The organism is Oceanobacillus sojae, from assembly GCF_007991515.1.
GTDB lineage: Bacteria > Bacillota > Bacilli > Bacillales > Amphibacillaceae > Oceanobacillus > Oceanobacillus sojae.
This window is the reverse complement of the sequence record NZ_BJYM01000006.1, coordinates 1-220,692: the sequence shown is the minus strand read 5'-3', so window position 1 is coordinate 220,692 and position 220,692 is coordinate 1. Positions and strand designations below refer to the sequence as shown.

Annotated in this window: 206 protein-coding genes, 2 pseudogenes and 1 riboswitch; of the genes and pseudogenes, 60 read left to right on the top strand and 148 right to left on the bottom strand. The window is 36.2% G+C overall.

The features are described from left to right. Positions 1–254: 254 nt before the first annotated feature. The 11 genes from OSO01_RS09190 to OSO01_RS09140 form a co-directional block, all read right to left on the bottom strand. Complete coding sequence (locus tag OSO01_RS09190; protein WP_147210138.1) at positions 255–1,097, bottom strand: YitT family protein; 843 nt, start codon at positions 1,095–1,097, stop codon at positions 255–257. A gap of 1 nt (position 1,098) precedes the next feature. Beyond that, positions 1,099–3,045 carry a BglG family transcription antiterminator gene (locus OSO01_RS09185; RefSeq protein WP_147210137.1) on the bottom strand — a complete coding sequence of 649 codons (1,947 nt, stop codon included), beginning with the start codon at positions 3,043–3,045 and terminating at the stop codon, positions 1,099–1,101. 177 nt (positions 3,046–3,222) lie between these two features. Then, on the bottom strand, positions 3,223–4,041 hold the full coding sequence (locus tag OSO01_RS09180; RefSeq protein ID WP_147210136.1) for a PTS system mannose/fructose/sorbose family transporter subunit IID: 819 nt from the start codon (positions 4,039–4,041) through the stop codon (positions 3,223–3,225). Continuing rightward, complete coding sequence (locus tag OSO01_RS09175) at positions 4,034–4,816, bottom strand: PTS mannose/fructose/sorbose/N-acetylgalactosamine transporter subunit IIC (protein ID WP_147210135.1); 783 nt, start codon at positions 4,814–4,816, stop codon at positions 4,034–4,036. The genes OSO01_RS09180 and OSO01_RS09175 overlap by 8 nt, the downstream gene beginning before the upstream one ends. A 20-nt stretch (positions 4,817–4,836) precedes the next feature. Then, entirely contained in the window at positions 4,837–5,322 is a 486-nt protein-coding gene (locus OSO01_RS09170; RefSeq protein ID WP_147210134.1) for a PTS sugar transporter subunit IIB, read from the bottom strand. 22 nt (positions 5,323–5,344) lie between these two features. Then, the gene (locus OSO01_RS09165) at positions 5,345–5,773 is read right to left on the bottom strand and encodes a PTS sugar transporter subunit IIA (RefSeq protein ID WP_147210133.1); all 429 of its coding nucleotides are present in this window, start codon (positions 5,771–5,773) and stop codon (positions 5,345–5,347) included. Positions 5,774–5,792: 19 nt separating this feature from the next. After that, on the bottom strand, positions 5,793–6,851 hold the full coding sequence (locus OSO01_RS09160; RefSeq protein ID WP_186813605.1) for an SIS domain-containing protein: 1,059 nt from the start codon (positions 6,849–6,851) through the stop codon (positions 5,793–5,795). A gap of 281 nt (positions 6,852–7,132) precedes the next feature. Then, positions 7,133–7,789: a DUF4352 domain-containing protein gene (locus tag OSO01_RS09155; protein ID WP_147210131.1), complete on the bottom strand. Its 657-nt coding sequence runs from the start codon at positions 7,787–7,789 to the stop codon at positions 7,133–7,135. 86 nt (positions 7,790–7,875) lie between these two features. Next, the gene (locus tag OSO01_RS09150; protein ID WP_147210130.1) at positions 7,876–9,306 is read right to left on the bottom strand and encodes an alkaline phosphatase; all 1,431 of its coding nucleotides are present in this window, start codon (positions 9,304–9,306) and stop codon (positions 7,876–7,878) included. 302 nt (positions 9,307–9,608) lie between these two features. Next, positions 9,609–10,463, bottom strand: coding sequence for a PP2C family serine/threonine-protein phosphatase (locus OSO01_RS09145; RefSeq protein WP_147210129.1), 855 nt, complete (start codon positions 10,461–10,463; stop codon positions 9,609–9,611). 166 nt (positions 10,464–10,629) lie between these two features. After that, positions 10,630–12,132 (bottom strand): DHA2 family efflux MFS transporter permease subunit, encoded by a 1,503-nt coding sequence (locus OSO01_RS09140; protein ID WP_147210128.1) that lies wholly within the window; start codon positions 12,130–12,132, stop codon positions 10,630–10,632. Between the two features lie 359 nt (positions 12,133–12,491). On the opposite strand from OSO01_RS09140, the gene OSO01_RS09135 reads away from it, so the two are divergent. Beyond that, positions 12,492–13,370: a TetR/AcrR family transcriptional regulator gene (locus tag OSO01_RS09135; protein ID WP_147210127.1), complete on the top strand. Its 879-nt coding sequence runs from the start codon at positions 12,492–12,494 to the stop codon at positions 13,368–13,370. Between the two features lie 178 nt (positions 13,371–13,548). Beyond that, positions 13,549–14,259 carry a DUF6612 family protein gene (locus OSO01_RS09130; protein ID WP_147210126.1) on the top strand — a complete coding sequence of 237 codons (711 nt, stop codon included), beginning with the start codon at positions 13,549–13,551 and terminating at the stop codon, positions 14,257–14,259. Positions 14,260–14,383: 124 nt separating this feature from the next. Here the strand turns inward: OSO01_RS09130 and OSO01_RS09125 are convergent, their stop codons facing one another. From OSO01_RS09125 to OSO01_RS09095, 7 genes are all read right to left on the bottom strand, one after another. Further along, entirely contained in the window at positions 14,384–15,511 is a 1,128-nt protein-coding gene (locus OSO01_RS09125; RefSeq protein WP_147210125.1) for an NAD(P)/FAD-dependent oxidoreductase, read from the bottom strand. Between the two features lie 190 nt (positions 15,512–15,701). Then, positions 15,702–16,460 carry an SDR family NAD(P)-dependent oxidoreductase gene (locus OSO01_RS09120; RefSeq protein WP_147210124.1) on the bottom strand — a complete coding sequence of 253 codons (759 nt, stop codon included), beginning with the start codon at positions 16,458–16,460 and terminating at the stop codon, positions 15,702–15,704. A 71-nt stretch (positions 16,461–16,531) separates the two neighbouring features. Next, positions 16,532–17,800, bottom strand: a complete 1,269-nt coding sequence (locus OSO01_RS09115; RefSeq protein ID WP_147210123.1) for a TRAP transporter large permease — start codon at positions 17,798–17,800, stop codon at positions 16,532–16,534. Next, positions 17,797–18,336 (bottom strand): TRAP transporter small permease, encoded by a 540-nt coding sequence (locus OSO01_RS09110; protein ID WP_147210122.1) that lies wholly within the window; start codon positions 18,334–18,336, stop codon positions 17,797–17,799. Before OSO01_RS09110 ends, OSO01_RS09115 begins: the two co-directional genes overlap by 4 nt. 15 nt (positions 18,337–18,351) lie before the next feature. Next, positions 18,352–19,350: a TRAP transporter substrate-binding protein gene (locus tag OSO01_RS09105; RefSeq protein WP_147210121.1), complete on the bottom strand. Its 999-nt coding sequence runs from the start codon at positions 19,348–19,350 to the stop codon at positions 18,352–18,354. Positions 19,351–19,568: 218 nt separating this feature from the next. Further along, the gene (locus tag OSO01_RS09100; protein ID WP_147210120.1) at positions 19,569–20,516 is read right to left on the bottom strand and encodes a transketolase family protein; all 948 of its coding nucleotides are present in this window, start codon (positions 20,514–20,516) and stop codon (positions 19,569–19,571) included. Further along, the gene (locus OSO01_RS09095; RefSeq protein ID WP_147210119.1) at positions 20,513–21,355 is read right to left on the bottom strand and encodes a transketolase; all 843 of its coding nucleotides are present in this window, start codon (positions 21,353–21,355) and stop codon (positions 20,513–20,515) included. Before OSO01_RS09095 ends, OSO01_RS09100 begins: the two co-directional genes overlap by 4 nt. 216 nt (positions 21,356–21,571) lie before the next feature. Here OSO01_RS09095 and OSO01_RS09090 point away from each other — a divergent pair, with 216 nt between their 5' ends. Both OSO01_RS09090 and OSO01_RS09085 read left to right on the top strand, forming a co-directional pair. After that, the gene (locus OSO01_RS09090) at positions 21,572–22,579 is read left to right on the top strand and encodes a LacI family DNA-binding transcriptional regulator (protein WP_147210118.1); all 1,008 of its coding nucleotides are present in this window, start codon (positions 21,572–21,574) and stop codon (positions 22,577–22,579) included. Between the two features lie 318 nt (positions 22,580–22,897). Continuing rightward, complete coding sequence (locus OSO01_RS09085; RefSeq protein ID WP_147210117.1) at positions 22,898–23,449, top strand: competence protein ComK; 552 nt, start codon at positions 22,898–22,900, stop codon at positions 23,447–23,449. Between the two features lie 85 nt (positions 23,450–23,534). Here the strand turns inward: OSO01_RS09085 and OSO01_RS09080 are convergent, their stop codons facing one another. Then, positions 23,535–23,795, bottom strand: coding sequence for a WYL domain-containing protein (locus OSO01_RS09080; protein ID WP_147210116.1), 261 nt, complete (start codon positions 23,793–23,795; stop codon positions 23,535–23,537). Positions 23,796–24,073: 278 nt separating this feature from the next. On the opposite strand from OSO01_RS09080, the gene OSO01_RS09070 reads away from it, so the two are divergent. Then, positions 24,074–24,730, top strand: a complete 657-nt coding sequence (locus tag OSO01_RS09070) for a transaldolase family protein (RefSeq protein WP_147210114.1) — start codon at positions 24,074–24,076, stop codon at positions 24,728–24,730. 239 nt (positions 24,731–24,969) lie between these two features. On the opposite strand, the gene OSO01_RS09065 is transcribed toward OSO01_RS09070, so the two are convergent. Genes OSO01_RS09065 through OSO01_RS09040 form a run of 6 tightly spaced genes read right to left on the bottom strand, consistent with a single transcriptional unit; the run spans position 24,970 to position 30,479 of the window. Further along, positions 24,970–26,910: a BglG family transcription antiterminator gene (locus OSO01_RS09065; protein ID WP_186813603.1), complete on the bottom strand. Its 1,941-nt coding sequence runs from the start codon at positions 26,908–26,910 to the stop codon at positions 24,970–24,972. A 31-nt stretch (positions 26,911–26,941) separates the two neighbouring features. Continuing rightward, entirely contained in the window at positions 26,942–27,985 is a 1,044-nt protein-coding gene (locus tag OSO01_RS09060; protein ID WP_147210112.1) for a tyrosine-protein phosphatase, read from the bottom strand. A 4-nt stretch (positions 27,986–27,989) separates the two neighbouring features. Then, on the bottom strand, positions 27,990–28,811 hold the full coding sequence (locus OSO01_RS09055) for a PTS system mannose/fructose/sorbose family transporter subunit IID (RefSeq protein WP_147210111.1): 822 nt from the start codon (positions 28,809–28,811) through the stop codon (positions 27,990–27,992). After that, entirely contained in the window at positions 28,808–29,596 is a 789-nt protein-coding gene (locus tag OSO01_RS09050; protein WP_147210110.1) for a PTS mannose/fructose/sorbose/N-acetylgalactosamine transporter subunit IIC, read from the bottom strand. Before OSO01_RS09050 ends, OSO01_RS09055 begins: the two co-directional genes overlap by 4 nt. Continuing rightward, a complete protein-coding gene (locus OSO01_RS09045; protein ID WP_077601711.1) occupies positions 29,597–30,064 on the bottom strand; it encodes a PTS sugar transporter subunit IIB in 468 nt (155 codons plus the stop codon). After that, complete coding sequence (locus OSO01_RS09040; protein WP_147210109.1) at positions 30,051–30,479, bottom strand: PTS sugar transporter subunit IIA; 429 nt, start codon at positions 30,477–30,479, stop codon at positions 30,051–30,053. The genes OSO01_RS09045 and OSO01_RS09040 overlap by 14 nt, the downstream gene beginning before the upstream one ends. Before the next feature lie 521 nt (positions 30,480–31,000). Here OSO01_RS09040 and OSO01_RS09035 point away from each other — a divergent pair. Both OSO01_RS09035 and OSO01_RS09030 read left to right on the top strand, forming a co-directional pair. Beyond that, the gene (locus OSO01_RS09035; RefSeq protein ID WP_147210108.1) at positions 31,001–31,372 is read left to right on the top strand and encodes a nuclear transport factor 2 family protein; all 372 of its coding nucleotides are present in this window, start codon (positions 31,001–31,003) and stop codon (positions 31,370–31,372) included. A gap of 189 nt (positions 31,373–31,561) precedes the next feature. Beyond that, positions 31,562–32,308 carry an SDR family NAD(P)-dependent oxidoreductase gene (locus OSO01_RS09030; RefSeq protein WP_147210107.1) on the top strand — a complete coding sequence of 249 codons (747 nt, stop codon included), beginning with the start codon at positions 31,562–31,564 and terminating at the stop codon, positions 32,306–32,308. A gap of 209 nt (positions 32,309–32,517) precedes the next feature. Here OSO01_RS09030 and OSO01_RS09025 read toward each other — a convergent pair whose 3' ends face one another. The 25 genes and pseudogenes from OSO01_RS09025 to OSO01_RS08905 form a co-directional block, all read right to left on the bottom strand. Continuing rightward, the gene (locus tag OSO01_RS09025; protein ID WP_246145104.1) at positions 32,518–32,817 is read right to left on the bottom strand and encodes a helix-turn-helix domain-containing protein; all 300 of its coding nucleotides are present in this window, start codon (positions 32,815–32,817) and stop codon (positions 32,518–32,520) included. Positions 32,818–32,972: 155 nt separating this feature from the next. After that, the gene (locus OSO01_RS09020; protein ID WP_147210106.1) at positions 32,973–33,881 is read right to left on the bottom strand and encodes an NAD-dependent epimerase/dehydratase family protein; all 909 of its coding nucleotides are present in this window, start codon (positions 33,879–33,881) and stop codon (positions 32,973–32,975) included. Between the two features lie 3 nt (positions 33,882–33,884). Next, positions 33,885–35,270 (bottom strand): dihydropyrimidinase, encoded by a 1,386-nt coding sequence (gene hydA / locus OSO01_RS09015; protein WP_147210105.1) that lies wholly within the window; start codon positions 35,268–35,270, stop codon positions 33,885–33,887. 15 nt (positions 35,271–35,285) lie between these two features. Further along, positions 35,286–36,515, bottom strand: coding sequence for a M20 family metallo-hydrolase (locus OSO01_RS09010; RefSeq protein WP_186813602.1), 1,230 nt, complete (start codon positions 36,513–36,515; stop codon positions 35,286–35,288). 44 nt (positions 36,516–36,559) lie between these two features. Beyond that, positions 36,560–38,023 (bottom strand): NCS1 family nucleobase:cation symporter-1, encoded by a 1,464-nt coding sequence (locus tag OSO01_RS09005; RefSeq protein ID WP_186813601.1) that lies wholly within the window; start codon positions 38,021–38,023, stop codon positions 36,560–36,562. Positions 38,024–38,073: 50 nt separating this feature from the next. Next, positions 38,074–38,832 carry an SDR family NAD(P)-dependent oxidoreductase gene (locus OSO01_RS09000; protein WP_147210102.1) on the bottom strand — a complete coding sequence of 253 codons (759 nt, stop codon included), beginning with the start codon at positions 38,830–38,832 and terminating at the stop codon, positions 38,074–38,076. Positions 38,833–38,853: 21 nt separating this feature from the next. Next, complete coding sequence (locus tag OSO01_RS08995) at positions 38,854–39,222, bottom strand: RidA family protein (protein WP_147210101.1); 369 nt, start codon at positions 39,220–39,222, stop codon at positions 38,854–38,856. Positions 39,223–39,270: 48 nt separating this feature from the next. After that, entirely contained in the window at positions 39,271–39,930 is a 660-nt protein-coding gene (locus OSO01_RS08990) for a helix-turn-helix transcriptional regulator (protein ID WP_147210100.1), read from the bottom strand. 223 nt (positions 39,931–40,153) lie between these two features. After that, positions 40,154–40,942, bottom strand: a pseudogene (locus OSO01_RS08985) (SDR family oxidoreductase). Positions 40,943–41,132: 190 nt separating this feature from the next. Next, entirely contained in the window at positions 41,133–42,218 is a 1,086-nt protein-coding gene (locus OSO01_RS08980) for a DUF871 domain-containing protein (protein WP_186813600.1), read from the bottom strand. 6 nt (positions 42,219–42,224) lie between these two features. After that, complete coding sequence (locus OSO01_RS08975; protein WP_147210098.1) at positions 42,225–42,503, bottom strand: hypothetical protein; 279 nt, start codon at positions 42,501–42,503, stop codon at positions 42,225–42,227. A 16-nt stretch (positions 42,504–42,519) separates the two neighbouring features. Continuing rightward, complete coding sequence (locus tag OSO01_RS08970; RefSeq protein ID WP_147210097.1) at positions 42,520–43,815, bottom strand: PTS sugar transporter subunit IIC; 1,296 nt, start codon at positions 43,813–43,815, stop codon at positions 42,520–42,522. 58 nt (positions 43,816–43,873) lie between these two features. Then, positions 43,874–44,197, bottom strand: coding sequence for a PTS sugar transporter subunit IIA (locus tag OSO01_RS08965; RefSeq protein ID WP_147210096.1), 324 nt, complete (start codon positions 44,195–44,197; stop codon positions 43,874–43,876). After that, positions 44,194–44,511 (bottom strand): PTS sugar transporter subunit IIB, encoded by a 318-nt coding sequence (locus OSO01_RS08960; protein ID WP_147210095.1) that lies wholly within the window; start codon positions 44,509–44,511, stop codon positions 44,194–44,196. Before OSO01_RS08960 ends, OSO01_RS08965 begins: the two co-directional genes overlap by 4 nt. A 642-nt stretch (positions 44,512–45,153) precedes the next feature. Next, positions 45,154–45,297 carry a lmo0937 family membrane protein gene (locus OSO01_RS08955; RefSeq protein ID WP_147210094.1) on the bottom strand — a complete coding sequence of 48 codons (144 nt, stop codon included), beginning with the start codon at positions 45,295–45,297 and terminating at the stop codon, positions 45,154–45,156. 175 nt (positions 45,298–45,472) lie between these two features. After that, the gene (locus tag OSO01_RS08950; RefSeq protein WP_147210093.1) at positions 45,473–46,867 is read right to left on the bottom strand and encodes a serine hydrolase domain-containing protein; all 1,395 of its coding nucleotides are present in this window, start codon (positions 46,865–46,867) and stop codon (positions 45,473–45,475) included. A 112-nt stretch (positions 46,868–46,979) separates the two neighbouring features. Continuing rightward, positions 46,980–48,152 carry an IS200/IS605 family element RNA-guided endonuclease TnpB gene (gene tnpB, locus OSO01_RS08945; protein WP_147210092.1) on the bottom strand — a complete coding sequence of 391 codons (1,173 nt, stop codon included), beginning with the start codon at positions 48,150–48,152 and terminating at the stop codon, positions 46,980–46,982. Positions 48,153–48,487: 335 nt separating this feature from the next. Next, positions 48,488–49,216, bottom strand: coding sequence for an SIS domain-containing protein (locus OSO01_RS08940; RefSeq protein ID WP_147210091.1), 729 nt, complete (start codon positions 49,214–49,216; stop codon positions 48,488–48,490). Beyond that, on the bottom strand, positions 49,216–49,959 hold the full coding sequence (locus OSO01_RS08935) for a creatininase family protein (RefSeq protein WP_147210090.1): 744 nt from the start codon (positions 49,957–49,959) through the stop codon (positions 49,216–49,218). The genes OSO01_RS08940 and OSO01_RS08935 overlap by 1 nt, the downstream gene beginning before the upstream one ends. A gap of 55 nt (positions 49,960–50,014) precedes the next feature. Continuing rightward, positions 50,015–51,007, bottom strand: coding sequence for a phosphotriesterase family protein (locus OSO01_RS08930; protein ID WP_147210089.1), 993 nt, complete (start codon positions 51,005–51,007; stop codon positions 50,015–50,017). 210 nt (positions 51,008–51,217) lie between these two features. Then, positions 51,218–52,513, bottom strand: a complete 1,296-nt coding sequence (gene ulaA, locus OSO01_RS08925) for a PTS ascorbate transporter subunit IIC (RefSeq protein WP_147210088.1) — start codon at positions 52,511–52,513, stop codon at positions 51,218–51,220. A 21-nt stretch (positions 52,514–52,534) separates the two neighbouring features. Continuing rightward, a complete protein-coding gene (locus OSO01_RS08920) occupies positions 52,535–52,807 on the bottom strand; it encodes a PTS sugar transporter subunit IIB (RefSeq protein ID WP_147210149.1) in 273 nt (90 codons plus the stop codon). 3 nt (positions 52,808–52,810) lie between these two features. Further along, the gene (locus OSO01_RS08915) at positions 52,811–53,251 is read right to left on the bottom strand and encodes a PTS sugar transporter subunit IIA (RefSeq protein ID WP_147210087.1); all 441 of its coding nucleotides are present in this window, start codon (positions 53,249–53,251) and stop codon (positions 52,811–52,813) included. A gap of 20 nt (positions 53,252–53,271) precedes the next feature. Next, positions 53,272–55,398: a BglG family transcription antiterminator gene (locus OSO01_RS08910; RefSeq protein WP_147210086.1), complete on the bottom strand. Its 2,127-nt coding sequence runs from the start codon at positions 55,396–55,398 to the stop codon at positions 53,272–53,274. A 305-nt stretch (positions 55,399–55,703) separates the two neighbouring features. Beyond that, entirely contained in the window at positions 55,704–55,907 is a 204-nt protein-coding gene (locus tag OSO01_RS08905) for a CsbD family protein (RefSeq protein ID WP_371863290.1), read from the bottom strand. Between the two features lie 514 nt (positions 55,908–56,421). On the opposite strand from OSO01_RS08905, the gene OSO01_RS08900 reads away from it, so the two are divergent. From OSO01_RS08900 to OSO01_RS08870, 7 genes are read left to right on the top strand one after another with little or no spacing between them, the layout of a single operon-like run. Beyond that, positions 56,422–57,153, top strand: coding sequence for a GntR family transcriptional regulator (locus tag OSO01_RS08900; protein WP_147210084.1), 732 nt, complete (start codon positions 56,422–56,424; stop codon positions 57,151–57,153). An 11-nt stretch (positions 57,154–57,164) separates the two neighbouring features. After that, positions 57,165–57,599, top strand: coding sequence for a PTS sugar transporter subunit IIA (locus OSO01_RS08895; RefSeq protein ID WP_147210083.1), 435 nt, complete (start codon positions 57,165–57,167; stop codon positions 57,597–57,599). An 11-nt stretch (positions 57,600–57,610) separates the two neighbouring features. Next, positions 57,611–57,895, top strand: a complete 285-nt coding sequence (locus OSO01_RS08890) for a PTS sugar transporter subunit IIB (RefSeq protein WP_147210082.1) — start codon at positions 57,611–57,613, stop codon at positions 57,893–57,895. A gap of 3 nt (positions 57,896–57,898) precedes the next feature. Further along, positions 57,899–59,167 (top strand): PTS ascorbate transporter subunit IIC, encoded by a 1,269-nt coding sequence (ulaA, locus tag OSO01_RS08885; RefSeq protein WP_147210081.1) that lies wholly within the window; start codon positions 57,899–57,901, stop codon positions 59,165–59,167. Between the two features lie 19 nt (positions 59,168–59,186). Continuing rightward, positions 59,187–60,104, top strand: coding sequence for a phosphotriesterase family protein (locus OSO01_RS08880; protein WP_147210080.1), 918 nt, complete (start codon positions 59,187–59,189; stop codon positions 60,102–60,104). A 12-nt stretch (positions 60,105–60,116) separates the two neighbouring features. Then, positions 60,117–60,722, top strand: a complete 606-nt coding sequence (locus OSO01_RS08875; RefSeq protein WP_147210079.1) for a bifunctional 4-hydroxy-2-oxoglutarate aldolase/2-dehydro-3-deoxy-phosphogluconate aldolase — start codon at positions 60,117–60,119, stop codon at positions 60,720–60,722. A gap of 2 nt (positions 60,723–60,724) precedes the next feature. Next, entirely contained in the window at positions 60,725–61,456 is a 732-nt protein-coding gene (locus tag OSO01_RS08870) for a creatininase family protein (RefSeq protein WP_147210078.1), read from the top strand. Between the two features lie 87 nt (positions 61,457–61,543). On the opposite strand, the gene OSO01_RS08865 is transcribed toward OSO01_RS08870, so the two are convergent. From OSO01_RS08865 to OSO01_RS08790, 17 genes are all read right to left on the bottom strand, one after another. Beyond that, a complete protein-coding gene (locus OSO01_RS08865; RefSeq protein WP_246145106.1) occupies positions 61,544–64,333 on the bottom strand; it encodes a sigma 54-interacting transcriptional regulator in 2,790 nt (929 codons plus the stop codon). Between the two features lie 413 nt (positions 64,334–64,746). Beyond that, on the bottom strand, positions 64,747–65,811 hold the full coding sequence (locus tag OSO01_RS08860; RefSeq protein WP_147210076.1) for an SIS domain-containing protein: 1,065 nt from the start codon (positions 65,809–65,811) through the stop codon (positions 64,747–64,749). A gap of 66 nt (positions 65,812–65,877) precedes the next feature. Further along, a complete protein-coding gene (locus OSO01_RS08855) occupies positions 65,878–66,582 on the bottom strand; it encodes an N-acetylmannosamine-6-phosphate 2-epimerase (RefSeq protein WP_147210075.1) in 705 nt (234 codons plus the stop codon). Between the two features lie 34 nt (positions 66,583–66,616). Beyond that, positions 66,617–67,432: a PTS system mannose/fructose/sorbose family transporter subunit IID gene (locus tag OSO01_RS08850; protein ID WP_147210074.1), complete on the bottom strand. Its 816-nt coding sequence runs from the start codon at positions 67,430–67,432 to the stop codon at positions 66,617–66,619. Further along, a complete protein-coding gene (locus OSO01_RS08845) occupies positions 67,416–68,162 on the bottom strand; it encodes a PTS mannose/fructose/sorbose/N-acetylgalactosamine transporter subunit IIC (RefSeq protein WP_147210073.1) in 747 nt (248 codons plus the stop codon). The genes OSO01_RS08850 and OSO01_RS08845 overlap by 17 nt, the downstream gene beginning before the upstream one ends. Positions 68,163–68,174: 12 nt before the next feature. Further along, positions 68,175–68,651, bottom strand: a complete 477-nt coding sequence (locus OSO01_RS08840) for a PTS sugar transporter subunit IIB (protein WP_147210072.1) — start codon at positions 68,649–68,651, stop codon at positions 68,175–68,177. A 13-nt stretch (positions 68,652–68,664) separates the two neighbouring features. Further along, complete coding sequence (locus tag OSO01_RS08835) at positions 68,665–69,066, bottom strand: PTS sugar transporter subunit IIA (RefSeq protein ID WP_147210071.1); 402 nt, start codon at positions 69,064–69,066, stop codon at positions 68,665–68,667. A gap of 233 nt (positions 69,067–69,299) precedes the next feature. After that, positions 69,300–69,440 carry a hypothetical protein gene (locus tag OSO01_RS23290; RefSeq protein WP_156985011.1) on the bottom strand — a complete coding sequence of 47 codons (141 nt, stop codon included), beginning with the start codon at positions 69,438–69,440 and terminating at the stop codon, positions 69,300–69,302. A 41-nt stretch (positions 69,441–69,481) separates the two neighbouring features. Further along, on the bottom strand, positions 69,482–70,621 hold the full coding sequence (locus OSO01_RS08830; protein ID WP_186813599.1) for an aminotransferase class V-fold PLP-dependent enzyme: 1,140 nt from the start codon (positions 70,619–70,621) through the stop codon (positions 69,482–69,484). A 68-nt stretch (positions 70,622–70,689) separates the two neighbouring features. After that, complete coding sequence (locus tag OSO01_RS08825; RefSeq protein WP_147210069.1) at positions 70,690–71,865, bottom strand: YhfX family PLP-dependent enzyme; 1,176 nt, start codon at positions 71,863–71,865, stop codon at positions 70,690–70,692. 26 nt (positions 71,866–71,891) lie between these two features. After that, the gene (locus tag OSO01_RS08820) at positions 71,892–73,088 is read right to left on the bottom strand and encodes a phosphopentomutase (RefSeq protein ID WP_147210068.1); all 1,197 of its coding nucleotides are present in this window, start codon (positions 73,086–73,088) and stop codon (positions 71,892–71,894) included. A 144-nt stretch (positions 73,089–73,232) separates the two neighbouring features. Then, complete coding sequence (locus OSO01_RS08815) at positions 73,233–74,084, bottom strand: phosphotriesterase family protein (protein WP_246145103.1); 852 nt, start codon at positions 74,082–74,084, stop codon at positions 73,233–73,235. 115 nt (positions 74,085–74,199) lie between these two features. Next, positions 74,200–75,492: a YhfT family protein gene (locus tag OSO01_RS08810; RefSeq protein WP_147210067.1), complete on the bottom strand. Its 1,293-nt coding sequence runs from the start codon at positions 75,490–75,492 to the stop codon at positions 74,200–74,202. A gap of 24 nt (positions 75,493–75,516) precedes the next feature. Then, the gene (locus tag OSO01_RS08805) at positions 75,517–75,879 is read right to left on the bottom strand and encodes a DUF2620 domain-containing protein (protein ID WP_147210066.1); all 363 of its coding nucleotides are present in this window, start codon (positions 75,877–75,879) and stop codon (positions 75,517–75,519) included. Positions 75,880–75,890: 11 nt separating this feature from the next. After that, positions 75,891–76,256 carry a PRD domain-containing protein gene (locus OSO01_RS08800; RefSeq protein WP_147210065.1) on the bottom strand — a complete coding sequence of 122 codons (366 nt, stop codon included), beginning with the start codon at positions 76,254–76,256 and terminating at the stop codon, positions 75,891–75,893. Positions 76,257–76,307: 51 nt separating this feature from the next. Further along, entirely contained in the window at positions 76,308–77,234 is a 927-nt protein-coding gene (gene yhfZ / locus OSO01_RS08795) for a GntR family transcriptional regulator YhfZ (RefSeq protein WP_147210064.1), read from the bottom strand. A 143-nt stretch (positions 77,235–77,377) separates the two neighbouring features. Beyond that, positions 77,378–78,334: a helix-turn-helix transcriptional regulator gene (locus OSO01_RS08790; protein ID WP_147210063.1), complete on the bottom strand. Its 957-nt coding sequence runs from the start codon at positions 78,332–78,334 to the stop codon at positions 77,378–77,380. A 111-nt stretch (positions 78,335–78,445) separates the two neighbouring features. On the opposite strand from OSO01_RS08790, the gene OSO01_RS08785 reads away from it, so the two are divergent. After that, entirely contained in the window at positions 78,446–78,925 is a 480-nt protein-coding gene (locus OSO01_RS08785; RefSeq protein WP_147210062.1) for a GyrI-like domain-containing protein, read from the top strand. A 109-nt stretch (positions 78,926–79,034) separates the two neighbouring features. Here OSO01_RS08785 and OSO01_RS08780 read toward each other — a convergent pair whose 3' ends face one another. The 6 genes from OSO01_RS08780 to OSO01_RS08755 all read right to left on the bottom strand — a co-directional run bounded on the left by OSO01_RS08780 (position 79,035) and on the right by OSO01_RS08755 (position 86,545). Continuing rightward, positions 79,035–79,868, bottom strand: coding sequence for a hypothetical protein (locus tag OSO01_RS08780; protein WP_147210061.1), 834 nt, complete (start codon positions 79,866–79,868; stop codon positions 79,035–79,037). 63 nt (positions 79,869–79,931) lie between these two features. Then, positions 79,932–81,092 (bottom strand): ABC transporter substrate-binding protein, encoded by a 1,161-nt coding sequence (locus OSO01_RS08775; RefSeq protein ID WP_147210060.1) that lies wholly within the window; start codon positions 81,090–81,092, stop codon positions 79,932–79,934. Between the two features lie 26 nt (positions 81,093–81,118). After that, positions 81,119–82,549 (bottom strand): phosphohexomutase domain-containing protein, encoded by a 1,431-nt coding sequence (locus OSO01_RS08770; RefSeq protein WP_147210059.1) that lies wholly within the window; start codon positions 82,547–82,549, stop codon positions 81,119–81,121. Positions 82,550–82,716: 167 nt separating this feature from the next. After that, positions 82,717–84,387 (bottom strand): ABC transporter permease, encoded by a 1,671-nt coding sequence (locus OSO01_RS08765; protein ID WP_147210058.1) that lies wholly within the window; start codon positions 84,385–84,387, stop codon positions 82,717–82,719. Further along, the gene (locus tag OSO01_RS08760; RefSeq protein WP_147210057.1) at positions 84,350–85,474 is read right to left on the bottom strand and encodes an ABC transporter ATP-binding protein; all 1,125 of its coding nucleotides are present in this window, start codon (positions 85,472–85,474) and stop codon (positions 84,350–84,352) included. Before OSO01_RS08760 ends, OSO01_RS08765 begins: the two co-directional genes overlap by 38 nt. Positions 85,475–85,522: 48 nt before the next feature. Beyond that, complete coding sequence (locus OSO01_RS08755; protein ID WP_147210056.1) at positions 85,523–86,545, bottom strand: ABC transporter substrate-binding protein; 1,023 nt, start codon at positions 86,543–86,545, stop codon at positions 85,523–85,525. 123 nt (positions 86,546–86,668) lie between these two features. Here OSO01_RS08755 and OSO01_RS08750 point away from each other — a divergent pair, with 123 nt between their 5' ends. The 9 genes from OSO01_RS08750 (at position 86,669) to OSO01_RS08705 (ending at position 97,959) form a co-directional block, all read left to right on the top strand. Next, on the top strand, positions 86,669–88,441 hold the full coding sequence (locus OSO01_RS08750; protein WP_147210055.1) for a cache domain-containing sensor histidine kinase: 1,773 nt from the start codon (positions 86,669–86,671) through the stop codon (positions 88,439–88,441). A gap of 3 nt (positions 88,442–88,444) precedes the next feature. Continuing rightward, a complete protein-coding gene (locus OSO01_RS08745) occupies positions 88,445–89,587 on the top strand; it encodes a response regulator transcription factor (RefSeq protein ID WP_147210054.1) in 1,143 nt (380 codons plus the stop codon). A 617-nt stretch (positions 89,588–90,204) separates the two neighbouring features. Further along, complete coding sequence (locus OSO01_RS08735) at positions 90,205–90,495, top strand: helix-turn-helix domain-containing protein (protein WP_147210053.1); 291 nt, start codon at positions 90,205–90,207, stop codon at positions 90,493–90,495. Positions 90,496–90,743: 248 nt separating this feature from the next. After that, positions 90,744–91,757 carry an extracellular solute-binding protein gene (locus tag OSO01_RS08730; protein WP_147210052.1) on the top strand — a complete coding sequence of 338 codons (1,014 nt, stop codon included), beginning with the start codon at positions 90,744–90,746 and terminating at the stop codon, positions 91,755–91,757. A 40-nt stretch (positions 91,758–91,797) separates the two neighbouring features. Continuing rightward, positions 91,798–92,895 (top strand): ABC transporter ATP-binding protein, encoded by a 1,098-nt coding sequence (locus tag OSO01_RS08725; RefSeq protein ID WP_147210051.1) that lies wholly within the window; start codon positions 91,798–91,800, stop codon positions 92,893–92,895. Next, complete coding sequence (locus tag OSO01_RS08720) at positions 92,885–94,537, top strand: ABC transporter permease (protein ID WP_147210050.1); 1,653 nt, start codon at positions 92,885–92,887, stop codon at positions 94,535–94,537. The genes OSO01_RS08725 and OSO01_RS08720 overlap by 11 nt, the downstream gene beginning before the upstream one ends. 54 nt (positions 94,538–94,591) lie before the next feature. Further along, positions 94,592–96,289 (top strand): sensor histidine kinase, encoded by a 1,698-nt coding sequence (locus tag OSO01_RS08715; protein ID WP_147210049.1) that lies wholly within the window; start codon positions 94,592–94,594, stop codon positions 96,287–96,289. Further along, the gene (locus tag OSO01_RS08710; RefSeq protein WP_147210048.1) at positions 96,282–97,073 is read left to right on the top strand and encodes a response regulator transcription factor; all 792 of its coding nucleotides are present in this window, start codon (positions 96,282–96,284) and stop codon (positions 97,071–97,073) included. Before OSO01_RS08715 ends, OSO01_RS08710 begins: the two co-directional genes overlap by 8 nt. A gap of 148 nt (positions 97,074–97,221) precedes the next feature. Then, on the top strand, positions 97,222–97,959 hold the full coding sequence (locus tag OSO01_RS08705) for a MurR/RpiR family transcriptional regulator (RefSeq protein WP_147210147.1): 738 nt from the start codon (positions 97,222–97,224) through the stop codon (positions 97,957–97,959). 86 nt (positions 97,960–98,045) lie between these two features. Here the strand turns inward: OSO01_RS08705 and OSO01_RS08700 are convergent, their stop codons facing one another. Continuing rightward, complete coding sequence (locus OSO01_RS08700; RefSeq protein WP_147210047.1) at positions 98,046–99,419, bottom strand: class-II fumarase/aspartase family protein; 1,374 nt, start codon at positions 99,417–99,419, stop codon at positions 98,046–98,048. 22 nt (positions 99,420–99,441) lie between these two features. Next, positions 99,442–100,992, bottom strand: coding sequence for a PTS transporter subunit EIIC (locus tag OSO01_RS08695; protein WP_147210046.1), 1,551 nt, complete (start codon positions 100,990–100,992; stop codon positions 99,442–99,444). 299 nt (positions 100,993–101,291) lie between these two features. Between OSO01_RS08695 and OSO01_RS08690 the strand changes: the two genes are divergently transcribed. The 4 genes from OSO01_RS08690 (at position 101,292) to OSO01_RS08675 (ending at position 107,713) form a co-directional block, all read left to right on the top strand. After that, positions 101,292–102,038 (top strand): Cof-type HAD-IIB family hydrolase, encoded by a 747-nt coding sequence (locus tag OSO01_RS08690; RefSeq protein WP_147210045.1) that lies wholly within the window; start codon positions 101,292–101,294, stop codon positions 102,036–102,038. 524 nt (positions 102,039–102,562) lie between these two features. Further along, positions 102,563–103,921 (top strand): SGNH/GDSL hydrolase family protein, encoded by a 1,359-nt coding sequence (locus OSO01_RS08685; protein ID WP_186813598.1) that lies wholly within the window; start codon positions 102,563–102,565, stop codon positions 103,919–103,921. A gap of 260 nt (positions 103,922–104,181) precedes the next feature. After that, positions 104,182–104,382, top strand: coding sequence for a hypothetical protein (locus tag OSO01_RS08680; protein ID WP_147210043.1), 201 nt, complete (start codon positions 104,182–104,184; stop codon positions 104,380–104,382). Positions 104,383–104,830: 448 nt separating this feature from the next. Beyond that, complete coding sequence (locus OSO01_RS08675) at positions 104,831–107,713, top strand: glycoside hydrolase family 3 N-terminal domain-containing protein (RefSeq protein ID WP_147210042.1); 2,883 nt, start codon at positions 104,831–104,833, stop codon at positions 107,711–107,713. 146 nt (positions 107,714–107,859) lie between these two features. On the opposite strand, the gene glf is transcribed toward OSO01_RS08675, so the two are convergent. The 6 genes from glf to OSO01_RS08645 form a co-directional block, all read right to left on the bottom strand. After that, positions 107,860–108,963, bottom strand: a complete 1,104-nt coding sequence (gene glf, locus OSO01_RS08670; RefSeq protein ID WP_147210041.1) for a UDP-galactopyranose mutase — start codon at positions 108,961–108,963, stop codon at positions 107,860–107,862. Between the two features lie 155 nt (positions 108,964–109,118). Beyond that, positions 109,119–110,135, bottom strand: a complete 1,017-nt coding sequence (locus OSO01_RS08665; RefSeq protein WP_147210040.1) for a glycosyltransferase family 2 protein — start codon at positions 110,133–110,135, stop codon at positions 109,119–109,121. Between the two features lie 14 nt (positions 110,136–110,149). After that, positions 110,150–110,794 (bottom strand): hypothetical protein, encoded by a 645-nt coding sequence (locus OSO01_RS08660; RefSeq protein WP_246145102.1) that lies wholly within the window; start codon positions 110,792–110,794, stop codon positions 110,150–110,152. A gap of 30 nt (positions 110,795–110,824) precedes the next feature. Beyond that, the gene (locus OSO01_RS08655) at positions 110,825–113,248 is read right to left on the bottom strand and encodes a beta-glucosidase family protein (protein ID WP_147210039.1); all 2,424 of its coding nucleotides are present in this window, start codon (positions 113,246–113,248) and stop codon (positions 110,825–110,827) included. 374 nt (positions 113,249–113,622) lie between these two features. Further along, a complete protein-coding gene (locus OSO01_RS08650) occupies positions 113,623–114,942 on the bottom strand; it encodes a sensor histidine kinase (RefSeq protein WP_147210038.1) in 1,320 nt (439 codons plus the stop codon). Further along, positions 114,939–115,649: a LytR/AlgR family response regulator transcription factor gene (locus OSO01_RS08645; protein ID WP_147210037.1), complete on the bottom strand. Its 711-nt coding sequence runs from the start codon at positions 115,647–115,649 to the stop codon at positions 114,939–114,941. The genes OSO01_RS08650 and OSO01_RS08645 overlap by 4 nt, the downstream gene beginning before the upstream one ends. Before the next feature lie 1,141 nt (positions 115,650–116,790). Between OSO01_RS08645 and OSO01_RS08640 the strand changes: the two genes are divergently transcribed. Beyond that, positions 116,791–118,248, top strand: coding sequence for an APC family permease (locus tag OSO01_RS08640; protein WP_147210145.1), 1,458 nt, complete (start codon positions 116,791–116,793; stop codon positions 118,246–118,248). A gap of 157 nt (positions 118,249–118,405) precedes the next feature. Here the strand turns inward: OSO01_RS08640 and OSO01_RS08635 are convergent, their stop codons facing one another. From OSO01_RS08635 to OSO01_RS08600, 8 genes are all read right to left on the bottom strand, one after another. Next, a complete protein-coding gene (locus OSO01_RS08635; protein WP_281289837.1) occupies positions 118,406–119,038 on the bottom strand; it encodes an HAD family hydrolase in 633 nt (210 codons plus the stop codon). Between the two features lie 177 nt (positions 119,039–119,215). Further along, positions 119,216–119,332 carry an anti-repressor SinI family protein gene (locus OSO01_RS08630; RefSeq protein WP_147210035.1) on the bottom strand — a complete coding sequence of 39 codons (117 nt, stop codon included), beginning with the start codon at positions 119,330–119,332 and terminating at the stop codon, positions 119,216–119,218. Positions 119,333–119,360: 28 nt separating this feature from the next. Beyond that, positions 119,361–119,442, bottom strand: a riboswitch (cyclic di-GMP riboswitch). A gap of 225 nt (positions 119,443–119,667) precedes the next feature. Further along, a complete protein-coding gene (locus OSO01_RS08625; protein WP_281289836.1) occupies positions 119,668–120,792 on the bottom strand; it encodes a GntR family transcriptional regulator in 1,125 nt (374 codons plus the stop codon). Positions 120,793–121,446: 654 nt separating this feature from the next. After that, positions 121,447–123,219: an oligopeptide ABC transporter substrate-binding protein gene (opp4A, locus tag OSO01_RS08620; protein WP_147210033.1), complete on the bottom strand. Its 1,773-nt coding sequence runs from the start codon at positions 123,217–123,219 to the stop codon at positions 121,447–121,449. Positions 123,220–123,230: 11 nt separating this feature from the next. Further along, entirely contained in the window at positions 123,231–124,100 is an 870-nt protein-coding gene (locus OSO01_RS08615) for an ABC transporter permease (protein WP_371863291.1), read from the bottom strand. 44 nt (positions 124,101–124,144) lie between these two features. Then, positions 124,145–125,110, bottom strand: a complete 966-nt coding sequence (gene opp4B, locus OSO01_RS08610) for an oligopeptide ABC transporter permease (protein ID WP_147210032.1) — start codon at positions 125,108–125,110, stop codon at positions 124,145–124,147. Between the two features lie 13 nt (positions 125,111–125,123). Beyond that, a complete protein-coding gene (locus tag OSO01_RS08605; RefSeq protein ID WP_147210031.1) occupies positions 125,124–126,050 on the bottom strand; it encodes an ABC transporter ATP-binding protein in 927 nt (308 codons plus the stop codon). Beyond that, a complete protein-coding gene (locus OSO01_RS08600) occupies positions 126,028–127,068 on the bottom strand; it encodes an ABC transporter ATP-binding protein (protein WP_147210030.1) in 1,041 nt (346 codons plus the stop codon). Before OSO01_RS08600 ends, OSO01_RS08605 begins: the two co-directional genes overlap by 23 nt. 216 nt (positions 127,069–127,284) lie before the next feature. Here OSO01_RS08600 and OSO01_RS08595 point away from each other — a divergent pair, with 216 nt between their 5' ends. Genes OSO01_RS08595 through OSO01_RS08585 form a run of 3 tightly spaced genes read left to right on the top strand, consistent with a single transcriptional unit; the run spans position 127,285 to position 130,594 of the window. After that, positions 127,285–128,388 (top strand): Gfo/Idh/MocA family protein, encoded by a 1,104-nt coding sequence (locus tag OSO01_RS08595; RefSeq protein ID WP_147210029.1) that lies wholly within the window; start codon positions 127,285–127,287, stop codon positions 128,386–128,388. 49 nt (positions 128,389–128,437) lie between these two features. Beyond that, complete coding sequence (locus tag OSO01_RS08590) at positions 128,438–129,574, top strand: Gfo/Idh/MocA family protein (RefSeq protein WP_246145100.1); 1,137 nt, start codon at positions 128,438–128,440, stop codon at positions 129,572–129,574. Between the two features lie 24 nt (positions 129,575–129,598). Then, positions 129,599–130,594, top strand: a complete 996-nt coding sequence (locus OSO01_RS08585) for a Gfo/Idh/MocA family protein (protein ID WP_147210028.1) — start codon at positions 129,599–129,601, stop codon at positions 130,592–130,594. A 327-nt stretch (positions 130,595–130,921) separates the two neighbouring features. Here OSO01_RS08585 and OSO01_RS08580 read toward each other — a convergent pair whose 3' ends face one another. From OSO01_RS08580 to OSO01_RS08520, 13 genes and pseudogenes are all read right to left on the bottom strand, one after another. Further along, positions 130,922–131,917, bottom strand: a complete 996-nt coding sequence (locus tag OSO01_RS08580) for an SIS domain-containing protein (RefSeq protein ID WP_147210027.1) — start codon at positions 131,915–131,917, stop codon at positions 130,922–130,924. 16 nt (positions 131,918–131,933) lie between these two features. Further along, positions 131,934–132,983 (bottom strand): SIS domain-containing protein, encoded by a 1,050-nt coding sequence (locus OSO01_RS08575; protein ID WP_147210026.1) that lies wholly within the window; start codon positions 132,981–132,983, stop codon positions 131,934–131,936. Positions 132,984–132,995: 12 nt separating this feature from the next. Next, positions 132,996–133,826 carry a PTS system mannose/fructose/sorbose family transporter subunit IID gene (locus OSO01_RS08570; protein ID WP_222595720.1) on the bottom strand — a complete coding sequence of 277 codons (831 nt, stop codon included), beginning with the start codon at positions 133,824–133,826 and terminating at the stop codon, positions 132,996–132,998. After that, entirely contained in the window at positions 133,807–134,595 is a 789-nt protein-coding gene (locus OSO01_RS08565) for a PTS mannose/fructose/sorbose/N-acetylgalactosamine transporter subunit IIC (protein ID WP_147210024.1), read from the bottom strand. Before OSO01_RS08565 ends, OSO01_RS08570 begins: the two co-directional genes overlap by 20 nt. A gap of 17 nt (positions 134,596–134,612) precedes the next feature. Further along, positions 134,613–135,083: a PTS sugar transporter subunit IIB gene (locus OSO01_RS08560; RefSeq protein WP_147210023.1), complete on the bottom strand. Its 471-nt coding sequence runs from the start codon at positions 135,081–135,083 to the stop codon at positions 134,613–134,615. A 17-nt stretch (positions 135,084–135,100) separates the two neighbouring features. Next, the gene (locus tag OSO01_RS08555) at positions 135,101–135,520 is read right to left on the bottom strand and encodes a PTS sugar transporter subunit IIA (protein WP_147210022.1); all 420 of its coding nucleotides are present in this window, start codon (positions 135,518–135,520) and stop codon (positions 135,101–135,103) included. 73 nt (positions 135,521–135,593) lie between these two features. Then, positions 135,594–138,368: a sigma-54-dependent transcriptional regulator gene (locus OSO01_RS08550; protein ID WP_186813596.1), complete on the bottom strand. Its 2,775-nt coding sequence runs from the start codon at positions 138,366–138,368 to the stop codon at positions 135,594–135,596. 788 nt (positions 138,369–139,156) lie between these two features. Continuing rightward, positions 139,157–139,336, bottom strand: a pseudogene (locus OSO01_RS23285) (hypothetical protein); the annotation flags it as partial. A 524-nt stretch (positions 139,337–139,860) separates the two neighbouring features. After that, the gene (gene tkt / locus OSO01_RS08540; RefSeq protein WP_147210020.1) at positions 139,861–141,861 is read right to left on the bottom strand and encodes a transketolase; all 2,001 of its coding nucleotides are present in this window, start codon (positions 141,859–141,861) and stop codon (positions 139,861–139,863) included. 18 nt (positions 141,862–141,879) lie between these two features. After that, positions 141,880–143,154 carry a PTS ascorbate transporter subunit IIC gene (ulaA, locus tag OSO01_RS08535; protein WP_147210019.1) on the bottom strand — a complete coding sequence of 425 codons (1,275 nt, stop codon included), beginning with the start codon at positions 143,152–143,154 and terminating at the stop codon, positions 141,880–141,882. A gap of 21 nt (positions 143,155–143,175) precedes the next feature. Continuing rightward, positions 143,176–143,457 (bottom strand): PTS sugar transporter subunit IIB, encoded by a 282-nt coding sequence (locus OSO01_RS08530; RefSeq protein ID WP_077601624.1) that lies wholly within the window; start codon positions 143,455–143,457, stop codon positions 143,176–143,178. Next, entirely contained in the window at positions 143,457–145,511 is a 2,055-nt protein-coding gene (locus OSO01_RS08525; protein WP_147210018.1) for a BglG family transcription antiterminator, read from the bottom strand. Before OSO01_RS08525 ends, OSO01_RS08530 begins: the two co-directional genes overlap by 1 nt. A gap of 340 nt (positions 145,512–145,851) precedes the next feature. After that, positions 145,852–147,264 (bottom strand): M24 family metallopeptidase, encoded by a 1,413-nt coding sequence (locus OSO01_RS08520; RefSeq protein WP_147210017.1) that lies wholly within the window; start codon positions 147,262–147,264, stop codon positions 145,852–145,854. Positions 147,265–147,982: 718 nt separating this feature from the next. Between OSO01_RS08520 and OSO01_RS08515 the strand changes: the two genes are divergently transcribed. Then, complete coding sequence (locus OSO01_RS08515) at positions 147,983–148,720, top strand: sunset domain-containing protein (RefSeq protein WP_147210016.1); 738 nt, start codon at positions 147,983–147,985, stop codon at positions 148,718–148,720. 205 nt (positions 148,721–148,925) lie between these two features. On the opposite strand, the gene OSO01_RS08510 is transcribed toward OSO01_RS08515, so the two are convergent. From OSO01_RS08510 to OSO01_RS08505, 3 genes are all read right to left on the bottom strand, one after another. After that, positions 148,926–149,495 (bottom strand): SDR family oxidoreductase, encoded by a 570-nt coding sequence (locus OSO01_RS08510; protein ID WP_246145105.1) that lies wholly within the window; start codon positions 149,493–149,495, stop codon positions 148,926–148,928. A gap of 26 nt (positions 149,496–149,521) precedes the next feature. After that, entirely contained in the window at positions 149,522–149,659 is a 138-nt protein-coding gene (locus OSO01_RS23675; RefSeq protein ID WP_246145098.1) for a hypothetical protein, read from the bottom strand. Between the two features lie 96 nt (positions 149,660–149,755). Beyond that, positions 149,756–151,060 carry an acetamidase/formamidase family protein gene (locus tag OSO01_RS08505; RefSeq protein WP_147210014.1) on the bottom strand — a complete coding sequence of 435 codons (1,305 nt, stop codon included), beginning with the start codon at positions 151,058–151,060 and terminating at the stop codon, positions 149,756–149,758. Between the two features lie 247 nt (positions 151,061–151,307). On the opposite strand from OSO01_RS08505, the gene OSO01_RS08500 reads away from it, so the two are divergent. Genes OSO01_RS08500 through OSO01_RS08480 form a run of 5 tightly spaced genes read left to right on the top strand, consistent with a single transcriptional unit; the run spans position 151,308 to position 156,304 of the window. Then, entirely contained in the window at positions 151,308–153,278 is a 1,971-nt protein-coding gene (locus tag OSO01_RS08500) for a BglG family transcription antiterminator (protein WP_147210013.1), read from the top strand. Between the two features lie 15 nt (positions 153,279–153,293). Beyond that, entirely contained in the window at positions 153,294–153,767 is a 474-nt protein-coding gene (locus tag OSO01_RS08495) for a PTS sugar transporter subunit IIA (protein WP_147210012.1), read from the top strand. A gap of 2 nt (positions 153,768–153,769) precedes the next feature. Then, positions 153,770–154,075 carry a PTS fructose transporter subunit IIB gene (locus tag OSO01_RS08490; protein ID WP_147210011.1) on the top strand — a complete coding sequence of 102 codons (306 nt, stop codon included), beginning with the start codon at positions 153,770–153,772 and terminating at the stop codon, positions 154,073–154,075. Between the two features lie 17 nt (positions 154,076–154,092). After that, positions 154,093–155,103, top strand: a complete 1,011-nt coding sequence (locus OSO01_RS08485; protein WP_147210010.1) for a PTS fructose transporter subunit IIC — start codon at positions 154,093–154,095, stop codon at positions 155,101–155,103. Between the two features lie 19 nt (positions 155,104–155,122). Then, positions 155,123–156,304 (top strand): MalY/PatB family protein, encoded by a 1,182-nt coding sequence (locus tag OSO01_RS08480; protein WP_147210009.1) that lies wholly within the window; start codon positions 155,123–155,125, stop codon positions 156,302–156,304. A 224-nt stretch (positions 156,305–156,528) separates the two neighbouring features. Here the strand turns inward: OSO01_RS08480 and OSO01_RS08475 are convergent, their stop codons facing one another. Next, the gene (locus OSO01_RS08475) at positions 156,529–157,023 is read right to left on the bottom strand and encodes a hypothetical protein (protein WP_147210008.1); all 495 of its coding nucleotides are present in this window, start codon (positions 157,021–157,023) and stop codon (positions 156,529–156,531) included. A gap of 46 nt (positions 157,024–157,069) precedes the next feature. Between OSO01_RS08475 and murQ the strand changes: the two genes are divergently transcribed. Genes murQ through OSO01_RS08445 form a run of 6 tightly spaced genes read left to right on the top strand, consistent with a single transcriptional unit; the run spans position 157,070 to position 162,044 of the window. Continuing rightward, on the top strand, positions 157,070–157,957 hold the full coding sequence (gene murQ, locus OSO01_RS08470; RefSeq protein WP_246145097.1) for an N-acetylmuramic acid 6-phosphate etherase: 888 nt from the start codon (positions 157,070–157,072) through the stop codon (positions 157,955–157,957). Positions 157,958–157,959: 2 nt separating this feature from the next. Beyond that, a complete protein-coding gene (locus tag OSO01_RS08465) occupies positions 157,960–158,337 on the top strand; it encodes a PTS sugar transporter subunit IIA (protein WP_147210007.1) in 378 nt (125 codons plus the stop codon). A 57-nt stretch (positions 158,338–158,394) separates the two neighbouring features. Beyond that, on the top strand, positions 158,395–158,862 hold the full coding sequence (locus OSO01_RS08460; RefSeq protein ID WP_147210006.1) for a PTS sugar transporter subunit IIB: 468 nt from the start codon (positions 158,395–158,397) through the stop codon (positions 158,860–158,862). Positions 158,863–158,879: 17 nt separating this feature from the next. Then, a complete protein-coding gene (locus OSO01_RS08455; protein ID WP_147210005.1) occupies positions 158,880–160,457 on the top strand; it encodes a PTS system mannose/fructose/sorbose family transporter subunit IID in 1,578 nt (525 codons plus the stop codon). Positions 160,458–160,472: 15 nt separating this feature from the next. Next, the gene (locus tag OSO01_RS08450) at positions 160,473–161,180 is read left to right on the top strand and encodes an N-acetylmannosamine-6-phosphate 2-epimerase (RefSeq protein WP_147210004.1); all 708 of its coding nucleotides are present in this window, start codon (positions 160,473–160,475) and stop codon (positions 161,178–161,180) included. Positions 161,181–161,192: 12 nt separating this feature from the next. Continuing rightward, positions 161,193–162,044, top strand: a complete 852-nt coding sequence (locus tag OSO01_RS08445; protein WP_147210003.1) for a MurR/RpiR family transcriptional regulator — start codon at positions 161,193–161,195, stop codon at positions 162,042–162,044. 34 nt (positions 162,045–162,078) lie between these two features. On the opposite strand, the gene OSO01_RS08440 is transcribed toward OSO01_RS08445, so the two are convergent. From OSO01_RS08440 to OSO01_RS08415, 7 genes are all read right to left on the bottom strand, one after another. Beyond that, the gene (locus OSO01_RS08440) at positions 162,079–162,714 is read right to left on the bottom strand and encodes a hypothetical protein (RefSeq protein ID WP_147210002.1); all 636 of its coding nucleotides are present in this window, start codon (positions 162,712–162,714) and stop codon (positions 162,079–162,081) included. 304 nt (positions 162,715–163,018) lie between these two features. Further along, positions 163,019–163,195 carry a hypothetical protein gene (locus OSO01_RS23280; protein ID WP_186813595.1) on the bottom strand — a complete coding sequence of 59 codons (177 nt, stop codon included), beginning with the start codon at positions 163,193–163,195 and terminating at the stop codon, positions 163,019–163,021. A gap of 133 nt (positions 163,196–163,328) precedes the next feature. After that, the gene (locus OSO01_RS08435; protein ID WP_147210001.1) at positions 163,329–164,513 is read right to left on the bottom strand and encodes an MFS transporter; all 1,185 of its coding nucleotides are present in this window, start codon (positions 164,511–164,513) and stop codon (positions 163,329–163,331) included. A 426-nt stretch (positions 164,514–164,939) separates the two neighbouring features. After that, positions 164,940–165,992: an ADP-ribosylglycohydrolase family protein gene (locus OSO01_RS08430; RefSeq protein WP_147210000.1), complete on the bottom strand. Its 1,053-nt coding sequence runs from the start codon at positions 165,990–165,992 to the stop codon at positions 164,940–164,942. Between the two features lie 22 nt (positions 165,993–166,014). Beyond that, entirely contained in the window at positions 166,015–167,412 is a 1,398-nt protein-coding gene (locus OSO01_RS08425) for a PTS transporter subunit EIIC (protein ID WP_147209999.1), read from the bottom strand. 21 nt (positions 167,413–167,433) lie between these two features. Continuing rightward, positions 167,434–168,252 (bottom strand): PRD domain-containing protein, encoded by an 819-nt coding sequence (locus OSO01_RS08420; protein WP_147209998.1) that lies wholly within the window; start codon positions 168,250–168,252, stop codon positions 167,434–167,436. A 29-nt stretch (positions 168,253–168,281) separates the two neighbouring features. After that, a complete protein-coding gene (locus OSO01_RS08415) occupies positions 168,282–168,770 on the bottom strand; it encodes a PTS sugar transporter subunit IIA (RefSeq protein WP_147209997.1) in 489 nt (162 codons plus the stop codon). Positions 168,771–169,530: 760 nt separating this feature from the next. On the opposite strand from OSO01_RS08415, the gene OSO01_RS08410 reads away from it, so the two are divergent. Genes OSO01_RS08410 through OSO01_RS24080 form a run of 3 tightly spaced genes read left to right on the top strand, consistent with a single transcriptional unit; the run spans position 169,531 to position 170,251 of the window. Continuing rightward, positions 169,531–169,803, top strand: a complete 273-nt coding sequence (locus tag OSO01_RS08410) for an aminotransferase class V-fold PLP-dependent enzyme (protein ID WP_186813594.1) — start codon at positions 169,531–169,533, stop codon at positions 169,801–169,803. A 35-nt stretch (positions 169,804–169,838) separates the two neighbouring features. Further along, positions 169,839–170,048, top strand: a complete 210-nt coding sequence (locus OSO01_RS08405) for a hypothetical protein (RefSeq protein ID WP_147209995.1) — start codon at positions 169,839–169,841, stop codon at positions 170,046–170,048. Positions 170,049–170,071: 23 nt separating this feature from the next. Further along, positions 170,072–170,251 carry a hypothetical protein gene (locus OSO01_RS24080; protein ID WP_371863289.1) on the top strand — a complete coding sequence of 60 codons (180 nt, stop codon included), beginning with the start codon at positions 170,072–170,074 and terminating at the stop codon, positions 170,249–170,251. Positions 170,252–170,589: 338 nt separating this feature from the next. Here the strand turns inward: OSO01_RS24080 and OSO01_RS23275 are convergent, their stop codons facing one another. The 6 genes from OSO01_RS23275 to OSO01_RS08375 all read right to left on the bottom strand — a co-directional run bounded on the left by OSO01_RS23275 (position 170,590) and on the right by OSO01_RS08375 (position 176,221). Beyond that, entirely contained in the window at positions 170,590–170,763 is a 174-nt protein-coding gene (locus OSO01_RS23275; protein WP_156985071.1) for a hypothetical protein, read from the bottom strand. Between the two features lie 405 nt (positions 170,764–171,168). Continuing rightward, complete coding sequence (locus OSO01_RS08395; protein WP_147209993.1) at positions 171,169–171,969, bottom strand: sugar phosphate isomerase/epimerase family protein; 801 nt, start codon at positions 171,967–171,969, stop codon at positions 171,169–171,171. After that, positions 171,969–173,105, bottom strand: coding sequence for an ABC transporter ATP-binding protein (locus OSO01_RS08390; protein WP_147209992.1), 1,137 nt, complete (start codon positions 173,103–173,105; stop codon positions 171,969–171,971). Before OSO01_RS08390 ends, OSO01_RS08395 begins: the two co-directional genes overlap by 1 nt. 14 nt (positions 173,106–173,119) lie before the next feature. After that, positions 173,120–173,944 (bottom strand): carbohydrate ABC transporter permease, encoded by an 825-nt coding sequence (locus OSO01_RS08385; protein WP_147209991.1) that lies wholly within the window; start codon positions 173,942–173,944, stop codon positions 173,120–173,122. Then, positions 173,934–174,848 (bottom strand): carbohydrate ABC transporter permease, encoded by a 915-nt coding sequence (locus OSO01_RS08380; protein WP_147209990.1) that lies wholly within the window; start codon positions 174,846–174,848, stop codon positions 173,934–173,936. The genes OSO01_RS08385 and OSO01_RS08380 overlap by 11 nt, the downstream gene beginning before the upstream one ends. A gap of 80 nt (positions 174,849–174,928) precedes the next feature. Next, positions 174,929–176,221 carry an ABC transporter substrate-binding protein gene (locus OSO01_RS08375; RefSeq protein WP_147209989.1) on the bottom strand — a complete coding sequence of 431 codons (1,293 nt, stop codon included), beginning with the start codon at positions 176,219–176,221 and terminating at the stop codon, positions 174,929–174,931. 1,321 nt (positions 176,222–177,542) lie between these two features. Here OSO01_RS08375 and OSO01_RS08370 point away from each other — a divergent pair. The 4 genes from OSO01_RS08370 to OSO01_RS08355 are packed head-to-tail and all read left to right on the top strand — an operon-like array spanning position 177,543 to position 181,643. Beyond that, positions 177,543–179,099, top strand: a complete 1,557-nt coding sequence (locus tag OSO01_RS08370) for a spore germination protein (protein ID WP_147209988.1) — start codon at positions 177,543–177,545, stop codon at positions 179,097–179,099. A gap of 19 nt (positions 179,100–179,118) precedes the next feature. Continuing rightward, positions 179,119–180,237, top strand: a complete 1,119-nt coding sequence (locus tag OSO01_RS08365; protein ID WP_147209987.1) for a GerAB/ArcD/ProY family transporter — start codon at positions 179,119–179,121, stop codon at positions 180,235–180,237. Then, positions 180,234–181,391 (top strand): Ger(x)C family spore germination protein, encoded by a 1,158-nt coding sequence (locus OSO01_RS08360; RefSeq protein ID WP_147209986.1) that lies wholly within the window; start codon positions 180,234–180,236, stop codon positions 181,389–181,391. Before OSO01_RS08365 ends, OSO01_RS08360 begins: the two co-directional genes overlap by 4 nt. A gap of 15 nt (positions 181,392–181,406) precedes the next feature. After that, positions 181,407–181,643, top strand: coding sequence for a hypothetical protein (locus OSO01_RS08355; RefSeq protein ID WP_077604205.1), 237 nt, complete (start codon positions 181,407–181,409; stop codon positions 181,641–181,643). A 509-nt stretch (positions 181,644–182,152) separates the two neighbouring features. On the opposite strand, the gene OSO01_RS08350 is transcribed toward OSO01_RS08355, so the two are convergent. The 18 genes from OSO01_RS08350 to OSO01_RS08265 all read right to left on the bottom strand — a co-directional run bounded on the left by OSO01_RS08350 (position 182,153) and on the right by OSO01_RS08265 (position 200,990). Next, positions 182,153–183,004, bottom strand: a complete 852-nt coding sequence (locus OSO01_RS08350) for a glycerophosphodiester phosphodiesterase (protein ID WP_147209985.1) — start codon at positions 183,002–183,004, stop codon at positions 182,153–182,155. Positions 183,005–183,623: 619 nt separating this feature from the next. Next, positions 183,624–184,553, bottom strand: coding sequence for a DUF2817 domain-containing protein (locus OSO01_RS08345; protein ID WP_147209984.1), 930 nt, complete (start codon positions 184,551–184,553; stop codon positions 183,624–183,626). Between the two features lie 10 nt (positions 184,554–184,563). Beyond that, a complete protein-coding gene (locus OSO01_RS08340; RefSeq protein WP_147209983.1) occupies positions 184,564–184,992 on the bottom strand; it encodes a hypothetical protein in 429 nt (142 codons plus the stop codon). A 239-nt stretch (positions 184,993–185,231) separates the two neighbouring features. Then, positions 185,232–185,996 carry an N-acetylmuramoyl-L-alanine amidase gene (locus OSO01_RS08335; RefSeq protein WP_147209982.1) on the bottom strand — a complete coding sequence of 255 codons (765 nt, stop codon included), beginning with the start codon at positions 185,994–185,996 and terminating at the stop codon, positions 185,232–185,234. Between the two features lie 72 nt (positions 185,997–186,068). Beyond that, positions 186,069–186,293 carry a phage holin gene (locus OSO01_RS08330; RefSeq protein ID WP_147209981.1) on the bottom strand — a complete coding sequence of 75 codons (225 nt, stop codon included), beginning with the start codon at positions 186,291–186,293 and terminating at the stop codon, positions 186,069–186,071. A gap of 5 nt (positions 186,294–186,298) precedes the next feature. Next, positions 186,299–186,592, bottom strand: coding sequence for a hemolysin XhlA family protein (locus OSO01_RS08325; RefSeq protein WP_147210140.1), 294 nt, complete (start codon positions 186,590–186,592; stop codon positions 186,299–186,301). A gap of 407 nt (positions 186,593–186,999) precedes the next feature. Then, complete coding sequence (locus tag OSO01_RS08320; protein ID WP_147209980.1) at positions 187,000–187,272, bottom strand: hypothetical protein; 273 nt, start codon at positions 187,270–187,272, stop codon at positions 187,000–187,002. Then, positions 187,262–187,708 (bottom strand): hypothetical protein, encoded by a 447-nt coding sequence (locus OSO01_RS08315; protein ID WP_147209979.1) that lies wholly within the window; start codon positions 187,706–187,708, stop codon positions 187,262–187,264. The genes OSO01_RS08320 and OSO01_RS08315 overlap by 11 nt, the downstream gene beginning before the upstream one ends. Further along, complete coding sequence (locus tag OSO01_RS08310) at positions 187,705–192,285, bottom strand: phage tail spike protein (RefSeq protein WP_186813593.1); 4,581 nt, start codon at positions 192,283–192,285, stop codon at positions 187,705–187,707. Before OSO01_RS08310 ends, OSO01_RS08315 begins: the two co-directional genes overlap by 4 nt. A 131-nt stretch (positions 192,286–192,416) precedes the next feature. After that, positions 192,417–193,115, bottom strand: coding sequence for a distal tail protein Dit (locus OSO01_RS08305; protein WP_147209977.1), 699 nt, complete (start codon positions 193,113–193,115; stop codon positions 192,417–192,419). Beyond that, a complete protein-coding gene (locus OSO01_RS08300; protein ID WP_147209976.1) occupies positions 193,112–196,657 on the bottom strand; it encodes a tape measure protein in 3,546 nt (1,181 codons plus the stop codon). The genes OSO01_RS08305 and OSO01_RS08300 overlap by 4 nt, the downstream gene beginning before the upstream one ends. Positions 196,658–196,712: 55 nt before the next feature. After that, a complete protein-coding gene (locus OSO01_RS24075) occupies positions 196,713–196,835 on the bottom strand; it encodes a Com family DNA-binding transcriptional regulator (protein ID WP_147209975.1) in 123 nt (40 codons plus the stop codon). Between the two features lie 16 nt (positions 196,836–196,851). After that, positions 196,852–197,421, bottom strand: coding sequence for a Gp15 family bacteriophage protein (locus OSO01_RS08290; protein WP_147209974.1), 570 nt, complete (start codon positions 197,419–197,421; stop codon positions 196,852–196,854). Between the two features lie 9 nt (positions 197,422–197,430). Continuing rightward, positions 197,431–197,832, bottom strand: a complete 402-nt coding sequence (locus tag OSO01_RS08285; RefSeq protein ID WP_147209973.1) for a DUF6673 family protein — start codon at positions 197,830–197,832, stop codon at positions 197,431–197,433. 217 nt (positions 197,833–198,049) lie between these two features. After that, positions 198,050–198,526 carry a phage tail tube protein gene (locus tag OSO01_RS08280; RefSeq protein ID WP_077601566.1) on the bottom strand — a complete coding sequence of 159 codons (477 nt, stop codon included), beginning with the start codon at positions 198,524–198,526 and terminating at the stop codon, positions 198,050–198,052. Further along, positions 198,523–198,927, bottom strand: coding sequence for a phage tail terminator protein (locus OSO01_RS08275; protein WP_186813592.1), 405 nt, complete (start codon positions 198,925–198,927; stop codon positions 198,523–198,525). The genes OSO01_RS08280 and OSO01_RS08275 overlap by 4 nt, the downstream gene beginning before the upstream one ends. A gap of 871 nt (positions 198,928–199,798) precedes the next feature. After that, positions 199,799–200,323: a hypothetical protein gene (locus OSO01_RS08270; RefSeq protein WP_198048554.1), complete on the bottom strand. Its 525-nt coding sequence runs from the start codon at positions 200,321–200,323 to the stop codon at positions 199,799–199,801. A 442-nt stretch (positions 200,324–200,765) separates the two neighbouring features. After that, positions 200,766–200,990, bottom strand: a complete 225-nt coding sequence (locus OSO01_RS08265; protein ID WP_147209970.1) for a DUF739 family protein — start codon at positions 200,988–200,990, stop codon at positions 200,766–200,768. Between the two features lie 295 nt (positions 200,991–201,285). On the opposite strand from OSO01_RS08265, the gene OSO01_RS08260 reads away from it, so the two are divergent. Both OSO01_RS08260 and OSO01_RS08255 read left to right on the top strand, forming a co-directional pair. Then, positions 201,286–201,669, top strand: a complete 384-nt coding sequence (locus OSO01_RS08260; protein ID WP_147209969.1) for a helix-turn-helix domain-containing protein — start codon at positions 201,286–201,288, stop codon at positions 201,667–201,669. 1 nt (position 201,670) lies between these two features. Then, complete coding sequence (locus OSO01_RS08255) at positions 201,671–202,144, top strand: ImmA/IrrE family metallo-endopeptidase (RefSeq protein ID WP_147209968.1); 474 nt, start codon at positions 201,671–201,673, stop codon at positions 202,142–202,144. A 121-nt stretch (positions 202,145–202,265) separates the two neighbouring features. Here OSO01_RS08255 and OSO01_RS23915 read toward each other — a convergent pair whose 3' ends face one another. From OSO01_RS23915 to OSO01_RS08245, 3 genes are all read right to left on the bottom strand, one after another. Next, a complete protein-coding gene (locus tag OSO01_RS23915) occupies positions 202,266–202,394 on the bottom strand; it encodes a hypothetical protein (protein WP_281289834.1) in 129 nt (42 codons plus the stop codon). Between the two features lie 214 nt (positions 202,395–202,608). Then, positions 202,609–203,793: an N-acetylglucosamine-6-phosphate deacetylase gene (nagA, locus tag OSO01_RS08250; protein WP_147209967.1), complete on the bottom strand. Its 1,185-nt coding sequence runs from the start codon at positions 203,791–203,793 to the stop codon at positions 202,609–202,611. A 364-nt stretch (positions 203,794–204,157) separates the two neighbouring features. After that, on the bottom strand, positions 204,158–204,781 hold the full coding sequence (locus tag OSO01_RS08245; protein ID WP_147209966.1) for a DUF5067 domain-containing protein: 624 nt from the start codon (positions 204,779–204,781) through the stop codon (positions 204,158–204,160). A 904-nt stretch (positions 204,782–205,685) separates the two neighbouring features. Here OSO01_RS08245 and OSO01_RS08240 point away from each other — a divergent pair. The 3 genes from OSO01_RS08240 to OSO01_RS08235 all read left to right on the top strand — a co-directional run bounded on the left by OSO01_RS08240 (position 205,686) and on the right by OSO01_RS08235 (position 208,811). Then, the gene (locus OSO01_RS08240) at positions 205,686–206,783 is read left to right on the top strand and encodes a C40 family peptidase (protein WP_147209965.1); all 1,098 of its coding nucleotides are present in this window, start codon (positions 205,686–205,688) and stop codon (positions 206,781–206,783) included. A gap of 342 nt (positions 206,784–207,125) precedes the next feature. Beyond that, positions 207,126–207,269 carry a nucleotidyl transferase family protein gene (locus OSO01_RS23270; protein WP_186813591.1) on the top strand — a complete coding sequence of 48 codons (144 nt, stop codon included), beginning with the start codon at positions 207,126–207,128 and terminating at the stop codon, positions 207,267–207,269. A gap of 315 nt (positions 207,270–207,584) precedes the next feature. Beyond that, on the top strand, positions 207,585–208,811 hold the full coding sequence (locus OSO01_RS08235) for an LCP family protein (RefSeq protein WP_147209964.1): 1,227 nt from the start codon (positions 207,585–207,587) through the stop codon (positions 208,809–208,811). A 71-nt stretch (positions 208,812–208,882) separates the two neighbouring features. Here the strand turns inward: OSO01_RS08235 and wecB are convergent, their stop codons facing one another. Both wecB and OSO01_RS08225 read right to left on the bottom strand, forming a co-directional pair. After that, on the bottom strand, positions 208,883–209,998 hold the full coding sequence (wecB, locus tag OSO01_RS08230; protein ID WP_147209963.1) for a non-hydrolyzing UDP-N-acetylglucosamine 2-epimerase: 1,116 nt from the start codon (positions 209,996–209,998) through the stop codon (positions 208,883–208,885). 135 nt (positions 209,999–210,133) lie between these two features. After that, on the bottom strand, positions 210,134–210,691 hold the full coding sequence (locus tag OSO01_RS08225; RefSeq protein ID WP_147209962.1) for an RNA polymerase sigma factor: 558 nt from the start codon (positions 210,689–210,691) through the stop codon (positions 210,134–210,136). A gap of 373 nt (positions 210,692–211,064) precedes the next feature. Here OSO01_RS08225 and OSO01_RS08220 point away from each other — a divergent pair, with 373 nt between their 5' ends. The 3 genes from OSO01_RS08220 (at position 211,065) to OSO01_RS08210 (ending at position 211,822) form a co-directional block, all read left to right on the top strand. Continuing rightward, the gene (locus tag OSO01_RS08220; protein WP_147209961.1) at positions 211,065–211,295 is read left to right on the top strand and encodes a DUF1659 domain-containing protein; all 231 of its coding nucleotides are present in this window, start codon (positions 211,065–211,067) and stop codon (positions 211,293–211,295) included. A 33-nt stretch (positions 211,296–211,328) separates the two neighbouring features. Next, positions 211,329–211,541, top strand: coding sequence for a DUF2922 domain-containing protein (locus OSO01_RS08215; RefSeq protein WP_147209960.1), 213 nt, complete (start codon positions 211,329–211,331; stop codon positions 211,539–211,541). A gap of 140 nt (positions 211,542–211,681) precedes the next feature. Further along, a complete protein-coding gene (locus tag OSO01_RS08210; RefSeq protein WP_147209959.1) occupies positions 211,682–211,822 on the top strand; it encodes a YvrJ family protein in 141 nt (46 codons plus the stop codon). Positions 211,823–211,953: 131 nt separating this feature from the next. Here the strand turns inward: OSO01_RS08210 and OSO01_RS08205 are convergent, their stop codons facing one another. Both OSO01_RS08205 and OSO01_RS08200 read right to left on the bottom strand, forming a co-directional pair. Then, entirely contained in the window at positions 211,954–212,694 is a 741-nt protein-coding gene (locus OSO01_RS08205) for a WecB/TagA/CpsF family glycosyltransferase (RefSeq protein WP_147209958.1), read from the bottom strand. Positions 212,695–212,757: 63 nt separating this feature from the next. Further along, positions 212,758–213,825 carry an MraY family glycosyltransferase gene (locus tag OSO01_RS08200; protein WP_147209957.1) on the bottom strand — a complete coding sequence of 356 codons (1,068 nt, stop codon included), beginning with the start codon at positions 213,823–213,825 and terminating at the stop codon, positions 212,758–212,760. Positions 213,826–214,044: 219 nt separating this feature from the next. Between OSO01_RS08200 and OSO01_RS08195 the strand changes: the two genes are divergently transcribed. Continuing rightward, on the top strand, positions 214,045–214,764 hold the full coding sequence (locus tag OSO01_RS08195) for a glycerophosphodiester phosphodiesterase (RefSeq protein ID WP_186813590.1): 720 nt from the start codon (positions 214,045–214,047) through the stop codon (positions 214,762–214,764). 382 nt (positions 214,765–215,146) lie between these two features. Here OSO01_RS08195 and tagH read toward each other — a convergent pair whose 3' ends face one another. From tagH to OSO01_RS08175, 4 genes are all read right to left on the bottom strand, one after another. Next, positions 215,147–215,980: a teichoic acids export ABC transporter ATP-binding subunit TagH gene (gene tagH, locus OSO01_RS08190; RefSeq protein ID WP_147209955.1), complete on the bottom strand. Its 834-nt coding sequence runs from the start codon at positions 215,978–215,980 to the stop codon at positions 215,147–215,149. Positions 215,981–215,996: 16 nt separating this feature from the next. After that, complete coding sequence (locus tag OSO01_RS08185) at positions 215,997–216,824, bottom strand: ABC transporter permease (RefSeq protein ID WP_147209954.1); 828 nt, start codon at positions 216,822–216,824, stop codon at positions 215,997–215,999. A gap of 449 nt (positions 216,825–217,273) precedes the next feature. Next, the gene (locus tag OSO01_RS08180; RefSeq protein ID WP_246145096.1) at positions 217,274–219,202 is read right to left on the bottom strand and encodes a CDP-glycerol glycerophosphotransferase family protein; all 1,929 of its coding nucleotides are present in this window, start codon (positions 219,200–219,202) and stop codon (positions 217,274–217,276) included. 478 nt (positions 219,203–219,680) lie between these two features. Beyond that, the coding region (locus tag OSO01_RS08175) for an N-acetylglucosaminidase (protein WP_147209953.1) at positions 219,681–220,692 on the bottom strand (1,012 nt) is incomplete at its 5' end.

The window sequence follows — 220,692 nt, the reverse complement described above, 5'->3', positions numbered from 1 at the left end:
CCTGCGGAGGCATACAGGATGTATGTCAGTTCGTTGCCTGAGACAAGACGTCGCGAACTTAACCGAACTTCCTTTCATTTTGGGACTGCGATTACTCGTCCCACCGAAAACCGTCGCGGCGGACATCTCCTTGGCAAGTACACCAGTATTTTAAAGACCAAGTGATTTTCTTGGTTTTTCTTACTGTGAATAGCAAATTTAAAGACAGAAACCAGCTGAGCCATGACATACAATCACTATTTTCAGCATCTGTATTATTGGACAGTCATAGATGCTTTATACCCTTTTCTGATAACCTCCTGAACCTGATGAACAGTTACATAAGCGTTCACATCAATTTTTTTGATTAATTCTTTCGTCTTCAAAATATCTTTTTTTCTGCATACCAAATATAGTATTTTCTTTTCATTTTTGGAATATCCGCCATGACCATCTAGAATGGTAATTCCATGAGCCATTTTATATAATACATCATTTGCTATTTCATCAGCATGATTGGACATGATAAATATCGCTGCTCTTTCATCCATTCTATCCACAAAGTAATCAATTAACTTAGCACCAATATAAACGGAAATAACTGTATACATGCCTTTATCAACTCCAATAATAAATACAGAGCTCAGCACAATAATAATATCTATCAGCAGCATCGCGTTTCCGACAGATAAACCCAGATACTGATTCAGTCCTCTTGCTAATACAGTAGTTCCGCCATTTGTTCCTCCAAATCTAAATATCAGTCCTAATCCGCCCCCTACAAATAATCCTGCAAATACAGCAGAAAGCAAAACATCATCTGTTAACGGTCTTGTATTCTCTGTCAGATATAAAAGTAACGAGGATGAAAATACAGAAAACAAAGTATAATACATGGTTTTTTTCTTAAATAATTTAAAGCCTGCCAGAATAAGAATCAGATTAAATATCAGATTTGTTACACCTAATGGCCAATTAAACAGATAATGTGTAATCACACTGATTCCTATTATTCCACCTTCGGAGAGCATATTGGGTATAATATAAAAATTAACACCAATAACAAAAAGAAGACAACCAATAAAAATTCCAAACAATTCCTTAAAAACCTGTTTCATTTTAATATCCGCTACTTTCCATAGTTAATATATCATCTAAAAATACTTTGTAATTCTTTCTCTTTACTAATCTTTGTATATTTTCTTTATTCTGAGCCCATTTTGAAAACATCTCACATAAGATATTTAAGTGATGATCTCCGTCTCTTTTCGTTTTTATTAAAAATAAAACTCTTACAACATCATTGTCCCAGACAATTGGATAATTAAGGACAGCAATATAACAGACAGGCTTCCTGCAAATCTTATACAAGTCTTGTAAATGAACGATATTATTCCCTATCTCATGTGCGACAAATGGATTCGCTAATTCGGAATGCGGTTCAACAATACCTTGTGATTTTAGATCCTGCAGAATATTTTGAAGAATACTTTCTTTATCGCTGCCTTCTAAATGAAAGTTCGAAAAAGTTTCTTGAAAATATCTGTTAAAATAACCGCTAAAGTCTCCTCTATAAAAATCAATATTATTAGCAATTTGCTGGATCTGCTTGATATAGTCTCCTTTTTCTATTGCAACCTGTGGAATTGCTTGGGGTATATCCAATTCATAGGAAGATACAAAAATATCATAATCCCCTATCCGTCCTATAATATCTTCTACAGAATCACAATTTGTGATAACATACTTATCCTGTGGGAACTTATCCCGCAGCTCTTCTAAATACATTATTGTTTCTGCGCGGCCTCTCCCGCTGACCATACAGATTGAAATTTTACTTTTTTTGTTTAAATTACGTAGTGCAACATTAAAATAAAGCATCAAATAGCCAAATTCATTAAGGTTTATTTTTATATTAAAATAATCCTCCATTACTTTGACTGCAGATATCGTAACCTTTGCAGCAAAAATATATTTTTGTAAATTTTCATGTACAATGGGATTTCGTAAAACCATGCCGCTTCTTACTCTTCTCAACATCTGGTAAACATGCAAAGCTAAATATTTTTTTAGAATAAAATCATTTGAAACATCGATATCAAAATTATTCTTTATCTCAAAATAAACTGCTTCTAACGCTTGATCAATTCTGGGCCAATTCGCTTCTTTTATCATATTTTTATTTTGTAAAATTTGCTTTGTCTCCAAATGCATGCTGATATACAGCATTTCATTATCATTTAATTCTGCATTAAATTTCGAGTTCAGTATTTCCACAAACTGCTTACTAGCCCTGCCTACATGAGAATTATCCTGGTTTAATTCCTTCGTGGTGTCAGCATGTAAATCAATAGGATGCTTTTGCTTATTTCGTATAATAGATATTAATACGTAGACAGCTATGTTCTGTAAGGAAAAGTCTGATAAGATAACATTAAAGCGATCGCATACTTCTTTTAACACGCTCTCTGTCTCGGGAATAAATGCACGATTATAGTTTTCAAAGCGAATATCTGGGTCGTTATGATTCTCTGCTCTGAAGTTATTTTGAAAAAAGTACTCTTCTATACAGGTTCGTTTATTTAATTCATGTCCCTTAATCGTTATTCCATAATTAGCTTTTGATATTAGAGATAATTGGTAAGAATATAAAATTCTCTTCACTTCAGGCATGTCCACATTTAATGTTGATCTGCTTACAAACATTTCTTCTGCTAAATCATCTAATTTAATATATCCGACATTTACTAGTAGTCTCCGGATAATATAAAAGATACGTTCATAATTATTTCTTTTATTTAAATGCAGTCTATTTATATTGATATGGGATAAATATTTATATAGATTTAACTTTACCTCTTCTGTTTCAAAATATAATTTATATCCTTTATTCTGGGTAGAATCAATCATAATTCCTTCTTTATCCAGCTTATTCCTTAAATTTTTTATATCACTTTTTATTGTACGGACAGAAGCGTCTGCAGCTAAAGCCAATTGTGCCGCTGTTTTATATTTTAATGATAATAATTCATTTAATATTAATAATTCCCGTCTATTAAAATACAAATTAATTACCTCTCTTCAAAAGAAGATATCTATTATCTATTGTAAAGAACCCCTATCTAAAATCTATATAAATTTTAGATAGGGGTGTAAAGCAATAAAGGAGAGATTTATTCCACAACTAACGGGAAATTCCATCGTTTTCGGTACTAAATCAATACTCTCCACAGGTAAAATCCATTAAATAATCCCTATTAAAGAACCAATAATACCAATAGCGATTGTTACTAATAAAATAGTAGTCGGCTTCATTCCTTTTTTCAAAAGGTAGAACATAAGAATAGTATACAATAATGGTAATAACAACGGGAAAATTTGATCTAAATATTCTTGCATTGGAATTTTTTCATCTCCAATAGTAAATACAAGGGAAGACTCCAGTTTTACCATAGAGGCTGTCATCGCACCAATAACCATCAAACCGACAATTGTTGCACCTTTGGATATTTTTTGCATGATTCCTGAGTTATTAGCCTGATCCATAATCTTTGTTCCAAATTTGTAACCAAATACACCACCATAATATCTGACAAGCATATGAGGTACATTAAATAAAAGCAGGAAAAGAATAGGTCCAAGTATACTTCCTTGTTGAGCTAAGGATAAACCAATACCTACTGCAATAATACGCAAGGTCCCCCAAAATAACGAATCCCCTATACCAGCAAAAGGACCCATCAAACCAATTTTTACATTATTAATAATCTTTTTATCAAAAGATGGATTTTCACTGGCTTCTTTTTCTAAAGCAGTAGCAACACCAGTAATGGTTGTTACAACATGGGGAGTTGTATTAAAAATGTTCATATGTCTTTCTAATGCTTCTGCCCGGTCTTTCTCATTTTTATAATATCTTTTAATAGCGGGCCACATTCCAATGGAATACCCAAGCGCCTGCTGTCGTTCGTAATTATAAGAAGCTTCCAGCATAAAAGAACTCCAAAATATTTCACGCATTAATTTTTTCTCATCTTTGGTTAATTTTCTTTTATCAGACATCAAACAGCTCCTCCTCATCCTCTTTATCAGTTGTATCCTGATCGCCGCCATTTTTACCGCCAAATTCATAGACAATGATGAAAGCCAGCACGACACCAAACAAGGTAATTCCCAATATAGGAATATTCATATAAGCTAATAATGAAAAGCCTAACAAAAAGTATAAGACATTTGTTTTTTTCATCATTGGAAGTAATAACAAAGCAAAACCGACTGCAGGCAATAATCCTCCTGCTACTTCTAAACCATTCATAATGGCGTCAGGAATATTATTAACAAATGCTTCCACGGCATTTGATCCAAATAATATAGCTACAAACCCGACAACAAAGTACAGCGCACAGTGAAGCAGTAAGCCTCCAACATTAAGATTTATCATTCCTTTTATATTAGCTGCTTTTGCCAGCTTCATTGCATAATCCATAAACCAGCTTCGAATAATAAAAACCAGAACTTTGATAGATTGTGCTAATAAAGCAATTGGTAATGCTAAAGCAAGAGCAACTTCAGCTCCATTATTACCGATAATTGCATACGCTGTTCCAAGTCCGGCACCAACCAGGACATCTGGCGGGACAGCTCCGCCCACTTGAATAAAACCCATAAAAACCAGCTCTAATGTTGCTCCAACCAGCAGACCGGTCTGTACATCCCCAAGTGCTGCACCAATAATTGTCGAAACGACAATTGGTCTGATTACCATTGGTGTTCCAAGCATCTTTTCAATAAACCATAGTAAAGCTAGAATTATACCTACAATTAATGCTGTTTGCATGACAATCCCCCTTAAGCTAATTAGTTTTTCATTTTATTCTTTAAATCCTTGTACTTTTTAGCGCTTTCATCAGGAACCTGTCGAGCTTCTATTTCATATCCTAAATCTATGATTTTATCCAAATAGTGCATATCTTCCTTAGATACATAAACCGTTGACGATAGAGCTTTCTTATCGTCTTCTTTTTGCATATTACCTAAATTAAGAACAGGCTTTTCATCTATTTCCTTTATAAATTGATAGGCCGACTCTGGATTAGAACATATAACAAATACCCTCATTGCTTTTAACTTCGGATGTTGCACAAGCTTTACTGCTTCCTGAACAGGACGAATAGCGAGTCTCACTCCATCAGGATTACTTAACTTTAGTGCCTGTTTTCTAACCTCATCATTTGCTGCGTTATCATCTGCTATAACAATAGCTTCATAAGATAATGCTGATTTCCAGCTATATGCCACTTGTCCATGCAATAATCTATCATCTATTCTCATTTGAATAATCATTTATTTCTTCCTCTCTACATTTTTATATATCAAATATTTCATCAGCCGCTTCATTCGTTTGATGCTTTTGATTATCTGTATAAATAATTTGTTCTTTGGATCTTTTAACAATCTCTTTTAACTTTTCTTCTGTTACATCCACCTCGTTCAGCATTACTGCTTCCAAAAGTAATGGAAGATTCACTCCAGTAATGAAGTGTGTATTTTCTCTATCCATATATTCGAGAAAAGCCTGGTTTACACTGCCGCCAAATAAATCTGTAAAAATGATAACAACATCTTCTGTGGCAGCATTGTGCTCAAAAAATGTTTTTATTTTTTCTTTTAAAGGGACTTCATCTAAATAAGCATTCATATAATGCAGGTTATCCTGCTCACCTAAGATCAAGTTAATAGAAGAAATGATCCCTTCTGCAAAGTTTCCATGTGTTGCAACTAATATTTTTTTCATCTGACTCCCTCCTTTTTATTTACAGTGATTTATTAATGTAATCTACTACCCGCGGGTAAATACCTTTGGTCAAATCTCTGCCTCTATCCGTCGACAGCATATATGCAAGAACTTGGAAATACGTTATATATTCCAAATTACTGAAATATTTACTTTCAGGACTTACATTAAAACTTGCTTCATCATAATCACCAATTAAATAGCAGGAAGAAATTTCTTTTTCAATAAAGGCTGCTATACTTCTTGCTTTTTCACGATCCTCAGTGCTTCTGCTTAAAATGAAATACCCTATATTTTGATTAAAAGAATTCTGCGGACCATGGATCAGTTCTTCCAATTCAAAACTATTTGTAAATACAGGAAGCATTTCCATGAACTTTATATCTGCTTCCTGAGCAACTGCCCATAAATCGTTTGTCCCGGCGAATAAAAAATTATGCTTCTGCATTAACTCAAACTTATGTTTTTTATACCATTCTATTGTATTCTCTTTAATTTTCATCAAATTTTTAATCATACTATGATAATCCTGCATATATATATCAATTTCTTCTTCATTTATTTTATCGCAGATATCTAATAAAGAGATATAAATCCAGGATAATGTAGCACAGGTAGCTGAATAACCAAGCGTACGATATAAATACTCTTCGTTTTCTGAGCCGATTTCCAGAGCTATATCAGCTATATCTGCAATTGGTGAGTTCAATGTTTCAGTAAGTGAAATCGTTCTGTATTTTTTGTTTTTTACTATTTGCAGTGCTTCATAGACAAGCTTTGTTTTTCCTCCTTGCGAAATAAATATATATAAATTTTTTTCATCTAATAAGGAGTGGTTATAATAATGAACAAACATATTCGGGTAAATAATATCCACTGGAACCTGATTAATATTTTCCGCAAAATGCTTTGTTGTAAAAGCAGCGTTGTAGGAAGTCCCTGAAGCAATTATTACAATTCTCCTTATTTCAGAATCCGCTTTCAAAAATTCCTTTAATTTTAATTTCAATCCTTCTTTGTTTTGACCTATTTTTTGAAGCTGGGTTGGTATACGATTAATAACCTCAATCATACTCATGAATTTCCTCCTAAACATCTTAATAACTCAATGATATTCCTCTTTATAAGTTATATCCATATACAATATTGCACGATTAATCATGCAGTATTGTATATATTTCCGTTATTAGATTGCTTAATAGGATAGATGGAAATAATACAAAAATCAATTAGTAATTATTTCCAAATGTATAAAATTATATTTATATTGCTTTAGTTTTTAGCCCCTATGCATAAAAAAAGCAATACATGATATTAGATTTCTCCAATTACATATCATGTATTACTCTCTTATTCTACTTAAAATTCAACAGTTATCTCTGCTGCATCAGTCAGCTTATTATCTGCTTCATCGAAAAGATCACTTGTCAAAATCGTTAACTCTGATAAATCTTCCGTTTCATCTACAATAAATCCCAAATTTCCTTTTCTTGATTCTCCAGGCTCTATTGGTTCATTTAAACCTTCGAGGTATAGTTCATCTTCCCAGGAAGTATTTTCACCATCATTTGTTTCTACCAGAGCGGCCGGACTAAATTGTAATGTTTCAGCAGTCGTGTTTGTTATTTCTACAAATACTTTTACATAATTAAATTCGGATTCATTGTCTGTTAACCCATGAAAATAATCTATCATTCGATAAGAAGGACGCAGATGAATCCATTTTGCGTCTCGCAGTGTCATTTCTATATCGCCAATTTGATATGTTTCATTGACTTGTTTTATTTTTATTAAGGTGGATTTCCCCTTTGAATCTTCAACAACCTGATCCACCACAAGTAATTCGCTATCATCTGGCAATTGCGGGTTTTCCAAATATCCATCTAAATAGGAAGTTGTCTGCGTATATTCTTCCTTATCTGTATCATTTTTTGCTTCAGCCTCTTCAGCCGGCTTATCTTTTGCACAGCCTGCTAATACAAATATTATAATTAAAAAACCAAATATCCTGTTCACACGACATACTCCTTATCGGTTTAAAGCGTCGCATATGCTCCACTAATGAATTCATATGCAACGCCTATTTATTGTTGATTTACATTTTAATCTTCGTCTTTTTTATCTTCTTCCGCTTGTTCTTCCATATCCGCATCCTCTACTTCAGCCTTTACATTGCCTCCATCCAGAATCCCAAAGACTAATTTAGCTTGGTCTGTATTATCAACCTGACCTGCAAACAACTCCGATTGCGGACCAAAAGCATACACGTTTACATCCTCTCCCGTATGACCACCTGTTGTCCAGCCTGTATTCGAACGGACATCAAAGATAGCTTCAATAGCATCATCAATTTCCAGCATATCTTCTGCTTTTGCTGCTTCCTTCACAGTATTAATTTCTTCTTCTGTTAATTTTAGATCAATGTATTTCCCTAGTGTTTCTTCTACATCAGCACCATTAACAATTTCTTCAGCCATAAAGTCTGGTGTACGCGTTGTTGCGCGAAGCGGCTCCGGGTTCCAGTTGTAGTCATCATCGGCTGCAATTGAAAATCCGCCAGTTGAGTGATCTGCTGTAGCCACAACTAATGTCTCTCCATCCTGTTCTGCAAAGTTAATTGCCGCTTCGAATGCTGCTTCAAAGTCTTCCATTTCACTCATTGCACCAACAATATCATTATCATGACCTGCCCAATCAATTTGACTCCCCTCTACCATCAGGAAGAAACCATCCTCATTTTGACTAAGACGATCTAATGCCGAATTTGTCATATCTGCTAAAGATGGAACATCTTCTTTACGGTCAATCATTTTAGGCAAGCCTTCTTCTGCAAATAAACCAAGTACTTGTTCATTCGTATCATTTATAAGTTCATCTTTATTCGTTACATAGCTAAAACCATCGGCTTGGAATTCTTCTGTTAAATTACGGTCTTCTCTGTCAAATAAAGTTGTTCCTCCGCCAAGCAGTACATCAATTTTATGGCTTTCATTAATTCGTTCATCATAATAGTCATCAGCAATACCGTTCATATTTTTTCTTGTTTCATCATGTGCTCCAAATGCAGCCGGCGTTGCATGCGTAATTTCAGATGTGGCAACAAGACCTGTTGATTTACCTAATTGTTTCGCACGCTCTAACACGGTTTCTACTTCTGTTAAATCATTATCTACCGCAATAGCATTATTATATGTTTTAATCCCTGCGGACATCGCAGTTGCTGCAGAAGCTGAATCTGTTACATTCTCTTCCGGGTCCTCCGGGTATGTTGTCTGCTGCCCAACTAAGTACTTATCAAATACTGTCTGATTCACAAATTTTTCTTCTCCATTATCTTTAAAATACCGATATGCTGAAGTATAGGACACTCCCATCCCATCCCCAATTAAAAAGATAATATTTTTCACCTCTGTGTCCTCTGTTTTGGGAGGTGCGGCTTCACTTGCCAGTACATTTTGTGTGCCAGTTGTTAAACTGGTTAATGTTAATCCTGCAGCCGCTGCCAGTGATACTAGTTTTTTACTTAATGCCATTTTTTGATTTCCTCCTTCAACTTATCAATCTATTATCTATAGTAAGCAATGGATATTAACTAGAGGTTGAGGAAATGTAAGTTAATTGTAAAGTTTAGTTGTTTGTATATTAAAACAAGCCTTGGCATGAATAAATGAAAAAAAGCATCGTTCATCACCGGCGCTTTAGGTGTGAACAATACTTTTACTGAATACAAGATATAAATTCTACTAAGTCTTTTCTAGTTACTTTTCCACTTAAATCGCTGGACGCCTGAGGTCAAAAAAACATAAAATTTACTTCCCTTCACTTATTTTTTCTATTAACCCAGTTCCACAAGGATTCCCGTTTTATCATCCGCATGCTTTAAACGTGGATAATTCCGCAAGAAAATATCCGTTCCCTCTTGTTGAACAACATAATCCAGCAAGCTGTCGATACCATATTGAAAAGCAAAATTAGCGGTCTCTTTCCAAACATTACCATCCACTCCATGTAGCTGCATTCCGTCTGTAATCAGTAAGATTTTTTCCACCTGATGAAGCGGGACTCTTCCAGAGGTTAAATATTCCATTGCCTCGGTGGTGCCATCAATAATGCTGTAGCCTCCCCGGGTATTTAATTTCTCTCTGTTAGCCTTAAGAATAGGAATAATACGTTCTTTTTCCTCTTGATAAATTTCTTGAAAAGCTTCTCCGTCGATCTCTTGATTAACCCGCTTAGCGATAGCACCATACAATTCAGAAATAGCCTTCTGATCTAATCTCATAACATGATCATAAGAAAGTGTCTGGACTCCTCCATCCTGATAAGCCACAAAAATCATACAATCTCCAGATTGAGCATATTCCATATAATTTTCATGAATTTGTATTGCTGCAATGCCGCATGCACTCCGCTTTTCTTTTGCAATTGTTTCGATTTCCTGTCCCAATTCCTGTTTTGTCTTTTTTGCTAAATCTGTATTCCCTTTGCTAACCCTCTTGATTAAGCTGTCTTCAAAATTTCCTGTATCAAAACAGTTTTGAATGGTTTCTGCTGCTATTTTCCCAGACAGTCCGCCCAGTCCTGTCGCTCCATCAATTACTGCAAACAGCTCTTTTTTCTGATTTACTACGTAAGCATCTTCATTTACCGGGTTACTGCCCTGCTTATAAACTTTTGAAAAATGAATCATAACATCCCCGCTTTCTTCTCTTTAGTTATCCTGCTTCCCTGTAGTTAGGTATGTAAATGTAAGCTTTTAATTAGTTTAACATGTTCATAGTGCATGAAAGAATATATACTTTTTCACATACAAAAAACTATCACCTGCTAATCAGATGATAGTTTCTTTTTTCTTATTATTTTGCTGATTTTGTAATTATTTTTCCGTCCGTACCAACCCGCTTAATAAAGAGAGCCAGAATAAATGCTAAAACAATAATTAACAAGGAGATAAAGAATGAGAAATTAATTCCATGCAGCATGGCTTCATTCATTATTTCAGCCTGCATCTGATCTGCTGCTGCACCAGTCGGCATTTGCGATGGATCCATATTTTTCATTGCTTCCTCAGCCAGTGTCTCTGCCTCTTTATTAGTTCGGCTGTTCATTACTGTAATTAATAATGCTGAGCCGATCGCACCGGATACCTGCTGCAATGTGTTGTTCATTGCAGTACCATGCGGATTTTGATGCATTGGTAATTGATTCAATCCATTTGTCATAACAGGCATCATTACCATAGACATTCCCAAAGAACGAACCGCAAAAATAATCATAAGAGAGGTTATCGTAATTTCCATATCTAATCGTGTAAAGAAGAATGTTGTTACCCCAGTAATAGTCAGCCCGATAATAGTTAATGTACGAGCACCGAATTTATCAAACAATCTTCCAGTAATCGGCGACATAACTCCCATTACAAGTGCACCTGGAAGCATTAATAAACCTGCCTCAAATGGTGTAAATCCCCTGATTGTCTGTACATATAATGGAATTAAAATCATTCCTGAAAATAATGCCATTGCTAAAACAACAGAAATAGCAGAAGATAAGGCAAACATCGGATAGCGGAAAATCCGGAATTCAAGCATCGGATCCTTCATACGTAATTGACGAAGAATAAGTGTCACCACTCCAATTACGCCAACAACTAACGTAATATATACGGATGGATGATCCCAGCCTTTATCTCCAGCTGAACTGAATCCATATAATAAGCCGCCAAAACCAAAACTGGATAGGATAATGGAAAATACATCAAGCTTGATTGGGCGCTGCGGAGTAATGTTTTTCAGTTTAAATACGCCAATTAATAATGAAATAATAGCAATTGGGAAGACTATATAGAATAAGGTTCTCCAATCATAATGCTCCACAATCCATCCTGATAATGTCGGACCGATGGCAGGTGCTACAATCATTACAAGACCGAAAGTTCCCATTGCTGTACCGCGTTTTTCAATTGGAAAAGCAGTCAGCATGACATTCATCAAGAGCGGCATCATCACTGCTGAACCTGCTGCCTGAATTAATCTTGCAACTAAAAGAATAGAAAAAGTCGGTGAAATAGCAGCTAATAATGTACCAGCTGTAAATAACGTCATTGCTGTTAAAAACAGCTTTCTATTTGTAAAACGTTGTATTAAGAATGCACTTGCCGGAATAAGAATCCCGTTTACAAGCATATAACCATTTGTCAGCCATTGAACAGAGGTTGGTTTCACTTCAAATTCTGTCATGATAGAAGGTAGTGCTACGTTTAATAAAGTTTCATTTAAAATTGCTACAAACGCCCCAATAAATAAAATAGCTATCATGCCATAGGGCGGTTGTTTATGCATTTCTTGAATATCTGTCATTATAGACCCTCACTTTCTTTTCTTAGAAAAAAATTACATTTCCCCGCCTTTCAGAGAAATGATTATTTTTCTACCTGGTGTTATGTTTAATTTTTTTGCCATATCGAGATCCTTCATAACCTTACTTTTATGCTTTCCTCAAACGCAAAAAATATCATCTTACAGAGGTTTAAAAACTTCCTTACTATAATTCAAAGCAATTTTCTCTTAAAGACTTAACTATTTTATACCTGCAGTCCAATAAATGCAACAAAAATATTTCATTAATTTTCAAATGTTGATATATCAATAGATATGGACTAATATAAATATTGTACTCCAGTTCTATTTTTCTTAAAATTATATAAAGGGACGGTTATATGAATAAAAAAAAGCAACAAATTATCGAAGCTGCACAAATACTTTTTATTAAAAAGGGATTCTCTGTCACTTCGATTCAGGATATATTGGATGCTGCCAATATATCCAAAGGAACATTCTACAATTATTTTTCTTCCAAAACAGAATGCTTAATGGCTATCCTGTCATTTATAAAAGATGAAGTAATCTACAATAGGCAGCAGCTGGCTATTGGAAAGCCAGCTTCAGATAAACATGTTTTTGTAAAGCAGATTGCTGCCCGGTTTCATATTGACAAAAAACATAATCTAATGGCATTATTTGCTTCTTTGACGAGCACAGACACAGCGCATCAGGAATTAAAAGAATTTTTAAACCAGCAATATCTGAAAGAAGTCAGCTGGATGGCAGAACGAATTTGCGAGGTGTTTGGTGAAGGACGGCGCAAACAATCCTACGATGATGCAGTTACCTGCTTTGGAACAATCCATTTAACCTCAAAAGTCTTAATGGATATTGGCAAAACAGAAGTTCCAATTGAAGAGACGATTTATTTCTCTCTCAAAAAAATCGAACAAACCGGCGGACAGCAGCCATTTTTAAAAGAGGATTATTTCCTGGCTTATCAGCAAAATAAGAATACAGAGGATAAAAATATTAAAAAGCAATTACAGCAAACATTGACCGATTTAGAAGCAAATGTGAAGAAGCTGAAAAATAAAAAATTAGCATACTACCAGAAGTTTTTATTAGAACAGCTTACATCTGACAATCCAGATCTTTTCCTGATGGAGAGTGTTATTTCCTCCTATCAGAATGCTGTACAGGATACAGACATAGAGGATAAAGGAAGATATATCCAAATACTTTTTATGCAATTATTAGAGGAAGAAAAGTGAGTCAGACAGCTGCTCACTTTTCTTTTTTTGAGAAACAAAAGAATAATTTTCCAAAAACAAGTAAATAATTGCATATTTTTCTTTGCTCTACCTAATTTACAAAACCTTCATGATTGATATAGACTATTAGATAGAGTGCATGATAATCTACCCAAAACTTAGGAAAGGTGGTGAAAATGTGAAAAAAATATGCGCTTTGCTTGCTGTTTCTCTGTTTTTCTTTTTAGTAGCCTGTTCTCAAGAGGCAAGTGAAGAAGAGGTTATTGAAAATGTCCTGAATTCGCACCGTGATGTCAATCAATACGCAGCGAATTTTAATATTGATACATCTGATGTTGCAAAAACAATCAGTCATAATATAGAAGTAAATTTAACAGAAGACCCTGCTGCACTGCACCAGATTTTAACTATTGAAGCAGATGGAGAGGAATCATCTGTTAATACTTATCGCGTAAACGATGAAATATATACGCAAGAAGAGGACAATCCTTGGGGAAAGAGAGAAGCAGAAGAAGATGAACCGCTATTTACCCCTTCCTATAGAGATGTCGTTTCTGTTTTGGAAAATGTGATTGACTATGCTGAATTTGATTCTGAAGGTGGAACCTACACCTTTAGTTATGAGGGCTTTGAACGTGAAATTTATGAAGCATTCGAAGGTCCATTCAACATACTATTGGGCGGCAGTGATATCGCTGATGAGGATATGTCTTTGGGTTTTACCTTTGAAGTAAATAAGTCTGATTACTATATTGAGAATTTAGAATATAACCTCTCTGTTGAAAATGAGACTGGCACCGTAAATATAAATATTCAGGTCAATTACGATGATATAAATGATATTAATGAAATAGAAGTACCCGATGAAGCAATTGAAGAAACATCCTGATTATAATCTGCAACAGACAATACGTCAGATAACATATGGTCAGCTTTTATAAAAATATATTAAGAATAAAAGAACCGCTTCGCAATCTTTTTGTAGTGAGATTGCGAAGCGGTTCTTTTATTATTCAATTCGTCACAGATTTAGAAATAGCCCGGTCAGGCTTATAAGCAGCCATGTCCAGCTCAATATCTTCATTTAAAATCTGCTTTGCTGCCAGTTTGCCAACGTATGGCCCCATTGTTAAACCAGAACGGCCGAGCCCATTCACTATATAGAGATTTTCGATCTCTTTAATCGGTCCAATTAAAGGCAATCCGTCCTTGCTCATCGGTCGGAATCCAATTCGTACCTCTTTCAGTGTTCCATCCTCTAATCCAGAAGCAACATCCAGAGCAGCTTCCAAGACATGGTTGACACCACCGGCAGTCAAACGATAATCAAATCCCGAACCATCCTCTCTTGTTGCTCCTGCAACAATTCTCGAATCATCAAATGCCAGCATATAATGACTCGTCTGAGGCAATATAACCGGCCAATCAGCTGTATCCTGACCCGGGAGGGAAATATGTGCGATTTGCCCCCGCTGTGGTTCAACTGCTAAATCCATTCCTAACGGCTTCAGTTGCTCCGGTGCCCATGCTCCAGTGGCTGACAATACATTATCCGCGATAATATCTTCTCCATTTACATGTACACCGGATACCTTTTGATTTTCTACTATAAGTACAGCCTCACCTTCTATAAACTGTGCGCCATTTTTTATAGCAGCCCGTTTCATAGATTCACGCAGTAATCTGCCATCCATTCGGGCAGCTCCTGATACATAGACTCCTTCCAAATCATCCGATAATGCAGGGAATCTTTTTTTCGCTTCTATATGATCTAATCTTTCAATCTCTCCCAGCTCTGGAGCTTCTTGCTGCTTTTCGCGCACCTGACGCTCAATCTCATCTAACTCAGATGAACTATTACTGACGCTTATCGCTCCAACCTTCTTATATCCTGTATCAGTTTCTCCATCTTTTTTCAACTGTTCTATCAATTCAGGGTAATATAGCGCCCCTCCCTTTGCAACTGCATACCAATCCGGGTCTTCCACATGAGAAATCCAAGGACAAATAATGCCAGCACCTGCAGAGGTTGCTTTCCCTTCTTCCGGACGATCTACCATAACAACCTCAATACCTTGTTTCACTAAATAATACGCTGCACTTGCACCAACAATTCCTGTACCAACAACGATTGTTTTCATTCATTTTTCCTCCTCAAACCATATGTAGCTAACAAAATTCACATTATTTTCTGCTTATTTAAGTATATCATTTTAAATTTAAAAGAACGAATCGTTTTTACTGATTATGAAATCATTTCCATAACTTCGCCAACAAAAAAACACGATATCCTCTATTCAAAGAAGACATCGTATCTTTTCCATTTATTTATTAATCCATATGCGATCCGCCATTAATATCAATATCTTCACCTGTAATATAAGAAGCTTCATCAGATGCCAGAAAAGCAATCGTTGATGCAATTTCACTTGTCTCTCCCGGGCGTCCAAGAGGAATTCCATCAATTACCTTTGCTGCATCTGCTTCAGGAAGTGACTTCCAAATTTCAGTATTAACCAGACCTGGCGCTACAGAGTTTACTGTAATACCATCTGTCGCAACTTCTCTTGCAAGGTTTTTTGCAAATCCCAGCACAGCTGCTTTGGAAGCTGAATAATGCGCTCCGCCAAATACACCGCCGCCTCTTTTTGCAGATACTGAAGAAAGGTTAATGATACGGCCAAAATGCTGTTCTTTCATTGGCTTTAATACTGCTTGTGAGCACAGGAATAGTCCAAACATGTTTACACTGAAAATCCGCTGCATATCTTCTAAAGTCATGTCCTCTACCGTTACTTTTTGAGAGATTCCCGCATTATTTACTAAAATATCGATACGGCCAAATTCCGATAATACTTTTTCAATCATCGCATCCACAGATTCCTTGCTTGTTACATTGAGCTCTACACCCAATGCTTTCGCTCCAGTCTCTTCTACAGCTTTTACCGTATCCTGAATGCCTTCCACATTTAAATCAGCAACTACAATCGATGCGCCCTGCTCTGCTAATTTCAATGCAATATCTCTGCCAATTCCTTTCAATGATCCGCTTCCTGTTACAATAGCTACTTTATTATTTAATTCAAACATGTTTTTTCCTCCTGATTTTAGCGTATAATACGTTGTTGAATTTCATTCTATTATTGATATAACCTTATAAGTTATAAGAATAGCAATGTCAGCTGTGGAATTACGGCAATCAGAGCGAGTCCAAACAAAATTACAAAGAAGAATGGAATAGCTGCTTTTGCCAAGACCGGCATACTTAAGCCCGATAGTCCTGATCCCACAAACAAGTTTACTCCTAATGGCGGTGTGATAAATCCGATTGCCAGCGTAACAATCATGACAATACCAAAGTGGATTGGATTCATTCCAATTTCCAGCGCCACCGGATATAGAATTGGAGTAAATATGATAACTGCTGCCGCAGTATCGATAAAACACCCAATGATTAACAGCATGATAATAATCATAATTATGACGACTACGCTATTTTCAGAAACAGATAAGAATCCGTCTGCAAATGCTTGCGGAATTCTTTCCATAGATAGAATCGTTCCAAATGCATTCGCTGTTCCAATAATAATTAAAATAGCTACAGAGCTTAATGATGCATTTCTGAAAATAGCATGCAAATCCTTAAGCTTGATGGATTTATGTAGGAACATACTTACAAATAATGCATAAACCACTGCGATTACAGCCGCTTCTGTCGGTGTAAATATACCTCCGTAAATACCACCTAAAATTATAATCGGTACAAGTAAAGACCATTTTGCTTTATTCAAAGCCTGTAACAACTTTTTAAAGCTGAATGATTCCCCAGTACCTGCATAGCCTTGCTTTTTAGAATAAATATATGCCCATAATAGAATTAGTCCGCCAATCAATAGCCCTGGCAGAATCCCTCCAAGGAATAAATCTCCAATTGATTCATTTGCTGAGATTCCAAAAAGAACCATTGGTATACTCGGAGGCAGAATAATTCCTAATGAACCGGCTGATGCAATCAATGCAGTGGCAAACTTTTTATCATACCCTTCTGCAACCATGGCTGGAATCATAATACCACCTACTGCTGCAACAGTAGCCGGACCTGAACCTGAAATTGCAGCAAAGAACATAGAAGTAATTACAGCCGCCATCGCAAATCCGCCAGTATATCGTCCGACAAAGACATTTGCTAAATCAAATAAACGGTTGGAAATACCGCCTTTTCCCATTATTTCCCCAGCAAGGATAAAGAATGGAATTGCCATTAAAGCAAAGTTATCCGTGGAGGTAACTAATCCCTGTGATAGAAAAGTAACGGATATATTTGCTGAGTACATAGCTGTAACCAGGCCTGCGATCCCCAGTGCAATCCCGATAGGTACAGTAAGCGCCATAAATAAAAAGAAGGTGCCGAATAAAATGAACGTTGTCATACTGTCTTCTCCTCCTGACTTGCTAAGGACTCTTTTCTATCTAAATTCTTATAATCCTCATCCCTTTTAACAGATCGATAATCTCTTACATCATAAGCCATATTTTGTAATAATCGGATGGAGGTTATTATCATACCGACAACTGGAGCCAAGTACACCCAGAACAATGGGATTTGTAACGCAGCCGACGTTCTTGTTACTCTGGCAACAATATCGATTCCATAATATGTCATCACTAATGCAAAGATTAAAAAAGAGATATTCGCAATCATAGCGATGATTAATCTGCCTTTTCGTTGAAACAACATCGATAAAGCATCTACCCCTAAATGCTTATTTCGTTTTACCCCATAGCTTACGCCGACATAAATCAGCCAAATAAATGCATATCTGGCAATCTCTTCAGACCAGGCCAGTGAGTTTCCGAAAACATACCTCATGACTACCTGCATAAAAATAATAATTACTGTAAAAGCACTTAAAAAAACAAGAATATATTCTTCAAAATGCTCATCTAACCAATTTAGTATTTTCATGATTTCCCCCTCATCCTACTCTGTCGCCTCTAAAATCTGATCTAAGAGTTCGCTTCCATAGCTATTTCTAAACTGCTTATAAACTGGCTCACTCGCTTGTTTAAAAGCATCTATATCTGGATCTTCAATTACTGTCATACCTTGTTCCTTTAAGTTTTCTATCATTTTCGCTTCATTTTCCTGTAATAAATCTCGGTGGAATTGAGCAGTCTCTGAAGCACTTTCTTCAATAATCTGCTGTTCCTCCGATGTCAATGACTGCCAAAACTCTTCACCAATTGCAACAGGAAGAGGTGAATATTGGTGTCCTGTAAGGATGAGATAATCCTGAACCTCATTCAATTTATTAGCATAAGTATTGGCAACAGGATTTTCCTGTGCGTCAATCGTTCCCTGCTGCAAGCCCATATAAACTTCACCAAAAGACATCGGTGTCGGGTTACCTCCAAAAGCAGCAAATGTTCTTAAAGATATCGGAAACTCTGGTGTTCTGATTTTTACCCCTCGTAAATCAGCAGGCTCTTCAATCGGTTTATTTGCAGTAATGTGACGGAAACCGTTTTCAAAGTAAGCGATAATTCTCAAATTATCTTCCAGCAAGGGTTCAGCTGCTAATTGTCCTACCTCTCCATCCATAGCATCCCAGGCTTGCTGATGATCTTCGAATAAATATGGAAGTTCAAGCACACTAATTTCTGGATTATATTGGCTGTATGCACTCGCTGCAACCATTTGCAAATCGTTCAACGCAACACTTTCTACCATCTCTGACTCTGATCCCAGCTGGTTATTCGGATAGACAAGCACTTCCATATGTCCGCCAGACCTTTCTTCTACTAATTCTTTAAAACGCATTACTGCAGTATGTCTTTCATTTGTCTCGGCTGCATCATGCCCAAAACGAATTGTAATTGTATCATCTGTCAAGGCATTACTCGTTGTAAAAAATGAAACAACAATTCCTACAGCTAAAGCAACAATGGCAAAAATCGTTATATTTCTAACTATTTTCAATTCTTTACCTCCGTCTCCTGTACAAGTAATTTAAAGTTTTTATTCCTTTCATCATAAAATAAAATGTGCTTATTCTCTCATCTATGCTCAACACAATAAGACTTCCTTCAAACAGATATCAGCAACCTATTTTGTCATTTTCTGCACTGAACATAGATTGTTATTTTCACTCTGTAAATAAGCACATTTTATCTATCTTCTCTACCTATAAAGGAAAATTAAAGTAATTCTTCTGCTGTATTAACGATATTCTCAACAGTAATTCCATTGATTTCTAGTAACTTTTCATAAGGTGCAGATTCACCAAATCGATCCTGTACACCAATTCTTCTAACTCTGGTGTTCCCCTCTTCCGCTACCACATCACTGACAGCACTGCCCAATCCATTAAGAATATTATGATCCTCTACTGTCACAATCTTACCGATTTTCGTACATTCTATAATTGCTTCATGGTCTATCGGTTTAATAGTATGCATATCTAAAAGCTTTACGGAAACACCCTTGCTTTCAAGAATTTCAGCAGCCTCTAATGCAAGGCAAACCGTGTCCCCGTTCGCAATGATAGCTACATCATTTCCTTCTTTTAATTGCTTCGCCTTACCAATCTCAAACTCTTCATTTTCATCATAGATTACAGGAACCTTGTCTCTCGTAAAACGAAGATAAACCGGACCATAGATTTCGGCTGCTTGTCTTACCAGCTTGCGGGTAGCATTATAGTCAGCTCCCATAATTACTCTCATATTAGGGATTGTTCGATATACCCCCATATCTTCAATCGCCTGGTGGCTTCCACCATCATTAGCAGGAGTTAATCCACCATGAGAACAAGCTATTTTCACATTTAGATTTGGATAGCAAACCTCTTGACGAACCTGCTCTGCCATGCGTAAAGATCCAAATACCGCATACGTGCTGACAAATGGAATTTTACCGGTTGTTGATAATCCGGCAGCCATTCCAGCTGCATTTTGCTCTGCAATTCCAACATTGACATGCTGTTTAGGAACCGCATTCATAAATTTCGTTGTTTTACAGGAACCGCCGATATCTGCATCAACAACCATAATATCTTTATTTTCTTTTCCAAGTTCTTCAATTTCATCACCAAAAGCTTCTCTTGTTGCTTTCTGCTCGTAAGGTGCTTTATTTAAAACGATCATGCATTTAACCCCCTTGCTAACTCTTCCATTGCTTTCTCATACTCTTCTTCATTCGGAGCTTTACCATGCCAGCCAACAACATTTTCCATAAAGGAAACGCCTTTTCCTTTGATAGTATTACATACAATACATTTTGGCTTTCCATCTTTTACATTCTTCACTTCATCCAGTGTTTCTAAGATTTCTTCCATAGAATGGCCATCAATACGCTTCGTTGTGAATCCAAAAGCCTCGAATTTCTTTTCTAAATCAAGATTGGGCATAATTTCATCTGTCGGTCCGTCGATTTGTAATCCATTATCATCTAGAAAAACGATTAAATTATCCAGTTTATATTTCACCGCTGATTGTGCTGCTTCCCAAATCTGCCCTTCTTGCGCTTCACCATCACCAATAACAGCAAAAACACGATAATCTTTTTTATCTAATTTCCCTGCTAATGCCATGCCTACTGCACAGGATAGTCCCTGCCCAAGAGAGCCTGTAGAGATATCTATTCCAGGACATTTTTTAGAATCCGGGTGTCCTTGAAATGGAGATTTGTATTCTCTTAATGTTTTAACCGTCTCCATTGGTACGAAGCCTCGATGTGCCAATGCTGCATACTGGATAGGAGCAACATGTCCTTTCGATAATACAAAACGGTCACGGTCTGCCCACTCAGGATCTTCTGGGTTTACATTCATCTCTCTGAAATATAAAGCGGTTACGAAATCAGCCGCCGAAAGAGATCCTCCCGGATGTCCGGACTGTGCATGGTAGACCATGGTTACAGCAGTCTGCCTTAATTGAATTGCTTTTTCTTTAAGCTCTTCTACTGTGATATTACTCACTATCATCACCTCAAAATATTTATTTAAAAATCTTATTCTTTATCTCTCGCTAACATCCAGAAAAATATTTTTCTTTAAGGTTAATCGTTTAACCTTTTCTTGAATTATATATTGTAAGCGGAATCATGTCAATGATAAATTTTGATTTTTTGCCACTACTTGAATACGGCTACCCTATAAGGTAACATGAAGGCATTAAAGAACGGATATAGAGGAGAAGTTATGAAAAAAGAAGTAACTACCATGAAGGACGTAGCTAAAGAAGCAAATGTATCTATCGCTACAGTTTCACATGTTATTAATAATACAAAAAATATTTCCAAGGCTACGCGGATGAAAGTAATGTCTGTTATTGAAAAATATAATTATAAGCCTAATTATTCAGCAAAAACATTAAGACAGCAATCTACCAAGACTGCGGCCTTAGTCATATCAAGCTATCCGGATTCCTTTGTTACAGAAATGATATTCGCCATTGAAGAACGTGCAAAAGAAATGGGATATAATTTGTTATTAGTAAATACCAAGGAGAATAATGAATATGAGGAAAAAACGATTAACCTTCTTTATTCTAATTTAGTAGACGGCATCCTATTATCGCCAACTTCCGGAGACATTCAGTACCTTCACAAATACACGATGGAAAAATTCCCAATTGTAATGATAAATCGTTATGAAGACTCTATCAAGAATATTCCAAGGGTGACTGGTGACAATTTTCAGCTGGGATACGATGCGACCACGCATCTGGTAAAGCATGGTCATAAAAATATTGGATTTATTTTTACATACCCTAATGTTTCTACAACAGCGGATCGAATCAGAGGATATCAACAAGCTTTGAAACAAGCGAACCTTCCTTTTAATGAGGAATTAATTATACAAGGATTTGCTCATGCGGACGGAGGAGCTGACGCTGCAAGAGAATTATTAGAAAAAGAGACCAAGGTAACTGCACTATTTATCCAAAATGATTTAATGACAATTGGAGCTATAGATGCTATAAAAAAATTGAAAAAAAGTATTCCCGATGATATTGCTATTATCGGTTTTGGGGAATTTTCAGCTTCACATATTATCGAACCGCCAATAACAAACGTAGTTTTACCACCCGAAACAATTGGAAAAATAGCATTTGATACTTTATTAAATAAGATTAATAACCCTGATTATATGAGTCACATTGAATTACCTCACTCTATGACAATCCGAAAATCATGCGGATGTTAATGAATAAGCTTCTTTTTTCACGAAACTAACAAATTTTCCTAATGAGGTTTACAGCTCTTCTTTTTACAATATAGGTTATATTTACTTTAAAAGGAATATAACCTATACCTTCATGTTTCGTTCTTGATTACAAAGAGCACTAGATATTCATTTCCTCTTTCAAATCAACTATATAATCTTTGTATCTCTATTATTTTATCAATTATTAAATTTTTCAAAAAATAATAATAATTCTACTTTATTTATTATTTTTAATGTGGTAAAATATTTTCATAACATACATAATATGTTAATAATATATACTATAGGAGGGTTTTAATGAGTCCATATTATAAAATAACTGATAAAACTATGGCAATATTACCATACGACTCACCAAAAAATACATCAAAAGTCTTTGAGGCCGATCAGGAAAAAACGCTTATTTTCAAAGAGATACCCTTAAGAATTATCGAAAAGAACTGCCTGAGATATTTTTCTTCCTATACAGGCAGAAGAGCCGCCGTGCTTTATCATGAGCCTCATTATAAAGTGAAAACACCGATTCCTATCAGTTCAACAAAAGGAATTATAGCTTTTCCAACACAAGGTCCCTCCCGTATAGATTGTGCATGGATTTTTTATCATCATGTTGCTAAAATTACAGAACGTGATGGTGGAAGTGTTGTTATTTTTAAAAATGGAAAAGAATTATTTCAGCCGGTCTCAAAAAAAGCTCTCTCCGGTCAAATTGTTCGTTGTCGTAATTTAGGATATATAATTGATAGCAGTGAAGAAAGTGAATCATCCATTTCTGCCAATTTGCTTGAACTTCAGGAAGAGTTTATGACTATCCGCATTGGGAAAAATCCTGTCAGCGCTAAAAAGTAAACGTTCGCTTAATAATATCCCCATGAATAAATCTCATAACAAGACAATCACTTGCTGAGAAGAGCATTTTAAATTATTTAACCATCTAAGTCTGATTGCTCTTGTTCTGTGTTTTTTGCTGTTTTTCTTTAAGCCCACTTTTTTCTTCCTTCACTATTCCAAAAGACAATATATTATCAATCATAAATCCGCGCACCTGCTTTCGATAATAACAATAAGCTAAAATCTTCGTTTCTTCTATCTGCATTACACGGATAATCCTCTGTGTTACGTTATTATCTTTATCAAGATAATAAATCATAATTCTTTTCTTTTGCTCCATTGCATTTGTTAAGAAACCAATCATTTACTATCGTCTCCTAAAAATAATATGCAGAAAAACAGTTGTTTTTTCTGTCTTTTTCTTCTCCACTAATATCATATGTTTGTATTTGTTTTATCTGACTCCGAAATTAAACAAAAAAACAATCAATGGTCAGAATCCATCGATGAAGTCTTAAAAAAGGTATGTAAAATTGATAAGATAGAAGAAAGAAAAAGAATTATTCAAAAGTATCATTGGTTTCAAGAAAACTTTTCCGTTGAAAATATGATAAAAAAAGAAATCAAATAGGGGTGAATAAAATGTTTTTAGATACCGCAAATACCGAGTATATTGAAAAAGCTCTAGAATCCGGAATTTTTCAAGGAGTCACAACTAACCCTACTCTTTTATTAAAGGAAGGTGAAAACAGAGAAAGGAAAATTGAAGAGCTTTTTTCCAAAGGAGTGCCATTTCTATTTGTACAGGCAGTTGGTTCTACCTTCAATGAGCTTTACGAAGATGCCTATAGAATTTATTCTTTGGCTCCTGAAGGAAAAAAGATTGGTGTTAAGATTTCACTGAACCAAGTGGGAGTAGGCGTAATAAGTAAGTTAAAGAAAGAAGATCCTGATCATGTCATATTGGGCACGGCGATTTACTCAGCTGACCAGGCTATTTTAGGGGCACTCGCACAATGCGATTACTTGGCTCCGTATGTTAATCGTATGTCAACACATGGAATAGATCCTTATGAAGCAATTAATAAGACCCGTGCTTTTATTGACTCCCGAAAACTAAACGCACAAATAATGGGAGCAAGCTTTAAAAATTCCCAGCAAGTGGTGTATGCACTAACCTCAGGTGCTCATACTGTAACAATTCCTTATGATATCTACTTGCAGATGATTGATAAAGAGATAGCTTTATCTGCTATTGATGTGTTTAATCAACATGGGGAGGAATTAAGAGGTATGTAATTGTATGATATTATCTCGAAAATACACCCCAATTTATAAGAAAAGTGCAACTATTACTCCAAGACAAAGTTTATTTCTTCTCTAATTATGTAATAAATTAATAATAACTCAAACAGTTATCAAAGAATCCACCTTTAGTCAGTTTTATTCTTCATCTGGCTGGCCAAAGGTGGATTTTCTTAGCAATATCTTTTTCTATCTCATAAGTACAAAACGGCTTTTTCTTCTCTACCCTGCTTCTAAATAAAAAATTGGCTATAATCCTTCTGTCTTTCTTTACATAGATGAACCAGTTTATTTTTATCTGTCACAGTCCGGTTTAAAATATCTAAAAGCATCCGGAGCTTTTGCTTATCCCCATCTACATTTAAATTAATCAATAAATAATATTCATCTCCCCCTATTTGCGCCGAGCCATTTTGGGGAAATGAAAAGATTTTAAAGGTCTCTTTCTCTGAAGAAAGATGGAGATAAATGTGGATGTGAATATCTCCTGGAACTTCGACGTGTTCATAATCGCATCCATTTTGAAAATGAGCTTCAATAGGAAAATGATTGAATTTATACTTTGGCTCTATTTCTTCATACATAATGACAGGCATTTTTTTATTATAATCGAAGGCATCTAAAAATATATGCTTTAGTGAATCGACATACTCCAGCTCGGTCATGCCCTCTTCGGCAAAATAAATCGGGGAATAATGAATATTCATATTTTTACCATAGTTTGAGCATAAATAATAATCATAGGTTTGATACGCCATCGAATCCAGCTCATATAAAACCTTTGTTTCAATACGCTCAATGTAATCAGAAAAATGATGCTGTAGATTGAACTTTAACTGTTGTGTGCTCAATCTGCCATCTATAGCAATAATTGCCAATCTCAGTTTACGGTGATCTAATTCAATCCGGTTCAGCATCAGCAAAAATGTACTGAAAATCATATGCTCTTCATTTTCAGAGAATGTATAGCCGTATTGCTGCTGAAACTGTTGACAGATTTTTTTCATAATATGCAGCAGAAAAGGGTCCTGCTCATTACTATCTCTGATATTTCTATATCCTAAATCAACACAGTCGGATACTTCAAGTTTAATTTTCATACTGATTGGTATCATAATCTTAAGCAGATCTTTTAAACATACCTCACTATCAAATGCATCAATCTGCAAATAACTTGATAATTCTTTCAGCAAGAAATTCCGTGTTTCCCCGGCCAATGCAATCAAGCTATCATAATTTTCAACGGTACAGTCTTTAAAACGGTACAAATCGGTGCTGATAACCGCCATATAGGCTAAAAATTGAACAATATCTTCTGCAAAAGTAAAACCTTCAAATTCCAGCTGTAAGTTTTTAATCAGCTTCTCTACCAGTTCATATTCTTCCGTTGTCCGGTAATCAAATGCAATCTCCGGCAGCTCCAGTTCAATCCGATTTTTGGCCAGACTTTGATTGCGGAAGTAAATTAAGTAAATAATAAAGCGTTCTGCATTGATATCTGAAAATACAATTCTTGATTGCGTGATAGTCTCATAAAAAATCTTTCTGATTATCTCCATATCCGCCCGTTCACATGTGAATAGCTTATTATATTCCGCTATCCCAAAATCACTTGTCGGATTTTTATCAAAATATTTATAAACACGTATCGTCAGCATAATTTTTTTAAAGTGGGCACCTTGAACAAGCATCCCATAATGCGGTCTTACAACAAGAGTCAGATTATAATCGGACATAATTTCTTTTACTCTCTGTAATTCTTTGCTTAACGGAAAGCTGACATTCAGCTCATACTGAAGAAACTCCACCTTTACTGGCTGATGTGAGGTTAATAACCTTCGTAAAATATATTGAACACGATTATCAAATTCCGTATCGATTGTTTTGGGCTGATAGATTTGGAAATATTCTTTAATACGATTTTCATATTCCTTATCCACAATTTCTAATTTATAGCCTAGTGACTGCTTGGATGTAATCAGCAGATCCGCATTGATCAGCTCTTCTTTTAAGGTCCGAATATCATTCTTGATGGTTCTCGATGTAACACCAAGCTCTGCTGCCAGCCGATCACTTGTCATATAGGTTTCCGAACGCAAAAGAAGGAGAAATAACGCCTTAAACCTAGCTTTGCCATCTAAAAATCTAAATTTATTTGACAAGTCTAAATCCATGGTGATCCCTCCTTCCATTTGCGGTATAAAATTATTCTAAATACATACTCTTCATTGTATCAATCATATCACGAGTTATTCCTAACTCTTCTACAACATATTTTTCAATAGATCCATACTTTTGAATAATCGTATCAATGGATGTAGCAATAAATTCGGAACGTGTATCAATAAAAGAATACAAATGCTCCAGGACCTCTTTATCATCAGTCAATTTTTTATACCCTTCCATTTTCACACGGTTACGTTCCTTGCGATTTTCTTCTGTAAGCATATAATCTTTCACCAGGTCATCTTTTTTCACACCCAGAATACCCAGAACAAGCATAGCTCCAAATCCTGTACGGTCTTTTCCACCGCGACAATGCTGAAGAACAGCTGGTGCATCAGGGTTTGCTGTGATGCGCAGCATTTCTCCAAAAGCTTCCTTCGAGTTGTCTTTATTGGCAAACGTACGATACTGTTCGAGAACTACATCTGCTTGATTAACCAAAGTACCTTTTTCTTTTTGCTCAATTATTTTATTAATTAAATTAATATCTTCTTTATCTTTCGAAGAAGTAAACTGCGCAGATAGCTCTGCTGCATGTGCTACCGGGTCCAGCTGATAAGTCTTTATAGAACCGTCAACCGTTTTATTCGGATATTTACTAATCTCATCATCGCTTCGATAATCAATGATTGTATGGATATCCAGCTTCTTCAAGTAGTCAACACCGGCCTCCGTCGCATTATAGATATGATCAGAACGGTATAACATTCCCCATTTAACCGTCTTCCCATTTTCTGCTTCATACCCTCCCATATCCCGGAAATTATTCATTCCTTCTACAGGAAGCGTTCTTTCACCTATAGTATAAGCTTTATCGGCGAATTTCAAAAGAAAATACGGTCTGTAATCGACTGGTCCAATATTAACGGAGAAGCTTTTCTCAGATGTTTTTAGTAAAAACTCCGGCTGCACATCTGCAGGACTCTTCTTTAGATAGACTACTACTTCCTCTTCAGCAGTGTCATCCTTCTTAAATAAAAATTTATTGTTTTCAACTTGGGTAACTTCATATTTTTTTCTCATAGTATTATCCTAGTACACCTGCCATCGTTAACAGAATAGCTAAAACCATAATTCCTACAATAAGCTGCGGAGCATATTTTCCATTTGTCCGTTTAAAAATCTTATAAACTGCGAATGTAACCAGCAAGCTGAGAATTCCAGGCATAACCTGATCAATCATCTCTTGAATTTCGATAACATTTTCACCAGCTGTAATCTGGGCGTCAATATTAATCTTAATAATACTGGCTATCAATGCCCCGATAACCATCAACCCAACTACGTTTGCCATACTGGCCAGTCTTTGCAGAAAGTTCCCGCCGGCTCCTTCGATCATTTGCACGCCTTGCTTATAACCAATATGAATTCCATAATACTTCGTACCAACGTTGACTGTGTTATATAAAAGGAACATTAGAATTGGTCCGATAACACTGCCGTTTAAAGCAAGGGAAGCACCAATACTTCCACAAATAGGGAGCCATGTGAATTTAAGAAGGCTGTCTCCTATCCCGGCTAACGGCCCCATCAATCCAGTCTTAATAGCTGTAACAGTTTCTTTTTCCTCTTCGGTAGTTGTTTCTTCTACTGCCGCAGAGACACCCATAATTAATGCATTCGCATTTACATGGCTATTATAGAATTCTAAATGACGTTTCATCGCCTGTGTTTTCAATTCATCTGGTTTATCAGCATATAACCGTTCTAAAACAGGAGTAAAGCTGGATAAAAATCCGATTGCCTGCATCGATTGGTAGTTATTTGTCACGTTCATTAATTGCATGCGCCAGAAGATTCGATTGAGATCTTTTTTAGTAATCTTATTTTGCTCATTATGCTCCGTCATAGATCATAATCCTCCTCATCATCGTCAAAATCATCTGAGTCCTGAGATTTTGATTCAGCCTTTGTTTCCTTCTCCCGTGTAGCCAAATCGTAAAGATAAGCTAACGGCAGGGCAATTAAGGTAATTGGCAATACAGATAAATCAAGGTAAACGGCAAGTGCAAAACCTGCAATGAGGAAAACCCATAATTCACCTTTCTTAATCATCATCAGCATTAATAGACCAATACCAACTGCAGGAATAATAGAACCAGCTATTGATAGTCCATCCATAATGGAATCAGGCAGTGCTTCTACTGCTTTATCAATTGCTCCGGCACCGAAATAAATAGCCAGGAAAGTAGGAACTGCACGGATTAAGAAAGCAAAAATCATAGGAACATATTGAATGCGAAATACCTTTTTAAAATTCCCCGTTTCTGCAATTCGATTAGCAATCGGATTCAAGTAAACAATCCCGGAACGATACAAAATTAATAACTGCTGTGCCAATAAAGAAGTCGGGACTGCCAACGCAACAGCAGTCGCTGTTCCGCCAGAAAGAATACCAAGAGCTGTTCCAATTGCGGAACCTGTAATAATATCTGGTGCGGAATAGGCGCCGACGTTTCCTACACCCATCCACATAACTTCCAGTGTTGCACCGATTAACAAACCAGTCTGAAGATCTCCCATAATTAATCCGACAACCGTTGAAATTAACAACGGCCGTCTGATCATTTGTGTACCGATATCATCAATCGCGCAGATACCGGCCCAAAGTGATACGAGTAAAGAGGTGACCATTTAGATGACCTCCCTCAAATCTACTTTTTCATCATTAGGAACCATTTGTACAGTTATATTTAGGCCTTTATCAAGTAATTCCTTGAATGCTTCTCTTTCTTCCGGTGTAACAGACAATGCTTTGGAGACTTTTTCTCTTCCTTCACGGTAGCGCATTCCGCCAACGTTTAAGTCTTCAACCGGCACACCATTTTCTACAGCCTCTAAAACATCCTCACTTGTTGTAAACAGAAGCATCGTACGGCGTGTAATTTTTTGCTTTTTAATAATTTCAGCAAACTTCTTCACCGGAAATGCTCTTACTTTAATTCCTGATGGAGCTGCCATTGTTAAAATATTTTTTTGCGTAGCATCATTTCCAATTTTGTCATTTAATACAACAATTTGTTCAATCTTGTGCATATTCACCCAAGTTGTTACTACCTGTCCATGGATTAATCTATCGTCAATTCTACTAAAGCAAATCATCGTCATCGTCTCCTTCTAAATCTTTATTTGTTCTAATGGATAAACCTTGTGCGTAAGCTGTCTGAATAACTTCTTCCAATTCACTGATTTCTTTCCCGCGGTTCATTAATACCTCCAGTAATAATGGAAGGTTCACTCCTGATGCAATCATCGTATTTTCTCTTGTTAGAAGGTTGCTGGCTAAGTTAATCGGTGTTCCCCCAACAATATCAGTAAGGATCAGCAATCCTTTTGAGGTATCCAGGCTTGCTACCTTATCCTCCATTTCCTGTTTGAGATCATCAAGATTATCTACAACAAAAACGCTGATTGTTTCGTAGTTTTCCTGTTCGCCCACGATTAATTGTGCGCTTTCTATTGCAGCCTTCCCAAAGTCTCCGTGTGTCATGACCAAAATTCCAAATCCATCTGCCATGCTTTTCTTCCTTTCTATATTTTATTTGTGCGTATACTTAAGTGACATCGACTCTTTTTTACTACGCTTTTATTTTATAACATATGGTATCGTTTTCAATTTCATTATTTTCACTATTGATAATGAAATTTCACTAATCTAAAGGAAATTCTTCCTTTTTAGGGTTAGATTGTGAAAGTATAAAAGTGTAGTTCATAATTTTATCTAGCTCTCATATTAAGAAAAATTAAATTAGTTAAGAGATATCAAATGTAGATAATTAATAATTAAAAATGAAAAAATTGACAGTATAAGTAATCAATAATACATTTAAATAAGAGTTACTTTTAACTATTAATAATCACAATTCTTGAAAACGGTATCTTATTAGTAGATAAGATACAAAGGAACTCATCTTTCTAAAAGCAGATGTTTCTAAAATTAAAATGTAAAGACTATATAACTCCAAGCGTTGAATTCAGATTACCCGTCAGCTTTCAAAGGACATTGAAAGAACCACATAGTAAAGGAGCGTATGATTTATGGATAATTTACCGATGAAAAAAACATTGCAGGAATATGTAGATGCCTTCAATGCCAACGATCTCGAACATCTGATGTCTTTATTTTCAGATGAAGCAAGTGTAGAAGACCCTGTTGGTTCGCCTCCTAAAACAGGCCGTATAGAAATTGAAGCGTTCTATAGAGAAAGCATGACTGGCGCCAAATTAGAATTATTAGTATCCCCACGCGGTTCTTACAGCAATGCAGCAACCATAACTTTCGCCGTTCACACAGAAAAAAAAGGGCATTCTATTCGAATTGATGTCACAGATGTAATGACTTTTGATTCCGCGGGTAAAATTGCTACTATGCACGCTTATTGGGGACCGGATGATATGCAGCAGCTATAGTTTATTAAATATTTAAAACTTGTGATTTTAATTTCTTTTCGTATATCTTGTATTACTAACAAGATAGCTATTACATCACAATAATATTAGATATATTGAAAATATCCGCAGAATATATAAACCGTTTTTCGTAAAAGATACTTAAAAAGCCATAACCAAATTTTAACTTAATGAAAAAGGATGATTATCATGGGCCGTTTAACAGGTAAAGTAGCTATTATCACTGGAGCAGCTAATGGAATGGGAGCTTCAGAAGCAAAGCTTTTCGCAAAAGAAGGAGCAAAAGTAGTTGCAACAGATATTAATGATAATGTATTACATGAGGTAATTAATGAAATTAAAGCGGATGGCGGAGATGCAATCGGTTTGAAGCATAATGTGACATCGGAGGAAGAATGGAAACAGATTATCCAAGAAACTGTAAATCACTACGGTAAAGTAGATGTACTTGTAAATAATGCTGGTGTTTCCAGTCCTAAAACAATGGCTCAAATGGAAATGGACGAATGGAATAAAATAATGGATATTGATTTAAATGGCTGTGTTATCGGGATGAAATATGTGATTCCAGAAATGCAAAAAGCCGGCGGTGGTTCTCTGATTAATATTTCGTCTATCGGCGGACTTGTCGGTATGGCCGGATCAAGTCCATATACTGCTGCCAAAGGTGCATTACGTTCTTTATCAAAATCAGCAGCTGTTGAATATGGAAAAGATAAAATTCGTGTAAATTCCGTTCATCCAGGTATTATTGAAACACCAATGACTGCAGATACTTTTAAGGATGCAGAAGTCTATTATAAAACATTCACACAGCTTCCTTACTTCGGAAATCCTGAGGATGTTGCATATGGTGTGCTATTCCTTGCATCAGATGAATCCCGTTTTATGACAGGTGCTGAGCTTGTGATTGACGGTGGCTGGACTGCGCTTTAATAGAGTTTAGTGATAAGGTATTGGGGGAAGCTAATATATGTAATTTATTTTAATATAGCTTGTATCTATTAATGATAGGTCCTATATTTATAAACAAAAAAAGATACTCTCTTCCTATGTAATTCATAGAAAGAGAGTATCTTTTATACAATATGTTATTTAACTCAAAACAACAAAATTAATATATTGGTTTAAAAACTTTTCTTTTTTTAATGTGTAAAAGATGACATGGATGCTGCCTGTTCATCCTCCCCATGTTTATCAATAAGAGATAATTCAAGTTCAAGAACATGAGCTAATTTTAGTAAAGTAACCAGCTTTGGTATATCTTTCCCGCTTTCCATTCGGCTAATTGTTTTTTGGGGTACATTAGATAACCTTGATAGTTCTCGTTGAGATAATTCCTTTCTATCCCGGGCAGCAATCCGTTTTCCTACAATTTCCAATGAAATAAATAATTCCGGATTCTCCCTTGCTAAATCTTTTCGGACATCCTCAAAGTTCTTCATTATTATAGTACCGTGATAAACGCTTAAGGACGAAACAATCACCAAATAACAGCGAAGCAAAATTACCCTATTCAAAAAGAAAAAGATCTTCCAATCGCTGCAGCGATATGGAAAATCTTTTCTTTAACTTATTTAGCTAATGTTTTAAATTCGATTCAGCTCTTCAAAAGATTATAATACTCTTTTATGCCATCACCAATTGAATATGAAGGGTTGAAATCCAGCACTTCATTTGCTTTTGAACAATCAAGTGGAGGAATTTCATCATAGCCAAAGTCACCTGGACCTATTTTAAATACTGTGCCGGGAAATAATTCTTTCATTATAGAAACTATTTCTTCTGTACTTGTTAAATTTCCTTTTCCAATATTTATTGTTAAACCATTTGCTTCTTTATTATTGATCGTTAACCAAATGGCATTTACTACATCCTTCACATAAATATACTCTATCTTTTGATCCTTTCCCTTATCTTCTATTACATTCTCACCTTTTAAAGCTTTTTCAAGAATATATTTTATTGGGTCGTGCGTTACCCTTCCAGCTCCAAAAACAAATGGGATCCTTAGAGATGTGATATTCATCCCGTATTTTTCATAATATACCTTCGCAAGATATTCTCCTGTTACTTTAGTTACACCGTAGATAGATGCTGGTGCTGGAATAGTTTCTTCATGGAGTTTTGCTGCTTTACTATCTCCATAGATTGCTGCTGAGCTTAAATATATAATTTTCTTTATTTGAAAAAGTCTTCCTGCTTCAAGCACATTTGAAGTTCCAAGTATATTAGTATTAATTATCTTATCTGGTGAGTTTTCAAATCCTTTTGGGTGTGATACTCCGCCACCATGAACAATAATATCTATTTTATATTTTTCTAACACAGCCGCTAAGCGTGAGAAATCATCTACATTTCCCTGTTCAAAACTAAAATAGGGAGACTTTATATTCTTGTTTTCCATCATATTTATATCATAGCCGACAACCTGTAAGTTCTGCTGTAATAAGAAATTTACTAAATAACGGCCAATTAATCCATTACTGCCTGTTACTAAAATATTCAACCTTTATAGTCTCCCTTCTTGAGACTGTTCCGTAAATTTATTTCGGTATAAAAATTTTCCAGACCCAGGTTCTCCAACGACCTTGTTATCTTTAACAATTACTTTGCCTCTCGATAAAACATACTCAATACTCCCCTGTACTTCCATACCTTCATATACATTATATTCTGTACTCTGCTTCTGAGATGCTTTCGTAATAATACTGGATTTATTGGGATCGAGAATCACTACATCCCCATCACTGCCAACATTAAGACTACCCTTCTGAGGATATAACCCAAAAATCTTAGCTGGATTCTGACTTGTTATTTCAACAAGCTTTGACATGGAAATTTTCCCTTCACAAACGCCATATTTATAAAGTAATAACAGAGTGCTTTCTATACCAGGCAAACCGTTTGGTGCTTTTGTAAAGTTATTTATACCGTTCTCTTTTCCATTTACATATGGGTGTGATGCATGATCAGAACCAATTGTAGAAATAGAACCGGATTTAATATTATGCCACAAAGCTTCCTGATCCTTATTTGTTCTTAGTGGTGGAGAACAGATGTACTTAACTGCTTCTTTCTCTTCTTGTTTTAAATACTCCTCATTCAAAACTAAATATTGAGGACAGGTTTCGCCAAAAGCGTTCACACCTTTTTCTTTAGCTCTGACAAATTCTTTTAAAGCTTCCTCACAAGTTATATGAACAATATAGGCTGGTGCTCCCGTTATTTCAGCAATTCGTAAAGCTCTCGCTGTTGCTTCTGCTTCGGTGGCAGGTGGCCTGGTATAAGCATGATAAATCGGTTTAGTATTATTGCTGCTTAATGCCTCTTCTATAAGACAATCTATTACACTGCCATTTTCAGCATGGATATTGGTTACAACTCCTGCTTTTTTTGCTGCTTTCATTAATAAATATAATTCTTCATCGTTCACCATATTTTCTTTGTATGCCATAAATAATTTGATTGATGTAACACCTTCATCTGGCAATTTAGAAATCTGTTCAAGTACATCTTTATCGCATTTATTTATAATAGAGTGAAAGCCATAGTCTATTAAAGCATTTTGAGCCTTCTCCTTCCACTCTGTTAAATCTTCTAAAAAGGTTTGAGAATTATCTGGATCTGTATAATTTATTATCGTAGTTATTCCCCCGGCTGCAGCCGCTCTTGTTCCTGTTTCAAAGGCATCCAGGGTTCCTTTAATCCCAAGATGAGTATGGGGGTCAATTAAACCTGGCAGTACATATTTATTTGTTGCATCCAGAATAGTATCTTCATTGCTGCCAGTAATCTGATTGGATATCATGTTAATTTTTCCATTATCTATTTTTATGTCCGCTTGAAAGGTTTCGGAAGCTGTCACTATTATCCCGTTCTGTATAATTGTAGCCATCTTTTGCCTCCTAATTTATTTATTCATATAATGAATCGCAGTATTTGCTAACAGGTTCGTTCCTAACGTAATATCCTCTGCTTTTGCAAATTCTTTAGGATTATGACTTCCATTTTCAGATCTGATAAAAATCATACCCATGTCCGTAATTTCTGCCATTAATTGTGCATCATGGCCACCACCGCTTGGCATTTCAAACGTCTTCATATCAAGCTCCTGGCTTTCTTTCCGCATCGTCTCTAAAATATGTGGTGCTGATTTGGCAGGATTTGCTTTTAATTTACTGGTTATTGTGTATTGTAAATTCCTGCGTTCGCAGATTTCTTTAATTCTTTTTTCGAGCGTATCGAGAATAGCTTCTCTGCTTTCTAAATCGGTATCGCGAATGTCAATAACTGTAGAAACTCTGCCGGGAATAATATTTACCTGGCTTGGTTGAACATCCATTGTAGCTGCTGTCCCCACAGCATTCCCTCCAGATTTATTCACAATTTCTTCTACCGCCAAAGCTGTTTCACTGGCCCCTAATAAAGCATCGTAGCGTAAATCCATTGGCGTAGCACCAACATGGTTAGGTTCTCCTTCAAAAACTACCTCTGTTAATGACAAACCCGTAATAGCTGTTACAATGCCAACCGGAGCCTTCTCACGAATCAAAATTGGCCCTTGTTCCACATGCATTTCCAGATATAATTCAAACTCTGTATTCTTCCTTACTGCCTTATCAATATTATCTGCATCTAAACCAAAATCTTTTAATATTTTATATCTGGAATCACCATTACTATCCGTAACTTTAAGGTCTTCTTTTGTTAGCTTGCCTGCCATCGCTCTGCTGCCAAATACTCCTCCAGATTGGAATCTGGAACCTTCCTCTTCGCAAAAAGCTATGACTTCCAGAGGCCGCATATTAGAAATGCCTTCTTCTTTTAAATGCTGTGCTACTTCTATGCCAGCAATAACACCAACCGTACCGTCATACTTTCCTCCGTTTCCAACAGAATCAACATGTGAGCCTAATGCAACAGCCTTTAAGCCAGGAACATCTCCTTCTTTTCTGCCAATTAAATTTCCAGCCTGGTCCAGTCTCACATTTAATCCCGCTTCTTTCATCCATTCACTAATTAACTCCAGACCTTCTCTATATTCTTTCGTTAAAGCAATTCTGCTGACTCCGCCTTCTTTGGTTTTTCCAATTTGAGCTAGTAATTCTATTCTTTGCTCTAATCTTTCTTTGCTTATCAAAATACAAACCTCCATATGCTTTTTTCTTTTTAAACATATCCTTATTAAATAACTTTACTATCTGCGTCCTTCTTTTTAGAATCTGTTACTGCAGTTCTCTTTGACCACATTAAAGCAAGATAAGTGACAGCAGCTACTCCTACACCAATAAACCAGTTATAATTATATAGATAACTAATAGATGGAATGATTAATCCGCTATATGCAGCTAAAGCACCTACTATAAAAGCTATTAAACCATTTCTATTCCATCCTCCATATATCCCGTCATGACGGAATAAGCTTGCAAGATTATAGTTCATTTTACGAATAATGAAGAAATCTATTAACATAATCCCCAGTACTGGAGCCATTGTTGCACCGATTGCTCCCAAAACTACATCTAACGCTCCACCTTCTTCATACCAAAGCCAAGGGGCAGAGATAGCACCAATGGTTAAAGCTATTGCACCGGATTTACGGAAATTTAATTTTGATGGAGCCAGATTAGTTAAATCATATCCAACTGCCACCCCATTTGTTGCAACATTTACCGATAAAGTAGATACTAAAATAGAAAGTGCTCCAACAATCACTATGAAAGGGTTTTCAAATCCAGCTAAAACGTAAATTGGATTTGTTACAGGTTCATCAAATGCGTACATCGTTCCTGCTGTAGTCAATAGTGCCATGAGTGAAAATAAGATAAACATCGTGGGCATTCCCATTCCTTGCCCTACAATATGATCCTTTTGTGATCTGGAAAATCTGGTTAGATCAGAAATATTTAAGATAAGGGTTGCTACAGTACCTAGTAAAGCTGTCATTCCAAGAAAGAACGTAGGCCAGAAATCCTCACTGGAAATGGTTGAAGGTATGGAAACCAGATTACCTAATCCACCGGATACATTTGCAGCCCAAAATACTAAACCAACTGCAATAACCATGATTACCGGCCCTGCCCATGCTTCAAATTTTCTAACTCGTTCCATTCCATGTGTAATAACAATTGCATGTAATGAAAAAGTGATAACAAATGCAATAAATTCATTTAATCCAAGACCTAAAACATTGATGTTCCCTAAGCTATCCCACGCTGGAAAAGAAGATGCAAGAATTACATTAACAGCGATACTGCCAATGTACATATGCACTCCAAACCAGAATATCCCTAGACAAGCCCGAATAAATACTGGTATCTGCGCACCTTTTGTTCCAAAACTGGCACGGATTAATACGGGGAAAGGAACCCCATATTTTGAGCCTGAATAACTATTAAATGCAATTGCAATAAAAGCAACTAAATAAGCACTGGCAACACAAGCAAATGCCTGCCAAAAACTCATTCCTGCCACCATTAAATGAGCTGCAACCTCCCATGCAACAATATTGTGGACAATCCCCATCCAAATTGTAGCGTAAGCCCACCAGGTCCAATTCTTCTTTTCACCTGTTAATGGAGCAAGATCAGAGTTATACAAATTTTTATTGGGTTCTTTTCCTTCCACTAAAACTCTTTCTTCTTTCATGACAATCCCTCCATTATATAAATTGAACATTCTGAATTATCTTCTAAGCATTAGAGCATTACATCTCCGCAATTCGGACCAAGCGTTTGGCCTGTATAAATATTTCCATCTGGTTCCGAAGCCAGAAAAACAGCAGTAGGAGCTACTTCTTCTACTTTTCCAAATCGAGGAATCACTAATTCTTTTTGCTTGTTTTCCTTCCATTCATCACTTACTTCATTCATCAGCTGTGTTTCAACCGGACCTGGAGCTATACAGTTTGCTGTAATTCCATATTTCCCGAGTTCCAGCGCTACAGACTTCGTAAAGCCGATAACCCCGGCTTTAGCAGCTGCATAATGGCTATGTTCTACACTTCCTTTTTGAGCAACCTGTGAAGATATATTAATAATTCTCCCAAATTTATTTTCTATCATATAAGGAACAGCTGCTCTTGTTGTTAGAAAGATACTTGTTAAATTCACTTCTATCATACGGTTCCATGTTAGCGCATCCATTTCATGAATGGGTGTGGGTGTAGAAATTCCTGCGCTATTAACTAAAATATCAATTTTTCCATAGTTTTCTATTGTATTAGAAATTAGCGTTTGCACCATATCCTCTTTAGAAATATCTCCTTCTGTTATGATTACCCGGTCTCCATACTGGTTCATTTCTTTTTTAAACGCTTCTTTTTCCTCGATATTTCTAGCCAAGTAATTTATTGATACTTTCGCACCCTCTTGCAGAAATGATGTTGCTATCGTATAACCGATGCCTCCTCCAGGGCCAGCACCAGTTATAATAGCTACCTTATTTTTCAGTTTCAATTCTACCACTCCTTAAAGCTATTACAATTCAGCAATAGCATCGATTTCTAAAGGTATCCCTTTTAAATCACATCCAATTGTAGTTCTGGCTGGTAAGTTATCTGTGAAAAACTCTTGATAGACTTTGTCATAGATTTCAAAATCATCTAAGTTAGTTAAATATGTGTTCACTTTAACCACATCTTCCAACCTGCCGCCTGCTGCTTCTAATACATTCTTAACATTGGTAAGTGCTACTCTTGTCTGTTCTTCGATAGTCTCTGGAACCTTACCAGTTTTTATATCAACCGGTGCCTGTCCTGCAACATACACCGTATTATTTTTTTTAGTAGCTTGAGAAAAATGTCCACCCGGCTTTGGAGCCAGACTTGTATTAATAATTTCTTTCATGATAATCTCCCCTTTAATATATTTTGAAACAAATCATGTTATTTCCTTTTATATTCCTTGCGTACTACGCACTGTATCTAAATAGTTATAGAGTGTGTATTTGGAGATTCCATAGTATTCACAGATTTTATCCCCTGACTTCTGAATGAGAAAAGCCCCTTTTTCATCCAGATATTTTATCCCCTTCATCTTATCCTCTTTGCTCATATGTGCGACTGGCTTCCCTACATGATTTTGAGCTTCTTGAATTAAAAGGGCTAATACATCATTCACGTTATTCACAAATACTTCCTTTACATCTGTATTAATTTTATTCAGGTCTGTAAATTCCTTAATAGATGTTTCAGCCATCATCAAACTTGTGATATCAAAATTAATACATATACATCCGATAGGTTTTCCTTCACTATTTCGGATGTACATTGTAGTTGATCTCAACATTCTTCCGTCTTTTGTCTTTGTCAGGTAGTTATGTTTATCACCTTCCTGATCCGTTCCTCTCAAAACTTCCAATCCTAAATTCGTTCCTGTATCCCCCACTTTCCTGCCTGTAACATGGCCATTTTCAATCCGGACAATTAAACCGCTTCCATATTTCTCATGCTGCGTTAAATCAAGAAGCACAACTTCACAATCACTGCCAAACTGTTTAGCAATACCTTTTACGGTCGACGTCAAAAAATCAATTTCCTCGTTAATATGTTCCATTTTAAAGAGCTCCTATCTATGAATATTCACAATGTTATACTAATTAATTTTTTTTAGTTTGTCAACATTTTTTTTAGTTTGTTTTTTGGAGATTAGAATATAAAAAGAAGAGCAACAAATTCTCATAAAGAATCTATCACCCTTCTTTAACATCATTTTCTATTTCTTATTCAAATTATTCTACATTAAAATCGTACTATTTTATTTTTAGAACTTACCCAATCTAATAAGACTTAACAAACCCGCCATCAATCAACAGTGTCTGCCCAGTAATATACGTATTTCGATAAGATCCTAAAAAGACAGCAGCTTCTGCAAATTCTTCCGGTGTACCATATCGGCCGATTGGAATAGAAGCCTGAACATTATTTTGCCAATCCTTTAGTTCAACCTGTCTCTTCTCTGCATTTTTCTTATCAAGGCTTCGCAATCTATCCGTATCGATTTTGCCCGGCCCGACGATATTGATTAATATCTGTTCCTTTGCATAATCTTCTGCCAGCGATTTGCAAAGTGCTTGTACACCGCTTCTAAATATATTGGAAAGCAACAGCTCGCTGATTGGTTCTTTAATAGAACTCGAGGCAATATATATAATTCTCCCTTGTCCATTTTCCTTCATTAAAGGAATCGCTTCTTTTATTGCACGTACAGAACTCATTAAAGTCAGTTCAAAAGCATCATACCAAGCTGTCTCATCACTGGTTTCAAAGTTAATAATTGGTGGACCACCTGCATTACTTACCAGTACATCAAGTACACCAAAGTGTTCTTTCACAAAAGCAAATAGACGGTTGATATCTTCTTTTTTCGAAACATCTGTAACGAATGGAATCACTTCACCGCCTGTCTGAGTTGAAATCTCATCCGCTGTTTTTTTTTAAATTTCTTCCGTTCTGCCGGTAATAATAACAGATGCGCCTTCTTCTGAATACTTATTCGCAATTTCTCTGCCGATGCCTTTACTTGAAGCTAAAACCAATACCTTTTTGCCTTTTAATTTTAAATCCATTGTTTATCGCTCCTTTCTTTGTTATTTAATATATCATATTTGAATTAGTGAACAGAAGAACGTGGAGCTTTTCTCTATGAAAATCATTTATGGATTTTGACTGAATAGAAAGTTTTAAATGACTGTCTTCTCTTCAGAATACAAATGGACCTCTGCCTATTTTCCCGACAGAGGTTCATTATGCGTTTCTCTATATTTCTCTTAAAGTAAAGCTGCCCCAAGGGCGAATATAATCTAGTAAAAATAGCTCTTCCTTACGTACATGCCCTACTTTATTTTTACGTTCATCTGCAGGCATGTCTTTTAAAACCACTTGAAGCTCTGCTTTATATTTTCCAAAAGAATCATTTCCTATGAATATATCTCCACGTTTTTGCGCTGGAGTCGCTGCAGATTTTACTGATCGAGAAGCATATTTTTTTCGAACATCTACAGATCGAACCATATACTCACTGATATCGCCCCGGCGTATATGCGTTTCTTCAAACATAATCGTTTTCTCCATAAGGGACACATTTTTTTCAAGCTCTACGGAGAGCTCAAGTCTTGCTGGATTGAGTTTTCCGAGCTGCTCTAATTCCTCATCGCTGGCATACGCATTGCCAATAATGACATCATCAATGAGCCCAGTAGCAAACAGATGCTTTGCCTGTATATCAATTGGAAGATTCCGATGCTCTTCCAATGTACACAGACCATCATTAATATTCCACGGCCCCAATTCTGCATGCTCTGATGTTACAAAAGCTGCTGTACGTAAATTGTATTTTTTAAAACGTTCGGAGCAGCTGATAAAAAACTCATATGGAAGCCCCGTATATTTTTGCGGGTAGAAGTTATGACAGCCGACTAAGTTCGCAGTATTTGGCTGATGTGTCATAATATTTTCCAAATACGCAACATCATTACTCATATTTAATTCAATTTTCAAGCCGTAATCATTGTAAGTCATCTGTGCTTCTTTTAACCCATCAAAACCTAAATCAAGCCGAATTCCATCTGCGCCAAGCTCTGCGAAAAAGTCTGGTTCATCATAGCTGATACCTAGCTGATTAAATACTGCTGGTGCAACATCTAAGATAACCTCCATTTGTAACCCCTTGGCACATGAAATAATATCCATAAAGTCTGCTTTGATTTCTTCTTTTGGTTTTTGCACAGAAAGCAGACAGGTAAATACACGGCTAAATCCATAAGAGGCCGCTTTCTTCAAATAATCTTTATCCTGCTCTGGAGTCGATTTTTCAGGATAAATGGAGACACCTAAACGACGCATAATATATTACCCCTCTCTTTGTTTTAATAATTGCTGCTGGCGTTTATGTATACGTGTCAGCATTTCTCGATAAAGTGTAGAGATATAGACTGAGCATATAATTGTTGGTACAATAATAATGCTCATAAAACGGCTGTTTGTCAGAACAAAAAACACAATGGCGGCAAGAATTATCAGAATAGAAAGCCCCATTGCTTTCCATACAGATTTTGATTCTAATGGCTTTTTATTAAAATAAATAAGAGACCCGACAAAAGCTGCTGCTGCAAAAATAATTTCTAACAAAGATAGCACTCCCTTTTTATGATGTTTGTGATTCTTCTTCTGTTTGAAGCTGCTGCTTTTCAAACATCTTAAAGAATGGATAATAAATAAGCAGCGCAACGGTGAAATTAATAATAACTAATATGCCGGCCATTATTGACCAATCTGTACTGATAATAGCAGCAATTGGTGATGGAACGGTAAATGGGAGCTTTGCCATTATCATTGGAATCAGGTTAAACGTAAAGAACAGGTAAGCAATTACGGTATTTACAAGTGGAGCAATGATAAATGGAATTGCAAGCAACGGGTTCATTACAATCGGTGCTCCAAAAATAATGGGTTCATTAATATTGAAAAGCCCCGGTATAAATGAAAGCCTGCCCAGCTCCTTTAAATATTTTGCTTTGGAAAACATAAACAGTACAACTAATGCCAGTGTTGACCCAGCTCCTCCAATCCAGACAAACCATTGAATAAACTGCTCTGTAAACAATGTAGGAAGATTAGCTGCATCTCCTGTCGCTGCATATGTATCCATATTTTCTAAAATTGCTGCATCCCACATCGGACGAATAACCGGTCCTAAAATAGCTGGCCCATGAATACCTAGTGTCCAGAAGAACACAATCAGGAATACCGTTAACATTCCACCTATCAGACTATTACCAACAAGCAGGTCTTTCAACGGTGTAACTGCCCAGGTAATAACATAGTTGATATCAAAATTCAGTATGTGACGGACAAACCAGAAAAGGACGATAATAACTAACGCAGGAATAAGCGCTGAAAATGAATTTGCAACCATCGGCGGTACAGTATCTGGAAGCTTAATCTTAATATTACGCTGTATAAAAAAGCGAAATATCTCTACCGTTAAAAGTGATGTAACAATCCCGCCAAATAGCGATTGTGCACTCAAGGAACTGATATCTAACCAGCGTCCTGCTTCAATAACACCATCCACACTCTCTGTTACATTTACCGGAACAACTGATGTAAGCAGAAAAGCTAATACTGCAAGCAAGCCTGAACTAAGCTGATCAATTTTATAATGTCCTGCCAGCGCGTAGGCTACCCCAAAACTTGCATACAGCCCCATTGCTCCTACAGTGAAACGAAATGGGATGTCCAGTACTTCACGATAAGGCGCGATAAAATCTGCATAGCCCTCGATGGGAAAATTCAGCAGTATAACAAAGAAAGAGCCGATAATAGTCAGGGGCAGTGTGGAGAGCACCCCGTTACGAATTGCAAGTAAATGTCTCTGTGAAGCAATCTTATGTGTTGTGGGCAGTACCTTTTCTTCCAGAAAACCCATAAATTTATTCATAAATATTTAACTCCTTTAACATAATAACGTTATAATGTTTATAATTAAAAAAATATTCTTATCTGGAGATTTGCTTTTCTTTATGCACATCAATAATCTCTTTGGCAAGCTCAACCGTAGTCATCGCATTCATCAGGTGATCCTGCGCATGAATAAAAATAATTGGAATTTCAAATGTTTCTCCTTCTGCTTCTTTTTGAATCAATTCTGTCTGGATATGATGTGCTTTTACAAACTCTTCATCTGCTTCTTTCAGCTTTGCTTCACACTCATCTGGATTCATCTGTTTAATAGATTGAATGGCTTCTATTGCACTGCTGCGAGCATTACCGCTGTGCATAATCAACATAAAAGACTGTTCATAAAGCTCTTCTTTTGTCATGATTCAATGCCCTCATCGATTAATTTTTGAGCATGATCTAACACTGCACTCCCTTTAACCATACCATAATCTCTTTGGTCAATTGTAGCAACCGGAATATTATATTCCTCACCTATTTTTTTCATATCCTGAAGCATATAACGAATCTGTGGTCCAAGTAAAATGACGTCAGCCTCTCCAACATAATTACGAACTTCCGAAGCCGAAACAGCGTTAATAGTGGCTTCCTTTCCCTGCTCTTCCGCAGCCTTCTTCATTTTTGTAACAAGCAGACTGGTGGACATCCCTGCTGAACAACATAACAAAATATTCATAAAAAATACCTCCTATTTTTTGAAAACGCATTCTTTTCTCTCAGTGAACAATATACCATACAAACAAATCATAGTAAATAACGTTATAATGTTTATAACGATTTTAAATCTATGGAACTAATATATTATTACCTTTGGGAATATATATTTATTTATAACCTGTCAGTGTTGTTTTATAAGGAATCTAGAATAAAGAAAGGGGGAAGTTTTCTTACAAAAGAATATTCTATAAAACGCTGCTTTATCAATACTGATATGGAGTAAACTGTTATTGTTCCAAATCACTTCAAATACTCTTTCTTTTAGTAAATTTATTTTATTCATCCTGTCTCTCTTTCTTAAATCATATGTAATATCCAGAAACAGTTAATTTAAATTTATAGATAAATGTATTCCTATAAATTTGGCGTTTAGAAGTTTCGATATCTTTACAAGAAGCGGTCACAAAAGACTGGATATCAAATGAGATTCCAGCAGACCCTGTAAGTCTTTTTAAATCAAAATAAGCTTTAAATGAAAGATATACTTGTTCATTATCATATTAATTTACTTTCTTATATACAGGAGCCCATCATATTAAAATCAATATGATGGGCTCCTGCAATTTTATCTTTTCATTTTTAAAAATTTTATCAAGCTTATCTAAGGCTTCCGGCCAGTCAAAAGCTTAACAATCAGTATGACTAAAGCCACAACCAATAATATATGCACAAGATTTCCGGCTACATCTCCAATAAAACCCAGCAGCCATAAAACTAAAATAATAACTATAATCGTCCAAAGCATCTTCTGACCTCCTCACTTCTTCTTTCAATTACCATTCCCCGTTCTTATTTTTTGTAAACAAAAATTTTACAGTCAGAATATTACTTATATAACATAATCATACTCCACTCACAAAACCATGAATTTTCAAATCTGCTGAATGAAAATCCATGGTTTTTTCACCTATTTCTATTCTTTATCCCACTTTCTCCAGTACTCTCTTCCCAATAAGAACAGAAGTAACATTATCTCCGTTCCTTGAAAAATAAATCCTCTCTCCTGTTTCAGCTATAAAATCACTTTCAGATATCGGGTAAAAGCAAGTAGCAAGCTCATTTCGATTTAAGTAAAGCAAATTATTTTGTATAGATACCAAAGCCTTATTTCCTTCTCCTGATTTATATAATCCAGAAAAGATACTTAAATCCAAAGATTTATTAGAGAGCATCTGACTTTTGTTGAAGAGATCCGCAGCCGGTATTTCTAAAATAGTATTTAATACAGAAACTAATATTTTTTCTGCCGGGACATCAGCCATATTAATCAAAATGGAAGCTGATATTCCTTTTTCTCCGATAACTTGAAAATTAGAAGATACCCCCTTTACACTGCCTCCATGTCCAAACCGGGTGTGTTCTCCAATAGAATTTATTTCAATTCCATAGCCATAATCCCCGCCATTAGGCAAACTAAAAGCAGATGAAGTCATTTTTTTGATCATATTCTCTGATATAATCTTTTTGCCGTAGAAATCGCCATTTAAACGCAGCAGCTCTACAAATTTCATTAAATCTTCGGCAGATGTTTTCCATGATCCATTTGTATAAATATCACCTACGTCCCACCAGGCTGGCGAGTGAAAAACACCTGATTGTTTTTCTTTATAGGCATATAATTCCGTTACATTTTCTTTATTTGCAATGGACTCAGTAAGGAAAAAGGAATCTTGCACATCGAGCGGGAAAAATAATTTTTCTTCCACATATTTGATAAAAGGTATGCCGCTTGCCAATTCAATTATTTTTTGCAGCATCCCGAAGCCTTCATTGGAATAATTAAATACTTTTCCAGGAGGACCAAGCAATTCGAAATCCATATTGCTTATTTGTTCAATCAATTCATCCACAGTTTGTATGATAGCCTGCTCATCCGGCTGCCATTTTCCAAATAAAAATTCACCATCCGGATCATTCATAATACTTCTGATACGGGCATTATGAATGGAAGGTAATCCCGGCAAGCCGCTGGTATGAGACATAAGATGTTTGATTTCCAGCTGTTTCGCATAATCTTCCCTTGGCCATTTCAAATTGGGCAGCCATTCTATCACTTTATCTGTGCTATTTAATTTACCCTCTTCCTCCAGCTTCATCACCATAAGACATGTTAAAGATTTAGTAATAGAAGCCAGCCCAAATATAGTATTCTTTGTAACAGGAAGCTCTTCTTCCATATTTCTATATCCATAATAATTATCATAAATACTATTACCATCTTGATATACAGTAAGTGCCATACCGGGGATTTTTAATTCTTTACAGGTTTTATTTAACTCTTCATTCAATTTTTCTTTGATAGATTTAGATATCATGATTTAATTCTCCTTATGTATTGTTTGATTTGAACTATCCCCACTTATCAACCTTCATGGTTGCTTGAAGTGGGGGATTCCTAAGAACACCAACCAATCGGTCAGTTATGGATTAAGCTATCTCCACAGTCCCTGCGGTTAATCGCAATGCTTCCTTACGAAGATTGATACTTGCGTTTTTGTCTCTTTGATGATGACATTGACAGATGTCACATGTCCATGCACGCAAAGCGAGATTTTTAACGTCTTGGTTTTGGTGTCCACAATTGGAACAAAGCTGGCTTGATGGATAGTTTTTAGCAACTGTAACCACTTGTTTTCCATACCAGGCTGCTTTATATTTCAACATGGTTCGGAATGCTGACCAAGATACGTCGCTAATGGATTTCGAAAGATTTCGATTTTTTAACATGTTTTTCACAGACAAATCTTCCAAACCTATAATATCGTGGTTTTTAACTATCTCGGTGGAGATCTTATCTAACATGTCTTTTCTTTTATTAGAAATTTTTTCGTAAAGCCGGGCTACTTTTCTTTTTTGTTTCTGCCAATTTGCTGAGCCTACCTGTCTTCTGGACAGAATCACCTGCGCTTTTACCAGTTTCTCTTCTAATGTCCGGAAGAATCTTGGGTTTTCATACACCGTTCCATCAGAAAGGGTTGCAAAATCGGTTACTCCAACATCAATGCCTACGGAAGAACCTGTCTTTCCATGGTGCCTGACTTCCGTTTCGGCTACAATCGAAACAAAGTACTTGCCGGAAGGGTTGCGCCGAATCGTTGCATTCATAATACGTCCTTCCACTTCCCGTCTTTTTGCAAAACGAACAAGTCCGAGCTTAGGCAGTTTAATATGTTTACCCAGTACCTCGATATTTCCATTCACATATTTAGTAGTATACGATTGAACAGGATTCTTCTTTGATTTAAAACGAGGTGCCTTGTTCTGTTTCTTGTAATAACGTGTATAAGAATCGTTGACGTTTTCAACGGCTTTTTGAAGGGCAATGCTATCGACTTCTTTGAGGAAGGGGTAATGCTTCTTTAATTCCGGAATCGCTTTGATAGACGTATTTTTCTGAAAAAAGCCGCCCTTCCAATTATTTTGAAGGAGCTGCCCGTTTTGCACCATTTCGTTCACCATATACCAGTAACTGTCTTTCTCTTTTTGTTTTCCTGTAAAATAGTTATAGACAAAGTGAGCACAGCCTATTGTCTGGTGGTTAAGCATTATTTGGCTTGTGTTCGGGTAGATACGAAAACGAAATGCTTTTTTTACTTTCATGGCTTCTCACCTCCTCCTATCCATTATATCAAATGGAAACACACAAAGGAACGTTCGTTCTGTTTATTGCCCCAAAATAATGCTTGCAAAAAATCATTATTATCCTTAGGCTATTCATTTCCCCTTACCGCCTGAGTGATAACCATTCATACGCTTGAAGAGGGAGTTTTCTCGCCTGTTTCTGATAAAATAAGCCGTTAGTGTTGTATTTATTTTATCTAATAATAAGGAATAATACTAATTTTCGATTTCCAAAGCTTTTTAGATATTAAAAAATCCTCTATATTGAATAGCCGGAATTTCTAGCTGAATCCAATATAAAGGAAATAGGATTTTTAAAGGTTTACCCGTTCTCTATATTTGTCAATCAGGGTTTGGTTATGCTCGTCTGCCCCTTCCAGGTTTCCACTTAAGAAAATAGGAGGTTCATAATTGTTTTCTGCCATCGTCTTGATAGACGCTGCAAAAACAGCATTTAATATAGCTGCACCAATTACAGTAGAGCTTGGTGAGAATTTTATTTTTACTTTTTCATGTGACAGAAGTGCATCTCCGATTGGTGCATGATTATCAATAACTAAGTCCACTGCATCAAAAAGATACTCTCCACTGTCATGACGTGAAGGCTGGCTGGACGCATATTCGATGGAAGTAACACCGATAACATAAGCACCTTTATCTTTAGCCATTTTTGCTGCATCAACTGGTACAGGGTTTCTTCCAGAAGTGGAAAGAATAATGACAATGTCCTCTGGACGGATATCCTGTTCCTCCATAAAAATCTTGGCGTAATTATTTTTTCTTTCTAAATCTGATGAACGGACAGCACCTTCATGAAGCATCAACGGCTCATGAAAAATAGGATGGATAGGAACCAGTCCGCCGGCACGATAATAGACTTCCTCCGTTAAAATATGTGAATGCCCGCAGCCAAATAAATGAATAATTCCGCCATTTTGAATAGCTTCTGCAACTTTTTCAGCTGCGTCTGCCATTGCTTTCTTTTCTTCTTTTTCTACCGTTTCCAGTAGATTTGTAATTTGATTAAAATACTGATGAATCATTAGAATTCTCCTCTCTGCTTCATCTCTCCTGTGCTTTCCATAATGCTGATTATATTTTCTAAAGCAATATCGATTATATATTTTCCTTTTTCCTCCGTTGCGAGACTGGCATCTCCTAATACCGCTGTCTCTGTGAAATCCTCCCACGGTGTAGGTGTAGCATCAGCATGCATTGGTATATCCGGTGTATCCTCTGGAGCTTTATCCATATTTACGAATTCCGGAGCCAGATAAAGCATGTAAGATGTTTCTATCTCATCGGCATGGAAATAGGTGTTATGAGAAGCATTTTTATCACGAATTTCAGCTGCAGCCTTATTCATACCTGGATAAAAGAAATAGAACACACGTAAATCCGGACAAGATTCATATAATTCACGGGCTGCCTCTTTTAAAGCAGTCTGATTTCCCAAGTGCCCATTCACCATTGCAAATGTTTTAAAGCCTTGTTTATACAGACTTTCTCCGATATCAACCAGAAATGCGATAAGGGAGTGATTACTTATATTAATACTCCCCGGAAAATTACGCAGACTCCACACCTGACCATAAGGTAATGTGGGCAGCACCAGCCCGTTAACACGTTCCGCTATTTTTCGTGACAAACGTTCAGCAAGTATATTATCTGTGCCCAGCGGCAAGTGTGGGCCATGTGCCTCCACTGCTCCAATCGGTAAAATAGCAATTTTAGATTGATTGATTTTTCCCTTTACCTCAAAAGAATTTTCATATTGGAATTCCATTTTTTCACCTCCTGCTTTTTTATAGGTCTCTTAAAACCAGCATTGTTTATATGCTCTATTTTTTAAATGTAAAACAACGTGCCGGATTTTCAATAAAGAACTTATCGATTAATTTTTCACCGTCAAATCCATTTTTATATGCCTCATCAATAAAGCGCGGCACCCATTTCCCAATAATATATTCCAATCCTAATCCATAGTCATAGTGCTTGTAATAGGATTTTCTTGCTGTATCCCCACTGACAAGAATCTGATCTTCATATCCTTTTTTGACCAGTTCTAAAATACATTGAATACGTGTACTTTCCGGAGCATATTTAATTTTTGAAATGCCGTCAAAGGAAAGATATGCACCTGTTTGTGCTATTTGCTCATGATAGTAAGGGTCCGGATTACGATCCATATGTCCGAAGCTCATATATTCCAGGTTTACGTTTTCCTTTTGCAGCAGCTCTATTTGTTCAAGCCCCATCGTCCCGGCTTCTGTATGGGAATGCATTGGTGCTTTTGTTTCATGATGTGCAATAGAAACTGCGCGCAATGTTTTTTCTTCCAAAGGGGTAATTCGATTATAACCGGTTCCAAATTTCACCTGTCCTCCTCTTATTCCAGTACCTTCTAATCCTTCTTCTATTTCACGAATGACAAAATCAGCCAGCTCATTAACCGATTTTGCATCAATCCATTGATAATACGTCGCATAATCCCCTGTCACTTTTTTAACATGCTCTGGTATCGACGCATCCCAGAGAAAGCTTTTATTAAATCCAGCGGTACCAATAATCGTAATCCCTGTCTCTTCCGCAATTTCTTTCACTGCTTGAATATCACGTCCATAATCTACAGCAGTCGCATCCACAATTGCCTGCCCGCCAAGCTTTTGAAAATCCAGGACATCAAGCTTTGACTTCTCTTTATCATCCAGAAGCAAATCATCCTTTTTCTGCTCGATCCAGTACGGCGGCCGGCAGACGATATGTTCATGTGAATAGGTGAATCCTAATTTCGATGGATCCATATCACCGTGAAATGTTCTGATAAAACTCATTAGACTCACTCCAATTAATCATTTTTTGTTTGAATATTTCCCATTATTTTAGAGGATGTTCAAAAAGTCCAACAAAAATGACACATCGAATTTCTGCGTTGACATGGTTTTTCCGATACTCACGTATTTGAAAGCATACGCTCCGTTCGTAAAAACCATTTCGCCTTGAACTTCTTGGTCCTATTTATCGGACTTTTTAAACACGCACTTTTAGAAGAATAGCTGTGCTAAAAGTCGAATGATCGGTCCCAATATAAACATATCTGAATCCGCTGCCCACATGGCCGTATCTGGAACAGTACCCGGTAAAAGCATTTTTACCATAATAAATTGTCCCCATGCAACGACTGTAGCTGTAATAAATCCACCCATAATGGCACCTCTGACACCACCTGTTGCATTTCCGAATACTCCAGCAGTTGCGGAGTGAAAGAACAACACAATCATTGTCGGTACGAATACATAACTAACTGTGTTCCCTAAAACAACTAACCAGACTAAAGCTCCGACAAACGCTCCAAGGAATCCTAAAATAACGGCATTCGGTGCAAAGGGAAAGACAACCGGACTGTCCAATGCAGGCTTTGCACCCGGCACAATTTTTGTTGCGATCCCTTTAAAAGCAGGAACCATTTCTCCGATAAACATACGCACCCCTAAAAGAACAACCGCAATTCCTGCTGCAAATGTAAAGGATTGAATAATTGCATATACAATAAAGTTCTGTTCTCCAGCAGCTGCTACCAGTTCTTGTGCTCCCGGCGTATCTTTAAACGAAATAATAATTGCTCCGACCAAAAATAACAGTCCCATTGTCAACGCTGTGATAACATTTGAATCTCTTAAAAACTCTAACCCTTTTGGCAGTTTAATTTTTTCAGAATCATTTTCTTTGTTGCCAAGATACTTACCTGCTAAAGCGCTTAATAAAGAAACAGAAGCAGACGTGTGACCGAGTGCAATATTATCGTTGCCCATAATTTTCCGCATGAATGGTTGTGTTAATGCAGGCTGGATGGTCCAGTATAATCCCATAATAATCGCCAGGAAGATGACCAGCTTAATAAAGGAAACATCCCCTGCTGTTTGAATCACAATTCCTGCGAAAATGGTCGTCGTCCAAAACATCATATGGCCAGTCAAATAAATGTATTTCAACTTCGTAAATCTGGCTAAGAGAACATTTATTACAAATCCTAGTGTCATTGCCAAAGTAACTGCACTTCCATACCTTGCGTTAAATACTTCCTGTCCCATAAAGCTCCCGAGCGGTTCTTCTGATAAATTAAATACTTCCTTCCATAATGGTTCAAATACCGTCAACGCACCGGTAATAACGCCAGCTCCAGCGGAGATAATCAAAAATCCGATGATTGCTTTAAACGTACCGCTAATTACCTGACTGGTGCTTTTTTTCTGTAAAAGTAATCCTAAAAGAACGATAAATCCCAACAAAATTGCTGCCTGTCCAAAAATATTTGTTGCAATCCAGAAAATCACATCCATTGTAATCCCCTCCTAATTTGGTTAGTTCACCAGATTTTCATCAATCACTTTATTGATTTCTTCCATATCAAAATAGTTATTTACAATAAGAATTTTCGCCTGGTGATCTGTCAAGCTCTCTGCCAATTCATTACCAGTAATGATATAATCTGCTCCCATATTGGATGCAGAGGAAACGTCCGTATGTTCCACATCAGCATCGATTCCTCTATCTGCCAACGCCTGCTCTACATTCATTTTTAGAATCAAACTTGTTCCCTGTCCCAACCCGCAAACTGCTAATACCTTTAACATCATTCATCTCTCCATTTCTACTATTTTTTTTATTTCTTCATACGTTGTTGCATTAATTAATTTTTCTACATTTACGGAATCATTAAGAAGCATTGTAAGCTTCCGAAGCAGCGTTAAATGCTCATCACTGGATGATGCACCTAAACCAAATACAAGCCGGACCGGATCATTGAAAGAATGCCCAAATTCAACCGGATTCTTTAATTGCACAAGAGAAACAGAAGCTTCCTTTACTCCGTCCTCGGGTCTCGCATGCGGAATAGCGATATGTGGAGCCAAAACAAAATATGCTCCATTTTCTTTATATGCATTTTTCATCGCTTCAATATAGGATTCTTCTATTAATGCATCCTCTGCTAAGAGGTTTCCAGCAGCCTCAATCGCTTCATATGCATTAGAAACTTCCACCCCAACTTTTACAATACTTTCTTCTAAAAATCTCATATTTAAAAATCACCTGCCCTTTACTGCTGATTGGCTTCTGTTGAATAGCACTGTATCCAATCCACGATAGCCTGTTTATCTCTAGTTGTTATGATTTCTTTCCTTATCTCTTTATTAGAAAATAGCTTTGTTAACTGTGATAAAGCTTTTAAATGCTGTTCATTATCTCTGGAAGCCAATATAACGATAATCGTTGCCGGCTTTCCTAATATATCTACTGGTTCTTCCAGATGAAGCATGCTCATTCCTGTTGTAACTACACCGTCATCAGGATTTGCATGAGGAAGTGCAAACTGATCAGATATCACAATATAAGGACCTGATTGGTGCACATTTTCAATCATCTTATATAGATAATTTTCTTTGATATACCCTTGCTTTAGCAATGGTTCAGAAGCAATTTTAATCGCATCCTCCCACCCGTCGGCTTGTTTTTTTAATACAATTCTGTCGGGAGATAACAGTTCTATTAAAGTGGGTTTATCTGTTTTACTTTCGACATGAAAAGGTGAATGAAGATAGCTTCGAATCTCCGCAGAAAGCAATTCATTATGCTCAATCACAGCATACTTTCTTACAATATCCATAAGCGTCTCGACAGAATAAACCTGATTTTCATGTGAATAATTGAACAAACCATTCACTCTTTTTAACAGCTGTTCTTTTTCCTTGTTATCTAAAACCGGATTGACAACAAAAACCGGAACGCCCCGATTAGGAAGCGGGATAGTTGAAACGATAAAATCCGCTTCTAAATTCATTTTTTCATATTCTCTTAAGGACGTGACACCAACCATTTCTACATCAGAGAACAATCCTTCAAGCTGGCTTTCCAGCAGCCTTGATGTTCCCAGACCATTTGTACAAACAATAAGCATCCTTGTTTGGGTCCTTTCCAGCTGAACGCCTTCCTTCCGAAGCCAGCCGCCGAAATGCATGGCAAGAAAAGCTATTTCGTTTTCATTGATTGGCTCGCCAATTACATTTTCGAAATGATGTACAACTTTTTTTGTCAAATGGAAAACTTCAGGATAATTTCGTTTAACTGAATCACGCAAAGTATTTTCAATCTCAATTCCATATTTCATACGATAGAAAGCAGGTTTCACATGAAGAAGTAAATTTTGAATCATCTGTTCAGAATCACGAAACTCAATCGCAGCATATAATTGGAAATCTCGAATCATCTTTTTTACTACTTGAAGTAATGTGTTCATTTCTCCGCTTTTTAACTGCGGGCTAAAATTGTAATTCACTTTGGCACTGAGAAGATATTTTGAAAAATAAAATTGTTCATTTAAAGGAATCTCCATATTTAAAGCTGCTGAAAGATTCTTACATAAGGCACTTATTCCTCTATATTCATCCGTTGTTTCAATAACCTCTTTCTCAACGGCATCAACCTCAACAGTTTCTTTTTTTTCAATTCGCTTTAAGAAGAAATGGAACCAGACAACAATATTCGTTAACACTTCATCCGTAAGTTCAACCATAAATTGCTTTTCATACTCATTTAACAATTGATTTAACAACTGCATCCACGAAAGATTGAATATAGAGTAAGGTTTATACGCCTGATTTCCAGTGTTTATCGGTGTATTAGATAAATTGGTTAGATAGTTATACCATCCTTCTTTTGGTATAACTATAGATAAACAGTGAATCAGCACTCTCCTGATATCGTTTTCATTTCCTTCTAAAGTGTAACCGGCTTTGCGTTGCGGATATAAGTGCAGTTGGTACGTTACTAGTTTGTCTTTTAATTTTCTTATATCCTCTAATGCGGTATTTCTGCTCACTTGAAAAAGCTCTCTAATATCCTCCAGAAAATATGCCTTATCTCCTCCAGTCAGATGAAGATAAATCCATGCCTGTCTTTCTTCAGCAGAGAATTCATAATACATTACTTCAGGTGCAGTAAAATTGGTCAGAATTTCCTTTTTCGCTTCTTTTTCTATATATAGGCCTTGTCCTCTCACTTGTTTCACTGCACCAAGATGATTTTCGCTCAACCAATCATTGACCTTATCGAGATCACTATAAATGGTACGTCGTGATACATTTAACATTGCTGCAAGTTTCTGAATAGTAATGTATCCATTCTGTTTCAATAACTGATTTAAAACCGCCATACTGCGCTGATCCATTATTCGACACCTCCAATCTGCCTTTTAAAATTAGTATGTGCCGTTATCTTTATTATAGTAAGAACTTATTATTACAGTAAGACCAAATGAACCACAGAGAATTTTGTAAAAATGGGCGGAAGTTCTAAGGCATTTTTCAAAAGCAGTAAAATACGCCTTTTATTATTGCCTCTGCAGCATATTCTTCATTGTTCTTTTAGACATAATAAACGCTCCCTTTATAACAGACAGAGAATTTTTTTATGATTCCCTGTCCCCACTATAAAGGGAGCGTATCAAACCCGAAATGATGGCTTATTTTTTATTTAACGTTGTTCATCAGAGTCATTTAGCGCATCCTTGACATCACCTTTTTTATCTTTCGCTGTACCTTTGGCTTTATCGGCTTTACCTTCTGCCTGTTTTTTCTTATTATCTGTTACTTTACCAAATGCCTCTTTGGCTTCTCCTTTTACTTTGTCTCCTGCGCCTTTTATTTTATCTTTAAATCCATCACTCATGTTCATCAACCTCCTAATAGTTTTAAAAAGAAATTTCTTTATACTAATTGTTTACCACGAAATTATTGATGTAAACATAAATCCTAAGCTCCAACCCGAAACTCCCGTCTGAATGAGAAAAATAACTATCTATCATTATTCGCCCAATAAAATACTTGTAAAAGCAAGGCAATATATTCCATTGTCATTAATTGATTCATATCTGCTAAAACTTGTATGATGCGTTTTCTATCTCTTCGAACATAATATTACAATATTACCCCTGCTAATTTTCTTAATTATATTATATAGAATAAACACTTCCAGGCCGTATCTCCTTTCTTCACTAGCTGATGAAATGGAGCTGAGCGCAGCAAGAAGATTTATCTGATCTACCAATAATTATTCAATTGAATAAAATTACTATCTTAAATATTTATTTTATATAAAACGTTTACAAAAGGTCATCCTCATGTTATATTCATTATAATCAATATTAAAAATAAAACAAAAGATTATAATGAATTAAAAAAGGAGAGCAGATATGACAACACCTTTATATAAACAAGTAAAACAAACTATTTTAAAAGAGATTAATCATCATATGAAAGAAGGTGATCTACTGCCAACAGAAGGAGAATTGGAAAAAAAGCATGACGTCAGCAGAATAACAATCCGCAAAGCAATCGATAGCCTGGTGACTGAAGGGTATGTCGAAAAAATTCAAGGAAAAGGAACATTCGTTAAGTCTACAAAGATTGTACAGGATGCTGGCAGTATCACAAGCTGGACAGAGGAAATGCACTTAAAAGGAAAAAAGCCAGATACTGTCAAGCAACACATTTATGAGGTAAACCCTTCTTTAAAAATGAAAAGAAAGCTTCATTTACAGCCGAATGAAAAAATCATATGTGTAGAAAGAATTCGCTTGGCTGATGGGGAACCGCTCGCACTCATGTTTAACTATTTACGTGAAAAATATATCCCAGGTTTTTTAGAAAATGGGTTTACAAGAGAATCATTATACGAAGAGCTTGAAAAAAATTACGATATTGTTTTGGAGGATGCTACCGAACAAATTAAAGCCCGATTAGCAACAGATTTAGAAGCATCCAGACTTGGTATATCACCTGAAGATGCTGTTATGCATATAACCAGGACTACTTTTTTACCTAATGGAGCTCCATTTGAAATGGTTGAGATGGTCAGCCGATCAGATAAGTACGAGTATCATATAAACGTATCTGGAAGAAATAAAAATAAAACAATCAGATAGGAATGGTTTGGATGACATTATTAAAAGAAAAAGCTGTGAAGCTGGATGTGGAGTTGGATAATGCTGTCGAAGCTATCCGTTTAAGTGGTGAATTGCTGGTCGAAACTGGCTGTGCCACTGAAGAATATACACAAGCAATGATAGATGGGTACAAGCGAGTAGGTCCCTATATCGTTATTGCACCAGGCATCGCTATTCCACATTCCCGGCCTGATAATGGAACACTTCAATCCGGGTTTTCACTTATTCGATTAAAACAGCCCATCCCTTTCGGCCACGAGAAAAATGATCCGGTCAAACTGGTCTGTGCAATTTCAGGTGTTGGCGATAATGGGCATATCGAAATGCTTCAAAAAATTGCAATGGTTCTTGGAGATAAAGATAAATTTAATAAGATTATGCATGCGAAAGATTATGATGAATTATCAAAAATAATAACAATTTAGGAGTGAACAATATGTATATTTTAAGTGTATGCGGTATGGGATTTGGGACAAGCTTGATGTTATTAATGGATATTCAATCAATGGCAAAGGATCATGGATATACTGTTGAGGGCGAAGCAACCGATCTCGGCAGTGCAAAAGGAAAAAGTTGTGACTTAATTGTTGCTTCAAGTGAAATTGCAGCCAGCCTGACTGATGAAGAAGTTCCTGTTGTAGCTATAGACAACTTACTTGATAAGGATGAAATAAAAGAAAAAGTACTTCCATTGATTGAGAGGCTATCCAAGGAGGGATAAAACATGTTAGATGTATTTGTTTCCATTTTAAGTAATCCGTCTATCATTATTGCTATCATTGCCGGTCTAGGCTTGGTTGCATTACGAAAATCAGCCTCAGATGTTATTAAGGGAACAATGAAAACATTATTTGGGTTCCTGATACTTCAACAAGGAGCGAACATAATTGTCGGTTCATTGGTTCCCTTCAGCACAATGTTTACAGAAGCTTTTGGATTAACAGGTATTGTTGCTGAAGACAACGCAATTGCTGCTGCAGTTCAAACTGTATTAGGAAAAGAAACCGCATTCATCTTGATCTTTTCTTTCTTAATTAATGTAGCGATTGCCCGCTTCACAAAGTTCAAATATATATTCCTTACTGGTCATATGATGTTTTCTTTTGCAGCAACCATGGCTATTGTATTCAGCCAAATGGGACTGTCTACGACGATGACTATTATCTGGGGGTCTATTGTTCAGGGTATTTCCATGGTATTCTTCCCAGCTATCTCTCAATCTTCCGTCCGGAAAGTTATCGGTAATGATAATGTTGCTTTTGGTTTTTGGGGGAGCTCCTGGATTTCTTTGTCTGGCTGGATTGGCGGAATCTTTGGAAACAAAGAACAATCATCTGAAGACGTCAAGGTACCAAAATCACTCGACTTTTTAAAAGATATGAGTATTTTAATGGGGATTATAATGGTTTTAGTTTACGTGATTACAGCTAGTTTCGTAGATAGTCAGGTTATGAACGAAATTTCTGGAGGCGTCAATCGGTATCAGTATGTTATTTTTGAGGCATTAGGCTTTGTAGTAGGGATTCTTATCCTGTTAATGGGTGTTCGCATGTTTCTCGGAGAAATTGTCCCTGCATTTAAAGGAATCGGTGAAAAAATCGTTCCTGGTGCAAAACCTGCATTGGACGTCCCTATCTTTTATTCCTATGCTCCTGTAGCAGTAACTATAGGATTCCTTACAGCATTAGCCGGCGGTTTAATTGTAACTTTTATGTCCAGCTTTTTACCAGTGGCAGTCCTCCCATCAGTTATAGGGCTGTTCTTCATGGGTGGAGCTGCCGGGGTATTCGGAAATGCACGTGGCGGCTTACGCGGAGCAGTTATCAGCGGCTTTTTCCTGGGGTTCACTTTTTCCCTATTGGTAGCTTTGGCGTACCCGCTGATAGGATTAAGTGAATATGGTATCGGCGGCCTATGGTTTGCCTCTCCAGATGCTATTATTGTCGTTATTTTAATTAAGCTGGTTGGCTTATTATTTGGAATTGGATTCTAAGAAAAGAGGAGTGAATGTAATGAGTAAAAAAATAAGGACTGTTTTAGGAGATATTAATAAAGAAGATTTGGGATTCACATATAGTCACGAGCATTTATGGACGAATCCTCCTGCTTCTCAAAAAGACCGTGATTTAGAACTCACAGACTATGAAGCAAGCGTAAGTGAACTTTGGAGATTTCAAAAAGCAGGCGGGAATGCACTAGTTGATGCTACAACACTTGATTATGGCAGAGATGCTTCTAAGCTCGTACAAATGTCTAAAGAAACAGGGGTAAATGTCGTTGCCACTTCAGGGTTCAATAAACATATTTACTTTCCAAAATGGGTAGAAGCGTTGACCATCGATGAAATCAAGCAGAAGTTAATAAGAGATGTAACCATTGGGATGGATGGGACCGAAGCAAAAGCTGGCTTCTTAAAGTCTGGTGCCTGGAATCAGCTTATTCATCCGTTAGAAGAAAAGGTGACTAGAGCAGTTGCACATGCACAGCTTGAAACGGGTGCACCTATTTGGCTCCATACTGAAGCAGGAACGATGGGATTAGAATTATTAGATATTTTAGAAGAAGAAGGCGTTGATTTAAACTTAGTAGGCGTCGGACACAGTGATAGAAACGCTGATCCTTACTACCATTTAAAGCTTGCAGAACGAGGAGCTTATGTACAATTTGATGGCACAAGTAAAATTAAATACTATCCGGACAGCACTCGAGTGGAATTAATTAAAAATATGATTGATAATGGTTTCGCTCACAAATTGCTGATTTCTGCTGATATGGGACGGCAATGCTACCTTCATGCATATGGCGGTGGACCTGGATTTGAGTATATTCTAAAAAAATTCATCCCCCGATTATTAGATGAAGGGATCAGCCAGTCTGACATTGATACGATATTTATCGAAAATCCAGCAAACTGGCTCGCACATTTTTAAGGAGTGGTAAAAATGACACAATTAATTGCAATTATACGTGGCGTAGAAGCTGAGAATATACTTGAAATTACTGAAGGGCTGCTTGAAGCAGGGGTCGATACGCTCGAGGTTTCATTAAGCAATGAACAGCAAGGCCTGGAATGTATTCGTACTATTAAAATTGCCTATGGAAACCAATTGAACCTGGGAGCAGGTACAGTAATTTCTGAACAGCAGGCAGATAAAGCATTAGAAGCCGGCGCAACATTTTTAATTACTCCTGGCTGGGATAAAGAGCTGGCGAAGTATATTTTATCAAAAGATGTTCCTATTTTCCCTGGTGTTTTCTCACCAGGGGAGATTATGCAAGCTGCAAGCCTTGGAATCGAAACAGTTAAACTGTTCCCAGTTTCTGATTTGGGGAGCAGCTTTATCAAAAATGTAAAAGGGCCTTTTCCTAATATGAAATTTATGGCAGTAGGCGGAGTTACGCATAACAATATTGCAGAATTAAAAAATGCAGGGTGCTCCTATTTTGCAATTGGAAGTGATCTTGTTCCAAGAGGTGCAACGAAAAAAGACAAAGAAAAAATAAAGAAAAATGCAGAAGGATATATAAAACTTCTTGAGGAGGTGTAGCTATGGGACAAGCGAAAGAAATCTTAAATATGACCCGGGATGAAGTAGCCGCTGCAGTAAAAGAATATCCTGTCGCTATCCTCCCCCTCGGCGCTACAGAACAACACGGACATCATTTACCATTAGGTGTTGACGTTTATTTGGCGGAAGGAATCTCTAGAAAACTTTCGGAGCAGACAGGCGCACTTCTCCTTCCCTCGATGCCTTTTGGTTATTCCTGGGTATGGAGAAACATCCCGGGAACCGTTTCAATTCAACAGCATCATGTAGAAAGCATTATTAAGGATGTTGCTCACAGCGTAGCAAGATATGGCACAAAACTTCTTATACTTGTGAACGGACATGATGCCAACAATTCCAGTATGAAGTATGCTACCAGAGAGCTTATGGATGAACTGGATATGACTGTTATCTATTTGTTCTATCCAAATATGGAGAAAATAAGAAATGAATATTGCGCCTCTCCTACCTGGTATGGCATGATCCACGCATGTGAATTTGAAACCTCTTTAATGCTGGCACTAAAACCGGAGCTTGTAGATATGGAAAAATCTGTATGTGAATTCCCTGAAAAACCAGATTTATACGGGATGTCCACTATTTCACTAGGGGATTTAAGCAAAAGCGGTGTTTTCGGTGATGCAACAATTGCCAGTAAAGAAAAAGGAGAACGAATGCTTGAGGTTTTTGTAAATGATATGAAAGAGCTTATAAATGAGGCTTATCCTGATTAAAAGGGAAATTTTTATATTTATTGTGCAGCAGAAACACATATCGTTTCTGCTGCACAAATTCTATATTAGTAATGAAAATAGCATCAATCAATACTTAAAATCAGAATGTTTCATTTTAATAATATCATAAATATACACTATTTCAGATAACGGTATTTCCACGCTATATACTTCTTCAATATGATTAAAGACTCTTTTAAGGATGTGTATAAAATTTTGGTGATTCTGTTGAAAGGTTGCCAGATCAACATGGTGAACAATTGGATTTTTCTTTACCAGCCTTTCAATCAAACAGCTTAAATGGACATAGAGGCTGATTCTGGTCGGATTATTAAACCTTATATTCAGCTGCTGTTGAAGCTTTTCAATAGATATACTTAAATTTTCTATTATTTTATCCGGGTTAAGGATAATGAGGTGATTAATAACATCTTGTAGTGAAAATAGCTTGACGATATCTTCATTTATATTACCAATAATATTTTGAGGGACAATATTTTTGAGCATCTCCTTTAATTGTTGTTCGCCCTTCCCTGAAATGATGTCTTCTATTGCGATAAAGGAAATATCCTGTACCTTTGGATTGACTGTGCCTATAATCCCTATCACATTATATTCTTTAAAAATATTCTCTTCGATTCCATTATTTTTTAAACTTAAAAAATCGTAAGGCAAAACATATATTTCACCTGAACCCTTTCTAATCCCTTTATCCAGCAATTCTTTAATTTTTACAGCTGTCCCAATACCCGTAATACATGTTGAAATAATCGTATTTTTTTTATGGCTGCTTTTGGCTTTAATAATTTGATAAGCAGGACGATAATTTTGAGAAATCCCCTCTAAAATTTGTTCAATAGTATTTCCCCTGATGATTTTTTCACCAGCATCAATCGCTATCTGAGTTGTAATATTATTAACAATTCCGACTGTACTGTTACTTATATTTTTAAACTTTTTATAATTCACCATCAGTGACCCCATATCCACAAAAATGATAATCCCTTTAGACGTATCAATAGATTTAAAATAATTATTCAGCTTATGTACAATTTCGGACAGAGAAACATCAATAGGCATATCAAAAGCTTCAAAAACATATTCTCCAAGCAGCTTATTCGAAATATTAGCTATACTGCTGGCAGTAGAATACCCGTGGGCAATAATAATGGCCTTTGTCCTGTTTAAATTCAAGCTTTCATTAAGGGATCTAATATATACAATTAAAATAACTTTATCCAGTAAATTCATTGAAATGCCAAACGTACTTTCAACTTCTGAACAAATTTTATCAATCAGCCAAAATTCTTTTGGAAAGTAGGTTTTTAATATATCTCCTATATCATTTTCATTTGTATATTCATAATTAATTTGCGTTATATCTTTGATAAAATAAGCCATAGTTGTCATTGAATTTTTAGATATATTTGTTTTTACGCTAATATCAACAGAATCAGCAATTCCTTCAAGAAAATATTTTAAGGTATTAAACTCCAAACCTTTATCACCATTAGAATTTATATAAATTAATTTTTCCAAATATTGATTAACTAATAGAGATGCTTTTTCTAAAAAAGCATCTAAAAGCAATGATTCGGTAAGGTATTTATGAATTATTATTAATAAACCTTCATACAGATTTTTTAGAGCATTATTATTTTCTACATGATACTTTTGCCCCGACCAGTCACTTTCGCTATCAATTAAGACTGATTTATTTAATGCTGTATGAAAACTTACATTTGAATCGTTATTAATAAAATTACTGATTACTTCCATCGGCAAATGCTTCAAATGCACTTCAATCAATGGAGAACTTTGATTATCAGCATAATCAATATACGCTTTTGCGCAAGAATAAATAATAATATTTTTAAGTTCCCCAACATTCCCCTGTGCATTGAAGGCCATCAATGCTTTGATTACTTTAGAATTAACCTGGAGCTGTTTATTTACATTGCTGCTCTCTTCTTTATAAAAAGTACATATTAAATGGTATTTTTCACTGTCTGTTCTTTCTCTCAATGGTGGAATAGAAACAATAATCGGGATTCTTCTCATAAATGTTTTCAAAAATGCCTCTTCCGGATCTTCTGTTGTTGCAAATAACATTCTTACGTTTGCTTTTTTCCAATTTGAATTATCACCCAAAGGATGATAAATTCCTTTGTCCATAAATAGGAATAATTTTTCCTGACTTTCAGCATTTAACCGATGCGCTTCATCTAAAAAAAGAACCCCCTGGTCCGCTTCTTCAATAATCCCATTAGTATCTTTATCTGCACCTGTAAAAGCTCCCTTTGTGTATCCAAACAAATTAGCTGTTACTAGCTCCGGATTATTGGCAAATTCAGCACAGTTGAGTGTAATAAATGGCGCATTATCACGCAGTATTTTCTTATTCTTAGCATATTGATAAATGAGTTGGGCTAAATCGCTTTTTCCAACACCTGTTTCTCCAACTATCATAAAAGGAAGTCCTGATGGAGGATAGCTAATTGCCGCTTTGGATTGTTCAATCTGATTCTTTAAACTTCCTTCATTACCGATGAAGTAATAAAAAGGATCATTTATCTTCTTTTTGTTCTTGGTATAAAGAGCATCCTTCAATTCTTCAAAGCTTGCATAAATATTCTTATCTAAAGAGATATCAAATTTATTTTCCAATAACGATTTATTAAAAAAATATGCCGGTCTGGTACTTATCTTAATTAAAATTTGAGATCGCGTGAGTTCATTTAAATATCTGCTGGCAGTACTTCTGTGAATATCTAGCTTATCTGAAATATATTGTGCTTCGACACCAGCTTCTAATCGAAATGTATCAGCAAGTCTTTTTTTAGAAATCTCCTCTATTTTTGATTTAAAATTATCCATCAAAATACATGCCCCCTCGAGCCTATAAAACCCAATTTAATAGTTTCCCGATAAAAACTGAACCAAGTTAGCGTTTCTTAATATGCCGCATATTACAAAATACTGAGAAGACAAGATAATGAAGATAATGTTGTATCTACTCTTATTTTTCTACAGTCAGTTGCAAGTATGGAAAAGCTTCACGAAAACATGATTTGAGTCATAGTATTATTGTCATCTGGTTGTTTATAGAAATAGGTGAAGGTTTGTTCACTAGACTTCTTAGAAAATTCGATTTACCCTTTCTTTTTCAGTGATACAAGGACTTATCTATGCATAATGAATCTAGTCAGGGTGAAAAGCCATGCTAAACTGTTGAAATCCAATAAACAATAAGAGCAGCTCTTATTGTTTATTGGACTTATTATTTCTTCTTAATCTACATCTCCAATTTTACTTTCTAATTTTTGATGGAACTGCGGATCCTTTGGAATACTTGGATCTACTCCCTTTAATATAGGGATTTGAGCACATATCATTTGAATGGGAATTATATATTCATAAGTTTTATAGTATTGGTGATTAATGAATTCCGTTTTTAAATTCTGAGAACTGTCAGGCACATTACCTTTATTGCCAATGACATAAATAGAATTTGTCCATCCTGAGAGTACTTTAACCATCTTTTCTACTCGCGGCTCCACCCCCGTATCTAAAATGATAATTGTTGAATCCTCATTGATAGCATTATATATTCCATGAATAAACTCCTCAAATTCGTAGCCGGTAACAGGAATGCGCATTGTTTCCAGTAATTTCAGCGCGCCCTCCAATGTATCTCCATAAATCTCGCTTGTTCCAATAACACGAATATCCTTTGCCTGTGTAAGTTTTTCTTTATTAGTGTTAATCCAGTCAAGGGAAGCATGATATGTTTTTAAAAATTGATCGGCACTTTTCTCTATGGAAGCAATGTCATTTGCATATTCATTTTCTGTTAGTTTACTTGTTTCTCTGGCAATCTGTAGTGCAAGAAGCGTCAAATTTAATTTCGTACAATAATACCCTTTTGTCTTCGCACCAGCTTTTTCTTCACCACAATGTACGGTTAAAATATAATCAGCCGCTTCATCAATAACCGCCCCCTCCTTTCCAGCCATAGATGCCACCATACACCCTGCCTCTTTCGCCAGCTTCATCGCGCCATATGTTGAATTACTTGCCCCTCCTTGTGAAATACCGATTACTAATGTTTTCGAATTATCACCTATAAAGGTTTCCTTATCAATCATAAACGGGTAATAGGCGTCTACACGGATCCCCGTAAGACGCTGCATTAATTTCTGTGTTTGCAGCCCTGCATGAAAACTTGTGCCAGATCCAGTTACAATCATACGTTCAATATTCAAAGTTCTTACTTCAGCAAATAATTGGTCGGCATTTTGGATAATCTCTTTCATTTTTTCTGGGGTTTCTCTCATATAATCTTCGACTCTCATTTTTTAAATCTCCCTTTCTTAGGTATAATTATTTGATTATTGCTCATTTTTTTCTGCAATCCCTCTTTATTTTGTTGAGCACAGAAAATCTTGAATTGCTGTGGAAATACGATTGGTTGTTACTTGCGGCCTTGTAATTGCACTTCCTACCACTACGGAATGCGCTCCTATCTCAAATGCTTGAACAGTGTCTTCACCTCCCCAAAAACCACCTTCTCCAAAAACAGGAATGGTTACTTGTTTAACAAGCTCCTGAATCAAGTTAAAATCAGGCATTTTATGAATGCGATCTCCTGTTGTCGGCATTTTGCCAGGTTTCGAACTTGATAAGGTCGTCGCCAGTATATCTGCTCCTGAATTCCAAGCATTTATCCCATCCTCCACGGAGGAGATATCTGCCATTACTAACACATCAAACCTTTTCTTTATATCTGTTATAAATTCATGCGTGTTCTTCCCATCGGGCTTTAGTTCGTTTGTTGCATCGACTGCGACAATATCCGCTCCAGCTTCTGCAACTTCTTCCACCTCATTGATAGTTGGCGTAATGTAAGCATTACTTCCTTGATATCTTTTTTTTATTAAGCCTATAATTGGAATGGAGACGATATTTTTAACCTCTTTAATATCCTTCACTGTATTTATTCTGACACCGACAGCTCCACCGGATTCTGCTGCTGACGCCATTTTCCCCATACATCCATACAAAGGATCTTCTGGAAGCGCCTGACAAGATACATATAATCCTCTTTTTAAATCTTCTATTTTCATAATGAACCAGCTCCTAAAAATTTTTTTCGTAAGCCTACATAAGCCCAATCAACGAAGCGACTATTCCAAAAGCAAGAAGCCCCAAGATAACGTACATAATCTTTACTTCTTTCTTTAATAAGTAATAAACGAAAAACGTAACTGCCAGCGGAAGAATCGCTGGAAAGATTTGATCTAAAACCTCCTGCACTTTTATGGAAGCGTCACCAAAATTAAATTCAAGAGGTGTCTCGAATTTAACCATGGTAGCGGTCATAGCACCAACTGACATTAACCCTACGATGGATGCGCCGTATGTTATTTTCTGCATAATTCCACTTTCCATTGCTTTATTTAAAAAGCTCGCGCCAACTTTATATCCAATAAACAACCCGTAATATCGAGCCAGATAATGAGGCACATTAAATACCAGTACGTAAAGCAGCAATCCCAATGGATTTCCTTCCACAGTTAATGATGTACCTATACCTGCTGCAAGCAATCGAAAGGTCCCCCACCAAAAAGAATCTCCAATAGCCGCCAAGGGGCCCATTAAACTTATTTTTGTACTTTCGATAGAGTTAGAATCAAAATCCTTATTTTTTGCATTTTGTTCTTCCATCGCTATCGTTATTCCAAAAATAAAGGTTGCAAGCCATGGAGCTGTATTGAAAAATAGGAGATGTCTTTTCAGCGCAGCAACCGTATCTTCTTTTGTTTTATAAAGCTTTTTAATAATCGGTATCATCGTATGGACATAACCCAGTGCTTGCATTCTTTCAAAATTAAATGAACCTAATAGACGAAGGGATCTCCAAAAAACTTTTAATAGATCTTTCCGGGTAATCTCCTGGCTAGACGGATCTATCATCGGCTTCTCCTCCCTTCATTTGTAATAAAACTAAAGCTACAATTACTCCGATAACTGTCACACCGATAATATCCATTTCAAGATAAGCAGCTAAGACAAAACCGCCCAAGAAAAATGGAATCAGATTTTTAGTAAGAATCATTTTCATTATCATCGCAAATCCAATAGCAATCAGCAGTCCTGCTCCCATCGACAGTCCATCTGTAAGCCATTCTGGAATAGCATTAACAAGTGAATCAATAAAATTGGAGCCTAGGTAAATAAGAAGAAATACTGGTATAAATTGACTTAAGAAAAAAACAGCATAACCGCCTCGATGTGACCACTCAATCGCCTTCATATTTCCTTCTTCTGCATATTGATCCGCTTTTTTCATCCAATAAGAATTTATAATTCTAACCAGATTTTGCAATTGAGCCCCAAGTAAAGAAACAGGAACAGCCAATGTTGCTGCAACTGTAGCTTCAACACCTGAGAGGATTGCAAATGCTGTACCAGCTATTCCGCCAGTTATCACATCTGCCGGGGAAGTAGAGCCAATACCCACAATTCCCATAAAAACCAGCTCCAATGTTCCTCCTACAATCAGTCCTGTAGTGAAGTCACCCAACACCAGCCCTACAGCTGGCCCAAGAATAATTGGTCTTCCCAGCATATTATCTCCGAATATGCGTGAATCCCACTCAGCAAGTCCACCAATTACCCCAATTAGCAGTGCTTGGATAAACATAGAAGCACCTCCTTATTTATTTAATAAAACAGCTAACGGTTTCTTATTTTCTACCGGTGTCTGTCGAATTTCTATCTGAACACCCGATTCCTCCATTTCCTTAAAATGATTAATATCCTGTTCATCAACCGCGATTGAAGGCGTTCTCATTTCCTTGCCATCAGACATCCTCATTCCTCCTACATTAATGGAGCTGATCTCTTTTACTCCCTTCACGAGCTTTAAAGCATCCGCCGATTTATCTACTAAAACAAATATCTTTAATTTTGATGATGCGTCACTGTTCAAATATTCAATAGACTCGTCAAGAGATTTAAATAACACTTTCACTCCTGAAGGGGCAGCTAGATTTAGAGCCATTTTTTTCAGTTCATCTTTAAGAACTTGATCGTTTGCAATTAATATGACATTTGCTCCCAAATATCCCGTCCATGTATAAGCTACTTGACCATGTATTAATCGGTCATCAATCCTGACTAGTTTTATCATGAAGAATCCCTCCTTAACTATTGTTTTGAACTACTTTATTCACATGAATAATTCCTTTTTTACCTTGATTTATACAGTGATCAATTAGTTCATTTGTGTCCATTTTTTCCTGAAGACTTATCATTTCCAACATCATTGGCAAATTAAATCCTGTAATAATATTCACCTTATTACTTACAAACTCGGTACAAAGATTTGATATACTACCGCCTAGAACATCCGTTAAAATGATATATTCATTCTCTTCACCTCCTTGCATAATTAAAGAATTTAATTCTTCTTTTATATTTTCTATACTTGTATGAGGGTGCATACTGATGAAATTTATATTTACAGCAGGCCCCATAATCATTTGCACAGAATTCACCATTTCTTTGGCGAAATCTCCGTGCGAAGCAATCAAGAACTTCTTCACTTCGATATTCCCTCCTAGTCATTGTCCTTTCATCAAATACATGCAAATTCCATGCCAACTAGTGTGAATATATAAATTTCAGTTAAAATTCAGTTAATTAATATTAGTGTTGTCTATTTTCTGAAAGAGTGTCACAGATATAGTTAGCATTAGCTGGTTTGATAGGTTAGTGTGCAATGTTTTTTTCAAAACAACGCAAAAATGCTTTGCTTTATGTTACTAAGCAAAGCATTTTAAAGTTTATATAATACAATAATTAGAAAACGATTGAATGTGAAATTCTCCGTTACTGATCCATTTGCTGATTTAACTAATGCCCCTGTCTTTTTTTCGTACATTTGTTCAATCAGTTTTTGCACAGCAAGCTGAATCATCCTCTATAACTTTCTGCTAAAGATTTCAGAACCGGTTTCACTTATACATCACTTGTAATATTTGATAAATTTATTGCCTTATCTAATATACTCAATATCATATTAGCACCAGATTTCATAGGGTTAATACGCAATCCATATTGCTTTAAGTGAGGTTCAGCTTCTATAAAACTTCCGGATACACGATAAATCAAGGGTAAAATTTCATATTTCGACTCAGCACCTACTGGATGTGGAGCCGCTCCTAATTCATTACTTCTCTTTAACACTTGTTCAGCTATTGGTTCTTTTAATTCAACAATTACATTCTTTGATTGGGCATTCGCTATATATGCATTTTCTATCCCTTTAATAGCTCCTTCATTAAGTAACTTGCAGAGCTTCTCTACCTGTTCATTTTGAGTTGCCAGTAAAACAGGAGAAAATGTCATCATGCGTAATAATTCTAATGCCTCGTATCCTTGCACCTGCCCGCCGCCAGAATAATTCTTTTTCTGCAATTGTTGAATCTGTTTTTCTTTACCGACAATAACACCGACTCCTTCTGGTCCCAAGAGTTTAAAACCAGAAAAAGTAGAAAAATCAGCTCCGTATTCAACCCCTATTCCATTCGTTTTCATGACACAGTAATTATCATCCACAACAATCGGTAATTCCGGCCTTAAATGCTTTACCATCTCAATTATTTGCCGCAATTCATATGTATCAGAAGGCTGTTGTCTGGCATGCTGAATATAGAATACTTTACTTTCTTTATCCTCCATCACCAATGCTTCAACAGATTTTCTGTCATTATAATCAACAGCTTTCGTTTTAAGACCTAACATACGAATGGTATCTTTTGTCGTTGTATAGACAGGTGCTTTATGAATAATCATCGTTTCCCCAGCTTTCATTAATTCACTTAAAATGATACGAATAGCACCTGTCCCTGCACCACGAACCAGTGCAGCTTTTTCCGCACCAAAAAATGCAGCTAATACACGCTCTGCATTTTCGGTATACTCAGGCTTTTTATATTGAGCAGCCAAACCTAAATCACCCATAGTTAAAAACTGGGCTCCGGTAAAATGTTCACTTATCTTCTCTACTAATTTGAACTGTAATTGCTGCGCTTCCTGTACAGTTAAAGAGGGAAGCACAGAGTTTGCATATTTCAGCTGTGATACATCGTAGCCCATGATAAGTACCCCTTTCCCTTATTCCAATTGATATATTTACAAAAAATTTCTAAAAGGCTGGTTTATTTTTATTCATTATCTATCGTTTGTCCATCACTCAGTAAATTCCCCACTGAATCATAGATACCTATCAATTTTGGTGAACTGGAGAGTCCCTGAATAACAGCAATTTTTGCATGTGTCACAAAAACTTGTGTACGGAAGGCAAAAATTGCTGTATCTCCAATATGAACACAATCCGTATCGAGTGTCCCGTAATAATCAATATGCCCTGGTTCATTTTGAAGAACAGGTACTTTCTTCAACTGTGTGCTACTAGATCCTACCAAAGCGCACTTCATATGTGATCTTGGGTAAAATCCACCACCGAACACATACGCCTTCTTATTAGACACATGAGAAACTTCAGACACATATGTCATCGCTGGTCTTTCTTTCAGAAAATCTTCTGTATGCAGTGGCGTGGTGCCTGTCAGTGCATGACCAGGTTCTCCTTGGGTGGCGCCATGCTCTTTTAATAAACGCATCGTTTCTGTCGAAGTAGCACTAGGCATATTCAATTCCAAATGCTCATAGCCTTTTTCCTTTAAAAATTCATTTGCCTTTTGCATCGATGCAACATTAGGTGTAACAGATGGTTTATTTTCTTTAATAAGCAGACAGGGAAAACTTGTTAATCCGGCTATTTCTACAGCCTTTAATGCTTCTAATTTTTTTATATCTTCAAACAGCCTGGATAAGGTAAATCCGCCCTCCTGGCCATAATAAATATAATCGTTTTCCTCAGCAATACGCAAAAAGATTTTCTGTGATTTTCCCATTTCATTTGCAATATCACTTATATTTTTTGCATTTTCGTAGCTGAATACAGTAATATAATCTGGGTTGAGTTTTAAGATGGTCCGAATCATATTTTTAGGTATTTGAACAAGATGCCCAACATGTCCAATCTGAATACCAGCCTTACTCAATGTGATGGCTTCCCATGGGTCAACCGCTACAGCTTTTTTGATACCTGCTTCTACGATAGCATTGGCTACAGCTGGGTTTCTTCCAATTTGTTTTGTCATAAAAAATAATTCCATACCTAATCTTTCAGCTTCTTTATTTAACATAGATGCATTTTCTTTAATCGTATCCAAATCGAGTACATACGTATTTGGATCAATGATTCCCTGCTGATGCAGCTTTAAAGAAATATCTATTAATTTATAGTTACGTTTTTTTGTTATTTCCAGAAACATAAACTTCCCTCTCCAATCACAAATACTTATTCAAAAAGAAACGACTCTCCATTTTCTGTCGGATGCAGTTCTAAATAAGCAGCTGCCGTGGCACCTATATCTGACAGCGTGTCCCTTTCTCCGATGTTTATTGGATTCCAGCCTTTATGAAAAGCAAGTAAATACGTTTTTTCTCTTGTATGCTGACTATGGCCAATTGTAGGATCATTACCATGATCAGCACTCATAATTAATAAATCGTTCTTTGTCATTCTATGAAATACTTCCGTCAAATACGTATCTACTAATTCAATACGATCTGCATACCTATCCGGATCTTGAGCATGACCAGCAAGATCCGTTTCTTGGACTGTTGCTGCAATCAAACCAGAATTCACATGATCCATCTCATGAAGGATATTTTCCATTACTTGTTTTGTATCAACTCCAGGAAATTTTTTAGCACCTTCACAATAAATAACGTCCTGCATTTTTCCTACCAGAGATACATCCAGCCCTTCTTTTACAGCAATCGTCGGCAGCTGATACTTCGGAGATATTCCATATCCCAGATGACGAACTTCATATCCTTGTTTATAAACATTTGATTTTGGAGAGTTTACGCCGACTAATCCATCGGCCCGGCGTTCTATAGATGCTTGTAAATGCTTTGGAGTCACATTTTTCCCTCCAAGTGCAATCACTCTGTTCACTTTGACATTTTTTCGGACACAATTTCCTATTTTCAAAACTTCTTCGAACGAAATATAATCTAAAGGAGCACTCACATTATATATTTGTCCATAATCGGTCTCGATATTATCTGCCACTATAACGAGATCATTCACCAGCAGATATGGCATCTTTGGATTAGGTATCGTTACTTTATATCCCTCATTTTCTAACGCTGCTTTCACTTCTTCCATATTCTCAATAAAAGGAGCAAGGTATGCTTTCTTCGGCTTCGAACCCATAATTTCATTATGGCCTTCAAAACTATCAGCTCCCTGATGCATTAAATTCAATACACCGTAGCTAGCCAGATTTTCTTCATTTTTTAATTTAGGATGATGTAGAATTTTATTTATTCCCAGTCTTTCAAGATTTGGTATATTTAAAGATGTTTTATCTAAAATATGATAAAAGGTATTTGCGCCAATATCCTGTGGATGATATTCTTTCACATCATCCATATTGCCGACACCTAAACTGTCCAGTATTAAAATAATCACTCTTTTTGTCATGCTTATTTCCCCTATCTAAGACATAGATAATATTTTTGAATAGACTGGAGAAATATTTCATGGATTTCTAAGCACCAAATCTTTTCAGCCAGCCTATTCTTTCATATATCAGCATTCCTTAACTCTCTATGAATATAATTTTTCTCAGGTATTCATAAAAGTCATCGGATTTTTTACGAGCATTTTATCAATGGACTCGTCTGTAATGCCGTGAGACTGCATCAAAGGAACAAACGAATCCAGTAAAAAGCTGTATCCCAGTCCTCCTTGGTACTCTAAATGAGATTTTCTCGTAATATCCATTGATAAAAATACGCGTTCTATATATCCGGCATCTTGGATTTTCTTTAACATTTCTGCTCTTGTGCGGTCTGGCATATAGCTTTCCTTACCTACCGTATCAAATTCAACATATACACCTTGTTTCAACATGTTCAATATATAATCGGCATCTCCAGTAAGATCAACGTGTCCGATAACAACTTTATCCAAATCTACTTTTTCTGATTTGAAAAATTCTACCTGTTCTAATCCAAGTGTCCCAATGGAGGTATGTGTTGTTATCGGTTTATTGGTTTCTCTATGAGCAATAACAACAGCATCAAAGACTTTCTTCTCTGTTACTGTCCATTCATTAAAACTCGTACCAATTTCTCCAATAATGCCAGCCTTTACGTTTGTTCCTTTAATCCCCTCATTGATTTCTTTTATCATTCTTTCAGCCAACTGTTCCTTGGTTTCTCTCCACACCTGTACTGGGTAGAATTCTTCCTGATAAAAACCCGTAGAATGAATAATATTTATCTCGCTTAATTCCGCAGCCTTCTCTACAAATGGAATATTCCTTCCCATCCCAAAATTTGTGACATCAACAATATTCCGGACACCTTTTTCGTATAATTTTTTGTATTCTGATACAGTCTCCGAGAACACATCCAGTTGGCAGTCTTCCGTATTTTTCACTTCCGATAAATCTATTGTCGTATGCTCATGCATATAAGTTATCCCGCTAACTAACATAACAATCCCATTCCTTCCATAGGCTTCAACTAGCTTTATATCTCTATCCATTTAAAATGACAGAGTGATGTGGTTTATGTAAGAAATTTATTTACCATAAACCTACCAGGTTCAAAATATTGACCAGAATTCCTAAAGCAACAACTGCTACAGGTCCTACAGCTAATTCTACGAGCGGTTTCTTGGCCATACGGTTAATTAGGTAGAATCCCATCACCCAGAAAAATCCAATTCCAGGCGCAATCTGTTCAGAAGCCATGGCACTCCCAATTAATATGGCCATCCCCAATACATCCGCTAATGATGTTCGAATATGCTCTCCCATTTCCCGAACTCCCGGGAGTTTATCCATGCTTTTAGTAACTATGGACAGCAGCATTACTTCTGCATACATAACTACGGCTCCTAATACGAACGCCAGTATCGGAATATCCCTAAAAATAAGACCAACTACAAAAACCATTGTTGTACCAGCAAGACCATAGACTCCAGTTACAATTGCGGTTGAGAATACCAAAGGAATAAATCCAATCGCTCTTGCAAACGTTGCAATTGCACCTTCAGTATATTTTCCCTCGTTAATTAAGGCTTGCGGCATGGCATCTACTGCAAGTATTAACTGTGCAGATACCAGCGCAATCAAACCACCCATTAACGCAAGTAACCAGCGGTTTTTCCTGATTTTATTTACACGCTCAGCAAATATATTTACCAAATCAGCATTCGTAGATTCTCCCTCGCCTTTCACTTTTGCCGCATAATATACCATCATCAACATTCCGACTAAGAGCGCCATCCCCTCCGGACTTAATGTTATATCATAAGAGGCAACGGTAAATGATCCAAATTTAGCAAATAAGAGGTAGGCGATAAAAGTAATCAGAGCTGTACTCATTGCCTTCTTCATCCCATGCTGATACCCTACAGCTACTGCCGGGAAAACCGTGAAAGATATAATGATAGGAGTTCCTACCAGACTTAAAGACTCCAAGAAATTGATTGGAAGCTGGTTAAACAGATCAACAATAAACTGAAGACCCAGACATACTCCAATGCTGTACACAGCGCCGACAATTCCTGAGATAATCATTCCTTTTTTACTATCTGGCGTCCAAATACCAATGATGTCACAAGCTAATAAAATACTATGTGCTATAATAATTACTGCACCAATGGATAAAGGAATCCCAAATCCAATAATTAACCCAAAACTTAAAGCAAAACTAGTTGCTGCCAGTTCTTTTCTTGTAATACGTCCTTCCAAATATTCTGGCATAATAGGCCGCAGCCCATCATTAAACACTGCTACCCCTCGATTAACCAGCATGGAACCTATTGCACCGACTAAAGCAATAGATATAAGCTGAATGATTGTAAACTCCATTCTTTCCTACCTCCTGACCCGTCCTTATTTATTTAGTAAAGCAGGGATTAAAATATCTAACATATTCTTCGAGGAAGGAGCAGTGAAACCAAAAGCTACCTTCCCTTTGTTTACTTCTTCTTCTATTTGCTCTTTGCTCATGACAGAACTCGGGGAAGCTAACGAAACACAATTGCTCTGTCCTAATAACGCATAAGCCATTGCAAGTGCACCGCCTGATCCAGTTTCACACGCCCCGACATAGTAGTCAGCCTGCTTATTTTTAATAGCCATTACAGCATCTAAATCACTCTTGATTACCACATCGACTTCCTGCCCACCCAACTCTTTAATTTGCTTCTCAATTACCTGCTTGTTTAATTGACCACCAATTACAATTTTCAACATAATAAAACCTCCTATTTGTTATTCTCCATAACTCCATGTAAATGGAGATAAAAATAATCCTGCTCTTCTTTTGGAAATTCGTGATGAAGCTGATCTTTTACAAACTCAATGACCTCTTTTATTTCTTCCATATATGGTGTCTGATATATATCATCTACGACTGCCTGAGATGGACCTTCCAATTCTTCCCCTTTTTCAATTCGGGCTAAAGCCATACACATATGTGTCCAAAACATTTCCGAGTTTTCAATTGGTTCTTTGTTAAATTTTGCTGCTAAAAAATCATACGTTTGATTCGTAACATCATAAGCTTGCTTCGTAATGATTTGACCTTCTAATAAAATTGTTAATTTCTTATTCATTTCCAATTTGTTCATATTATCATACCTCAATATACTGTATATTGTATTTTATTATAAGGAAGGATATTAATACCTCGGTATTACTTCTCCCTTTTCTACACTTTGTTGCACCTGTAGTATCTTCTCTTCAGTTACGGAGTGCCATTTTTCATTCATTTCCTCTTCCCGGTCACCTTCAATAACAATGACCGCCTGCGATGTGTCCCTTGCAAGCTTCTGAGCTTCTACAGATTGGAAGGAAATAGATTTAAAATTCCTTGTCATCCTCTTATCATCCACATTCCAAATGGTAGCATCTATTTCTTTACTCGATAATTTATCGAATAGCTGCATATAGTTAACATCTACAAATTCAACATCTTTTTCCGCAAATTCCAGATGTGTTAATTGAAATTGGTCTAATGACTCTTGGTCCACGCCAACCCTCATTCCATCCTCAATTTCATTTTTTTCTTTGTCTGCTAAGAAAACTTTATGCGCAGAGACATAGGTATTCTCTCCAAAGCTTCTTAATATTTTCAGATTAGGATAGTCAGATAAAGTAAGTTTTGCAGTCATTTTGGATACAACAGCATAATCACATCTCTTCGTTCTTAAAGACTCAATTCGATTTGTTGCACCACGCATATAAATTAAATTAACCCGCTTTCCTGCTGATTCAAAAGCTTCAACAATTCCACTTGCCAATCCTTCATACTTTCTGGAATAAGGCAATGGCATTGATCCAATCAAAGGAGCAATCCCTGCTATTTCCAATAAAACATCATCATCTTTCCAAACTAAGAAAGTGCCTAAATGACCTCTTGCCTCTGTCTGAATTGCTTTCATCTCTTCCAGCAATTTCATAGCCTGCTGCACAGTTCCTCTGCCAATATTCAATCTTTCGCTGTAATCTGAAACTCGTGGCACCTTGGCTCCAACATCTATCTTATTCAATAACTCTGCAATTTTCTTAGCCGCCAGACCATTTTTAGAATAGAGTCTTTCCCACATATATACCCCCCTTTTACCAATATACCGTATTCTGTATTTTATTATAAGCGTTTTCATTTGGATATGCAAGATAAATTTTTAGAAATCTAAATTATGTAATAGCACCTCTTTACTCTGTGAACTCTCGTTCAAAAATTCCGTAATCAATATCTCCATCCTCTCTTGTTTACTTCATACAATACCTCTCCCGGCATTTCCCTAACCACGACATCTTCCCCAAGAAAAAGTAGCCAGCTAACCATCTCACTAATCTCCTCTTCATTCCTGACATCGACAAAAGTGTTTAAACGCGCACTAGTCTGGTAAGGATTAGTATAAGAAATAGAAACAGTAAGGGGATGATACTTTTTAAATTGAGCAATTGCGTTTGGCCCCAAGTCAATCACAAGGTTAACATCTTTTTTCTGCAAACGCTGTTTCTCCAAAATCTTTTTCCTGCTTAGTCTATTTTTAACAGGATAGGGTTCAACATCAGTAAGACTGTCTACAGGAATAATTTGCGTCTTTTCTTCTTTCAAATGGAAGCTTTCAATCAACCAGCGGCTTTTTTCCCGATAAAGATGCAGAAGATAAATCGGATAAAATTTTAATTCTTTTCCTTCCTGTACAGTAATCCATAAATAGCTATCCAGAAGGATGTTTTGGATAAGCTGTTCCAGCATAGGATGAGGAAGATCAGACAGGTCAAGCAAATCAGGATTATTGGGATTAGTTCCTTCAAACAGCAGAATTTGATTTAAAAGAACCAGGTCATCCTGTTGATTTTCAGAGATTAAACCAAGCAGCTTTTCAGCCAGAGAGTGACGGCTTTTTAAATAAGGAAGCTGCTGATTTCTGGTAGCCATAAAAGCAAGAAAAAGAGCTTTGATCTCATTATCCGTGAAGCGAACAGTGGGCAGGACGGAGTTATTCATAACAAAATAACCTCCGTCTCTTCCCACTTCAGCGACAAGCGGCATTCCCATCGCTTCAATTTCCCGTATATCTCTAATAGCTGTCGATCGTGAAATGTTAAATTCCCGCATGATTTCTGATATGGTAAAACGGGAGCGATTATTGATATAGCGCATGATTATATTAATCCGTTCAACTTTTTTCATGATATCCTCCTAAACAGTATCACTTTTTGACATGATTTAACGTTAGTATAAACATATCAAATGAAAAGACAACTCATTTGGTACAAATTCTTAAAAAGGCAGGTTTTGAATATGGCAAATTATACATTAGAAGAAAAAGACAGCTTTGTGGTGTTAGGTTTTGGAACAGAACTGAAAAGTGATTATACAGACTATATGGGAATCAATAAAGAAAAAGCTGATTTCTGGAATAAAGTGAATGAGGATGGAACACTGGATACGTTAAAAACTGTTGCTGATAATGACTACATTTTTATCGTCAATGAAGCGGTGAATAATAAGATGATGCATTATGCTGGTGTAATGACGAAAGAGACATTACCTGACGCAACAAGAGTTATTCAATTTCCTAAAGGGGAATATGTTGTTGTTAAAGGAGAAGCAGAAACTGCTAAAGACTTGCATGAGACACTTACTGGTAAAGCTTTTGGCGAGGCTCTGCCGGAAGCTCAGGATGTTGCATATGTCGGCGGGCCAAATACATCTGTTGAGATGGGTAAGCGTGATGGCAAGGTATATGGTGAAATGTGGATTCCTGTTGTGAGGAAGTAGTAATCAAATTCATTGCTTCTTCAATATTAGTCTAAAATAAACCCAATCATTCCCTTATAATGATTGGGTTTATTACTTAAAATGTAATTCATTGTTTGAAGGAAAAATCCTAGCCAATACGAACCTTAATATAGGTTCTGTCATCAAATGATATATTATCTTTAGCTATACCTTTTGTTGATTTATTTTCATAAATACAAAGTGGATCAACCATTAATAAACGTGATAGTTCTTTCTCGGAGGCTTCAAGACTCTCTAATATCGTTGGGTAGCCATCGGACGCTAAAGAGAAAACTTTCACATCCTCTGATAAATCTATCGTCTTAATAAGTTCTGAGGGTATCGGAAAACCATTTATAACTGCATAACTTAAATCGGAATCTGGAGTTGCATTTTGAAAATTATACTGCTTTTGAATAAACGGCTTAATTAGTCGGAAACCGACGTCTTCCTCTGACAGTAATTCCTTTACAGTTCTTCCCTTTACTAATTCCCCTTGAACAATAATACTTCTGGCTTCACTAAAAACCTCATCTATTCTTTTAATATTTTGATAGAGTTTACCATCGAAATAAAGCTGACAATCTCCAACCATCCATACTTTATGATGATATTTACTATAAATAATCATCGAAGCACTTGGACGAATATATGGAATTTCAAGAACTTCCTGCTCCAAGTTTAATTTTTTATACAACACTTTATATCTTTCATTAATAACTGTAATGATTTCATCTATTGACTCTCTTCCATTTAATGACGAAATTGCATCTCGAATCAATTCTGCAGCTATCCTACCTTGTGTCTTTTCGCCGTATAAGCTGTCCGAGACACTAGTTGCTCCATCAATCACAGCGGCAAAATATTCATTATGAAAATACATATCCTCACACAATGCCATATTACCACTTTTTGATTGAATAAATTTCTCAATAAGCTCCATTCTTATGCCCCCACTCGTTTCGACATATTTTTTGCAAGCTCGACTCAATCCTAACATTCTTCTTCATTCAATACTCATTTCAATACCAATAGCTTCTTCTTTAATATTTTTCCACGTTTCCCAACTCTCGCCAGATAGTTCTTTCCCACTGAATACATCATGATACTTAACTAGATTTCCCAAATATTTTGCCATAGGTAACTGAAGAATAAAAGGTTTGCTTTCAATTAGTGAGTTTTTTGCTGGTATCCAGCCTGTATTGCTTAAGAATTCTAACTGTACATCATCCTGATCTAGGAAGCTATAAAACATCTCAACCTTTTTCTCATTACTAAAAGATATAAATCCGCTCCCTGACACAAATAAGGGCTCTCCACTATCGAATAGCGGCAAAACTTCTATTTCAAAAGTACTTCTAACCAACTCTTGAATCATTTGTAAATTGCTAGAAGTGGTAATAAGCGCTCCTACTTCCATATTGGAAAATTTCGTTACTGCCATATGGTTGTCTAATGGTGGTACCAGTTCATACTCTTTAATTAAATTCGTCCAAAGTTTTTCAAAGGAAGTTTTACTTCCCTGCTCTTTCTGTTGAAAGGCATCCCAATAATACGGAATATCTTCATCAAAGTGAAAAAACCAAAATGTTTTTGCTTTATTGTTATTTATTTTATCTTGAATTTCCTTGTATACTGCAAGCGTATCACAAGAATTAAAAGGGGAAACACGTTGATTATCTTCTATATGATTATCTAGAATGGTCCGGTTTATAATAATGATTGGAATCTCAATCCCTAATGGGTAACCATATAATCCATTATCATAAGAAAAGTTTTCTAATGTTGCTTCATGGAATGCAACCGAAAAATCCTCTCCAATTTTTTGGATTGAATTAGGATTACTTAATTCCATAATCTCATCCAGTCCATAACTAGAATGTATTTCAATAAGATCAGGAAGATTGTCTTCCATATTGGGAAGTATAAGTTCCTCAACCAGTGCCTCTTCACTTTTGAATTTTGTAATATTCATTTTAATCCCTGATTCTTCCTGAAAGCGTTCAACAGAAGAGATTAATCCGGGAGTAGTAAGCCATATATTCATTGTATCCTCATACTCATCCTCTTTATTTAGTACAAAATCTTGATTAATTAGATTGAATATATAGATAATGGATAAAACAACGATACAAACAGATAGTAAAAAAGGAACTTTAAATTTCATGGCTCAATACTCCCTGTAAATATATATTAGTGATGACTCAGTATACTTGATTCGATAACTTTCATCACATTTTGAATGATTCCTTCTATTTTATCATCTTTAGGGGATTCTACCATAATTCTCAGTACCGGCTCTGTTCCTGAAAAACGGACAAGACACCACGTACCATCCGACCATTCCCACTTCACTCCATCATAGGTCTTATGCTCCAAAAGGTCTCCTCGATAAAGTTTTTCGGCAGCAGTACCGAAGATAACAGATTGAATATGCTCCTTGTACTCTGCTTCATAACTATAATTATGCTCCTTAAAATATCGTTTACCAAATTTTCCTTTAATCTCTTGTCGAATCTCACTTAGTGGTTTCTTAGTGTAAGCAAGCAGCTCCAATATAATCCCGGCTGAAAGTATCGCATCCTTTTCCAAAAGATGTCCTTTAATGGTAATCCCTCCAGAGCTCTCCCCACCCAAAACAGCATCTGACTGAAGCATTCCTTCAGCAATATGTTTAAATCCAACCGGTTTCTCAATACATTCAAACCCATAATAATTAGAAATATCATCCAAGAGATGTGTTGTCGAAATATTACGAACTACATTTCCCTTCATTCCTTTGTATTCCAAAAAGTAATAATACAAAATAACTAATATCTCATTTGCATCAACATAATAGCCTTTCTCATCAATGATCGCAATTCGATCACCATCGCCATCAGTTGCTATACCAATATCATATTGTTCTTCTTTCATCATTCCCGTTAATCTCCATAAAGATGACTCTGTCGGTGCAGGAACACGGCCACCAAATAGAGGATCTGCTTTATCATGGATAATTTTTATCTTTGATCTGGAATCTACTAATAACGTTAATAAGGAATTAATACCGGTGCCGAACATCGGATCATATAGTACACTAATATTAGCCTGCTTAATTAAATCCAAATTAATTTGTGATTCAACAAAAGTAATGAATTCATTTGTATAGTCTTTTCTAATAGTCAAATTATTTTCCAAAGCACGGTTATAGTGTATTCGCTTTATTTCATCTGCTTGAACCGCATTGATTGATTTTTCCAGCTCGGTTGTAATATCTTCCGTTGCGGGCAATCCACCTTCATGGACATACTTAATACCATTGTATATATAAGGGTTGTGACTAGCTGTAAAAGTTAAGCCTGCTGCTGCTTTTTCTTCAATGGTGACAAAATTCACTAATGGTGTCGGGACCGATGGCGTTAGAAATATAACTCTGATATTATTTGCAGCAAATATCTCCACAGAAGCTTTGGCAAATTCTTCAGCCATAAAACGATTATCGTATCCGATAACAACCCCTTGATCCTGTTTATGATTTTGAAGAATTTGATTTGCGATTCCTTGGGAAAACTTTCTCACGTTATCAAATGTAAATTTTTCACCTATAATATCCCGCCAGCCGCCTGTTCCAAAACGTATCATGTTATGCCTCCCCGTATAATTTAATTTTTATAGTTTCTAACACCGTTTTTTCAAGAGTCACCCCAAACTTCTGTCCCTATCATTCTCTCTTACAAAACATCCACTTGAACGATTATTACACAATCTACATATCGAGTTCTGATCGTCACCCTATCCAAAAATCAGAATTAAACTGATATCTCCTTCTTCCCTGAGATAATCATAATAATAATTAATGAAATAATCGTAGCTAACGACAGCATAGATGCCAATGCTGCAGCTGTTCCGAAATTAGATGTAAATACTTCACTATAAATTGAAACAGTAATCGTTGCAGTTGCACCATAATACAAAACGATGGTTGAACTTAATTCATTTATAGTTGTTACCCAACTTAATATTGCTCCAGATAAGACTCCCGGTATCATTAAAACAGCAGTCGTCTTAAAGAATGTTTTCATTGGAGGTACCCCTAAACTAATCGATGCTTCCTCAACACTTTTATCAATCTGATGCAATATGGCGGTGCTGGACCGCATTGTATACGGCAATTTCCTTACAACATATGCAATAACTAAGATTACCCACGTACCTGTTAATTCAATTGGCGGTTTGTTAAAGGCTATGATCAAACTAATACCCAGAACAGTACCCGGAATTACATAAGGAATCATAATTAGCGCATCTAGGAAAGAAGTAATTTTGGATTTTCTTCTCACCACCACATAAGAAAGTAAAAGCCCGGCAATGACCATAATCACAATTGCAACGCTTGCATACGTAAACGTATTCTGAATTGCTTTTGGAACTTTATAAAGCACCTCTCGATAACTATCTAAACTAAACCCGCCAACAAAAACCGGTCCATTAGTTTTCAAGAATGAAGTAGTAATTACAGTTGCCTGTGGAATGATAGATAATGTAACAATGCCCATTACCATTAATGTCGCTAAAGTACGCTTCACGGGACTTAACTTAATTACTTTTGGAGGTCGTAATGAACTCATAGTATACGTTTTTCTATTCATAATATGGCGTTGAAATAGTAAAACAGCAGTAGTCACAGAAAGTAAAATCATACTTAACGTACTGGCCATTGCCGGGTTAGACCCCATTTCACTAATGAATTGATCATACGCAAGAATTGGGAGCACCTTCTCTCCTTGACCGATTAACATTGGTGTACCAAAGTCAGCGAAAGATGCCATAAATACCATCAAAGCTCCAGTTGACACTGTCGGAAAAATTAATGGTAAGGTAACTTTACGAATCCGTGCAAATCCAGAAACTCCAAGGCTGCTTGATGCCTCCTCTAGTGAAACATCAATTGTTTTCAAAGCTCCTGATACATATAAATAAATATGCGGATAAAACTGTAAGGTGAATACCCAAATCATTCCATGTAATCCATAGATAGATGGTATTTCAATTCCAATATTTGCAAGGAAGTTTGTAATAAATCCATTATTTCCAAGCATTAGTATCCAGGAATATGCCCCGATAAACGGTGGAGACAACAACGTTAGTATAATTAAAATATGGAATACCCCTTTAAATGGAATATTAAATCGTGACATTGCATAAGCAACTGGAATACCTAACACACAGGCAAAAAAGGTCGCAGATGTAGATACAATAAAGCTGTTAATTAAAGCTGAGTAATAGTATTTACGGCTAAAGAATTCCTGATAGTTTTCTAATGAAGCTTTTCCATCCTGCCAAAAGCTATTAATAAAAATATTAAATAAAGGATAAATAAGGAAAAAGCCAATCAGAATAAATGCTGCGATAATAACAAAATGCCAGAAGTCTAACCTTAAATTAAACGGTTTCTTTAAGACTTGTGTTCTTGTGCTCATTTAGTACTTCCTCCCCGCTCTCATCAAAAATAACCGCTTCCTCTGGATTTAGATCAACCTTTACTAAGTCGCCAATTTTCCTTAGCATGTTATAACGGATAGAATGCTCGTGTGCACTGATAAGCGTGCCAGAAGTAAACCTTATTTTATATACAACAGACTCTCCCAGAAAAGTAGCATCAACAATCTCTCCTTCTACTAGAGCAGAATTTGCATCACCAGTTTCCTTGATTTTGATTTGTTCCGGACGTATAGAATATATCCCCTTTCCATAAGCACTCTCAAAAAGTTTTGTTTTTAAAGCTGCCCCTTCTACAAATACAGTAGCATGTTTGTCAGAGTCTATTATTTCTATTTCTGCATCTAAGAAGTTAGTAGTTCCGATAAAATTAGCGACAAATTTATTAACAGGACTTAAATAAATCTCATGAGGCTTGCCGATTTGCTGTACTTTGCCTTCACTCATAACTGCAATTCTATCTGATACTGCAAGTGCCTCTTCTTGGTCGTGTGTAACGTAGATAGTTGTAATATTTAAGCTTTTTTGCAGATTTCTAATATCCTCTCGCATCTTAACTCTTAGTTTTGCATCTAGATTGGATAATGGCTCGTCCATCAACAATAAGCCAGGATGAATAACAATTGCCCGTGCCAACGCAACACGTTGTTGTTGCCCGCCGCTCAATTGAGATGGCTGTCTATCTTTAAGATGAGACAATTCAACCATATCGAGTGCTTCTGTTACTTTAACTTTTATTTCATCTTTTTTTATTTTTCTTGCCTTTAAGCCATAAGCGACATTCTCAAAGACAGTTAAATGAGGAAAAATAGCATAATTTTGAAATACCATTCCAATATTTCTTTTATGTGCAGGGATGTTATTCATATGACTGTCTTCAAAAAAAAGATTTCCTTCTTCCTGTTGATAGAATCCAGCAAGTATGCGAAGTAAAGTGGTTTTACCACATCCACTTGGGCCGAGCAAGGTGAAAAATTCTCCTTTTTTGATGTTAATATTAATATCATCAAGCGCTTTATTATCACCAAAGAATTTACAAATTTGTTTTATTTTTACATGATCTTGCAAAATTATTTCCCCCTTCTTTAGAAAGGAATCAGATTTGAACACAATCCCTTATTCCTGTTCAATTAAGACCTCTTGGAACTGATTCATTACACTATCTTTGTTATCTGCAGACCAGCCGAAATCATAGTCTACTAATGGAATCTCTTCAGAACCAATAAGTCCCTCCGGCGGATTCACGTCATCGCGCACAGCTCGTCTGCCAAAATCCTCTACAATCATTTCTTGTACATCTTTACTGACTAAGAAATCAATGAATTCCTCTGCATTTTCTGAGTTTTTAGCATCCTTAATTAATGCAACACCATCGGGAACAGCAGAAGTCCCTTCTTCCGGATAACTAATATCTACAGAGGAGCCGCCTGCAATATAACGATATGCCGCTTCTTCTAATGTGATCCCAACAGGGAATTCACCATCAGCTACCCCTTTAGGTACAGCACTTGAACTAGATAAAATAGTTCCATCTAAGTTAGCAACAAATTCCTCTACAAAATTCCAGCCGTCATTTCCATCATCGCTGTATGCAGACAACATAGTCACCAATTGTGTATAAGCAGAACCTGATTTGCTCGGCTCAACAAAAGCAATTTTACCAGTCCACTTTTCATCTGTTAAATCTTTCCATTCTTTTGGTGCATCCATATCCGACACCATTTCCTGGTTGTACATGATTACCATTGGTAACGCGGAAAATCCGGTCCAGATATTATTAGGACTCTTGAATTCAGTAGGGATCGCTTCGTCTTCAGCTGATTTATATGGCTCGAAGCTGTCACCGAATGCTTCTAATGATTCAGCACCGCCTCCCCAGAATACGTCTCCTCCCGGGTTACCTTCTTCAGCAGTCACACGATTTAATAATTCCCCTGTACCGCCAGTTACAACGTCTACTTTAATACCCGTTCTCTCTTGAAATTCTTTTACGATTGGATTAATAATTTCATTTTGATGAGGTGAATACACTGTTAATGTATTTGAATTCCCACTGGCCTCTCCATTATCATCAGATCCACATGCACTAATGATAATTAGAAGCATTATTGCTACTAGAAAAGTAAATATTTTCTTCATTTAGTAAACCCCCTAAATAATTTATTTATGATACAATATGATAATAGCAAATGAATGAAAGCGGATACAATCATATTTTTTTCATAAAATGTATAACTTTTTTCTAAGGCAGCAGGTGAAGAAATGATAGCCAAACTTCATAGTCTAAATTTACGCAGTAAATTAATCATCGTTATTATCATTACTTCTTTAGTCCCTTTATTGCTGCTAGGTTTTTTTACATTTAACTTTCTATCAGAGCTACTTCAAGAAGAAGTAAGTGAAAATGAATTAGAACGTTTAACATCTATCAATAATCAAGTGTCCTTTTTCTTAGACGATATTGAGCAAATGACTCTTTTTTTCTATAAAAACGAAGAAATACAAGATATCTTAAAGAAAAATAATACCCGAAATTTAAACGAAAAATATGTAGACTTTGAATATGTAAATGAATTATTTGATACTGTAACTGGAGTCAAAGACTGGGAGGTTAATATTTATGTTATCGGTTTAAATGGGGATCGTTATTTTTCAAATGAATACCTGCCTAACCGATATAATTCCATTCGGGAATCATGGGGAGTTTTTAGAAAAGCTAACAATGCCAAAGGCTCCTTAGTATGGGATACGAATTATTCTATTAATGGAGTAGATAATCAAGATATCGTTCTCACTGCTGGAAGAATTTTAGTAGACTCCACCACAAATGAAAAAATCGGCTATTTAATGGTTGATATCTATGAATCTGCTTTTTCAACTATCTATGAAAAAAATAACTTCTCAAATAGGGAAAGCTTTTTCCTATTAGACAACCAAGGTTATATCATTTCAAGTCAACCAAATAAAACAAACGTTGGGACAAAATTTGAAATGGACTACTATCAACGTATTATGGATGGGGAAAAAGGATTCTTTCATTTTGACTGGCATGATATAAGTTCGATTCTAACCTATCAAACAGATGAAAATACAAATTTTAAAACAGTAAGTATTCTCCCAATGGATATCATCCAGCAAAAAAATTATCTTGTTCGTAATTTAACGCTCAACTTTGCACTAATTGGAATCATTTTTTCAATATGGCTTGCGTATTACCTGTCTAAAACTATTACGAGACCACTTTATAAGTTAATCAATTTAATGAAAGAAGTAGAAAAAGGAAATCTTCAAGTCCGGTTTGATTCGAAATTTAATGATGATATTGGTATATTTGGAAAAAGATTTAATCAAATGTTAGAAAAGTTAAAAATATCCATTCAGGAAAACTATGAAAAACAGGTTCGTATGAAAGACTCTGAACTAAAAGCATTACGCGCCCAGATCAATCCACATTTTCTTTATAACACATTAGAAACGGTTAATTGGCTTGCACGCCTTGAAGGAGTCAACGATATTAGCAAAATTGTCGTATCATTAAGCGAGATTATGAAATATTCTGTCCGAAAAGGCAAAGACTTCGTTACAATTAAACAGGATGTAAAACAGCTCAAAAACTATTTAACCATTCAGGAATTTCGCTATCGTGACAAGTTTGATGTTCATCTAACAGTTGATGATTCAGTACTTAATCAAAAAATTCCAGCCTTATTATTACAACCGATTGTAGAAAATGCGATTGTGCATGGCCTTGAGAATAAGGTATCAAAAGGAAAAATTGATATCTCTATTACAAAAGAGCACAGAAGGATCCGTATTATTGTACAGGATGATGGTGTTGGAATGGATGAAAAAACGCTCGTTCAAGTCAATCAAGAAATAAAAGAAGGCCTGGAATTCGAAGAGCTGGGTATTGGCATTGAAAATGTTCGTAAACGATTGTATTTGAGCTATGGGAGCCAATTCCAGTGGACTCTTACTTCCAAGGACAATGAAGGTACAAGAATAGAAATATTAATCCCATATAAGGAAGGGTAAATCATGTTTTCTATATTAATTGTTGATGATGAATGGACTATTCGAGAAGGATTAAAAAGAACAGTTCCTTGGAGTGATTGGGGAATTGAAGTTGTTGGAACAGCAACAAATGGTAATGATGCATTACAAATTTTAGCTGACACACCACAAATCAACATCCTTTTGACTGATATCCGCATGCCGGGAATAAATGGATTAGAACTAATTGAAACCTGTCGTACACGTTTTCCCAGTCTCAAAATGGTTCTATTAACTGGACACGATGAATTTGAGTATGCTCAAAAAGCAATCAAGTTTGGTGCTGACGACTTTTTATTAAAGCCAACGAATATTGATGAATTAAAAACGACGATACTCTCCATTAGGAATAAATTACAGTCAAAGCAACAAGAAAAGGATGAGCTCGTATCCTTGTTAATCAAAGATCTAGTTGAGCATAATTCATTAGAAAATCTCGATAAGATAAGAGCTATTGAAATTATTCATCCAGGCTATGGATTTATTATCATTCGTTCCATGGATAAAAATAAAAGAGTGTTAAATATAGAAAATGTTTATTTGATTGAGGACAAAACTGATCAGCAGGTATATTTTTGTCATTCATTAAAGAACGAAGAAGGCTGGAAAAATATAATTGATCAAGTGAACAACTATTTAGCAGACACAAAAGCTCTCTATACCCTTCACCTAAGCTTAATTACTAGTGAACTTACACAGTTAATTAACATTTACAAACAGGCATGTACTGCTTCTGAATTTTATAATAAAAGTGAAAATCTAACAATCTATAAATATTTTGATGAACAATACACTTTAGACTTTGAAGAAATTATCCGATATATTCAACATCATTATCAGGAAACCAAAAGTCAATCTGAACTAGCCAAACAATTAAATATAAGCAATAGCTATTTCAGTAAATTATTTAAACAACATACCGGAATGAATTTTATCGATTACATAACAACAAAGCGAATCGAAGTAGCTAAAGAACTTCTTTGCTCCACTACCTTGAAAACTTACGAAATCGCACATGAAGTCGGTTATATAGAAGCCAGATATTTTAGTCAAATATTCAAGAAATTAACTAATAGGACTCCCCTTGAATACCGTAGGATGAAACAACAGATTCCACCTCTCGACTAAATTTCTTTTTATTGCTCCTGTTATTCGTAGGAGCTTTTTTATTTTAAATAATAAGGAAGTATTTTGACAGAGAAATATAGATAGAGGAGCAAAAAAGTTCGACTTCCGATAGCATTAATGCTATCATTAGCATACAATAAAACATAAGGATTAGTGATATGTCCGAATCAAAATTTGAAATATTATATAAAGGAAATACATCTCATTTTGAAACGTATCTACTGGACCGCGCTGAACAAGAATTACGAATTGGGAAACAAAGCATTTGGTGCAAAGTTGCAGACATGTACGCCAGACAGCTTACTATAATTTCCATTAACCCTTTTCCCGAGAGTATATTATTTGATTCAGACGAAACGCCACCTTCTTTGAAACAGATTATAGCACACACACAAATTATACTAATTTTTATAGGTGGGGAATAAAAGGTGGTAAAACAGGAAATCATCCTATTATCTATGCAATTCACAATTACCATAAAGTAGTTTTGCTTCATTATTTCAACAAACAATATAATGGCTTAATCAACCGGAGAGATATCCTCCCAGCTGAAAAAAGCTATTCAAATTATTGCGAAGATGACCCTAATCTCTATTAATACAAGGAGGAGAAAAACAGTGAGTGATTTTTTTGAACGCTACGCTAAAATGCGCGGTGAACAGCATGTACAGAATCTGCAGTATGAAGGAAAAATCGCAGCACAAATAAAAACTCACCGTCAGCAGCAGAAGCTGTCTCAACAACAGCTCGCTGATTTAGCAGACTTGCCTAAATCAACAATTGGCAGAATCGAAGCCAGTATAACAAGTCCAAAGGTTGATACATTATTGCAGATTTCCAAAGCACTAAATATTCCTTTTATTATTGATGGCACAGCTGATCAAAAAGATATATTTCTAAAAACCTGATTCTTTAAAATGACGGCAAAACTTTTAACACTTCCTATAGAATAAAATAAACTGTTTCAATCTAGTGCAATTCCAACTAAAATCGCGGTAAAAAGAATATAATTTTTAGAATGAGGGTTTTCACAGATTATTGGTGAAGGCCTTTTTCTAATGTGTCCGATTTTAGACAATGTCGTTTGATATTAGCATTGAAAACGTTACCAACGCTATATATACTGAATACAATCAAATATTAGGAGGCTATCATCTTGAAAAAAATAACGCATTTATTATTAGCTATTACTCTGTTAATGGTACTGGCAGCTTGTGGAAGTGAAGAAGATAATGCAAATAAACTCGTCATCTATTCACCAAACAGCGAAGATATTATTAATACAATTATTCCCATGTTTGAGCAGGAAACAGGTATTGAAGTTGAACTGGTTTCCGCAGGGACGGGAGAATTATTAAAGCGGATTGAAACGGAAGCCGGTAATCCAAACGGAGATATCATGTTTGGGGGCAGTAAGGCTCAAATGCTGGGAAATGGAGATTTATTTGAAAAGTATACTTCAAAAAATGATGATAACATGCTTGAGGGTCATCAAAATGTAGGCGGTTTTTTAACCCCTTATGGTGCTGATGGAAGTGTCATACTCGTTAATACAGATTTAATAGGAGATATTGAAATTAACGGCTATGAAGATTTATTAAATCCGGAATTAAAAGGAAAAATCGCTGCTGCAGATCCGGCAAGTTCAAGCTCTGCTTTTGCCCAGCTTACGAATATGTTATTAGCTATGGGTGGCGACTACACCTCTGAAGAAGGATGGAATTACGTAGAAGAGCTCGTTAAAAATCTGGACGGTAAGGTTGCAAGCGGATCAGGCAATGTGCACAAAGGGGTAGCAGATGGAGAGTATACTGTTGGGCTGACCTATGAGGACCCTGCCCTCAGCTATGTACGTGACGGCGCGCCGGTTGAAGTTATCTATCCTGAAGAAGGAACTGTCTTCTTAGATGCAGGTGTTGAAATCATTAAAGACGCTCAGCATTTAGATAATGCGAAGGCCTTTGTTGATTTTATCGCTTCTGAGAAAGCTCAAACTGCATTTGGACAGGAATTAACAATCAGATCGTTAGGAAAAGACGTAGAGATAGCTGATTTTAAGAAGCCGCTTGAAGAAATAAACGTTATTGAAGAAGACGAGGAATATGTGGAAGAGAACCGAAATGAGATTATCGACATGTATAAAGATGTATTTACAAGCGCACAAGAGTGACCTAAAAAATAATAGGAATGAAGAATAAAGGAGAATGGCCGTGAGTGTAACCATCAGCTTTAACAATGTAATAAAAAAATATAATGATAAGCCTGTTATTTCAGGACTATCCCTCGATATTAAGAAGGGTGAGTTTTTCACCCTTCTTGGCCCTTCAGGCTGCGGGAAAACGACACTATTAAGGATGGTAGCAGGATTTAACAGTATTGAGGGCGGCGAGATCACTTTTGATGACAAGGTGATGAACCGGATTACGCCTCAGCATCGAAACATCGGAATGGTTTTTCAAAATTATGCTATCTTTCCGAATTTAAGTGTGAAAAATAATGTTGCATTTGGACTCAAAAACAGAAAAATTCCAAAGGATGAGATTGAGAGAAGAGTTGACCATATTTTAGATGTAGTACAAATCAGCCAATTCAAAAACAGCATGCCGGAGAATCTTTCCGGCGGCCAGCAGCAAAGGATTGCTCTGGCTCGTGCAATTGTTATGGAGCCGAATGTATTGTTAATGGATGAACCGCTGTCTAATTTAGATGCAAAGCTGCGTGTAGATATGCGTGAAGCAATCAAATTAATTCAACATGAGGTTGGAATTACAACTGTCTATGTAACACACGATCAAGAAGAAGCAATGGCCGTTTCTGACCGGATTGCTGTTATGAATTCTGGAGTTATTCAGCAGGTAGGAACACCACGGGAAATCTATCAAAGACCTGCTAATATATTTGTTTCCAATTTTATCGGAAGAACGAATATTGTAGAACGCTCCTTAAAAAAAGTGGATAATAGACAAGTACTTATCATGGACGAAAATTACCAGATTGATTTAGATGATATTACGCAGTATGCAGAGGAAATTATTAAAGTTTCCATCCGCCCGGAAGAGTTTACAATTAGTGATACATCAGAGGGTATGGCCGGTGTTATACAGCATAACGTATTCTTAGGAATCAATGTTCATTACACAGTTCAGCTTTCAAATGGAGAGAATGTCGAGGTGACAGAAGAATCTACACTTGGTGAGCCTCTAGAGCCAGGTACAGAGGTAAAGCTGCTCGTAAACAAGGAGAAGATTAATCTATTCCATTACGAGAGCGAAAAGAATATCCTGGAAGGTGATTCTTATGCAAAATAAAACGGCAGGAAGAAAAGACATCTGGAGTGTAATTACGTTAGGAATTCTTCTATTATATGCGCTTGTCCTTGTACTGCCTTTATTCACACTTTTAAAAGAAAGTATATTCAAGGATGGAGCACTCTCCTTTGAGCACTTTGGTGAGTTTTTTGGAAAGAAATATTATTACAGTACGCTTTTTAACAGCCTGAAGGTAACAGTTGCTGTGACTTTGGCCTCTCTGGTCATCGCTACACCGCTCGCTTATATTATGACCACTTTTAAAATCAAAGGAAAATTATATTTACAAATATTAATTCTTATCTCTTCCATGGCTCCCCCATTTATCGGAGCATATGCCTGGATATTATTAATGGGCCGTAATGGGGTAGTAACAAATTTTCTGAGTGATGTATTTCATATTACCACGCCGGATATTTATGGTTTTTCCGGGATTTTAATAGTCCTTACCCTTCAATTAATACCTTTAATATATATGTTTATGATGGGTGCGTTCAAAAGTATTGATAATTCATTAATAGAAGCTGCAGAAAGTATGGGGTATACCGGCTTCAAAAAAGTCTGGAAGGTTATCATGCCGCTGATGGTACCAACTATATTGGCTGGATCATTGTTAGTATTTATGCGTGCGCTTGCAGATTTTGGTACACCGATGTTAATTGGAGAAGGATTCGAAACATTACCTGTATTAATCTTCAATGAATTCACGAGTGAAATGGGAGGAAATGCCGGCTTCGCTGCCGCAATCAGTGTCATTGTCGTTGTCATCGCACTAACCATTTTCCTGCTGCAAAAATTTATCACAAATAAGAAATCTTTTTCTATGAGTGCTCTTCATCCAATTAAAGAAAAGAAAGAGTCTGGCATAAAAAATATTTTAGCTCATTTGTTTGTATACGGTTATCTAGCACTTGCTATTTTGCCGCAGCTCTATGTTGTGTATACAGCATTCTTAAAAACATCCGGACGTATTTTTGTCAAAGGCTATTCTTTGGACAGCTTTAAAGCTGCATTTACCCGCTCAGGTGATACAATTGTGCATACCTTTACTTTAGGGCTTATCGCACTTTTCTTTGTTATCCTGATTGCCATTTTGATTGCCTATGTGACTGTAAGAAGACGCAATGCAATCACGAATGGACTGGACATTATATCGATGGTACCATATATTGTGCCCGGGTCCGTACTTGGTGTTGCTTTATTGCTCGGATTTAATAACAAACCTTTTCTTCTAAGCGGTACAGCAACAATCATTATTATTGCTTTTGTAATCCGCAGACTGCCATATACAATTCGTTCCAGCGCTGCGATTATTCATCAGATTAGTCCAAGCATCGAGGAAGCGGCTGCCAGTCTGGGAGCATCAAATTTAAAAACATTTTTCAAAATAACATTGCCGATGATGCTGCCTGGTGTTATCTCAGGTGCTATCCTCAGCTGGGTTACCATTATTAGCGAATTAAGTACATCTATACTGTTATATACAGTCAATACAAAGACAATGACAATTGGTATTTATACAGAAGTTATTCGTGGAAACTACGGTGTAGCTGCTGCTTTATCAACGATACTCATTGCAATAACCGTTATTTCTCTGTTAATTTTCTTTAAATTAACCGGCAGGAAAGAAGTATCTTTATAGCTGGATAATGAACAAACTTTATATGTATTAATCAGACAAGGGGGTGACTCTATATTGAAAAAGAAAAGTTTCAAAGAAGCTACGAAAAGTCTTTTTCTTAAATATACAGTCGTCCCTATTTTTATTTTAATTATATTATTCACTTTATTTACGATTGTTATATTTCATTTAAAAGCGGTTTATGATGCCAAGCAGTCAGGAGAACAAATTAAGGAAAGAATGACAGAAGTGTATGAAGTCTATCAGGAAGAAATTAAAAAAATGGCAGAATCATCTTTGGTGATGGAGAGTTTAAACTACCATAACGATATTAATTTAGTTTATGAGGATTTTTATAACTTCAATAATCAACAGGAAGTCAAAAGCAGTTTTTTTCTGATTGACGCAAATGATGTATTTGTGGCATCTACTAATAAATCCAATGATGAAGTGAATGAAGATATCCTGAATCACATCATTCCCCACCTGGAAAAATATCCGGATGATTTGTTAAGCATTGTCGAGAAAACAAATTTCTCCCACGGTCAAGCCTCTACCATTACTTTAGGAAAGGCCGTAAAACAGGACGATCAGATTATTGGATATTTAATTTATATGTTATATGAAGAGGATTTTCAGCGGTTAATTTTTGGAGAAAAAACAGATATTGCTGTGATTACAGATACTTATAATCATATCGTTGTGACTTCTAATGAAATCGTTCAAGGTCTAATGAATAAATTTCAGCCTGAAAAACAATCTAATTCAAAAGTTCAAATAGAAAATGATACCTATTATATGAATCAAACTGAAACAGCAGATAATACCTTCCGTATTTATACATTAAACAATACAGAAACAGATAAAGCAGTGTTGATTTTATATTTTATATTTATTGGGATTACCAGCGCTTTTCTATTTATACTTCTTCGAGTATTAGCAGAAAAGATGTCCAGACGGAACTCCGAGTCGATTGACAAGTTATTAATAGCAGTCGACCAATTAAAGAAAGGTGATTTAACCTCCTATGTTGAGATTTATACAGGAGATGAATTTGAGACATTGGCAAATCAATATAACACCATGCTCGATAGTCTAAATGATTTGCTGAGCAGGAACAGAGAATTGTCGGAGATAAAGAAAGTAAATGAAATGAAAATACTCCAAAGCCAGTTCAACCCGCATTTTCTGTTTAATGTGCTGGAAACTGTACGATATACCATGGTAAGCAATGTAGATAAGGCACAGGATATTATATTATTATTATCTTCTTTATTGCGATACAGTATCAACCAAAATATTGATCAGGTTATGTTAGAAAAAGATTTGAACTATACGGTTGATTATCTAAAATTACATAAAATGCGATTTAATAATCGGCTGCATTATTTTCTGGACATCCCTGAAGAAATCAATACTGCTTATGTTCCAAAGCTGCTATTACAGCCGATTATTGAGAATGCTATAAAATATGGCTACCAACATCAGACCACCCTGAATATTTGGATTAATGCAAAGGTTGTTGAAAACGATATTGTATTCACAGTTGAAGACGATGGCAGCGGAATAGAAGCCCAAAAACTCACTGATCTTCAAAAGAAGATACTGGCATCCGAAAATAATCAAGTTGGCATTGGTCTGTACAATACACATCGCCGCTTACGTTTGCAGTTTGGTGAGAAATATGGTCTGGAGATAAATAGCATTTTGAATCAAGGAACAATAGTAAGGATAATCATCCCTTACCTGAAAGGGGGAGAGCATCGTGTATAAAATATTAATTGTAGAAGATGAGGACATTATTCGTGAAGGGTTAAGGTACCTCCTTGACTGGACTGATCTTGATTGTGTGGTGGTCGGCGAAGCTGCAAATGGTGTGGAAGGCTTGCAGCAGATTTCAAAATTAAATCCGGATATCATACTTCTTGATGTTAATATGCCTCTCAAAAACGGGATTGACATGCTTGCGGAATGTAAAACCCGGGATTTATTCACTACCATTATCCTATCAGGCTATGATGATTTTAATTACGCAAAACGGGCGATGCAATTTAGCGTAAACGAATACTTGCTTAAACCAGTTGATCCACGCGAATTAAAAGAGGCGATTAAACGTGCTATAACATCTGTAGATACTAAGAAACAATATCACATTATGAAGCAAAGTATCCAAACACCTGATAAGGTAAATGTGTTGAATGTGGATGTTTGGAATAAATGGAACGATAAATCAAAGCATGTTCAGCAAATGATTGCCTATATTCAGGAACATTATCATGAAAAAATCAGTATTCATGATTTGGTGGACGAGCTTGGCATGGGCACAACCTATTTGAATAAGAAATTTAAAGAAGCCACCAGCTACACCTTCAATGATTTTTTAAATCGTTACCGGATTCAGAAAGCAATTGAACGCATTAAAACCGGAGAAGATAAGATCACCATGATTGCGATTGACGTAGGCTTTAGTAATTATCGTTATTTTATCGATGTATTTAAAAAGTATACAGAATTTCTTCCGAGTGATTTCACAGCCTATTTTGGCGATAAGGATTAGTATATGTACAAGGCTTCACAGCAAACTGTTTTAACCTTTCCACAAAAAAGCATAAATATCAGAGCTCTGTTAAATTTGACTCATATGGTGTACGATAATGGTAACAGTATGTTTTGCTTTTTAGAACCTTGAATTGGATGGGAAGAATATGTTTGATGTAATGAAGAACTATGAAGAAATGACCACAAGTGAAAAAAGAGTATTGAGCTATATTGTGGAAAACCAGGACCATATTCCACATATAAAAATTAATGATCTGGCAGAGGAAACCTTTGTTTCAAAAACAGTCATCATTAATTTGGCGCAAAAATTGGGTTTTTCCGGTTTTAGGGAAATGAAATATCATATCAGTCGGACAATTCTTGAAAAAATGTCTAAACAAGAAAAACAAACGGTGATGTATCGGGAAGTTTTAAAACAGTCGCTTGATAAGACCTTCTCCCTCATTACCGAAGACCAGCTGCATGAAACAGCCGCTAAAATTAAATCTGCAAAGAATGTATTTATTATGGCCAGAGGAACGAGTAAAGCCGCTGGTTATTATTTGGAGCATCTCTTATTGACAATCGGGATTCAATGTATTTTTATAAAGGATTATAATTTATCCGAAGTATTTACCGATTTTGTCGCAGAAGATGATATCGTTATCTTTATTTCGATATCAGGAGATACGAAAAAAATTATTGATACTGCGAAAAAAATTCATCTGAAAAATGTCGATATAATCAGTATCACTTCATTTAAAACAAATGAGCTGACCCGGTACACGACGAATAATCTCTTTTGTTATACCGATAAAGCCAACACAAGCAAAAATGATACTATTTCAAGAACTGGATTTTTTCTTACTATTGATTTGTTGATTGATAAATTGGCGAACCTTTAAATTATACGTATTTCGGGGCTGCCCAGGAAAATAAAAATAGCAAAACAGCGCCATTCTTTTATTGGAAAGGCGCTATTTGCCATTGATTAACTGCTATAGTTTTTACTGATCTCTTTTGCAGTTTCTTTTGCTCTCACTGCTTCTGTTTCTGCTAAAGTGGCAGCTAAGCCGATATAATTACCGGGTTCGATCATATGCTTTATCTCTTCATCATTGAAGCTTGCACGGATTTGTTCATTTTCTCTTAAATTATCATAAAATTCCTGACCTTCCGCTGCTGTTTTCATAGCAATATCATACATCAGGGAGTGTGCCTGGTCTTTACCTAATTTTTCTGCCAGCTTCATCATCACGTATTCACTATTATCAAGACCTTTGTTGCGTTTGGCATTATGAAGCATTCTATCTTTGTGGACAGTCAGCGTACGTGTTAATTCTTCACAGCGTATCAAAATTTCCGTTATCAGTTCCATTGACTCTTCCAACAGCCCGTCAAACAGCATGTAGGAACTGCTGTCTCCCTCATATGGACGTACTGCTGAATACATGCCTGTACCAGGAAGGGAATAAAGTTTCTGGGAATTCGCGATAATCCCTTTGGCAAGCTTCGGATTAATTTTGTGCGGCATAGTGCTGCTGCCGACGGTTCCTTTACTGAAACCTTCGGATACTTCGGCAATTTCTTCTAACGTTGTACTGTATACCTCCTCGGCAATTTTATGGCAGCTGTTCGCTAATAAAGCCAGATTCGACATATACTCCAGTTTATGCGTACTTATATTTCTGGATGGGACAGCCATTGGATACATACCAACCAGCTCCGCCACCCTGTTTTGAACTTTTATCCCGATATTGGGCATAGAGCTGAAAGTACCTACTGCACCGCCCATCATTATCTGAAAAACTCTTTTTTCTGCTTCGGCCATGCGTTGATAACAGTTGATAAATTCACTTATCCAGACAGATACTTTATACCCGTAAGTGATTGGAGTAGCATGCCTTCCATGCGTTCTTCCAGTCATGACAGTGTCTTTATTATCCGATGCCAGCGTGCTTAAGTTTTCTAAAATCTGACCAATCAGACGCATAAATATCGTATGTGCTTTCTTCAGGATATATAGCTGTGAGCTTTGTTGTATATTTTGTGTAGTAATCCCGTAATGGACATATTTCCCACTGTCGGGCGGACAGGCCTTCACCAGAACTTTCAGGAACGGAACAAAACCATGGCCAATTTTTTTATAAATACGGTCCATTTCCTCCAGATCTAAATTTTCAAGCTTGGCAGCCTCTTTGATTTCCTCCGCCGCTTTCTTAGGTATAAAACCATATTCAGACTGCGCTTCAGCCAATGCCGATTCAAATAAAAGCCAGGTTTTATATTTTTCCTCTTCTGTAAACAGGCCTTTCAGACCTTGATCATCAATCGTTTTACTTTTAGAATCATATAACGCTTTCATGATGTCACTCCTTTAAAAATATCTATACTTTCTCATCTACTGCATTTTTTATAAATTCAACCTGTGTCCCATAAACGATATGAATATGCTTGGCTGTCGGGAAAAAGAACCCGGAACACCCGGTACTGTTTAATACGTCTTTGTTGACATCTCTAACCTCTTTTAAATCAATTCGGAGTCTGGTAATGCAGTTGTCTACATTCAAAATATTTTCTTTTCCACCCAATGCCTCCACTACTTTATCTGCTATCTCGTCATAGCGTTTTTCCTTCAGCAGTGTATTGTCCACATTTTGAAGCTTTTCCCTGCCCGGTGTTTTTATATCAAACCGGATAATAGCCCAATAAAAAATAAAATAAGTGACGACAGCTAATCCCAATCCGATCAAAACAAGGAAAATCCATCGTGAGTTTTCATAAAGCAGCCCAAAAATCGTGAAGTCAAAAATCGTACCCCTGATATAACCTATTGAAACTTCCGCCAGCGACAGCAGCACAGCGCCGATTCCGACAATACAGGCGTATACAACATATAATAACGGAGCTAGAAAAACAAAAGTAAATTCAAGCGGCTCTGTTACATTCCCAAGAAAAGCTGTCAATACCATGGTAACCAACATAGATTTGACGTATGTTTTATTTTCTTTATAAGCTGCCTTGTACATCGCAAAAGCAATTGCCGGGAATAAAAACAGGACAACCAGCATCTGCTGCTGCGCCATAAAGCGGGACAGCTTCGGCATCATAGACCAATACTCACTGTTCGGTCCCTGATTAAACAGAATTTCTGTAATAGCAGGAACAACACCGACATATGTCTTACCTTCGATAACATACGACCCGCCGGCTTCTGTGAATCGGAACAATGCATTCCAGACATGATGAAGTCCAAACGGAATGAATAACCGTTCTCCTGCAGCTGTGAAAAAAGGACCTGCAACGCTTAAAAATACAGCTGACAGGTTCGTTAACAGCCCTACAAAATATGTCCAGATGAAAGGAAGTAACATCCCAACTGCAGCCATTAATCCAATTGTGATGATTGGAACTGATTTTTTCCCGGAAAAGAACGCCAGCGCCGCCGGAAGCTCCAAGTTATAAAATCGTTCCGTCGCCCAGGCTGCAATCAGACCGGTTAGAATCCCGCCGGCAGCACTGATATTTACTGTTTGGATACCAAGTATCTCAATTTGCCCCTGCTGGGTCATTACATCCGGATCTGCCATTGTCCCCGTGACCGTCAGCCATACATTCATGGCAACAATCAGGGTCAGATACCCTGCCACGGAGGCAAAGACCGAAATCCCTTTATCCTTTTTCCCCATCCCGTAGGCGACACCCATTGCAAATAGCAGCGGGATATTATCAAAAACAACATTACTGATGGTCTTTATACTTACTAAAATGGTGTTAACGGTATCATTTCCAAGGAAAGGAACTTTGTCCACCATGTAGTCTTGTGTAAGTGCGCCGCTGATCCCCAAAAGCATCCCGATAGGAGCCAATACCCCAATTGGAAGAAGCAGCGTTCTGCCGAATTGCTGTATGGAGTCACCGATTTTTCTTTTACTCATCCTCTAAAACCTCCTTGTATCAATGATTCCAATTCATTTTCCGCTAAAAACTAATAAAAGATGGCATGAATGCTTGGAATTATTATCTGTTTCTATTCTATCAATATGAAAAAATAGTTGAAGCTCCCCCGTTTCCTATTATCTTATTTAGGTAATAGAAAATGACCCAGGTCATAAAAAAGGATCCTTCAGATAATGATTTATTTATTATGCAATGATATAGTGAACATATTATCAGACGGAGCAGGACTAAAACATAAAAGGAAATTCTATAGTAAATACATATGGGGGATGACGTTATGACAGATATAAGAATGATTGCACTGGATATGGATGGCACGTTATTAGATGACAAAAAAGAGATTACCAGCTGGACAAAAAAACAAATTATGAAAGCACATCAGGCAGGTGTCATTATTGTCTTATGTACCGGACGCCCCTTTCATCACTGCTATACTTACGTTCAAAATCTGCAGCTGAATTCTCATTTAATTACATGTAATGGCGGACAAATCTTCGAAAGCGATTATACAACAGTTATTGCCGAATATCTGCTGAAGGCAGAAGCACTGGCTGATTTATATCGCTATGCCCATGACTTAAAAATGGATACGTGGACCATTTCTTCAAAAGAACCTTTTTACAATGACATACCGAATAACTACAATGACTACAGATGGCTGAAATTCAGCTGCTCCCATAAGGATGAAAAAATTTTAAATAAGATAGAAGCAAAAGTTCATTCGATAGATGGCATAGAAGTCAGCAATCGGACAGCCGTCACCGTTGAGGTCAATCCAGCAGGTGTGAATAAAGCAGCCGCTCTTGAATTGGTCTGTGAAAAATTAGGTATAACGATGAAGAATGTCATGGCAGTGGGAGACAGTCTCAATGATGTGAGAATGATTCAATCGGCCGGAATTGGAGTAGCGATGGGAAATGGACAACCAGCTGTAAAGCAAGCTGCTGATGATATCACCGATACCAATCAACATGATGGGGTTGGAAAAGCAATTAAAAAATATATTCTATCAGCTGAGATATAAGGCGCTTTTATCGTTTCCTTGCGGTTAAATATAAGGGTGCAGCCCCTTTCTGTTACACCAGTCAACAGAAAGGTTTTTTTATTTACTGTGAAAATAAATATTTCTCTTTTTTCACTTTAAGTTACAACTACATTTATTCTTTTCTATGACTTAAGAACCTTCGCAAAGCATTCAATAATAATTTACTCGGTTTTCCAGCTGTATCTAGCAATAAATCAATTATACTTGTCTGTGTGACTTATCAATACTTTCTTCCAATATTCAAACAGCAAAAGTAATTTCACTTAAAATTGCTGATATTTCCCATAAAATCTATAAAATTATTACTGTATAAAGTTTATATCTGTTTATCTTAAATTAGCTTGTAATAGATCAGTTACTCTAAAATATACTCAGTTACGGATTTATCATGATGTATGATACATTAATACATAGGTCTTTAGCGTGCCGGAATATATCAAATAAAGATGGTTTCATACGCTTCAAAAATCAAACATCCTAGAAAACACAAGGAGGAAAAGATAATGAAGAAAAAGATTCTATTGACCTTCCTGTTGACACTTCTGTTCGGTATGATTATTTACCCGAGAACGATGAAGGCGCAATCAGCAGAAGGGTTTGATCCTGCTGACGGAATGTATATTAAAGCAGATAAAGAGCACTACTGGGAAGGGAGATATTCCAACGGCAGAGTCTTCGCTGAATATATCGCAAAAGAATTAGCCGGTGATTATGATAATTTGACAAATTATGCAGTCGGCGGAGCTTTTAGTGGCGACATGGGAAATACAAAAGAAGAACATTCCAACTGGTCCTCCTGGATTAAAGGCTGGGGCGGAGTAGAACAGACTATAAGATTCCTTGCAGATACGAACGGAGAAGCTGATCCCGAAGCTCTTTATATTATCAGTATCGGTGGAAATGATACATATGCCGTGGAAGATTTGGGAGTGGAACGTGCAGCAGAGCTTGCCAGTGATTATTCTCTTGAAATGGTTCAAAACCTTGTAGAAGGCGGTGCCAAGTATATTCTGCTGCCAAATCGTTTTGTAGATCAGCGTACGGATTTAACAGACTTCGGTGATATCAGAAACCAGCAAGTCGTCAAAAAAATAGAAGAGTATCTCGCTCTTGATAACACGCCTGACGATGTAGAGGTTATCTACGGACGTAACCAGCAGCTGCGTGAGAATATTGATGAGCAGGGCTTTGAAAAATTCGGATATAAGAGTATGGGCTTTTACCTTGTTTCCGATTGGGTTCCGGCTTATGGTTACGCCTTAGCTTCTGAAGATAACAGTGACATCTTCCCTACTAGTGAAGCAGAAGACATTTATGGCGGCTATGCTCCTTACTCAACAGACAGCGAATATTATAATTCTGAAGCATCTGGCTGGGGACCGGATGATTTCTATACTTACGATGAATATCATTTATCCAGCCGGAGTCAAAAACACTTGGCTACGTACCTTTTAAACTCCGACATCACAACAGATGATAACGAGGGCACTTTCGAGCAGGTCTATAATGGTAATACCAGCGATTTTGCCAAAGCAATAGCTGATGGTACCATTCCTTCCGAATATACCACCGTCTATACTTTTGGAGACAGCAGTATTGATACCGGCCGAGGTTTAGAGGTTACCACCAAGTTAGTGGAAAATCGCGGGAAGCCAAAAGAATCTTCCTATGTAGTAACACCTGGAGATAATCTCTGGAATATTGCTAAAGAAAATTACCACGGAGAACAAACTGATGCACAAATAGTGAAAGAAGTTCAAGCTATTTATCAAGCGAATCGGAATCAGATTCAAAATCCAGATTTGATTTTTCCAGACCAGACAATTATATTACCGACATTAGACGATTCTAAACACAAATAAATAATATCAAAAAAGCTTAGGTATATCGCTCATTTCCTTATGCGAAAGCCTGAGTTTTTTTGGATAATTTCAGGAAGCCACTTTTAACTTATGAATCTCCCCTTCTTACCTTAAATCAGATGACACATTATCCAGTATATCTTGCTATGCATTATAGATACTTCTAATAAAATCTGATAATATACTTCTATAAACTAAATCGCATCCTTTCAAATCAACACCGCATGAAAACTAAATAACAAACAAGGGAGAAAACCACCATGACCAACATGATAGCTTACCTTTTCGGCAGACTAATCGGAGCATTTTTACTTTCTTTATTATTTACATGGATTTGGAGCCTTATCTACCGCGCAATAAAGAAGAAGCCCATTTCTAACTTTTGGTTAAAGGTCCTTATCATTGCTGTTATTTTTACTATTATTTCACTTGTAGGAACAATGAATCAGCAGAATCTGTAAGTTATGGTTATTTCGATTTTTCTTTTATTTATAGAATTATAAACAGAATACATTCTCAACTAAAAATTAAGAGCCTTCCTTCATAACGCGGAAAGGCTCTTTAAACACGCTTTATTTATTAGCAGATGATTATTGCAGCGTAAATAAGTTCATAAACATCACCTTAAAAAGTGATGTTAAAAGAGTCATTACTATCAAAAAGTAAAATGTCATTTATGAAGAAAAACATACATTTCATGAAAGCGATAAATTTAAGACAGAATGCTGTGATATGATGACTTTGTAAAAAATATAGAAATTAGTGACAAAGAAAACCCAAAAAGAAAGCGTTTTATAATCTATTCATTGCTTAATACGCTTATTGAAATGGATGAATAAGGATGGTGAAATGATACGAGGTTTTTATTTGTCAAAATTTTCGTTAATTTAGAATTGGAGGGAATAAAAGATGCTCGAAATAAACTGGGATGACGTCAAAAATATTGTTAGTCTTGTGCTCCCTTATCTGATTTTCTTTGGAATTGTATTATTATTAGCGATTGTTGCAATCATCATTGCCAAAAAATTCTCTATTCCAAAGAAATTTATGATTCGCAGGCAATCCATTATGGCTATTTTTGTTGCTTTAATGATTGCAATTAATTTAATCGCATATTATCCAATGAATACGATACTTACTCTTGCTTCCGGCAGAGGCACCATCAGCGATGCAACATCGGAAACAGCAGAACAGCTTGGTGAAGATATTGCTAGAGAAGGAATTGTCTTATTGGATAATGATGAAGATTTTCTTCCTCTTGAAAACGATTCACGAGTGAACGTGTTTGGATGGGCTTCTACAAACCCGATTTATGGTGGAACAGGCTCAGGCTCTTTATCAGACTCACACCATACGGTTAGTTTAATCGAAGGGTTGGATAATGCAGGATTTGAAGTAAATACTGAGCTTTCCGATTTTTATACATCCTACGCCGATGAACGTCCGGTTGTTGGAATGTTTGAACAGGATTGGAGTTTACCGGAGCCACCTGTCAATGAGTATTCTGATGATTTAATGGAAAACGCAGAAAAATTCTCTGACACAGCAGTTATTGTAATCGGCCGTGGAGGCGGAGAAGGTGCTGACCTTCCAACTGACTTATCTGAAGTTACATATAATGATAACACGGATGATTACCAAGATTTTGGTGAGGATAACCATTATCTAGGTTTACATGAAACAGAAAAGCAAATGATTGATCTGGTTACCTCTAACTTTGACAATGTAGTACTTGTTTATAATGGTTCGAATGCTTTTGAACTGGAATTTGCAGAGGAATACGATCAAATTAAAAGTGTTCTCTGGGTGCCGGCAGCTGGTCAAACAGGGTTTAACGCACTTGGTGAAATTCTAAATGGTGAAATAAATCCATCAGGAAAAACAGCTGATATTTTTGCCCGTGATTTAACAGCTACTCCAGATCACAATAACTTTGGAGACTTTGAATACACAAATATGGATGAATACAGTGTAGAAAACGACTTCCCTGGTGCTGGCGGTGTTCCTACCTTTGTAAACTATGTCGAAAATATTTATGTAGGCTATCACTTTTATGAAACAGCAGCAGCAGAAGGATTATTAGATTATGACGAACATGTCTTATATCCGTTTGGATATGGTCTTTCTTATACTTCATTCGATCAGGAAATCAGCGATTGGAATATAGAAGATGATGAGAGCATTACGGTAGATGTTACAGTGACGAACACCGGTGACACTGAAGGAAAAGATGTTGTAGAGTTATACTTTACACCACCTTATACAGATGGCGGCATTGAAAAATCAGAAGTCAATTTAGTAGCTTTTGAGAAGACTGAGGTGCTGGAGCCGGGAGCTTCTGAAACACTTACTCTTACCTTTACGAAAGAAGATATGGCATCTTATGATTATGAAAATGAAGCTGCCTATGTTTTTGAAGAAGGGGACTATACATTATCTCTTCGTTCAGACTCTCATACTGTTTTAGATGAGGCTGAATTTACACAGGATGAAACTATTGTTTATGATCAACGCTCAACAGATGAAATTCCGGCTATGAACCAATTTGATTTTGCAGAAGGAGATATAACCTATCTTTCCCGCGAGAATGGTTTTGAAAATTATGAGGAAGCAACTGCAGCCCCTGATAATTATGAAATGGCAGAAGAAAGTCTGAGTATGTTCCGAAACGAAACAAACTTTGATCCATCAGAATTCTTTGATGAATCGGATGAGATGCCTACAACAGATGCTAACAATGGTATAGATTTGGTAGAAATGCGTGGCCTGGATTATGATGATCCGGCATGGGAGCCATTACTGGATCAGCTTTCTACAAATGATATGGTCGATCTCATTGCTTACGGAGGGTACCAAACCCCTGCAATAAAATCTGTTGGAAAAGTAGCAACGATCGATTTAGATGGACCAGCTTCTATTAATAATAACTTTACTGGTGTCGGATCAGTTGGATTCCCTAGTGCTGTGATGATGGCTAATAGCTGGAATGTCGATCTAGCTCATGCATTCGGTGACAGTATTGGTGAAATGGCAGTTGAAATGGGCGTATCTGGGTGGTATGCTCCAGCGATGAATATTCACCGTTCCGCATTTTCAGGCCGTAACTTTGAATATTATTCCGAGGATGGCGTATTATCTGGAAAAATGGCTTCACAGGCAGTTTTAGGTGCAGCAGATCATGGCGTATATGCTTATCTCAAACACTTTGCAATGAATGATCAGGAAATGAACAGAAATAAAATGCTGGCTACATGGTCAAATGAGCAAGCTATTCGTGAAATTTACTTGAAACCATTTGAAATTGCTGTAAAAGAAGGCGGCGCACAAGGGATTATGTCATCCTTCAACTATATTGGGCCAGTTTGGGCTGGAGCTTCTTCATCTCTTTTGAACACTGTATTACGAGATGAGTGGGGATTCCGCGGGATGGTTCTAACTGACTATTTCTCTGGTTACGGATATATGGATTCCAATATTATGGTTCCAAATGGCGGCGACATTGCGCTGGCTACGTATGATGTTGGAGCAAATATGATGAAGAATACAGATAATCCGACTGTAGTGAAGAATATGAGAACATCTTCTAAAAATATTCTTTATACAACTGTAAACAGTTACGCTTACAGCGATGAAGCCTTAAATGCCGGAATGCCAATCTGGCAGGTGATTGCAATTGTTGTTGACGTAATAGTTCTTGGACTAGTAATTTTACTGGAAGTACTTATCTTTAAAAAATACCGTAAACTTAAAAGCCGTTTAGGTACTGTTCAAGATAATACTTCAGCATTGTAAATATGTATCACCTGGTTTTGAAGAATGATTAAATAAGAACACAAAAATAAGGCAGCCTTCCATTAACTGGATAAACGTGAATGGAAGGCTGCTTTTTCATCCTATTTCGTATATAAGAATTAACAAACTTACATGGATTCTTATTCCTAATTTAATTCTTTCTTAGCCATTGTTAATGCTGATGCAATCACCTGATGCATATCATAATATTTATACATCCCCAGACGTCCGCCGAAAATCACATTGGATTGTTTCTCAGCCAAGTCCTGATACTGCTTAAATTTTTCATTATTTTTATCATCATTTATTGGATAATAAGGCTCCGATCCCTTCTCCCAGGACATAGGATACTCTTTTGTGATAATTGTTTTTGGCTGTTTTCCGAATTCAAAATGTTTATGCTCAATAATACGTGAATAAGGCGTTTCAGAATCTGTATAATTCACCACTGCATTCCCCTGGTAATTTTCCTGCTCCAGTACAATTGATTCAAATTTTAAACTGCGGTATTCCAATTCCCCGTATCTATAATCAAAGAATTGATCAATCATTCCAGTGTAAATAATCTTTGGGAAAGCTTTCATATATTCCTCTTTATTAGAGAAAAAATCTGTATTTAATTCTACACTGATTCGATCACTGGCAAGCATGTTCTCAATAATTTGTGTGTAGCCTCCAATCGGGATTCCCTGAAAGCGGTCATTAAAATAATTATTATCATACGTGAATCGGACAGGAAGACGTTTAATAATAAAAGCAGGCAGATCTGCTGCTTTGCGCCCCCATTGTTTTTCCGTATAGCCTTTTATTAACCTTTCATAGATATCTGTCCCGACTAACGAGATAGCCTGCTCCTCCAGGTTAGCAGGCTTTTCAATTTTAGCTGCTTTTCTTTGTTCTTCTATTTTAGCCTGTGCCTCTTCTGGTGTGACAACTCCCCATAATTTATTAAATGTGTTCATATTAAAGGGCATATTGTAAATTTCACCATGATAATTCGCTATCGGACTATTTGTATAACGGTTAAAATCGGCAAATTGGTTCACATAATCCCAAATTTCCTGATTATTTGTATGAAAAATATGCGCTCCATACTTATGAACAGTGATACTCTCTATCTTTTCCGTATATATATTTCCGCCAATATGATTCCTTTTATCAATCAGCTTCACTTTTTTTCCTTTTTTAGCTGCTTCGTGCGCAAATGTACTTCCGAATAACCCCGTGCCGACAACCAAATAATCAAACATTCCTTTGTTCCTCCCGGTATATATGTTTTTGCATATAATATTTAAACCCATACTGCTTGTTAAGTACTGGCAATCAAATCTAATATTAAAATCAAAAGATAGCTCTCTATGTGAAACATCATAGAAAGCTATCTTTTTAAGAGGTTTGCTGATGATTAATTAAACCCGATAAATCTTTGAGATATTTTATATCCCCCTACCGAGATACTTCTCCCCGGTCTTCCAGGTAAGTTTAGTAATATCCCTATCATCCCATATCGAATTTCATGGTACAATTCCTGATCCTTGTCCTTCATATACTTCCACAATTCTTTTTTCTTTTGCAGGTTTTCAGCTGTTCCCGATTTTATTAATAGAATAGAAGAAATGACAGTGACAATTTCAAGCTGATGAAGCAGATACTGCCTCAGTTTAGGACTTCTTATATCTTCTAATTCCAAATCATCGATCATTTGTTTATTCACTTTAATCTGCTGATCGATTCTCTTAATCATGACATTCTCTTGCACAGACTGGTCTTCCCTGCCTATAAAGTATCTGTAAAATTCCAGATTAATATAATACATTGTTTTCACATGTTTAAGCGGAACAAACACAAATAGATTATCAACATAAAAGGTATGTTTTGGAAGAACCAGGCCGCAATTTTTCAATAGCTCTGTTCTATAAATAAGGGAATGCATCAACAGATATTGCCCTCTTCGAAATGGTTTAATATCCTCCCAGGTAAATATTTTATCCACTGGAAGAACATCTTCATACTTCATAACCTTCTTGTATTTTTTATCCTCTTTTTCATAGGTAAAGTTACTAATAATCATATCCACTGTCTGTTTTTCTGTAACGAACCCTTTTAATATCTTTAAAATTTTCAGATATGCTCTCACATCCACCCAATCATCGCTGTCTACTACCTTTAGATAAAATCCGGATGCATTCCGGATACCCGCATTGACAGCTTCACCATGGCCTCCATTTTCCTGATGAATGACACGGACATTGGAAGGATACCTAACTGCATAATCATCTGCAATTTTTGCCGTATTATCAGAGGAACCATCATTCACGATCAATAACTCAACGTCCTCTCCGCCAGGCAAAAGAGATTCGATACAATATTCCATATAATCCTGTGAATTATAGCAAGGAATAACCACTGATAATAATTTCATTTTTTACACTACCTTTACTTCGCCTCTTCTTCTGGTACCTGTTTAAATATAATTTTAAATATAGGGAAGAAAACCCAGAATGATATAGCGCTATTAATAATCATTGTAATTACATCGGCTGTCGTTTCTCCTAATGAGCCCATTCCCCAGGTATTCATCAGTAAATCATAGATCGGTGCCTTATAGAATCCTTGTGCGGCAGCAGCACCAATTGTAATAATAATATAAGCTACTAAGTACCAAAATGCTGCTGTCCATATGTTACTGTTTGATTTAAATGTAATGCTTCTCTGCGCAAAAAAGTTAATAACTTGAGCAATCAATATGGTAATTTGGACGGCGAAAAAATAAGCAAGTCCTCCACCGCCGCCTTGAGATAACGGGCCGGCAGCATAATCAAATACATAATAAGCAGAGCCGTCAAAATTTTGCCCGAATTGCAACACTTGAAAATTTGTTGTTACTAATGCTGTTTTAGCAAATATACTTTTAAAGACAGGCATTAACACCAGCTGAAGCACTGTAACTCCATTACTCAGAATAAAGAAAACCAGGAATTGTGCAATATTAGGATGGTTCTCTTTATAGTTGTCCCAAAACCTCATAAGCCGATTAGAAGCTATTTTTTTCTCTATTTCTTTTTCCTTCTCTTTTTCCATTTTACCTCTCCTCTATCACTTATGCTAGTGTTAGTTGATAGCTTTTCGACTTTTTAACATCTTATTTCTTTCTTTTACGACATGTTTCAGCCCTTTAAGGAAATGACCGTTTACAATCATTAAAACCCCGTCCAGCATTGGCATATTCATAATTCCGCCGGTCATTCGGGCCATGCCCCGAAATGGCATATGATAGACGGACATCATGATTAGATTTGCAGTATCACGTTTTCCTATCTTTTTCAGGAACCAATGCGAGAATTTAATAGCTTGAAAGGCAAATCTGGCAAATAAACCTTCCGCATACTGGCATTGGGCAATCGTATCATTGTAACCCAATGGCTTAGAGCGGTCCCACGTTGCAACTGGAACTTCACGCCCCAGTAGAGCTTCAAATTCCTGTTTACCTACATTTTTTATTTTCCCGGAATAATAGGATGGTAATTGCTCTTTACTATATGGGATTGGTGCATTCGTCCCTTCTATAGAAACCGTATCCGTCAAGCGGATGTCTGCACTGGATGCACCAATGAAAATTTGATAATCAGCTTCTTCCACTTCCCATTGATTGGTTTTCACATTAAAATAACGGAACGTTTTATCGTCAAAAGCAATTGTTACTGATTTGGTTTCCCCTGGATTAAGAGAGATCTTCGCAAATCCTTTTAATTCTTTAGCTGGTCTGAAAATTTGCTCTGACTGACTGCCTACATACAGCTGGGCAATTTCCATTCCTGAAACGTCACCTGTATTTGTGATATTAAATGTTACACCGTCTTTATTCACTTGAATATCGGAATAATCAAAGGTTGTATAGCTCAGTCCATAACCAAACGGATAAAGTACATCTACCTTTGCTGTATCATAATAGCGATAGCCTATGAACATGCTTTCTCTGTATTCAACGCTTACTTCCTTACCAGGAAAATAACGATAGGAAGGCGTATCCTTATAATGTAACGGATACGTTTCAGCAAGCTTCCCGGAAGGATTAACCTCACCTGTAAGCACTCGAAGTACAGCTTTTGCCCCTGCCTGACCGCTTAAATATCCATGTACTAATCCTTTTACTTTATCAATCCATGGCATTTTAACCGCAGATCCACAGGATAGAACCACAATAATATTCGGATTAACCTTATGCAATGCATCTAATAATTCAACCTGGTTTTCAGGAACCTTCATATTTGATCTGTCTAATCCTTCCGCTTCAGTTACTTCATCCAGCCCCATATATAAGAGAACGACATCTGCTTCTTTAGCAAGAGCACAGGCACTGTCTATTTTTGTCTGGCTCTTCTTTCCATAACGTTCAAAGCCCTGCTCATAGCCAATGTGATGAATGCCAGAGGCTTCCAGCAGCTCCAATGTATTATCCAGCTCTGTAGGATTTACGATAGACGACCCGGCTCCCTGATAGCGGGGATCCTTTGCAAAATCACCAATCGTTGCTATTTTCGCATCTTTTTTCAACGGTAAAATATTATCCTCATTTTTAAGAAGTACAATAGATTCTTCGGCAACCTGTTGAGCAAATTGATGATGCGCTTTAATATCGAATTCCTTTTTATAGGAACCTTGAAAAACCTCTTCCGTTGTAAAAATTAAATCAAGCAAACGGTCAAGATTTTCATCTAATACTTCTTCTTTTACTTTTCCATCTTTAATTGCTTTGATGATGTCCTGATTGGTTTCTCCAGCAGTGGTTGGCATCTCTAATTCATTTCCGGCCAGAAGAGCTGCTACTCGGTCATTGTTCCCGCCCCAATCGGTAACGACAACACCGTTATAACCCCACTCATCACGCAGAATTTCTCTTAATAAATGCTGATTTTCATTGGTATAGACGCCATCAAGCTTATTATAGGAAGACATAACCGTCTTTGTCTTCCCTTCCTTAACAGCAATTTCAAAACCGGTAAGGTAGATTTCTCTTAATGTTCTTTCGTCGACAATCGTATCAATCGACATCCGTCTTTCCTCTTGGTTATTTACAGCAAAGTGTTTTACACAGGCTGAGATACCACGCGATTGAATTCCTCTGATATATCCAGCAGCCAGTTTTCCGGCATGATAAGGATCTTCACTGAAATACTCAAAGTTTCTTCCGCAAAGTGGATTCCGTTTCATATTGATACCAGGTCCGAGCAATACATTTACCTTTTGTGCAACTGCCTCTTCTCCTAAATATCGCCCAACCTTCTCCCCAAGCTCTACATCCCAGCTGTTCGCTACAGTAGAAGCTGTCGGAAAACAGGTGGCCGGGATACTTTCATTCAATCCAAGATGGTCGGCAGCTTCTGCCTGTTTTCTAATACCATGTGGCCCATCCGCAAGAAACATGCTGTTAATCCCTAAACGTTCCATATCCTGTGTCTGCCAAAAATCTTTCCCAGACATAAAAGATGCCTTTTCTTCCAGCGTCATTTTTTCAATTAAATCTTTATATTTCATAAGTCATTACCTCTTTCAATTTTTTCAGCACCTTTTGGAATAAATACTATCCATACTGGTACTGGCACCGTTTTGATTTAGATAAAGTGAAACTCTAAAATCGAAAAAGCTATTACCAAAATCTCACAAACTATAATGCGCTTTCATTTTATTAATAAAACACATTTATTTAACCTTAATACATCGATGCTTTTTTGCTACTACTATGGATTAAACTCTATCACATTTTCTTATTTGCGCAGAAAAGGTTCATGAACTGTTTAAATTTTTTCATGAACTGTACCCTGTACTACGAAAAAGCAGGCCGTCTCTACAGGTTATGCGCGAACAAAAAAAGACCTGGCTGTATATTGTACAGTCAGATCTTAAGAAAATTATTTATTCTGCGGGGTTAAAACAGGCATTAGGATGGTTAATTCAAACCAGCTATCCTTTTGGACAACGTTGACCACACCATCATATTTCTGCACAGCATACTGAATACTTTTCAATCCATAGCCGTGGAAATTTTTATCTCTTTTTGTCGTTTTAGGTATTCCCTCTTTAAGATTCAGCTTTCCCTCAAAATAGTTTTCAAACCTCATTACAAGAAACCCTTTTTGTGAAAACACGGAAACATGAATTAACCGTTTCTCTTTATCTTCTATTTTTTTCTCGTATTCTATCGCATTATCCAGGGCATTTCCAAAGATGGTTGTAATATCAATAACATCCATATGATTAAGTAATGCCCCATTAGCTACTGAAGTTAATGTAATGCCATGCTTGATGCAATAGAGGTTCTTACTTGTAAGTAGAGTATCAAGCACATGGTTGCCTGTCTTATTCTGTGCTTCATAGGATTTGATATCATTTTCCATCTGCTTCAGATAAGCATTTCTTTTTTCCACGTTATCTTCAGCCCGAAGAGCAATAATCTGATTTTTTAAGTCATGATATTTATAATTTATGATATCGATACTTTCCTTCGACTGCTGATACTGTGCATATTGATTTTGAAATATATTCTGCATCGCTTTTAATTCATGCTTAATCCGCAAATCGTTTAATTGAATATGATAAGCATACAATATGGCGTATCCACCTAAATCCACCAAGGTTCGAATATTCAAAATTTCCTGGGTGTATTGTCCGCTGAAAGGAGTCCGTACACTGACAAAGCTCATATTACTGACACCAAAAACCGCCATTCCGATTAGAAGCGTCGATAACAGCTCGCCCTGTCTGATATTCAAATGGCTGTTTGCTGTTATATGACGTTTTTCCAATAACCAGATTAAAAAGAACACGACTCCATAAACGGCAAATAGCAGCAAAATGTCCATTGTCATATTTATTCGCTCACCATTCAAAAGAAAAAAACGTACCTGGCTTTCCAAGGATGCTACAAGCTCAGCCGCAACAAATGCCCTTATACTAAAATATCCAGCTTCAACAACTGTTATTTGACAGGTTACATAGATTAAGCCAAACATCATACCAGCAGCAACAACCATGCTTGGAATCCAAAAAGCAATTGGCAAATCCTTTGTCAGAACTAAAAAGGCAGACTGTACCAGCAGACCTCCACCTAAAAAGATAATCAGTTTCCAGCCAAATAATTTCTTCCTGAGCAGAGAGATAAATACAATACAAGCCATCCACTCTGCCAGCGCTGTATATAGTCTTGGTATTTCTGGGAGCAGCTCACTCATTTTAATGTCTCTCCCCAGTGTTTAGATAGAGCTTCCATAAAAGCCTTTCTTTTCGTCCGGCTCACAGGAAGCTCCTTTCCCTTCACAATCACATCATTTCCCTTCATTCCCTCGACATGCTCCAGATTTATTAAATAACCTCTATGTCCCCGGAAAAAGTGATAATCAGATAATTGTTTTTCTAAATCCTTCATCGCCCCGCTTGCCATAAATTCCCCTTCTTCTGTAGTAAAATGAAGATAATGCTCCTGATTCTCTACATAAAAAATATCGGAAACCTTTATTCTTTTTATTCCACTTTTAACTTTTATCGTTATATAATTCGTTTCTCTTTTTCTCATTCTATCAATCGCACGATTTAAACGCTGTGAAAACTGAAAATATGAAATCGGCTTTAAGACATAGTCCAATGCATCTACTGCATATCCTTTAATAGCATATTGCGGCATATTGGTAATAAAAATAATAACCACTTCTGAGTCTACTTTTCTTATCTCTTCCGCTGCAGACATTCCATCCATCAAGCCCATTTGAACATCCATTAAAATAATATCAAATTGCGCCTGATAATTTTCCACAATTTCATCACCATCAGAATAAGTCTCTATTGCAATATTTTCATTTCTTTCTTTTTCATATTGATGAAGAAATTCTATCAACTGTTCCTGGTAATTAATTTCATCCTCAACGATTGCTATCTGTATCATTTTTTTACTCCTTAGTTTCTGAACTCAAACATGATGCTTCAATCTTCCTTATTCCGAAAAACATGATGTTTTCAGAGAATAAGTTTTTTTGTCCTAAAGGAAATAGAACGCTTTCTCTTTTTTACTACTGAAAAAAGCAATAAAAACTACCTAAGTAAAATTTCTCACATACCCTATTACAATTATTTTAACAAAAAAATTATAAACTTCAATAAACCGTTAAAGGTAAATGATTGGCAGGTATACTGCAGAAGGCTGTTTTATCAATAAATCTGGAAGGAAAGTATCTGATAAGCTGCTTATAAATTTCTGTCAGCCTATCAGCTTTGCAAGATCACCTTTATGTACAAACAAGTGCTGCTCCTGTCTCTCTGGCTTCCCTACAAATTTTAAAATATAAGAACTTTCTATATATATTATATAAAATTATAATAACTACATTTATGCAGACAGGCATAGGCTGTCTTGAGCAGGTTTATAAATATAAATCTGATGTTTTTCAGTTTGGATTTTTAAGCCGGATTGAAGGAGCAATTTACAGATGCTGCAATCAATGGTAATGTACAATTATTGACATGTTACAATGATAACATTACTCCTCCATTCGTTTTCGCGTAGAAAGCCTCTTAATAAATAACCAGATAATTCGATCAAAAATAGATTAATACCTTTATAATTCATAGGCAGACAGTAAAAAACAAACTATTTCCCACAATACCTGCCATCTCTTTAGCACGTATGAATTACCGGAGAGATAGAGAAACTTGCATCTATAAAACTGGTTGAAGAACATGGATATCGTATCAGCCTGGCAGAATCAGCTTATAATCTTGGTTTATGTATAAATTCCCATTCAAGATCGGTTGATTATCAACCCAGGCGTGTTATATACGATTTGGTACGCAGTGAGTAGAAAAATCAGAAATGAGGTGAACATGGAATTGGAAGAATATGAACGTATATATAAGACATTGAAGGATATAAACGTGAATACTGCGTATCAATAATTTTGAAGAGGGTCCCCAAAGAATCTGGAGGAACAGAAAATGACAGATTTTGGAGACCATTAAGGAAAGAAGAAATAATTTAATATCAAAACGAATACAATCCAATAACCAAAGGAGATTAGCTTATGAATGAAGTGGACAAGAGAGAAACACTCTCAAAAACACTCAAGCCTCATTGGGTCTGGGCGATTGCTTTAGGTTCAGCGATTGGCTGGGGAGCTTTTGTACAGCCAATCAACTGGATGTCTACAGCAGGACCGCTTGGAGTGATTATCGGTTTCTTTATAGGTGCAATGCTGATGATTCTGATTGCTGTCAGTTATGGGTTCCTGATTAAGAGCTTCCCCGTTTCCGGTGGTGAGTTCGCTTATGCCTATGTCAGTCTGGGCAGGACACATGCTTTTATTTCTGGTTGGTTTTTAACTTTAGGGTACATCTGTATTGTTGCGTTAAACGCATCTGCGTTTGCTTTAATGATTAAATTCATCTTTCCAAAAATCATTGAAAATATCCCTCTTTATCAGATTGCCGGCTGGGATGTTTATTTGACGGAAGTTTTTGTAGCAGCCGTTGTCCTTGCTGTATTCGGATTTTTTAATATTAGAGGAACAACCTTATCAGGAAGCATGCAATTTATTTTTTGTATCATTATGATTGCAGCCATATTTATTCTGCTGCTTCTTGTCGGTATCCAGCCAAGTGCAGGATTTTCCAATATCACACCAATGTTTCCGCGGGAGACACCAGCAATTGCTGCGATTATATCCATTGTCGCCATCGCCCCGTGGGCTTATGTCGGCTTTGATAATGTTCCGCAAGCTGCCGAGGAATTCGATTTCCCATCAAGCAAAGCTTTCCGGTTAATTGTATTTGCTATTTTAGCAGCAGCAGCATTATACAGTTTAATGATTATTGTTACCTCTATGGTTCGTCCATGGGAGGGAGTTGTTGAGGAGAATCACATTTGGGGAACCGGCTATATTATCGAAAACCTGCTCGGACCTTTAGGCCTGGCCATCCTTGCAGTGGCATTGGCTATGGGAATTTTCACCGGACTGAATGGGTTTATTATCTCATCCAGCCGTCTTTTGTTCGCCATGGCCCGTGCGAGAATTATTCCAAAAGGATTTGCCAAGCTTCATCCAAAATATAATACACCTCACTGGGGAATCATCTTTGCAGTAATCGTTGCGATGCTGGCGCCTTGGTTCGGCAGAGAGGCATTGATGTGGGTGGTAGATATGTCTTCCATCGGTGTTACAATTGCCTATTTTTATACCTGTTATGCTGCCTTTACATTATTTAAAATGAAAAGGGATCATAACTTTAACGAAAAGAAGCATATTGAAGCACCAGGGAAAAAGGTTATTTCCATTCTTGGTATGATTGCAAGCATTACTTTTCTTGGTCTATTGCTGATTCCCGGATCTCCCGCATTCTTAGGAGTGCAATCTAGAATTGCTTTAGGCGCGTGGGTTATTCTGGGAATTATCTTTTATATGATTAAACGGAAGAATTACAAAAAGATTCCTGAGAAAGAGTTGAATTATTATATTCTTGGGAAAGAAGAGGTTGAGATTGAGAAGGATTAGCAGCTAGATAAATATTTTTAATCTATGTTTTAATGCTGCAGGAAGCTATTTTTTACTAAGGAAATTTGAATTCAAGTATTAAAGCTAGCAATTTTAAATTGCTAGCTTTAATACTGTAAATAATTTCAAAATCTATTTTAATTCGATTCATAAAACCTTATGGCTCTGCCCTGTCTTCATTTTGACTGCAACCAATAATCAATTCGATTGCTTTCGGAACCTCTGCAATATCCCAGACAGGTAAAATCCATGGAGGAGTTACAACCTTTTCATCAAAATCCTTTCTTACGGAGATTTCCAGATTTTGCAGCCAAATCGAATGCATTCCAATTCTATTCGCTCCAATAACATCCGTATCCCAGGTGTTACCTATCATAACAGCCTCTTCCGGTTGAATATCCAGCTTCTCAAGCACCTGATGATATACGATACTGTCCGGTTTTTCTGGAATAGATGGATCTAACTCAGACTTCGTAGCATAAACGTATTCAAACTTATCCAAAATATGTAACCTTTTTAACAGTTCCCGGACAACGTCACTGTCACTTGTTGCCGTATTACTGAGAATCGCATGTTTTAATCCCATATTATTAATTGTTTCCAGCACCTCTAATACATGCTCTCTTAATTCTATTTCCGGATATTCCGTAAGCGGCTTTACATCCATCCTGCTATTGGGCGGAGTAGTTAATGTTTCTCCTAAATCCCATATTACGTGAGATATCATGTTTTCCATTCTCCTTTCACTTTGTACGTTACATTTAAAGTTTTTGTGAGGTAAATCCTCCACGTTTTCTGTTTCTCATTTCTTTTCTATATAATAAAAGCATATAGTCCAGACAGAAAACTATCTAGTCATATGCTTTTAATTCGTTCAAGAATTTTATATACGGGAGAGAACAATCATACGCTTCTATTATTTAAGCATCCGCCACAATATAATTCGGCAGACAAACATTGTGAAGCATTAATTTTTCTTTAAAAACTGCCTGATTTCTTCCATCGCAATCCCCATTTTTAAAGCTTCCTTAATAAGTTCAACCCATTCTTTGTCTAATTTTTCCCTCGCTACCTCGTTATTCATTTAAACCCTCCCTAAAATATCTGTTATTTTAGGCAGCACAGCCATCTTAGCATAACCTTAGACCTGTAACTTTGCGTCCCAGTCTTTCGAATGGTTTGCCTTTTTCTGAATTTAAATATCTATTAAATAATACCAAAATATTTAAAAAATATCTCTATAATAATTATTAAAAATTACGACAAATTCTGATAAAATTATTATTACAGTTATAAGATTGAAAAAGAGACGAATTAATATGTTTTGTAAACTAGTAAGACTTCCACAACAAAAAGGCTTTTCCTCGGTAATCTGCCAGGAAAAACCTCCGTTCAAAATACTTTCCTATATAATTAAACTCAAGTAGTATCTCCAATAATAAAATCAAAATCTACTTCAACATGTTTCGGATCATATTCTCCATTAATTTGCTTCATCAATAAGTGAACAGCCTCTTCCCCCATTTTATCTTCTCTTTGCGAAATATGTGTAAAAAGAGGACTGCCATTCGTTTTGGACACTGAATCAAAACAAACGATTGCATATTCCTCTGGGATCTTTTTTCCCAATGATTCCAGAACGGAGTAAACCATATTGGCAATTGTATAATCCGTACAAAAAACAGCTGTTATTTTTGGATTTTTTTTAAGAAATTCTTCTATTTTCCTTCTGTCGTTTTTCGCTATTTCCTTCACATTAGCAGCGGAAAAGTTCTTGGGAATGGAACTTAAGATATCTGATAGAAAGTAGTTATTGTTTACGGGGAGATTTTTGTCAGAGAAAGCTATATGAAAACCAATCTCCCGTTCCTCTATCGACGAAGTTCCTTCCTTGGGAGGAGAAATGAATGCCAGTTCTTGGTGCCCTTTTTCAAGAAGGTATTTTATCGCCATTATAGTAGCTTTTTGATTATTAATATGCACAGAGCTTGCCGGAATACCTTTAATATAACGATCTAACAAAACAAGCGGATATTTATCCACTACTAAGCGTAATAAATCATGATTATAATGCGTTCCATGAGCAGGGATAATGATTAAGCCGTCCAGTCCTTTATCTACTAAAGAATTAATTGCTTTCTTTTCTTCTTCTACATAACCAAATGTACGTTTTATGACTAGATGATAATTGTACTCACTGCATTTTTCCTCTATCATTTTGACTTGCTTCAGTCCAAAAACATCTGAAAATTCAGGGATGATTAATCCTACTAATCCGCTTAAATGTGGTAATGCTTTTACCGAGGGTTCTTTTTTGGATTTTTGATTTTTAATTTGCCCTGAAGAAACAAAAGAGCCCTTCCCTTGAAATCTTTCAATAATCTTTTCCTGAGCAAGTAAATCAAGTGCTTTTTTTGTTGTAATTCTACTGACTTTATATTTTTCCGACATTGCTTTTTCCGTTGGTAATTTATCACCAATTTTCAAATTACCAGACCGTATTTCTTCTACGACATCCAAATATATTTTCCTGTATAAATTCACTGTTATCACCTTTATCAATCAGTACATTGATTGTATCAATGTACTATTTCATTTTCCATATCTGTGCTTCTCATCACATTAATATTATATAAATACCCCCTCATCCCTAAAAGTGCGTGTTCAAAAAGTCCGATAAATAGGACCAAGAAGTTCAAGGCGACTAACTTTTTCCGAACGGACTTCCACAGGATGTGGTGACTTCTGTGTTGTCCACAGGACGTGGACGTTTTTAACAGAAGTTCCTCTATGCTTAATAATACGTGAGTATCGGGAAAATTTAGTCAACGCACTTCCGCAGGATGCGGTGGCTTCTACGTTGCCCACACGATGTGGGCGTTCTTAGTAGAAGATCCTCTTATCTCCGTGTCATCTTTATTGGGCTTTTTGAACATCCTCCAAAAGGCCAAGAGTTCTATGTATGCAAAAACACTCCATTCTATTTACATGGTGTAAAAGAATGAAGAAATAGTACTTGTGACCATTATACGACAAACATACCTTTCTAGCATCAAAAAAATCAGGTCCAGAATGTAACATTTACTAATGGGCCATAAAACAAATAAGTTAAAACGATGAATTATCCAGAAATAGATAATCCTATATCATTCAATAAATGATATAGGATTATAAAGCGTCTGTTTTTACTGGATGACTTTATTCTGCTGTTTCTTCCGTTACACCGACTTCTTCACAAGTACCGAAGATGGTGGTATCAAAAGAATAGTCTTTCACCCGATTGTTTACCCCTAACAATTTGTAACTGTACAAAATAGGAATTACAGGGGATTCTTCATACATATAAGCCTGCCATTCATTATATATTTCTTTACGTCTTTTTGTATCAAATGCTTCCTCGGATAATGCAGCTTCTAATAATTCATCGTTTTCTTCACTGACAAACCTCGAATTATTATATGGCATCTTTCGTCCATAAATACCTGATGGATCGACATCTGTTCCTACTCCCCAGCCGGAAATAAACACATCCACTTTTTGCTCATCATCATCTACCATTTTATTAAAAGAATTGAATTCATGAAGACGCCCATCAACCAGCTCCACATTCAGGCCAATGTCATTCCAGGATTGGATGAAATACTTAGCCATTGGTTCAGAAGTATCACTTCCGGATCTTGCTAAGAAATTAATGATAAATTCTTCTCCGTCTGGATCCTCTCTATACCCATCACCATCTACATCTACATAACCAGCTTCATCCAGCAGCTCCTCTGCTTTTTCTACGTTATATGGAAATCCTTCTATTGTTTCATCATGATACCCTTCAAAGAAAGGAACAATTAGTGTCGTAGCCGGAAAACTTAAGCCATGATAGAAATTCTCTGCAATTTGTTCCATATCTAACGCATACCCCATTGCTTTTCTCAAATCCTTATTTTGAAGCTTCGGACGATCCATAACATTCTCTTTCTTTTCTGTATCATAATGTCCTAATTTAAACGATAGATACGTATAGGAATTATTGATGCCGCCAATGATTTGATAGTTTTCTCCATCTGCCGCATTCGGATATTGATCCGTCGGGAATGTTTCAGCAATATCTACTTCTCCATTTTCCAATGACTGCAGTACAGTGTTTGGATTCACTATCTTTAACGTAATAGAAGCGAGCTTCGGTTTTCCCTTCCAATAATCATCATTACGACTATATTGCGCAGACTCTCCAGCAACAATTCTATCCACTTTAAAAGGTCCAAAGCCAATAGGATTTTCCCTTACCTCTTTGGAAGATGGGATATCAGGAACTGAGATATCACCTAAATAATGCTTTGGCAGTGGAGTAGACCATATCCCATTCAATATGGCAGGAGATGCTTCCGTATACGTTATTGACAATGTTTTCTCATCAATTATTTCAATCCCGGAGATTTCATCTGCTTCCCCGCTATTATATGCGTCCATTCCCTCCACCATTTGTATCAGTGATCCATAATGCGAGCCTACATAATCCGGGCTCCCTATTACTTCATAAGCAAATTGAAGATCTTCCGCTTTTACCGGCTCCCCATCATGCCAGTTCACATTATCTTTAATTTGAATAGTTATTGTCTTGTTGTCATCTGACATTTCAAAAGTAGCTGCTCCGTCATTTGTAATCTCAAAATCTTTGTTTACTGCCAGCAATGCTTCATCAAAAAACTGAACTACTTGACCATCTGGTGCTGCAGCAAGAAATGCACTATTGAGAATTCCTTCGAATGGAGAATCAGACACTAAACCATAGGTTAAACTTCCATCCTCGATAATTTCACCATCATTTTGAACCTCTTCATTAAGATTGATTTCTTCTGTTTGCCCCTCTGCTCCACTCCCCTCACTGTCGCTTTCACCCTCGCCGTTGCATCCTGCTAAAATAATACTGAACAATATCCCTGATACAACAATCCACAAAGCACTTTTCCTTATCATACTCTCTCCTCCTATCCTAATCTTTGTCTTGCATCCCCAGACCTTTTTAGTGCTTGTCCGATGAAGTTTATACTCAACATCATTATTAAAATTAATAATGATGGAGGTAACCAAATCCACCACATTCCCTGTAATACTTCAGGATTTGTCGAATATCCAATTAATGTCCCCAGGCTCGGCGTACTTTCCGGTAAACCAAATCCCAAGAAACTCAATCCCGACTCTATTCCAATATTTCCTGCAAAGCTTAGCGTCAAGTTAACAATGATAATGGAAGTTAAATTAGGCAGGATTTCTCTATACATAATTCTTATATTCGAAGCTCCCAGCATTTTGGATGCACTGACATAATCCAGCTCCTTCTCTGCCAGCGTCTTGGCTCTGATTAAACGGGCATTGCTGACCCATAGAAATGCACTCATAATCATAATAAAGGTGACAATATTGAACTTTGGAATCAATGTGATAAATACAATAACCAACATAAGAAACGGCAAAATCATTATAAAATCAATGATGCGCATGATGATATTATCTATCATCCCGCCGAAATAGCCGGAAACCAAACCAACTGCAAATCCAAAAACACCAGTAATCACGGTAATAACAAACCCGATGATAATGGAATTCTTCGCTCCAATAATAAGCTGCCCCAGAATATCTCTTCCTCCATAATCCGTTCCTAACAAATGCTCTGAAGTCGGAGGAGAATAAATCGAAAATAAATCTACCCGCACAACCTCTTCCTGATCTAAAATCAACGCTCCAGCAAATACCGAGATAAATATGATCAGCAGAATAATAACTGAAGCAACGGCTAATTTATCTTTCTTAAATTCATTAAACATAATCTTTAGGCCCGTTAATTTATTTGATGGAATTTCAGCACTTGTACTGCTTTCAACACTCACTTTATCCCTCCTCTTTATTCCACCCGGATTCTCGGATCAACCAAACTCAATATGATATCCGATAACAGTGTACCGATTAGCGTCGCTACCCCTGTTACCATTACCAGTGCAGTTACCACACTGAAGTCTCTTTGTGATATAGATTGCAGAAACAACTGTCCAATTCCCGGATAGCTGAATATACTCTCTAAAAAGATAGAACCAGTAATTAATCCTGTAATTTCATACCCTAAAAATGCTGCGATGGGTAAAAAAGAATTACGAAGGATGTGATGCGAATATATCTTTGCTTCTGGAACTCCTTTGGATTTTGCTGTTTTGATAAAATCCTTCATTTTCGTATCTATAATTTCGTTTCGTAAATACTGAATCGTTCCAACGGTCGCTAATAAAGCGCCGGATAAAGCAGGTAAAAGTAAATGATAAATCTTATCCATATAGTAGCTGAATGTTTCAGGCTCCAAATTAATATCGGTGCTGCCTCCAGTAGGGAACCACTGTAATTGAAACCCGAATACAAACAACATTAATAATGCAAATATAAATAAAGGAGTCGCATAGGTGACATAGTTGTAACCGACAATCAGCTTATCTACCAAAGAATCATGAAACCTTCCTGCAGTAATACCAAGTGGGATAGCGATAAGATACGTTAAAAATAAAATTGCGGCTGACAAATATACCGTATTCCAAAGCCTCGCTTCTAATAATTCCAAAACAGGGCGCTGATGAATATAGGACGTACCTAAATCACCTTGGGACAATCCTTTGATCCAATTTAAATATTGAACATGGACTGGATCGTTAATTCCCAGATTTGTCCTCATATCTTCAATCGTTGATGAATCAACACCCGGAGTTTCCACCAAGCCGGATAAAGCATCTCCAGGCATCACCTTTGCCAGGATAAATACCAGGACACTTAAAACAACCAACTGGGGTATCATAATTAATATCCTGCGAACAACAAATTTCCACATTTTCAAGCCCCCCTTAGCGTAATGCTGCAAAATGGGTATCTGATACAGGCTTTAAATCCATTACGCTTCCATCTTCATTAAAATATTTATCATTTTCCTTTTGATATTCTTCCTCAATATTTTTTCGAAGCAATTCACTATTCTGATGCTGATCTGTATCCAATTCAGGTATAGAAGCAATTAGGCGTCTGGTATAAATATGCTGCGGATTTTCATAGATATCTTCTCTTGTACCTTCTTCTACAAATTTTCCTTTGTACATAATGCCGATTCGATTACACATATGCCTGACTATCCCTAAATCATGGCTGATAAAAAGATAAGTAAGGCCAAATTCCTCCTGTATGTCCTGCATAAAGTTAAGTACTTGTGCCTGTACAGAAGCATCCAGCGCAGAGACAGGCTCGTCAGCGATGATTATTTTAGGCTTTAATGTTAATGCCCTGGCAATACCTACCCGCTGCCGCTGTCCTCCTGAGAACTGATGAGGATATTTAAACAAAGAATCTCTGCTCATTCCCACTTTCCACATAAAGTATTCCACCTGCTCCCTCTCTTCCGATTTCGACAGGTTCTCAAAGTTCCGAAGCGGCTCAGCGACGATATCATAGACGGTCTTTTTCGGATTTAAAGAAGAATAAGGATCTTGAAATACCATTTGTATCTCTCTTCTGGTTTCCCTAATTTGTTTGCGGTTACATTTTGTCAAATCCAAATTATTAAATATAACCTCCCCGGAGGTAGCCTTTGTTAACCCGACAACTGTTCTGCCGGTTGTTGTTTTTCCGCATCCCGATTCACCTACTAACGCATATGTCTCGCCCCGCTTCAATTCAAAATTGATATTATCCACTGCTTTCACATGATTGACAACTCTGCGAAAAATGCCTCCACGGATAGGATAGTAAACCTTTAAATTATTGACCTTGAAAAACGTCATCCTTCTCCCCCTCCACCACTTGATTATGATTATCAATTTGAAAATGTTTATAGCATGTGCACCGGACCCAATGACCTTTTTCAACTTCTCTTAACGTTGGTGTTTCTTCGTGAATAGAATCATCTGTGCCGCTCATTCGAGGCTTAAAGCGGCAGCCCTGTCTTTGAAGATGGTTCAATGATGGAACAACGCCTTTAATAACGTGTAATTTTTCACCCTGGTTGTTTTTGGAAGGAAGTGAATGCAACAATGATTTGGAATAAGGATGCAGCGGGTTTTTCAGAAAATTCTTCGTCTCTCCTATTTCTACAAATTCTCCAGTATACATCACAGCTATACGATCAGCCATTTCTGACACAACACCTAAATCATGTGTAATCAAAATAATGCTTGTCTTCATTCGCCTTTTTAATTCTTTTAATAAATCGATAATTCGTGCTTGAATGGTAACATCCAACGCGGTCGTGGGTTCATCAGCGATAATCAGAGAGGGCTCACAGGCGATTGCAATCGCAATAACAATCCGCTGCCGCATCCCTCCGGATAATTCATGGGGGTATTGTGAATATACTCTTTCCGGCTGCGGAATTTTCACCTCACTAAGAATTTCTATCGCTTTTTGTTTTCGTTTGTTTTTGGATAATTTCGTGTGGTATTTCATTCCCTCTTCAATTTGCTTTCCTACAATCATTAAAGGGTTTAATGCAGTTAAAGGATCTTGAAAAATCATACTAATTTCTTTACCGCGAACTTTATTCAATTGAGTGTTTGAATAAGATAATAGATCCGCCCCTTTGAAATGAATCTTTCCACTGATTTTCGTTTGTTCTTGACTATGCATCCCCATAATGGAATGTCCAAAAGCAGATTTTCCGCATCCTGATTCGCCAACAATTGCCACTATTTCATTCTCATATACATCTAAATTAATATGGTCATTCGCCGGATAATATTGGTCATCTATCCGGAAGGAAGTGGTCAAATCTTCAACTTGTAATAATATATCATCATTTGACATATCAAATTTTAATCTCCTTTTATATTTTTTAGATTTTTTAATAAATTCTAATTATCATCATTATAGTGAGATATTTCAACGAATGTCAATATATATTTTTTATATAATTATAAATTTCATATTTTAAATTTTCAAAAATATAAATGTTGACATACTAAGTATGTATATTTAGTATATTTAATAATAGATTAAATTTTTTGTGAAGGTGGAATAGTTATGACACAAACTGTTAAAATTGGAATAATCGGTAGCGGCGGCATTGCCAATGCACACGCTCAATGCTATAAAAAAATGAGTGATGTGGAAATAGTGGCCGTAGCGGATTTAGTTCCGGGTAAAGCAGCGGAATTTATCCAAAGACTTGAATTAAAAAATGCAGTACCCTTTGAAGATCATCAAGAATTATTAGAATTAGACCTCGACGGAGTAAGCGTTTGCACACCAAATGTTGCCCACCATAAAACAAGTGTAGATTCTCTACTGGCTGGAAAACATGTGCTTGTAGAAAAACCATTGTCTATCACGTTGGAACAGGGAATAGATATGGTGGAGACATCCTTGAAGATGAATAAAATGCTGACTGTCGGTTTTCAGCCAAGATATGATCCGAATATGCAATTGGTAAAAGAAATTGTAAGCTCCGGAGAATTAGGAAATGTTTATTACGTTCAAACCGGCGGAGGCCGGCGCCGGGGAATGCCACAAGGAACTTTTATTAAAAAGGCATTAGCCGGTGCCGGCGCGATGGCAGATATCGGCTGTTACTCGCTGGACTTAGCATTAAATACATTAGGCTATCCAAAACCAATCTCTGTCTCCGCTTACACATCAAATTTGTTTGGTACAAATCCGGACCATCATCCCGAGGCTGAGAATTTTGAGGTGGAAGACTTCGGCATTGCCCTCATTCGTTTAGAGGGTGGAAAAGTAATTAATTTTAAAGTTTCCTGGGCAATGCATATGGATACATTAGGACCAACTCTGTTCTTAGGGACCAATGCCGGGCTGAAACTGACACCGGCAGGTCAAGGGCCCTGGAGCGGTGTATGGGATGGAGGAATCGGTTCCATCGATCTCTTCCATGATGTAATAGGACAGCATGTTGACACATCAATTCCTGTTAAAAAACACAATCTAAATATCTTTTATGAAAAAGTAAGAGCATTTGTCAAAGCCATTCAGGAAGGAAAGAACATCGCTCCGATTCCAGCAGAACAAATTTTAATCAATCAGGCGATTATTGACGGAATATTACGATCTGCCGAAGCCGGAAAAGAAGTATCTATTTCAATTCCCGAATTGCGTCCTGCCAAGATATAGTCATCTAATACTATCGTTTTTTCATTATTTCAAAGAAGAGGTGAAATACATGAGTATCCGAGTTGGAATGATAGGTTATCAGTTTATGGGAAGAGCACATAGTATCGCTTATCGCAATATCCCTTTTTACTTTAAAAATACGACACGTCCTGTTCTGCAAACTCTTTGCGGAAGAAATTCACAAAACGTCAGCCGGGCAGCTTCAGAAATGGGCTGGTCTTCTTCTGAAACAGAATGGGAAAAAATGATTCAACGGGAAGATATCGATTTAATCGATATTGTGTCACCAAATCATACACATGCTGAAATAGCAATTGCAGCTGCTGAAGCAGGAAAACACGTCATCTGTGAAAAACCCTTAGCTACGACTTTAGAGGACGCCAAAAGGATGCTTGAAGCAGTTGAAAAGGCTGGTGTCATGCACATGGTCTGTCACAATTACCGATTTGCTCCAGCAATACAACTTGCAAAAAAGATGATAGAGGAAGGACAGCTAGGAAAAATTTATCATATACGCGCTGTTTACCTGCAAGATTGGTTGATTGACCCATCTGCACCAGTTACCTGGAGACTCCAAAAAGAAAGAACAGGATCTGGTGCTCTTGGGGACATCGGCAGCCATATCATTGATTTAGCCAGATTCCTGGTCAGTGAAATTTCTGAGGTTTCCGGGTTATTAGAAACCTTCATCAAAGAAAGACCAAGTGCAGCAGAAAACACAGATGAAAAGGAACTTGTAACTGTGGACGACGCTTCTATTTTCACAACGAAATTTGAAAATGGAGCCTTAGGAGTTTTCGAGGCATCCCGCTTTGCCACGGGAAATCGAAACGGCAACAGAATTGAAATAAACGGAGAAAAAGGATCTATTCGATGGGATCTTGAAAATATGAATCATTTACATGTTTACCTGGAGAATGATAGTGCAGAGCTTCAAGGATTCCGTACCATAAACTGTACTGGAGAAGTCTACCCGTACGGAGAAAATTACTGGCCTCCAGGTCATATTCTCGGATACGAACACACATTTATCAATCTCATAAAAACAATGATGGATTCGATTAAAAATAAAACATTAGAAGTACCAAATTTCAAGGATGGTTATCTCAATCAGCTTGTCATACACGCTGTAGAAGAATCTCATCGATTAAAAAAATGGGTCAAACTATCTGATTACATCAATTAATGTTTAAAAAGGAGGAAAACACATATGATTAACGTTGCTTTACTTAGTAAATGGCATGTCCATGCAGAGGATTATGCGCAGCAGGTTCAAGAAAATAAGCAGCTTTCCCTCGCTTGTATTTGGGATGAAGACACTCGCCGCGGGAAAGAATGGGCAGATAAATGGGAAGTTCCATTCGAAGAAAATCTGGATACCGTTTTAAATGATCCTCATATTGATGCCGTCATTATCAATACACCAACGAAATGGCATACAGAAATTATTCAAAAAGCGGCAGCACATAAAAAACATATTTTCACAGAAAAAGTATTAGCATTCACCGTGGAAGACTGCAAAAAAATATATGAAACGATAGAAAAAGAAAATGTAAAACTCATGGTATCCCTGCCAAGACTTACAGAGTCTTATTTCCTTTACGCAGAAGAAGCATTCAAAAAAGGCTGGTTAGGAAATCTAACCAGCATCCGCTGCAGATTAGCTCATAATGGATCTGTTTCAACAGAAACCCATCCTAATGGCTGGCTTCCAAGTCATTTTTATGATAAAGATGATTGCGGAGGCGGTGCTTTGATTGACTTAGGCGCCCATCCCATCTATCTGACCAACCGTTTAGCTGGACCTTTAGCAAACGTTTATTCCAGCCTGCATTCATCATTAAAACATAACGTAGAAGACAACGCTGTTGTTGTTACACAATATAAAAGCGGAGCAATCGGCGTACTTGAAACTGGATTCAATTCTTATGGAAGCCCTTTTCAATTAGAATTATACGGGACACAGGGATGTTTATTGATTGAAGACTCCAAGGTACGTATCAAAAGTACACACTTAAATAAAAATGAATGGTCCGAACCGGAAGTATTACCTGAAAGCTTACCTACAGCGATGGAGCAATGGGTTCACTTAATTCAAAATGGTACGGCTCCTTCTATTACCAAGGAAGACATAATTTCGTTAACCTTGCTTAATGAGGCGGCTTATCTTTCTGATAAACAAGGAGAGAAAATTACTATTGAATAGTAAATGGATATTATTTTTGGGGTGAGAGATAACTAGTCAAAGTAAAAAGACAGATAATGGCAGTGTATCTTCTTTGATTCACTGCTATGAAGATAATCTTAATTCAATTTCCACTTTAGGTTTCATTTCTCCTGGACAGCCCTTATAGGGTTGTCCAGGAGAAATGTAGTGTCAAGCAAGAAAGAGGCGAAAGTTTTATGATCGGTGTATCACTAATGCTTACTCTATTTCCAGTATAGCTAGTGCATTAATTATTTCATTTAACAAAAAGCATATAATCAGATAGAAATTATCCAATTATATGCTTTTAATTATAATTTTTTAACACTAATAATCGAACTGACGGTAATAACGGCGTATTTCTAATGGATGGCAGTTTAACTTCTCAACATGGGCATCTATTCTTTGAGTTACCGCATGCATAATAAAATACGATAATCTACCACGGTATTTATCGCTAATACCTGGTAATTCATAGTCTTTTGAATCGATGATTGTATAATTACCACAAATTCGCGGCAAGAGATTACCTACTCTCTCTGCTAATTCACGCTGTTCGTCTTCTCCAATAAACAGGGTTACTGGTGTATTTTCATCTACAATTTCTAATGTACCATGTAAAAACTCAGCGGCGTGAATAGATTTAGAACGTAACCAGCTTTGTTCTTCCCAATAACACATTGCATAGGAATATACTGCTCCCCATTGATTACCTGCACCGATGAAATAGTGCATCGCATCATGACGATGCTTTTCAGCAAATTCAAATCCAAAATTATCAGCAGACTTTTCTACCTCTACTAAAGCAACAGCCAAATGCTCTTCTAATTCTTTATAATAAGCTTCATAATCTGGAAATTCACCATTACGATACATGAAGCGGTCGGCAGCCATAAAATATTTTAACTGCTCATTTCCCGGATAAGAGATAACGTAATCTCCCGTTTCTGCTAAGGGAGTATTCGGTTCATCTACAAACGCAATAATCGTTGAACCTAGTTCTTTTATCATTTTGATTGCTTTCACCACTTCTTGCGTTGATCCTGTTACAGAAGACAATATCACTATAGATTTCTCTGTCAGTCTTTTGTTTCCAGTTGTATAATATTCTGCAGCATGCTGGACAAACACCGGCAAGCTGCTTTTTCCGTTAATATAAGTCACAGCTTGCATACTGGATGCATACGTGCCCCCAATGCCCAAATAATAAATATTATCAAAACCTCTGTCGTAAACCTCATCTATGATATGTTCTATCTCATTTTTTAATGCAATAGCTCCGCTAACGCTTTCAATTTGTTTTTGTTCATCAAATTTCAACATATCTATCCCTCTTTTCTTAAATTTTACTTTGAAGTACTTGATCAAAATCATCAAATATTCTTTGCCCTAAATCAATCCCTTGTATCGTCGCTATTTGATAGGCAAAATATTGGAAAGGGATTACTAATAGCAATGGACTAATCTTCTCACTTACATCTAAATCTAAAGCCAGCTCATCTTCTCCTCCTGCACTTTGGGTAGAAATGACATAACATCGTTTCACATGACTCTCCATATAGCCTCTTAGCGCTTTTGAGCGAGATAAAATAGCACTATCTGTTTCAACAAAAAATATACTGTGCGTTTCATTTGCTTCTAAATAAGGACCATGCATATAGGCCTCTAATTCAAATCCTTGAGATGGTTTTCGAACTGTTTCAGTAAATTTAGTTTCAAATTCTTTTGCTGTTCCCCAGTTTGGCCCATAACCAATCGCAAGAAATCGATTGCTTTCCTTTAATTCGGCTTTTTTATTCTCAAAGAATTTTGCTGTTTTATCTATAATTTTATTAATACTGTAAACAGCTTTACAAAGATTTTCTTTCTCTTTTTCCAGAACCTTTTCATCCATTCGATGAGATTGTGAAGCGATGGCTAGAGACAATAACATCAAATTTAGGACAGTGGCTGAATAACCTTTTGTTACAAAACCAACTTTTTCCATTCCCATATTCAGATTAAGCATGTGATTCGCAACCTTAGTAATTGGACTTTCACTATCACTAGTCAAAGTAATCGTCTTTATTTTTTGAAACTGCGTTATCTTTTCAACAGCATGAATCGTTGATGTACTTTTCCCGCTCTGTGAAACAGCAATAACTAAATCAAATTTAGGGTCAACTTTGCCGTAATGCAAGAAATCAAATGGTTCTTGTATATCTATATACATATCTCCTGTAGACTCCATATAGTATTTTGCTGCAAGGGATGCGTTATAAGAAGATCCAGTTGCTAGAATAAGACAATGTGTAACATCTTTTAACTCCGGCAAATTAAAGTCAAATTCTTTTATTATTTTTTCCAAAGTTACTTGTTCTTCATAAATATAATCAAGCATACTTACCATTTCATTTCCTCCTTAAAATATCCCAATCCAAGCGCCCAAGATACCAACTACAGCCATTCCTCCAATAATTGATAAAGGTTTCACCTCTTTCTTTAATAAATAGAAAACGATACCAAAAGCAGCTAATGGTAATAATTGAGGCATAATATCATCCAAAATGCTTTGAATCGTAACTGCCTCTTCCCCACTACCTATGGAAAGCGGAATAGTAATATCTATCATCGAAGCAGTCATTGCTCCAACAACTACTAATCCAATAATTGATGCTCCTAAAGTCAAGCTATCCATCATACCGTTACTTTGAATTTTCTTCAAAAAACCAGTGCCTAGTTTATACCCCCAACCTGTAAATAAATAACGTAATACAACGTGTGGAATGTTAAAAATTAATATGAACAAAATTGGACCTAATATATTTCCTTGTAATGCAAGTGAGGTTCCTACACCAGTTGCGATCAATCGTAATGTTCCCCAAAAAAACGAATCCCCTATTCCAGCCAGCGGTCCCATTAATGAAGTTTTTATACTATCAATCGCTTTTTCGTCGAATTCCTTATCTAAACGGTTTTCCTCTTCCATAGCTGCGTTAATTCCTAAAATCAGCGTTACAATATGAGGCGTTGTATTGAAAAATTCTAAATGCCGTTTTAAAGCGGAGGCCATTTCCTCTTTTGTCTGATAAAGTTTCCTCAGGATTGGAATCATTGCATAAACATAGGCCATATTCATTTGACGTTCATAATGCCAAGAAAACTCCATCTGAAAAGAACGCCAAAAAACTTTGTTTAAGTCTTTTTTTGTTATTAATGATTTTTCTTTTGGATCAGAAGTCTTCATCATCAAGGACCTCCCCATCTGTTGTCTGAGCAGATTGCTCATTCTTTTTTGTGAAATTCATGATATTAACAATAATTACTGCTAAAATAGCTCCAAATATAGCAATTCCGGTAATAGGAATATCTAAGTAAGCTACAATAATAAACCCTAAAAAGAAATAAGGAGCGACACTTTTATTAATTAATAATCTCGCTAACATAGCGAATCCTAAAGCAGGAATAATCCCTGTAGCAACAGTTAGACCGGTTTGAACAAATTCTGGTATCACATTCAAAAATGACTGTACAGCATTATTTCCGATAGAATAAGAAATAGATACGATTAACGCCAACATGAGAGAAAGTCCGAATCCTGCAATTAAATGCATTCGTTCTACTCCTTTGTAATTTCCCATCTCTGCATAACTATCTGCTTTATGATTCATTGTAGGAATTACCAATCCTAAATAGATATTTTTTAAAATTAAAGTCAATGTAGCAATTGGCAACCCTAGTAATAGCGCTGTTTCAGTTCCTGCGCCTGCCGTAATAGCAAAAGCTGTTCCTAGTATTCCTCCAGTTACGACATCAGGTGGGATAGAAGCTCCAACTGAAAACGAACCTATAAAAGCCAGTTCTAAAGTGGCTCCCATTATGATACCTGTTTTAATATCTCCTAGTGCAATTCCAGTAAATAACCCTGTTACAATTGGGCGAGATAACAAAGAAGTTCCTAGTGCATATTCGGATTGAGCAATAAATGCTATAACCCCAAGAAGGACTGCTTGTAAAATCACTTAATTTCATCCTTTCTTTAAAAAGCGTCTAGCGCCTTAATTTTTTTATCCGATGGCACTTGTCTAATTTCCACCTCTACTCCGCTGTCTACTAATTCTTTAACCAGCTCTTCTTCTTCTTTAGTAATATTAATTGCCTTTGAAATATTTCTTGTACCTTCTCGAATTTTCATACCGCCTAAATTTATTTCTTGAATTTCTGGATAGGCTTTTGACAGCTTATATGCATCTTCTACAGATTCAACGACAATAAATAACTTATATTTATCCGTTACACCGCTTTGCAAAGCTTTAATAGAGTCGTTAATATTTTTTATGACTAATTTCACGCCTTGTGGCTTTGCTAATTTAATCGTCGTTTTTCTGATATCATTTTCTGGTACATCGTCATTTGCAACCAGAATGCAATCTATACCCAGGCTCTGCGTCCAAGAAAATGCCACTTGTCCATGTAGTAGACGGTGATCTACTCGCAATAATTTAATCATTCTTATTTCCTCCCTTTTTAGAAATCCTCTTCTTCACTTTCCTTATGGATTGTTTCATTGCAAAATTGAATCATTTCCTTTGAGTTATTTAAAGAATCCTTGATTAATCCCGGAATGGATTTTGCTGTTGTAAATTGAGTTACAATTTCAATTAACCAAGGTAAATTCATTCCTGATGCAAGATAGAAATTTGGTGTATATATATATTTCAAAAATTCATTATTCACACTCCCCCCAAATATATCTGTGATAACGATTAATTCTTTACCCCGGTTTTCTCTCATTAATTTCTCAACTTCTGAAGCTAAGTCATAATTTGCTTTTACATAAGCATCCAGAGTGATAATATTACTGTTTTTACCGCAAATTAATTCTAAAGAGCTTAAAATTCCTGACGCAAACTTTCCGTGACTAGCCAAAACTAATTTTCTTTCCATCCTTTTTTCACCTCACTTACACTTATATAAAGCAAAAAGCGTGCCAACTTTAGTGGCACGCTTTGTTTACCTATTAAAAATCTTCGTTAACGATTGAAAAATCAAGTTTTTGAAAGAGAATATCATAAATATATTTTAATTCTGAATTTGGTATTTTGACACTGTAATCTTCTTCTATGACACTGAATGCTTCTTTTATTCTGACAAGCTGTTCTTCCCGACACTCTTCATCGATGTCATTTCCACTATAGATTTCAATTGGAACATTACGAATTAACCGTTCAATCAAACAACTGACATGCACATATAGAGCAAGCTTTCTCTCATTTGAAATTTTTTGTCCAGTTAACTCCTCTAGTATTCGCATAAATAATTCGATTTCTGCCATTACCTTATCCGTGTCTAATATTGTTACAGAATCTATTACTTTTTCAAGTGAAAAGTTGCGGATTAATCGGTCGTTAAATTGTTCTGCCTGCTCATCATCTAGACTTTTCATTAGCCACTCTCTTAGATGCAGTGTACCTTCTCCAGAAATTAATTCTTCAAGAGATAAATAAGGAATATCCCGAATCATCGGGTTTGCAGTTCCTACAATTCCAACAACTTCATAAAGTGAAAAAACAGTCTCTTTTTCTTTTTGATCATGCAGTGTTTGATAATCGTAAGGAAGCACCTTTAGCGGACTATTTACTGGTAAACTTTTTTCAAGAAGGTTACTAATTTTTGTTGCTGTACCGATTCCGGTAAAGCATGTAGTCAATAAAGCTTTATTTTTATTTTTTTGTGGATAAATTATCTTCCAGTCTGGTTGATTATCTTCAAATGAATGAACCGCAACTTCAGACAGGTTCATATTTTTCTGGATATTTTCCCCTATAGCTATTGCCAGAGGGGTGGTTATATTATTCATAATCATAACGGGAACGGATAATTGTTGTGGAAAATATTCATATATTGCTTTTAATGACCCCATATCCACCAAAATAACAAGGCCATTGCTCACATCATTTTTTTCAGTATAATCAACTATTTCCTCAGCGATTTTTTGTGGCGTAGTATCAATCGGCATATCAAACGATTCAAAAATATTTTTACCTAATAAGCGATTGGCCACGTTAGCGATACTGCTTGCAGTTGCATAGCCATGGGCAACAATAATTGCTTTTGCAAAATTGGATTCCCGGGATAAACCTAATTGCCTGAAGTAAAGAGTCAGTAAAATTAAATCCATATCAAATACTTCAATATCCAACCTGGGTTTAATGATAGATAGCATTCTTTCTGTATACTGAAATAGCATAGGATATGCTTGAATGACTGCTTGCTTAAATTCTTTGATTAAAGTTTGTACTTCCACATCATCAGGCTGCCAGCGGACGGAACTTCTTTGGAATAAATAGTAACTAACGGCATAGACACTATTACCATTAAATATAATCTGATAAGAGGTCTCCATCTGTTTTAACGTATCACGTACATATTGAGTCATGAATAATAATAATTCGTGTTTCTTTTCTCGATCTGTTTCAAATATTAAAAAATCAAATAAATTTTCTACCTCATTTTTTATATCTTCACCAATAACTGTAATATTGGATCCCGACTTCTTAAAGCTGGCCAGTAAACGTTCATATGTACGAATAATTCGCAGCTCTTCAGGATTTTTTTTCGTTGATAAACTTTCTATACTTGTGGTTTCATCAATTTTTATATTTTCTTCCATAGCTGCATTCGTTTTCAAAGCAGCTTTTGCTAATAAATCAGGAGGTAAGTGATAAATAGTAATATAGATATTATTGGCATCTTTTTGCTCAGAAAATGCTTTTGCTACCGTTACTTTCACTACATTTTTCAACTTACCGATATTCCCTTGATGGGGAGTAGTTTTTAATAAGTGCAAAACTTGACTGCTCACTAATAAGACTTTTTTAATTTTTGATCTTTCTTTTATTAAAAAATCATATATCATCTCTAAACGTTCATTTTGTGTTCGCTGCTCCAAAGGGGGTAATTCTATTTGAACAGGAATACGACGAATAAACGTGGACAAAAAGACACTATTCAAATCTTCGGTAGTTGCAAAGAATAATCTTGTATTGACTTTACGCGGATTATTCGTTTCACCCATTCGATAAATTATCCCTTGATCAAGATAGGTAAATAGTTTTTCCTGCCCCTCTGCGTTTAATCGGTGAACTTCATCTAAAAACAAAATTCCGCCATTTGCTTCTTCAAAAATACCTCTATGATCTTCATCTGCGCCCGTAAAAGCTCCCTTGACATGTCCAAATAAATGGCTAGTTAAAAGTTCAGGGTTATTAGCATACTGAGCACAATTTAAAGTAATCATTCGCGCATCTTCCTTAATTAAATCATTTGCTAAACAGAAGTGATAGACGATTTTCACCATATAGCTTTTACCTGTCCCGCTTTCTCCTGTCAATAACACTGGCAAGCCATTTTCCGGATAGTAAAGTGCTGTCTTTAATTGTTCTATACTCCTTGCCAAACTTGCATCACTTCCAATTAAAAATGAAAATATATCCTTCTTTTTTTGAAATAAAGGCTGCTCTTCTTTTAATTCATCTAAACTATGATATATACTTTTGGATAGCGTATAGAATTGTGTTTCAAAAGCATTCTTATGAAAAAAGTAAACCGGACGTGTATTTATTTTAATGACACTTCCCTGTTCATTTAATTGATTTAGATAGTGACTCACCGTATTTCTCTTTAAATTAAATTGCTCCCCTATTATCTTGGAAGTAAATATTTCACTAATATTGTCTAAATCTAAGAAAGCTGTCTGGTTTTCTAAGTAATTTATTAATTCTTCTTTAATCATACGTTCCACCTCCTCTTCATAATTAAACAAACGCTTACAAAAGTCAATATGCAGAGAGTATATGTATCATAAGTACTTTCCTCACGGGTTTTCAGCACCCGCTACTACAACATCCAACGGTACTGATATTTAGAAACCTGGCACTCCATCCTATTGCCAAAGATTAATTTTCTCGTGCTGATTACTATAAAGGTAGCTGCAATAAGTACAGCTAAAACAGGTAAAAATCTATCAAAGCTCCTTTTACAATATAATAGATACTATTAGCAATATCATTTTTAAGCGAGTGTTATCTATCTGCCAACTTAAACCAATACTCACCTAAAGACAATTAATCCAGTAATAGTCTAATAATTTATCTCAAACAATCAAATAAAAATTGTTCCACTCTTTACATCTCGACCACCCTATACTGCCTTCCTCTAAACGATACTTCAAACGCTTCCCCAACTTCATCCAATGAATAAATCTCCGAAATAAATCTATTTGGCTAAAGATTGTACAGACGGACCGCTCCAGTTATTTCAACTCCTGTACGGTGAATCCAATCTGGGTTTCGGGTCATCGTGGTAAAAGAAACTGTTCATGAAAAGTCTCCACTACGTCTTCTTCGTGTGAATTTGAGGCAATTGTCACACCGAGCTCTTATGCTTCTTTTCTCTGAGCTGCATCCGGGGCATTGATAATCACTCTGCACCTTTGAAGTTTAGCAACTATCAGATGAAGCAGTCCCATTATGCCTGTTTCTATAATCAAAACATCGTTTCCAAGCTGGATTTTACTGCGTGTTACACTGCAAAAGTACCATGGTGGAACGGTATATCCTCTGCAAAGGCAAATACCTCTCTTGTATCTGCAATGATATATTTTCCAAGTCCTCCCTGGTCGTAATAGCCTCTTTCTCCCATCGAAAAAGAGCCGAATTCACTACACAAATTCTCTTTCCTTTTTCTGCAGTAATAACAATTTCCGCAGTTGTTGCATGTGCGTACTTCACTACTTCTTTATCGTGGCTATTGCTAACGATTACTGACAACTTTCCAAATTCTTTAAATACAGAGGAAGATGTTATTGGGATTGTTCGGGAGCAACCAGATGCTCATCATCCATGAAAAACTACCTCCTGTTACTTGTTAAATTCAAGTAAAGAGATAAATTCAGTTATAATAGAATGTAATATATTATTTTTCGCTTACTTTATTTATTCTTATTTTGAGAAAATAATTTATTTGTTTTGAATGGGTTTGACAATATTATTCTAAATCAGCATTCCTTTCAAACATAGGTTCTGCCGTTTCATTATGTTGTTTTATCAATTCTAGAATAATTGCATTATAGGTTAAGAAAGAAATTTGCTCAAATGAACTCCCTTCAGCTTGTGGTACCCTGATGTTTATATTAAGTATACAAAAATAATAGATGAAGTTCCTAAGGGGGACTTCATCTATTATTTTTAATTTATTATATATTCCATACAAACTTAATTAATCTCTTACCTACTATTTTTCTCTTCCAGCCTTTTAAATCTATCAGCAATATTTTCAGGATAGTAACCAAGCTTCCCAGCTAATTCTTGTCCATCTCCAGACTCCCCAAAATGATTAATGGTCAACATATCTCCATCAGCTCCGACAAATTCTCTCCAGCCGATAGATGAACCCATCTCCACCGCTAAAATATTCTTAATCTCCTTACGAAGAATTTCATTTTTGTAAGCATCATCCTGCTTTAAAAACAGCTCCCAGCTTGGCATACTAATTACATCAACATATACTTCTTCTTTCTCTAAAATTGCTTGAGCTTTTATTGCCAGTTCTACTTCGGAACCAGTTGCGATTATTTTGCCAGTCGCTTTTCCATTACCTTTAGATATAATATAAGCTCCTTTTTTCACACCCTCTTTATCTGCGGTTTCTAATACAGGTACGTCATGTCTGCCAAGAACAATTGCAGTCGGAGTCTCCTTAGAATGAATCGCAATTTCCCAGGCAGCCGCAGTTTCATTAGCATCTGCCGGTCTAATAATATTTAGATTCGGCATCGCTCTTAATGAAGCCAGGTGCTCTACCGGCTGATGGGTAGGCCCATCCTGCCCCAGCATGATACTGTCATGCGTAAAAATATATATCAATGGCTTATTCATTATCGAAGATATTCGTATAGCTGAACGCATATAGTCAGAGAAAACCAGGAATGTACCGGTGTAAGGTTTAAGCCCTCCATGTAATGCCAATCCGTTAGCAATCGAAGCCATACCAAATTCACGAACACCATAATTTATATTTCTTCCGCTATAATCATTTCTGCTTATAAAATTACTTCCATTAATGGTTGTCTTATTGGAGGAAGCTAAATCAGCAGAGCCGCCTATTAATGGTATTTTATCAGCAATCGCGTTCAATACTTCTCCAGATGCGGAACGGGTTGCTACTTTTTCTTTTTCAAAATTTATATTTATTTCTTCTACTTCAAAGTTATTTTCCATTGACGCCAGAAATTCTTTAGACAGCTCTGGATATTCTCTTTGATACGCCTCTAATAAATTCCCCCATTCAGTTTCACTTGCTCTCCCATTTTCACAGATAGCAGAGAAATCTTTTTTTACTTCATCTGGAATATAAAAATCTTCCGTAAAATCCCATCCGTATGCTTTTCTAATCAAATCGGATTCTTCCGGGCCAACAGGATTACTGTGAATAGCTGCTGTTCCACTTTTATTGGGAGAGCCGAACCCGATAATTGTTTTTACTTCAATTAATGTTGGTTTATTTTTCTCCTCTTTCCCCGACTGTATAGCTTTTTCGATTTCGTTTATGTCATTTCCATCCTCCACGCGAATGACCTGCCATCCCATTGATCCATACTTTTTTTGGACATCCTCTGAATTGGTATCACTGAGATCACCATCAGAGCACACATCATTAGAATCATATAACACAATTAATTTCCCCAACCCTAAGTGCCCTGCCAGAGATACGGATTCCTGGGCTACACCTTCCATTAAGTCTCCATCACCACATATCGTATACGTGTAATGATCCACAATATCAAAATCCGGTTTATTATATTTCTCTGCCAAATGCGCCTCAGCAAGTGCCAGACCGATTGTCATAGCAAGCCCTTGTCCCAATGGCCCGGTGGTAGCTTCTACCCCAGGGGTTATATCAACCTCGGGATGACCTGGAGTGATACTTCCAAGTTTTCTAAAGGTTTTTAAATCATCAATTGAGACCTCATATCCGCTTAAATGCAGCAATGTATATAATAAAACAGAGCCATGGCCGGACGTTAGTACAAATCTGTCGCGATTATACCAATGCGGATTCTCTGGATTATGATTCATCACATTTTTAAAGAGTGTATATCCCATCGGTGCCGCTCCTAAAGGCATTCCTAAATGACCGTGATTGGCATTTTCTACACTGTCAATCGCCAATGTTCTAATTGTAGCAACGGATAAATCTGATATTTTTTCTATTGTCTGTGTTCTCATTTATATCATCCTTTCAGTTTATAGCAAACCTAATATGAATTTTCCAATGTAATAGACTAATAATCCGACAATGGTAAAGTCCGTCTCTGGAAAAGCAGTTCCCACCAGACCGATATTTGCCATGATTGGATAGATAATTGCTGGTCCAATTGCAATCAGAATACCTACAACAAAGCTTCCCGCCATGGCGCCCTTCCAGCCTCCGGTAGCATTACCGAATACTCCTGCTGTCGCTCCTATGAAAAAGTATGGAACAGCAACAGGGATAATGACGGACATTTCGAGAATACCGAATAAAAACATGCATAATAGTCCACCTGCATAGGCAGATAAAAAGCCTATAACAGTTGCAGTTGGGGCGAATGGAAATACAACAGGACAATCCAGCGCCGGTTTTGCATTTGGTATCAATTTTTCAGAAATACCTACAAATGCATTCACTATCTCCCCTAACAGCATCCTTACACCAGTAATAATGACATACAGCGCAGCAGCAAACGTCAGCCCCTGGATTAACGGATATACCAGCCAATTGGTTCCTTCTGAAATAGTCTCAACAAATTGTGGACCTGCGGCAAATGTAGCTACGTAAAAGAATATAATGATAGTGATACTGACACCGACGACATAGTCTTTAAACATAGAAAGCCATTTTGGCAGTTTTAAATTTTCTGTTGTATCCTCCGGTTTACCAACCTTAGATCCTACCCATCCGGAAATAGCGTAACCTACACTCACATAATGACCCAAAGCAATTTCATCATCACCTGTAATTTTTCTCATATACGGCTGAGCAATAGCCGGGAATAAGCAGGCTGCCAGTCCCAAAATAACTCCTCCAACCGCAACAATTGTAAAATTACTTGCATCCAGCGCTTTTAAGATAACCGTAAGCAATGCTGCAAAATAAAGGTTATGCTGTCCTGTCAGAAATATATATTTAAATGGGGTAATCCTGGCAAATAATAAATTGAACAGGAATCCAAACAGCATGACAAGCGAGACGACCGTTCCAAACCTGTCCTGTGCTAAAGCTGTAACTGCTTCAGCTAATGGCAGAACACCATCCAGGCCAAACCCTTCACCAAAAAGAGCCTGGAAACTGTCCAGAGACAAGACTGCTGCACCTGAACCAATTGAAAATATCAGGAATCCTACAATCGTTTTCAAAGTCCCTGTTAACGTTTCATCAAACGGCTTCTTTTGCAGAACAAGCCCAATAAAAGCCATTAATCCTACAAGAATTGCTGCAGTACCTAATAAATCAATGGCAAACGCCCTTAAAAGTTCCACTACGATTCACCCTCTCTTGAGTTACTCTTTTACTTCTTCCAAATACTTCTCAATTTTGCTTTTTATTTCTTCCTTATTCATTAAATTTTTAATTCCGATAACATATTTAACTTTGTCTTCTACGTCTGGTACTAAATCCTCCAGAGTTATCAATAAGTCTCCCGAAAACTGACTAACTGCGCTCATCGTGTCATGGGTAACGTTAAATGGAAAATTATTTTCCTTTACTACCTGACTTACCTTTATTTTCAACATCGTACTGCTTCCCATCCCTGTTCGGCATGCTACTAATATTTCTCTCATTACATTTCCAGCTCCTTTTCACATTTCTTTATAAAATCAACAACTTCTTTGGAATCAACAGAACGATCCAACTTGCTGTAAAACTCTTTCTTATCCAACAACTGAACCAGATTCGACATAGCTCTTAAATGCGTAGAGTTATCGACGGCACATAAACAAAATACATATTTTACGGGGTCATTTTCTTTGTTTCCAAATTTGATCGGCTTGGATAAAGTAATCATACTGATAGCCAGATCCTTTACCCCTTCTTCTGGCCTTGCATGTGGTAAAGCTACATTTTTTGTAATAACAATATATGATCCATTTCCTTCCGCTGAATCAATCATTGCTTGCACATAATTAGCAGATGCTTTATTATTGGCAATCAAAAGCTCGCCGCCTTTTCTAATCGCATCTCTCCAGTCAGTAGCTTCAATATTCAACTGAATGAGTGGTTCAGTCATAATATCGCTCAACATCGGAAGTCTCCTTTTCTTATCAAAGATTAAATAATTAGCAGTGATATTACTTAATGCTTTATTCAGGTTTAATGGATCCTTAATCTCGCTGTAATTACTAATAATTTTGGTCAGTTCTTTTACAATGGAACTATTATCAATACAAACACTTTTATTACTCCACCTGTAGAAATTTTTTACCAGATTTTCCTTTTCAATATCCGTCATCACGGGACTGGCAATAAAAACAGGCTTGGAGCTTTTTATTAACCTTGTAGAAAAAATAACATCTACATTATCGCTGATAGTCTCCAGTTCATTAAGTGAGAATGGTTGAAGAAACTTAATTTCTGGAAAAAGATTAATCAGCTCATTATAGAGAATCAGCGATAACCCTGTTCCGTTTGGGCATACAACCGCTGCTGTATACGCATATATTTTTTTCGTTTTCTTATCTTTCATCAGTGTTGCGAAATGTATCGTTAAATAGGCTATTTCATCGTCAGATACCATTTTTCCATTGGGCAGATAAGAAGATTCAAACAAATCTTTTAATATTTTGAATAAAAAGCTATACTGCTCTTGAATTTTTCTCTTTAATGGATTGATTATCGGATATTGAAATAAGATACGATAATACGCCGGCCTTAAATGATAATAAATCTGTTTGAAGGCGCTTTCTTTATCTCCAATATCTATCCCATAGGTTGTTTCCAACTTAGTAATAATCTCAAATAAAAAATCCTTCAGCAAATAGTAATCGTTCGTTTTTTGACTTATTTGAACAGAAGAAAAAGATAGCATTAAGGATGTAAGAAATGCTGCATAATCCTCTTGGTTCTCATGAATAAAGTTCAGATTGGATAAAATCTCCCGGGCAATTTTATATTCATCATAACGATGAAATTCAAATTGGTTATCCATTTCAATCCACTTTTGCGTATTATTTTTCCTAATAAAAACAAAAGCGATGATATAACATATTTCCAAAAAATTATTATCAGACAGAATGATTTGATGCTCTTGAAAATACCTGCTGCAAACACAAGTAAACTCTTCAAATATCTCCTCATCTAAAACAAAATCCAGAAGTTCTCTATTCGTCCCTTTAAAAATAATTTCTACAATGAACATGATAAGAACATTTCGTATATCTTGTTCATTTCCGTTAATGTAATAACCATTTTTTCTGGAATAGGAAATCTCCAAAAAGTATTCTTTCAGGTTAGCGGATAATTTTTTTAGATCATCATTTACTGTACCTCTGCTTACATCCACGACGTCTATTAAATGCAGCAGAGAAATCTCTTCATTTTGCATAAATAAATAGAAAAAAATGATACGTTTTCTTTCTTCTTCATTTAAAGTGCCCTTTATATCCTTTTTTTCTAAAATGCTCAATATTTCATTCGCATCTCCAGGAAAACTCAAGCCTTTTTGCTGATCCTTCTTGATTTCTTGTAAATTATTCGTTTTCAGCCAATAATTGATTTTCTCTAAATCATAAGCGATTTTCCTCCTTGTCAATGAGGTTCTTAATTCCAATTCTTTAATTGTAATCTTGGGGTTGCCTAAAATGGTTTCCATAATGTCAATTGACCTTCGCTCGAGCATTAAGCATCCCTCCTAATTTCATGTTATTATCAACCGCTTTCATTTACAATTACATTTCCGTTCAATGTTTGTACGCGTGATGAACAAAAACTATATTTATTACATGACATAATTCATAATGAAGAACGTTATTAAGGGAAATGAAATAGCCTGAGACCGTTAGAATGAATCTATCGGTTTCAGGCTATTACGTAAGTTTTTTATTGTTTACATTACTTCTTTCCCCAAAAATTTTTATCATATTTATTACTTACTTTATAATTACAGCTAACCTTTAAATGGCTTTCTATTCTGCTCTACTGTACTTAAATATTTCGCACAAACTATTGATTGTTCAATATCATCTGCTATGGTCATAATGAAACGCAAGCCTTTTATTCAAAAGATACGGGCGCAGGTAAGCAACCGTACTGCATAACGGTAAAACATTTTCGCTTAGATTGATTCCAAGTATCTCTTTTATATACTTTTGCCTTTTAATGATTCTTTCCCAAAGTGCTGGATATTCGTCTCTAATCTCCTGCTTTAACGACTCATCAGCTAGAGCTACGGTGCTTTCAACCGAGACCCCGTCATATCCCGCAACACGAGGGATAATATCTGTCTGAAAAATCATTCCGCTTTTAATTAATTCATCTGAATTCTTATATATAGGTGATGATAGCCATTCTTCATCTGCTGTCAAATGCCCTGGGCATAATCCCCAATGATATTCTTCCTGCGGCAATACCTGATTAACCAAATTATACAATTCTCTACCTGGCATCCCAACTTGAATATTCTCCAGCCAGGCTGTAATTGCGGTATAATATGGCGCTGCCAAGTCTTCCACATAATCTTTTTTGCTATCTGGCAATTCAGAGCTATCCATTACAGCATATCCAGATCTGCTCGATAATCCGCCTTTGTATCCTACTGTTAAAGAGATTGCATCTCCTAACTTTACCTTTTCTGGAGTTGGATATAGATTACCGTTTTCGAATCTTTTACCTGTTGATGCGATCGTTACGACATTATTTCTTTGACCGTAAGCATGGAGTTCATTTCCTAATTGCATCTCAGAAATACCAAGCTCCAGTTTGTCCATTGTTCGTAAAACACAATCTGAGGCCAGCGATGCTCCAAATTCATAATGCGCAATTTCATTAGCACTATTCACCCTTCGCACGCCACGTTCCCCGGCAATGAATATATCTATTTTATTCGTGATAGAGCCTTCCTTTTCAATAATTTCTCGAACTGCTTCTACAATAAAAGATGGAACATCAAATAAAGTTCGATTATCCTCGACGCTGCTGGTAAAATGCTTCCAGCCTGCCATTCCAATTTTCATTGCCTTCTTCATTCCAGCTTCCTGAAGAATGCTTGAAATTGTTTTGTGAGGTTCCATTGGCTGGTTAGGCAAGGAAAAGTGCGGACAGTGAATTCCCTGTGCCGGAATTCTTGAATATTGTACTTTATTATAGTTTTCATTTCCCAAAACCAGAAAAGCATCTCCGTTAGAATGAAGGACCAATAAAGCCTCTTCAAACCTGGGAATAAAACCAACTAAATATTCAAAATTCCCGCCATGTTCCACATCTGCATAAATCAGTAATGCATCCAAATCATTCCGCTGCATCTCTTGTAAAACCTTTTCTCTTCGCAGCTGCATCGTTTTATCATCTATCATTATCGGTGTTTCTGTGCAATCAGGAGCGGGGGCATCCATTTCTATCAATTGCGCATTTTTATAATTATATTGCTGTGTCATATTCCTTCCCTCCAATTTATATGTGTTTCCAATTATTCTACTCGATAATTGAAGAAATAGACACTTATTCTATTAATCTTTTAAAAACGGAGATTATCTTATTCCTTAACAGCATATTCAGTTTTTCCTAAATATTATATAGGACGCATCACATATACCTGAAACAAGTAGAGTTATCAAAACAATGAACTTCAACAATACCCTCCCTCCATAGTTTCAGTCATTACTTTTACCGAGTATTTATAACCTTTGCCATTCATTTACTTTTGTTGAATGACAAATCAGCTAATAATCGTTATCTTCCCAATAACATGACAGCCCATTGCTCTATTAATTTAAGAAAATTTTACAAAAACATTACTAATATGTTACATTATTTATAATAGTTACTATTTAATAAAAAATTTTATAAAGTAAGTATTGCTTTATAAACGAATGCTTTTTTAATACATATTAAAAAGAGAGGAAGTGAAAAGAAAGCGCTTAACATATAACTGTTGCTTTGTTCCTTTTATTTTGGTAAAACTCTATTGATTTTACCGCAGATGCCCTGAAAGAAATAACATATCATGCTACATCTATTTTTGGATTAGTGCGTAAGCAACAGCTGCACCTACAAGTATAAATTAATCGATAAATACTGTTGCGCCGTAAACTAATTGCTGATTGTCATAACATTACATATTAAATACACTGGACTTTTAATGGAGGTATAACTATGGATACTCTAATCGTATTATCAATGATTTTTATATTATCAGGCTTAGCCATCTATACTTTATCGCATCCATCATCCAAAGGGAAAATGAAGAAAAAGCTTCTCCCCGTATTAGCGTTTGCTATGCTTCTCACTGTTTTAAGCGGGTGCGGTACTGAAGGTACTGATAATGCTACGGACTTAGATAAAGAAATAGAAAAGAATGAGGAATTAACTGCTGAAATTGAAGAATTAGAAAATGCTAATTCCACCCTTCAAGAAGAATATGATGGTTTACAAAGTCAGGTTGACGAATTAAAAGAGGAAAATGAAAAGTTAGAAGATTACGAGTCAATTAAAGAAGAAAATGAAACTCTGTCTGAGCAAATTACTGCACTCAAAGAAGAAAACGAAAAACTAGAAGACTACGAGGCAGTTAAGGAAGAAAATGAATCACTCTCCGAGGAAATTACTGCATTAAAAGAAAGCAATAATGAATTACAACAGCAGCTGGAAGCAAGTCAAGAAGCTGACAGTTCCAGTAACTCCACCGCAGACGCTTCAGAGACCTCTGAAGAAGACTCTGCTGATGACAGTACATCGCAGGCAGCTGAAGGTGATTGTAACATTAAAGGAAGTAAATCCGGAATCTACCATACGCCTGGCAGCACCTACTATGATCGAACAACAAATGTTGTTGAATGGTTTTGTTCGGAAGCAGAGGCGCAAGATGCTGGATATAGAGCACCGAAAAATTAAATAAGAAAAACCTGCAATACGAGAATATCTAAATAATGGATTTAAATGTCATATCAGGTAAAAACACCTCTCCTTTTTGGTATAAATGATTTGTCTGGAATCACAATCAAAACAGAAGAGGTGTCTTTTATTATGACAGCGAATGATGATTTAAATAAAACCACTCACTATCCAATTTCCTTATCCACCAGTAACAAAAACGCCATCAATTCAACACATATCCCGCATCCACATATAAATTCTGCCCTGTAACATTTTTTGCATAATCGGAACAAAAAAATATGCAGGATTTTGCTACATCATCGTCTGTTGGAAAGCGGCGGAGAGCCATTTTATCTTTCACCGGTTTTGTTACTTCCTCCAGAGTGAGATCATATTGATCTGCCTGTGCCTGAAAGGCCGATTCCAATACTGGACCCCATTTAAATCCCGGTGCAACATTATTTACTCTTATCCCTAAAGGCCCCAGCTCTTTAGATAAATAATGCGTCGCTGTTTTCAATGCTCCTTTTCCAATACCATAACTCATTTGTAAAAAATCCTCGCTTGGGATGGCAGCAGCAGCAGAACCGATAAACACTACTGCCCCACCCTCATCTTTTTTCAAATAAGGAACAGCTTCCTGTACTAAATGTAATGTACCTTTGATATTTATTTCCGATACTTTATCCCAATCCTCTAAATTGTTATCCAATAATCCGCCCATTGTATTATCATAAGCAGCAACCTGGATTACTCCATCAAGGCGGTTAAATTTTTCATAACCAGCTTTTATTAAATCTGCGTTACTCTGCTTATCTGCTAAATTAAGATGCTGTGCAAAGGTTCGCTTTCCTGATGGATCAATTGCTGTATTTCCAGCAATTGATCCTCTATTAAATCTCCCATAATAACAGATCCGCCCTCATCAAGAATATTTCTGGCGACATCCCTCCCCAATCCACGGCCCCACACCAGCAACTAAAATTACTTTATCATTTAGTAATCCCATTACTATCCCACCTTTTTAAATGTTGGATTCTCTTATACATCAATCTATAAATGATAATGTTTCATAGCAATTTCACTCAGCCCCGCATCTTCAAGTGCTGACAGCGGTGCTAAAAATGTAACTGTCACAACCCCAGGATTGCGCCCAATATCAATAGACCCTGTAACAGTCGCGCGGTTCATAACTTCTGGAACACTCATCCCAAGTACGGAAGCTGCGCGATTTAAACCATTATCCGTCGCTTCATTTAAATCTGCGCCAGTTCCAATAAATGATACAGGAGCAGTCTCCTCAATTTCTTCAAAACCATATGCTTTAGCAACCTTTAAAGCTTCAGACTTTTCCCGTTCAGATAACGGCTTTGCATTATATGGAAGATCCTCCTCAACCGGCAGTAAAATAGGCCCGTCAATCTTAATTCCTTTTAGCAATTTTATTTTTAACGTAGCAATTCCAGAAACATCCGTTGTATGCCCGGCAATTTCGCCATTTCCCTGCATCGCATGCATATCTCCAAGATAAATGCCGCCGCCTTCCGTTTTTACAGGACAAATTAAAACTGCCCCTTCCCGAACCCGATTAATATCCATGTGTCCATCTGTACGCTCTTCCAGCTGTTCTTGCGTTATACCGTAATCATGGGGAGCATCCAGTAAAAATTGACCAAAGTCTCCTGCATTATGAGAATCCGGCATAGCCCTGGCCGGTGTTGTTCCAATTTGTCCTAAAAAAGGACGTACCCTGGCGACCATGCCTACAATGTCATGAGGAGCCACAGATACGATTGGATTTTGCACAGAATGCTCAGGTGTGCACATGTTTTTACGTCCGTCTTTTCCTGCTGCTTCAGCTGCTTCTTTTGGCAGAGTAACTCCTATTGTTCTATCATCATCAAAAGCAATGGTGTATCCGTTCGTGAACTGAAAAGGAGTAACTGCTGCTCCGCAATTTGAACATCGTACTGCTTCTAATCCGACATCTGCTATAACCGTATCCGGGTTCACGATTCCACATTCAGGGCACTTCGCGTCCACAAATGGATCGGAAATAAAATGACCTTCTACAGTGCGGTCATTACCGGAAGCAGTAACCATAGATGTTACTTGAATAGAAGAAATATGAATAGCAACTGCATCCCCAACCTCTGCTCCTTCAACATAAACCGGCTGTGTCACTTCATGCCCGCCTTGAAGAGATGGCGTAATCATCGGCCCCCAGCATCCAGGTGCTGTATTAGCAATAATATATCCGCCGTCCTTTACAGGTCCAAGCATTGCTTTTTCTGGATCCAGAATTCCATCCGTAAACGTATTCACATAGACAATCTGCTTTGCTGGCTCATTTTTCATTTTGATCTCCTCCTTAATTATATTGTAAGCATTTTCATAAAATTGCACAAAGGAATAACTTCATATTATTATAACTCAGTTAACTATATTGTATAATAAATTCGTAATCGGGTTTGTTAAAGTCTCTGCTTCTTTATCTTCCCTCCATTCCTTCCTCTTTAAGTAACTCATTTCCTCTACCTAACGGAAAAAGACTCCCTGTGCACCTTTAGATTCGTTAACTAAAATAAAATTAGGGGGATACAAAATGTCCTTACACTTAACTTTAAGAATGGCAGAAATAATTAAGATACTCTCTTCAGCAAATGAGTTTATCACAAGTGATACGCTCGCATTGAAATTGGGGGTGACATCAAGAACGATACGTGAAGATATCAAAACAATAAATTATAAAATGAAAGAATTCAAAACAGAAATTGTATCCAAAAAGAGTAAAGGCTATAAAATAACTGCCGAATCTGAAGACCAGCTTAAAAAATTACTTTATGAAGTCGAAGCAGAAAATGCTCTATTTAATAATACGTCCGTTACTGTCACACCTGAGGATAGAGTACAATTCATTATCAAAAGACTTTTATATTCTAATAAAAGCATAAAAATTGAATCATTTATGGATGAGTTGTATGTAAGTGAATCAACGATTAAGAATGATTTGAAGAGAATAAAACAGGTTTTAAACAGCTATAACATTAAAATAGTTAAAGACCATCAGGGAATTAAAGCAGATGGAAATGAAGTTAATAAACGATTCTGCATTTCTGATTACTTTATACACAGTGAAGAATTTGATAACCGTTTGATTCTTAAACTCGTCAATAGCTTTGGTTATTACTTCTTTGAGGATGATATAGATAAAATTAAAAAAATAATCCTCGATGAATTAAATAGAAATGATATGGAGGTCATGGATGATACCTTAAATAAAATCGTCATCCATATCATGATTGCTATCGGCAGAATTAAAAGCGGCCAGCATATCAGCTCTATCAACCATATAGAATTTCTCAAAAAGGAGAATGAATACAGAATAGCTGAAAAGATTAATAAATCTATTGAAACACTTTATGATATCCAGAATCCTGAACAGGAAATTGAGTATGTTGCTTTACATTTAGTTGGCAATAGATTAGGTAAAAAAGGAGAAATATCTTTTCAAAATCTGAAATTATATTTAGGCAAAGAAATCTTCCAATTAACGATGGAGATCATGGAACAAACGAAAATTGGCTTGAAGGGCCTGCATATCGACGAGGATGAAGAATTATTTTATAGTCTCGGTCTGCACTTGAAGCAATTAGTAACAAGACTCACTTTTAATATGAATATCAGAAATCCGATGATTGATGAAATTAAAATTAAATATCCTCTTGCGTTTGAAACAGGTGTTATTGCAGCACATTGTGTAGAAAAAGCTACAGGTTTCCAGGTAAATCAAAATGAAATCGGTTTTTTAGCTTTACATTTGGGGGCTGCTATTGAAAGACAACGGATAAAATATGTTTCCAAGAAGAAAATCGCGTTAGTATGTGCTTCAGGGATGGCAACGTCAGAGCTGCTTCTAACAAAGCTGTCTCACGTTTTGGGTAACAGCTATAACCTTACCGGCGTATATGCTCTGCATCAATTGGATGAACTTTTGAAGCAAAAACCCGACTTTATTTTGACGACTGTTCCCATTGAAAGGCATCTGGAAATACCGGTTGTACATGTACCGTCTATTTTGGATGATAAGGATATTATAAAAGTACAGAATACATTAAAGGAAATGCATAACAAAAATAAAGTCATCCAACCATTTTTTCGCAGAGAACTATTTTTCCAGAATTTAAAACCAGAAACAAAAATGGAGATGCTGGAAACAATGACAGAGGCGATGATTCACCAGGGTTATATAGAAAAAGAAACCCGGGATTCTATTATGGAACGTGAACGAATATCTCCAACCTCCATTGGAAATATGGTCGCCATTCCCCACCCGCTGCATATGCTTTCCAGCCAATCATTTATCTGCACTGCAGTATTGGAGAAACCATTAAAATGGTCAGAGGCAGAGGAAGTCCAATTAGTGATGATTATCGTTTTGGAAAAAAGACTCCAGACAAAATTTCAGGAGATATTCGAATCTTTGTATGAAATTATTCAGTCACCTGATAATGTAAAAAAACTATGTTTATCTAAAAATTATGACGCATTCTTAGACATTATTGAGTCTATTTAGTTAGGAGAATCATCTATGAATAAATCAGAATTAATAAATGACAGTTTAATTGAGCTTAATGTCGAAGCACAATCAAAAGAAGAAGCTTTGAAAAAAGTTGCCGATCTTGTTTTGAAAGCCGGATGCGTAAAAAGTGCAGCAGCTTATTACCATGGAATGATGGAAAGAGAAAAAAACTCCACAACCGGGTTTGGCAGCGGAATTGCAATCCCTCATGCAAAAATGGAAGAGGTGGTCCAGCCCGCTATCTGCGTAATAACACTAAAAGATGCTATTGATTGGAAAGCAATGGATGATAAACCAGTACAGCTATTGATAGCATTAGCTGTTCCAACCGAACATGAAGGAAGCTTTCACTTGAAATTATTAGCAACGTTATCAGAGAACTTGATGGAGGACCATTTCGTCCAGTCATTGCTTTCAGCAAGAACAAAACATGAAATTCTTACAACCATTACGGGTATTTTCACAGACAAAGGAGAGGTTTAATAATGAATATTTTAGCAGTAACTGCATGTCCAGCCGGGGTTGCGCATACGTATATGGCAAAAAAAGGATTAGAAAAAGCAGCCAAAAAGCTGGGTCACAAAATAAAAGTAGAAACGCAAGGCTCCATGGGAATTGAAAATGAAATCAAGGAAAAAGATATAGAAAAAGCTGATTTAGTCATTTGGGCAATTGATACAAAGATCGAAAAAGCAAATAGATTTGATGGCAAAAGCATTCACGAAGTCCCTGTTGCAGCAGCAGTTAAAAATGCTGCAAAGGTCATTGATGACGCAATAGCCAAACAATAAAAACAGGAGTGAGACCTATGTGGAACACAGCTAAAAAACATCTGATGACCGGGGTTTCTTATATGATTCCTATTGTCGTCGCTGGCGGTATATTACTTTCATTAGGAGTAATCATTGGTGAAGAAACAATGATAGGCGAAAAGTTAGCTGACTATGGAGTATGGGTTTTAGGTTTAATGGTTCCAATGATTGCAGGTTATATTTCCTATTCCATTGCGGACAGGCCCGGGATTGCAGTTGGTTTAGCGAGTGGTGTATTTGCAGCTGAGCTTGGTACCGGATATATCGGCGGTATTTTAGTCGGATTCTTTGCAGGGTGGATTACCAACCAGTTAAAGAAAATACCGTTGCATCCAAACATAGCAGTAATCAAGCCGATTATGATTATCCCTGTACTTGGTATTGGCGCATCAGCCATTTTTATGACAATTATTTCGTTACCTTTAGCTCCAGCAATGACTGGCTTGGAAAACTGGCTGAATTCTATGGAAGGCAATAATCTATTAATCTTAGGATTTATAATTGCAGCAATGATGGCATTTGATATGGGCGGTCCAGTTAATAAAATTGCTCTGGCATTTTGTTACGCTACGCTGGCTGAAGGAATTTACGCCCCTATGGCGGCATGCTGGATTGGTATTATGGGGGCACCGCTCGGGTTATCTTTAGCAACACTGCTCTTCCCTAATAAGTTCTCAAAATCTGAGAAAACCAACGCTATTCCAGCTGCATTGATGGGGACATTGGGAATTACAGAAGGAGCAATTCCCTATGCAGTAGCTACACCTTTAAAAGTAATCCCTGTCATTACAATTGGTTCTGGTATCGGCGGCGGTATTGCATTAATACTTGGAGCACAATCTCCAATTCCTGCAGCAATCGGGATCTGGGGACTGCCATTTGTTAATGGTCCATTTATGTTATTAATCGGTCTGCTTATTGCCGTAATCATTATTGCATTAGCAGTAGGATTTTTGCGTAAGGAGAGCGATGTAGAAGAATCAGAAGATACAGAGCTATCATTTTAATTATCCAGGAGGTGCTTTTTTGACTATTCCATTTGATAAAGTCATTAATCGAAAAGGAACGTATAGCACACAATGGGATTTCGCTAAAGATCGTTTCGGTAAAAGTGATGTACTCCCTTTTTCCATATCAGATATGGATTTTCAAAGTCCGCCTGAGATTTTACAGGCAATAGAAGAATATGCAGCACATGGGATATTTGGCTATACAAGGTGGAATCACAATGCATATAAATCAGCCGTCACCTATTGGTTCAAATCTCGTTTTACTGCGGATATTCCTGCTGATTGGATTGTTTATAGCCCAAGTGTTATTTATTCTATTTCCAAATTAATTGGAATTCTAACAGAGGAAGACGATCAAATCATCCTGCAGACTCCGGGATACGATGCTTTTTTCAAACAGGTATCTGCTTCCAACAGAGAATTAGTCAAGAACCCGCTGCTTTATAAAGAGGATTCGTACACCATCGATTTTGATTTGTTGGAAAAGCAGCTCTCCAACCCCAAGGCAAAAGTGCTGCTTTTCTGTAATCCGCATAACCCTACCGGGAGAGCCTGGAATCATAATGAACTGCAGCATATTATCAAACTTTGCGAAAAGCACCAAGTAAAAATTATTTCCGATGATATTCATATGGACATTGTTTATCAAAATCACAGTTATGTACCTATCACCAGTATAGCGAGGAATCCAGACAATGTATTTATCTGCACCTCTGCCAGTAAGACATTTAATACGCCAAGCTTAGGCGGCTCATATGCATTCATCCCGGATGAAAAAGTAAGAGAACAATTTTTGACGATCATGAAGGAGCGCGATGGCCTATCAAGTGCATCTATATTCGGCCTGCTTTCTATTATTAAAGGATATAATCATTCTGCATATTGGGTTGATAATCTGGTGGACTACCTGTATGAAAATATGAACCTTGTATCTTCTTTTATCCAAAGCCAGCTTCCGGAGATAACATTTAAGATCCCGGAATCCACATACCTTGCATGGATTGACTGCTCAAACCTGCAATCATCCGATGATGAAATTCAGCATGCTTTAGTAAATACCGGTAATGTAGGAATTATGTCCGGCAGCGTCTACCATGTAAACAAAGGAAAGTTCCTGCGGATGAACGTTGGGTGTCCGCGCAGCAAGCTGGTAGATGGATTGGAAAGATTGGAGAAAGCCATTAAAATAGTTAACTAGGTTAGAAATGTTACATTCTGTTTGCTTCAGTAAGATTGGTTAAATAAAATATAAAAGTCATGAGCTTCTTCCTTAACTGGCAGCTTATGACTTTTATTATTTTAAGAACTATTTCAGAGACTATTGCAAGCATATCTATTAGCTGTTTCAAGTTATGAACACTATAATCAACAAAAATATACTGAAACAGCAAATCCCTCGTAGACTCCCCTTCAATTCCAGGCTTAGTTAAAAAATATTCCACAATTTCCTCTTTTGTAAGGCCAATCTCTTTTAAACCACGGGAAATCATAGATAAATAGGATTGAGGGGGGCCCCATTACATCTGGATTTGTAAATGTAAACATTGGCGCCCCATCCTCTTTTCCCAGGTAAATAGCCCTTCCATACCAGTCTGCTTCCAGGTCAACATAGCCTTTATCCATAATATCCTGCACATTGATATGTAAGGCATCAACATTATTTTCCTGTTCCACGACTTCTCCAAATTGTTCATCAGTATTCAGATACTTTCTTGCATATGTCTTTGTATCTTTATTCGATTCATGACCAATAAAGGCAACACCACCCTCGCCCCATTTACTTTCTTCCTTAATTATATCGTGAACCCTTTCATTAGCTCGTACAAAGGAAATAATCTTTCTTTTATAATTATACTTAAAACAATAATTGCATAAAGTTTCATTAAAATTAAAACAAATATTGAAATTAAATTTCATAAATGCTATTCTATTATTAATAAAAATTCAAAAAGGAGGAGAAGAATTGGAACAGCTTTTAACAGAAAGGCGTAATAACCGGACGAAAAATCTCGATCAATGCAGTACGATTGAAATTATTCAATTAATGAATGAAGAAGAAAAGACAGTCGATCTTGCAATTAAAAACCAAGAAAAGAATATCGAAACTGTAATTACTGAAATTACGAAATGCCTTGAGCAAAAAGGCCGGTTAATTTATGTAGGCGCTGGAACGAGCGGCCGTCTTGGCGTTTTAGACGCGGCTGAATGTATTCCAACCTTTGGTGTATCTAAAGATCAGGTAATTGGCGTTTTAGCTGGAGGAAATAAAGCATTTGTCGAAGCAATAGAAGGAGTTGAAGATGACTTTGATCAAGGAAGCATTGATTTGGAAGCGCTTAAAATATCCAACAAGGATATTGTTATAGGAATTGCTGCAAGCGGACGAACACCTTATGTTTTAGGAGCTTTAAATTATGCGAAAGAAAAGAATGCACAAACTGTAGCATTAGCATGTAATAAAGACTCAGAAATAGGAAGATGCGCTCAACTGAAAATTGAATTAGATGTCGGACCGGAAGTACTTTCTGGTTCTACAAGATTAAAATCGGGCACAGCTCAGAAAAAAGTTTTAAATATGCTGTCTACTATTTCAATGATTCGTATTGGAAAAGTATATGAAAACTTGATGGTTGATGTAAAGGCAACCAATAAAAAATTAAAAAGAAGAGCTGAACGTATTTTGAGTACAGTTGGAGAAATCTCCCTGGAAGAAGCACAGCAAATTTTATCAAGAACAGATTATCAGTTGAAGCTGGCTATCATTATGGTTAAGAAAAATCTAGGAATGACAGAAGCAGAACAGTTGCTTGCTTCTGCAAATGGATTTCTTAGAACAGCATTGGAGGACTAAATATGAGGCAGATTATTTTAGCAGGACATGGGGATGGGTGTTTAGGAATGAAACAATCCACAGAAATGATCTTAGGAGAACAAACTCATTTACATGCCGTAAACCTGAGTCCATCTGAAAATGCACAAGATTATCATAAACGACTTCATTCACTGATAGATAAAGATAGAGAGAATGGCATTAATGAATTTTGGATATTAACAGATATTAAAGGAGGTACACCAGGAAACGTAGCAACTCTGATAGGAAAACAAGAGGAAGGAATTACAGTAATTTCAGGTTATCACCTGGCTATGATTATTACAGCATGCACAGACAGTCATATCACCCCTAATCATTTAATTGAAGAATCCAATAAAATGATTCAAAAAATAATTTAATATAAGATATTCAAAATCTTCTTTTTTTGAACATCTATAGAATAAGGAGGAGCTCAAATGAGTATTGCAGTAACTAGAATAGATGAGAGATTAATCCATGGACAGGTAGCTTATTCATGGTCGGTAGCGTATCAAGTAGAAGAAATTGTCGTAGTAGATGATGTACTGGTGCATGATGAAATGCAAAGAATGTTATTGGAAATGGCTGTTCCAGAGGGAAAGAAGTTTCAATTACTTTCTGTAGAAGAAGCAAGTAATTATTTTAAATCAGAAAATAAATTAAATACATTCTTAGTAGTGAAAGGGCCCCAGACTATCTTGGATTTAGTAAATCAAGGGGTTCATTTTAAGGAAATTAATGTAGGCGGAATGTATTTTAAAGAAGAAAAAGAAGAAATCACGAAAACAGTCTATCTGAATGAAGAAGAAAAAAATATTTTTCGAGATTTAGCTTCAAAGAATATTTATTTGGATGTACGTACAGCTCCCAGTGATAAGTCAATTGACTTAATAAGCAGAATTTAATGGAAGGAGAAGTTTAAATGACATTGATAGCAGCTCTATTGTTGAGTGTTTTAGTAGCCCTTCTCATTACAGAAAATTACGGTTATGGTTATTGGATGATTAGCCGCCCTATTTTTGCTGGTCCATTAATTGGATTAATACTTGGAGATTTGCAAACCGGCTTAATTGTCGGGGCAAGTGTTGAATTAATGTTTATGGGGGTCCTCCCGATTGGCGGATCTGTTCCCCCGAATGCACAAATTGCAGGAATTATCGGTACAATTTATGCTATTCAAGCTGAATCCACAGCTTTAGGAATTACTCTTGCCCTGCCGATTGGAATCTTAGCACAGTTTTTAATCATGTTAGCTTGGAATTTAAATATTTATTTAGTTCATAAATCAGATAAAGCAATTGTCGATGGGAATACAAGAAAGATGGAACTCCTCCACCTGTCCGGGATACTTGTTTTCTTTAGTGTATTTTTTGTATCTTCTTTTCTAGCAATTTACTTTGGCAGCGATTTCGTTAGTCGTATAAATGATGCGTTGCCTGGATGGGTTTCCGGAGGTCTCGAAATTGCCGCAGGTTTACTCCCGGCAATTGGGATGGCTATGCTATTGAAAATGATGGATCTTAAAAAGTTTTGGCCCTTCTTTTTAATTGGTTTTATATTATCTGTTTATTTAGATTTAAATGTTTTAGCTGTATCTTTATTAGGTTTAGGGATAGCAGCTGGTATATCAGTAATCAGTAAATCGAAAGAAAATACGGAAACCTTTACAGCTGCGGATTCAACCTCACAAAATGAGCAAAGCCTTTTGAAGAAAAAAGATCTATGGCGTGTTTTTGTAAGATCATTTTTCAGTATGGCAAGTATCAATTATGAAAGATATATTAGTTTAGGCTTTGGCTATGCGATGGTTCCAGCCCTAAAACGATTATATTCTGATGAGGGAGAATATAAGTCAGCTTTAAAAAGGCATAATGAATTTTTTAATTGTCACCCGTATACTGCAAACGTTGTATTAGGTGTTGCTGCAGCTTTAGAAGAACAGAAAGCACAACAAGGTGTTATTACCGATGAAACAATTGCATCTACGAAAACTGCTTTAATGGGGCCTTTATCTGGTATTGGAGATTCCGTATTTAAAGCAACATTTATGACTATTTTTGCTGCGATAGGTGCTGGATTAGCACTTAACGGAAATATACTAGGTCCAATTCTTTTCATTGTTCCTAATATATTATTAAATGTCTTAACACGTTATTTTGGCGTTTTTTGGGGATATAAATTCGGTGTCCAGCTCATTGCCAAAATGAAAAGTTCCGATGTAATTCAGAAATTTGTTCAAGGAGCAACAATCGTTGGGATGATGGTTACCGGAGCCATGATTGTGAACTTTGTAAAGATTGAATTAACTGCGGAATGGACGAGTGCCGGAAAAGAAATAATGCTTCAGGAACTGCTTGATCAAATTTTTCCGAGCCTGCTTCCGCTGGTGATTACATTACTATTTTATTTCGCCCTAATTAAAAATAAGAAAGCGATTTATTGGCTGATGCTAATTTGCTTTGCGATTGGTTTAATTGGAAGACTTTTAAACATTATATAATGGAGGAATTGGTTTATGGAGAAAGAAGAGCTATTAAATGCTATCAGAGGCGGCCTGGTGGTTTCCTGCCAGGCACGCCAAGGATGGCCAATGTACGGCACAGACATTATGGTTGCATTTGCTAAAGCTGCCAAACAAGGAGGAGCTGTAGGAATTCGCGCAACAGAGCCTCAAAATATCTCTGCTATAAAAAAAGCAGTGGATTTACCTATTATCGGGATTTACAAACAATGGTTTGAAGGCTTTGATGTCTATATTACACCTACGTATGAAAGTGCAGCTGCTGTTATCGAAGCAGGCGCAGAAATAGTTGCTTTGGATGGAACAAAACGAATCAGACCAAACGGAGAGAATTTAAAAGAAATTATTGCACGTATTCATGATAATTATCCCGATATTTTAGTCATGTCTGATTGTGATAATTTAGAGAGTGCATTATATGCAGAAGAATGTGGGACAGATATTGTTTCTACAACTCTATCGGGGTATACTGAAGAAACAAAGGATCAAAACAGTTTTAACTATGAATTCGTCAGCGCATTAAAAAATCATGTGAAAGTTCCAATTATAGCCGAAGGTCATATTTCTACACCAGAAGAATTGGTGTCGGCATATAAAAGTGGAGCGGATTCAGTTGTTGTTGGTTCTGCTATTACCAGACCGGAGATTATCACAAAAAGATTTGTTGATAACCTTGAACAATTAAAAAAGAAAACCATCTAGGAGGGAGCCAGTGTGTCCTTGATTGAAAGCTTAAAATCTCAAGAGAATTTTACAAAGATTGAAATGAAAATTGCGAATTATACCTTGAATAATTTAGGCAAGATTTCCAGAATGACCATAAAGGAATATGCCATTGCTGCTCAAGTTAGTGAAGCAAGTGTTGTCCGCTTTTGTAAGCAGCTGGGAATTAAAGGGTTTCGTGATTTTAAGTTAGAGCTTAATCAGGAACTGACTCTGAAAGAAAATAAAATTGGTTTTAATATTGTTCAAAAAGAACATGCTGATAAGTTATCCATGCGTGACATCTTCTTTAATACGCTGGAGTTGGATAGGCAAGCAGTTGAACAATTACTTAATACATTGGATTTAAAAAATATTGAGTCCACTGTTTCTGCCATCCAAAAGAGTCATACAGTTGTTACTTATGGTGCGGGTGCATCTGCGATGGTTGCAGAAGATTTAACGCATAAGTTTACTAAGCTTGGAATTAAAGTTTTTTTTAATCGAGATTTCCATTATATGCTCTCTTTAGTTTTAAACATGCAGCCTGGAGATGTATTTATTGCTATTTCCACTACTGGCGAAACACAGGAAATTCTTGAGCTTGTTGAACTGGCAAAAGAAAAGGGAGCAATTATTGTTGCTGTTACCACATTGCAGAAATCAACATTAGCTCGTAAAGCTCTGATTCCACTTTATACACCGATGCTGGAAGAATATTTTCGTGTTGCTAATATGGCAACACGAATTTCTCAGCTTGTAGTTGTAGATACATTATATATGAGTCTTTATGAAGAACTGGGAGATCAGATTATTGATCGATTCTATGAACTGAGAGATTCTGTTAATCGTTTTCGCCGTTAATAGACTGGCAACCAAAGATATGGTTGCCAGCTTTCTATATGTTGTTATTCAGCTCATAACAAAAAATGTACCGATAAAGTGCATCCTTCGTAAACTCTCCTTCAATTCCAGGTTTAGATAAGAAATATTCCACAATATCCTCTTCTGTAAGGCCAATTTCTTTTAATCCACGGGAAATCATAGATAAATAGGATTGAGGAGGAGTGCTAAACCCATGTGTTCCCATTACATCTGGACTTGTAAATGTAAACATTGGCGCCCCATCCTCTTTCCCCAAGTAAATAACCCTTCCATACCAGCCTTCTTCCAGGTCAACATAGCCTTTATCCATAACATCCTGCACATTGATATGTAAGGCATCAACATTATTTTCCTGTTCCACAACTTCCCCGAATTGTTCATCCGTAATCAAATATTTTCTTGCATATGTCCTTGTGTCATTATCCGGTTCATGACCGATAAAGGCAACTCCACCCTCGCCCCATTTGCTCTCTTCCTTCATAAAATAGAGCGGATAAGGGAGTATGGCTTTTGTTGTTTTCTTTGGCGGAGTGGTATTTTTACAGCCTCTTTCCTCTTTTTCGGAGCCTTCAGGAATACCGCCTTCGATATAACAGGCAAAGCGATTCTTACTAATGTTGGAGCCATAGCTCACATACCATACGTCCATGATAACGCCTCCTTGCTTCACGTCATTTTGAAAGTGAAAGATATAATAATTTTTGATTTTATAATAACATAAAAAGAAACCAGTAACTTTTGCTCAAGGCTGAAAGTAATCAGATTGCTTTTGAAAATAAACCTTTCAATTTTATGAAGGCAACCTTCAAAAATGAGAACTCGAATAAAGCGGGTGAAGCCATTCATCAATGACCTTACCCGCTAACTCTCGCAAACTATGTTTCTACTAAAGATCTAATTAGTTATCTCTATTTAATCCGGAATACATTTCCAAGAAGTGATAAACAGCAAACCTATATATAACCCTCATGTTTTCCTGAATGCTGGATCTTCATCCGCAAAGCATCCTTCCCCCAAGTGTAAAAAATATGGCTGACGAATAAAAACAATGTAAATCCAAAAGCAAGGGAAGTAAGCAATTCAAGTGTTTCGCCAGCAATTATTCCATAAGAATAAGCCCATGAATCCACAAGATTGGGCTCCTATGAAAATTAGCAGACCCGCTCTTATCGATTTCATGAACTTAATTACAACGAAATAATCATTTCTTAATGATAGCTTTTGCTCCTTCACAACAGTACAATATCGTTTTTATCAGCACTGTCACCCTTCCCTCTGAACTCTCTCCTCTTCACTTTTACCTAAACTGGATGCTCCTCCACGCATAGAGATATAGGCTGTGCCGATTGAAAATAATACAATAATCCCCGCAACGATTGCATTGTAGTTAACAGTTGATTGTTCAATAACAATCCCGCCGACAAACGACCCAAATGCAATTCCAAAATGAAGGGCAGAATTATTTATACTCTGCTGAATATCTGACGATTCCGGAGCTGTCTCAATCAGATAGCTTTGCATAGGCGGTGACATGGCCCAGCTCATCGCGCCCCATATCACCATAACAGCTGCAAATAAAATGAAGGAGAATGTCGTATAGGGAATGCTAAATATTGCACAGCTAAATACGATTGCTACAATAAAAATGCTTTTTCTTGTTCCAATCCGATCCCCCATTATTCCGCCTAGTCCTCCGCCGGCAACAGCTGCAATTCCAAATATCAGATAAGCAACACTTACCATTGATTCCCCGAACCCTGCAACATCCTTTAAAAATGGCGTAAAGTAAGCATATAATACAGTATGCCCGCCCAAGAACAGAAATGTTGTTGTTTGAGCAAAGAATATCTTTCTATTCTTTAATGTTTTTAATTGCTTGCCAAGTGGAAGAAACGGCTTTGGCTCAACCTTCTTCATAAAAAAGTGTACCCCGGCCAGCGATAGTACTGTCAAAAAGATAATCAGGAAAAATGGCGCTCTCCAGCCAAAATTATTACCCAATAATAGCCCTATAGGCAATCCTAATACAATGGACCCGCTGATTCCCATTGAGACAATTCCCAATGCCCTGCCGCGGTATTTAACCTCCACAATACTTGGGGCAAGAACCAGGCACAAATTAATAAGAAGTGATGCACTGACAGCAGATATAATTCTTCCTAAAAGAAGAATCATGTACGAGGAAGAAATAGCAGTTACAATATTTCCTATCAAAAACAGAAATAAAAATAATAACGTCAATTTCTTCCGTTCCATTTTTGCAGTTAAAACCAGTAGAACCGGACCTAAAATTCCTAAGATCAACGAATAAATCGTTATCAAAAAGCCGACTTTTCCAAGACTGACCTGTAAGTCCACCGCAATTAAATCAATTATCCCGCCAATAATAAGCTCCACTAATCCCACCACAAATGAAACGACCATTAAAATATATATACGTTTATCCATAAATTACACCTTTCCTCATAAGTCCCAATCTATTTCATAGCTGCGAGTACTTGCCGATGAACAGAATTAGTCCAAATGAGCAGCTTCTGTTTCTTCATTTAAACTCATGTAATGTATCTCTTTATCTGTTCTCTACATAATCAATCATAACTTCAGTGAGCTCACGCAGTGAAATAATTATTTGCCTATCTGATTAGGAAAAGGATGAAGCATTGGTATAAATTATCAGACAAAAAACAAGGCCAGAGTTAAACCGCTCATAAAGCAGCTTCACTCTGGCCCTGTCTTTTGAAAGGTTACAGTGTTAATTCTAACGAAAAGAGAGTTATCATTGTAAATATATTTAGTGTACTTTTCTTATTTACTAAAAGCTTCTTTAGACTCGAAAAGTTATAATAATATATTCCATAAATTTCCACTAAGCAATTAACGTCCTTTTCCCCCAGACTCCTGCACCACATTTGTTAATAGATTTGCCAGCTCGACAATGTCAAAATCATTCGCCTTTTGTACAGTCTCATATAAAGATGCAAATTTTTCATTGTTTAAATCCACGAATGCTCCAACCATAGATCCCACAATAGCGGCAATCGTGTCCGTATCATATCCTATGTTCACCGCATCGATTACTGCCTGCAGAGGATTCTCCTTGTTCAAAGCAATAATTCCAAATGCGCTGGGAACAGCCTCCGAAATGTGTAAACCACTTCCCACTACCTGTGACAGCTTTCGCAGCTTCTCTTCTTTTGTGCCATGACCGTCTGCTATACTATAGGCCAGCTTGATTCGCTCTACAACACTCGGTCCTGCTACTTCGCGAGAAACTATTTTTGCTTTTGTTTCACCGCGAATAGCTCCATAAAATCCTGCACTCAACGCCTCATCCACCGTAGCATGAGGTGCCAAAGATGCACTTACTGCTGCTGATACGGCACATGCTCCTGAAATTGCCAGTGAATTATCGTGTGTTACTTGTGTAACGATAATGGCAGCATCAATAGCTCCCTCCAAGTCATTCGGATTCAAAATCCCTGCTGGAGCAATTTTCATTGCTGAACCATTCGTTGCTTTTGATGCATAGTCTACTGTCACAGCGCCGGGTAAAGGTGCTGGTTCCGACTCTTTTGAGTCCTTATACATCTTTATTGCCCCTCGAGTTGTAGGTCCTGCGAAACGGTCAAAATACCACGGAACATTGGACCAAGCTAAAATGGCTTTTTTAACAGTTTCCTTGTCTATCACGCCATCATTTTCCAAAATTGCCTTGCTGAGAAAATATATTTGAGAAAAATCATCTGTTACTTGTCCAGCTTCATTTCCTAGTGCAAATGCCGTCTTATCAGGCTTTTTAAACTCACTCACTGGCTGTCCAAAATGTGTGCGTATTTGCTCAAACGACAGGTTTTCAGTAGCTGCTCCCATGGCATCACCTATTGCTGCCATTCCTAAGATTCCTTGTATTTTTGTATTTAAACTCATTCAATCAGCTCCCTTTTTGTATTTAATTCTTTTTATACATTTCTGCTTCTGGATCCTTAATTCCGAACAGTAAGGTCAATACCATACCTCCGAAAAAAGCTATTGCCAGACCGACTATATAAGCCCATAAAGTTGGTCCCGCAAACGCAGGAATAGTTGTCAGCCCTCCGAAAACGAATGCATTTCCAACAACGTTAAATGCTCCCATAAATGCTCCACCAAGAGCAGCGCCTAAACATCCTGCTACTAATGGAGTTTTGAATCTGATTCCCAAACCATAGATAGCAGGTTCCACAATTCCTGATAAGAAAACAGAGACCATTGCAGTTCCTGATAACCCTTTCAATTCCATGTTACGAGTGCGCAAAAATACAGCAAATGCCGCGCCTGCCATGCCAAGATTCGCGGTTGCCCCGTAAGCAATAAGTGCAGAGGTTCCCGTCTCAGCAATTTCAGGTATAATCACCATTGTGTTTGGAGCCCAATGTACACCAAACATAATTAAAATATTCCATATCCCGCCTATGAAAGCTCCTGTAATAATTTGATTAATACCAGTTAACCACCCTACAGCATTAGCAATTCCAATACTTGCATAATTTCCTATTGGTCCTACTATACCAATAGTAATCGGCACCAATACAAACAGTAAGACAGTCGGAATTACAATCATATGCAAGCTGTGTGGAAGCTTTCTTTTCATGAAATGCTCCATCAATGATTGTATCCAAACAATTATAATTGCCGGAATCACCTGGCTTGTGTAATCAAAAACAGGCATTGGTATGCCCATAAAACTTATTAAATTACCACCCTCGTCATTTTGCACCAATTCCATAAATGACGGCATAATCAATGCACCAAGAATCGCAACAGCAATGTAAGGGCTTGTATTAAATCGTTTAGCTGCAGTCATAGCAACTAGAAGCGGCAGGAAATAAAAGACTGCTGTTGCTGCATTCTCCAGAATCAAATTCGTCGTGCTCTCGGTCGATAGCCACCCCAGCTGATTTGCCAAAATCGTAAATCCTCGTAAAAGGCCTGCTCCAGCTAATAATGGTAATAATGGTGAAAAGATACTTACAACTAACGCAATAAATTGATTAAACAAATCGCGTTTCTTTCCGCTAATTTGCGTAGAACTGCCTTCTCCATCTCCGGTATTCTCTGATGTCTTCCATGCCTTCATGAAAGCATCATAAACATCTCCAACATTAGTACCAATAACTATTTGTAATGTGTCATCTCTTTCAACAACACCCGGGACATCATCCAGAGCCTCAATATCCTCTTTTTTGGCCAATGTACGGTCTCTCAAGGAGACCCGCAATCGGGTAGCGCAATATGTTACGAAACTTATATTCCCGTCGCCCCCCATTAAGACTAACAGCTTCTTTGCTAATTGCTCTGTGGTGTCCATAAACACACCTTCCTTTTAGATTTAATAATTTCGAAGTCTTTCGATATGAAGGGAGATATAACCTACTTCTTCTTCAGGCAATTGAATCCCGTGTGCATCACACAAATGCTTACTCACCCGTTTTGCACAATTAAAAGCAGTTTTGAATTTGTGCTGGATCATAGTTAGCATTTCATTATCCATTACGTGTACATCGTAACGATTGGGTCTGTTCAAGGCGAACCGCAAATGCATAATCAACCGTTCATAGGCCAGATCATCCTCTTTTATGGAAATGTCGAGAGTCGTTTTGATAACTTCTACCATATTGCGAATAATGGTTGTTTCTCGTATCGTTTCGCGCAAATCACCTCCTTCAAGTTTCATTGTGTGGAGATGCAGCGCAATAAAGGCTGCTTCATCAATCGGCATTTCGAGACCAAGCTTGTCCTTGATATGACGAATCGCCCATAATCCAACCTTAAACTCATCCCGGTATAAAATTTTGATTTCCTGAATCAGCTTATTTTTTAAATGAATCCCTTGCTCTTCCCGTTCAATCGCAAAGGATAAATGATCAGATAAGCCCAAAAGAATATGACTGCTCATTTTGGTCTGCAATTGCTCTTCAGCATAGGCTATGATTTCTTCACAAAGAATAAAATGTTCTTCCGGAATGCGGAGAAGCAATCGTTCGAGTTTTTCATTGCCTTCCAGCACGAACAGTTTCTCTATTTTAGCTGGATTAATGATATCGTTTTTGTTTTTATTAAAGGCTACACCGCCGCCAATTGCTATTTTTTCCTGTCCTTGATCATTGATGATAACAGCATTATTGTTGAGAATTTTCGTTGCTTTCATTGTCAAGCCTCACCTTCTACATGCTGGTGTTATTTGCTAGTGATGGTAAGTAGAACGGTTTCACCTGCACTTGCTTCTTTTTCCTCTGTTAATTGGATTTCCTTCTCACTATTCACACTATTAGTGATAACGATAGGAGTCACAAGGTCTTTCGCATTTTCTCGAAGGAATTCCAGATCGAGTTCGATTAGCGGCTGGCCAACTGAAACTGAATCACCAATTTTGACTTTTGTAGTGAATCCTTCTCCTGCTAAATCAACCGTGTCCAGCCCAATATGAATTAAGACTTCATTGCCTTTTTTGTCCTTGATACCAACTGCGTGTTTTGTTTCGGGAATTTGCACGATTTCTCCATCAAACGGAGCAAAAATCACTTCATCCGTTGGTGTAATCGCAATTCCTTCACCCATCATTTTTTCACTGAATACGGGGTCGGGAACTTCCTCTAACGAGACCACTTTTCCGTTTACAGGAGCATAAAGCTTAGCTTTTTGTTCCTTTTTTAGTTTGTTAAACATGTAAAATCGTCCTTTCCTGTTTTATCATGTAATCTTGTATTCCTTGAATTACGAAATAGTCTCATGTTATAGAGCATCAAAAAAAGGCATGGAGGTATAGATAGGAAATCTGTCCTATTTAAAATACCACCATGCCTAATCAAGTTAGTAACATGTGACCTATATTCGAATTTATCCGTATAATAGCATACATCCAGATGCAGGTCAATATGAAAGGGCTTTATTTTTGAGTGAAATACTTGTGGCTCTTTTATTAGTATCGTTAAATCCATTGCTTTGACAGCGTTTTGAGCATTGGTTATTTAAGTTATAGCTGATATAATTATGCTTATTTAAGAGTCTTTAAATAGCTAATGTCTGAATATTAGACATGCCACTTTAAGCGAATTATCTTGTCAAAAAATAAAAAGAGACAATATATCTATATTAAAAAAGTGGGTAAAACATGGTACATAATTTAGGAAGATAGTCTGTCTATTTTCCTGTATTGACAGAATATCAACTATTTATGGAAAATTAATGATTTTCCATAAATAATTTAGAGAATTGTTTCAAAAATACATAGTTCACAATCTTTTTCATTTTTTTTTAAAGATTATTTCCATTTGATTTTATTACGTCTTGATACCAGTAGAAGCTGGCTTTTTTCTTTTTTTGATATGTTCCTTTCCCTTCATTATCCAAATCGACGTAGAAGAAATTTCCTATTTTAACAAATAAGATACAATTATCAAGTTTTGTTCTCAAAGTGCACTTCATCGTGATATTAAAACTAATATCAGTAATAACCGATAACACATTCCTAGTTTCAGTGCCCCATGTTTCATTTTATAATGGTGCCATATCAAATTTAGAAGATATTGTACATCAAACAAAAGAAAAAGACAGCTATATTTTTGTAGATGCTTATCAATCAGCAGGTCAAATAGATATTGACGTAAAAAAGATAAATATAGATTTTTTAGCTGCTGGTATGCAAAAGTATTTACTTGGTATTCCTGGAATTGCGTTTTGTATGTTAAAAAGGAAATAGCTGAAACGTTAAAACCAAAAATAACTGGTTGATTCGTGCAAGAAAATCCATTCGCTTTTGACGCTGAAGCAGTAAACTATGCCCAAGGAGCACAAAGATTTGATACTGGAACTTTTTCTATGATAAATGGATTATCAGCAGATAATGCTCTTGATATTATTTTAGAAATTGGCGTAAAAAATATAGAAAAATACTTAGAGGATTTATCGCTATTTACGCTTGAATATTGCCAAAAAATAATTTAGAAATAGCGAGTCCGTTAGACCCAGTGTTAAAAGGGTCTAATACAGCAATAAAAGTAGATAATGCAAATGGCATAGAAGAAGAATTAAAGAAAGATAATATCTTGATTTCCGCCAGGGCAGATGTAATTCGCATAGCTCCTCACTTTTATAATACAAAAAGTGATATTAAGTTTGCTATTGATGCATTAAAGAAACTCATCTAACCAAAGAATCCATACAGAAAGCCTTTTTCAATCGATAAATAATGACTATCCATAAGGACCATACTTAAATACAATGAAATGCAACAGTAATAGAAATCGGATGCTGTTAATATATTTATTCATTTAAGCCGTAGTATCTAATTTATTTATTCTTCAACGAGTACATGTTTAAAAAGCTGTTACCGGATAGTCCAATGGGTAACAGCTTCCATTTTGAATCAGGATATTTAAAATTAGTCGTTCTTCTCCTAATCTGAAATAAACTCTCAGTATTCGCCAAGTCAAACGGTTCAAAGTTTTACCTATTTCATTATTGTTAATTTTCATCCTATCATTCTCTATATCTTTATCACCAACCGCTGACGAACCTCCTCCCAATCATCACTAATCCGATTTGGAGTGTACACATCAGAATCAAATGAAATAAATACGACATAGTGATAAGCCATTTCCAACATTTCATTACTAGGGTACCAAATATCCTGATCCTTTTTCTTGACAGATATGCTCACTTCAATAACTACAACCTTTTCTGCAAAGACCTTGATTGCTTCTTCTACTTTAAGTGTATAAATATCCGAGATAGTTGTATTAAAGTCTTTAATTTAGCCAATATAACCAAGCGCATCAAACATGCTACTTCTTGCAGAATGTTGAATAAAATAATAAGGCAGGATACCGCGTAAAATCAAAGGAGGTGTATACCGAATTACATAATTTCCAACATTTTCATTTCACTTCCTTTTAAACATAAGCTTTTTATCAATATACGGAGGCAAAATTGGCATTGTTAGGAGTTATCATAATATCAATAAGTAACAAGAGCTCAACAGAATAGCATCTTATTAGCTTATATAAAAAGACGAATAATAATACCTTCTTTGTTTATCATTCGCCTTTTATATTCTGTTTTCTTTTTAACCTACAATATGTTTTTGTTTCAAAAATGTCTTCCCATGACGAAGATGTTCTAAAGGTGTTCCTGGTGCATATTCTAAAATCAATTCACAGTCTGGATGAATATCATTTAAAGCATCTAAAATGTCATCCCAATTGATTTTTCCCTTTCCAATTGGGAGATGTTCATCTGCTTCTCCAAAATTATCGTGAATATGAAGCCCTAATAATCTACCTTTTACAGCTTGGATAACTTTAGGTATATTCCAATTATCCAACTGGGCATGTCCAATATCAATTAAATAGCCCGCTGTATCATCTATCTCGTCTAGAAAATGACCAAATTCCTCTTCGCTAAATAGAGCGCTCCCTTGATAACCGACATTTTCAACAGCAAGTTGTACACCTAATGGTTTAGCAATATCACAGAGTTGTTTGATATACGCAGCAGCCCGCTGTTCTGCCTGCTTTTTATCAAAGACCGGGGAAAAGCAAAACCCGGGATGAATCACTACATGTGTCGCACTAATCATTCCGGCAAATTCAATTGCTTTTTTATATTCATCAAATGCCGTTTCCCTGACAGCTCTATTTTCACTAGTTAAATTAATATCCCATGCTGGAGGATGAACACTAAAATCGACAGGAAGCTTTTTCAATTCTTCTGCCAGCACTTTAAAACTGCCTTCCATATCATTCCAAGCTTGTCCATCCATCATCAATTCAATCTTATCCGCTCCACAATCAATCAATTGATGAGCATTTGTTAGAATATCTTCATTTAATAGAATTAGATCGGAATATGTGATTTGATTAGTCATTATACATTCACCTTTCTCTCGTTAGAATATGTGATACCATCTTTCATTTCTAACCCTTGGGGATAGCCAATATTTCTTTCCGTATCTTTATCAAAGAAATGGATTTTCTCCATAACAGGGCAAACATATACATCCTGACCGTCTGTCCAATTCTTACTCTCACTCATTGCGATAATTTCCTGTCCTTCTACATTTATATATACACCATAGTTGTTTCCCTGATTTTCAATATATTTCACTTGGCCCCGAACTCCTTTTTGGGCAGATACAGGCGATAATTCAATATGTTCTGGTCGAATACCGAATAATAGCTTATTCGTTCCTGTCTGGTTCACATAATCTTTCCATATCTCATTTAGCAAGAAAGATTGACTCCCTATGCGGACGGCGCCATGGTCATATTCTATATTCAAAATATTTGTTGGCGGGGAACCAATAAACTTAGCAGTAAATACATTAGCAGGCCGATGATACACATTATCAGGTGTATCGATCATTTGTAATTCCCCGTTATACATCAGCACAATCCTATCAGCAAATGTGGTTGCTTCTATCTGATCATGTGTTACATAAACAATGGTCTGGCCAAACATTTCATGAATTTTCATCAGCTCCTTGCGTGCAGAAACCCGAAGCTGCGCATCTAAATTAGATAATGGTTCATCCAGAAGGAAAAAATCACTTCTATTCACTGTTGCACGAGCTAGTGCTACCCGTTGTCGTTGCCCACCTGAAAGCTGTTTTGGCAAACGATTTTCATACCCTCTCAGTTGGAGCATTTCCAATACAAAATCAAACCGCCGTTCTATTTCTTTCTTTTCAATCTTTTTGACTTTCAGGGCATACATAATATTCTGTTTCACGGTCATATGCGGATATAATGCGTAATTTTGGAATACCATTGAAACATTTCGTTTTCCACTTGGCGTATCGTTTACCCTTTGTCCATTCATATATAAATTTCCTGACGTTATTTCTTCTAGTCCAGCAATCATTCTTAATATAGTTGACTTCCCACACCCAGAAGGACCGAGTAAGATTAATCGTTCTCCTTCTCTCACCGTAAAATTCAAATCCTTTACTACTTCTGTGTCACCATATACCTTCCTTACATTCTCGAATTTTATTTCCTTCACTACATTCCCCTCCATTACTTAATACCAGATGACGTAAACGTTCCAATAATATACTTTTGAAATGACAAATATAAAATAAGTGGAATAATCATTGTAATCACGGATACGGCCATTGCAACGGTGAAATTAGTTCCACCTTCAGAGCTAATGAACATTTGTAACGCTAAAGGCAACGTAAAATTCTCTGTTGTCTTTAAAATAAGCACAGGCCATACAAACTCATTCCATGTACTAATAAAGAACCAAATACCAACAGAAGTGATGGCTGGACGCACGAGCGGCAATACAATATCTTTCATAATTCTTCCATGACTCATATTATCTAGCCTCGCTACTTCGATCAGAGAAAGGGGAATATTTTTCATCGATTGACGAATCAGGAAAATCCCCACAGCATCTGCCAACTGCGGAAGAATAACTCCCCAAACATTATCAAGCATTCCCAAATTTGAAATGATTAGATAGTTTGGTATCATCGTTACGGTAAAAGGAATAAAAATGGTACCAATTAATAGAAAGTACAAAATTTCTTTTCCTTTAAACGAAAAATAAACAAAAGCATACGCTGCTAAAAAGGCAGTGATCAATTTAAAAATAGTAGCAACCGTAGCAACTATAAACGTATTCCATGTAATTCGAAAAATCGGCAACGTATCAAATAACGTTATATAATTTTCCAAAGTGGCATGGATTGGAATGATATTTAGAACGTTATTATACGCATCATGTAATGGTTTAAAGGACATCCCAATCGCATAGATAACTGGTAAAATCATAATCAGAATCGTTATTATGAAAATGAGATGCCAAACATTTTCTACACGCCGATTAATTTTCATAATAAACCCCCCGCTCTACATATCTAAATTCAAGAAACAGCAGTAACAAAAATAACGCCATGGTAACAATTGATATAGCTGCTGAATGCCCTGTACGATAGACAACAAAAGCTTCATGGTAAGCATGATAGATCAAGTTCGAACTCGCATAATCCGGACCGCCTTGTGAAATAACTTTTACGGGGGTAAATACATATTGCAAGCTCTGAACAATGGTGATAATAAATACATATATACCTGTGGCGCTACTCATCGGCAAAATAATTTGAAAAAATATACGTACGAGCGAAACGTTATCCATCCTTGCTGCTTCAATGATTTCTCTAGATATCCCATTAATGGATGCATATAAGAGGATAAAATTGTATCCAAAAACCTTCCAGGAGGTAATCAAACTCAATACAACAATGATCCAGCCTTCTGCCTTCGTCCAATTAGGAATTTCCAAACCAAACCAATTAAAAAGGATAGCTACAGGACCTGAAACCGGATTTAATATCCATGTGAATAAAATAGAGCCTACTACAAGTGAAATAAATGCCGGTAAAAACAAAGCACCTTTATAAAAATTTTTATATTTACGCAGCACAAGATCAATCACAAATGCAAAAATATATGGAATGACGCAATTAATGATTAACAATAAAATAATGTAGAGGAACGTATTTCCTAGGATACGATAGGTCTTTGGATCACTAAGAACTTCTGTATAGTTTTTTAATCCAACAAATTCTTTAGTCGGACTAATCATATTCCATTCAAAAAAACTTAAATATATTGTATAGATAAATGGCCAAAAGGTAAAAACAGCAAAAATAATAATAGAAGGGATGAGCAACAAGTAACCAAATGCATTCTCTCTGTTAATATGCAGTTTTCCCTTTGCCGCAGTTAACGAACTCATTTTATCGTTCCTCCACTTACTTCAGTTTTTAAAGAAATCGGAAGAAGGACACCCCTCTTCCAAAACCTTTTTTTACATGGCTATGGCAGTAAAGCATTGATTTCGTCTTGTGTCGTTTTCAATCCTTCTTCTGGGGAGATACTGCCTTCTAATAGTTGTTCCCGCAAGTCAAGCAGCATTTGCTCTGCTTGTAATCCGGCATTACCAGGGAAAGAAGCCCAAGGGACCACCCCATCCATTTGATTGATTGCAGGAGTCATCATTTCATTTTCTTCTAAATAAGTATTTAACCCATTTTCTGCTTCTGATACATCATGACGTGGTGGTACATAACCTGTCCCTTTCGTCCATTCAGCCATTGCTTCCACACTATATAGATAACTCATAAACTCCCACGCAGCTTTTTGTTCCTCTTCTTCTTGAGCAGTAATAGCAAGCATTGCTCCTCCAGCAGGAAGCTTTACTTCTTTTCCTTCCCATGCAGGTGATTCAACTGCCGCGACATCAAACTGTGCATTATCCTGAATATTGGAGCGCTGCGCAATAGTTGTATAAGCCATTGCTACACTCCCATCAATAAAGCTTTGCACACCTTGATCCCAGCCTATATGCAATGCCGTCTCATCTTCTACAATCATATCTGTAAGGAACTGATATGCTTCGATTCCTTCTTCTGATGCAAATGCTGCTTGTCCATCCTTAATAAACGATGCTCCATTACTTTCAAGCAAGGCTTGTGTTGCCCAGTTATCAGCAGGTTCTTGAAAATAAAGTCCGTAATTTCCTGTTTCCTCCTTAATCACCTCAGAAAATTCCTTTACCTCTTCCCATGTTTGTGGTCCATCTGTATCTAATCCTGCTTCCCTTAATATGTCTTTATTAATATATAAAACGGGTGTACTGAGAGAATAAGGAACACCTACCTGTTCACCATCTGAATTCTTCGCAAGATCCATTACATTCGGCAGGAAGTGATCTTCAAGGAATGTTGCGTCATCTGGAAAATGTTCATCAATTACATTTTGCGGAGGAGTATACTCGAAATTTCCAGAGAAATAATCCATAAAAGCCCATCCGATTTGTACAACAGCTGGAGAATTACCTGCAGCAGCTTCAGCTTGCATATTCTGCATCAAGCCTTTATACATATCGGGATTATATTTAGCGACAACCTCTACGGTATCACTTTGGGCATTAAACTCTTCCACAAGCTCTGTAACAGTTTGCCCTCCTTGTGTTTCCGCGTTCACATGCCAATACTCAATTACTGTTTTTCCATCTTCGTTACTTTCATTTCCTGCAGCTTCACTATTACATGCAGCAAGGAAAGAGATAAGAATGATAAATAAAGCTATTTGCAACCACCGTTTCATTTGGTTTCCCCCGTTCATTTTGTCTTGTATTATTTCCAGAAGAGATCCAGATAAGTTCTTATATCACTTAAAGCACCATATTTTTAACAAAGATTATAATAAATCCCCCTCCATTTGCCCGCCAATTAATTAACACTCAGCTATTAAAAATGAATCAAAATGTACTATGTATATATGCATACTAGTAATAGCTATTGTTTAGGCTACATAACTGACTACACATATTACTTTTTCATTTTCACTACTGATTGTAACGTTCAATTGTTAATAAAGAATAAGGGTATTGTAAACAATTGTTAATCTTTTTTTAAATTAATTTAAAAGTAAGCGTCAAATAGTCCCCGCCTACAAGTTATAAATCACGCATGAGATAATCTCCATAGAAAATCATTCAAAGGTTATACGATGACAAAAGAAGAAAAAATAGAATGGAAAACAAGGTACGATGCTTGGAAAGCCAGTGAAATGCAAAGTTGCCACATGGTGTCGAGAACAAGGGATTAAGGCGAGTCAATTGTATTATTGGATTTGAAAGTATGAAAATTTGACATTCTTTCTGTCGAAGTACCCCTAAACCGCTCCCTCATACTTCATATTCTTAAACTACCTGCTTTCCAACACAGCACAAACAAGACAACACACCAACCAAGCGCCAATCCCAAATATACTGATATCCGAAACAGCAATAATAAACGTGAAGAACGCGTCAATTTCAAGGAATTACAATCAACCTTTACAAATTGACATGTAAGCAAGAGAAACAGGAAAACAGGTTTTACAATAAGAAAAACAAGACTAAAACCAGAATATTTCTTTCTGCTTTGTTCTTGCTTTTTAGGGAATCGTTTAGAAAGAAAAGTCTTGTACGACTTTCAATATATAGTTAACAGAGGAAAATCTTAATCGACATTTTATTTAAAATCTTAAATTTCTTAAATAAAATATTTTAATCCCTGTTTATGAATAAATTATTAAAGATCCTTTATTTAATCATATTCGAATTTTGATCCATTCATCCTCCTTTGACTCACCCAACTGTTAAAATGACTATAAACGCACAAATGGATCTAGAAGTAAAATACAAATGATATCAAGTGACTTCTTCCATTCACTCTACTAATTTCTAGGTATCTAGTTACTAAAATCTGATTCAATACATTTATCAATTTAAAGTTAGGTTTAAAATTTTGCTCTGTCATGAGCTAATGAAAGTATATAGCATTTCTTAACAGGGAATAAATTTAAAAATAAGTGAGATACTACTGGGAAGATATCTCCATATAATATGAATGTTCAGAGACCATAAGAAAGTGGGATTCTTATGTTTAATCGAAAAAAATTTAAATTTAATCGAAATAAAGAACGGCAGATTGATGAAGAGGTTTTAAAACCTCTTTATTCTAATTTGGAGAAAAATACAGAAGTGCTAAATTTTCTTTATGAAGATTGCTCAGATGTTATTTTCCGTTCATTTGTAATTGCTGATCAGATAAAGGCTCAATTAGTTTACATAAAAGGTATGTCAAATATTGAAGAAATAGACAGTAATGTATTAACACCGCTTATGCAACAAACCGATCAGAAATCTGTAAATCCCAGATTATTGATTGAACAGAGAGTATCTGTTGCCGAGATAACAAAGATTGAATCTTTTGACACCTGTGTTGAACAATTATCCGTTGGTAACCCTATTTTATTACTGGATGGTGACCAACAAGGATATGCATTGGGATTGGCTAAATGGGAGAAGCGTGCCATTGAAGAACCGTCTGGTGAGTTGGTAGTTAGAGGGCCTCGTGAAGGTTTTACGGAGAGTGTGGAGGTTAATACCTCTTTGTTGCGAAGAAAGATCAAAAGTCCCCAACTAAAAATGAAAACCTTAAAAGTGGGGAGTTACACACAAACTACAATTATGATAACTTATATTCAAGATTTATCAGATGAAACACTGATTGAAGAAATCACTCAACGTATTAAACGAATTGACATTGATGGAATATTAGAATCTGGGTACATAGAAGAATTAATTCAAGACAATTCTTACTCTCCGTTTCCACAAGTACTTGTTACAGAGCGACCTGATACAGCAGTTTCTAATTTGCTGGAAGGACGTGTGGTCATTGTTGTGGATGGTACGCCCTTTGTTTTGATTGCTCCAACCACATTCTATTCCTTATTTCAATCTGGAGAAGATTATTATCATCATTTCATAATATCTACGGCAACCCGCTGGTTACGTTTTTTATTTTTATTTATTTCTCTCCTGTTACCATCTTTATATGTTGCTGTGATTACCTATCACCAAGAGATGGTACCGACTACATTACTGCTTACCATGGTCGATTCACGCGAAGCAATTCCATTTCCTGCGCTGGTGGAAGCTTTGCTTATGGAGATTACATTTGAAGGGTTGCGGGAAGCAGGGCTTAGACTTCCTAAACAAGTAGGTGCTGCCGTTAGTATTGTAGGAGCATTGGTTATTGGCCAAGCAGCGGTAGCTGCTGGTTTAGTCTCAGATCCCATGGTCATGGTTGTTGCCCTTACTGGTATCGCTTCTTTTACAATTCCACGTTACAATATTGCTATTCCTTTCAGATTATTACGTTTTCCAATTATGTTACTGGCAGGAACGTTCGGGCTGCTAGGCATCATGATAGGACTTTTGGCTATAATAATACATCTGAGTACGTTACGTTCTTTTGGTGTGCCTTATCTCTCTCCAATGGCTCCAATGAAAAGAAGAGATCTGAAAGATACTTTAATACGGGCTCCTTTATGGAAATTAAATACGCGCCCCCATTTAACGGGAGAATATAATAAATATCGGCAATCTTCTAACCAGAAGCCTTTTCCCGAAAAGGAAAGCGGGGAAGAATGACCTAGAGGTGGTGAAATAAATGATAGAGAAAGGAAAAATATCAGCTTCACAGATGAGCGTGATGATGTATCACGCTATTATAGCAACGGGGATTCTTTTCATTCCCAAAACAGTCTTTGATGCTGCGCAGCAGGATATTTGGATCTCTCCTCTTTGGGCTTTTCCTTTAGGTTTGCTAAGTGTATATATTGCATATAAATTACACAAGCTTTATCCGGACGATACGATTATGCAATACAGCGAACATATTCTTGGTGTCTTTTTTGGTAAGGTAATCGGTTTTATCTTATTGCTGTTACTGTATACTTCAATCAGTGTGATGGTTTGGCAATATGGAGAATTTGTGGTTAGTGAATTCCTCCCCCATACTCCAAAGTATGTGGTAATAGGTATGATGATCCTGTTGTGTGCGTTTGCAGTACATGGAGGACTTGAGGTTATAGGAAGACTGTCTGAAATGGTCTTCCCAGTTTTTTTCTTGCTTTTTTTGGTCATCGTCGTATTACTCCTTCCAGATATAGAGATAAAGCGGATGCTACCAGTGATGGAGAATGGTATAATGCCTTCCGTTAAAGGTTCTTTGGCTTTATACACATGGTTTGCTCAATTTGGAATTATCTATTTTTTCTTTCCATATTTAACAAATCGAGAAAAAGGAATGAAATGGGGAGGCATTTCGGTATTAGCTGTTACGATAACATTAGTGCTTACTAATATCATCGTTATTTTGGTCTTTGGACGTGTAACAGGAAATTTTACTGCCCCACTTATGAGCGCGGCGAGATATATTAGCATAGCCGAATTTTTGTCTCATCTCGAAGCAATTGTTATGGCGATTTGGATTGCAGGGACATTTATCAAAATTTGTGTGTTTTACTATGCTTTAGTGCTGGGTACGGCTCAGTGGTTTAACCTCTCCAACTACCGCTCTCTTGTCCTGCCGACCGGTTTTCTGATTGGGGTGTTTGCGATACAGGCGTTTCTTAATTCCGCAGAGGCATCCGAACATTTTCATGAGGTTTCCCATGGGTTAACAGATACTTTGGTGTATGGACTGATTATCCCCATGTTCCTGCTTTCGATAGCTTACATACGTAAAATGAAGATTTTTAAGCAGAAAGGCAGGGAGAAAAAGTGAAGCGGCTGAAAATAATATGGCTTATCGGTATCTCCTTATTTTTGCTCACGGGTTGTTGGGACCGAAGGGAGACCAATGATCTTTGGGTTGTAACTGGAGTGGGATTGGATCAAACGGAAGATGGAGAAATAGAAGTAACAGTTGAGATACATTCTCCAAACAGTGATGGTGGCGAGGGAATGGGGGGAGAGAGCAGCCAGGTAGGGGGCAATAAAATGATTCATCAAACAGGAAAAGGCATATCGATACCAAAAGCCATTGAGGATCTTGATACACAACTTCCAAGAGAAATTCTCTGGAGTCATACGAAAGCGATTGTGATTAATAAAGCTTTAGCCGAGACAGGAATTCGTGAAGAATTAGATTTTTTAATCCGTCATCCTGAGCCGCGGTTGAGAAGTTACGTATTTATTAGCGAGGGAAGTGCGAAAGATATTATGGCTTTGCTTCCGCCTTTAGAAAGAAGTTCTTCTGAGGTATTAATAGAATTAGCTAAATCAGAAGTGTTAATGAAAGTAACATTATTTGATTTAATGGAAATGTTGAAAGGAGAATCGGACGCTGCCATTCTTCCTATGGTTGATAAATTACCACCTGAAGAGGGGGAACAGCCCTTAGAAACGAATGCGTATATTAATCAATCAGCTATCTTAAAAAACGGGAAAATGGTCGGTTCCATTGATGATCGGTTAACTAGAGGAGTACTCTGGTTTAGAGATGAGATAAAAGAAGCTACGGTCACGGTACAACCAGAAAATGCAGACGGTCTTATTTCTATGAATTTAATTAAGGGAACAACAAAGTTGATACCTGAGATAGACGGCAACCAATTGAAAATGACTGTCCAGATTGAAACGATAGATGATGTGATACAGAATAAAACGAATTGGGATTTAAATGAAATCGAAAAACAAAGAATACTGGAAAAGGAGTTAGCAGAAGCGATTGAAACACGTCTAACAGATACTCTAGAAATAGTGCAGAAAGAGATGAAAGCAGACATTATCGAATTTGGTGAAGAATTTAGACGGAAGCACCCTGAACAATGGAAGGGAATAAAAAAAGACTGGGAGGAAAGATTTCCTTCCGTAGAAGTAACTTTTGATATTGAGGCAAAAATTTTAAGAACAGGGCAAGGAAATGTACCTTGGTAAAAAGAGGTGAAGAACATGAAAGGTGTCTACATTTTTAGTGTAACGGCAGTGGCAGTGTTGATGTTTATTTATCAATGGTCAAAAATAAAATCAACGAAGAAAAAGGAGAAAATGGTGTTTTCTTTCTTAATGATTATAGGTTGGTCGCTAGCTGTGACCTATATTGTTTTTCCGAATATGGATTCACCTGCAAAGATGGTTGACCACGTTCTAACAAGTTTGAGAAATATTTTTCTTGGAATATTCTCATGATATGCAATCAGACATAGCTTCTACGCTTACTAAAACGACTACTCAGCGAAAGACTTCGTAATAGTAGTCTCTGTAGTTGCCTTTATATTTATTATATAATAAGACTACTCATTGAAATAAAAAGAGGATTAGGCTCTATACTGAATGTGGTAGTGTCCTTCGTGCCATCAATAGATGGAGCGAAGACAAAAAATACACTCCTTTTCCTCTCTGTTAACCTTAAGTTGTCGAGACAAAAGAAATGGGAGAGGAAAAGAGTGCACCACCATTTTATCACAGAGTAAAGCCCCTATAGGTTTCCTCTTTTCTGATACTTGCCACACGATTTAAATTCGTTCATTCAGCTCATGTTTGATCACCTCTTAGACATACTAAATACTCCCTTCATAACAGGAGAGAATTTTTATTATTTCTCTGTCTACTATAAAGGGAGCATATCATTTATTTAGGTGCATTCTCTCTTCTTCTCTCTGAGTGTTAAATTCCAAACTAGCTTTTTCTAAAGGTCCTTAATTTTTCCCCGGATGTCTATAAACATATTCAGGAAAGTCGGTAATGATACCATCCACATTGCGTTCAAATAAGTTATCTGCTTGTTCCTGCGTTCGTACTGTATAAGAATATACCTTCATCCCGGAATTATGAACACGGTCAACAAGCTCATCGGTAACGATATTCATATTCGGATTAAAGAAATCAGCATAAGTTGCAAATTGTGCCAACTGTTCATCAGTAACATTTGCCCAGGCTGTACCAGCAAGGACACCGTGAGGGATATTCTGCAGGAGTTCCTTTGATTGTTGCACAGATTCATGATTAAACGACTGGATAATAATTTTTTTGTTATTAGGCTTATGCATATTACGCTCTATTAAGGCTTCAGCGACTTTTTCTTCTACACCCGGATACAATTCAGGAGATTTTAATTCTATTAATAATCCAATCTTCCCTCGATATGTATCGATTATTTCCTCAAAAGTAGGAATCCGTTCCCCCACAAATTCTTGACCGAACCAGCTTCCGGCGTCCAATTGTTGAATTTCTTCAAGTGTGTAATCCCCTACAGATCCTGTCCCATTTGTTGTACGATTGACGGTTGTATCGTGAATGGCTATTAGCTCTCCATCCTTGGTCATTTGTACATCAATCTCAATATAATCGGCTTTCATTTCAAAGGCTTTTTCAAAAGCAGCCATTGTATTTTCCGGAGCATGCCCTGATGCCCCCCGATGTGCAATATTAACCATTTTTTTCTGTTGTTGAACTGTCTGAGCACCACCATTGGATGCGAATGCAGGAATTGTGAATACGGACGCGAAGATCATTATTGCTAATGATAAAATAGTAACCTTTCGTATCATAATCTTAATCTCTCCCTTTTTCTGTATTTACTTTTTATTATAGAAGTAATTTATTAAGTGAATGTAAACTGTAAGATAAAGAAATGTAAGATAAACTAAGAGATTCGTAGTGGTTCAAAAGATTTGCCAGAGAAGAACGGACAACTGCTGAACTTATTATTTGTTGTCAAATTTTTAAATTTCATATATTCACCTCCATTTTTATTGTTAAATTAACTATAGTCATTATTCTTATTGACATTTTAAGCCATACATAGTTATTTCTACATACTTCGTTAATATCCTTTAAAAATTTATAAAAAATTCAAAATATATAATAATTAACAAAGAATGGATAACAAGTGCAAATGGTATTTTTTCCTTTTAATATAATTAGTTACAACCAATAACCTCAAAAAAATTAAACCGCGTCAGCATTTAACCTGGCATCCGATTTTAAATTATTTCCATCTGCCATTAAATACCTCAAGCTCTTTTACTTCATTCATTTTCCCTCCCTCTTAATCAAATTCGATAAAAGGGAGGAATTTTCTTCATTAAAAAACTATCCTATAAAAAGGCTGGGATATAACTAGCCTCTTCAATATTTACTATCAAGTGGTGAGAGCCTTTCTATTTCTCAAACTTTATAACGCACAGTCCGATACACCCCATCTTCCACACTCAAAACAGGACCATAATTCAACTCAACCTTCCGCTGCTCAAAATATCCCATAGACGTTACAAAAAACAAATACATCATACCATACTTCATAATTTCCTGATCACTTAAAGGAGCATCAAGCCCACTGCTTAATTGCCTTGGCCGAACAATTTCTGTTATATAAGAAAGTGTATAAGGGGTATGCGGATTGCTTTTATCCCTCATATACCTTCTTGCTAGACCTCTTAATAATTGATTATATCCGTCCCATTTAACCACAGATTGATTAGCATATCTTTCTAAAGAATTTGCAAATAAATCTCTGATTTTATCCGTTTCATATTGACCGTTTCCTACAATTAAGTTTAGTCCATTGCTGCCGTCCATTCCCCTGCCAAACAAATGAATGTCTAAAAACGCAAATGGGCTGACTCTATCCATAACTGCCTTTACATTTCTGGATTCAGCTTGGGAGAAATCATTAAAATCTCTGTTCAAATCTATGCCATTAACATTATATCTGCCAACATTATTCCCTTCAGCATGAGATGTCCTGTCAAATCCATAAGGATTGACGACAGGAATATAAACGATATGGAAATTCCGTAACAGCTTCGCTCGAAATGCTTTATCTCGAAATGCTTTATCTCTAAATGTGTTATCCCTCAATTGCTCCATAAATCTTATGCTGTATAAAGCCCCCATCCACTCTGTTCCATGCATGCTAGATATTACAAGGATAGTAGGTTTATTGAGGTTTCCCATTTCAATCATATACATATCATAATTTCCACTCTCATCTTTACCGATATTACTAACATTATTAAATTGCATTATCCTTTGAACCATCTGAGAATAGGAAGGAAGATTGAGGTTACCTGAAAAGTCATATGGTATTCTAATCATATAATCCCTCCTATACTTCTCGATAAATTACTTTATAAGTCACCGTATGATTTTCTGTCGGAGTGCCATTATGCTTAAAGGCAAGCCTCGATCCTCCAGGAAGAATCATAGGTGTTTTAAGATTTAGCTTGAATTCTCCACTGCTGGAATCATAAGCTACCACTTCAAAGTTCGCATGCCCATCATTGGAAATTCTTAAGGGTGTAGCAACCCATCTTGTCCCATTCGGATTCACAGTTTGAAATAATTGTCCATCATAATTATAATTAGGTCTAGATTGATCAATATTCAGGATTGGGAAAATATTTTGGCTTGAAGTTGAGTACTCTATAAAATCAATAACAATGTCTTTTTCCCACTCCTCATACACTACATGTGTAGTTTCATTAACAAAAGAAACCCTTGATTCATTTCTTAAAATTATATTGTTTCCAGCCATAATTACCTCTCCTTTTTAGTCGTTTAATTAGCTTTAATCATTGGATTTTTACACATCGATATTCTATTAGGTTACTTCTCCACTTGAAATACAGGTATATTTCAAGTGGAGAAGTCAACTCCCTGACTATCATTAATACTTCACTTAACACACTGTTCATGGCAGTCCCAAACTATTTTGTAACGTGCTCAAGATAGCATGTCCAGACAATCTATCAGTCAAAAATAGATTCTACTTTTTTATCGAGTGTAATACCTTACATACTGCGTACTAGCAGTAATATACAAACCACTCTTAAGCTGATACATATAACCATTACCAACCTGGAACCTGTCTCCAACCACAGTAAATACTTCTCCTTGACTCACAATAACAGCACGATCATCCCAGTTCGGAGTATTGTACGTCCACAAGGATGGTGTAATAACTTCTACATATCCTTGACCGCTTCCACCACCAGATTTCCGGCTTAATCCAAGCGCCTGAGCAATACCATTCGCATGACCTAAAGCAATACGGTTTAGATAAGCATCTGATTTTAGTTTATTTGCATCCGCTACCGTATCAATGAAGCCATTCTCTGTTAAAACTGCCGACATGCTTGATTCACGCAAGACATGAAAATTTGCGCGTTTTTTCCCGCGATTGTTAAAGTCAACCTGCTTCATAATTTCTGCATGAAGCTTATCACGATAAGTTACCGTGTTATTCGACACACTTCCATTAAAAATATAGTCTTCATAACCAGTGCCGCCGCCAGCATTGATGTGAATAGATACAAAGTAATCAGCACCCCAGCTGTTTGCATCATTTGTACGCTGTGCAAGACTTCGGGTTGTGTCGCTTGTCCTGCTCATACGAATGGTGTGCCCTTCATAGTCACGATTTAGAATGTCTCTAGTTTTTAGCGCAAGAGATAATGTTACATTTTTCTCTTGTAATCCATTTGCAGATGCACCTGGATCTGTTCCGCCGTGTCCTGGATCTAAATAAATTTTTGCCATAATAAAATTCCTCCTAAAAATTGATATATTATTTTTTATTAAAAAAGAAGCTTGCCCGTTTGGACCAGCTACTTATTTAATCAGTTGATTTTGCTGTAAAACCTTCTTCTGCTGCTTGCCTTTCCAGGTAATATAGTTGTTCTTAAACCATGTCCAAACACTTACAACAGTGGTTAAACCTAAAGCAATAACCTCTTCACTAAAAACAGGAATGGCATTTAAACCTGCCTGCTTTAGCCAAACGTTTATCCAAACAATTACCAATGCTACTGTCCTTACGATGGTTCCTCTGTCCATATTTATCAGCCTCCCCAGACATTAGCCACAGCTACACCAATAACACCAGTTACCATGGCTGTAATTAATGCTGTAATAAAGGCGCCTGTTATTTTACGCCTTATCCAATTTGTATCATCCTGAATAGCAGATAATGTTTTTTGCTCATTCTCAATTTGACTATCCTGCCTGATATCGTTACGTTGTAAACCTTCCACGTCTTTTTTCATCAGATGATAATTACTTTTTAATTCATTAACATCTTGCTGCACTCTATCTTTCCATGCATTCATATCTCCTATTTCCTCTTGTCGTAGCATCATCGACCCCCTGCTAGTTCAGACATAAAAAGGGCAGCCAATATGTGTGCTAATCTCATAAAAATAACCTTTTCGGCTAGAAAATTGATTATTATAATCTTTCAAACCATAAAAAAGACACCTCATTATAAGATGCCTCATTTAAATTCCCCCTTATTTCTAATTAATAAATCTAATAATCCTAAAGTTTAAGGATACAAATTCATTATTCAACATTTTTTTACATTTTTAATTCTATATCCTCAATAATTTATGGAACAGATCAGCAAAGGAGTTGATAGAGTAAATTGAAAGGGGGCGAGATAAAAGTTCAGAAAATATACTTCACTTTCTGAGGCTTGTTCTCACCCCCTCCCTATTACCACATTGACATGACAAGAGGAAAATTAAAGCATAAAAAATAACACTTATTCAGCGTTTTCCTCTTTGCCTTCTAATTCTTGTTCTCTAGCTGTCAGTTGTTCGATAACTTTATCTTTAATAAGTACAGGAATGCGGTTTTCCATACCTGCCTTAAAATAATCCATTAACGGGATATCAATTCGGCCATCGACATTTAAATATTCATTATCGATTCCATCTCTAGGTCCAGATCCTCGAAATGTTACCAACCTTATCTGTTCGCCATCCCGTTCAACATTTTTAGAACTTTGCTCTGTAAAAGTATAATTATTCATCACTGTCAATCTCCTCCTCTTTGTTTTCTTCATTAGCAATTTCGAAAGCTTCTGCAAGAATAAAATGTGCTTCTGCCTGCTGTCCAGATAATTCCTTATCAAAATCACTCACTAACTTTTCAACTGTTTTAAGTGCTAATTCAAGATTGTTATCATCTAGTACAAAATATTCTTCAAATAAAGCTTTATGGGCTTCGTTAAACTCTTTCTTCTCTTTGATTATCGGCTGTCCATTATCAAGAAAGATAATCTCACCTCGATTATCCAATTTTGCATAGTCTTTTAAGAGACTTACCTCTTCTTCCCGGATTTCTTTATCCTTTTCAGTCAATGCTTTAACAATACGCATACGGTGTACATTTTTCTTCCCTTTAACTGATACTGTATTCTGTAAAAAGTCTGCTGCATTTCGCAGGTCCTTGTTTTGTAATTTGATCATGCTACCAACTCCTCTAATTCTTTTACTCTATCTTCTAATTGGGTTACTTTATTTTTAAGAGCTTGATACTCAATGTGCTGCCAATTGATTTCTTCGTTTAGTTTTACGTCAATTTCCTGCACGCTTTTTATCAACGGAATAGTGAACTGCTCATACTTAACTCCAAAATATCCATCTTCATCCAGCGTTAAGATAGAGTGTTTAGTGTGCTCTATGCCGTATGATTCCAGAGCAGGAAGCAATTGTTGGGCTATTACGCCTAATTGTATAGGTTTATACCCTAAATCGTTACTAGCCAGTTTAAAATTGAACGTTTTAGTCTCTACCCGATTTATAAAGTCTAGACCTAAAGGATTGTCTGAAATATTCTCTTTAAGCCTCTCATCAGAACTGACGTTTGGAGAGTTAGAAAGGTAAAGCTGTTGAAATCTCCAACTAGGCCTACCTAAAGCGTGATTTTCCGCTGAATGTGTACCTCGAAAATGCATAAGACCATTTGTATAGGTCAGCTCAGCAGTGAATCCTCTTGAGCTGTATCCCGAAACAGCGCTACGCAGCACGATACTTTCTGTAGAATAGATAGAATTTACATATAATCTTTGGAAGTGCTGTCCAGTTGCCCCTAAGTCGTAGTTATAAGTGCCGGAATTTATGCCTCTTAACACTTTTCGATTTCCTCGTATGTCAAACATAAATCCCCACTCAAAAGCTGTCGCACTATTCCTTACATCGAACCGATGCCCCACAACTGAGTTACCAATGCCATCTTCATGGTATCTTTGCATTCTATTAGCGATAAATCCGGAAAAGTTATCCTGATCTCTTGGGTTTACTGCGTCATTTGTGCTTGCAGTACCTAAAAAAGCAAAAGGTAAGGTATCGTTAATCGACCTACCTACACCTAATCCCGCAGTACCTCTCAAATTACCAGAATAATAAATCCTGTTACCGAAATGAGTAAACTCTATATCTGCTCCATTACCAAGCTTGAAGTTAGCGTTTTGCATCGTAAGACTACCAGTGTTTAAGTTTAAGTCCATATTGTTATTACTACTATTTAATCTACCAGCTGTTACTGTTCCTAGATTTGCTGATATAGCTGCCAAGTTAGCTGCGTTAATTTTGTCTGCATTTACGCTGGCTATCTTCGCATTGGTAATAGCCGCATTCTCGATTTGAGCCGTGCCGATGATCGCTGTTCCAAGCTTCGCTCGTGTGATAGCACCATTTGCGATATGAGCGTTTTGGATAATAGCGTCATCAATCAAAGTTAAGCCATCAAGGTGGATAAGGTTACCACTTATGCGAATTCCTTCTTTTTTAAGGTTGATTTCAGACACAATCCCGTCAACGTCTACCTTAACTTCAAGTTCGTCGGCTAATTGAGTGATAGAAGATTCAGTTGTACTCATTCTTTTATTTAATTCATCCTGCGAAACTCTGTAATCACTTGGTATAGTACCGAATTCCAACTGAACATGCTCAACTTCCAGCCTACCAGTTGACGTTAATTCAAATACAAAATTATTGTTACCATTTTTAGTTACTTTAAAATACTTCGTTTCAAAATTACTCCCAAATGTTTCAGATGAAGAATTTACGCCAGTACCAAACCTAGTCCTCATTGTCCCAATTCCCGATACTGTTCTAGCTTTTACTTGAGCTACTAAATTTCTATTATTATCTATCCCCCCACCTATGCCTATCTTAAGAAATGAAGGATTAGAGTTTGATGACTTTTCAATTATTAAATTACCATTCTCTTGAGTTACTATATTCCCTGCACTTACTCCGTTTTGAAAGTTCCATTCAGTTAATCCTTTACTAAAATCACTGTTGGTTAGCAGGTTAACCGAACCAATCTCAATGGTACTAACAGTCTGCTCTATACCCTCTGCAAAATTACGAACATCAGCAAGAGACTGCCTTATATTGCCGGTCTCTTGGTCGTATATTGTTTTAGTGACACGCTCGTTAATTTCTTCAGACATGACGTTAATACGTGCTTGAGCGCTAGTAATATCACCTTCAATATCGATAATTGACTCGGCTTGGATTCTGACTTCCCGGCTGTTTTGCTCTATCAGTGTACTATGATGTTCTTGGACAGATAGGATGTCTTCGGGAGCTGGTTGCCAACCAGTCTTTTTATTTCCTTCCTCAAGCTGTAAATCCCATACTTCAACAGCAAAAGATTCACTATAACTCGGACGATTGGGCTGTAAATAAAATGGGTGATTGTTATTTTCAACAGCATTGATACTGGTTGTAAAATAAATTACATATTCATGCTCGTCAGCACTATTATTATAATTTATGTCACCACTGTTCCAGCCATTAGGAGTATCAAGAAGCACACCATCTTTATAAACTTTTTCAATACTTGATTGCGCATTTCTATGACCAGCAATAGTGTATACTGTCCCACTGACTTTTTTAACTTTAAAAGAAACAACGTATTCAGTACTGTTTTTAAACTGTGTTCTATCAATATATAATCCAGCATTTGTACTACCGTTAGCGTTGGCGAGAGTGTATTTATAACCATCCCGAGTCATTGAACCAGCAGACCACTTTTTCACCGCATTTATAGATGCTAAATTCCTGCTGCTAATCTCAATACCATCAATAGCATCTCTTACAAAGGTTTCACTAACCTTACTCTGCAAACCTTCATCCAGTATTTCTAGCCATGTTTCATGACCTCTTATTTCGCCATTAATACGATTGATTTCAGTGCTATCAGCTTTAAATTCAAGACCTCGTTCAGTCTCATCAATACGGACACTATACTCTCGTAAAATATCTTCCGTTTCGTCAGCGCGGCTGATTAAGTCGGCAGCTCTTTGATTAAGATCTGTAACCCTGTCATCGAGTAAATCTGTACGGATATCTAACTCTCCCATGATTCCATCCCACGCAGACTGTATTTCTTCATCTGTATAAATTCGAACTTGTTGATGGATCAAGTCTTTGGCCTCTTGAGATATCTGGTCAAAATCAATACCATTCTCGCCTATAATATCACTTATTCGATGGAGTTCACGCATTCTTTCTGCGATTTCTGGCCCCCAAAGTATATCTTCATCCATAATCCGTTGAGTAGCCGCTCGAACCTGCACACTCCAATCAGACGATCTTCCATGATAATTAACCGCTCTCACTCGGTAATACCATACCTCATCTGTAGCGACAGTATGTGCAAATGCACTTACATCACCACGCCATAAAAGGTGTTGGATATCCGGTACAAAATCCTCTGTACGGCTTCCATATACCTCATAATATTTAATAAACATTTCATCAGCATATTGCCAGTACAGCTGGATAACTTCAAACCCTCCATATGATTCCAGATCTACTGGTGTGCTTGGCTTTCGGTCAGGGAAGCTATTTTCATCAATTCTAGCGCTTGGAGGACGGCTTTTTATCTCTTCTACTTCACGTTCCAAGTTATCGAGACGATTATCTCCTAAGTCCAAAAACTGCCCCATCTCCACAACCATCGTACCTTCAATGTCCATCAGGTCATATTCCATAGCTATTACTCTAGCCTGGATTTCTATTGGTCTGGCAAACTTGCGATCAATCGCCTGACATGTATCGCCTAAGTTAACTTTTTCATTGAATAATTCAACAGATAAACGGTAATTTACTTCCGGCTTCTTTGCTTTTTGCAGCGACTCCCATGTCGCATACAACAGCTCTGAAGGCTCTTCATAATCCTGGTTACTATAGGTTCCATCACGATGTCTTTTTTTACCTTCTTCTAAAATTCCATACTTATCTAGTGCATCAGGGTCTCCAACCCATTTTTGACCTAATGGCTTATCCACAGGATCTCCTCGATCTGCCCGCCACTCCACATCACCAAAATCAATATACCTGGTGCTATCATCATTTTCTGTTTTCAAGCTGGCCCCTTGTCCATATAATGCCGTCTTTGGATAAGAAAGAACTGTTCTGCCTATTTCAGTAGTATTGTGGTCAATTTCAAATCGTTGCCCATTCTCTGCTCCCAAACGTTGAAGAATCTTGACATAACAACCAGTAATTTTATTCGTTGTCTCGTCAAAATTCACGATATCCTTAAACTCCCCGCCCCAAGTCTCAATGGTTTCCCAAATTGCTTCCATGCTGGATATATAATAAAAACTGACAGTTGCTCTACCTAGTTCCACTTCAACACTTGCTTGCCAGCGCGTACCTTCTACAGCAGCTGCTAATACAACGTCTGCTGTCTGGTTCACAAATTGTCGATCTACTACAATATGCTCATTTAGTTCAGCTAAAAAAGCAGGCTCGCATGTTGCTATAGTTACCGGACCATCTATATCATTACTATCATCTACTTCTTTTATATTCATTAAACGCCAGTCGCCTTCGTGGTCTTTAAACATTACTTTATTTTCTTCTTTAACATGCTCGGCAACCTTCTGGTCAGATTCAACGGTAAAAGAAAAGGGCTCTGTCGGAATACTATTTACCTCAATTCGGTAAAGTGCTTCGACAAGCCCTGTATCTTCAGATATGATTGTTAAAAGTTGTTCATCTTGAGAAAATACGAATAATTCCATAGGTTCACTCCTTTCCATCAGGGTATTTACTCGTTTGTTTCAAATTCAATAATTTAGAGCTGTAATATACCATGAGTAAAATTAACTTATAAAAGGCTAAAACATTTCTGAAAATACATAATCGAATTTCACTAAAAATACCTCTCATCATACTTCAAAATACAATTATGACTTGCTCTTACCTGCAAATTCCCGGGACTCAACAGCTCATAATTTGTTTTAAGCCTGATAGCATGTCTCAAATCCCTGCCATTCAGCCATACTTCTCTACCCTCGTATTTGATAGTCAGACGATCTCCTTCTATAAAATCATAGCCAAGCAGAAGATAAAGACCCTGATTTGTGATTAACTCAAATTCATTTGTATTACGAGTAAATACCGCTTCAACAGTCCATGGTGCTTTATCTTGACCAGTAATAGTATAATTTGTATTTGAAGAACTAATATTAAGCGCTTTTTCTTCTCCAATCCGGCGCCCGTCAGGAAGATAAAAATTAATTTCACCAGTAGCACTATATGGACGTTCATCCAGCTCCATTGACTCATAATAGGCCAGATAATAACGATTTGGAATATCTTTAAAACCCAATTTTTTAGGATCTTCGTGAATAAGCCAATCGGATAATTCTTCTTTTAATTCTTCAATACGTTTATTCGGACTGATTATTTTTACAGGCACAGTGAATGTAAAGCCTGTAAATCGTTTCTTTACAACTCGGCTCCCACCTTTTGAATAATCAATTGTATCAAATTCAATAGGGGGAGAAGGAGGGCGGAATAATTCCCGCCTCACTCGGATATAGCTTTTACTTTCTCCATTGAAAATCATGCCATGCCCCCTCTCGGTCTGTATTGCTTGCGATTATTTTGTCTCGCCTGTAAATGTGTGATATCATCAACTATTTCTCTTGCAATTTTCTTCGTTCCAACATAAATATCCATGATAACAGGCTGCTTGCTTTCCTCCTCGTTATTCTTAACTAGCCACTTTCTATTCTCATCAATCACTTGTGTAGTTGATGCTTGGGTGGATAAGTTGCCAAGGGATACAGACGCGCCCCTCAACCGGTTAGTAATCTCAGGATTCATTTCATCAGCCAAGTCCTCTGTTAACGAACGCATTTCTTTTAAAGGCTTACCGCTTCCCTGCTTAATATTTTTAGCAAGCGAATTGGTAATACCAGGATACATAATATCCTTTAATGGGCCCTCTTTAGCAGGAGAGAATGGAAGGAAATCACGTATTTTTTGTACTACATTTCCAATAGCACCCTTTACTTTTTCAACATTCTCCTTAATACCATCAGCTATACTGCCAACAATATTTTTTCCGGCATTAAAGAAATCAGTTGCTTTTTCCTTAACACCATTAATTCCTTCTCCAATAATATTTTTGGCAGCGTTATAAATGTCCTTCCCTTTATCAATAATTCCACCAGCTAAATCTGTTACCAATCCCCAGCCGGCCGACACAACATTACTAATCATTTGTGTAATTCCGCCTATTAATGCAGTGATTAACTGAACACCTGCATTTAACAGCTGTGGGAGTAACTGAATAATAGCTCCAGCTAACTGAAGTATTAATTGCATACCGGCACTTAACAATTGTGGAACAATAGAGATAATTCCTTGGATTAAGGCCATTAATATTTGTATACCAGCATTTATTAATTCTGGAAGTAAGCCGATAAATGCACTTACCAGCTCCAGCAGTAACTGGATACCTGCATTTATCAATTGAGGTACAATACTTACTATTCCATCTATTAATGCAAATAGAATTTGAATTCCAGCATTTAATAACTCAGGTAAAAGACCAATAATTGCCTGAACTAATGCCAGGATAATGTTGAGACCAGCTTCTATTAACTGTGGAAGGATCTGGATTATGCCATTAATTAAGGCTGTTAAAATCTGCATACCTGCCTCTAAAATTACTGGTAGATTCGTAATAACAGCTTCTACTAAAGCCATGATTATAGTTATAGCAGCTTCAATTAAAGCTGGTATCAAGATGATTATTCCATCTATTAACGCAGTTAATATTTGTATACCAGCTTCGATAATTAGCGGCAGATTTTCAATTAAAGTCGTTACAATAGTCATTAATAAAAGAAGAAAAACCTCTATAACCAGCGGCAGCACAGTTGTAATCGTATCGATTAAAGTCATAATAATTGTTAAATAAGTCTCTATTAGCATTGGTAATGCGGTAACAATTGCTTCTATTAATGTAGTTATGATCGTAATACCTATTTCCAAAATCAATGGTATCATCGTAATGACTACCTCTAATAATGTTGTGAAAAGCTGTAGCCAGGTTTCTATCAGTAAAGGCAGCGCTATAACGATTGCTTCTATTAATGTAGTTATAATCGTAATACCCATTTCCAAAATTAATGGTATCACCGTGACAACTACTTCTAATAATGTTGTAAAAAGCTGTAACCAGGTCTCTATCAGTAAAGGCAGCGCTACAACGATTGCTTCTATTAGTGTAGTTATAATCGTAATACCTATTTCCAAAATCAATGGTATGATCATGACGACTACTTCTAATAATGTTGTAAAAAGCTGCAGCCAAGTTTCTATCAGTAAAGGTAATGCTGATACCAAACCGATTATTAAATTTGTAATCACTTCAACACCAGCATTGATTAATTCAGGAAGATTTGTGGCAAATGCATCAATGAATCCTACAATCATTTCAGTCCCTTTTTCTATAAAGATAACTGCATTTTCAGCCAGATTAGTTATCAAATTAGAGAGATCTGCTGCAAAATTATTTACCACTTCACCAATTGCCATATCGCCTTTAAAAACTCCAAGGATATCGGAAAAAATGGATGTTTGTGCTGCCAGCAATGCAAACCCTTTGATTACCCAGCCAATTGGACTTGCCAATCCAAAAAATGCAGTTGCGATGGTAGTTATTGGACCAATAACAGCGGCAAGCACAGGACCAATATTAATCCGTTCTCTCAATTCCGCAAAAAATTCACTCACGGTTCTTGCTGTGTTACCCAGCCATTCCATAGCAGCATTAAAACCATTTACAGCACCAGCTGCTAAACTGGTTATTAATTCCTGCGTTCTGCCCGCCAGATTAGAAAATGTTTCTCCCGTTGTTTCTGCTACACTACCAAGCCATTGAACAGATGTACTAAAAGCATCTAATGATACATCATACATCTTTTTAGAAACATCAGCGATTTGGCTACCAAGCATTTTTAGACCTGGACCTAAGTTAATGACAGCGTTTTTGATTGACTCCCAGGCATTTATAAAGAAGTTACGGAAATTCTCATTGGTTTTCCATAAATAAATAATAACTGCTGCTAAAGCAACAACAGCACTGATAATTGCGATGATTGGATGACTGGCGATGACGCCCCAAACAGACTTTGCGGCATTCCCCAATCCTTCCATTCCTTTTTTAAGTGTATTTAAAGTACCTTCTAAGGTTAATGAGCTTGCGGCTACCTGCTGGAATACAGTTACCGCCAAAGGTCCAAAAGCCGTAATCAACTCCTGCATTTTAGGAAGCCCAACACTTTCCAGCATCGAATCTATAGATCCGATAATCGCAGTAATACCACGTACAGTTGCTGATTTCATGTTGTCAATTGAATTAGTCCATGAAGATCCTGCGTCTTTTGCAGCTCCATCAATAGCTCCGAAACTTTCAGTCCCATCCTTTAATGCACTATTCATGACATCCATAAAACTATTTGCAGAGATTTCACCCTGCTGCATTTGATTCGCAACTTCTTCCACGGATTGTCCTGTCGCATCTGCATAGATGCGCAAAGCAGGGATTCCTGCTTCTGTAAGCTGGTTCATGGTATCCATTTGTGCTTTTCCACCGTCAACCATCTGGGCCAAAGATTCCGTAACAGCAGTAAATGCCTCATTTGACCCGTCACCATAGTGACTGACCGCATCCCCCCAGGCAGCAATCGATTCTGTCGCTTTACCTACATCCATATTCGAATTTACAAATCCCTTTACGGCATTTGTGGCAGTGTCAATTCCATAGGTTGTACCACTAACAATTTTTTTCGTGCTATCCAATGCTGTATTAGCCTGCTCAGCACTTCCTGTTATGGCTGTGATTGTTCGTTCAAATTGCTCCATTGTGGCTATTTCATCAAAAGCTGCATTTACCGAATCCTTCAGCATATCAAATACGCCCGTTTTTTTAGCAATGTCAGAAACGGATTTAGCGATTTTACCTATGCTGAGATTTGCCTTTTCTCCACTTTTATCTAATTCATCTACTTTATTATTTATATTGTCTAAACCTTGAACAGCCTGTCCACCGTTTAATATAATATTTATAATTACTTTTCCTTCACCATCAGCCATTTACATACTTCACCCCCATGCTTTAAAATTTTCAGCACAGGGGCTCAAGGGCTCTCTAACGGTCATTTACTGTATTAACCGTTGCGCATCTTGGACATTTTATTTCAGCAATGCCCTTTATTTTCCCAATTAACTTATTACATTTTTTACATCTTACTTCTTTTAGCTTCAATTCCACACCGCCTTAAAAGGCATTATTCAGGATTTAGCTTATAAGCTTTTTTTGCTTCTTCCACTTGTTTTCGATGTTTTGCCGCTCCTTTACCCGACGGTAATTCCATCGTACGGATTTCGATGACTTCCTTAAACTTCGTATCTTGACGCAGCCCTGCCAATAAAGCCTGAAATTTGTACCAATGCAATTTCCCTTGCGCTTCAAATAAATCAATTCCATAATCTTGATAAAAAGATGCGTAAATGTATTCTGCATCCTGTTTAATGGAATAAACCTTCTTATTGTCTTTCTCCTTATTCATTATTGGCATCGGATTACCATCAATATCAACAGCAGCATTATCTTCCGATTCCTTGCTTATTGTACTTTTAAAAATTGCAAAGAAGACTTCTTCTTGTTTTTCCAAGTCTACATCAAGCGGCTTGCCAAGCAGCATTTCTATGCCTATTTCAATTTGTTCGACATCTGTTAATTCCTCATCATTCAGCATATCAAACAAGCGCAATACGTTATCATAGGCGAGGTTTATCTCATACCTTTCATCATCAATAACGACTATATCATTAATCGGATAGGCCAGATTCAGCATAATCTATCACTACTTTTTCTTCTTGACTGGTTGTTTCTTGTTTTGCTGTAAATATTTCTGCGCTTTTTCCTGTGTAGAATCAGAGAAGCCTCTTTCTTTTAATTCATTTTCGAGACCTTCAGCTAACTGTGAATAATAGTGCATGCAGTAAACAAGCGATGGTGTTACTTTATAAATTTTATCAAAGGATCCTTCTCCTAAAATGACGTCATATCCTTTACTTAACGCCTCCTTTACTAATTCCTGATCCTCTTCATTATTTTCAGGTGCGAGTTGTTCTAATTCTTCCTTTAACTTCGGAATTTGATCCCGAAATTTTTTAATTGCCTCATCATCAACAGGAAATTCAAAATTTAATTCTCCAATTTCAATAGGTATGACGGGTTTTTCTGTTTGAATCTTAATTGCCATTACAGTTCATCACCTTTCAAATTTATTAGATAACCTATGAATCAGCTCATCCTTTAACAGATTCATAGATTATCCTATATTTCGTATTTCTCTGAGAAAATAAAATAAGAGAGCGGCTTATTCGTCGCTCTCTTCCTCTTCTCCTGCTCCATCCGATTCTTCTGGATCTTCAGGCTCAGGCTCATTCGGTTCTTCTCCCCCGTTATTCGGGGGATCCTCAGGGAGTAGCTGTGGTCTTTTCAGGACGGCGGTCCCAGCTGATAGAGCATTCAAATACTGCGTACTCTGATGCTTCTCCACCTGTTACTTTAGGATCCTTCACTGTAGCAACTCCGGCAAATTCATCTCCGTTAGTGCGTACTTGTTTAAACATGATTTTTCGACCTGATCCAGTCTCAAATTCCAGCCCGGCAATAAACTTCATTGCCTCAATCTCATCGTCATACATACCTTCAAAGGCATATGTTTTTTTCACACTGATAACATCATCCTCTGGTGTACCATCACCATCGTAAAAAGCCATGTCTTCTACTTCTTCTTCTGTATCATCTGTTACGCTGGAAATCCATTTTGCCAGACGCAGCCATTCTACTTCCTCTGTACCATCCTCTGGAACAGCACCTACATAGTATTCTGTTTTCGCATTCTTCTCTCGTCCAAAAAATTGGATGTTTAATTTTAGTAATTCGCTCATAATATTTTAACCCCTTTGTGTATTGTAATTTTTGCAGTAATAGATAATTCATAAATAAAAAATCCCTGCTCATCATATAGAACTAATGCAGGGAAATCATTTATATTGATACTTTGAAATTTGTAACTATCATTTTCGCTTGGCAGATTGTCTAAGCTTTCCAGTTCCTTATAAATACTGGTTAAGCTCTCCAAGCACTCTTGTCGGTCTTTACTTTTAGCTGAAACTTGTATATTGTAATTTTTATCTCTTGTACCGTCGAAATAAATTGTTTCATCAGCACCAGGTATAGAAGTGATTGCTATAGAGTATTCATCATCTATTACTCCAATAACACTTTGGCTAAACAGATCCAAACTATTGATTCGACGGTTTAATTGCTGCATAAAGTCTGCTTTCATCAGTTCTTCATCCTTTTGATGATTTATTCCTTGCCTTTGTTGTAAATTAATTATGCTGTAATACCACATCTTATTTAAGGCCAGCACTTCATACTATTGATTATAAATGTAGTTAAACTGCTTCATATAAGTTATCTGCGAGCAGTTTTATTGCTTATAAGAACAACTATATCAATCCTCCTTTCAATTTATATTTAGTATTTTACAAAACGTGACATCACCTCCTTACAGCATTCAGAATATAATCCTATAAAAAAAGACATCCGTTAATGGATGTCTCATGTTCACCAGCACATTTCTATATAATGATGCCAGGATTTTTTATAAACTTTTCTATGCTATTATATTAGCACCCTTATAATGACATTATCAAGACAGCTTTACGACAGGTTCATTTTTCAAATCATTTGGCAGAGACAACAAAAAACACAAAAGTAACTGTTCCTACAGCACCCTTGTGGTTTTACAATGAAATCTGAACTTATAATATGAATTATTTTATATATTTTTCTATACTATCATACTAGCATCTTCATCACGACACTATCAAGACAGCTTTACGACAAGATCTTCTTTTTAAGCTTATAACTGATAAATAAAAACTTAGCGTTTAAAACCTGTACCAGAATAACCTTAACCAATTAACTGCATCATATAATTCAAAATTAGTATCGGTCCAGAGATTCTTGTTCAAATAGAAGATGAACTATTACTTTTGTATTAAAAAAACCACGGAAGCAGCTGTTTTTACAGCACTTCTGTGGTTTCCCGATAAAATCTGAACTTATATTATGAATTATATTGGATATTTTTCTATACTATAATATTAGCACCTTCATCATGACACTATCAAGACAGTTTTTCAACAGGATCAGTTAGCAAAACTTATAGCTGAGACTCCGAAAAAGATAACCGGTAAATCTTCTATCGCCTTTTTTAAATAGCGGTGTACTGTTCGTTCATCAATATTCTCTAATTCCGCAATTTGTGAGATAGTATATTTCTGCTTTGATAGATATCTTTTTTCCAGCACTTGATAATATTTTAATTCATTTTCGTTACAGGAACGCCGGTAAGCCTCCATCTTCCCCTGAATAAAGTAAACCATGGAAATTGATTTTCTTTTACTGCGTTTGATAGATTCGATAGACTCCAAGCTGATTGTTTCTATATCTAATTCTTGAATGGATGTTTCATTAAACTCTTCTAATTCATCCATCAGTTCTTCGCAGTGAAGAACGAGAGCTCTATAATTCTTTAAAAGCAGCTTAATATTATGCAATCGATAATCTTGCTTAGTAATTTCACGTTTCTCCATATCTTCTTTATACGTTTTAATTGCTTGCTCAGAAACAACTTCAGTGATTAATTTTAATTGTTCATCAGTTAAATTCATCGTTATTCCCCCCTCAAATTAGTTTTTATGATTGATAAAAGTCTTACGAAGAAAAAGTTCAGAATCCCAATTTTTCTCCGCTAAATTTACTGTGAAAGTCCAGCAGGGCCTAATTAATATTTAAATTGGTGAAAGCAGCTGAGCTTCCATCATTTCCTTTTAGAACATATACCGTCTTATATCTTCATTCACAGACGATGCTCTTTGCTGGTTAATTTTCTTTTGATTGAGCATTCTGAGATTTTCAAATGCATGATTAAGCTGCTCTAAAATAGTATTTTTCATTTCCTATTGACCACATCCAGCTATTCTTAAAGCTTTTTCATTGATGCTTAGAATCCGGTTGATCTCTTCAATAACATCACCATAGTCTTCTTCCAAAAAATGATCTTTAAGCATTTTTCAACCCCTCCTCAATATAAATAATTTATTCATTTTATGTTCAATTTTTTTGAACTCCATAATTAAAAAAATATCTCGGGATTTCACTACTATTAATTTCAAGTATTTCTATAGCTTTTGCAATTTCTTTTTGTTCCCATCCAATTTTTCCATTTAATTTTAGAGCAATTAATTTTTCCGACAGACCTATTGCTTTGGCAAAACTATATTGGCTACCATACTTTTCAATAATTTTGCTATATAAACTCGAGTAATTGAATTTCATAGTATCAACCTCTTCCTCTTGTTCAATTTATTTGAACTTTAGTAAATCCTACCATTTAAATTATTTTTCGTCAATATTAAAGTTCAAATAAATTGAATTTTTCCATTGAATAAAGTTTATACTTTGTATATACTTAAATTATTCTACCAAATCATTTTTTCTTTATATTTGGTTACGTCAGTTATCATTGTTTATTATTTTACATAATCATCATGCAGCTTCTCTGCACACTTAAAATAGAGTATATATTACAAACAGACATAAACGGAAAAATTTTATAAGGGAGATTCTAATTATGCGATTAAGTACAGGAGAGCGGTTAAAGCAAATCATGAAAGAAAGAAATTTAAAGCAAGTAGATATACTTAACTCAACTAAAAAATACGCTCGTGATAATATCAAAATATCTAAAACAGATCTCAGTCAATATGTAAATGGTAAGACAGAGCCCAGGCAGGATAAATTATATATATTGGCTGAGGCGTTAAATGTAAACGAGGCCTGGCTGATGGGGTATGATACACATAAAGAACGAATTCCTGCTGATAAAAGAGAAGCTGACGAAGACGAAATAGATACGATTGCTGCTCATCATGATGGAGAAGATTGGACAGAAGAAGAATTAGAAGAAATTGAGCGGTTTAAAGCTTATATACGTTCTAAAAGAAATGAGGAATAGTATGTATGAAAAATTATTAAATCACGCCAGTAAATATAATGTAGAGGTTTATGAAAAATCCATGGTTAAGAATGTTAAAGGATTATATGCAGATAATATCATATGGATAAATAAAAATTATTTAAAAACCTCCGCAGACAAAGCGTCCATTTTAGCAGAAGAATTGGGTCACTACCATACTACTGTCGGAGATATAATAGATCAATCTAAGATTGCTAACCGAAAACAAGAGCTGCGGGCCAGAGCCTGGGCTTATGAAAAGACTATTCCTATATCCAAAATTATAGAAGCTCACCGGTTAAATTTGAGGAACAAATATGAATTAGCTAATTACCTGGAGGTTACTGAGGCATTTTTAGAAGCTGCTTTGCAAAGATATAAGGATAAGTATGGGTTGTCTGTTTATTATGATAATTATACTGTTTGTTTTGATCCTTTGGGGGTTATTGAGTGGTTTGATTGTAGGGATTTTTGATGAAAAAGAACTAACACTCTCTTTTTGTTAGTATATTAATTTGATTCACTCTTAATCAATTTCTTCTGAACAGATAATGCACTGAGCCACTTGGAAATCCAAGTGGCTCATAAATAATTTGTTAATATCTTTCTATTTCTTTGCTTTCATTACCAATAATGGTATGAGCAGTCTCTAATGCATGTTTTACCGCTAATCCATAGGCAAAAAATTGGGAAGTAGATGCTACTTGCCCTCTTGCATGATTCATTAAGAAATCATTGATAACTTTTTTATATTATCATTATTCCAGATCGATACAATTGATTTAACTAGAATATATTTAATCAATAAAATGTATTACTTTTCTACCTTGTATAGCTTTAATTAAAACTGAATGAAGTATTCATTTCTAGTGTGAGTAAACTCATAACCATGTAACTCTATTTAAACTGTATATCCTTCTCAATCAAACGTTTGAACAATTACTTATTATCCTTTTCATATGCTACTTTCCCCTTGCAAATCGTATATACAATATCCAGCTGATCATTTAACAATACAAAATCAGCATCCTTCCCAGTTTCAATACTCCCCTTTCTATCAAATAGGCCTATTTGTTTTGCCGGATTTACTGAAGTCATCTTCACAATATCCTCAAGCTCTACTCCATCCAATTTCAGCATAATTTTCACTGCATCAATCATCTTCAAAATGCTTCCTGCTAACGAACCATTGTCCAATGTAGCCTGTCCATTTTTCACTTCAACAGGCTGGCCACCCAGCTCATATTTTCCATCTTCCAATCCTTTTGCCCGCATGGAATCTGTAATCATAATAATTCGATCTGATCCAATATTATCAAAGATTAACTGCAGCATTTCTGGTACAACATGGATGCCATCAGAAATTAATTCTGCATGTAAATCCTTTAATTGAAATGCTGCTCCCACTGCTCCAATATCCCTGTGATGTATACCGTTCATAGCGTTGCATAGATGTGTCAGCTGTCTAACACCGGATTGAATAGAATCTTTTATCTGGCTAAAAGAAGCATCTGTATGCCCTGCAGAAACATTAACACCGGATTTATATAGTGTTTTTATAAAGTTACCTGTTTTATCATGTTCGGGCGCCATTGTAATTGTTCGGATTTGTCCATTTGCATCTTTTTGCCATGTTAGAAATTTATTTAAATTTGGTTCTGTAATATATTGCTTTGGTTGTGCCCCTGCCTTGGATACCTCTACAAATGGTCCTTCCAGATGGACACCAACTAAATCTGCACCTTGGTTTTGTTGATCAACTGTCCATACAGAAATATTTCTTAATGCATTTGATATTTCTTCATCTGATTGTGTGATTGTTGTGGCAAGATAACTTGTAGTTCCTTCTGATGGCAATTTATTTGCAAGGATTTGTAATGCTTCTGGTGTAGCATCCATGATATCAACACCATAACCTCCATGGATATGGGAATCAATAAAACCCGGGAGCAGTTTTAATTTGTTTTGGGCATCAATAGTCTCTCCCTCAAAATCAGTTAACTCTTCTTGTTTAAGAATTTGTGTTATTTTACCATTCTCTGTCATAATAGATACGTCATGCACAATTTTTTGATATAGATAGGCTTCCTTTACGTTTTTTATAAGTAATTTTGAATTTCCCACTGTCTATTTCCTCCATTCTTTTTTCATGGCTTATGTTTTGTTTTCTCTATTATAACGCTATCACTTGAATAAATGTATTTTTTGTTGTTATTTCCCGGGAAATGACATGATTTATCGAATTACATTGGATATTACTCTTTTATAAGAGTAATTAAAGTGAGCCTTCATTAATGGGAACTTTTCTTTCTCTTCTCATATAATTTGCCTTATGTATTTTTCAAAAAAATACATTCTCCTTCTCTTCTATCATTAAATAAAAGCTAGTAATTCAGTATAGAATCAAAAGTATTTAACATTGTATGCTAGACAATTAAAAAGACACCCTGAAATGGATGTCTTAATTTATTGTTGAGTCTTATTTTAATTATTCTATCTCGTAATCTGCTCTACCTATTTCATCACCAATCAAATCTTTGATAGCTACCAAGGTAACTGGTGTTTCTGTATCAGTCAATTCATAGGAGATAGAGTTCTCTACTGTTCCGTCTTTTTTTATATTCGCCATTTGAGTGTCCAAATGTGCATCATCAGGAAGCATTCCTACTGAGAGCTCATTTTCTATGTTAGGATCATTATCTTGTATTGCAGTAAACGTAAACATCCAAGCTGTTGAAGGGTCTAAATCTTCATCAGATAAATTAGTTGTATTATACCAAATAGCGAACACAGGATTTTCTCCATATTCATTACCTTTTTCACCTGCTGGAATTACTTTAGTTTCAGTAATTTCAATCTTAAATTTATCGGTTTGGAGCACATTGTCTTCAAAGAATTCGTCATTCTCTTCTTCATTTGATTCTTCGTTTTCTACTTCTTCACTTTCTGCCTCTTCACCATCAGTTTCTTCTGATTCTGTGCTTTCATTATCATTATTATTTGTTTCCTCTGCAGATGCAGTTTCATTATCCGTTTCTGAACCTTCTTCATTCTCACCGCATCCTGCTAATACTAACACGCTTGCAAATAACAAAAATAATAATTTCTTCACCCTAATCTCCCCAATCTATGTATATTTATATGAATATTTTACCATATCTAAAGTTAAAATGGTAGTAGCCCTCTTTAATATAAACAATACAAAACAATTCCAAGGCTTTGTACTTACAACACATCACACATTTTAAAATAAATAATAGATTAATACATATATAATATATAGGTTACATTTCATTTTCTACCTTATTAACACATAAATAGTAATAACTCCGTGATTTTTATTACATTCCCTTTGGTCAGGAGATACATCTACTCTTCTCGCAAAATAAAACAAATTTTTACCTTTTTATTAGAACTCCTAAAGCCATTCAATACTGAAAAACAACTTCTCACTCGTTACTATATTACTATTAATATCACTTCCCCAAGGGACTATTCAACCTATCTAAATCTTTATATCTTGTAATCCTACAAAAAAGTAGTTCCATAGAACTCCCCCTGATAACATTACAAACATATTACAAATCCATATATCATCTACCATAATTATCTATAAAACGATATACTTTTATAAAGATGTATTTATTGGAATTATTTTTTATAGACAGATGCATAAATTTCTATTTGTATTATGTTTGTAATTAAATAAACTAGTAATACCTCATTATAAAACTATTAAACCACACTCTAAAATTACAATTAATATACATCTGTGGGTAAAATACATCTTGTTGTCCTATGTCGAATATGCAATTTGTTCCTGTACCAAGATTGTTACGTATGTATTTAAAGATATTCTTCTTCATTTAATCGTACGGACAAAGCTTCGAGAGAATAGTAATCTAACTATTATTATTTTCTTTAAAGCACTCCTCTTTGGTCTCCATACAAATAATCATATTCAGCACACATCTAACAACACCCCGAACACTAAAATCTAAGGAGGCAATACACAAATGACAAACAAGAAAATACTCTTATCTGTTACTGCTTCAGCAGCAATTGCATCTGCTTTTGTTGCTACAGACAGTGCTGACGCAGCGTCTTACAAAGTAAAAAGCGGCGATAATCTTTGGAAGATTGCACAAAATCAAGGAACAACTGTTTCTAAACTAAAATCTCTTAACAACCTTTCTTCGGATCTTATTTTTCCGAATCAGGTATTAAAAACAACCGGGTCTTCGAGTTCAAGTTCTAACTCAAGTTCCAGCTCTAATTCCGGGTCAAGCAGTTCTGGCGGAAGTACATACACAGTAAAATCTGGTGATACATTAAGCGGTATTGCACATAAACATGGTATTTCTTTAAACAATTTAATGAAGTGGAATAATTTATCTACTACCTTAATTTACCCAGGAAATAAATTAAGTGTCAGCAGTGGCGGTTCCAGCAGCTCTAGTTCAAGCTCCAGTTCTAATTCAAGCTCTGGATCTAATTCTTCCAGCTCTAGTTCTTCTAGCACCTATACTGTAAAATCTGGTGATAGCCTTTCTAAAATTGCGAGTCAACAGGGTACTACAGTATCTAACTTAAAATCTATCAACAATTTATCATCTGATTTAATTATTGTTGGTCAGAAGTTAAAAGTAAGTGGCTCAAGCAGTTCCAGTTCTAATAAAAGCTCTGGCAGTAGTTCCAGCAGCAACAGCAATAGTTCTTCAAGCAATTCATCTTCCAGTGCTGGTTACGATGTAAATAAACTCATTTCAACTGCACAAGCTCAGACTGGAAAGCCTTATGTTTGGGGAGGACAATCTCCAAGCAGTGGTTTTGACTGCAGTGGATTTATTCATTACGTAATTAATCAGGCTGGTAAAAGTATGGGGCGGACAAATGTTGAAGGATACTATAACAAATCTTATACAGTCAGCAGCCCTCAAGTAGGAGATTTAGTATTCTTCTCTGGAACATATAAATCTGGTCCTTCTCATATGGGTTTTTACATTGGAAATAATCAGTTCATTCATGCAGGAACTTCTACTGGTGTTACAGTAACATCTCTAAGTAACTCTTACTGGAGTTCACATTTCGACAGCTATAAACGCTTTTATTAATTTCATATATTAATAGGATTAAAAATCTGTATCTGCTGTTGTTTTAAACAGTAGATACAGATTTTTTTATATACAAAATAACATGTGAGTTTCATCAATGAAGATTTTTAGGTATCACAACCAATTCCGTTCTCTATACAAAAAGGATTACTGTTCGAATTAACCCTCTTTCACACTTTTTTATCAAGAGAAAGATATTTCGAATATATATGCTATATAAAATTGTAATACAAGACTGAATTTTTATATTGGTTAAAAAAAAGCATATTTTTTGTCGCTCTCATTTATTCATTTAACCTTCCTTATGTTACTATTATTTTAATAAGCTTTTAGGAGGTAGAAATGATACGTACTTTTATCACTTATGGAACCTCTGATTTATTGTATATAGGTCATGTGGATTTAATAAAATTCCCCGAAAAAACGAATGATTATTTTATTGTAGAATTATCCACCGATTATTCTAATACACTTAATATTAGCTAGTCTTTTCATTCCTATGACATTCTAAACATCATTCTTTAATCGATATGTTTGTTATGAGAGTTGTTGAAAAGGATAATTTGATAAACTGCGTTCTTTCTGTAAAGTCATCTACTTCCCCAGACAGACGCCAGCAGACGGTATTTCTTCTACAATTATCAAAAAGAATTTAAAGGATGACAACTAAGTATTTGGACATATCGACAAAAAAGGACATGTAATGTAATTGTAAATTTACTAATCAATTATTTCATAGTAGAATTAAGAGTGGTTTATCAAGAAATGAGTCCATATTTCTTGTAAAAAAGGAGATTTGTAATGTCAAAACATAAAAAGGTGCAGAGTCGCAGAGTTACGCGAAAAAAGCGCAAACTTAGAAAAGGGATTTTAATACCTTTAGTTGTGGTCGCCTTAGCTTTGCTTGCAGTTATTGGATATGGAAGTTATTTATATGTTAAAGCAAATAATGCTGTCACTGGTTCTTTTGAAGATGACGGACGCGAGAAATCTGATTTAAGGGATTTCGAGGTTGACCCAAATATCGATAATGTTTCTGTTCTAATTATTGGCGTTGACGAAAATGAAAAACGTAATAATGCAGAAACCTCCCGTTCGGATACCCTTATGTTAGCAACCTTTAACAAGGATGAAAAGAGCGTTAAATTAATTAGTATCCCTCGTGATACGTATGTATATGTACCAGAAGTAGGGCGTGAGGATAAAATCACACATGCCCATGCCTATGGCGGACCAAAAGCAACGATTGAAACTGTTGAAAATTTAATGAATATTCCAGTTGATTACTATGTACGTGTTAATTTCCACGCTTTTGTTGATGTCGTGGATGCGATTGGCGGCATAAATGTCGATGTACCATTTGAGTTTACGGAGCAGGATTCTTCGGATAAAGCAGGAGCTATTCATCTTTATCCTGGAGAGCAAGAGCTTGATGGTGAAGAAGCATTAGCATTCGCACGTACCCGTAAATTGGATAACGATATTGAACGAGGTAAACGGCAAATGGAAGTTGTTAATGCTGTAGCGGATAAAGCAACATCTATCGGATCTGTTTTAAATTTTGATGATCTTATTGCGGCAGTTGGCAGCAATATGAATACAAATATGTCATTCAAAGAGCTGATGACCTTTATTACTTTCGGAACTGGCGGGCTGGACATTGAAAGCTTTACCTTAGAAGGCAGCGATTATCAGCCGGGTTCTACTTACTATTGGCTGCTTGACGAAGTGGCATTAGAACAGACAAGAGCTATGCTTCAAGAGCACTTGGAGATTTCTAGTTCTCTTGCTGAAGATGAAGGACAAACAACAAACGAGGCTGAAGGTCAACAGAATGACCCTTATCAAGGAGAAGGCGAAACAAACCAGGATCCTTATGGAGAATCAAATACGGAAGAAGGAACCTATCAAGAAGATGGTTCTTATCAGGAAGAAGGTTCTGACCAAGAACAGGGTGAGAGCTACTATCAAGAAGAAGAATCGTATGAGGAAACAGACGAATATAATTCAGATGGAAGTCCTTATTAATAAAAAATTCCTTTCCAGAGATAGCTGGAAAGGAATTTTTTATGTTATATTGGCACTTGTCATTTCATAATTCAATTTTTAAAATAGCTCAGAATTGAATCTGCTATTCTTCTTGATGCTTCACCATCTCCATAAGGATTCGAAGCTTTTGCCATTTGATCATGCTTTTGTTGATTACTTAATAATTGATTCGCCATATCAAAAATAGTATCTTCATCTGTACCAGCTAATTTTAATGTCCCTGCATCAATCCCCTCTGGTCGTTCTGTCGTATCTCTCAATACTAGTACAGGAACACCTAATGACGGAGCTTCTTCCTGAACGCCTCCAGAATCGGTCAGTATTAGATGTGCATGTGCTGCAAAGTTATGAAAATCAACCACATCCAGTGGAGAAATCAATTTAATACGTTTATTATTTCCCAGGATTTCATTTGCTGTTTCTTGAACAGCTGGATTTAAATGTACAGGGTAGATAACTTGAATATCTTTATGCTCCTCTACTAATCGGCTAATCGCTCTGAACATCTGCTTCATATTATTGCCCAGATTTTCTCTGCGATGCGCAGTCATTAACACAAGACGCTTATCACCCAGTTCATCAAGAATCTTACTGGAATAGGCTTTATTAACTGTCGTTTTTAATGCGTCAATTGCCGTATTTCCTGTTACAAATATTTGTTCAGCAGGTTTATTCTCATCAATCAAATTTTGTTTAGCTTTTTCAGTAGGAGCAAAGTGTAAATCGGCTATGATACCAGTTAGCTGACGGTTCATCTCTTCAGGAAATGGAGAATATTTATTCCATGTTCGCAGTCCTGCCTCTACATGCCCTACTGCAATTTGATTATAGTAAGCTGCAACAGAAGCTGCAAAGGTAGTGCTGGTATCACCATGAACTAACACAACGTCCGGTTTTACCTTCTTCATTACTTCATCCAAGCCTTCTAAAGCACGGGTTGTAATTTGTGCAAGAGACTGCTGCTTCTTCATAATATTTAAATCAAAGTCTGGAGTTATTCCAAATATCTTCATCACCTGGTCTAACATCTCTCTATGTTGAGCAGTCACTGTTACAATGGACTCGAATTCTTCCGTACGTTTGTTTAATTCAAGCACAAGCGGTGCCATTTTAATTGCTTCAGGTCTTGTCCCAAAGATAGTCATTACTTTAATACGCTTTGTCAAAACTATCACTCCAAGTACATACATTATAATATTAAAAAAATTATCCTTCTCATTTAATATTTCTAAAATCATTATAGCAATCTTTTATGGATTATAAAAATGCCAGCTTTACAACGCATCTATAATCCATTTATCTTACTGTTTTTCCCAGTCCAGATTACGAAGTTTGCGCTTTGCACTTTTCGCCCAGCTTTTCACTGCTTCTAAGCTTATCTGCTCCTTCTCAGCAATTTCCTGATTAGATAGTCCTTCTACAATAGCATAGTCGAACCAAACCTTTTGTTTATCAGTCAGTACAGCTGTTAAATCACTGAAATCGCTTTCAATTGTTTTATTAATAATCCCCTGTGGATTAGCTTCTCCCTCACTTTCAGAAGGTATTTTGTTTCCATCCATATAGTTTCCGGACTGTGTCTCACCTTTAAATTGAATACCCAGCTGCTCAATATATTTTCTTTCCACAATGGATTGACGGAGCACATCAACTAAGCGATTACGAATCTGAAAATTCATGTATGTAGTTAGCGGCCCTTTATCGGGATTATAATTTTCATAAGCTTTCCACATTGCTACAAGCCCTTCTTGAAAGTAATCTCCTTCCCTTTCATCAATTTGCAGTCTTGACATCTGATAGTATACTCTACGCTGATTTTGTTCAATAAAATCTTCCAGCTCCCATTTTTTCTTTGTCATTATTCATCCTCCTTTCTCTCAAGATATTTTTAATCTAGCAGGATCTACATATTATGTCATATTACCCTTTTAGCCTGTTCCCCCGTACAAAATGGCGTTTTACACGGGGGAAAATGACGTTTTGCTCTTAAAAACCTCCTTTTTTATCCTATTTTCGGCTTAAAACGCCATTTTGACTATTTTACAATCTTTTTATCGACAATTTTTGACTTTTATATTTGTTTCGTATTCTGAACCCTTTGATATCAGTGTTTTGCAGGCATTTCTCCTTATTTTTTCGAATGGTCTTTTAGAAAAAAATAAAATTCTTTTTACAAACGTGCCCCCTTTTTTGAATGGGAAACGACTATAGGGGTGAGAGGAGGTGATAAACATGGCAGTTGCTCAACTGACTGAATCTGTTTTGCAGCTTACACTGAATGAGGGTTTCGATCCAATTTCCGGTGAGTTTATCCTGAAGCAAAAACGATTCAACAATGTAAAACCAGAGGCCACTCCTGAACAGCTTTATGAAACAGCAAATGCTTTCGCATCTGTTCAGCAGCATGAGCTTTATGGCGTAAGTCGTCGTGATGTTTCTGAAATTCACGAAGATGAAGCCTAAGCTCTAAAATTTCCAGAGAGGAGGTGAAAACACATGAGAAAACTCGAATTGAAGTTTTTAAATGCAGAGGGAAAGGTTGTAACCTATTCGGTAGATCATCCTACAGAACCGGTTAATTCGGAATCCATTCAAGAAGCAATGGATACTATTCTTCGTGAAAATGCTCTTTATTCCACAGGCGGAGATTTGACTGAAATACACAGTGCCCGCATTGTTGAACGTATTGTAGAAGAGATTGAATTATAATTCTTCTAGTGTTACAGACTTTGTCCCGTGAGGAGGCTCTCCTCACGGCATTGTCTTTTATTAGGTAATACAGATAACCATCATCGTCTATCTGTCCTGTCTGTTCTTGAAAATCATTTAAATAAAAGGTGGTGAATTGTATGGAAGCATGGATTTCTCTATTAACCGATATTGGATTTCCTGCAGCGGTGACCTTTTACTTGCTCCACCGGGTTGAGGGAAAGCTTAATCAGTTAATTGAGTCCATCTATTCGATCTCAATTCCTAAGAAAGTAAATTAAGAAGAGGATTTTCCCATATGAAATAAAATGGGAAAATCCTCTTCTCTGTTATTTATGGAAATACAAGCATGCTAATGTCCGAACTTTACTCGTGTTGTAAAAATAATAATCGCTGCTAAAGCATGCTTCGGTCACTTTTTTCTATTCTTTAAAATAATCCACATAAATTCAAAAAGCTTCAGTGTACGCTTGATTCTCACTCTTGGTTGCTGCAGCAGACGATAAAACCATTCCAGGTTTAATTTAACCCATATTTCTGGAGCCCGCTTAACTTCCCCTGCCAGTACATCAAATGTTCCTCCAACACCCATAAACAATCCATGATTAAATAAGTCTTTATATGCCGCAATCCATTTTTCCTGTTTTGGGAATCCAGCAGCTACTAAAACAATATCGGGAGATGTTGCTGCAATTTCTTCTGCAAGCTTGCGGTCATCAAAATCAAAATACCCATTATGTCTTCCTGCAATATGAATATTAGGATAGTCTGACTCCACTCTTTTTACAGCTTTTTCATTGACGTCCTCTTTAGCTCCCAAAAAATAACAGCTTAATTCATATTCGTCAGCATAATTTAATAAATCCAGTGTTAAATCAAACCCGGCAATCCTCTCTTGTAATGGTGTTTTAAGCATTTTAGCCGCCAAGATAATACCAATACCATCCGGTACCGTATAATCTGCTTCTTGAATCACTTTTTTAAAAGTATCATCTTCCCGTGCCTTCATCACTATCTCTGGATTAGCCGTCACGATAAACTTTTTATCTTTACGGTGTAGGGCAGGGAAAATGTCCTCTACTAAAAATTGATATTGTGTTTTATTAACAAAGTCGATATCCATCACGGTTACACTTCGGCAGTCTTTCTGCATATTCTTTATGTCCTTCCCCACGGTTCATTTCTTATTTATAATTTTTTCTCTATTACGCACTTGTCATTTTTTCCAATATCTATAATGTGATGACCGTTTAAAAAAAGTACTTAACGGCTTAAATTTGCTATTAATCATTTCTAATGTATCAATCAATATCAACAGAACGAACAGAATAACAGCTAAAATTAGTATGGAGCCCCATAAAGTAGTCATTGTAAACAGTATAGCTGAAACACTGAATAATGCACTCAACAAGTAAATAAAAAGCACCGTCTGCTTATGTGAGAAACCGAACTGCATCAATCGATGATGGAGATGGGAACTATCCGGACTGGACATCGGGCGATTATTTAATTTTCTCCGTATCATCGCAATTAACGTATCTGATATAGGAACACCCAAGATAAAGATTGGAATAATAAAAGATACAACGGTAACATTCTTAAATCCAAGTAAGGATAAGACAGAAATCATAAAACCAAGAAATAACGCTCCTGTATCTCCCATAAAAATCTTCGCCGGGTAAAAATTATATTTTAAAAATCCGAGCACACTAAATAACAATATTAATGCCATCGTAGTAACATACGTGTCTCCCATCATCATAGCCATGCCAGTAATAGGAATCAACGCAATACTAGAAACACCTGCTGCAAGACCATCCAATCCATCAATCAGGTTAATTGCGTTTGTAATTCCAACAATCCAAAGAATTGTAAACAGTTCACTAAATAAACCAAACTCTAATTCACCGCCAAACGGCAGGTTAATAAATTCTACTTCAAGTCCTCCCCAAAAGACTACAATGCAGGCAACCAATACTTGAATCACAAATTTAAATTTTGCCGACAAATCATATATATCATCAAAAATTCCGAGGAGCAATATCACTGCTGCCCCGCAAAGTATGGACAAATGAAAATCACTTGCTGGCTGAAGGATAATCAATCCGACAATAAAACTGATTGCAATCGCTATCCCGCCAAGGGTTGGGATAGGTTCCTGGTGAATTTTTCGTGCATTCGGTTTGTCAGTAATATGCAGTTTTTTGGAATACTTGATGACAATCGGTGTCACAATCAATCCAGCAACTAAACTGACCATTGACAACAGAACAATTTGCACCATTTGCTACACCCCTATCTCCCCTTATTATGTATTTATATTATACAACTATACTATCCCCATGTCGATTCATGTTAAGTAAATGTAAATTTTAATAATACAATGTTAACAAAATTAATTGGTTTGTTATGTCTCCTCATTTCATTATGATATGATAAACACGAAGAAGAAAACATAAAGATAAGATATATGATTTCACTCAAGACGGAGGAGGTATTCTTTTTGGTATTAAATTTTGCGCATAGGGGTTCCTTAACAGAAGCGCCTGAAAATACATTGCCTGCTTTTGAAAAAGCATTATCTCATCGACCAAAAGGAATGGAATTAGATGTACAATTAACCAAGGATGATGTATTAGTTGTTTGTCATGATGCAAAATTAACTCGATTTAATAAAAAGAGCACTACTCTTATCAAAGATCTTACCTGGGAAGAAATTCAACAGATTGATGTTGGTTCAGGTTTTAGCGAGGAATATAAGGGTGTACACCTGACATGTCTTGAAGATGTTCTTTCCATCACACCTGCCGAGGTTCTTTTGAATGTAGAAATAAAAAATATTCCTGTTATTTATCCGGGAATCGAGAAAAAGCTGTTAGATTGTCTGGAAACATATAATCGACTGGATAATGTAATCATTTCTTCATTCGATCATGTTGCTCTGCAAAATATTTTTCACCTTCACCCAACATTACGTTTAGGAATGCTTTTTCATTATCGTCTTTTAGATACTTGGAAATATGTTAAGAATAGTGGCCTACCTATTTATAGTGTTCATCCAAACCATGTTTATGTTGATCAAACGTTTGTCCAAGCATGCAAAAATGCTGGATATAGTGTTTTTCCTTATACGGTGAATGATTGGAAGTGTTATGAAGAGCTTGTTTCTTATGGGGTTGATGGGGTGTTTAGTAATCGGCCAGAGATCTTTCAAAATAGTTGATATTTTTCTGTCTGTGTAGAAACTGTAATGCCATTTAGTGCTTTCTATAGTTGTTTTCTATGCAGATATTTTTTCAGTAAAAACAATAAAGAAAAACATAATTAGATAATTAGATGTAGATGACTTCATTTAAAAATCTTTGTGGTTTTTCCTTAATTAATGAAATTTGATTAATTCAAATAGATGTGCCCTCAAGTCTTTCTTGGATATTTTTCCAATTTCATTATACAAGACTTGGAAGGCACTTTTTTTATAATTGAAATTCTGGGTAAACGAAAGCCTGGACTTATTGGATACAACAGAACAAATTCAAGTAGTATTTCTTTATAATTATCTTTTTAGGTAGCTGCAAATTCTTAAAAACTTTGCAAACCTTGGGATATCATTGTTTTCGTGCCTGACCATAAATAAAAGATCTACTTTGTAAATACTTACTATTCTCAGCAATTTTTTCACTACGATATTGTTTTCGTTGTTTGTTATTCATTTTTTTCCATGTCTTCAAGAATTGTTCGTATTTAGGTATAACATCTTCCGTATTACCATAGTCTTTAACTACTCCATATTCTAACCAAAGAATTTTTTCACAGAATTCTTTCATCTGACCAAGCGAGTGACTGACAAAAATCATTGTCTTTCCACGCTTTTTAAACTCTCTCATTTTTTCTAAACTTTTTTCAGCAAATGCTTTATCTCCTACTGATAATGCTTCATCAATAATTAATATATCAGGGTCAACATTCACAGAAATCGCAAAGCCCAAACGGGATTTCATTCCACTAGAATAAGATTTAACTGGTTGGTCGATAAAATTCTCTAATTCCGCAAATTCTATTATTTCTGGCTCAAGCTGTTTTATCTCTTTTTTATTAAACCCCAGCATTAATAATTTCATTTCAATATTATCTCTACCTGATAAATCTCCTTTCAATCCAGCAGAGACAGCAATAATAGAGGCCTCACCATTCAAGATTACTGAACCACTTGTTTCAGGTAAAATCCCAGCAATAATATTGGACAATGTAGACTTACCAGATCCATTAATGCCAATAAACCCAACAATATCTCCCTTATCTGCTTCAAAATTTACATTTGTAAGTGCATAGAAGTCTTTACCATAGCTTTTAGGGGTGATTAAATCAAGTAATCTTTCTTTATTTCCATTATATAATTTATATTTTTTCGTTACGTTTTTTACTATTATTGCTTTTTCCATTTTCAACACATACCTTTTATAAAAAGTCGATAAAATGCTTTCTAAATCTCATATGCAAGCCAGCCCCAATTATTAACAATAAGAAAACTACAAGCCAAAAATAAAGTGTTAACAATCCATTTGTTATAAAATACCACTCTGTTCCAAAAAACGCTGCACGGTAGCCTTCTATTAAATAATATAGCGGGTTTAATTGCATAATATTCATTAACCATGGAAAATCTAGAGCCTCAAGCTTACTGAGCGGCCATAATACGCCAGATATATAAAGAAACATTCTTAAAGTTGAATTTAATAGCATATGAAAATCTCTGACAATTGTTGAAATAGTTGATGTGATTAAAGAAATTGCGAATAAAAAAATCAATGTTGCAATCATAAAATAAATTAACTGCAAATAGTAAATATTAATATAAAAACCCATAAACTGATAAATTATAATAGATATGACTATCGTTATAAGATGCACGTAAAACTGAGAAAATATAACGTAACTTGGTATAATGCTCATAGGAAAATTCATCTTAGAAAGCATCTTCAAACGGGAAAAAACAGATTTAGACCCTTGTACAGTAGATTGATAAAAGAATATCCAAACGAAAAATCCGCCAATTAACCAAGTAATAAATGGAACTGGTTCTCCTCCCATTGTAATATCATCTCGAGACAACAATAAACCAAAAACAAACCAATAAATTAAAATTTGAATAGCAGGATTTAATATTTCCCATCCCATTCCAAGATAATTATTTTTATTTTTATTTTTTAACTCATATAATGACAATCTTCTAATAAGATAAAAATGACTAATTTGTTCTTTAATAACCTTCCATAAAAAATTCATTATTTTTTCCTTTCAATAAAAGAATAACCTATATTCACGTTATTAAATTATACAAGTTCTCTTCCTAAAACACAATCATAAGAGAAGTGAAATATTATTTATAAGTAATAATTTCATATTCCCAAGATAAATTAACATTATAGCACTCTCAGTTTAACTTTTTGAATAAGAAAATATTTCCTTATTTAGTATTGCAGGTAATTTAACCCAGACATACGGAGTTTTAAGCCACTGTCTGGGAATAAAATAATTAATCCAGTTATTGGAAGAAGGAAGAGCCATCATTTCCTTGATTTTATAAAAAACCTAGAGCTTATCAGTAAATAAACTCTAGGATATTATTTTATAATTCTTCTATATCAAAATATAACTCAATGTATTATTAACACTTTGTTCAATTATTGGACTGTTATTACTATGTTCCCGAATTTACATTCAGTTTCAAAAAGTTAAATAATACTCTTTATAAATCTATAAACATTCTGTGTGTTTTTACCAGAAGTATATTCGACTAACTCATTGAACTTTTCAATATATTTTTCCTGTTGTTCTATTGAATAATTCTTAACTATCTTCTCATGAAGACTTTCTTCTAAATCATAAGCTATATCACCAAAACAATTATTTTTTTGTAATATGTTTGGAGCTCCATACTCAGATTCCGCCAATTCCTTATCTCCCCAAAAATATACTACGTTACTACCTCCAGCGAACGCATAAAAGCAAATAGAAGAATAGTCAGTAATAACAACTTTTGAACTTAATAAGGCATCTTTTATATCTCCATCATACAGAAACTGCTGAATAGATTCATAAATATCGTTAAACTGATTTTCAAGTAATAATTTAGCCTTGGGATGCAATATTAAGTTGATTTTCTTTGAATCATAAAATTTTTCTTTTTTAACGAGCTTTAAAAATTGAAGATATCTGTCAATATATGAATTACTTTCAATTCTACCTGTTAAATCCCACGGTCTCCACGTTAATAAAAAGCTAATTTCATTCTTACTGTGTTCTTTTTCTTTAACATATAAATCTAAGTTAGGGGTGCCTGCTTGAATTAGTTGATCGCTTTTATATTTTGGGTATTTCATAAAATAGCTACTTTCTACTTTAGAATTCGTAACAACATAATCGGGTGCTATTGGCACTTTCTTATTATAGTAACCTCTCTCAAAAACATTGGTAGCAAGCGAAATCCCATGTTGTAAAAAAATCTTTTTATTTGTATTTAATATTACTTTTTTCAAATTTTTGCTGTTATCATAAAGATTTCTAAGTATATGCGTCGATAAATCTGAAGAAATTAATTTATCAGCATTAAATATTGAATAAAAAGATTTAATCGAGTTATGAGCTACTATACTATCTTGGCCGAAGTGATTCTGTAATTCCTTAAACTTTTCATGTTTTTTATTCAATATATACACAGCTTTTTTATCATTTTGGGATTTTGCGTATTTAAATACTTCAAACGCTGATTCACTTGCTCCACTAGAAAATTTTTCAAAATATATATCATAACTTTTCTTAGGTGTTATTAATGTGAATAATTTAGCTAATATTTCTTTTATCTCAACAGTTTTATTTAAATAGTCGCTTACAACCAAAACTAATTGCCCAGTTATAGATTTTCTTAGGAAAGTTTGAATACGATTTTTTTTAATTGTATATCTTCTAGAACTATATATATAATGTTTTTTATCATAGGAATCATACCCATTAAATTTTAGAGGATAGTAGTAATTTAAGTCATCAAAAGTATGAGATTTTATATAAATAGGGTTATTAATTTCGCTACTTTGCTCGTACTTATGTAAGACATCTTTTAATTTAACTCTACAAAAACCTAATTGTGTTAACAAAGAGAATTTATTTGTATTTTCTGAGAATATCTTTCTTAAAAACCTAGGTAATATATATTTAAAATCATAATTTAATGATTTATCATACCCTATAGCGATTTTTACGTCTAACATATTCGAGTACCTAAATCTAATGATGCCGAAAATAAATAGGGAGCGAAAAAAACTAAATTTTAAGATTTTATGAGGGGGAGATGACTCAGCTTTTTCTAATACTTTAACATCTGGCAGTATCTTATGTTCCCTCATAATCATAAAAGATAATCTTCCAACCGGGTCTAAATAGATTATCATATAAGTATTGGGAATTTTTTTATTAGGAAGCTTTTCTAAGATTTCTATTTCACCAGTCTGTTTATTATTTTCTATTACAATTTCATTATTTTTATAAATATAAAACTTTTTAAACGGCATTCTTCTTTTACCATTTAATAAAGATCTATTATTATAGTCTTCGTAGTCGTCTTTCAAAAAAAGATCATTATCTTTTACTTTTACAATAGACTCCAAAATGTTCCCTCCTTAAAATTAAATAATCTTTTATGCTTTATTAAATGTGGAATTTCATAATTAAAGCTGTAAAAAAGGTAGTTAACGAATTAAAACTATCTTTTTAATGTAGCTGTTCCAAATCAAACATAACCAGAAAATCGAGTATTGATATGACAAATACTAAGCTAATTAGAAAATATATAATAAAATAAAACAACAATATACATAATACCTAAAAAAAGATTTTATGACAACCATATCTAATTAAACATTAAGGAAATATATTAAATCTAATTTATAGGTAAAAATAACCTGCTAGGAATTATTATTCTTAAAAAACTACCTTCTACTACCTGTTAAAACTAGGTACAGAGGTAGTTCTTATATTAGGAGGTATCCCTTCTCACCGATAAGAAAAGCTTATCCTTAACTTTCTTTAATTTTATACTAAAAATAGCATCCTATTTTTATATTTTCATAGGATGCTATTTTTAAGTTATTTATATCTTGGTATTTTAAATCTTAGTACAGGGTTATCTAGCTGAGCATACATATTTTGAATATTTCCTACTTGCTTTGTTGCCCAACCAATATCTGTAGCATACTGTGGATAACCAGGGTTAGCTGGATTCCATCTCATTTTATAAAGAGTATCTTGATTATAGCTATTGTGAATATAACTAGAACCAATGAATTTTGCTCCACCGATAATTGCTTTTTCTGGCGTGTTCCAGCCTTCACGATATGCACGTACTGCTCCTGCACGGTGTGCATCACCATCAAAAGCTCCAATTCCGAACATATTATACACTGTTTGAATATTATTTAAGCTGCTTCGATTACTAGATGTTGCAAGAACTGGATTACCAGAGCTGTTCGTTCCTACTTCGACACCTTTAGCTAATGCAGAACTTCCATTCCCGGTTTCCAGTAAAGCATGAGAAATCAAATAAACTTCATTTACTTGATGCTGTTTCCCACCATCAATAAAGGCTTGGCCTTTTCCTGATAAAATTCCTTTACCTGTTAAAATATTATTTAATGAACTGGCATTTACTCCAACACTATCAGATAAAGAAAGGTGTTGAAAGATATCGTTATTAGATGGGTCTAAATACTGTTGGACATCTTGTCGCGTCGGGTTCCTCCATGCTTGATAACTAATTTGATAGAAGTTATTTTGACTGCTTAAAATATTTACAATACTACCTCTTTCTAAAAGTCCGTAAACATGGCTGCTTGTGTCTGCAGCAGCTCTAACATTAACATTTGCAGTTGTTCTGTTACTTGTTACGTAATTTTGATGCACAAAAGCCGGGCTGTTTCGATATTTATCGGTTTGCTGTAACTGATTCATTTGTCTATTTAAAGCTTCGTTTAAAGTTACATTAAAGTCCTCATAAACCATACGATTGTCTATTAAATAAGATTCATGAATAAACACCTGACGGTTATTTAAAGTCCCTCTATACCATATGTTATTTCCCACGCGTTCTGTTTTATTAACC

What these genes read in the sequence shown, in the direction of transcription:
- OSO01_RS08695 (WP_147210046.1), bottom strand. Translation starts at nt 100,992, where the DNA reads ATGAGTAAAAGAAAAATCGGTGACTCCATACAGCAATTCGGCAGAACG.
- OSO01_RS08800 (WP_147210065.1), bottom strand. Translation starts at nt 76,256, where the DNA reads ATGAACAAATTGGAAATGAATAAGAAATTAACAATTTTATTAGAAGGT.
- OSO01_RS08205 (WP_147209958.1), bottom strand. Translation starts at nt 212,694, where the DNA reads ATGCAGAAAGACTGCCGAAGTGTAACCGTGATGGATATCGACTTTGTT.
- OSO01_RS08655 (WP_147210039.1), bottom strand. Translation starts at nt 113,248, where the DNA reads ATGAAATATAAAGATTTAATTGAAAAAATGACGCTGGAAGAAAAGGCA.
- OSO01_RS08490 (WP_147210011.1), top strand. Translation starts at nt 153,770, where the DNA reads ATGAATATTTTAGCAGTAACTGCATGTCCAGCCGGGGTTGCGCATACG.
- OSO01_RS08355 (WP_077604205.1), top strand. Translation starts at nt 181,407, where the DNA reads ATGAAAGGTGTCTACATTTTTAGTGTAACGGCAGTGGCAGTGTTGATG.
- opp4A (WP_147210033.1), bottom strand. Translation starts at nt 123,219, where the DNA reads ATGATAAGGAAAAGTGCTTTGTGGATTGTTGTATCAGGGATATTGTTC.
- OSO01_RS08770 (WP_147210059.1), bottom strand. Translation starts at nt 82,549, where the DNA reads ATGATACGTTTTGGAACAGGCGGCTGGCGGGATATTATAGGTGAAAAA.
- OSO01_RS08820 (WP_147210068.1), bottom strand. Translation starts at nt 73,088, where the DNA reads ATGACAAAAAGAGTGATTATTTTAATACTGGACAGTTTAGGTGTCGGC.
- OSO01_RS09100 (WP_147210120.1), bottom strand. Translation starts at nt 20,516, where the DNA reads ATGATCGTTTTAAATAAAGCACCTTACGAGCAGAAAGCAACAAGAGAA.
- OSO01_RS08345 (WP_147209984.1), bottom strand. Translation starts at nt 184,553, where the DNA reads ATGATTAGAATACCATATGACTTTTCAGGTAACCTCAATCTTCCTTCC.
- OSO01_RS08560 (WP_147210023.1), bottom strand. Translation starts at nt 135,083, where the DNA reads ATGATTAAATTATTGCGAGTAGATCACCGTCTACTACATGGACAAGTG.
- OSO01_RS09065 (WP_186813603.1), bottom strand. Translation starts at nt 26,910, where the DNA reads ATGGATTTAGACTTGTCAAATAAATTTAGATTTTTAGATGGCAAAGCT.
- OSO01_RS08780 (WP_147210061.1), bottom strand. Translation starts at nt 79,868, where the DNA reads ATGGAGCTTATTGAGAAATTTATTCAATCAAAAAGTGGTAATATGGCA.
- OSO01_RS09180 (WP_147210136.1), bottom strand. Translation starts at nt 4,041, where the DNA reads ATGTCTGATAAAAGAAAATTAACCAAAGATGAGAAAAAATTAATGCGT.
- OSO01_RS09045 (WP_077601711.1), bottom strand. Translation starts at nt 30,064, where the DNA reads ATGATTTGCTTTAGTAGAATTGACGATAGATTAATCCATGGACAGGTA.
- OSO01_RS09145 (WP_147210129.1), bottom strand. Translation starts at nt 10,463, where the DNA reads ATGATTCATTTTTCAAAAGTTTATAAGCAGGGCAGTAACCCGGTAAAT.
- OSO01_RS08660 (WP_246145102.1), bottom strand. Translation starts at nt 110,794, where the DNA reads ATGGAAAAAGAGAAGGAAAAAGAAATAGAGAAAAAAATAGCTTCTAAT.
- OSO01_RS08455 (WP_147210005.1), top strand. Translation starts at nt 158,880, where the DNA reads ATGACATTGATAGCAGCTCTATTGTTGAGTGTTTTAGTAGCCCTTCTC.
- OSO01_RS09085 (WP_147210117.1), top strand. Translation starts at nt 22,898, where the DNA reads ATGAGTCCATATTATAAAATAACTGATAAAACTATGGCAATATTACCA.
- OSO01_RS08505 (WP_147210014.1), bottom strand. Translation starts at nt 151,060, where the DNA reads ATGAAAAATGAGCCAGCAAAGCAGATTGTCTATGTGAATACGTTTACG.
- OSO01_RS08550 (WP_186813596.1), bottom strand. Translation starts at nt 138,368, where the DNA reads ATGATTAAAGAAGAATTAATAAATTACTTAGAAAACCAGACAGCTTTC.
- OSO01_RS08805 (WP_147210066.1), bottom strand. Translation starts at nt 75,879, where the DNA reads ATGTTGAAAATTGTAATTGGTGGTCAATTAAACAAGCAGGTAATTGAG.
- OSO01_RS08955 (WP_147210094.1), bottom strand. Translation starts at nt 45,297, where the DNA reads ATGCTTTGGACGATTATAGTTATTATTTTAGTTTTATGGCTGCTGGGT.
- OSO01_RS08915 (WP_147210087.1), bottom strand. Translation starts at nt 53,251, where the DNA reads ATGAGATTTTTAGAAGAAAGTATTGTAAAAGTTGGGGTGGAAGTTTCT.
- OSO01_RS08775 (WP_147210060.1), bottom strand. Translation starts at nt 81,092, where the DNA reads ATGAAATTTAAAGTTCCTTTTTTACTATCTGTTTGTATCGTTGTTTTA.
- OSO01_RS08830 (WP_186813599.1), bottom strand. Translation starts at nt 70,621, where the DNA reads ATGGGCTACGATGTATCACAGCTGAAATATGCAAACTCTGTGCTTCCC.
- OSO01_RS08340 (WP_147209983.1), bottom strand. Translation starts at nt 184,992, where the DNA reads ATGGCTGGAAACAATATAATTTTAAGAAATGAATCAAGGGTTTCTTTT.
- OSO01_RS08225 (WP_147209962.1), bottom strand. Translation starts at nt 210,691, where the DNA reads ATGACAAAGAAAAAATGGGAGCTGGAAGATTTTATTGAACAAAATCAG.
- OSO01_RS08450 (WP_147210004.1), top strand. Translation starts at nt 160,473, where the DNA reads ATGGAGAAAGAAGAGCTATTAAATGCTATCAGAGGCGGCCTGGTGGTT.
- OSO01_RS08255 (WP_147209968.1), top strand. Translation starts at nt 201,671, where the DNA reads ATGTATGAAAAATTATTAAATCACGCCAGTAAATATAATGTAGAGGTT.
- OSO01_RS08890 (WP_147210082.1), top strand. Translation starts at nt 57,611, where the DNA reads ATGTATATTTTAAGTGTATGCGGTATGGGATTTGGGACAAGCTTGATG.
- OSO01_RS08990 (WP_147210100.1), bottom strand. Translation starts at nt 39,930, where the DNA reads ATGGAACATATTAACGAGGAAATTGATTTTTTGACGTCGACCGTAAAA.
- OSO01_RS08705 (WP_147210147.1), top strand. Translation starts at nt 97,222, where the DNA reads ATGTTTGATGTAATGAAGAACTATGAAGAAATGACCACAAGTGAAAAA.
- OSO01_RS08330 (WP_147209981.1), bottom strand. Translation starts at nt 186,293, where the DNA reads ATGGACAGAGGAACCATCGTAAGGACAGTAGCATTGGTAATTGTTTGG.
- OSO01_RS08745 (WP_147210054.1), top strand. Translation starts at nt 88,445, where the DNA reads ATGTTTTCTATATTAATTGTTGATGATGAATGGACTATTCGAGAAGGA.
- OSO01_RS09160 (WP_186813605.1), bottom strand. Translation starts at nt 6,851, where the DNA reads ATGAGTATGATTGAGGTTATTAATCGTATACCAACCCAGCTTCAAAAA.
- OSO01_RS08300 (WP_147209976.1), bottom strand. Translation starts at nt 196,657, where the DNA reads ATGGCTGATGGTGAAGGAAAAGTAATTATAAATATTATATTAAACGGT.
- tkt (WP_147210020.1), bottom strand. Translation starts at nt 141,861, where the DNA reads ATGAGAACACAGACAATAGAAAAAATATCAGATTTATCCGTTGCTACA.
- OSO01_RS09030 (WP_147210107.1), top strand. Translation starts at nt 31,562, where the DNA reads ATGGGCCGTTTAACAGGTAAAGTAGCTATTATCACTGGAGCAGCTAAT.
- OSO01_RS08240 (WP_147209965.1), top strand. Translation starts at nt 205,686, where the DNA reads ATGACAAACAAGAAAATACTCTTATCTGTTACTGCTTCAGCAGCAATT.
- OSO01_RS08555 (WP_147210022.1), bottom strand. Translation starts at nt 135,520, where the DNA reads ATGGAAAGAAAATTAGTTTTGGCTAGTCACGGAAAGTTTGCGTCAGGA.
- OSO01_RS08865 (WP_246145106.1), bottom strand. Translation starts at nt 64,333, where the DNA reads ATGGATAATTTTAAATCAAAAATAGAGGAGATTTCTAAAAAAAGACTT.
- OSO01_RS08850 (WP_147210074.1), bottom strand. Translation starts at nt 67,432, where the DNA reads ATGATAGATCCGTCTAGCCAGGAGATTACCCGGAAAGATCTATTAAAA.
- OSO01_RS08595 (WP_147210029.1), top strand. Translation starts at nt 127,285, where the DNA reads ATGACACAAACTGTTAAAATTGGAATAATCGGTAGCGGCGGCATTGCC.
- OSO01_RS09025 (WP_246145104.1), bottom strand. Translation starts at nt 32,817, where the DNA reads ATGAAGAACTTTGAGGATGTCCGAAAAGATTTAGCAAGGGAGAATCCG.
- OSO01_RS08530 (WP_077601624.1), bottom strand. Translation starts at nt 143,457, where the DNA reads ATGAGAGAAATATTAGTAGCATGCCGAACAGGGATGGGAAGCAGTACG.
- OSO01_RS08440 (WP_147210002.1), bottom strand. Translation starts at nt 162,714, where the DNA reads ATGGACGTATGGTATGTGAGCTATGGCTCCAACATTAGTAAGAATCGC.
- OSO01_RS08260 (WP_147209969.1), top strand. Translation starts at nt 201,286, where the DNA reads ATGCGATTAAGTACAGGAGAGCGGTTAAAGCAAATCATGAAAGAAAGA.
- OSO01_RS08875 (WP_147210079.1), top strand. Translation starts at nt 60,117, where the DNA reads ATGACACAATTAATTGCAATTATACGTGGCGTAGAAGCTGAGAATATA.
- OSO01_RS08675 (WP_147210042.1), top strand. Translation starts at nt 104,831, where the DNA reads ATGCTCGAAATAAACTGGGATGACGTCAAAAATATTGTTAGTCTTGTG.
- OSO01_RS08270 (WP_198048554.1), bottom strand. Translation starts at nt 200,323, where the DNA reads ATGAATTTAACTGATGAACAATTAAAATTAATCACTGAAGTTGTTTCT.
- OSO01_RS08420 (WP_147209998.1), bottom strand. Translation starts at nt 168,252, where the DNA reads ATGAAAGCAACGAAAATTCTCAACAATAATGCTGTTATCATCAATGAT.
- OSO01_RS08375 (WP_147209989.1), bottom strand. Translation starts at nt 176,221, where the DNA reads ATGAAACGGTGGTTGCAAATAGCTTTATTTATCATTCTTATCTCTTTC.
- OSO01_RS08285 (WP_147209973.1), bottom strand. Translation starts at nt 197,832, where the DNA reads ATGGCAATTAAGATTCAAACAGAAAAACCCGTCATACCTATTGAAATT.
- OSO01_RS08460 (WP_147210006.1), top strand. Translation starts at nt 158,395, where the DNA reads ATGAGTATTGCAGTAACTAGAATAGATGAGAGATTAATCCATGGACAG.
- OSO01_RS08825 (WP_147210069.1), bottom strand. Translation starts at nt 71,865, where the DNA reads ATGTTTCTGGAAATAACAAAAAAACGTAACTATAAATTAATAGATATT.
- OSO01_RS08275 (WP_186813592.1), bottom strand. Translation starts at nt 198,927, where the DNA reads ATGAAAGCAGACTTTATGCAGCAATTAAACCGTCGAATCAATAGTTTG.
- OSO01_RS08940 (WP_147210091.1), bottom strand. Translation starts at nt 49,216, where the DNA reads ATGATTCATCAGTATTTTAATCAAATTACAAATCTACTGGAAACGGTA.
- OSO01_RS09040 (WP_147210109.1), bottom strand. Translation starts at nt 30,479, where the DNA reads ATGGCAGATGGATTTGGAATTTTGGTCATGACACACGGAGACTTTGGG.
- OSO01_RS08515 (WP_147210016.1), top strand. Translation starts at nt 147,983, where the DNA reads ATGGATACTCTAATCGTATTATCAATGATTTTTATATTATCAGGCTTA.
- OSO01_RS08525 (WP_147210018.1), bottom strand. Translation starts at nt 145,511, where the DNA reads ATGCTCGAGCGAAGGTCAATTGACATTATGGAAACCATTTTAGGCAAC.
- OSO01_RS09165 (WP_147210133.1), bottom strand. Translation starts at nt 5,773, where the DNA reads ATGAAAAAAATATTAGTTGCAACACATGGAAACTTTGCAGAAGGGATC.
- OSO01_RS08900 (WP_147210084.1), top strand. Translation starts at nt 56,422, where the DNA reads ATGACAACACCTTTATATAAACAAGTAAAACAAACTATTTTAAAAGAG.
- OSO01_RS08840 (WP_147210072.1), bottom strand. Translation starts at nt 68,651, where the DNA reads ATGATAAAACTAGTCAGGATTGATGACCGATTAATACATGGTCAAGTA.
- OSO01_RS08685 (WP_186813598.1), top strand. Translation starts at nt 102,563, where the DNA reads ATGAAGAAAAAGATTCTATTGACCTTCCTGTTGACACTTCTGTTCGGT.
- OSO01_RS08605 (WP_147210031.1), bottom strand. Translation starts at nt 126,050, where the DNA reads ATGACGTTTTTCAAGGTCAATAATTTAAAGGTTTACTATCCTATCCGT.
- OSO01_RS09170 (WP_147210134.1), bottom strand. Translation starts at nt 5,322, where the DNA reads ATGATTATTCAAATGAGAATAGATGATAGATTATTGCATGGACAAGTG.
- OSO01_RS08185 (WP_147209954.1), bottom strand. Translation starts at nt 216,824, where the DNA reads ATGAATTTTTTATGGAAGGTTATTAAAGAACAAATTAGTCATTTTTAT.
- OSO01_RS08665 (WP_147210040.1), bottom strand. Translation starts at nt 110,135, where the DNA reads ATGAAATTATTATCAGTGGTTATTCCTTGCTATAATTCACAGGATTAT.
- OSO01_RS09135 (WP_147210127.1), top strand. Translation starts at nt 12,492, where the DNA reads ATGAATAAAAAAAAGCAACAAATTATCGAAGCTGCACAAATACTTTTT.
- OSO01_RS08495 (WP_147210012.1), top strand. Translation starts at nt 153,294, where the DNA reads ATGAATAAATCAGAATTAATAAATGACAGTTTAATTGAGCTTAATGTC.
- OSO01_RS08720 (WP_147210050.1), top strand. Translation starts at nt 92,885, where the DNA reads ATGCAAAATAAAACGGCAGGAAGAAAAGACATCTGGAGTGTAATTACG.
- OSO01_RS08680 (WP_147210043.1), top strand. Translation starts at nt 104,182, where the DNA reads ATGACCAACATGATAGCTTACCTTTTCGGCAGACTAATCGGAGCATTT.
- OSO01_RS08755 (WP_147210056.1), bottom strand. Translation starts at nt 86,545, where the DNA reads ATGAAGAAAATATTTACTTTTCTAGTAGCAATAATGCTTCTAATTATC.
- OSO01_RS08210 (WP_147209959.1), top strand. Translation starts at nt 211,682, where the DNA reads ATGGAAGCATGGATTTCTCTATTAACCGATATTGGATTTCCTGCAGCG.
- OSO01_RS08315 (WP_147209979.1), bottom strand. Translation starts at nt 187,708, where the DNA reads ATGATCAAATTACAAAACAAGGACCTGCGAAATGCAGCAGACTTTTTA.
- ulaA (WP_147210088.1), bottom strand. Translation starts at nt 52,513, where the DNA reads ATGGATGTGATTTTCTGGATTGCAACAAATATTTTTGGACAGGCAGCA.
- OSO01_RS08750 (WP_147210055.1), top strand. Translation starts at nt 86,669, where the DNA reads ATGATAGCCAAACTTCATAGTCTAAATTTACGCAGTAAATTAATCATC.
- OSO01_RS08425 (WP_147209999.1), bottom strand. Translation starts at nt 167,412, where the DNA reads ATGGACACCACAGAGCAATTAGCAAAGAAGCTGTTAGTCTTAATGGGG.
- hydA (WP_147210105.1), bottom strand. Translation starts at nt 35,270, where the DNA reads ATGGCTACAATTATACAGAACGGGATAATAGTGACAGCTTCCGAAACC.
- OSO01_RS08930 (WP_147210089.1), bottom strand. Translation starts at nt 51,007, where the DNA reads ATGAGTTTTATCAGAACATTTCACGGTGATATGGATCCATCGAAATTA.
- OSO01_RS09055 (WP_147210111.1), bottom strand. Translation starts at nt 28,811, where the DNA reads ATGACGGAGCATAATGAGCAAAATAAGATTACTAAAAAAGATCTCAAT.
- OSO01_RS08485 (WP_147210010.1), top strand. Translation starts at nt 154,093, where the DNA reads ATGTGGAACACAGCTAAAAAACATCTGATGACCGGGGTTTCTTATATG.
- OSO01_RS09035 (WP_147210108.1), top strand. Translation starts at nt 31,001, where the DNA reads ATGGATAATTTACCGATGAAAAAAACATTGCAGGAATATGTAGATGCC.
- OSO01_RS08600 (WP_147210030.1), bottom strand. Translation starts at nt 127,068, where the DNA reads ATGTCAAATGATGATATATTATTACAAGTTGAAGATTTGACCACTTCC.
- OSO01_RS08235 (WP_147209964.1), top strand. Translation starts at nt 207,585, where the DNA reads ATGTCAAAACATAAAAAGGTGCAGAGTCGCAGAGTTACGCGAAAAAAG.
- OSO01_RS08995 (WP_147210101.1), bottom strand. Translation starts at nt 39,222, where the DNA reads ATGAAAGAAATTATTAATACAAGTCTGGCTCCAAAGCCGGGTGGACAT.
- OSO01_RS08290 (WP_147209974.1), bottom strand. Translation starts at nt 197,421, where the DNA reads ATGCTGAATCTGGCCTATCCGATTAATGATATAGTCGTTATTGATGAT.
- OSO01_RS08370 (WP_147209988.1), top strand. Translation starts at nt 177,543, where the DNA reads ATGTTTAATCGAAAAAAATTTAAATTTAATCGAAATAAAGAACGGCAG.
- glf (WP_147210041.1), bottom strand. Translation starts at nt 108,963, where the DNA reads ATGTTTGATTATTTGGTTGTCGGCACGGGGTTATTCGGAAGTACATTT.
- OSO01_RS08280 (WP_077601566.1), bottom strand. Translation starts at nt 198,526, where the DNA reads ATGAGCGAATTACTAAAATTAAACATCCAATTTTTTGGACGAGAGAAG.
- OSO01_RS08860 (WP_147210076.1), bottom strand. Translation starts at nt 65,811, where the DNA reads ATGAGAGTCGAAGATTATATGAGAGAAACCCCAGAAAAAATGAAAGAG.
- OSO01_RS08415 (WP_147209997.1), bottom strand. Translation starts at nt 168,770, where the DNA reads ATGTTTAACAAACTAAAAAAGGAACAAAAAGCTAAGCTTTATGCTCCT.
- OSO01_RS08920 (WP_147210149.1), bottom strand. Translation starts at nt 52,807, where the DNA reads ATGTTAAAGGTATTAGCAGTTTGCGGGTTGGGACAGGGAACAAGTTTG.
- OSO01_RS08215 (WP_147209960.1), top strand. Translation starts at nt 211,329, where the DNA reads ATGAGAAAACTCGAATTGAAGTTTTTAAATGCAGAGGGAAAGGTTGTA.
- OSO01_RS08910 (WP_147210086.1), bottom strand. Translation starts at nt 55,398, where the DNA reads ATGGATCAGCGCAGTATGGCGGTTTTAAATCAGTTATTGAAACAGAAT.
- OSO01_RS08430 (WP_147210000.1), bottom strand. Translation starts at nt 165,992, where the DNA reads ATGAGTTTAAATACAAAAATACAAGGAATCTTAGGAATGGCAGCAATA.
- OSO01_RS08810 (WP_147210067.1), bottom strand. Translation starts at nt 75,492, where the DNA reads ATGGAGTTTACAATCATTCAGCTTATATCTATTGCTTTAGTCGGTGCA.
- OSO01_RS08575 (WP_147210026.1), bottom strand. Translation starts at nt 132,983, where the DNA reads ATGGTAAGTATGCTTGATTATATTTATGAAGAACAAGTAACTTTGGAA.
- yhfZ (WP_147210064.1), bottom strand. Translation starts at nt 77,234, where the DNA reads ATGTGGGAAAGACTCTATTCTAAAAATGGTCTGGCGGCTAAGAAAATT.
- OSO01_RS09175 (WP_147210135.1), bottom strand. Translation starts at nt 4,816, where the DNA reads ATGCAAACAGCATTAATTGTAGGTATAATTCTAGCTTTACTATGGTTT.
- OSO01_RS09110 (WP_147210122.1), bottom strand. Translation starts at nt 18,336, where the DNA reads ATGAAAATACTAAATTGGTTAGATGAGCATTTTGAAGAATATATTCTT.
- OSO01_RS09120 (WP_147210124.1), bottom strand. Translation starts at nt 16,460, where the DNA reads ATGTTTGAATTAAATAATAAAGTAGCTATTGTAACAGGAAGCGGATCA.
- OSO01_RS09115 (WP_147210123.1), bottom strand. Translation starts at nt 17,800, where the DNA reads ATGACAACGTTCATTTTATTCGGCACCTTCTTTTTATTTATGGCGCTT.
- OSO01_RS08435 (WP_147210001.1), bottom strand. Translation starts at nt 164,513, where the DNA reads ATGGATAAACGTATATATATTTTAATGGTCGTTTCATTTGTGGTGGGA.
- OSO01_RS09090 (WP_147210118.1), top strand. Translation starts at nt 21,572, where the DNA reads ATGAAAAAAGAAGTAACTACCATGAAGGACGTAGCTAAAGAAGCAAAT.
- OSO01_RS08395 (WP_147209993.1), bottom strand. Translation starts at nt 171,969, where the DNA reads ATGACTAATCAAATCACATATTCCGATCTAATTCTATTAAATGAAGAT.
- OSO01_RS09095 (WP_147210119.1), bottom strand. Translation starts at nt 21,355, where the DNA reads ATGATAGTGAGTAATATCACAGTAGAAGAGCTTAAAGAAAAAGCAATT.
- OSO01_RS08785 (WP_147210062.1), top strand. Translation starts at nt 78,446, where the DNA reads ATGGCAAATTATACATTAGAAGAAAAAGACAGCTTTGTGGTGTTAGGT.
- OSO01_RS08935 (WP_147210090.1), bottom strand. Translation starts at nt 49,959, where the DNA reads ATGGAATTCCAATATGAAAATTCTTTTGAGGTAAAGGGAAAAATCAAT.
- OSO01_RS08845 (WP_147210073.1), bottom strand. Translation starts at nt 68,162, where the DNA reads ATGTTTATCCAAGCACTGCTAATTGGGGTAATTGGTGGACTTGCTGAG.
- OSO01_RS08790 (WP_147210063.1), bottom strand. Translation starts at nt 78,334, where the DNA reads ATGAAAAAAGTTGAACGGATTAATATAATCATGCGCTATATCAATAAT.
- OSO01_RS08220 (WP_147209961.1), top strand. Translation starts at nt 211,065, where the DNA reads ATGGCAGTTGCTCAACTGACTGAATCTGTTTTGCAGCTTACACTGAAT.
- OSO01_RS08580 (WP_147210027.1), bottom strand. Translation starts at nt 131,917, where the DNA reads ATGTTGAAATTTGATGAACAAAAACAAATTGAAAGCGTTAGCGGAGCT.
- OSO01_RS08855 (WP_147210075.1), bottom strand. Translation starts at nt 66,582, where the DNA reads ATGAAAATAGAAGATTTAAAAAGAGGATTATATGTATCTTGTCAGGCG.
- OSO01_RS08870 (WP_147210078.1), top strand. Translation starts at nt 60,725, where the DNA reads ATGGGACAAGCGAAAGAAATCTTAAATATGACCCGGGATGAAGTAGCC.
- OSO01_RS09150 (WP_147210130.1), bottom strand. Translation starts at nt 9,306, where the DNA reads ATGGCATTAAGTAAAAAACTAGTATCACTGGCAGCGGCTGCAGGATTA.
- OSO01_RS08465 (WP_147210007.1), top strand. Translation starts at nt 157,960, where the DNA reads ATGAGGCAGATTATTTTAGCAGGACATGGGGATGGGTGTTTAGGAATG.
- ulaA (WP_147210081.1), top strand. Translation starts at nt 57,899, where the DNA reads ATGTTAGATGTATTTGTTTCCATTTTAAGTAATCCGTCTATCATTATT.
- OSO01_RS08500 (WP_147210013.1), top strand. Translation starts at nt 151,308, where the DNA reads ATGTCCTTACACTTAACTTTAAGAATGGCAGAAATAATTAAGATACTC.
- OSO01_RS08520 (WP_147210017.1), bottom strand. Translation starts at nt 147,264, where the DNA reads ATGACACAGCAATATAATTATAAAAATGCGCAATTGATAGAAATGGAT.
- opp4B (WP_147210032.1), bottom strand. Translation starts at nt 125,110, where the DNA reads ATGTGGAAATTTGTTGTTCGCAGGATATTAATTATGATACCCCAGTTG.
- OSO01_RS08960 (WP_147210095.1), bottom strand. Translation starts at nt 44,511, where the DNA reads ATGAATATTTTGTTATGTTGTTCAGCAGGGATGTCCACCAGTCTGCTT.
- OSO01_RS08815 (WP_246145103.1), bottom strand. Translation starts at nt 74,084, where the DNA reads ATGCATGAGCATACGACAATAGATTTATCGGAAGTGAAAAATACGGAA.
- OSO01_RS08895 (WP_147210083.1), top strand. Translation starts at nt 57,165, where the DNA reads ATGACATTATTAAAAGAAAAAGCTGTGAAGCTGGATGTGGAGTTGGAT.
- OSO01_RS08650 (WP_147210038.1), bottom strand. Translation starts at nt 114,942, where the DNA reads ATGAGTGAGCTGCTCCCAGAAATACCAAGACTATATACAGCGCTGGCA.
- OSO01_RS09060 (WP_147210112.1), bottom strand. Translation starts at nt 27,985, where the DNA reads ATGAGAAAAAAATATGAAGTTACCCAAGTTGAAAACAATAAATTTTTA.
- OSO01_RS08380 (WP_147209990.1), bottom strand. Translation starts at nt 174,848, where the DNA reads ATGAGTTCGTTAACTGCGGCAAAGGGAAAACTGCATATTAACAGAGAG.
- OSO01_RS08385 (WP_147209991.1), bottom strand. Translation starts at nt 173,944, where the DNA reads ATGAAAATTAATCGGCGTGTAGAAAATGTTTGGCATCTCATTTTCATA.
- OSO01_RS08645 (WP_147210037.1), bottom strand. Translation starts at nt 115,649, where the DNA reads ATGATACAGATAGCAATCGTTGAGGATGAAATTAATTACCAGGAACAG.
- OSO01_RS23915 (WP_281289834.1), bottom strand. Translation starts at nt 202,394, where the DNA reads ATGAATCATGCAAGAGGGCAAGTAGCATCTACTTCCCAATTTTTTGCC.
- OSO01_RS23290 (WP_156985011.1), bottom strand. Translation starts at nt 69,440, where the DNA reads ATGATTCAGCTTGCTGTGCAAAAACTGATTGAACAAATGTACGAAAAA.
- OSO01_RS08365 (WP_147209987.1), top strand. Translation starts at nt 179,119, where the DNA reads ATGATAGAGAAAGGAAAAATATCAGCTTCACAGATGAGCGTGATGATG.
- OSO01_RS08310 (WP_186813593.1), bottom strand. Translation starts at nt 192,285, where the DNA reads ATGGAATTATTCGTATTTTCTCAAGATGAACAACTTTTAACAATCATA.
- OSO01_RS08970 (WP_147210097.1), bottom strand. Translation starts at nt 43,815, where the DNA reads ATGAATAAATTTATGGGTTTTCTGGAAGAAAAGGTACTGCCCACAACA.
- OSO01_RS08590 (WP_246145100.1), top strand. Translation starts at nt 128,438, where the DNA reads ATGAGTATCCGAGTTGGAATGATAGGTTATCAGTTTATGGGAAGAGCA.
- OSO01_RS09125 (WP_147210125.1), bottom strand. Translation starts at nt 15,511, where the DNA reads ATGAAAACAATCGTTGTTGGTACAGGAATTGTTGGTGCAAGTGCAGCG.
- OSO01_RS09140 (WP_147210128.1), bottom strand. Translation starts at nt 12,132, where the DNA reads ATGACAGATATTCAAGAAATGCATAAACAACCGCCCTATGGCATGATA.
- OSO01_RS08700 (WP_147210047.1), bottom strand. Translation starts at nt 99,419, where the DNA reads ATGAAAGCGTTATATGATTCTAAAAGTAAAACGATTGATGATCAAGGT.
- OSO01_RS08965 (WP_147210096.1), bottom strand. Translation starts at nt 44,197, where the DNA reads ATGACAAAAGAAGAGCTTTATGAACAGTCTTTTATGTTGATTATGCAC.
- OSO01_RS08475 (WP_147210008.1), bottom strand. Translation starts at nt 157,023, where the DNA reads ATGAAATTTAATTTCAATATTTGTTTTAATTTTAATGAAACTTTATGC.
- OSO01_RS08880 (WP_147210080.1), top strand. Translation starts at nt 59,187, where the DNA reads ATGAGTAAAAAAATAAGGACTGTTTTAGGAGATATTAATAAAGAAGAT.
- OSO01_RS08630 (WP_147210035.1), bottom strand. Translation starts at nt 119,332, where the DNA reads ATGAATAACGAGGTAGCGAGGGAAAAATTAGACAAAGAATGGGTTGAA.
- OSO01_RS08765 (WP_147210058.1), bottom strand. Translation starts at nt 84,387, where the DNA reads ATGAGCACAAGAACACAAGTCTTAAAGAAACCGTTTAATTTAAGGTTA.
- OSO01_RS08265 (WP_147209970.1), bottom strand. Translation starts at nt 200,990, where the DNA reads ATGAAATTCAATTACTCGAGTTTATATAGCAAAATTATTGAAAAGTAT.
- OSO01_RS23270 (WP_186813591.1), top strand. Translation starts at nt 207,126, where the DNA reads ATGATACGTACTTTTATCACTTATGGAACCTCTGATTTATTGTATATA.
- OSO01_RS08980 (WP_186813600.1), bottom strand. Translation starts at nt 42,218, where the DNA reads ATGCGTCGTTTAGGTGTCTCCATTTATCCTGAAAAATCGACTCCAGAG.
- OSO01_RS08690 (WP_147210045.1), top strand. Translation starts at nt 101,292, where the DNA reads ATGACAGATATAAGAATGATTGCACTGGATATGGATGGCACGTTATTA.
- tagH (WP_147209955.1), bottom strand. Translation starts at nt 215,980, where the DNA reads ATGGAAAAAGCAATAATAGTAAAAAACGTAACGAAAAAATATAAATTA.
- OSO01_RS09080 (WP_147210116.1), bottom strand. Translation starts at nt 23,795, where the DNA reads ATGATTGGTTTCTTAACAAATGCAATGGAGCAAAAGAAAAGAATTATG.
- OSO01_RS09070 (WP_147210114.1), top strand. Translation starts at nt 24,074, where the DNA reads ATGTTTTTAGATACCGCAAATACCGAGTATATTGAAAAAGCTCTAGAA.
- OSO01_RS08305 (WP_147209977.1), bottom strand. Translation starts at nt 193,115, where the DNA reads ATGATTTTCAATGGAGAAAGTAAAAGCTATATCCGAGTGAGGCGGGAA.
- OSO01_RS08325 (WP_147210140.1), bottom strand. Translation starts at nt 186,592, where the DNA reads ATGCTACGACAAGAGGAAATAGGAGATATGAATGCATGGAAAGATAGA.
- OSO01_RS08200 (WP_147209957.1), bottom strand. Translation starts at nt 213,825, where the DNA reads ATGGTGCAAATTGTTCTGTTGTCAATGGTCAGTTTAGTTGCTGGATTG.
- OSO01_RS08585 (WP_147210028.1), top strand. Translation starts at nt 129,599, where the DNA reads ATGATTAACGTTGCTTTACTTAGTAAATGGCATGTCCATGCAGAGGAT.
- OSO01_RS09005 (WP_186813601.1), bottom strand. Translation starts at nt 38,023, where the DNA reads ATGAAAGAAGAAAGAGTTTTAGTGGAAGGAAAAGAACCCAATAAAAAT.
- OSO01_RS08350 (WP_147209985.1), bottom strand. Translation starts at nt 183,004, where the DNA reads ATGATACGAAAGGTTACTATTTTATCATTAGCAATAATGATCTTCGCG.
- OSO01_RS09190 (WP_147210138.1), bottom strand. Translation starts at nt 1,097, where the DNA reads ATGAAACAGGTTTTTAAGGAATTGTTTGGAATTTTTATTGGTTGTCTT.
- OSO01_RS08335 (WP_147209982.1), bottom strand. Translation starts at nt 185,996, where the DNA reads ATGGCAAAAATTTATTTAGATCCAGGACACGGCGGAACAGATCCAGGT.
- OSO01_RS08950 (WP_147210093.1), bottom strand. Translation starts at nt 46,867, where the DNA reads ATGATATCTAAATCTATCAAAGAAAAATTGAATGAAGAGTTAAATAAA.
- OSO01_RS09050 (WP_147210110.1), bottom strand. Translation starts at nt 29,596, where the DNA reads ATGGTCACCTCTTTACTCGTATCACTTTGGGCCGGTATCTGCGCGATT.
- tnpB (WP_147210092.1), bottom strand. Translation starts at nt 48,152, where the DNA reads ATGAAAGTAAAAAAAGCATTTCGTTTTCGTATCTACCCGAACACAAGC.